Below are 229,918 nucleotides of genomic sequence, written 5' to 3'. Positions count from 1 at the left end.
AAATGCGGACCACCGTGAATTTCTAATAACAGCGGGTATTTTTTGTTCGGATCATAATTAGGTGGCGTGATGTACCAACCGTGAATTTCGGTGTCATCAAAGCTCGAGGTGTAGGTAAATTCATGCACTTCACCCAATTGACGATGACCAAGCACGTCGTCATTTAATGCGGTTAAGGTACTTACTTCGGCGTTACCGCGTTTCGGTACGTCAAACACCGCTACATCGGCTGGACGGTAGCTGCTACCTTGCGTATAAGCCACTTTGCCACCCTGACGGGCAACCGAGTACATGCCACTCATATAAGGACGACTGACCGATACGCCACCCACATCATTTATCCAATCGGTCTTTTTGCCGCTCAATGTCACTTCCGCCAACTTGTAGCGGCCGCGATCAGCATATTGAATGCTCAAGCTGTCGTTGCTTAACCACATTGGGTTGCCTACCGAGCGGTCAAAATCACTCAATAGTTCACGCTGCTTTTGGTTACTCAACTGCATAATACGAAGCTTGGAATTGTGGTACGGAATGGCTTCGTTGCCGCGGTGTAAAAACGCCAGCTGCTTGCCGTCAGGCGACGTTGTCGGCGCATATTCACGGCCCGGAAAATCTGTCACTTGTTTCAATTCGCTGGTTTGCACAGCAACTTTCCACAAGTCCGATTCATTCACTTGGTATTCCCAATCGGTGTTGCGGTTGGCGCTAAATACCAATGCGCTGTCGTTTTCAACCCAAGCCAGTGGTCCGCTATGGCTAAACGCGCCTTCGGTAAGTTGGCGGGCATAGCCGCCGTCGCTGGGCACAACAAAAATCTGACTGTAGGTGTCCGGCAATACGCCAGCGCCATCACGCTGGTAGTAGGTGCGCTCTACCACGATGGCTGGCTTCGCCCATTTTGCATCTTTCGGTTTTTTGGGCTTTTTGACCGCTTTTGCGAACGCAGTTTTCTCTGCTGCAACATTCATTAGAAATGCCAATTGCTTGCCATCGTTTGACCACGAAAACTGACGTGGGCTTTCAGTCACTTCAGTGATTGCACTCGAGGTTTTAGTCGCTAAATGGTAGACATGAATTTGATTGCGCCCATCGCGATTTGAGCTAAACGCTAAGCGCGAGCCGTCTGGTGACCAGGTTGGATTGCCATAACTGTGTTGGTCATCAAACAACGGGGTATGGCTACCAGTTTTGGTGTCCACCAACCATAGGCTGCGGTGCGTATTGTCCTTCATGATGTCGAAACCGTGACGCACATAAACCACATAACGGCCGTCTGGAGAAATCTGTACGTCGTTCGCCCACTCAAGCGCAAAAATATCTTCGGCTTGCAGGGTCATCGTTTTTTCGACAGCCACCGCAGGCGCTGAGGCAAATTGCAAGGCTACTGCCGACACACCAATAAGTGCGGGAATAAGCAAATGTCGCATGTTTTATACCTTTTATAGTTGTTCTGCTGTTCTGAATTTATTGTTACCTAGCCTAAATCATTTTTACAGCCGTGCGTGAGTTAATCCGACTAGGACGTCAGTTTGCGCGATAAACAACCCGACGCCGGGCTCAAAATTAAACTACAATTGGGCAATCTTCGTTCAAAAGGTTTCGTTATGTACAAATTAATATCGATTGTTTTCGCTGCCTTAATTGCCGCTGGCTGCGGTCCGCGTGCCGAAAATACGGCCAATGCCGAGCCCGCGAATGCCGCCCCACCCAAAGGTTACGCATTCCATAACGTGAATGTCGTGCATCTGACCAAAGACGATGCCGAAATTACCGCTGGGCAAACGGTGGTGGTGGTTGGTGATCGTATTACTGCGGTTGCGGACACCGCAGCGATTACCGTGCCCGCAGATTATGTGCATGTTGATGGCACCAATAAATACATCATGGCAGGCATGGCCGAAATGCATGGACACGTACCTCCAGCTAATGGATTGGGTCAGTTTCCTGATCGGTATTTAGATGATGTACTGTTTTTGTATGCCGCCAACGGCGTAACAACTGTGCGCGGCATGCTCGGCTACCCGCATCAATTACAACTTAAGCAAGACATTGCCGACGGCAAACGTATTGGCCCTACCCTTTATTTGGCTGGGCCAAGCTTTAACGGCAATAGCATTGAGTCACCCGAGCAAGCCACGCAACGGGTTATCGACCAGCGCAGCGAAGGCTGGGACTTACTCAAAGTGCATCCGGGCCTTACCATGGCCGAATACCAAGCCATGGCAACAACCGCCAACAATGCGAACATGGATTTTGGGGGGCACGTGCCCAGCGATGTTGGCCTTGAGGCCGCTTTGGCAGCAGGACAACGCACCATTGATCACCTTGACGGCTACCTTGAAGCCATTGATGCCACGGATCGCCCCGCGTCACGTTATGAACTGGATTATTTAGTGGATTTATCGTTGCGTCATAATGTTGCGGTAGTGCCCACGCAAGCGCTTTGGGCCACCATTATTGGCGCCTCCGATGCCGATGCTTTGCGTGCTTACCCTGAACTTGTGTACGTGCCACAGAGTGTGCGCGACGGGTGGCTGGGGTACCTTAATGAGCCGACGTTAGGTTACTTCAATGCAACCAACGCCGAAGTACAGCAAGACAACCGACAACGCCTCGTGAAAGCACTCTTTGATGGCGGTGTGCCGATGATATTTGGCACCGATGCGCCGCAACTGTTTAGTGTGCCAGGCTTTTCTGCGTTGCATGAAATTCGCATGCTGCGTGATGCGGGCATTCCCGTGGCGGGAATTTTACATAGCGCCACTGTGGCGGCTGGTGACTATTTCGCAGACCGCGATAGTTTTGGCAAAATTGCCGAAGGTCAGCGTGCCGACTTTCTTTTACTTGGCGCCAGTCCATTGACAAACCCTGAGGCCATTCGCTCACATCACGGTGTCATGGTTGCCGGTAAATGGTTGAGCCGAGAAGCGATTGATGCCCGCTTGCAGGAAATTCGTCAAGCCTACGCTGAGCCCTCAGCTGAACCCGTGCAATAACCCTAGAATAAGCGCATAACGAGCGGCTTTACCGAGTGTTGTTAGTATTAAAAATACGCCAACGTGAAGCCGCATGATGCCAGCCAACAGGGTAATCGGATCGCCCACCACGGGCATCCAAGCCAATAACAAACTCCACTTGCCGTAGCGGTTAAACCAGCGCTGGCCTTTTTCAAGTTGCGCCACAGACACAGGAAACCAGCGGCGGCTTTGCCAATGCAACGCGTAACGTCCCAACGCATAATTCACACACGAACCCATCGTGTTACCAAACGTTGCCACAGCCCAAAGCGCCAGCATATCGTGGCCCTGCATTTGCAGCGTAACCAGCAATACCTCTGACGAACCGGGTAACAATGTTGCCGATAAAAATGCTGCCACAAAAAGTGTCATCAACATGATTTAATCTCATTGCCATACTTTTTGTATGGGCGCTATTAGAAATGGTCTTAGAGAAACCGGGTAATTTACCCAAAATACTGATCAAAACGACCTATACTGTAAAAAATTACTGCTAACGAGGTTCGTCATGTTCGAAACGTGGTTCTCTCAAGCCGACGCGGTACTATTGGCACGTTTTCAGTTTGCCTTCACCATCGCATTTCATATTATCTTTCCAGCATTCACTATCGGTTTAGCCAGCTACCTTGCCGTGCTTGAAGGGTTATTCCTAAAAACTCGCAACCCAGTGTACCAAAAGCTTTATCGCTACTGGCTGAAAATATTTGCCGTGGCGTTCGGTATGGGCGTAGTGTCTGGCATTGTTATGAGCTATCAGTTCGGTACCAACTGGTCGGTGTTTTCCGATAAAGCTGGCCCTGTTATTGGCCCACTCATGGGCTATGAAGTACTAACAGCGTTCTTTTTAGAAGCCGGTTTTCTGGGGGTTATGCTGTTTGGCATGAACAAAGTTGGTGAGCGCTTACATTACTTCGCAACCCTCATGGTTGCAGTGGGTACCGCCATCAGCGCCTTTTGGATTTTATCTGTGAATAGCTGGATGCAAACCCCAGCGGGTTTTGCGATGAATGAGCAAGGCCAGTACGTCGTTACCAGTTGGCTGGAAGCCATCTTCAACCCGTCTTTCCCATACCGCCTTGCGCACATGTTATTGGCGGCATATCTCACAACTGCATTTGTGGTGGGTGCCGTGGGTGCTTGGCATTTACTGAAGGATAAGAGCTCACAAGCGGCGCGAAAAATGTTTTCTATGGCAATGTGGATGGCGTTGATTGTGGCGCCGTTACAAGTGTTTGTGGGCGACTTACATGGCTTGAATACACAAGAACACCAGCCAGCGAAAGTTGCCGCTATGGAGGGGCACTTTAAGTCTGAAGCTCAAGCACCGCTGTACTTATTCGGCTGGCCAAACGAAGCAGAAGCTAAAGTGGACTACGCCATAAAGATTCCAGGCTTAGCCAGTTTTATTTTAAAACACGATGTGAACGCCACCGTAACCGGCTTGGATGCTTTTCCTCGTGACGGTTGGCCGCCTGTGCCGATCGTGTTTTGGGCATTTCGTATTATGGTTGGCATTGGCTTGCTGATGGTGCTGATTGGGCTTTGGTCGGGCTATTTACGACTGCGTAAGCAACTTTACGAGACGCCGCTGTTGCATCGCGCCGCAGTGTTAATGGGCCCGCTAGGCTTCGTTGCTGTAATAGCTGGCTGGGTTGTCACCGAAGTGGGTCGGCAACCTTGGGTGATTTATGGGCTGTTGCGAACCAGTGACGCCGCATCACCGATTGATGCCGTAGGTGTAGGTTCCAGTTTAGTTGCCTTTATTGTGGTTTACTTTTTAGTGTTCGGCGCTGGCACCGTTTATATGCTGCGAAAAATGGCCGGCAGCCCGGAATCGACTCACATTCCAGACTACGCCCGCGTGCCAATGGCCGCAGAGCGCCTTTATCACGAGGAGGGTTAAGGTATGGACTACGCATTAATTTGGGCAATTCTTATTGCCGTTTCGGTATTTGCTTATGTCGCCTTGGACGGCTTTGATCTCGGTATGGGCATACTGTTCCCATGGATTAGAGAAGAAGCGTACCGCGACCGCATGGTGAATAGTGTTGCCCCGGTTTGGGATGGCAATGAAACCTGGTTAGTACTTGGCGGTGGTGGCTTACTTGCCGTGTTCCCATTGGCGTATTCGGTATTAATGCCAGCGCTCTATATGCCAGTAATCGCCATGCTGCTGGGGCTAATATTTCGTGGTGTGGCCTTTGAGTTTAGGTTTAAAAGCAAAGCCAACAAACATTGGTGGGATCGTGCCTTCATGCTTGGCTCTATGGTGGCAGCCTTTAGCCAAGGCGTGATGCTTGGCGCCATGCTGCAAGGTATTGAAGTAACCGACCGCGCTTATTCTGGCGGGTGGTTTGACTGGCTGAGTCCATTTACTGTTTTTGCTGGCCTGTCTGTGTGTGTCGGTTACGCTTTGTTGGGTGCAACCTGGCTTGTTATGAAAACCGATGGCCCATTGCAACAACGTGCATACGAATACGGTCGTAACAGCGGAATTCTGCTGATCATGGCCATTGCAGCCGCCAGCGTGTATTTAGTTTCGTCGTTCGAGAACGTTGCCGAGCGCTGGTTAACCTGGCCGGGTTCAGCGGCATTATGGTTGGTTCCTTTTGTGCTAGCTATTGTCGGTGGCGGTTTACTCACCTCACTCACAAAACAACAAGAAGGTCGGCCTTATTTGTGGGCGTTGGGTGTGTTCTTGATTGCATTCGTAGGCTTTGGCGCCAGCATTTTCCCATACCTTATTCCCTTTGAAATCACCATTTGGGAAGCGGCTGCGCCTGACAATAGCTTGGTATTCTTGCTGGTTGGTGCGGCTATTCTCTTACCAATAATTTTCGCTTATACGGGCTACACCTACTGGGTGTTTCGTGGCAAAGTAAGTGAAGACAGTGGCTATCATGAGTAATTCGACATGGCGACGTTGGCTATGGTTTGTCGGATTGTGGGCCGCCGGCGTGCTGTGTGTGACTTTAGTGGGTTTGTTGATACGTGCAGTGATTATGTAATGCGAACGGGAAGATTTAACAATGTTCAAACTCATGCAAATTGGAATTGCGGTGGCTGTATTGTTGTTAAGTGGGTGTGGCGGCGGGTCGTCCGATAGTAACCCACCCGATGGCGGCGAACCGCCGGTATCAAATAAACTAGAAACCGTGCTAAGCGGTGATTATACCGTCGAATATATCCGACAAGACGGTAGCGCCCAAATAGCTGGAACTACCGCAGGTGTGTATTGGCGCGCAGATACCAGCGCTGATTGGCAGTTACGCTCGCCCACCACCACCGCGGTAACTGGCATTATTGTGCTGAGTGAAGGCCACTATGTGATGGCTACTGAACCAACAAGCGGTGATGCAAGCGAGCCGTACCTGCTATTTAGGAGTCAGGACAGTGGCGCTACGTGGGAGCCGATAACTCACAATTTTGGCCGCGAGTTTAACACTAGAATATTCAACCTCGCCTATGACCATCGCACCGATCAGGTATATGCGGTGGGTGACGCGTCACTTGCTGTGGCAAGCCCAGCCGCCGAAAATTGGCAACTTCTAACAGGCAGCTGGGACGGGTTTGCCGCTGGTCTACACCTGTTACTTATTGATGACGTGAATCAAAGCGTTTGGTTTGGTGGGCAGGGTCCTGTTGAAAACGGCTATTTCGGTCGGTATGACCAAACAACTCAAAATATCACCGAATGGCATGACCTATTACCCCGCCCTTCAACGTATGTAGATGGACTGATTCACCCCTTAGATACTTCAACAGTCATTCTCGGTGGTGAGGGTGGCATTGTATTGAGCACCGACTATGGTGAAACATGGAGCACCCCCATGGGCGACGTTAACTACCGATTTTACCGGGATATTGTTAGCACGGATGCGGGTATTTTATACACAGCGGGTTACGATAAGTTAAGCGCCGAACAGCCTCTGATCATTGAATGCAGTATCGACAATGGTCAAACATGGCTAAAGCATGACTTCTCGCATGAAACGTCGCGTGGTGGCGTGCGTAGTCTCATGCTTGTATCCGATGGCGATCGCGAACTGCTTTATTTAGGTTTGCGTGACAACGGTATCAAGGCTATCGCGCTAAACGATTTAGATTGCTGAGAAGAGGCAACATCGAGCAACATATGTACATTCATCTGCCAACCGTGATCATTACGACCATTTTGCTCAACTTCCTGTTGGGCGCAGCCATGTTTGTTATCTTCAATGCTTTAAAATCACAGAAAAGCTTTCGTACCTGGGGCATCGCGTGCTTCATTTTCGCTATAGCAAATATTTTGGCAGGGCTTCGGGTTTCCTTGGATGCGCCTTGGTTGACGGTTTTTGTTGCTGACTTGCTCATTATTCTGGTGCCCTTGCTAGCTTTGCATGGCCTACGCCAATATCAGCTGCAGCGCCCGGTATCAAGCCGCTGGACAGCGCGCATCATGCTCATCAGCGCGGTGTCGTTATATTTTCTGTACCAATTTCCATTGCAGGCGCAAGTGCTAACCGCATCAATTTGCGCCGCGTTGTACATCTATTCCGGTGCCTACGTTCAAACCATTAAGCCAACCCCTAAATTTACCCGCCGAGCCTTGTCGGTTTTATTTCTCGTTCATGGCGTGTTACTGCTCACTACGGCCGTTGTCGTTGCAGTTGAGTCCAAGGCGTCGCTGGTTATCAGCAGTGAGCAGCTAATTACGGTGCTATTAATTGCACACCTGTTGCTTACCACTGCCACCACCGTATTGTTTCCAGTATTCGTGTTTTCCTTGAATGAGCGACGTTTACTTGAAGTGGTTAACGTTGACGAACTCACGCAACTGTTTAACCGCCGCGGATTCTTCGAATTGGGGAGTGAATTATTAGTTAAAAACCAAGCGCAAGCGCGGCCTTCGTGCGTGTTAATGCTAGATTTGGATAGATTTAAGTCAATTAACGACCGCTATGGCCACGCGGCAGGTGATGCTTGTTTGCGTGATGTTGCCGTTATTATTCGCAAACACATGCGCGAGCATGATATTGCTGCAAGAATTGGCGGGGAAGAGTTTGCAATTGCCTTGGCCGATGTAAACCGCATGCAAGCCGAACAAGTAAGCCGAAGGTTAGTTGAACGCGTTGCACAGAAAGCTTTTGAGTTTGAAGGTGAACGCATTGATTTGACCGTTAGCGTTGGCGGCATTGTCACCACCGCCAGCCAGCGCGATTTAAGCGACCTACTTAATGATGCCGATTCTGCACTTTACGAAGCAAAATCCAGTGGTCGCAATCAATTCCGCTTTGCTTAATCGCAACACTAGGGCCGTTTGCACTAGACAATGAACGCGATTTTACCTAGAATCCCCGCCTGCTTATTCATAAGCACTTTCCCAATTAGCACCCGTAGCTCAGCTGGATAGAGCGCTGCCCTCCGGAGGCAGAGGTCACAGGTTCGACTCCTGTCGGGTGCGCCATTTTTTACAACATCCAATAACTTAGAAACATCAGCAACCGAGTAACCATTTTATCACAACGAGCTGCCAACCTTATGGGCCAGCTGATTACTCAGTAAAAGTAGGCAGATAATAATGACTAAAGTTTTCTCCGCGCTCTGCATAATCTTATTGTTGAATGCATGCGCCCAGATCCAACCGCAACTGTCAGCTGATGTACTAATCACCGACGTGGATATTATAGATGTGCGAACCGGCGAGATTCATACTAAGAGGCAGGTGGCAATCAGTGGCGATAGAATTATTTGGGTCGGCGACAAATCTGAGCACATTAGGACCACAACCCATGTGGATGGTACCGGCCAGTATCTCATGCCTGGCCTATGGGATATGCATGTGCATTTTGGTGGTGGTGATCAGCTAATTGAGGAAAATCGTAATCTTTTACCCCTATATATTGCTTACGGTGTGACAGCAGTCCGTGATGCCGCGGCTGATCTGAGTGAGTCTGTGCTAGTTTGGCGAGCAGCTATAAATAACGGTGATTTGATTGGACCCACAATATTCACGTCAGGGCCCAAGCTTGAAGGCAAAAATTCAATTTGGCCGGGCGATCTTGAAGTCGAAACTGAGACTGAAATGAATCTAGCTTTAGATCAATTACAGGCCATGGCTGTTGATTTTATTAAGATAACCGATAGCGCTCTCACCCCAGAGCTCTATCTGAAAGCCGTGCGAGAAGTAAAAAAGCGCGGTTTACCAATTAGCGGGCATATTCCATTTTCACTGTCGGTGACTGATGTCTCCAAAGCAGGACTCGATGGCATTGAACACATGCCGTACCTCCTTAAAGCAGCAGCTCGTAATGAGGCGGAGATTTCCCTCCAGGTAAGCAACGGTGAGCTTAGCTATTGGAGCTCTCTACCTATCATTCGCGCTAATTTCGATGAGCAAATTGCATTGAATAAATATCGCGTGTTGGCTGAAAATGGCACTGCAGTATTTCCTACGTTAATTGGCAGTCAGATTATTGCTTTCATTGACGAGGACGACCACAAAAATGATCCGGAGCTTGATCTGCTGGGCTCAGGTCTTAAAGCGACCTACGATTGGCGCGTCGACCGTGCAAACCAAAAAGCGAAGGAAAACCCAAATGAAATCCGCGAGCGCAAGGCTCGCTTCGCCGCCACCCGCGACTTAATTCCTCTGCTGGATGAGGCTGGCGTTAGCATCATCGCTGGTACTGACACTGGTTTTCTTAACTCTTATATTTATCCCGGCAAAGCGCTACATGACGAGCTAGCGATTTATGTCGAGGCCGGTCTTAGTCCTTTGCGCGCGCTGCAAAGTGCGGTTCTTGCGGGCCCTCGATGGTTGGGTAAAGAACAACAATATGGCGCCGTGGAAGCAGGCAAATTAGCCGACTTACTTCTGTTGGGCAATAACCCTCTAGAAGACATAAATCACACCCGTGATATTCGTGCCGTAATCAGTCGAGGTCAGGTCTTTGACTCCGAGCAGTTGCAAGAAATGTTGGACAATGCCAAAGCTCAAGCAGCCATACCATAAGGATCACTCCTAGCTCGTTACGGCATTTAGCTTACCGAGCTAAGGCGTATTAACCGCTGCACTGTGTTCGAATTATTAAGCGCAACGATACTAATTATTATCTTGAGTCCTGCGTTATACGTACTATTTAATGGTTCGTATTTAACAAACATCAATAAATAAGTTAGTTATGATTCAGGTGATTTTGACTCCAACCAAAAAGCCATAATACCAATTAACCGGTTGTTACAAATAGCTTTAGCGATTTACTTCCTCGACCAAGTGTCCATCAGGTTCAAACATTCCGAAGTTCAATGCTTTAACGACTGCCAGTTGGAGTCTTCAAAATAAACGGGATACTCTTGTAATGACTGAATAATAAGAACAACACCTTGCTTTTGATTATCATCAGACTTTATTTGCTCTACACCGTTCATTATTCTAGCAAGTAGAATATGTAGCTGAGCATCGGCTTTTGGTTCTAGTTTGCAGTTTTTGAATAGAAAATTTAAATGGTCATTTAAGCTTCCCGCCAATTCTTGATACTGAACAGCAGAAAACTGATTGTTATGAATCGCTTCTAAGTTTATTTCTATTTCACGCTTGAGGCTCGTCATGCCGATGTGCAGACTCTCATCAATAGTCCATCTTTTGCCTTGATTCAACTCTAATTCAAGTTTGTGAGTTTGACCGTCATGCTCATGCTCTTGTGCAATCACAGTTGAAAGTTGTAAAACAATGAAAGATCCAATAAACGCTGTGATATAAATTATGTTTTTCATATTCATTTCCCGTATGAAACAATTTACTACTTAATCAATATTTGCTCGTGTAACGACATTTTATAGCCTGCCGCTGAGTAATTATTGTTCTCGAGCAATAAATACATTTTCTTTGAATCTTCATCCAACTAAATATTAGCGTTGTAATCCTCTGAAAGCCTGCTCTGATGCAACATCAAAAATCGCCGTTAAGTTTGAGGTAAAATCGTCAATGACCGAATCCATAAGCACGGCATCTTAGCGAACACCTTTTGCGTTCCCTCCCCAGAATATTATGCCCATGGCTGTGCAGACAATACCTCAGAAAAAGGTGTTAATCGTTAGGTCTTGGGCATTAGCGCTAAGCTAAACTTTTAGTATGTCCTCCTATGGTGGAATAAAACCAATACATAGCCGCGCTGACATCAATGTACATTTATGAATACAACGACATAAAGAAGTCGTATGTCAATACTAAGTTATTACGGTAACTAACGACGCGTATGGATCCCTTGAATAGACTAAACGTCATGATTTCAATTCGAAATCATCTTTGGCTCAAGAGGTTCGTACGACGTTACCTTTGCCGTCAACTTGAATACGAACTGACTTATGACAATTGCGGCAAGTACCAACGCCGGTTCCACTTTTTGACACTCCTGTCTTGAAAGTCGAAACTGAACCACATTTTGGGCATGGAATTGTAAAAGTTGCAGACATAAAGGACTCCCCGTTTTTATAACTCGTTGAAAAAAATGGATTCATTCAAATTAAATAAAGGGAATCCATCCGAAAGTCAAGCGTCAATATCATGCATCCAAAGACTAAATTAAGAGCGCCTTATAGAACATAGCTATTTTAACCGGCGATTTAAGGAGTTTATATGTCATAACTTTGGACACCAATTACTGGCATTATTTGTATTGCATTGGTGATACTAACGCGTCTCTATTTGAGTAGCCGCGAAAAGTTTAAGTTGGACGAGACGCTGCAGCAACATCTGCAAAACGGCGGTCAGTTGTCACCATTGCTACTGCGGCAACTTGGCGTAAACAGCGAACAATCTCAACGTGATTTACGCAGAGGTTTGCTACTGACTGCTATTGGAGTTGCATGCTTTGTCTGCGGCTTTATCACTGGAAGTGTGGTTATGGGTGCGGTGTGCTATCGGGAGCAATCTATACCGTTGCGGGTGAAGTGAATAGTTTTGTTGTCAACCTCGGAGCTACTTGCCGCACAATTAAATTTGAAAAGAAGCCTACAGGAGGAATAACACTATTCAACGGAAGCCTCGAATACCATATGATGGAGTAACTGAAATACCAAAAATTTGCAGAATAAATAGTCAGCAGATTATTAGAAAGGTGAGCTGTGCTCAAACCAAAAATCGTGATTCCTCAGCAATTCATACACGAGCAACCTATTCATCATGGCGAAGAATTTGGTGTGTTGTGTTGGAATACTCAGAAACTTACCGAAACGCCAGATTTTCAACGTGTTTTGGCTGGCGTTTTAGCAAGCTACCCCTGTCTATTTTTGTTGTTCCAAGAGGCAAAGCTGACAACGAAAAATGACTGGCTACTCCCGCAATGGTCTTATGCTATTGCTCCTAATATGCAGACACGTCGCTCTGTTTATGGCGTACTCACCGCAAGCCAGTATGCTTTTACAGAAGCTCATACTCGACTGAGCAGAAAGCGCGAAGGAATGTTCGCAACACACAAAAGTTACATGCTCTCGTATCATGCGTTAGCCGAAGGCGGCTCATTATTAGTCGTCAATGTTCATGCGATGAATTTTGTTCGTGCGAACCAATTTTCTCAAGAAATAGAGTTCATCAAAGAAGAGATATTAGGACACAGAGGACCGCTGATTGTGGCCGGCGATTTTAACGTTTGGAGCCGTCAACGCCGCTTGCGGTTGCTGCAATTTTGTCGCAGCGTGGGTCTACGACAAGCTATTATGGTCGACCCTCATCATATTAAAACCTACCGGCAGCACCCTCTCGACTTCATCTTCTATCGCGACCTGTCGCTGCAAGGAACCTCGGCGATCGATACAAGTAAAGTTTCTGACCATAATCCTCTTTACGCACGATTTAAGTTATAGCGAAGCATTCAGCTTGGCTTACAGGTGCTCAGCTAGTTCGCTCACGAATGTTTTTTTGCCAGCTTCGTGCTATATCACTTATGTCGCATGTCCAAATTTAAATGAATGGCGCTGGATAATATCTTGCACCTCGTCGTCACTTACTTGCGAAAAATCTTCATACCAATAACCGATAGCCACGAATGGATGCGGTTGCGCCAGACATACGAACCTATCAATATTCCGTTTTATTTCAATTGCCGTTTCGCGAGCTGCAATGGGCACTGCTACGACGATAGTGCCAACTTTCGATCGTTTGAGCACTTCAATAGCTGCCTTCATGGTTGCTCCTGTCGCCAACCCATCATCAACTAAAATGACAGTTTTTCCGCTAAGCCTGGGCAATGGACTCCCCGAACGATAGCATTGTTTACGGCGCTCGAGTTCCTTGCGCTCACGTTGCTCAATACGCGCAATTTCAAGGGCATCGAGCGCCAAGGCTTCCACTATCTCATTGTTAAGAACACGAACATTATTTTCAGAAATTGCGCCCAGCGCCAGTTCGGGTTGACCAGGAACACCCAGTTTTCGAACGAGCAGAACAGATAGCGGTGTGCCGAAGCGTTGCGCAATTGGCTCTGCTACTGGAACACCACCGCGCGGCAGTGCCATGACAAGTACATTGGTGGCATTGATCATCGATGCTAATTCGCTAGCTAGCATCTCTCCAGCGTCTCGACGATTTTTAAATGGAAGTTTCATAGGTGCCACCCAACACGTATAACAAAGGTCATTTCGCTATTAATTTAGTTGATCGGTGGCAAAGCGCATAAAAAAATCCGCAACACGTTAACGTGTTGCGGATGAAAAATTTTAAACTCACTACAAAATTGAATTAGTTTTTAGCTTTTTTGCCACAAGAACTTTTAGCTGCCGCTTTTTGAAGCGCCGTGCCTTCATCCTGTGTCAGTAGCCCAATATTCACTTGATCATTTTTAGCGTGAGCCACACAGCTAACGTATTGGCCGTGATTTTTCCAGTCAGAATCACATGCGCAAAGATTGGCTACATTCTGCGTTCCAGAACAACCAAATTGATCAACTGTTGCGCCATCAACTGTTGCTGGGCAGCTGTCATCGATATCAAAGATGCCGTCGCCATCAGCGTCAACGACTGGGAAATCATTCCCGTCATTTGGGTTGGTACCTGCTGCAACTTCCTCACCATCATTAAAACCATCGCCATCGCTATCAGGATTTAACGGATCGGTCTCGGTAAGTACTTCTTCAGCATCCGTTAAACCATCGTCGTCATTGTCAGCAAAGACTACCGTGGTATTGGTTTCGAGTTGGAACATACCACCCGCTAAACCGCCACCATCAAAAATCAGAAAATCGAGTGTATGTGTACCATCAAGATTGACTGGATACTTTGAGGGAGTCGATGTTGCAGCTTGGAAGCCAACTAAGGTTCCATCAACATAAATCCAAGAGCAGTTATCCGCCAACAAATTCAACAAGAACTGACCGTTTCCTGTTACCTCCGTAGTATAACGGGTCCAGCTATGACCTGAAGGACCGCGAGAATTCAAATCACTCCACGCGTTAATCCAAGATGCATTTAAACCAGAACCTGACTGCCAAGGATGAGCATTGGTGCCAAACGAAAAACTTGCGTGTGGATTTTGCCAATTATCTGAAAGATTAACAGCAGGGTTCACTGAACAGGCTTGAGTTGGCCAATCAACAATGGCTGCCGACGGGAAAATAGGATCCCAAGCTGTAACTGACGAGTCACTGGTATAAACATTTGTATTCGCTTGGGCGGCATGCATGCTTAATGCGGCAATGGCGACAATTGATAGTTTTTTCATAGCTGACTTCATGGTGTTACCTTTTTAAGTAGTGTTATATTTACATCAGACATGAACTAGAACGCCGATAAAACCGCACTTATATAGCAGCATCTCCATTCATTCAGAGCTCCAAAAGAAATTCAGGAAATAAGTTATATTAACATTGTTAAATTTAGGCAAATATCATTTGATATATTTAATATCGAATATGCTGTATATCCGCATTAAATTATTGTTGAATTCAATGTGGACATATGGTCTGAACATCAATTTTCATGGTGTGGTCGACGCCCAGTGTTTCCCTACTCATTGTCGTACTCGAAGGTGTATCACTTTCGCAAGCGGTTCATTAATTCTACGAATGACCGCTGCTTAAAATGGGGGGGGACAAGTGGGCTGATAGCAACAACTCGTTGTTGCTGACGTCGCCGATTCGGATACGTCAACGCGTAAGACAGAGATCACAGGTTCGACTTCTGTCGGAGTGCGCCATAATCGCTATGCGCGAACGAGTATGCAGACTTTGTAATACTGTCTATCTGATTCTAATTGGAAGCTAGTAAAACTTGTTGGTTCGGTGATGTTCTTTTATAGCGGCTTTGTCTTCATACATTCGCGTATCAGCAAGCTTTAACAGGCTGTCTACTGAGTTTACCTCTTCGGTGCTGCCGGCTACACCTATACTGATCGATAGATGGATAGGAAGGTCATCGACCACAAGTTCGCTACCCTCTACAGTTTGACGAATTTTAGCTACGAGTGTATCGGCTATTTTGGAGTCTCTGATGCGGTTTAAAACTACTAGGAATTCGTCACCTCCCATGCGAGCTACTAAATCAGTGCCGCGAACAGCCGCTTGCAAACGTTGCGCCACACACCGAAGGACCTCATCGCCAGCATAATGCCCTAGATTATCATTGATCTCTTTAAAATGATTGAGATCGATTGCAAGCACAACAAAGTCGTCTTTTGGATTTTTATTTGCAAATCTTCGGTTTAGATAGTCTAAAGTAAACCTACGGTTGACAAGATGGGTCAACGCATCAGCATTTGCTCGTTGTCGTTCAACGAGATAATATGCCCACAGCAGCATGATTAGGCCAAATAACAGTACATAGACAAGTAGACTCCCCCAACGTACCAATGCAAGAAATAGGGTTTGATTCTTCTCCAGTATCGGAAAAAATTCAGCCGCAACCCACCACTCGCCATTCGGGATTAAAAGCTTTCCGCTGTAATCGGCCACATTAAATAACGCTTCGTCTCCTTCAAAAATTTGACCGGACTCCCCAGTACCATTGATGCCACGTATTGCAATTTTGGTGTTCTCAATTCTGAACAATCCGGCGTCATTAATCAGTTGCTCATAATCAATAACAACGCTAACCGTGCCCCAGTAGTCTAAATTGATCGGATAATCGTTAAAGACCGGGATTCGTGCGATAAGCCCTCGTCCACCTTGCACAAGATTGACGGGCCCAGCAAGATATATATCCCCCCTGTCCCGGGCGGCAATTATAGTAGTGTATTGTTCGGGAACTGTTCGGAAGTCGAGGCCTATGGCCTTCTCGTTGCCTTCAAGAGGAATAACATCAACCAGCACATCGTTTGGTCCCATGCCTATGCTGCGAACATGCTTTGATTTTTGTAGTAATCTGCTAGCGATTTCGACGAAGTTTTCTGCCGCACTCTTAGGGTCAATGTTAAAAACTGTAGCAAGGCTATCGACCAAAAATACATCACGGAACAAATTTGACTCTAAGTTAGACTTAGCAAGTAAAAATTCACTATTCAACTCGTCTGTTCTATCGCGCCTGAATCTATCGTCAAGGAGCGTAACAACGGAACTCGTAAGGTATATAACAATAAGGATTCCGATCCCAAATAATGACAGAATTCCAGCGACAGTGCGCTTGCGTAAGTTCAAAAATAAGTCCTGTGTCGCTTTTTATCCGATTATTTTATAGGTTTACCTTAAAACTCATAACCGTGCAATATGCAAAACTTAGGGATCGCTTACTAACATAATTTTTATTATTGTTCGGCCAGACTCTGTTCCGAGTGTCGTCCAAATAGACGCGACTATATCGGAATAGCCTAGTACGACCAACTTGTACCCTTTACAAATAAAAGGTTGCAACCACTCACTCGTAACTGTATAAATATACAGTGTTTTTTAACTATCCATAAGGATGAACTATGGCGGTAGTAACTCAATACGTTGTTGTGCGAGACGGAGAGGAAAAGATGACATTTACCACGAAAGCTGAGGCCGATGCCCACGACAAGATGTTGGACATGGTCGATGGGCTGCTTCCCCTGCTCGAGCGTAGCGAAACAATCACCGATGAGAAAATGCTTGAAGACCTTGCCGTTTTCCTAGCGCGCGAACGCGAACATGTATTAATTGCCTTAGGCGCAAAAAAACCGGCGAAGAAAAAAACCTCGAAACCTGCGGACGTGCCGGCTAAATGATATTAAGCTGTTATTAAAACGCAAGGCTTCCTCTCAGTGTGGTGGCAACTTGAAATCAAGGCGGTTACCGACTTATGACTCTAGATCAGTGGCTTATTCTCGCAATTCTTGTGGCAACCGTGGTGATGTTTTTGGTAGGTCGCTGGCGGCACGACATGGTTGCGTTGGCGGCACTTTTAGCCTGCGTTATTGCGGGGCTTGTTGATGGTTCGGCTGCATTCAACGGTTTTGGTCACCCAGCTGTCATAACCGTGGCCTGTGTACTCATATTGAGTCAAGGATTACAAAACTCTGGTGCGGTTGATGCTCTAACACGAGTCGCTTTGCCCGCCAATGCGGGTAAAACCCTAAGCATTAGTGCCCTGATTGGTCTAGGCGCCCTGCTCTCGGGCTTTATGAATAATGTTGGCGCTATGGCGTTGTTAATGCCAGTTGCCGTACATGTGTCGAAACGGCTTGAGCTCACCCCGGGCCAAGTATTGATGCCCCTCGCTTTCGGTACCATTTTAGGTGGTATGACAACGTTGGTGGGAACACCACCTAACATCATTGTGTCAGGCTTTCGAGCCGAAGCGGGCTTAGGCAATTTCGGTATGTTCGACTTCACGCCTATTGGAGTTGCCGTTGCTGCAGCGGGCGTTATTTTTACGGCAGTGATTGGCTGGCGATTGGTGCCCGCACGCAAACAAGCGGGCGTCGAAGGCTTTGAGTCCGGTGCGTACATCACCGAGGTTCGAGTTGAAAAAGGGAGCAAGTCTGACGGCTTATCGTTGTATGAAATTGAGGCTGAATTGAAAGATGTCGATGCACAGATAATCGGGATTGTGCAACACGACGTAAAAATCATTGCCGCAAACCCCGGGCGTCGTGTTCATGCTGGCGACATATTGATGCTGGAAGCAGAAGCCGATTCGCTCAAGGATGTATTATCCATACTGGGGCTTAAGCTGGAGGAGTCGGTAGAAGATGACGAAGAAGAGGCTGACTCGAACGATCAAACGAAAACCGACGAAGACGACGACAACGACGAGAGCAAACAAAGCGAAATTGTTCTGCTAGAGTTAGTCGTTCAACCGAGCTCTCGACTCGTAGGGCACTCTGCGAAAGACATCCTACTGCGCACGCGATATGGCATTAATTTACTCGCATTTTCACGCGAGGGTAAACGCTCAATGAAGCGGCTCCGAGCCATCAACTTCCAATCTGGTGATTTACTGCTAATGCAAGGCCCACCTGAGGCTATCGCGGAGTTTGCCGCGGACAACGGCTGCGTACCGCTGGCACAACGCGAGCTTCGTATTCCAAGCAAAGCCAAGATTTGGCAAGCCAGCTCAATTATGTTCGGTGCCATCGCTGTGGCTGCGCTTGGTTGGCTACCAGCCGCGGTGTCGTTTGCTCTTGGTGTACTCGCCTCGATGGCATTGGGAACGGTGTCGCTACGCAAAGTTTATGAAGCGGTCGATTGGCCTGTTATCGTTCTCTTGGGCGCATTGATACCCGTTGCAGGGGCAATGGAGTCAACCGGAACTGCGGCGCTCATCGCCACATTCCTCGTCGATAGCGTTGCGCAAGGCAACGCTATCATTGGTTTGCTTGCTATTTTGTTGGTAACGATGTTTTTGTCTGACTTAATGAACAATGCCGCCACCGCAGCGGTAATGTGCCCCATAGCAATCAGTATTTCATCCGTACTCAACGTCAACCCAGATTCATTTCTGATGGCCGTTGCCATTGGTGCTTCGTGTGCGTTTCTAACGCCAATTGGGCATCAAAACAATACGCTGATATTAGGGCCTGGCGGATTCCGATTCGGCGACTACTGGAAGCTGGGGCTACCCATTCAAGTGCTCGTGGTTGCCGTTTCCATGCCGCTGCTTCTGATCGTGTGGCCGCTCTAATAAAACGATTAATTCGTCACTCTACATATCAGAAAATCGATTCGCTGTTTGTACCATTCTCTTTATTTCGTTTTCTTCAACACCTTTAATGGTTTCAAGCAACTCTTTCGCGCTGTCGGTATCAACCCGAGAATAGAGGTGTTCAAAGAGTTCAATCACGTGCTTATGATTCGCGACCGTTCTTTCCATAATATGTGGCATATCCAGCTCTTGATATGGGGATTCACAGTGACCGTGCTTAATAATTGGATGTTTGTCCATATAGTCATAACACCAAGTATTCAGAGCTTTTTTATCCGCAGTATTTACAAACCCCTGAACAATGCGGGCAAGGCTTCCTTCATGATCGGCCAAGTAATTCAGGATCATTCTCGCACGTTCATCTTTGTTCAAATGAGCGCAATGCTTTAAGCAATCCTTTAAATTCTTATGGAAAGAAACGGTCCAATTCAATACATCTCTAATCGTTTCAACTTGCATGTGAATTGTCCTAAGGTTAGTTAATTTTTATTACGCCACGATGACAAAAATTCTCGGCGCGCTGTAACGCTACCATCATGGAACTTAGACACTCCTGCGTAATATCAACAAACTCGCTTAACCATTTTCTTTATTACCGTCATTTTGTTTCCAAGGACCAAACGCGATGAAATACAGCAGGACAATATTTGCGAAAGGCACCAAAATTAAAAGCGCTAAAGGGCCCGCATAGCCAATACGTTGGCAAATTCGCCAAACAGGGATAACTACAATAAGACCAACCACCAGCAACCATAAAAGCCCCATACCACCATACATTTCGTGATTCATGTGTACGTGCTCCCATTTAAGAATACTCATTAATGACGCTAGACCATGTTTTGTCAATTTGCAAAAGAGTAGGTTGCGCAACAGCAAGCGAAGCCAAAAAATAAATAGTTGCATTTTTACTATGCGTCACCTAGTATCGTTACTATGCTTCATACAGTATGTGTTGCACAGTACTTATTAGGATTCCATATGACAACAGCACAACTGGATAAACTTAAGCTTGAACTGAGGCGTGGTGTGTTAGTTTTGGCGGTGCTCGCATCGTTAAAAACACCGCACTACGGCTATTCCTTGCGCAAACAATTGCACGAAGCAGGTGTCGATATTGACGAAGGCACGCTGTACCCGCTTATTCGCAGACTGGCTGACCAAGGCTTACTTGATAGTGAGTGGCAACAAGGTGAAGGCCGCGAACGCCGTTACTATCAATTGTCCGAACTGGGTGCTGAATTACTTGAACAACTCATTCAAGAATGGCAGACATTAAACGGTGCTGTTACCCCCTTGCTAACCGGTAACAACGATAAGGAACAAAACTAATGGATATGGTAGAACGTTATATAGCAGCAGTGCAGCGCGAGCTTCCTGAAGACAAACGCGACGATATCGGCCGTGAGTTAAAGGCCAATATTCTTGACCAAATCGAGGCTCTCGAAGCGCAACAGGGTCAGTTCAATGATGCTGATGTGTCCAGTTTGCTCATTTCCATGGGGCACCCTCGAGACGTTGCTATAACCTATTACCCACCCAAGCCGCTCATTGCGACTTCTTTAATGCGACTCTATGCAAGTACCTTATATATGGTGCTTGGCGTACTCTTTGTTATCTCCGTGATAGAAGTAACCAGCAACTGGTTAGGCGGTAATAGCACGGGCATAATTCGCTTTGTTCTAGCTATTGCGAGCGACTTTATCAATAGTGCCTTTTTCGCGTTTAGTGCGATCACTATTTCGTTTGCTGTCATGTCTCGCACTCAAGCCAACGAAAATAAACCTCGCACGTGCCGCTGGAGTCCAGAGAAACTGCCGACTGCCAGCAAAAGCTGGCAACATATCGGCTTAGACAACATTTTCACTGACTTAGCGACCCTGCTTTTTTTGATTTTACTCATATGGTATCCACTGTGGCGAAGCGATAGTAACTCGCTATTCTCAGCAGAGGCGCTAGAAATTTTACGGTGGTTCACGCCGGTGATTGTTGTGGCGGTTGTGCACAGCCTGTGGCAACTTCGTGTGCGGTTGTGGAGCGCCAGCATGTTATGGCTGAATATAGGTGTGAATGCGGCATTTTTAGCAGTTTCACTTATTCTGATGCAAACTGAAGTGCTGCAAATCGAGGCTTCGCCAACCCTGGGTGATTGGGGAATAAACGTTGCCCAGTATGGCATTAATACAATTTTAATTGCGGTTGCGGTTATTTCTTCCTACGAAGTTATTCGTGATGCGCGCCGAATTCGGCGCTTGTGAAAGTCATCTGAGCGCGCAAGCTAAGCGCGGCAATCGCCACAAATTTCGGTTGTTGCCGCGTAAGCGAAGCTTTTTGCCAGCAGGTGCCGCACTGATTCATCGCAGTAATGCTTGCGGGTTACATGCGTATGTGAACGCAAGCGTCCTTTCAAAACATTATTGCCAACGTCTGTCAGTAATGGATTATTTGGATCGGTTGTTGGCCCTGAAGCTTTTGCTTTCAGTTCAGGTGGCAAAGCCAGAACCGGCACTGTAGCTGAGAGTTGCGCGGCCATGAAAAAAGCAATCGAATACCGTTCAACGCCGTGTATGGGGCTCTCAACTTTATGATTTGTCGCTTTCAATAACCCATTGGAAGCGAGCTCCAAAAGCTCACCAATATTGACAACCAGCGCACCAGGAATAGGTGCGACGTCAATCCATTCATTACCACGTTCAACTTTAAGTCCACTTTGTGAGTCTTGCATAACCAGCGTGAGGTATCCGGGGTCTTTATGCGCGCCCACACCTTGCTGCTGTGTCTCCTGCGCGGGATAACGAATCAGCTTGGCGTGTGTATAGGGTTGTCCACCAATCGTATGGTCGAGTGCATTGCGATCTACCCCTAACGATTCGCAGAGTTTCTGCAATAAATTGACTGTTATCCCGCTTAACTTACGTTGCAGTGTCGTTAATTCAGGTTTGAGCGCGGGCATGGCGGCAGGCCATAAGTTCGGCCCAATGAGCTTTTGCCAAGGGTACTGCAACTGTTGCTCAGGCAGGGCCTGTTCTTCATTCATCCAATCAAATTGCTCACGGGCATCAAGGCGGCCTGCGGTCATTTCGTTGCCCATGGCGTTATAGCCACGAAAATGGGGCGACTGAATCATATCAACCGTTTGTTTTTCTTCCGCCGAGAGCTGAAAGAACGCACGACTCAACGCAAGGTATTCTTGTTGAGCGTCACGCGTTATGCCGTGATCAACAAGATAGAAAAAGCCGACTTCGCTGGCAGCGTGGCGCAATTTATTCAAGCCATCGTCGGAATCGAGCGATGCCATCGAAATAATCGGTAATGTAGCAGCGTTCATAAGCGTCTCCTATTCGCGTAGTGGCGCTCAATATATGACACTCGCTATAATTTATGAACGAACGAATCCGTCTATGTTAGATTGTTTCGCTATAGCGAGAGGCTAAAACAAAAATTAGGACACAATCATGAAATTATCGCTTCGCTCACTCGCCGCTTTAGCCTGCGGCACTTTAGTTTTCGCAACAGGCCCAGCCTTCGGGCAGTCGGCCGATAAAATTCGTGCCACCGCCAACGAGGCACTTGAGGCATTTAATATTCCGGGGCTGGCCGTGGTTGCGGTAAAAGATAATAACGTGGTGTTAGCCGAAGGATTCGGTTTGCGTGATATAGGCAACGGCGAACCGGTCAATGCTGACACCTTGTTCGGGGTAGCCTCACACACCAAAGCGTTTACCGCTGCAGCTATTGCCACGTTGGTGGAACAAAACAAGTTGGCTTGGGACGACAAAGTAATACAGCACATTCCTGAATTTCGCTTGTCCGACCCTACTCTTACCGCCGAGCTCACCATTCGCGATTTGCTAAGCCATCGCTCAGGTCTTGGTCTAGGCGCTGGCGATTTAATGATTTGGCCGAATACAGATAAGTCTAACGCTGAAATTTTAGCCGGGCTTGCCCACGTGCCGATTGCGTCAGGCCTGCGTGAGCGATTTGCCTACAACAACCTAATGTTTGTCACCGCCGGTGAAGTCATTAGCCGTGTTAGCGGCATGCCATATCACGACTATGTTCGCAAAACCCTACTTACCCCCCTGGGCATGGATAGCACGGTGATAGGTTTTTCCAACATACCCTCAACGACCACTAATGTGGCCATTGGCACCATTGAAATGAACGACACGTTACACCGTTTTCCCCTAGATTATTTGGAAGACTTTGCAGCAGCAGGTGCTATGGCCAGTAACGCAAACGACTTTTCAAAATGGCTGATGGCGCAAGTGGCCGAAGGTAAAACAGCGTCCGCAGAGCGCGTATTCAGTGAAGCCGCACAGCGCGCTATGTGGCAAGTGGTAACCCCGCTTCCGGTAAGCGCAAGCGCGGCCGAAAATGGCACCCACTATCGCGGTTATGGCCTTGGCTGGTTTGTCAAAAATGAGCACGGTGTGAAACACGTTTATCACAGTGGCGGTATATTGGGTATGCTCTCGCTCACCACGATTATTCCAGAGCATAATTTTGCCATTACTGTTATGAGCAACCAACAAGCGTTTGGCGCACTAACAGCGATTACCCAAGAAGCAATTGAAAACCTTTTAGAGCTGCCAGATCGTGACTGGATAGGCGAAGAACAAGCAAAGTACAAAGAATTTATGCAGGAAAAAGCTGAGTTTTCATTGGCTAAACCTAGTTTGGTGCGCAACGCATTGCCGCTTGCGCGGTATGTTGGGAGTTATCATGACGCATGGTACGGCGACGTGGACATTGGCATGGCGAATAACGCGTTACGCATCAACTTTACCCACACTCCGATGCTTAAAGGTACGCTGGAACATTACAATGGCGATACCTTCGTTGTACGTTGGGACGAGCCATTACTTGAAGCGGATGCATTTATTGATTTTGCGGTAACGCGCAAAAATGAAGTGACTGGCGCAAAGATGGAAGCCATTGCACCTTTTACCGATTTCAGCTTCGATTTTCATAATTTACAATTGAAACGCCAACCGTTGAAGTAACCCCAAAAGTTGGCGTTCCCTGGTCTGCGCAGGCTAGTCCTGCGCTTTATTCAAGGCCTGAATTGCGAAGCTTCCTAACCAATGCCCACCTTCGTAGTTGTCACCTATCAAGTTCGGGTACGAATACGCCATATGCGCGTCAGCGACAGCGCTTAAATGTGCGTATTGCGGGAATTCGTTTGCCAAGGCATAAAGGTTCCAGGCACGGCTGAAATTTAAACCGTCTAAATGCACTAGCTTACCGTCCGTGCGGTCGCTGACTTTACCCACTTCTAAGCTGTAGTCTTTGTTCGCTAATTGCGGCATAAATGCGTTTAACCATGTCAAAAACTCTTGCTTAGGCAACACCCGTTGCATCAAGCCTATTTCTTCAAGACACGGTGAAATAAAATCATAACCACTCGGCTCCCAGCTAATTGGGCAGTTTTTATCCGCAATAAAGTAGCTTTTTGCGCGTTGCTCAATCAGTGTCTGCAATTCGCTCAGCTCATGATTGACTGCGTAGTCATAGGCGAAGCTTAAACCAAAAGCAGTATTGGTGTGCTCACCCACGCGGACTGGATAGAGTAGTTGCGGCAAAAACTTGAGATAGCGATCAATAATCACGTCCGTTAATGGCTGTAAATTAGCAGCCAATTCTTGTCCAAGCGGGTCTTCCCATGCGTTCAACTCGTCCGAAAGCTTTAACAGCCATGCCCAGCCATACGTACGCTCGAACGTTTTATTAATGTCCTTGCTAAAGAATGCTGCTTCGCGCAACCCGTTTTCTTGCGTGATATTGCGTTTTAGGACTTCCCGCGTCTGTTCGGCGTGTACCATATCTGGAAATTGTCGCAACAAGGTTACCAACGACCAGTAACCATGTGCTGCGCTGTGCCAGTCAAAGCAACCGTAAAATATCGGATGATGCTGCGAAGGTTCTTGCAAATCTTCAGCACTGCCAAGCACAATGCCGGTTTTATAAGGGTAAGGCGTTTCAACACAATGTAGGGGTAGCGCCACTAACTTATCTGCTTCGCTTAGCGTTAACTTGTGCTCCGAGTCATTGCTGGCGAACGCTTGGCCAGAAAACCCCAATGCTATAAACAGTGCACTGCTGATAAGATAGCTTTTGTTCATCTTATTTCCTTTCTGAAAGTTGAGTTAATTCTGAAATATGGGATACAGCTTAAAACAAATGACCTGGCAATGCTGACATTAATTTTGCGGTTCGGCGCCGCGCCCAGTAAACTCGATATACAACCAACAGAACAAACAACTGAGTGAAGTTATGGCTGCTTTTGGTAGTGTATTTATGCCTGAAATGGCGCTGAGCACCTTCAATGGTGAACGCTGGAGCGCAGCGCATTACGTTGCGGCGGATAAAATCAGCCTGCACCCGGGTGCCCATGTACTGCATTATGCCAGCACCTGTTTCGAGGGGCTAAAAGCGTTTCGGCATGAAGACGGGTCGATTAATATTTTTCGAATGGATGCGAATATCAGGCGCTTAGCTCAAAGTACCCAGTTACTTACGTTGCCTAAGTTTTCCCCCGAGTTAATTGAAGAAATGATTATTGGCATCGTCAAACGCTTTGCCTCTGAAGTGCCTGCGCCTCCGGGGTCAATGTACATTCGCCCCACCCATATCGGCACTGAGCCAACGATAGGAAAAGCGGCAGCGCCAAGCGCGACATCCATGCTTTATGTGCTGCTTTCGCCTGTCGGTGACTACTTTAGTGGCGGTGCAAAACCACTGCGTTTGCTATTGGAACAAGACGGCATGCGCTGCGCGCCGCATATGGGCATGGTTAAAAGTGGTGGCAATTATGCCAGCGCCTTGCAACCCATTCTTAAAGCGAAGCAGGCGGTAAATGCCGATCAGGTTTTGTTTTGTCCAAATGGTGATGTGCAAGAAACTGGGGCTGCGAACTTCCTCTTAATCGATGGCAATGAAATTATTACCAAAGACCTCGACACCAGCTTTTTACACGGTATTACGCGCGACTCATTGTTAACGCTCGCGCGCGATATGGGCATGCAAGTCAGTGAGCGAAAGCTGAGTGTGGATGAGTTGCTGGAGCGCGCCAGCAAGCCACACACCGAAGCGTCGCTGTCAGGCACGGCTGCGGTGATGACGCCTGTTGGCACCTTAATCCACAACGGCAAAGAGTATGCTGTGGGCAGTGGTGGCGTGAAAACGCCCACAATTGATAAGCTTCGCAGCGCGTTAAACGCGCTGCAATGGGGTAAGGTGCCTGACCCTTACGGCTGGTTGACCCGCGTTTAAGTGCGGGGCTTGCGGTAGAGGCTTGTTAGAGTTGTTGCCGCAGGTAATCGTCATAAGTACCTGAAAAATCGCGCATGCCCTGGTCAGTAAGCTCAATAATGCGCGACGCCAGCGACGACACAAATTCGCGGTCGTGGCTAACAAACAACAAGGTGCCTTCGTAATGCTCAAGCGCCAAGTTGAGCGCTTCGATGGATTCCATATCCAAGTGGTTGGTTGGTTCATCCATAATTAAAATATTCGGCCGTTGCATAATCAACTTACCAAATATCATTCGGCCCTTTTCGCCCCCCGAAAGAATCGTAACAGGCTTTTTAATGTCGTCTTGGGAAAACAACATACGCCCAAGCACGCCGCGTATAGCTTGCTCGTCATGGTGCGGTTGTTTCCATTGGCTCATCCAGTCAAACACGCTGATTTTGTCTTTGAACCAGTCTGCATGATCCTGCGCATAGTAACCAATACTGACGTTTTCAGACCATTTTATAAGGCCACTTTCCGGCGTGTGTTGGCCGACTAAGCATTTCAGCAAGGTGGTTTTGCCAATACCGTTGGCGCCCAAAATTGCGACTTTCTCGCCAACTTCAATCATTGTGCTCAGGTTTTTTAGCACCTTCAAATCATCAAAAGACTTATTCAACCCTTCTATTTCTAGCGCCAGACGGTAGAGCTTTTTCTCTTGCTCAAATCGAATGAATGGGCTGACGCGGCTCGAGGCCTTGACCTCAGCGAGCTGAATTTTTTCAATTTGCTTAGCGCGCGAAGTGGCTTGTTTTGCTTTTGAGGCATTCGCAGAGAAGCGGCTCACAAACTGTTGCAGCTCGGCAATTTTCTCTTTCTTTTTAGTATTTTCATTCAATAACTGTTCGCGTGCTTGAGTGGCTGCAAACATGTACTGATCATAATTGCCTGGGTACACGCGCAATTCGCCATAGTCGATATCCGCCATATGCGTACACACGCTATTTAAAAAGTGACGGTCATGCGAAATAATGATCATGGTAGCTTGACGCTCATTCAGCACATTTTCGAGCCAACGAATGGTATTGATATCCAAGTTGTTGGTTGGTTCGTCAAGCAGCATGATGTCCGGCTCAGAAAACAGCACTTGCGCCAGCAATACCCGAAGCTTAAGCCCTGGTGCAATATCACTCATTAGCCCAAAGTGCGCCTCCAACGGTATACCAACGCCAAGCAATAGTTCGCCCGCACGCGATTCTGAGGTGTAACCGTCCATTTCTGCAAACGCGACCTCAAGATCTGCAACACGCATGCCGTCGTCTTCACTCATTTCGGCCATGCCATAAATACGGTCACGCTCAGCTTTGACCTTCCACAGTTCTTCGTGGCCCATGATGACCGTATCAATGACACTGTATTGCTCATAAGCGAACTGGTCTTGGCGCAATTTACCGACGCGCATATTCGGCTCAACCGAAACGTTACCAGCCGACGGCTCGAGTTCACCACTAAGAATACGCATAAAAGTGGATTTACCGCAGCCATTTGCGCCAATCAAACCGTATCGATTGCCTTCGCCAAACTTAACAGAGATATTTTCAAAAAGAGGTTTTGCACCAAATTGCATGGTGATATTTGCAGCAGAAATCACGTTGTACACCCGAACAAAAAATAGGCGCGTAATCTACGTGTTTTAGCGGCAAATTACAAAGGAAGTTTACCCTATACTGATGAGTAAAAGTTTGTTCACCATGCTCGCATTGATTTCCTTGTGTTTTTCCCTTTACCCACATAGTCTTAACGTCAGGCGCATTAAAGGATCCAACACCCATGGCCGAGCCAATTGATAACAAGGTTTTTGAGTACGCTGTTGAACAGGCCTACGACTCTGTGCTCATTACTGATGCTGCTTTAGAGAGCCCAGGCCCTCGAATTCTGTATGCCAACTCGGCGTTTTGCCGAAAAACTGGGTACACCTTGAAAGAACTTGTTGGTCAATCACCACGAATTTTACAAGGCCCGCTTACTGACAAAAACGTGCTCAACCGTTTACGTCAAAATCTTATCGATGGGGAGCGCTTTGAGGGGGCCACGGTAAATTATCGCAAAGACGGCTCGGCTTATATCGTGCGTTGGAGCATTAGTCCAGTTCATAATGCGGCAGGTAAGATTACGCACTTTGTTTCCATTCAACGTGACATTACCCACGAGAGCGAACTTGAAAAGTTTAACGAGCAAATTCTTGATAGCCTTCCTGAAGGGGTTGTGGGTATTGATATCAACGGCTTGTGCACTTTCGTCAACCCTGTGGCACTGAAAGCTCTTGGCTATGATGATGAGCAAGATATTATTGGCAAGCCAAGTCATGCGCTGTTTCATCACAGCCACCCGAACGGTGAACCATTTGCCCTCGCTGATTGCCAAATACACAAAGCGATAAAAGCACACCGACCTTTAAAAAACTGGCGTGATACGTTTTGGACAAAAGCAAACACCTGCTTTCCAGTTGAGGTTTCTGTAACCCCGTTGATGAGCGAAACAAATACAGACTTCGGCGGTGTTTTTATCTTTAGAGACATCTCTGAACAACTAAAAATTGAACAAAACCTGAAACGGGCTGCTGAGCATGACCAACTGACAGGCGCTTATAATCGCCGCTTCGGAGACTCTATCTTAAGAGCGGAACTGGAGCGTTCGCAGCGTTATGGGGTGCCAGCATCATTATTGATATTTGATATTGATCTTTTTAAAGAAGTAAACGACTCTTTTGGCCATTTAGCTGGCGATGCTGTATTAAAAAATCTGGTGACTTTAACTCAAAATAGACTCAGAGAGTCTGATGTCTTAATTCGGTGGGGTGGCGAGGAGTTCCTGGTGCTTTTACCAAATACGGATTTATCAGGTGCCATGCAATTTGCCGAGTCGTTGCGTAAATCAATTCATGAAACAACGTTTAGCGATGTTGTGACCAACATCTCTGTGTCTATTGGTGTTTGTGCCGCAAGCTCCGGGGATGATTTGGATGCTTGGATATTACGCGTTGACAAGGCACTGTATAAAGCGAAAGAAAATGGCCGCAACCAAGTGGTTGCGTGCTCTTAACACCATCAGCAAAGAATTTGACGAGGACGATTTGAAGCCAACCCTTCCTGTTATTGTAATACCAGCCTTTAACCCTGATCAGCGGTTGCTGCATTTAGTCACTACGCTACAAGAGAGCCGAGAACTCTTCGAGGCGATAGTGATCGTGAACGATGGAAGCGAAAGCCCCAAGTTGTTCACTGCCATCAAACCTTCGGAAAATTTACATGTGCTTAGCCATGATAAAAACTGCGGTAAAGGTGCAGCATTAAAAACCGCTTTTCGTTGGGTAGTTGACCATAAACCGAGTGCGCCAGGGGTGATCACCGCGGATGCCGATGGCCAGCACTTACCGGAAGATATTGTGAAGGTTTTAGAAGCCTTTAAGCAACAGCCTCAAGCCCTCTGGCTAGGCAGCCGTAATTTCAAAGAAAAAGGTATTCCACTTCGATCATGGCTTGGCAACACCTTTGCTCGTTATACCTTTCAGCTTGGGTTGCGAATAAAAGTACCGGATACCCAAACTGGGCTTCGCGGTATTCCTTATACGCTGCTGGCTGACCTTATCGAAACGCCCAGCAACCATTATGAATTTGAACTAGACATGCTGATTTTGGCGAAGCAACAAGGCCTTCAGTTTTCGAGTGTTGAAATTACCACTGTATATGAAGAAGGCAATGCCAGCAGCCATTTTAAACCGTTGCAAGATTCGATAATTATTTACAAAAAGTTCCTCAAATTTTCTAGCGTAGGTATCGCATCGGCCAGCATTGATTACGGCTTGTTTGCGCTAATCTATGGCTTAACTGGCGAAATTTTAGTCGCTATCGCCGCTGCCCGTATGGTCTCAGGTGTGTTTAATTTCACTTTAAACCGGCAATGGGTGTTCGGCCGCGGTAGCTCCCTAACCCGCGATGCAACAAAATATACGCTGCTCGCTGTCACTTTAATTGGCCTAAACTATATTTTTACCAAGAGTCTTTTATGGCTGGGCGTTACACCATTCATTGGCAAACCGCTGGCAGAAGTTATTGTATTCCTGCTGAGCTATCGCTTTCAAAAGAAACTTGTTTTTCGCAGTAGCACGCACTAAAACCCCATTACCTTTTCTTCCGTTTTTGTTCTATAAATAATTCATTGTCCGCTTACAATGTGTAAGCGGCTTTCATGCGAGAAGACAATTATGCTCAATGAATTTAAAAAGTTTGCCATGAAAGGTAATGTTGTCGATATGGCGGTAGGTATTATTATCGGAGGCGCCTTCAGCACCATCGTAAAGAGTTTTGTAGCCGACATTATCATGCCGCCTATTGGCTTGATGTTAGGCGGTGTCGACTTCACCGATATGTTTATCGTATTACGCGAAGGTGTTGAAACCGCAGGCCCATATGTCGCTCTTGCCGATGCCCAAGCTGCTGGGGCTGTCACCATTAACTACGGTGTATTCATTACCAACACCATCAGCTTTATTATCGTAGCCTTTGCGGTGTTTTGGCTCATTAAAGGCATGAACAGCTTACGCACGAAAGAAGAGCCAGCGCCAGTCACGACTAAAAACTGCGAATTTTGCTGCTCTTCAATCCCTTTGGCCGCAACGCGCTGCCCTGCCTGCACGTCTGAACTGCCGACCCAAAACTAGAGTTGTGTGGCAAGAAACGGGATATAAACAATCACGTTCAACGGAAACGTAACCCCCAGAGATGCCAACATTGCTTTACTGATGTTGGCATCCGGAATTGCCGCACGAATGGCGGCGGGCGCAGCAATATAAGAAGCACTCGCCGTTAGCGCAGCCAAAATAAGTACACTACCTGACTGCAGTTCCAGATAACTACCAAGCAACAGCCCCGGCCATACCAAAGCTAACGGCGCTAACGCCGCAAATATAACCAAACGCCAATGTGCCAGCGGTAAAGGACGGCAAATTCGCGCAGTTGTTAATCCCATTTCCAGCAGGAATAACGCCAACAAGACTTTGAACCCGTCAACGACCAATGGTGCTATTGCATTGAGTCCGCTCGGGCCATACAGCCAACCCAATGCAACGCCGCCCATCAACAGAATGACGCCGCGACTGGTAAATGCTTCGTGCCATATGGCCAGCATATTTGTATTTTTGCCTTCCGCCCCCAGCTTCCAGTGATACAACGCTAACATTAAAATAATTGCTGGCAATTCCAGTATCACTAAATACAGTGTGGCATCAGCCGATATTGGTAAGTTAAAACTTTCCGCTAAAGCCCAAGCGACCGCGAACGTTCCCGCACTCACTGAACCGTAGTGAGCGGCAATACTAATCGCATCAACGTGAGCAAGACGCACCAATTTTTTCAATACGGGCAACAGGAAAATTGGAATCACCAAGCCAAGCAGCATGATGGCAGCCAGGTGCGACCAAACGATGGATTGCTGCTCACTGTTTAACGCTAACCCACCTTTAATGCCGATACTTAGCATCAGTAATATCGAAAGAATTTCGTAGATTTGGCCGGGAACTTTCAAGTCTGACTTGACCACGCCCGCGACAAGACCAAGGATAAAAAACGCAATGACAATATCTGGCATAAGAAGTCCTGTTGTTTAAATTGCGCGCCAGTATGCAAAAATATGTGTATTATTAAAAATAAATAAATATACCGCTATACATAGACAATTATCTATACGTTAATTTTAGGTTCATACTATGGATATTCGCCATCTCAATTTCCGACTGCTTGAAGTATTTACGCAGGTTGTTGAACAGCAAAGTATCTCCGGCGCTGCGCGGCGGTTATACCTGACTCAACCCACCGTGTCGTCCCAAATTCGCCGCTTAGAAGAAGTTTTTGACAGTAAGCTACTACTGCAACAGGGGCGACGTATGGTACCGACAGCCGCGGGTCAAGAGCTATACAAAGCCGCCGGAGATTCCATTCGGCGGTTAAGAGATTGCGGTGAAAAATTGTCAGCCATAAAGGGCGGATTGGCTGGCCAGTTAAATATTGCACTGGTGAACACCGCCCAATATGTTCTTCCCCAGTTGGTTGCTCAATTTAACCGTCAGTATCCAGATATTCAGGTAGAGCTGAGTATTGGTAACCGCGAGTCCACGCTGCAGCGCTATTTTTCAAATAAAGACGATATTTATTTGTTTAGTCATCCGCCAACCGACCAGAATGCTGAAGCATATGCCTTCATGCAAAACCAGCTGGTGCTAATTGCGCCGCCAACACATTGGGCAGCAAAACAGAAAGACCTTGATTTTCATGCCTTGCACAATGAACGATTTTTAATTCGAGAAAATGGCTCAGCAACCCGTATGGTTTTCGACACATGGCTTGCAGGCCAAGGTATTCAGCTCAGCCATCGTACGCAAATTGAAAGCAACGAGGCTATTCGATTAAGTGTTGCCTCAGGCAGCGGCTTAGCTGTTCTTTCTCAGCATATCGTTGAGCACGGTAGCGACCCGGTTGCTACGCTTAATGTGAAGGGTTTTCCACTTCCCGGACAGTGGTATATTGTGAGCCGTCGTGACAGCATGCGGCAGCAAGTCATTGAGCACTTTCGCGATATTGCACTCGCGAACGTGCATTCGCCGCGTTAAGTTATTCACTGAACCGTCGAGGAGTTCTACATGCCGGTAAATCAAAATGAGTTAAGCGCCCAGCAAACCCCGTTCTTGCTCATTGATCATGCGCGGTTTATGCGTAACCTTACTTACCTTAAGCAGCGAATTTCAGAACGTGGGTGTCATCTGCGGCCTCATCTGAAAACGTTACGCTCCGTTGACGCTGCTCATGACATACTGCCCAATTTGAATTCACCGGCCACCGTATCAACATTGGCGGAAGCTGAGGCATTTGCCGATGCAGGCTATACTGATCTGCTCTATGCCGTTGGTATTACAAGCAACAAATTGGAACGGGCAGCCGCTTTAATACAACGGGGCATTAGTCTCCATATTTTGCTCGACAGCCTCGAGCAAGCGCAAGCAGTTACTCGGTTCGGCCAGCAGCATAACGTTGTGTTTTCGGTATTTATCGAAATTGATAGCGACGGCCACCGTGGCGGTCTCGCACCTAATAATCCGTTGATTGGCAAAATCGCTACACATGTTCATGCCAATGGCGCGCAGTTGACCGGTGTTATGACGCACGCCGGTGGCTCATACTCCTCGCATTCTGTCGACGAAATTCGAACCGCCGCGGCACAAGAATGCGAAGCCGTTCGTCATGCAGCACAAGCTATTCGTGCTGCAGAAGTGCCCTGCCCCATTGTCAGCGTAGGCTCGACACCCACAGCGCATTTTGCTGAGGACTTTACCGGCATCAGCGAAGTTCGTGCTGGCGTTTATACAACGTTTGACTTGGTGATGCTGAACCTTGGCGTTTGTAGCCTTGATGATATTGCCATGTCGGTGGTAACAACTGTGATTGGTCATAATAAAGAGAAAAACTGGGTGCTGATAGATGCGGGCTGGATGGCGTTATCGCGCGATCGCGGTACTGCAAGCCAGCGTATTGATTATGGCTATGGCTTCGTTTGTAATGATTCTGGCGCCCCCTACGAAGGCGTTTGTGTCACGGCGGTCAATCAAGAACATGGCGTTATTGCATTACCGGCAACACACACCGTTGATGAGTTTCCTATCGGCGCCCAACTACGGATACTTCCCAATCATGCTTGTGCAACAGCTGCCATGCATCAACATTATATGGTGTTAAAAGACGCCGGTGAGCTCGAAGTTTGGCCTCGTATATTGGGCTGGTAAAACAACGTTAGCGTTTGTACTGCGTTGGGCAATACGCGCGTGAAACAGCCGGGTCTCTTAACTGTTCATGTTTGGTCGCCCGGCCTTGCACGCGTTTACGCCAAAGCTTAAATGAGTTGTGCTTTAGTTGCTGACGCATCAGTCGAATAACTTGCGACTCATTAAGTTGATACAAGCGCTCTATTGCTTCGAATGCGGTGCGATCTTCCCAAGCCATCTCAATAACACGAGAGATATCAGTCTCGGTAAGGTTTTCAAACGCAGATCGCTTCATAACGAGCCCTCTACGACGGCTAGATGGCCGGTTTTCACGTAGATAATGGTTTCTTCTTCTACGAATGGTGTATGCGCACTATTGTGTGGGCTACGTATCCATGTGCCGGTGGGGTAGCGGCCGTATTCATCCATGAACTCACCACTAAGTACGAGGATTTCTTCGCCGCAAAAGTGACGATGCGGCTTAAATACTTCGCCTGCAGGCCACTTAACTAATGCACAATGTTCTGTCTCAAAACTGTGTAACGGCATGACTTGCAGCCCACCTTGGCCCTGTAGCCACGGGCTGCTGTTGGTATTTATTCGCACCGTGGCGTCATCAGAACTGGAAAACTGGTGCAACTTCACAAATAACGTGCAGCCTTCATTGCTGTATGGGGCGTGTTGTGAACCTGGTGGGTTTCTAATATAGGTACCCTCTGGATAGTCTCCCATCTCGTCAGAAAACACCCCCTCAAGTACAAAGATCTCTTCGCCCAACGGATGCTGATGCGTCGCGAATTTGGCTCCCGGTGCATAACGGACAATACTGGATGCGCGCCCACGTTCTGCGTCTTCCCGTTCCAATGGTTTGCGCTCAACACCTGCAGCAGGGCTTGGCTGCCAGTCGGCTTCGGCGCTGCGCACTACAATTCGTTTTGAGAAATCCATATTAATCATGGTGCTACATATTCCAGTTCAATTCGGCTTATTTACGTCTCATTAATACTAAAAAAGGCCGTTTACAGATCGCTACGATGAAAATTTGGCGCTATCAACAGTGATAAGGCACAATGTTTATCTTTGTAATGTTAAAGCCCATGTAAAACAGCTTACATAAAGTCCTTTTATAAACTAATTTATAGTAGTGAATAATCGATTCACAATGGAGAAATATTTTATGAAAACTTCAAACCTAGCTGTTTTACTTATGTGTTGCGCATTTGCTTTGCCAGCAGTTGCACAACAAACTCAGTCAACTAAACAAGAACAGGCTTCAGAACAAGCAAAAGAGCAATCGAAAATGATGACCGAAGCCGAGCGTGAAGCGCGCATGGCCGAAATGGAAGCGGCGCGCGAGCAGCGCAAAGCAGAAATGGAAATGCGTAAAGAAGCGCGAAAATCCAATTCTGACATGGCTAAAAATGAACGTAAGAACTTGGAGCAAATCCACAAAGAAGAGCAGAAAGCACTTCAGCAAAAGCATAAGGAAGAGTGGCTGATGATGCGCGACATGCACAAGCAAGAACGTGAAGCCCAGAAAGAAATGGAAAAAGCTGAAAAAGAACGCAAGAGCTCAAAAGACCGTAAGAAAGACAACGGTAACTAATATTAACCTGCATGCGGTTTCGCTAAAGATGAAAATATACGTGGATGCGGATGCATGCCCAACAGTTATTAAAGACATTTTGTATCGTGCGGCTGAGCGAAAGCAGCTTGAGTTGATACTTATCGCCAATCAGCCGCTACGGGTTCCGCCTTCGCGGTTTATTTCGGCACGCACAGTCAGCAGCGGGTTTGACGTTGCCGATGATGAGATTGTGCGTTTGTCTGAAGCGGGTGATTTGGTGATTACGGCCGACATACCGCTTGCTGCAGAAATTATTGAAAAAGGTGGGCAGGTATTAAGCCCGCGCGGTGAGCTGTTCACCAAAGAAAATATCCGCGGGCGGTTAAATATTCGCGACTTTATGGACACCATGCGTGCCAGCGGCGTGCAAAGTGGCGGCCCGCCCCCGTTAAATCAGCGTGACCGCATGCAATTTGCTAATCATTTAGACCGAATTTTGGCGCGCGCTTAAGCGACGTTCGCGTCATAGTGGCTCAACAACAGTTGCTGCGCCTGCGCCAGCGGTTGTTGAGCGTCAATAATCTCGGCCTCATGGCTTGCTAACAAGTCCATCATCACTTCGTTATCTTCGCGGCCTTGCCACATTTTAACGTAAGTACCCTGCTTATAACCGCGCTGTTGGCGCAGATTATTCAATGCATTTTTACCAATGTAGGTTAAATAAACGGTATTGGCATCGCCGTAAGCATCCACTAACGCAGAAAACAATTTATCGAAAAATGCTGCGCCGCATTGCAATGGTTTTTGGCTGTTGCCGTCTTGTGCCAGTGCCACGATCAATTCCTTGCCGTCAGCAATGGGTGCTTTGCCGGTTGCGCCGGCCAGTACTAACGCGGCAACCTCTTCAGCTGCCTGCTCGTGGTTTAAGCCGCGAGCGCATGCATTTTCAACAGCATCTGAAATTGCAAAGTGCAGAATATCAATCAATTCCATATTGGCTTGCGCCCAGTCGGCCGATTGCTTTTTCCACCATTTGTAAGCGGTGTGTTCAAAGTACTCGCCTAACTCCACCAAAATAGCTTTCACATCATCACGCTTAACTTGTGGATTTTCAGGGTAGGCAGGGTCAATTACCTGATTGAAGGCAATCTGCATTTCAATCAATTGTTTTGCTTGTTCTGGGGTCATGGTTTGCTCATTTTCTGAGTGATCATTGGTCTGAATAGAGACAAGATTACCATCGCCATGGTATCGGTTAAAGCGCCTATTTTTATTCCGCGAAAACCAGCCCTTCAGCGGTGGCTGTTACTTCACGAAGTAACGTATCCGGCTTAGCGTCTTCGGTATAGCAGCACAACATATAACCGTTGCTAAGCGCATGCTCAGCACGCTGTTGATAGTCATGTACCGGGCGCTTTAACGTGCTCAGTAACAACCCCTGCTCTGCTTTCGTGACCGCTTCTGCGAGCGTCCAGCGCTGATAAAACAGCTGCCAGTCTGAGCCGTCTAGGTTCGAAAAAAAACCGTCTTGGTATTGTTCCACCAACTCGACTAAGCGCCTTCGCGGCTTCACAACTTCAATATCAACCCCGACAACATATTCTGGACTTGCGGCGACCAGAACACCGCCCTTGGTATGGCTAATCGAGCACTGCCACTGCTGCCCGCCAACACTCAGTAGTGGCGCGCCATTGTCTTGACGCGAAATCGCAACCGCACCGGCGGCACAATGCCACTGCTGACAAACAAGCCAACGTAAAAAGCCACGCCCAGCAAGAAACTGCTGTTGGCGTGGCTGTTGTCGATAAAGCAACGCAGCTTCTTGTTCAGCCGAAGTTACCCACGCATCAAGTGCGGGCAATACGGTATTAAAGTCTGTCGAAAAGGCTGTCGCTATCATTCATCTTAAGCTGCTATTTGTTTACGCTAGTGTACCGCAAATACGGCTTAACTGTTTTAAATCCTTGCGGGAATTTCTTCTCAGCTTCTTCCATAGAAACACTTGGAGGAATAATCACATCACCACCAACCTGCCAGTCCGCCGGGCACGCCACGCCGAATTGATCACCGGTTTGCAATGCATCAATAACCCGTAAAATCTCGGTGAAGTTACGCCCGACACTCATTGGGTAAGTCATGGTTAAGCGAATCTTGTGATTCGGGTCAATAATAAACACTGAGCGAACGGCGGCCGTTTCGCTTTCACCAGGGTGAATCATGTCGTACAAAGCCGCAACCTTGCGGTCTTTATCCGCAACAATTGGAAACTGAAGGTTGGTATTTTGGGTTTCATTCACGTCTTTGATCCAGCCCTTATGGGCTTGAACGGTGTCTGTTGATAACCCTAACGGCTTCACGCCACGCTTCTCAAATTCGCCGGCGAGCTGCGCAGTGCGACCCATTTCAGTGGTGCACACTGGTGTATAGTCTGCCGGGTGACTGAAGAAAAACACCCAAGAACCTTTCGACCAAGCGTGAAAATCAATTTCACCTTGGGTGGTATCAATTTTAAAATTTGGTGCCATATCGCCGATACGTAATCCCATGTTCATATCCTCACTTTGGGTTAAAACTTATTTGTATTTCGTATTTAACTAAATTAATTGCTATGCTGGTATTTATCAAGTTATGACAAGCGATAGCTGTAATCGTTTATTTCAATGATAGTTCATTCGCTGCTAGGTGCTTACACTCAGCTACAAATCAGAGGTGAATAGTGTGATTCAGGCAATTTTTGGTGCTGTACTTATCGGCTTAAGTTTAGGTATTTTTGGCTCTGGTGGGTCTATTTTAACCGTTCCGGTTTTACTCTATTTAGCTGACATGCCTGCCAACTTAGCTATCGCATCGTCTCTGGTTATTGTGGCCTTTATCAGTTTATTCGGTGGCCTGTTGAGTGCCCGCAAAAAGCTTGTTTCGTGGCCACACGTCTGGCTGTTTGGTATTCCCGGCATGATTGGTGCGTACGCCGGTGCTTGGGGCGGTACTGCTGTTGATCCGCGCATTCAACTGCTGGTATTTGTGGTACTCATGGCGATTGCGGCGGTCATGATGTGGCGCGGGCGTAGCACTATTAAAACGCCAAAAGACGTGAAGGTGGTACGGGTTATTATTGATGGCCTTATTGTTGGTGCCATTACTGGATTTGTCGGGGTCGGTGGCGGTTTTCTAATTGTTCCCGCTTTAGTGTTATTGGGTGGGGTACCCATGATACTGGCGATTGGCACCAGTTTAATGATTATCGCTTTAAAATCCTTTGTTGGATTTGCAAAATACTACAGTGCATTAACTGTGCAAGGTTTTGAATTTGACTGGACAGTCATCGCGATAATTACTGTGGCCGGAATAGTGGGCAGTTACGCAGGTGCGTGGATTGGCGCCAGGCTACCACGCCAAAAGCTACAAAAAGCCTTTGCTGTATTCTTGCTGATTATGGCTGTGGTTGTGCTTAGCCAGTCCGTATTGTAAGCCAAGTCAACGAAAGCGTTGCAATGAGCACCCATAACAAAACAGCGAGCAGAAGTGGTCTTGGCCCAGCTGCTTTTAACCGGGCGACGGTGATGCTGGCGCCAACCAAATAAAGGCAAAATACCAAAAGGCCTTTGCCTGCGCCGAACGTCACGCTGTAAAGCTCATGAAACTGAGGCCATGCTGAACTAACCAGCATGGCAACCACATAACCTATAATAAACAGCGGTATCTTCACCGGCGTTTGCGTTTCAGAGTGGCTAAAACGTTGGTAAACCAATGCTGATAGCAGCGCCAGCGGTACAATCCAAAGCGCGCGCGCTAACTTCAATGTGGTTGCGGTTTGCAGCGCTTCATCGCTGTAGGCCTGCGCAGCACCAACCACCGACGACGTGTCATGAATTGCGATAGCCGCCCAGGCGCCGAATGTTTGATCATCCAGTGCCAAGGCGCGGCCAATCAGTGGGAATATGAGCAATGCAACGGCATTTAGAGTAAAAACGCTCGCTAACGCTAAGGCTATTTGATCATTACGCGCGTGAACTGCAGGGGCAACCGCTGCAATCGCACTGCCGCCGCATATCGCTGTACCTGAACCGAGTAAATGGCTCGTGATACCATCAACTTTCAGCAACCGGCCAAGTAACAACGCGGCGCATAGCGTTACAACAATACTGGTTACCATGAGGCCGAAATAGTCACTTGTAACTTGCCACGCGACATCGAGCTGTACCCCGAAACCAAGCGCGACAATGGCTATCGCAAGTAGCTTTTTAACCCAAACACTGGGCTGAATAGACTGCGGCACCCAGCCCAAACTTGCCATTAGAAAGCCAAGCAAAAGCGCTATCGGCGCACTTATCCACGGGGAAAGCGTGATTGCGCCGATTATCCAAAATACGAACGGTCCAACTTTTGTCAAAATGTACTCTTTGGGTTTATTGCGACCACGTTAAAGTTGATCGATAGGCAGCTTTAGATACACCTTGCCGTTCTCATCTGCAGGCGGCATATGCCCCGCACGAATGTTCACCTGTATTGACGGCAAAATTAACCGTGGCATTTCAAGGCTCGCATCGCGCTCTTCGCGCATCTTAACAAATTCAGCCTCACTTACGCCATCATGCACATGTTTACTGTGTTTGCGCTGCGCTCCCACTGTCGTTTTATACTCATGCCCACGCCCAGCTGGCGGGTAATCATGACAAATATATATTTCGGTAGCCTCTGGCAGCGCTAATATCTTCTTGATCGATTGGAACAACGTGGCGGCGCTTCCTCCTGGGAAGTCACACCGCGCTGTGCCAACATCGGGCATGAACAAGGTATCGCCAACAAATGCCATTTGCTCGTTTACGATGTAGCATAAGTCAGCTGGTGTGTGCCCCGGCGTGTGCAGTACCCGAAAGTTTAAGGCCCCGACGTTAAAGGTTTCTCCATCTTTAAACAGGTGGTCGAATTGATGACCGTTAGGCAGAAACTCTTTTTCTAAGTCAAATACGTCTTTAAAGATTTTTTGTACGTCCTTGATATGCTCACCAATTCCGATATGCCCGCCAACTTGATCTTTTACAAATGGCGCTGCTGAGAGGTGATCTGCATGAGCATGCGTTTCAAGCACCCACGCGACTCGCAATCCCTCAGTATTTACGAAATCAACTATCCGTTGAGCCCCTTTAGTATTTGTGCGCCCTGATTTGTAATCAAAATCTAAAACAGGATCGATAACCACGGCCTGTTTCTCGTCTTGGTGGTACAACACATAGCTAAACGTTTCACTATCTTCGTCAAGAAAGGCTTTTACTTTTACTGCGTTATCTATCATTAGTGCTCCTAATTCTTTACTGGGAAGTATTTGCTTAATTTGTTTTGAAGCGTGCGACGGTGCATTCCCAAAGCTCTTGCTGTCGCCGATATATTGCCTTGATGTTCGTGCATCACGCGTTGAATGTGTTCCCACTCCAACTGAGCGGTTGTCATTGGTTGCGCACTGGCTAGTCGCATCACGTCTGATTCTGGTGTTAAACAATTCAGCAACACAGCAGTTTGTATTGGTTTTGCCAGATAATCCGTGGCACCCGCTTTGATAACTGCTATCGACGTGGCGATGCTGGCGTAACCCGTCAGAACAATAAGGTTTTCTGGCTTGAACCGGCGCTTCAAGGGGGCAATCAGTTCTAATCCGTTGGTTTCGCCAAATTTTAAGTCCAGCAATATGTGTTCTACGCCGCGGGCATCAACTTGACTCAGTTCTGTATTTGTTGCAGCCGTGCATACGCTATAGCCCGCGCGCTCAAGACGACTTGCGAGGGCCTGCAATAAATTAATGTCCTCATCAATAATCAGAACCGTTTCAGCCATGAATCACCTCTGTTGGCATGCATAGTTCGGTTACCGTATTACCTTGTTCGGTACGCCAAGAGACAACACCGCCAAAACGCTCAAACGTTTCATAACTTAACGTCGCACCTGCACCCATGCCACCACGAATCGACCGCAGTTCACCACCTAAACCTTGTTTACGAATGGTCATACGCCATACCTGTTCATGAACTTCCGTGCGCACTTCAATTTTCGAATCTCCTGGTGCAGCATCGGCGGCATTGTGAAGTAAACTCAGGATAGCCGGAATGAGTGTTCGGTCTGCGCGAATAACGTGACCCGGCTGCTCATCGTCGCGCCACATAACCCGAATATCAGGGCGCACTATTAATAGTGCATCTCTTACTTGTTGCACCAAATCATTGACTTGAAGCTCCAATATTCGATTGGTTCTGACATCTTCCGCAACTTGCCGCCAGTCTAGCAAGAGATTGTGAATGCGCCGGATTTGTTGCTCAGCGCGTTGCAAGTCTTCGTCATTCGGGTAACGTTGTCGTACGTCTTCTAGCATAAACTGAATGGTTTGAATCGGTGTCGCAACTTCGTGGCTGAACTGTGCGGCGGCAGTGCCAATAGTTACAAGCTGCTCATCTCGATGCTGACGTTGATGCTGCCCCCGAATTGCTTGCTGCTGACGAACTATAAAAACTCGTAACAAATGTAAGGTAATCGCCAATAACAATGCCGCGAATACTTGCCCGTAAACCATCGCCCGATAGTGGTTGTTGATTTGGTCAGCAGAAGGTAATGGCGCTTGCAACTGCAACAGTTGGCCCAACATACCCACCACCATCACAAACCACGCCAGTCGAATTGGCAGTAGGAGCATCGTCGCTGCCATAGGCACGATTATCAGCACGGCATAGGGATTCATTGCTGCGCCGTTTAACCAAATAAAAGTATTGGCAATAACGATGACAGTCAATAGCACCAGTGCTGTTAAAACATCCCGTATGGTCACGTGATTTAGCTCCTTTCGAAATACCTCTTAAGTATGCATGAGTTTGACCATATTTCCAGCCGTAACACATTGCATCATCCCTTTTGAAATCATGCTGGTAATGCTATTTCTGAGCTTGAACAAACCACACAGGTCAACGAACCTGACCGTACTTTCTGGTTTAAGCTGGATTATCACCTGTAACTGGGTATAAAATTGCCACCTTTGTCATTAACCAGCAACAAACGAGAGCAATTTATGGGTCGCGCGTATCAAAACCGAAAAGAGTCGATAGCAAAAACCGCTGCTGCAAAAAGCAAGGTATATAGCAAGTACGGCCGCCAGATTTACGTGGTCGCCAAACAAGGAGGTGTCGACCCAGACGCGAACTTGCAACTACGCAGCCTGATTGATAATGCGAAAAAAGACCAAGTACCCGCCCATGTTATCGATAAAGCACTTGATAAAGCGAAGGGTGGTGCGGGCGAAGATTACTCACCAGCAATGTACGAAGGTTTTGGTCCTGGCAACTGCATGGTGATGGTTGATGCGTTAACTGACAACCCAAACCGCACCATTGGTGAAGTACGTAATTGCTTTACTAAAACCAAATGCAAGCTTGGCGCGCCAGGCAGTGTTTCGCACATGTTTGATCACTGCGCAATATTACGCTTTGCCGGCGACGATGAAGAGGCCGTGTTAGAAGCCCTGATGATGGCTGATGTGGATGTTACCGACATGGAAGCCGACGACGGATTCATAACCGTATTTGCACCACATACAGAATCTCACAAGGCCAAACAAGCGTTGCAAGACGCCTTTGAGGGCCTGGAGTTTGAAGTTGATGAGGTTCAATATTTACCGCAAATGATGACGACGCTAAGCAGCGAAGAAGACATTGCCCAAATGGAAAAGCTTCTGGAAATGCTTAATGACTGTGATGATGTGCAAAACATTTATCACAGCGCTGAGTGGTAAGAACGAAAAACGTTGATCGTTATTCGTTGTTCGTTATTCGTTGAAAAGAAGAAACAAAAAAGGACGAGACCTATTGCTAGGTTTCGTCCTTTTCATTAACGATTAACGAATAACCATTAACGACTAACGATTACTCCAGTAAATCCAGGATAAACGCGTATTCTTCCGCGACTTCCTTCATGCGTGCGAAGCGGCCACTGCTGCCACCGTGCCCCGCAGTCATAATGGTCTTGTACATTAACGGGTTTGCATCGGTTTTATGCGTACGCAGTTTTGCGACCCACTTTGCTGGCTCAAAGTATTGAACTTGTGAGTCGTGCAACCCCGTAGTAACCAACATGGCTGGGTAATCCTGCTTCTTCACTTGGTCATAAGGTGAATAAGACAGCATGTAGTCATAGTAAGGTTGATTTTTGGGGTTGCCCCACTCGTCAAACTCATTCGTCGTTAACGGGATGCTCTCATCCAACATGGTGGTCACTACATCGACAAAAGGCACATGGGCGACTAATCCGCGATAATGCTCCGGAGCCATATTGGCCACAGCCCCCATCAACAGGCCACCGGCGCTACCCCCCATACCAAACACTTTGTCAGGGTGTGCATATTTTTCTGCAACGAGGTGTTCGGTTACATCGATATAATCGGTAAACGTATTGATTTTTTTGAGTAACTTCCCATCTTCATACCACTGACGGCCCATTTCCTGACCACCGCGAATGTGCGCAATGGCATACACGAAACCGCGGTCAACTAAACTGAAAATGGTTGAGCGAAAATACGGGTCAGAGCTTGAGCCGTAAGACCCATACGCATATTGATAAAGCGGTGCTGAACCGTCTTGCTTAAAGCCCTTTTTGTATAACAACGACACGGGTATTTTTGTGCCATCGTTAGCGGTCGCCCATGTACGTGCTGTTTCATAAAGGCTGGCATCAAAGTTCGGAACCTCTGTTCGCTTTAACAGCTCTTGCTCACCCGTCGCCATATCATAGGCATAGACAGTTGATGGTGTGGTTAGCGAACTATAGGTATAGCGCAATACATCGGTATTTTGCTGAACGTTGCGCTCAAATACGGTGACATAAGCTTCTTCGTCAGATGCGATAAACTGGGCTTGTTCGGAGTTCTCCCACGGCACGATACGAATGCGACGCAAACCGTCGCTGCGCTCGTTAATTGCAAGGTAGTTGGTGAACACCGTGAAGTCTTGAATAAACACGTCGTTGCGATGTTCAATAAGTGGCGTCCACTTTGACTTGTCACCAATATCACTGTGGGCAACAGTCATAATTTGGAAATTAGGCGCATTTAAATCGGTACGAATTATCCAGCGACCATCAAGGTGATCAGCGCTGTATTGAAAGTCACGTTCACGCGGCGCTAAAACCTGGAACTCGCCGTCAGGTGAATCCGCATCCAATACATGCACTTCGGTAGATACCGTTTGGTCTAGGTTGATTTGGATGTACTCGCCGTCTGTGGTGTTATTTACCCACATATAAAACGTATTATCCGTTTCTTCGTAAACAAGTTCGGCGCTTTCGGCTGGCTCACCGATGCGGTATTTCATAACGCGCGTCGACAGCAATGTTTGCGGGTCGTTTTCAATCACGAATACGGTTTTATTATCTTTTGCCCACGCAATTGCTGGCGACAAACCCGTTAATTTTTGTGCATAATCTTCACCCGTTTCCAAATTACGAATGCGCAATTCATATTGACGCCGCCCAGTATTGTCGACCATATAGGCCATTAAGTTCTGATTCGGGCTCACCTCTAAATTGCCGACGTTCATATAACTCTGGCCTTCAGCTAATACGTTCACGTCAAGCATGAGCTGGTCATTGCCCTCTTTATCGGTGCGCACATGAATGGGGTACTCTTTACCTGCTTCATATTTTACCGAATAAAGGTAATCACCTTTCTGATACGGCACTGAGCTGTCGTCCTGTTTAATTCGCCCAATAATTTCCTGCTCAACTTGCGCTGTCAGTTCGGCATAGTCAGCTCTGTAACTGTCGTAATAAGCATTCTCTGCTTCTAAATATGCGAGCATTGCAGGATCGCTACGCGAGTCATCTCGTAACCAGTAGTATGGGTCTTGCCGGTTACCTTGTGGCGATTCGACCACATACGGCCGTTGCTCAGCGATAGGCGGATTGCTTGTCGCAGTTTGCCCATTTTGCTCTGAAGTGATTGGCCCACAGGCGGTTAACCATAAAGCCGTTAACGCTAAGCCACTTAGTTGAAAGCGATTTTTAAATGCCATGTTCGAGTTCCCAAATTGGTGGAAATTTAACTATACGATGCATCAAATTTTAAGCAAAAAATCTATGTTACAAGTTGTTACACTTACATCTTAAATGAGGTATCATCGAGATAACTACACATTAGGTTAACATTTCGTCATACGAACGTTCATAGCGCGCAATTTAACGCAATTCGGAATACATGTCCGACCAGTTATGTCAGAGTGATGAAGTATTAAATTAAGTTAGCATATTCTGGGGGGGCGGATGCCGAAGATTACGTTTCTAATTGCGCTCGTACTGAGTGTTTTTGTCTTCAGTGCGCACGCACAAGAAACTACAGCGCCAGCTGTTGATCAAAGCATCGAAGATAGCCTTGATGATGTGCTGAACGCCGCCAATACCGAAACTTCAATGCAGCAACTACAAGACATTTATGCATCACTGACGCCAGACACGCCAATTATGAGCCGCGTGCGAACACTAAGCTATATTGCGCTTGATCACGCCTACCTTGGCAACTACGAAGATGCACAAAAGACCATTGCTGAAGTACGAATGCTCGCTAACCAAAGCGATTTGGCCGATGCAAAAGCAGAAGTTGAAGCAACTGCACTTTTAATTTCTGCCATGCAAGGCAAAATATCGCAGGCAATGGCGAACTTAAACGATGCCCTGATACCGTTAGAACAGGCCCAATTGCCCCGCGTTAAGTACTATGTGCACAATTTAGCTGCTTATTTATATGGGCAACGTAGTCAGTTTGATCGCTCACTCGAGCACTTGATTTATGCCGCAGATGCGGTGGCAGAAACCAATGATGGCCGTACCTTGATTCGGCTGCTGTCAACCAAAACACAAATTGCCAATTTATACGGGCGCCAAAAAAACTATGATTTAGCGATAGAACAACTCGACGATGCGGAACGCATTGCTGAAGAAAATGGCTTGCTGGAAGATTTTCAGCAAGAGTTTTTGTTCGAGCGCGCTTATATTGAAAGCCAACGCAATAATTACGATGCGGCTTTGGGGCTTTATCAACGCCTGCGCGACATGCTAAAAGATAACCCAGATCAAATTGCGAGCTACCTAACTGTATTGAACAACATGGGTGATGTGGATATTCGCATTGGCCGGTATGAAGATGCCCGCGCTGCACTTACTGAGGCCTACAACATTGCGCAGCTCAACCAGCAACAATTTAATCCAGAAATCATTTTATTTAATCTTGGCTATGTTGATGTGTTTTTAGGCGATGTTGATAAAGGTTTAGCCGCAATGCGCAATGTCATTGATGACGCGCGGGGAACTTGGTCACCAGCCGAACTTGAAGAGTTATTAGGCGAATACGCCGAAGCATTGATGCATTTAGAACGTAACGAAGAAGCAATACAAGTATTGCTGGAGCAACGTGATTTGCGCAATAAAGCCTACCAGGGCGACCAGCAAAAAAGCATTGCCGAACTGCAAAATTTATATGACAGCAAAGACAAAGCCATGCAAATTGAACTGCTGTCACAAAAGAACGAACTGAACCAGCAACTGATTGAAAATGAGAGCCAAAAGCGCACCATTTTGCTGCTGTTTGTCATCGTTGCAGTGTTTGCGATGGTCTTGGTGGCGTTGCTCTATCGCGCTGCGCGTCGCAGTAATCTTGAGCTGAAAGTAGCCAATAGCAAGTTGGCTGAGCAGTCGATGCGCGACCCGTTAACCGGCCTATTAAACCGCCGCGCGTTACAGGACAAGCTGAAAAGCCCGCATCCCGCCAGTCAAGACGCCATGTTGTTGCTAGATATCGACCATTTCAAACGGATTAATGACAATTTAGGACACGCCGTTGGCGATGATGTACTGATTGAAGTCTCCAAACGCTTGCTGCAGGTATCACGTGAGTCCGATTTAGTTGTGCGTTGGGGTGGCGAAGAATTTTTGATTTACATCAGTAACACCGAGAAATCAAAACTGCCTATTATGGCCAAACGCATGATTGATGTGATTGGCGCAACGCCAATCAAAGGCGGCGACCGTGAAATTTCGGTCACCGCTACCGCAGGATTTATTAGCTACCCGTTTGCTGATTTGCATGAAAACCAAATGGACTGGGAAGAGACTCTGCAGCTCGCTGACATGGTTCTTTATGCAGGTAAAGTTCACGGCCGAAACCAGGCTTGGGGTGTCATGGCGCTCAATAAACCCTTCGCGGATGTACAGAAATTATTAGAAACTGACTTGCCTGGTGCAATTGAGCAAGATGCCATTTCGGTGGAAATAATTCACGGTCCAGAACAGCAAAAACACAAATAAAAAAACCCGATGCAGCAGGTGCTGCATCGGGTTTTTTATTTTATTGTGGCTTAATTAAGCTCTTTAATACCCATATTCCAAAGCGTAAATCCATAGATATCCGCATATTGCTCAATGGTTTTTGAAACCGGCGTACCAGCCCCATGACCCGCATTGGTCTCAATACGAATCAATTGTGGATTCGCGCCAGCGTCTTTCGCTTGCAGCTCAGCAGCAAACTTAAATGAATGTGCTGGCACCACGCGGTCATCGTGATCGCCTGTTGTAATCATGGTAGCCGGATAGTGTGTACCCTGCTTCACATTATGAACTGGCGAATACCCTTTGAGATATTCAAACATCTCTTCGCTATCTTCGGCAGTACCGTAGTCGTAGGCCCAACCCGCGCCAGCCGTAAAGGTGTGATAACGCAGCATGTCCAAGACACCCACAGCAGGCAATGCCACTTGCATTAATTCAGGGCGTTGGGTCATCACTGCACCAACCAGCAAGCCACCGTTTGAACCACCACGTAAAGCCAATTTGTCATTCGACGTATAGCCTTCACCAACTAAATACTCAGCTGCAGCAATAAAGTCATCAAACACATTTTGCTTTTGCATTTTAGTACCGGCAATGTGCCAGTCTTTACCGTATTCGCCGCCGCCACGTAAGTTGGCAACCGCGTATACACCGCCCAATTCAAGCCACATGGCGTTGGTTACGCTGAATGACGGGGTTAGGCTAATGTTGAAGCCACCATAGCCATAGAGAATGGTTGGGTTGCTACCGTCCAGCTCAGTCCCTTTTTTGTAGGTGATGATCATTGGTACTTGGGTACCGTCTTTTGAGGTATAAAAGACCTGTTTTGACTCATATGCTGAACTATCAAACTCGGCTTTTGACTCGGCATACACGCTTGATTCACCCGCATCAGGTTCGAACGCGTAGATGGTGCCCGGCGTGTTGTAGTTGGTAAACGTGTAGTAAACAACATCTGCCTCACGTTTTGCGCTAAAACCACCGACACTGCCAACGCCTGGTAATTCGATGTTGCGCACCCGCTCGCCTTCGTAGTTGTATTGCTCAACTTTCGCAATCGCGTCAACCATGTACTCGGCAAAGATATACCCGGCGCCCGTTGACGGGCTTAAAACGTGCTCAGTTTCAGCAATGAAGTCCTGCCAGTTTTCCGCTGTCGGATTCTCGGCATCAACGGTAACAACGCGCTTGTTCGGCGCATCTAAATCAGTGACCAAGTAAAGTTTTGAATCAACGTTATCCAACACATAGGTATCAGAATCTGTGTGATCAAGTACTGTAACAAGTTCACTGTCAGCTTGGCTTAAGTCTTTAATAAACAGCTTATTGCCCGAGGTTGATACTGCCGCAGTAATCACCAAGTAGCGATCATCTTCAGTCACTTGGCCGCCAACGTAACGATGTTTTTCAGCATCTGTACCACCAAAAACAACGGTATCTTCAGCTTGAGTCGTACCTAACTTATGATAATACAGTTTGTGTTGATCGGTTTTAGCAGAAAGCTCGCTACCTTCAGGCTTGTCGTAGCTCGAGTAGTAGAACCCATCGTTGCCATACCATGAGATGCCGCTAAATTTAACGTCAACTAATGTCGGCTCAAGTTGCTCTTTAGTTTCGACATCAATCACAATGATTTTCCGCCAATCACTACCGCCTTCCGAAATTGCGTAAGCTGCTAATGAGCCATCTTTTGAGAAGCTCAACGTTGCCAGTGACGTTGTACCGTCTTCGCTAAAAGTATTGGGGTCTAAAAATACTTCTGTATTGCCGTCAGCGTCGGTACGGTAAACCACGTATTGGTTCTGCAGGCCGTCATTCTTATAAAAGTAGGTGTAATCCCCCTCTTTAAATGGCGCACCAACTTTCTCGTAATTCCAAAGCTGCGCAAGGCGGTCTTTGATTTGATCGCGATATGGGATTTGCTCAAGGTATTCAAATGTCACCTCATTCTGTGCTTTTACCCACGCCTCAGTTTCTTCTGAGCGATCGTCTTCTAACCAGCGGTATGGGTCAGCAACAACATTTCCGAAGTATTCATCGGTGACGTTACCGCGCACTGTCATTGGATAAATTATCTTGGCATCCACGGCGGTCTCCGTGTGGGTGTCTTGTTGTGGCGAACACGCGCTTAATAACGCGACGCCTGCCACTGCAGCTATGTATTTCATGTAGGTATAACTCCCCTGCTATTTTTATTTAGGTTAATGCTGGATGTGTATTCGCAAACCAAGGCTGACTGTTCAACGCCAACAAAAATTGCTGCAAGTTTGGATAGTTTTGAATGTTAATACATTCACGAAACTGTGCCCAACTTAAGAAGCACGCCAGACGCAACTGCCCATCACTGTATGGCGCTTGCGTTGGCCATTCTTGTTCATTCAACAACGCCAATATAGAGTTCACTCTGCTCTGTTGGCGAGTTAGATACTGACTTTGTTCGCCAGTAATACTATCACGCTGCAATAAAAATAAATTCACCGTGGTATCAAGCGCCGTATTCGCGAGGCAAAACAAATCAAAGTCTTGCACGTTGTCACAAAACGCCTGTTGATTGCGCTCACGCAGATGTCGAACAATGGAGGCTGAGTCGTACAGCGTAATTTCGCCATCCTGCAAAAATGGTACGCGCTGAGTCGGCGATTGCTGGGCACTTTGACCATAATCTGTCGGAATAAAATCAAAGGTTTCACTATTTTGTGCCAATACAATGCGGCAATGGCGCACGTAAGGCGAGGTGTAACTGCCAAATAACTTCATAATATCCCCTAAAAGACGTTAAGCTATGCACACATTGTGCTTGAGATTACCAAAATGAAACGCGTAATACATTATTTACTAAAGGGCTTAACAATATTACTGCCTCTTGTGATGACCATCGCATTGGTTCATTGGTTTCTAGTCACTATCGAAACCTGGCTGCGGCCCATATGGGAGTCGATTCTTGGCACCCAATATTATTTTCCAGGTCTGGCGTTCTTGAGCTTTGTGGTGATTGCACTGATTGTTGGTTATAGCGCCCGCTGGCGCTTCATCAATAAAATGTGGCAACTACCTGGCAGCATCATGGAAAAAATGCCGCTACTGCGCAGCCTGTACGGCACCATTAATGATGTGTTCGATTTAATGTCTGGCAAAAGCTTTTCGGATGAGTCAGTAGTTTTGGTTACCCTTCCAGGAGCTGACGTTAAACTTATAGGTATTGTGACCAAAAGGTCTGGCGAAAAGAATGACCGCCTTTCGGCCATGCTGGATGACGACCACATTGCCGTATTTTTGCCAATGAGTTACAACGTTGGCGGCTACATGTTAATTGTACCGCGAACCAGTGTGGAAACCCTTGATATGTCACCAGCTGATGCTATGCAACTGACTATTAGCGGTGGTTTAGGTAAAAATCGTAATAATGTTGAAGATGATTAAACGGAGTATTCATGTCGTATCTTCCCTGTGTAGAAATAGAACCCAAACAACCCGCCACCCACGCTATCATTTGGTTGCATGGCCTTGGTGCCGATGGCAATGACTTCGCGCCATTGGTGCCGCATTTGACGCCGCCGGTTCCGGTTCGCTTTGTATTTCCACACGCCCCTCAAATTCCAGTTACCATTAACGGCGGCGTGCGTATGCCCGCATGGTATGACATTTTGAGTATGACTATTGAACGTGAAGTTGATGAACGGCAACTGCGCGCCTCTGCAGCAGAAGTACACAAATTAATAGAGCGCGAAATAGAGCGTGGTATTCCGGCCGAGAATATTGTGTTGGCTGGATTTTCGCAAGGTGGTGCGGTGGCGTATGAAGCGGCGCTGACGTATACGAAGAAGCTACGCGGACTATTAGCCTTATCAACCTACTTGGCCACACACACAAGTATTCAGCCACATCAGGCAAACCAACAGCTGCCCATTTTAATCCAGCATGGCACACAAGACCCTGTGGTTGCAGAAATACTGGGTAAACAGGCACATCAATGGCTGCATCAGCATGGGTATACGGTGGATTATCAAAGCTTCCCAATGCAACATCAGGTCTGCGCAGAGCAAGTACAGGCCATTAATCTTTGGTTGCAGAAGGTTCTGGCTTAATCGGCCAGAACCTGTAGCTTTTCAGCCCACTGGGCAACCCAGGTAAGTGCTGTATCGCGATTTGCAGTGCGAATATTCACGTGCCCAACTTTGCGGCCAGGGCGTGGTTCTTTATTGTACCAATGGCAATCGGTGTCGGCGTGATGCCAAAGGCCGGCTGGAATTTGCTCGGCACCGATAACATTGATCATTACGGTAGGCTCTAATCGCAATAACGGCAGAGGCATCCCAGTTAAAGCGCGAATGTGTAGGTCAAACTGACTCGTATTTGCACCCGTCATGGTCCAGTGACCCGAGTTGTGCACACGCGGTGCAATTTCGTTTACCAAAAGTGTCGCGTCGTTGTCGGTACCAACCACAAAAAACTCAATAGCTAACACACCCACATAATGCAGTGCGTCGGTTAGGCGACGGAAACATTCCTCAGCTTGCTGCTGCAATGCTGGGTCAACTGGGTCAATAGCGCCAAGGCTATAACTCAAAATACCACGATCGTGCACGTTCGTAATTAATGGGTAACAGCAAATACTCCCGTCTTTGCTGCGCGCGCCAACCAGTGATACTTCGCGTTCAAACGGAATCATATGCTCCGCGATGCCTGGTGCCTGTCCAGCTTGTTGCGCGAGCTCCTGCGGACTATCTGCCATGCTAAAACGCCATTGACCTTTGCCGTCATAGCCGCCACGCGCAGCTTTTAACACCAGCGGTTGTTCGGCATTATCGAGAATCTTCTTCAGTTCATCGGCGGTGCGGTAGGTTTGCCATGGTGACGTTGGTACGCGGCAATCATCGAATAGCTTTTTTTCTGCGCGACGATCAGTCAGGCTCTTAATTCGCGCCGGATCCATCAAAAACTTGTCGTGTGCAGCGGCTAAAATATCTGCGGGAATGTCTTCATGCTCCCAACTGACCGTATCAGCCCAAGCAATTGCCTCAGCCAACGTCATGGTCAAATCGATTTGCGCAGACAGCGGTTTAACGGTGTTGGTGCGCGTGCTAAATAGCAAGCACTCATGGCCGTGACTGATGGCGCTAGCGCCCAACATCTGACCTAGCTGTCCATCACCGATAAACAAAATTTTCATGACTCCGGTAACTCCAACTTTGGACCACTCATAACTTTGTCTCGCTGTTGCTCACGGAATACATGAACACGCTTGCGCACATCAGCATCGAATGAACCGATAATTTGTGCGGCTAATAACCCTGCGTTGGCAGCACCTGCGGCGCCAACCGCTAATGTACCTACCGCAACACCTTTGGGCATTTGTACGATAGATAACAGACTATCAAGGCCCTTCAATTGTTTGCTTGGTACCGGCACGCCCAGCACTGGAATTGCTGTAAACGCTGCGAGCATGCCAGGTAAATGCGCAGCACCACCGGCACCAGCAATCACCACTGGCACACCATCGCGCTCGGCTTGTTCCATTGTGGTTTTAAGCAGATCTGGTGTGCGATGCGCAGAAACAACTTCCGCGCGCCATTCAACACCGAGGTCTTTTAGCATTTGTGCTGCATTTTGCATGACGGGCCAATCAGATTGTGACCCCATTAAAATCAAGACAGGTGCCATTGGATGCTCCCTTTTTCAAAGGAGCGAATTGTAGCTAGCTGGGGCTCTAGGTGCAAATTTATTGCGCAATTCTCAGCCGGTTGCGACCTTGGCTTTTGGCTTTATCCTTCGCTGTATCAGCGTTCTCGAGCCATTGCCCCCAGGTTTGACTCGCCCGCCACTGGGCGACACCTGCACTTGCGGTTACTGTGGTCATCATACTTTTTACTGCAAAAGGCTCATGGCGCAAGTTATCGAGCATTTGCCCAGTTAGCTCCGCAGCCTCTTTGACGGATGTGTTTGGAAACACGACTAAGAATTCAGCGCCACCATAGCGCACCATAACATCGTTTTTACGGCATACACGGGCGATTCTATTTGCTGTTTCACGCAACACTTCGTCGCCAAACATGTAGCCGAATTTGTCATTCACATTTTTAAAAGAATCGAGATCAAGCAACATTGCACTCACCGGGTGCTGCTGCCGCTGCGCACGGTCTAGTTCGCGCTGCATCATATCAGCCACGTACTCGCGTCGATAAAATCCAGTAAGCGGGTCAGTCGCGTAAAGCTTCGATAAGTTACGTTGCATATAACTCATCATGATAAGAAATACGGCGCCGACACCAATCAAAACCAACATGGAAAGCGCAATTCGCCACGCGTAGTCAAACGGTAAAAAGTTATACATAACCGCTGCAAACAACGCGTAAATTAACATGATAACCAACACAAAAATGGTGCGGTCGAACATAAAGAATACCATCGCCAACACTGGGTACATCCAATAGACGCCCATCATGCCGCTGGTTTTCATTGACACGCTAACGAGGGTTCCCAAGGCACAAATAAAGAGAAAGTTTATCCACTGCGGCGCAAGCTCATTACGATAGATAACGCCAGTTAAAATAAACGCAAGAGCAACACTGACTAAGGCCCCTGTTTCGAGCCATTGCCCTTGTATGGCAACGATGCCGGCTAAAACAAATATCACCACGCCGACACCAAAGTATATGGTACGCATAGCAACAAGACGGAACTGCTGCCAAAGGTTCAATGGAAGGGTAGACGTCATTGACGCGCTTGCTGTATTCATATTGATTGGTTTCTCGCTATGCTATTCGCCTAAATTAGTATTCTGCGGCACATACTTGGTCACGCCCTTTGCGCTTTGCCTCAAGTAAAGCAGTATCTGCGGTATTTATCCATTCTGCCCAGGTTTGCTCGGCTCGCAGTTGGGCAACGCCGACACTAACGGTTAACCGTACCTGTGCTTCTTTGCCATCAAAAGGCGTATTCGACACTATTTGTCGAATTTTTTCAGCTACCTTTACGGCCTCTTTAACGTCTGTTTCCGGCAATACAATTAAAAACTCTTCACCGCCAACACGAAACAACTGGTCATTCACGCGCAGGCTTAATTTCAGCCGTCGCCCCAATTGCTTCAACATTTGGTCACCAAATAAGTGCCCATATTTGTCATTGATGAGTTTAAAGTGGTCGAGATCTAACATAATAAGACTCGCAGCTCGATGATACCTGCGGAAATTATTAATTAAGTCGCTTAGTACGCTATTAACTCGGTGGCGATTCTGCAAGCCGGTTAAAGTATCAGTTACAACCAACTGGTGCAGTAGCTTCTGCATACGCCCAAGCATCACCACAAAAACGCTGCCAAGGGCCAAAATAACCGACAATGTCGCGGCTATGCGCCAACCGTCATTAAATGGCATGTACGCTAGTGCCGCTATGCTGAAGATCACGGTAATGGCAGCAGCAAGTGCGATGGCGTAGCCGTCGCGAAACATAAAAAAGCTTGCGACGAGTAAGGGATACGACCAATAAACCCCAATAGTGCCGTTCTCGCGAATAGACATGACACAAATCACGCTAAGCAACACCATAAATACTAGACGCCAATAATTGGGAATGCGCTCATGGCGAAATGTGTAAGCAATAGCGGCAAACACGACACCCGCCGTAAATATAATCGCCGATTGCATATAATTGCCAAGCCACAACTGTGCTCCTGCGAGCAGCAATTCAGTGATTGCTCCGGCCCACACCATATTGCGCGTAACTTTGTTGCGAAAGCTTTGCAGTAAGGTATCTGCAGAGTTATTTGGCATGGCCAGCTTCCTTCTGACGTACCGGACTAAAGATGAAGTTATTCTGCTCAAAATATAGTCTAGCATTGGGAATAGCAAATGCTTTACGGCATAATCACGTTAATACACCGTTTAAGTCAACGTCCCGAAGGAGTTGTTGCCATGCTTATGCAAGCCAACCAAAGTGTTCTGGTTATTGTCGATGCCCAAGAAAAGCTCGCGCCTGTTATCCATCAGCGTGATCAACTCATTGCGCGTATGCGTTGGCTAGGGGAAATTGCCAACGAATTAGACGTACCTGTATTGGTCACCGAACAGTACCCCAAAGGCCTTGGCCTTAGTGTTGATGCGCTATCTGGTGTCATTGAAAACGCACAGGTTATTGAGAAAATGCATTTCAGTGCGGTGCAAGAGCCGAATTTCACGAATGCCTTGAGTGAATTGAATCGCTCTCAAGTTATCCTGATGGGTATGGAAACACATGTTTGTATTCTGCAAACTGCACTGGATTTAATAGCTGATGATTATCAAGTTTTTGTGGTAGAAGACGCCGTCGGCTCACGCCGCGATAGCGACAAACAAACTGCATTAAACCGCCTTCGACAAGAGGGAGTGGTTGTTATTTCATCTGAAATGGCGGCTTATGAGTGGCTGCATCGTTCAGGGACGGACCAGTTTCGTCATATCACCAAAAATTGGATTCGCGCCTAAGACTTAAACAAGCGTTAATAAATCTTTAATTGACAGGGGTTAAGATCAGCGTATACTCATCGTCGCTAGAAAAATTCGGCTGTCTAATTGTGGCCTGTTACGAAGTCAATTGCTGTACCTCGTTTTGTAAGTCCCCAAGTAATACACGTAATTTTTATTAGCAATACCCTAGATTTTCACATGCAATACGAGGAATCACAGCATGTCTACAGTAACTGGTAAAGTAAAATTCTTTAACGAAGCTAAAGGTTTCGGTTTCATTGAACAAGAACAAGGCGCAGATGTATTCGTACATTTCTCTGCTATCCAATCAGACGGTTTCAAAACCTTAGCTGAAGGCCAAACTGTTCAGTTCACTATCGAACAAGGCCCTAAAGGCCCACAAGCTTCAAACGTAGTACCTATGTAAGACGTTGCCTTCGCAACGCTATTAGCGAAAAGATTTCAAAAAGCCGCTCAACTGAGCGGCTTTTTTTATGGTTCCATGCCTTGGTAGCTATACCAACCCGCTTTGTAAGTGCCCTTGGTCGCCGATAGCCGCGCCTCTTTTAAACCTCGCTCCAACACCCTCTTAGCACGCGCTGTATCGCCCCTCGCAGCATGCACCCTAGCCTGGCCCCAATACGCTTCATGTACATAAGGCGCAGATTCTGCAGCCTTGCTATACATTGCTAACGCAGTATCGAGCTCACCTTTTTCAAATGCCCTTTCCGCGAGTGCTATCCAAGTATATGGGTTGCTATCCGGTATCGCCTGAATACGTTGCGTTAACTCGTCCACCAATACGTTGCGCTGCTGGCGTTTGGCCAAGGTTTGATAATTGTGTAACACATTTAAATTATGTGGGTTTTGCTGTAAAGCATACTGATAAAGCGCTTCAGCGGTTTGATCATCGCCCGCGCGGCGGTGCAGCAATCCAATAATGTTTAACGTGTCCGCATCTTTCGGCATATAACGTAGCGCTTCTTGTGCATAAGCGAAGGCTTCATCTGCTTGCCCCGCCATCATTAACTCTGCCGCACGATTCCGATAATAGAGTGCGAGAAATTCCTCATTACTTATTAAGCCTGAGCTCCGAGTGTCTTTTGACGGGAAATAATCAACGACAATCCATGAGCGCTGAAAAATGAACATTTTACTCTCACTTCCAGCTTCAGGCTCGGGCTTATAGAGCCGCGCGCGAACATGGTCAGAAACCATAACCACGTCATTGTTTCGGTCATATACGGGCGCGTTCGTTACACGTTGAAATTTGATCTCTACGCCAACAAGATCGGCAAGCCCCTTCGTCAATATTGCTAACGCCATACAATTACCAGCACTCAGCGCAAAGGCCTCGCTTGCCATGTAGGTTTGCTCTTTGTAATTAAACCCGTAGGTTAAATCTTGCAGGTATTCGCTAATTCGCTGATGTTCTGGGAGGCTTGCTAAACGGCCATTAAAATCAAATAAAAAGTCCTGTTGCTGCTCCGCTGTTAGAGCGAACAGTTGTTGTGGTTTCACCAAGGAGTTTCTTGGTTCAAATAGCGCTGTATTAAACTGGGGTTGGCTTAGTTTTACTGATGTATCAGCACTGGCTCGCTGGCTCGCATCAGGAGCACTTGCGCAAGCTGTCAGGGTTGTCAGTAGGGTTATGAAAATAAGTCGTGATGCTAGCATCTTTAATTACCTCCGCTAGCAACTGTCCAATCGTCAACTAATGATCGCTCTCACCTTGCGACTTCTTTTGTTGGTCTTTTTGGCGACGTTCAGCTGCTTCCTGTTCTGCAGTGAGGAAGTCCATATCGTCTAATTCAACTTCCGGTATTTCTTCACATACATTACCGCCAAGTTTATTTACTGCGCAACATAAATCGCTTACTTTTTGGTCAAGGAGGTGAACGTGATCCAGCATACGACCAATAGCAGTGGCGACTGGATCGGGGTTGTCGGCTGAAATCGCATAGGCGTCAAATCCATATTGTTTCGCTATTTCTTCGCGGCGTTTTGTCACCTCTTTATTCTCTGTAGTGTTGGCTACACGCGCAGGAATACCCACCACAGTCGCTTCGCTCGGCACATTTTTCACTACCACAGCGTTGGAACCAATACGGGCATTCTCGCCCACTTCGATAGGACCCAACACTTTAGCGCCAGCACCAATCACCACGCCATTACGTAGCGTGGGATGGCGTTTGCCCTGGCTCCAGCTGGTTCCGCCTAAGGTTACCCCGTGATAAATGGTTACATCATCGCCAATTTCAGCTGTTTCACCAATAACAACACCCATACCGTGGTCGATAAAGAAGCGGCGGCCAATTTTAGCGCCCGGATGAATTTCTACGCCGGTGAACCAGCGCGATAAGGTAGAAGTAAATCGAGCAAGCCAAAACCAGCGCCAACTCCAGAGCTTGTGACTGATGCGATGCCACCAAATAGCATGCAGGCCTGGATACGTGGTTAGCACTTCAAAAGCGTTGCGCGCCGCAGGGTCGCGGGCGAAAACGCTCTGGATGTCTTCTCGAATACCTTTAAACATGAAACTTAAAGCCTATAGGTGTGAAAGATGCTTAGTATACCAAGAACTCGCAGTTCTTGCGTTAATTCACTCATTATAAGCGGTTAAAAGCCTGAAGCTTCATTGACCGCTTAGGACTTTGCTCTGTACTGTGGTCACTATAACAAAAAACAGAGAGGTGCTTGTTATGCGAAAGTTTCTTACATTATCTATAGCGCTAGGCTTAGCGTCTACTGCGCAAGCTGATACGCTTATTCACGCAGGAACCCTGGTTGATGGCACTCAGGCTAATCCTAAATCGGAAATGACGGTGGTTATTGACGGTAATACCATCAAGGCCATCGAGAGCGGTTATCGCGAGCCACAACAAGGTGATGTGGTAATTGATCGTCGCAATGGCACCGTAATGCCTGGCTTTATTGATATGCATACGCATTTAACGTCGCAGCTTGGTCCTGGCAGCTATATGCATAAATTTACCCACAGCGCTGCTGATGTGACCCTCAACGCCGTAAACTACGCCAATAAAACCTTAATGGCTGGTTTTACGACCGTACGAGATCTGGGCGATTCCTATAACGCCAGCATCGCGTTGCGTAATGCCATTAACGCCGGCAAAGTGATTGGTCCGCGCGTTTATACTGCCGGTAAATCACTTGCGACAACGGGCGGACACGCTGATCCTACGAATGGCGCACATAGCGACTTGTTTGCGCCACCAACGCCTTATGAGGGCGTATTAAATGGACCCTACGAAGCGCGCCAAGCAGTTCGTGCGCGTTATCAAGATGGTTCCGACCTGATTAAGCTAACTGTCACTGGCGGCGTTTTGAGCGTAGCAAAGAGCGGTCATAATCCACAGTTTATGAAAGACGAGCTTGATGCTGTTGTGGCGACAGCGAAAGATTACGAGATGAAAGTTACAGTTCACGCGCATGGTAAAGAAGGTATGTTGCGCGCGATAGAGGCTGGCGTAGACTCCATTGAGCATGGCACGTACATGGACGATGAAGTGATGCGCGCCATGAAGAAGAAAGGTGTGTATTACGTACCTACAATTACAGCCGGCCGCTCAGTTGCTGATCGCGCAAAAATTGACGGTTTCTTCCCTGAATTGGTGCGGCCGAAAGCTGCTGCTATTGGTCCTAAAATTCAAAGTACCTTTGCTGCAGCCTACAAAGCTGGTGTGAAAATTGCCTTTGGCACCGATGCTGGCGTATATGACCACGGCGAAAATTACCGTGAGTTCATCTATATGGTTGAAGCGGGTATGCCGCCATTGGTCGCTATTCGTAGCGCGACCGCCGAAGCCTCGAAGCTGCTTGGCGTAACCGACATTGGCACGCTCGAAGTTGGTAAGCGTGCAGATGTGGTTGCTGTACAAGGTAATCCGTTAGATAACATTGAGTTACTACGCGATATTAACTTGGTCATCAAAGACGGTACCATCTATAAACAATAAGGCTTAACCGAAGTCTTTCAAAAGCTGGCGGATGTCATTTAAAATGACATCTTCCAGCTCTTGCTCATACCCTTCTCGTTCGAGATCCATCTTGCGAATTTCGCCTTTCGGATACTGCTTGCGCGCTTCATGTGTTGGCATGTGCTTAATACGTTCGTACATATCATGCAATGCCGGATAGCGATTGGCGTAGGCCGCTTGTTGCGACTCCACCCGCAAATCAAGTAACACGACCAGCCGTAACGCACCTTCCGACAGTGGGCACTGTCCTTGGTCCATAGCTTTGGCGATAGTGACAATGCTTTCATAGAGGTTTTCATTGCGCTTCTCGAGGGCTTTATCACGACGTTGATTTTGTTGTTTCAACCGCCCCAGTAAACGACCTGCATAAAAAGCCAAGCCAAGCACTACAACTAAACCAAGTACTACTACTACCCAACCCAAAGTTGACAAATTAATCTCTAGCATCATCATCCTCGTCGTCAAAGTCATCATCATCGTCTAGGTCTATGCCCAGCAAATCGGCAAGCTGCGCAAATCGCTCGGTGCGTTCTTCCACGTATGTAGCTTCGGCTTTGCTCAACGTCTCACCTGCGTCAACACGGTCTAACAACTGCTCTAAGCGCTGATCATTTTCAAGCGCTGATAATTCAGCCAAAGCAGCCTTACGGTCGAAAGCTGGTTGCTTAACTTGTTGTACGTGTTGTTGGGCTGGATCGATTAATGTGATTGGCTTTTTACTGCCATGACGCGGATCATGCAATGCGCTGGATTCGATTTTGGCCGAGCCTTTCGCGCTACCTGTAACCGGATTTGACCGACTACCCGGCTTATGTCCTTTGGTTTTATGCGTCGTTTTAGGTGGTACCGTTTTGCCTTTCGGTTTGTCCCAATCGTTTTGGGGCTGCTTCGCAGGCGCTAGCGGTCCAGTTTTGCGGGTCTTCTTAACGCGGGTCATGTGTGATTCCAGAACAGGTGAATGTGAAACTTTCGCTACTTCCAATACTGAAGTGATGCGTAAAGTATCGCATAGTTTACCTTATCTAGCGGGCAATAAAAAAGGCGATGTTTCCATCGCCTGATTTATTCTCAATTTTTCACACAGCGCACGTGCGATTTCGAGAACGGTTGTCATTATCTTCCATGTTTTTAATTATAACGTCCGTGAGTTTTTTTATTATTATTGTTATTAGTTAAGTGTTTTAGCCGAGCTCTATTGTTTTTATTTTGCTTGACTAAAAGGTGGCCTCCTGGCCGTATTTTTATTCCCTGGATTTTTATCTTTCAACTCTGCAAAGCCTTATATTATCTGGCTTTGCGAAAATCTAATGGCATTCAGAGTACTCATCCGTGCCGAATTATCAATGATTTTTATCTTCTAAAAATGAATTTTCTTATAACTTTTTTGTCAAGCCCGCGTTTTTATAGGGCTTTTTTTACAGTTTTTTTTCAACAAATAAAACAAAAAAGGCAGCTCCTGCTGCCTTTTCTCTGGGGTTTAGTACAACCCTTGAACGTATTGCGACAAGATTTCGATATCCTTGTCAGTCAATTTGCTCGCTAAATCGCGCATCATATTATTCATATCATTAGCGCGCTCGCCGCTGCGGAACAGCTCGAGTTGCTGCTTGGTGTAGGCTGCATGCTGCCCCGAAATATCTGGGAAGTTTGCCAAGCCCATACCGTCTCCGCGAGGGCCATGACATGCTGCGCACGCTGCAATTCCGCGTGCCTCATCGCCTGCAACAAATAATTTTTTACCGGCCGCTATGACATCTTCTGGTGCAGATCCACCTTCCATTTCTTGTGAAGCAAAGAATGCTGCTAAATCTGCCATGTCTTGTTCGCTCAACATAGCCACTTGGCCCTGCATAATCGCGTTAGCTCGACCCTGCTCGCCACCTGTTTCGTGGGCTAATTTATAGTCTGTTAGCTGTTTAAACAGGTAACCTTCATGCTGGCCAGCAATTTTCGGGTACATATCAGATGGTGCATTTCCATCTTGCCCGTGACACGCAGCACAGACAGCGGCTTTTTGTTGTCCTGCTTCAGCATCACCAGTGGCTGCCATAGCAACACCTGTTAAGCCAATGTACAGGCCTACGAACATTGCGATTTTTTTCATCATCGATATCTCTGCTCTGGGTAGTTGTAACAGACGCTATTTTACACAAAAGTTGTAAGGATTAAACGTCTAATCATGATACTATGTCGTTTCAATTGAGGTCCAAAAACACGTCTATGAACACCACGTTGAATTTTCAACCCACAAAATTTATCACGAGCGCGGCAAATATTCGACAGTTGCCTGACGATACCGGCGTCGAAATTGCGTTCGCTGGCCGCTCAAATGCGGGCAAATCAAGTGCACTCAACACGATAACGCGGCAAAAAGCGTTAGCACGTACGAGTAAAACACCTGGCCGTACCCAGCTCATAAATGTATTCGAGGTGCAGCCTGGCAAGCGTCTTATTGACCTACCCGGCTATGGTTATGCCAAGGTTCCAATTTCTGTCAAAGAAAAATGGCAGCAAGCACTCAGTGAATACTTGCAACAACGTGAGTCGCTTCGTGGCCTCGTATTATTGATGGATATTCGCCATCCCTACCGTGATACCGATCAGGATTTGTTGCATTGGGCAACGGAATGCGAAATTCCAGTATTGGTTTTACTCACCAAAGCAGACAAATTGAAACCAAGCCAACGCAAAAGTACGCTGCTTCAAGCACGTGAAGCTGCGCTTGTGTTCGGTGACGGCGTTCAAGTTGAAATGTTTTCGTCGCTGAATAAACTTGGTCTGCCTGAAGTTGAAGTTATCTTATCCGAGTGGCTAAATAGCGTGCCCAAGACAACGGTTAACGCCGATGCAGCAGACTGAGGCCCCACCACTAAAAGCTTGGTTACTGCTGTTACTGCTCGCATTAATCTGGGGCAGTTCATTTATTCTAATTAAGAAAGGCCTCATTGCCTTTCGCCCCGATCAACTCGCTGCAATTCGTATTGCATCTGCAGGTTTTTTTCTGCTTCCATTTCTCATGCAACGTTTCAAAACAGTGCGGCGCCATCACTGGCCTAAATTAATTTCGGTTGGTTTAGTCGGTAGTTTTATTCCTGCATTTTTGTTTGCATTCGCACAAACGCAATTAGCCAGTGGTGTTACCGGTGTACTTAATACCTTCACACCGTTGGCAACGTTAATTATCGGCGTTTTGGTATTCCGACAAATGGTTGCTATGCAACAATGGGTGGGGGTATTGATTGGCTTGGCCGGTACTTTTGTATTGATAACAGCCAGTGCCAGCGGTGAGCTACAGTTTAATTCATTTGCACTGCTAATTATTGTTGCAACTATTTGTTACGGCATTAACTTAAACTTGATTAAGCACCATATACCTGACCTTGGCGCGTTAACCATAACTGGGGTGAGCTTATTCCTCGTGGCACCACCAGCTTTAATTTACTTGCTTGTTGCAACGCCGTTTACCGAGCAACTTACAACGCAACCTGACGTGTTGTTTTCGCTGGGGGCTATTCTCGTATTGGGTATTGTCGGTACCGCTATGGCGCTGGTTATTTTTAACACCGTGGTGAAAATGACAGACACGACCTTTACCAGTTCTGTTACTTATCTGATTCCTATTGTTGCACTCATTCTTGGCGTCTTAGACGGCGAACCGTTCTTGATAGAGCATGCGGTTGGTATGGCGGCTATATTAGTTGGTGTATTTATTGCGAATCGCCGGGCTCGCAAGCCACGCGTCGCTCCCACTGTTTGAATTCCAGAAAAGAAAAAGCCCGGCATAAAGCCGGGCAAAAGTTCTTACAATCCAGGGAGAGAACATCTCAGAAAGGTAATGACAAACGAACTCGAATCGTTTAATGCGCCTTTCACAGATTCTGACTGACCCTTTAAAAATTAGTTCAAAAAAATTTTTAATTTATCTAATTTTTTTTAGTGTGCCTCGTCCCAGTTATCCCCAACGCCAGCTTCTGCAATAAGCGGAACCTTTAATTCCGCGGCTTGCTCCATGATCTCCACCAGTTTTTGCTGGTACTCAACTACTTTATCTTCACGCACTTCAAAAACTAATTCATCGTGAACCTGCATGATCATCCACACTTCTTGATCGTGCACATTTTCGTTGAGATATTTTGCAACCGCTATCATTGCCCGCTTAATAATATCAGCTGCAGTACCTTGCATGGGTGCGTTGATCGCGGCCCGTTCGGCACCCTTGCGACGCATGCCATTTTGCGATTTAATTTCAGGTAATTGTAGACGACGTCCATAAATCGTTTCGACATACCCGTCGCGTTTTGCCTGCGTGCGCGTGTCTTCCATATATCTTAATACGCCTGGGAAGCGGTCGAAGTATTTATCCATGTAGTCTTGTGCTTCATGGCGTGGAACATCCAATTGCCGCGCCAGACCAAATGCCGACATGCCATAAATAAGCCCAAAGTTAACTGCTTTTGCGCGGCGGCGTTGTTCACTCGAAACCTGATCAAGAGGCACGCCGAACACTTCGGACGCCGTCGCTTTGTGAATATCCCGGCCCTTAGAAAAGGCCTCCACCAGCGCGGGGTCCTGCGACAGGTGCGCCATGATTCTCAATTCAATTTGGCTATAATCGATGGCTAATATTTTATAGCCAGCAGGCGCTGTGAAAGCTTGGCGAACTCGGCGCCCTGCTTCTGTTCGTATTGGAATATTCTGTAAATTCGGGTCACTTGAAGACAATCGACCGGTGGCTGTAACTGCCTGATGGTAAGAGGTATGGATACGATTCGTTCGTGGATTCACCATTTTGGGCAGTTTATCTGTATAAGTCGATTTAAGCTTGCTTAAGCCACGGTGCCGCATGATGACGTCAGGTAATGGGTAGTCGAGTGCTAGTTCTTGTAGAACCTCTTCAGCGGTTGATGGCGCGCCTTTAGGCGTCTTTTTGCGAATCGGTAACTGAAGTTTTTCAAATAAGATGGTTTGCAGTTGCTTTGGTGAGCCTAAATTAAATTCTTCACCCGCAATGTCATAAGCCGCCTTCTCCAACTGCTGCAATTCTTTTGCTATTTCATGACTTTGTCGCGCCAATAATGGGGCATCAATCTGCACGCCGTGCTGCTCCATATCGACCAGCACTGGAAGCAAGGGTAGCTCAATTTTTGTTAATACATCCAACAGGGCTTGCTCTTCGCTTACTACTTTCCATAACTTGTTATGCAAACGCAGGGTTACGTCAGCGTCTTCGGCAGCATATGGCGCGGCTTGCTCTAAACCAACCTGGTTAAACGTTAGTTGCTTCGCGCCTTTACCCGCAACTTCTTCAAACCCTATCGGCTTATGCCCTAGGTACTGCAGACTTAAACTGTCCATATCATGGCGTGAGCCTACGCTGTTATATACGTACGAAGCCAGCATCGTATCGTTGTGAATGGCACCTAAACGAATGCCATAACGACGCAGAATATGACTATCGTACTTCAGGTTTTGGCCAATCACTTTTGCCGACGGCGATTCCAACAGCGGTTTAAGCTGCGCCAGTACCCAATCTCTATCGAGCTGCTCCGGAGCGCCCGGATAGTCATGTCCAACAGGGATGTAACAAGCATGCCCCGGTTCAATGGCAAACGACAAGCCAACTAATTCAGCCTCCATGTAATTGAGGCTGGTGGTTTCTGTATCAAAGGCATATGAGCGGGCATTTTTTAAGGCCTCTAACCACGTTTCGAAGCTCTTTTTATCGGTTACCGTTTCGTAGTGTTCATGGCTTACCGGCGTGTCCTCAATTTGCTGACTCACCGTGTTAGCCTTGCCCTGAGCTTGATCGGTTGCGGGCCCTTCCTCTAAAACTTCGGCTAGCCAGCGACGAAATTCACATTGTTTATATAATTCAATCAGCTCATCACGATTCGCAGGTTCAATCGTCAGTTCGTCAGGCTTGGTCGTCAACTCAACATCCAGTTTTATCGTAGCTAACTCGCGTGACATCAACAGGATATCTTTATGGTCACGCAATTTAGCCGGCATTGTTTTCGCACCACGAAAGTCCAACTCTGCAAGCGCATCTGGGTTAGCCAACATTGCATCAATGGATTCGACGCCTTGTAACATTGCCAACGCGGTTTTTTCACCCACTTTTGGCATACCAGGAATACCGTCAGAGCTATCTCCCATCAGCGAGAGAAAATCGATGATTTGTTCTGGTTTCACACCATATTTTTCAATCACACCATCATAATCGAGCAACGTATCGGTCATGGTATTTATTAACATGACATGGTCGTTTACCAGCTGTGCCATGTCCTTATCACTGGTGCTAATGAGTGTGAAACGCCCTTCATCGCCAGCTTGCTGGGCCAAGGTACCAATAACATCGTCTGCTTCGACGTTGTCGATACACAAAAGAGGTAGCCCTAAGGCCTTTACAATTTTATGCAGCGGTTCAATTTGTTGCCGCAGGTCGTCAGGCATCGGCGGGCGGTGCATTTTATATTCATCATAGATGTCATTGCGAAACGTTTTACCTTTCGCATCAAACACAACAGCCATATGAGAAGGTTTATATTTTTTTAGCAAACTACGCAGCATATTCACCACACCGTAAATTGCACCAGTTGGCTCGCCTGACGAATTGGTAAGGTGAGGCGGGGCATAAAACGCACGAAATAAATACGAGGATCCGTCCACTAAAACAAACGGATTTTCAGGTACTTTGGGTGGTGCTTTTCGTGGAGATTTTGGTGACGAATCGGCCATGGCTGAGATCTCGAATTTTAGCTGCTTTAAATTGCCTTGTAGCATGCCACAGCTCACGTATATTCGCTACTCGATAAGTTGCGTAACCTGTGCATACGTTGTGGATAAGTCTGTTGAAAACGAGAAAATATGCCAGCTCAAGATAAGATATCTCTGGCGATGTATTACTTCATAATGTCTTGAATAACAAGGGTTTCGTAGTAATGCTGAAGCCCTGACAGCGTTTTATTCTTATTTTTGTTCAGTTGTGGAAACTGATTTTAAACACACATGCGGGAGTCACATTGTGTTTCGTCAATTCTTATCAGAATCGAATTAGAAGACTAACACATTACTAATGGATTGCCAGCCACAAATTCAAATTTCTTTAGAACAATTTTTACGCGATATTAAAAACCATTATGCGTAAAAGGAATCAACATTGTCTTACTTTTTCTATATACTGCTTGTCATAGTTCTTGCAAATGTAATCTGAACTAGTGTTGAATAGGCAATGTGCTTTGCGCTAAAACAATGGATGATCCCTTTAACCTAACGTGGTCCTATGGAAACAGAATCGATGAAGCTGACAAAAGATGAGCTGCGCCAACTCGAAGAGTTCGAGCGCCGACGCATCGCTCTAAATCATTCTGAATGGTGGGACAGACTGTCGATGGATCAGAAGTTTGGCGTGTACCAATTGCAGAAATTTGGTTTCGACCTCGCATTTATTCGCAACACGGAAGACGGCCCATTGGCTGTGGTTCGCCGTGGTAGCGAATTCGCAACCGTTAATCACGAAGGTGATGTGGATTTAAGCCCAGATATTGTTTTACGCGACTAACGAGCTTTCTGCTGCGCTCGCAATTCACCCAGCACGGCTTGAGTATCGAGTTCAGCACCTTCATGCCACAACGTAAACGCTACCCCTGCTTGTTCAACTAACATACCAAGTCCATCAAACACCTCACCCACACCCGCCTGTTGTGCCTGCTGTATAAATGCAGTTGGATCTGCACCGTACATCATGTCGTATACAGCCCCAGCTCGACCGAGTTGTTCGGCCGCAACGGCCACAGTTTGCTTGGCTAACGATGCACTGGTCGCATTGATAACCAAGGCTCCTGAAGGAATCACAACATCATTTAACCGCGCTGCAACGAGTGTTCTATGATTAAAAACCTCAGCAATAGCATTCGCTTTTTCGAGCGTCCGGTTAGCAATAATAAGCTGTCTGGGTCCCTCTGCGAGCAGAGGGCCTACAACGCCTCGTGCTGCACCTCCGGCGCCGAGTAAGACAATGTCTCGCTGCGCAATAGCTTGCTTTAGGTTCTGTGTCAGATCACGCACTAAGCCAATGCCGTCGGTATTATCACCCAGCAACTGTCCGTACCCAAGCGGTACAAATGTATTCACCGCGCCCGCTTGTTTCGCCCGTGCTGTAACATGCGTCACCAACTCATAAGCTTCTGCTTTAAAAGGCACTGTGACGTTTGCGCCAGCCCCCCCTTCACGAAAAAACTGGGCAACCGCTCGGCGAAACCGGCTAACCGATGTTAAACTGCGCGTATAGTTCAGCTCCACTCCCGCTTGCTTGGCAAAAGCTAAATGTATTTGCGGAGACAAGCTGTGAGATATTGGATTACCAAAGACAGTAAATAACGCCATGTTTAATTTCCTTCGCTCGAGCAAAAAGGCTAACGGCCCACAATCAATCTATGACCAACTTGGTGGTGAAGTTGCTGTGCGTGCCATTGCAGAACGTTTTTATGATGTCATGGAGAGTGACCCGCGCGCAAAGGATTTGTTAGCCATTCACCCGCAGCCAATGCATGGCATTCGAGAAAAATTCTTTGAATTTTTAAGTGGTTGGTTCGGCGGTCCCGCGTTGTTTGAAGCTAAGTATGGGCACCCTCGGCTGCGTGCAAGGCATCTGCCCTTTACCATTGACGTAAAAATGCGCGACCAGTGGTTACTTTGTATGTACCAAGTACTCGATGAGCAAGTTTCAGAGCCGCTGCTAAAAATGCAGTTGCGCAGTCAATTTACGCAACTTGCTCACCACATGATCAATACCGACTAAAGTTCTTGTAGCCAATCGCGGGGCCGCAGATAGTCAGCATACAATTTCGCTTCAGCACTATTTGGCTCTGGCTGATAACCGTACTCCCAGCGCGCCAGCGGTGGCATCGACATGAGAATGGATTCGGTGCGCCCGCCGGTTTGTAATCCAAACAATGTGCCGCGGTCCCACACCAAGTTAAATTCCACGTAGCGCCCACGGCGATATAACTGAAAATCACGCTCGCGTTGACCAAACTCAGTGTGCTTGCGCCGCGCAATAATTGGCAGGTAAGCATCTAGATAGGCGTCACCGACCGCGCGCATAATTGCAAAACTCTCTTCAAAACCGCGCTCATTCAAATCATCAAAGAACAAACCGCCAACGCCGCGAGTTTCATCGCGGTGTTTTAGCCAGAAATAATCATCGCACCATTTTTTGAACTTCGGGTACAGGTCATCACCAAAGGGTTTTAGCGCATTGCAGGCCACTTGGTGCCAATGTTTTATGTCATCGTCAAACGGATAAAACGGGGTAAGGTCGAAACCGCCGCCAAACCACCACACTGGCTCCGCACCTTCTTTTTCGGCAATAAAAAACCGCACGTTGGCATGGCTTGTCGGCACATATGGGTTGTTCGGATGCATCACCAGTGACACACCGCAGGCATTAAAATTTCGCCCCGCTAGCTCCGGACGGTGGGCCGTAGCCGAGGCCGGCATTTGTTCACCAAATACATGTGAATAGCCGACGCCACCTTGCTCAAGTACCGCTCCATCACGCAACACGCGCGAACGACCACCGCCGCCACCAGGACGTTGCCATACTTCTTCTTTGAATGTTCCAACACCGTCAGCTTGTTCGAGCGCCAAGCAAATACGATCTTGCAAATCTTTTAAGTAATGATTGACCTGATCGAGCATGTTTTCTTGCATAGCTAGTCTCTAAAAATTTCTTGGGTTAGCGGGTCGATAATACGTGACGGCTTCGTTGCGCCGCCCGTTGGGGCATCCATCACCCACGCAATACTGTCACCAAATGTTTTACGCACGTCTTCCGCAGTAGTAAGCGCTGGCTGTCCTGACACGTTCGCACTGGTCGAAACGATAGCACTGCCAAGTGCTTTACATAATTGCCGAGCAGGCTCATGCGCGGTGACACGAACTGCAATTTTATCATGGCTTCCACGTAACCATTCGGGCACATTATCCGCCGCAGGTAATAACAATGTCACAGCGCCTGGCCAATTGGAAAACACACTAAAGCGCTTATCTTGAGGTATTTTTGCGTCTGCAACAAAGCCAACTAACTGACTGTAGTCGGCCGCGAGTAAAATGAGGCCTTTTTCCTGAGGGCGTTGTTTCGCCTGCAACAATTTCTGCACCGCGCTCTCGTTGCGAGGGTCACACCCTAGTCCAAATACCGCTTCAGTTGGGTAGGCAAGAAGTTCGCCTTGCGCAAACGCTTGCTTTGCCGGCAACCACGGGTCGGTCTGCTCAGTCATGAATTCATCTCTTTTACAAATAATGGTTAAGTTGACTAATGCGCGCTATTTTATCGAAGATTTATAGTCACAGGAATCATCTGCGCAAATCCAACGCTCACCGGCGGCGGTTTTTTTCTTCAGCAATAAAGGGAAATCACATTTCGGGCAGCTTTCCGGCACCGGCGGCAGGTTAACTGAATATTTGCATTTGGGGTAATGGTCGCAGGCATAAAACGAATTACCAAAGCGGCTTGTCTTTTGCACAAGCTTACCTTGTTTACAAATTGGGCATTGAGCATCTGTACCGGGGTCAAAATCAGCAGCCGTCATATAATCGCAGTCGGGGTGACCGCTACAACCAACGTAAAGGCCATATCGGCCTTTTTTTAGCTGCAGATCGCGCTGACACCGGGGGCATGGTACGCCCAGTGACTGAGGCTCCAAAAAGTTATCGGTCATTTAATGCAATAAACCCTCGGGTTCCTCAAACAGCAAGCCTTCCATTTGATCGTAGGCTTCTTCATGGCCCGGTACATTAAATAGCACCATCAGCACCACCCACTTCAAATCGTCCAGCGTAAACTGAGGCATGTCGAGTTCCATCACGCGATCAATAACCATTTCGCGGGTTGAAAAATCAAGCACACCAAGGTTTTCGAGATACATTAAAAACCCACGACTGGAACAATCCAGACGCGCAACTTCTTCGGCCGTAAAGACCCGTGTACTGCTGTTCGGAGACTTATTCAAGTACGGTTTTAACTGACTGTCCTGCAAGTCAGCCAGTCGCTCTAACCAAGCGAGTGCCTTATGAATCTCTTGGCGATGGAAACCAGCGCGCGTAAGTTCATCAGTCAGCTCATCATGGTTAACTACAACCTCCATGTCCGAATGAATATAGTTCTCGAACAAGTACATGAGGATATCAAACATCGTTAGCGCCTCCCCATTTTTATATAACCGCCTGCAATTGAGGTCACGCTCCCCTCTAACTCAAGTAATACCAACTGCTCTGTAACAATGGCAACCGGCAGCCCGCTGCGCGCTACAATGGTATCGATTGATGTGACCTCTGATCCCACATTAGCCAACAATTGGCGGTTTGCCAAGCTTCGGCTTGAATTAATTTGCCCTTGCCCTTGTTCATCATTAAATGGGGGTAAATCAGGTAAATTCAACTCGTGCAGAATGTCGCTTACAGAAACCGCCAACCCTGCGCCTTCACTGAGTAACTTGAAACACCCACTGTGAGCTGGATCCCAAATCGAACCAGGCACCGCCATGACAATTCTCTGCTGCGATTGGGCTAGGCTTGCGGTCACCAAGGTACCGCTGCGAAGCTTCGCTTCAACCACCAAAACGAGCTGGGCAAGTCCACTAAGAATACGATTCCGCCGTGGAAAGTGATCACGTTTACCCGGCATACCTGGGGGAAACTCACTGATCACAAGCCCTGCCTGCATAATTTGTTGCTGCAGTTGTTGATTGCGTGGCGGGTAGTAAATATCAGGCCCAGTTCCCAATACGGCCAAGGTGCGTCCCTCAGCAAGCGCGGCGCGATGCGCAGCAGCGTCAATGCCGGCTGCTAATCCGCTACTGACAATAACACCTGAACGCGCCAAACCTCGCGCAAAATAGTCGGCTGAGTGTTGACCTACCGGTGAAGCGTTGCGACTGCCAACAATAGCAACACAGGTGCCTTGTAAGCAGCCAAGGTCACCCCGTGCAAACAACACCAAAGGCGGGTCGTGAATGTGTTTTAACCGCTCTGGGTAACGCGAGTCACGTATAGGAATAACATGGCTTTCCGGTTGAGCGAGCCAACGCAATAGTCGGTTTACGTGTGCGGGTACAATGTTGCAGTCTGGAAGTCGGGCATGATGAAGCATCTGCTCGAGTGAACTTAAGCTGCGTAAAAACTTCCGATGTTTGCTCGGCGCGCTGGCAAGCGCCAACATCGCTGTTGCGGTTTCAGCGTCCATGCTGAAAACCTCCGAATAGTTAGTGAAGCTATATTTAGAATTGCTTCGGTATGAAGTAGTCGCCTACGGATAGCCATTCTCGCGAACGCAACACCATGGCAAAGCTCGTTGTTTCTTGCACTTCTAACACCATCATTTCAGCGGTTGCAGAAACCGGCAATTGCACCGTATTGCGCCATAACCTAGACAGATCGTCCGCAGGTTTGTAAAAATTAACTAACTTGATTTCTTCGCCTTCAACAAAAACCGTCGAACCCGGGCGTATCGCTTGGTACATTTGGCCAACCTTGACGCCATCTGCACTGCCTTTATCAATCATAACGACGTCGTACTTGCCCTGCTCCTTTCTGCTGTTCAGCGAAGCAATAACTTGACCATCTATTGCGTTACCTGGCATGGGCGTAATAATTTCAGGTATGTTTAACGGGCGCGTATCCATGAGGTAATCGCCACGGCGAATCTCGCGCTGAATGCGACTCAACTCTCCCTCAGCCAACTCACCACTGTTAAAGGTCACATCAACGTCACCAACATAGCGAAGTAACTCGCCTTGCGGCAGCTTTTCAATTGGCGTAAATATACTATAAGTCGTTTTCTCAACATTACCTTTGATAAACACTGGTAACATGCCATTGACTCGCGGTGCGCCGCGGTTATCGCCAAGCACCTGGGGCAACTTCGTCTTCTCCGAAGTCGTAATCAGGCGGTGCTCTGTAAGCAAGGGAGCCAGCATTTCACGCGAAAATGTCGGAATCGGTTCACCTTTATCTTTAATTTCACCTTGCGGCAATAGCGCAACATATTCTTTGCGCGTAAGTTGCGGTTTACCGTCAATCCAAACCAAGGTCAGTTTGTCACCCGGATAAATCAAATGCGGGTTGGCTACGTCTTCGTTAATTCGCCACAACTCAGGCCAATACCATGGGTCATTAAGATACATCTCCGAGATATCCCAAAGCGTATCCCCTTTCTTCACCACATATTCTTGCGGTGCATTGTCACGCAAAGTAAGCACATCGCCTGAGGTTTGTTGTTCCGTGTTCGATTGCGCCACGGCTACATGCTGTGGTGATACCAACAGAAAACCGATTAGCGCAATCGCCGGTAGTTGCCATTTGGTCATCGTAAGCTCCATTGTAAAACCGTGTGTTCATCCCCAAATTACGTTAAAATCACGCAATATGAAACTAGCGAATGATAGGTTATGAGTAAATTAACAATTTTAAAATATCCCGACGAACGATTACGCACCATCGCACAACCAATTAAGCTTGTTGATGATGCCTTGCGTGCCGACATCGATAATATGTTCGAAACCATGTACGAATCCAATGGCGTAGGTTTGGCTGCAACGCAAGTTGATATCCATCGCCGTTTATTCGTTGCTGACTGTAGTGAAGATCAGAACGAAGCACTGGTATTTATTAACCCAGAGATTACAGCACAAGAAGGTCACTTCACCAATGAAGAGGGCTGCTTGTCTTTTCCTGGAGTTTACGCCAAGGTTGAACGTGCTGGCAAAGTTACCGTCACCGCACTTGACCGAAACGGTGAACAGTTTTCTTTAACCGCCGAAGGATTGCTGGCCATTTGCATTCAGCATGAAATCGATCACCTCAATGGTAAGCTGTTCGTTGACTACTTGTCGCCGCTTAAACGCGATCGAATTCGTAAAAAACTCGAAAAAGAAGCGCGTGTAAATGCCGAATCCTAAAAAGGTGGTGTTCGCGGGCACACCAGAGTTTGCCGCCGAACATCTCGCTGCATTGATAAATGATGAGCAAACTGAAGTGGTCGCCGTGTACACCCAACCGGATCGCCCAGCGGGACGCGGAAAGAAACTTCAGGCCAGTCCGGTTAAGCAACTCGCATTGCAACACCATTTGCCAATACACCAACCACAATCATTGCGAACCCCAGACGCTCAGGCAGAATTAGCCGCTTATCAAGCCGACGTTATGGTTGTGGTGGCGTACGGAATCTTATTGCCACAAGCTATACTTGATGTGCCGCGCTATGGTTGCATTAACGTACATGGCTCGCTACTACCGCGTTGGCGTGGCGCCGCACCAATTCAACGTGCCTTGTGGGCGGGAGATGCCGAAACTGGCGTGGCGATTATGCAAATGGAAGCTGGCTTAGATACAGGGCCTGTGCTGCTTGAAGCGCGCTTGCCCATTACTGCCGAAGACACCTCCGCAACGTTATATGACAAGCTGGCAAAATTAGGCCCACCTGCATTACTCGAAACATTGCACAATCTTGACGCGCTGCAACCCCATGCAAAAAATCAAGATGATGCTGCAGCCACCTATGCAAAAAAACTGAGTAAAGAAGAAGCAAAGCTGGATTGGCAGCAACCTGCAGCTGCGCTGGAACGCTGGGTGCGTGCATTTAATCCGTGGCCCATTTGTTGGCTAGTAGCTGGCCAAGGCGATATTGTTAAAGTATGGCGGGCTGATGTGGTGCCGGGCAGTAACGCGCCTCCAGGTACCGTATTGCAAGCCGATAAGCATGGAATTGTCATACAAACCGCTGATCAAGCATTACGTTTGCTCGAATTGCAGCCTGCTGGCAAAAAAACAATGCCTGTTGCCGACTTTTTAAATGGTCGCAGTGACGGGTTCGTGGTCGGCAGCAAGCTGCCTTTAGGTATTTTATGACTCAAAACAACCTGCGCCCGGGCGCCGAAAGTCGTGCTGTAGCTGCACAAGCAGTGTTTCAGGTGATTGAGCAAGGTCGTTCGTTAAGTCAGGCATTACCTGAATTAAACCGCAAGCTTTCCGTACGTGATCGTGGCATGGCGCAAGCGCTGGCATATGGTGTTTTGCGCCACCTACCGCAATTGAATTTCTTTATCGGCGCACTGATCGCAAAGCCGCTAAAAGGCGAGTTGAAGATTTTACATTCGCTGCTATTGGTTGGCGCGTATCAACTAATCTACATGGGTTCAGCCGAACATGCGGCTGTTTCAGCAACCGTAGATGCAGCAATACTGCTAAAACGCAGTAAACAAAAAGGTTTGGTCAACGGTGTATTGCGCAACTTGCAGCGTCAATTGCCGCAATTGCAAACGCAACTGCAACAAAAGCCCGCCCTTACACACGGGCACCCTCGCTGGTTAGCTGATCGTATTCAAAACCAATATCCAGATAAAGCGACAGCGATTATGGCTGCCAATAATGCACAAGCACCTATGTGGCTACGCATCAACTTGCAGCACACCAATCGTAACAGCTACTTGGCTCTACTTGATGAAGCAGGCATTGCCGCACGTGCAGACTCACCATTAGCTAGCGCTATTTGCTTAGAACAAGCCGTGGATGTGCAGAGCCTGCCACACTTTAACGATGGCTGGGTTTCAGTGCAGGATATAGCAGCGCAACATGCAGCTTGGTTACTTGATGCCCAAGCCGGGGAATCGGTACTCGATTGTTGTGCGGCACCAGGCGGAAAAACTGCTCACATTCTCGAACAGCAGCCGACTATAAAGATGCTTGCGATTGACTCCGACCCGCAGCGCCTGCAACGTGTACACGATAACTTAACCCGATTGCATCTGGAAGCCCATGTAAAAGCCGCTGATGCGAGCGATGTGGATGCGTGGTGGCATGGTGAGTTGTTTGATCGCATATTACTTGATGCGCCGTGCTCAGCTACTGGCGTGATTCGTCGCCATCCAGACATTAAATGGCTACGCCGTGACAGCGATATTGCTGATTTAGCGCGCACGCAGCAAGATATCTTGGATGCCTTGTGGCCAACCTTAAAGCCAGGCGGTACCCTTCTTTATGCAACTTGTTCTATACTGGCGGAAGAAAATACACTGCAAATAGAAGCATTTAAAAAGCGCCATGCTGACGCTATTGCCGTTGCAACCAACCCCAATGGCGCAGTAGAGTGGCAATGGCTGCCGGGCGATTTTGACGGTGACGGTTTCTATTACGCAAAACTGGAAAAGCGCAGATGAAAATAGTGATTCTTGGTGGTGGACAAGTCGGCGGTACGTTAGCTGAAAACTTGGTGGGCGAAGACAACGATATTACGGTAGTCGATATTGATTCGACACGCCTTGAGTCACTGGCCGAGCTGCATGACATTCGCACTATTGAAGGGCACGCTTCACACCCGCGCGTATTACGCCAAGCTGGCTGCGAAGATGCAGACATGCTAATCGCCGTAACCCCCAGCGATGAAACGAACATGCTTGCATGTCAGATTGCGTATACCTTGTACCGCACGCCAAAGCGAATCGCACGTATTCGCTCGGAAGAGTACAGCGATTACAAAGATAAATTGTTCCACAAAGATGACATTCCAGTTGATTATCTGATTTCACCCGAGCAGCAGGTTACCGATTATATTAAACGTCTGGTTGATTATCCTGGTGCTCTGCAGGTTATGGAATTTGCTGGTGGCCGTGCCAGCTTGGTCGCAGTGCGAGCTTATTACGGTGGTAAATTAGTCGGCCACGCAATTTCTACGCTGAAAAGCCACATGCCGAATGTTGAAACGCGCGTTGCAGCCATCTTCCGTCAGGGACAAGCGATAAAGCCAATGGGTACCACCATTATTGAGGCTGGTGACGAAATTTTCTTCATTGCCGATACCCGCTATGTGCGCATGGTGATGGAAGAAATGCAAAAACTTGAGCATCAGTACCGCCGAATTATGATTGCCGGCGGCGGTAATGTGGGTGCAGGCTTAGCCGCACGATTGGAAGAAAACCATCGCGTTAAACTGATTGAACGCAATAAAGACCGTGCAGAGATGCTAAACGAGAGCTTGCAAAATACCACCATTCTTAACGGCGACGCCTCAGATGAGCGCTTACTGACTGAAGAACACATTGAAGACATGGATGTGTTTATTGCGGTGACCAACGACGACGAAGCGAACATCATGTCGGCGATGTTGGCCAAGAAACTGGGCGCTAAGAAAACCATGGTGCTGATTCAGCGCCAAGCCTATGTTGATTTGGTGCAAGACAACGTTATAGATATTGCGATATCACCGCAACGCGCGACAGTTTCTGCGTTACTCTCGCTAATTCGCAAGGGCGATATAGTGAATGCTTACTCACTGCGAAAAGGCGCAGCCGAAGCCATTGAAGCCATTGCTCACGGCGACGAGAAGACCTCAAAAGTCATTGGTAAAACCATTGATGAGATTAAGCTTCCGCCGGGTACCACTATTGGTGCCATTGTGCGCGGTAATGAAGTTCTGATCGCGCATGACGATACCGTGTTGCAGGCCGATGACCATGTCATTCTATTTTTAGTGGATAAAAAATACATTCGCGAAGTAGAGCGTCTGTTCCAACCAAGCGCCCTGTTCTTCTAACAGGGCTGTTAACTGCGCCAGAATGTGGGCGTTAGCAATACTAATATAGTGAACACTTCCAAACGCCCAAATAACATCGCAACCACCAACAGCCATTTAGCCGTGTCGGAAATGCCAGCATAATTCGCCGCCACTTCACCAAGACCCGGACCAAGGTTATTCAGGCACGCCGCCGTTGCCGAAAAAGCCGTGATGTCGTCCAACCCCGTCGCCAACAAACCCAACATAATCACCACGAAAACCAAGGCATAAGCCGCAAAAAAACCCCAAACGGCTTCCACCACCCGCGGCGGCACAATGCGCTTGCCGAGTTTTACGGAGTACATACCTTGCGGATGTACCAGGCGATTCAGTTCGCGCACGCCCTGACGGAACAGCAGGAGCACACGTACAACTTTGAGTCCCCCGGCCGTTGAACTGGCGCACCCACCAATGAAACTGGCGAAAATAAGTAATAGCGGCAAAAAGAGCGGCCATGATGCAAAATCAGTGGTGGCAAAACCGGCGGTTGTACTAATAGAGACGGATTGGAATAAGGCCTGATTGAACGCTATTTCGGTTGTATCAAATACTTTGTGCACCAATACCGTCATAAACACGATAACAACCAGCACTGTTTGAATAAGTATAAACCCGCGAACCTCTGGATCTCGGAAATAGCTCCACAGAGAACGCCCAGTGATTGACGCATAATGCACTGCAAAGTTAATGGATGACAACAGCAAGAAAACCACACAAATCATATTAATGGTGGCGCTATCAAAATAACCCATGCTGGCATCGTAGGTACTGAAGCCGCCTACCGCGATAGTCGAAAACGCATGACTAATGGCATCAAACCAACCCATTCCAGCAAGCTTATAGGCAAAGGTGCATACCAGAGTTAATGCGACATAAATATACCAGAGGTGCTTCGCCGTATCGGCAATTCTGGGCGTCATTTTGGCGTCTTTTAACGGGCCAGGAATTTCCGCCCGGTACAGCTGCATGCCACCGATGCCTAACATGGGCAGTATTGCCACAGCTAACACGATAATACCCATACCACCGAGCCATTGCAGTTGCTGGCGGTAGAATAAAATACTGTGCGGTAAATGCTCGATTCCCGTTAATATTGTAGCGCCAGTAGTCGTTAAACCAGAAAAAGATTCAAATGCAGCATCGGTAATCGACAGCGGCACTTCAGCAGTAAACCAGAAGGGTAAAATACCCACCGAGCCCAATACAGTCCAGAAGAGTACCGTGAGCAAAAAACCGTCGCGTACTTTCAAGTCTGAACGCTCGTTGCGATTTGGATACCAGACCAGAAAGCCAACAATAATACTCACGATGAACGACAACAGGAACGCAACACCGCCACCGTCTTCATAGATAAGCGCCACAATACCTGGCGGTATCAAGGTGGCACTAAACAAACAAATTAATAGTCCAAGAATGCGAAGAATGCCGCGAAAGCGCACTAGGAGTCCTCATTTATAATTGTTAGTGCTACGCGCCCATGCGTAGCGTTTTTTATTTCGATTTTGAGTTCTAAGGCTGTTTCCGCCACAACGGCGAGCTGCGCTGCGATACGTTCCGCAAATTCCTGCTGTTCAATTTTGGCATGATAACGCTGCAACACATGTGAAATCACATTTTCATCTGCGTAATCGTAGTTTATCTGTGCCGCTTTGCGTAGTATTTTTTCTTTTGTTGGCAGAACTTTAAGCGCTTCAGCGGTAGCTTGGCTGTATGCACGCTGTAAGCCGCCAGTGCCCAACTTGGTGCCACCAAAATAGCGTATCACTACCGCCGAAACCTCACCAATACCACTGCTTTGTAGCACATTAAACATCGGCTTCCCAGCCGTTCCCGATGGTTCACCGTCATCACTCATCGCGTATTTCTGGCTATCATTCGGCGCTCCCCATAGTGCAGCCGAACAATAATGGCTTGCCGCAGGCCATTGCTGCTGACACGCTTGAATATGTTGTTGATGCTCTTGTGCGGAACAAACCTGCCGTACCGAGGTAATAAAACGGCTGTTTTTAACCACTATTTCTATATCTGTAATGCCAGTTGGCACCAAGTATCCGCTCATGACTGTCCTATTGTTTTGGTCCAGCGATACTAATCTGCATCGGCAGCAGTTCGTTAAATACATCAGCTTGCTGGTTTTCATTACGCAAAGTGCGATAAATCTGTTGGTAAGCCAGCACATTTTTTACGTAATTTCGCGTTTCTGCATAAGGTATAAGCTCCACCCATCGGTCAGCTTCAAGCGGTTGGGCTGGCAGCCAATCATAAACGCGATAAATACCTGCATTGTAAGCAGCTGTGGCTAACAACCAGTTATTCCCTAAACGCCTCTGTAAATCAGCCAGGTAGCGCGTACCTAAGCGAATATTGTACGCGGCATTAAACAACTCGTGGGTGCTAACGTCTCGTCGCTCAACCAAATTCGCGGTGCTGGGTAACAGTTGCATAAGTCCATAAGCACCGGCATGAGAGCGCGCGTCATCACGAAAAGCACTTTCACGACGAGACACGGCCAAGGCCCAGTTTACATCTATTTTTGCAGCGTCCGAAAAGCGCTGGTGATCGTCCATATAGGCTTCTGGAAAGCGCTGAGCAATCGCATCATATTCACCTAATTTACCAAGCGTATAAATGGCCTGATCATGCCACCCCCAGTCGCTGGCAATCATCGCTAATGCACGCTGGTCGGCGAGCGGAACATGCTCAAGTAATGCGTTCCATTCACGTCGCGCATCAAGATCTCGATCTAATGCGCGCAGTTCGAAAGCTCGCTGAACTCCAGGCAACTGACTCACTCGGTTTAGGTGTTCCGGATCAATGACCATGGGTTCTTTCGTCAGTGTTAACGGTTGACCTAACTGAGCCGCTGCTAAAAATCCATAATAGCTGCGCTCTTGCGCTACGCGCTGCCAAACCTGCTTGGCCACTTGCTCATGACCAAGAGCTTGCAAAGCGCGGGCGAACCAATACTGCCACTGGCCAGATTCCCGCTGAGCATCTGGCAGCCGCGGAACCAGCCCCATGACTTGCACCCAAGCCCCCTGCCGCAACCATTGAGCCAACTGCCAATGCAAGGTTACATCTGTGTGTTCCGTCGGATCAAGCCGCGCCAACCAGCGGCCTGCTTGTTCATGTCCTTTTAAACTGAGTGCAACGGCAAAGGTTTGGCGCAACTGCAAATATTGTTCGGCAGTAAAATTTATATGGGTCGGCAAGGTGTCGATCACCCGAAGTGCAATGTCGGGGTCACGCCAGATTAAACGCCCGAGTCCGTAGGCAACAATTCGCGTTTCGTGCACAGGATAATCGCCAGAAAGCCATTTTGTATCAGCAATTCGACTTGGGTCACGCCGCACACGCCGGTAATGCTCTGCCAAGTAATGCATTGGCTGCGGCAACATTTTTTGCAAGTAAGGAATGAGCGTATGCTGGCCCCCTTCTGCAGCCAAGGCAATCCTCTCCCAAACCATGTCATCGGTTCGCAATCCAGCGTTTTGCCAAGCTTCAAGCACAGGGTCACAGGCATCTGGAAGTGACTCACCCGTAAGCCAAATATCATTAACTAAACGTAGTATTGGCTTTGTCTCACCCGTTCCCGTTGCCAATTGCGCGTAGATTGAAAAACACTGATGGCGAGTTGACCCGGGCGCATCGTACTCGCGTAAGAACTGTTCGTAATGATGCCCCGCCATCAATTTATCAAGCCACATAGCTCGCGTCTGCCACTCCAGCGGCGACTGCGGGTGGGCCTGTAGAAAATTTAATACATCAGTTTCCTGTTCGGGTTGCGCAAATTGACGCAAGTAAAATGCATCTAAGTAAGGTGTTAAAGGGTAACCGTGAAGTGCTTCGCGCAGGCGCTGGTAGTCGTCAAGCTCGCGTCGCTTTAACGCCACTTCAGCTTCAAGAAAGAGTTCGCGCTGTTGCGCGCGCAAATCTATATCGGCATTTTCGGCTGAACGGGCTTGAATTACACCTGTCATACCAATTACCGCAACAATTCCGAGCGTTAGATACCGTAAACCATCATTTAACTTCGACATAATTCAAACGCACGTTTAAAAAACCATTGAAAAATTGCCCTAATAAGGCCAAACTCTAGGGCGACTATAAGAACCACTTTAACCGAAAGCAATCTGATTATCAGTAAACGCTTAAGGAGACCGAATATGATTTATCAGGGTGATAGCATTCGGGTCGAATTTGTTGAAGACGGCATTGCCGAACTTCAGTTCGCAGCCGCAGGCTCCGTGAACAAGTTTGACCAGAAAACCTTGGAAGAATTCAGCCAAGCGCTCAAACAACTGGCAAACACCAAAGATTTACGCGGTGTTATTGTCACCAGCTCAAAACCTACCTTCATTGTAGGCGCTGACATTACAGAATTCCTTACTTTATTTGCCGATGTTGAGCAAACCAAGGTATGGGTTGCTAAAGCGTCACGTGTGTTTGACCAACTAGAAGACCTGCCAGTACCTACCGTAGCAGCTGTTACAGGCTTTGCTTTAGGTGGCGGTTGCGAAGCAGCGTTAGCGTGTGATTACCGTGTTGTCGATACCACGGCTGTTATCGGTTTGCCGGAAGTTAAACTTGGTTTAATTCCAGGCTTCGGTGGCACCATGCGCTTACCGCGTATTATTGGTCCGGATAACGCACTTGAACTCATTACCACCGGCAAAAATAACAAGCCTGATGATGCACTCAAAATCGGTTTGGTCGACTCGGTAGTGGCGCCTGAAAAATTGCGCGACGCAGCGTTAGCGATCGTAAAATCGGCTATAGCCGGGGATTTGAATTGGCAAGCCAAGCGCCAACCAAAACTTGAGCCACTGCAAGCCAACGAAACAGAATCGACGATGACCTTCGTAACTGCGAAAGCGATGGCCGCAGCGCAAGCCGGTAAACACTACCCGGCACCGCATGCAGCTATAAAAGCGGTTGAAGACGGTGCCAAACATCATCGCGAAGAAGCCTTAAAGGCAGAGAATGCGGCGTTTGTTGAGTTAACGCAAACCGATGCATGCCGCGCCCAAGTGGGCATCTTCATGGCCGACCAAATGGTCAAAGGCAAAGCCAAAAAAGCGGCTAAATTGGCAACGAAAGAAATCAAACGCGCAGCAGTACTCGGTGCTGGCATCATGGGGGGCGGCATTGCCTACCAGTCAGCGTACAAAGGTGTACCTGTTGTCATGAAAGACATTCGTCAAGATGCATTAGATCTTGGCATGAATGAAGCCAGCAAAATTATGGGCAAATTGGTTGACCGCGGCCGCATGGATCATAAGAAAATGGCCAAGGTGCTGTCGTCTATCACTCCAACTCTGCTTGATGAAGGCGTAAAAGGCGTCGACATTGTGGTTGAAGCTGTGGTGGAAAACCCAGATGTGAAAGGCAAAGTGCTTGCGCAGATGGAAAGTATTGTAGATGCCGATACCATTTTGGTATCAAACACCTCTACCATTTCCATTGACCGCTTAGCGAAAAACCTGAAAGACCCGTCACGTTTCTGCGGTATGCATTTTTTCAATCCTGTGCACAAAATGCCACTGGTTGAAGTTATCCGTGGTGAAAAAACATCTGAAGAAACTGTTGCAGCTGTTGTTGCTTATGCCACACGCATGGGCAAAACGGCAATTGTGGTCAATGACTGCCCAGGCTTCTTGGTAAACCGCGTATTGTTCCCGTACCTAGCTGGTTTTGCCGGTATGGTCGATGAAGGCGTAGATTTCGCTGGCATCGATAAAGTGATGGAACGCCAGTTCGGTTGGCCGATGGGTCCAGCTTATTTATCCGATGTTGTAGGTATCGACACGGCGGATCATTGCACGGTTGTTATGGCTGATGGTTTCCCAACCCGAATGCCGCGTGATACCAGCAGCGCGATTGCAAAACTAGCCGCTGCAGAACGCTATGGCCAGAAAAATGGTAAGGGCTTCTACAATTATGGTGTGGACAAGAAAGGCCGCCCAGCGAAAGAAAAGGCACCCGAAGTTTATGAAATGTTGGGTGTTACAGATAAGCAACTCGAAGCTGACGAGATTATAGCGCGCTGTATGGTGCCTATGGTCAACGAATGTGTTCGTTGTCTGGAAGAAGGTATTGTCGCAAGCGCAGCAGAATGCGATATGGCGCTGCTATACGGCCTTGGTTTTCCACCATTCCGCGGCGGTCCGTTCCGTTACCTCGAAACGGTCGGCTTAGAAAAGTTTGTAGCCTTAGCAGACAAGTACGCGCACTTAGGTGAAATGTATCAAGTAACCGATGGCCTGCGTGAAATGGCCGAGTCAGGCAAATCGTACCTGGCAGGTTAATCAATAGCGCAGCGCTAACGGAGGAATTTATGAAAGACGTAGTGATTGTCGATTGTATTCGCACCCCAATGGGGCGTTCAAAAAATGGCGTGTTCCGCAATGTTCGCGCCGAAGACCTTTCAGCTCACTTAATGAAAGGGCTGCTTGAGCGTAATCCACAAGTTGATGCGAATGAACTTGAAGATATTTACTGGGGCTGTGTTCAACAGACCCTGGAACAGGGCTTTAATATTGCCCGCAACGCATCGTTAATTGCGGGTATTCCGCACCACGTTGCTGCAGTTACGGTTAACCGCCTGTGCGGTTCATCAATGCAAGCGATTCATGATGCTGCCCGTGCCATTATGCATGGTGATGGCGACATCATGATTGCTGGTGGTGTTGAGCACATGGGTCACGTGCCCATGACGCATGGCATCGATTTTCATCCAGGTATGAACATGTCTGTTGCGCGCGCAGCTGGCAGCATGGGTATGACTGCGGAGCTGCTTGCTCGTAAATTTGGGATTGATCGTGCTGCACAAGATGCATTCGGTGCACGTTCACACCAACGCGCACATGCCGCAACCCTCGAAGGCCGTTTTGCAAAAGAAATTTTAGCGTTAGAAGGTCACGACGCTGACGGTATTTTGCATTTGGTTAAAAACGACGAAGTAATTCGTCCAGAGACCACGGTAGAAGGCTTAGCGGCACTTCGACCGGTGTTCGACCCGGTGAATGGCACCGTGACTGCGGGTACCTCGTCAGCGTTGTCTGACGGCGCTGCGGCATGTTTAGTCATGTCTGCCGAAAAAGCGAAACAACTTGGCTTAACACCGCGTGTACGAATTCGTGCGATGGCGGCGGCAGGTTGCGATCCGTCAATTATGGGTTACGGCCCTGTTCCGGCAACGCAGAAAGCACTTAAGCGTGCCGGTCTCGAAGTGAAAGACATTGACCTTTGGGAACTTAATGAAGCATTTGCGGCACAATCCCTGCCAGTACTCAAAGGCTTGGGCTTGCTGGATGTTATGGATGACAAAGTGAACTTGAACGGCGGCGCAATTGCCCTCGGCCACCCGCTTGGCTGCTCGGGCGCACGTATCTCCACCACGTTAATTAACTTGATGGAGAATAAAGATGCGACCTTAGGTGTTGCGACCATGTGTATTGGTTTAGGCCAAGGCATCGCCACCGTCTTCGAACGCGTTTAAGTAAAAAACGTTGTTCGTGCGCTCGCTAGAGCGAGCTGTTGGTCCGTGCTTCGCACTGTTCGTGTTTCGAATAGTAAGCGAAGCTTACGGACGAATAACGAGTAACGCTTTTGGTTTTAAGGGCCCTTGCGGATTAGGTAGCGATAAGGCTTCGTGTCTGTTTCTGCCAGCAGTAACTCATGCTCCATAAAACGGCAGAAGCTTGGAATGTCGCGTGTTGTTGCTGGATCATCAGCAATAACCTCAAGCGTGTCACCAGGGTTTAGCTTGCGCATTGTTAAGCGCAGCAACATCACAGGCTCTGGACACCGCAGCCCCAAGGTATCTAGCTGAGAAGTCGCTTCACCCGTCATGCTCTGTTTCCCGTTCCACGAATAACAAGTAACCAATAACGCCTAACGTCGGTTACAGGTATTTCTGCCAAAACTCTGCGTTACCCATTTCCGCATCAAGTTGGTAAGGTTTAAAACCAAACTTTTCATAGGCAACTTTCGCCGGCTCGTTGCCTTGGATAACTTCCAAGGTCAGTTTGCAGCAGCCACGGAATTGCGCCAAAGTTTCTACTTCCTGAAGTAGACGCTTGGCAATGCCTTGACCACGAAAATCTTTGATCACAGCAATGTCGTGAATGTTCATCACAGGTTTTGCTGCAAACGTCGAAAACCCTTCAACGCAATTAGCAAGCCCCACAGGTTGGTCGTCAACAAAAGCCAAAATAGAAAACACATGGTCACGCTTGGCCATCTCGTCAATAAGATTAGCGCGCGTGCTTTCTGGTAAAGCTTCGCCACCGCCCATTGGGTCTTGCGCGTAATCGTCCAGCATATCGACGACCGCTTGACGGTGTTTCGGGTTGGTATAATCGGCAAGCACAATTTCTAACATGACAAACTCATTTTAAAGTGAAAAACGACGCATTGCTTCGCTTGTTGGTTCATAACAATGGCAGTCTACGACATGGTCGTTCACCATGCCCACCGCCTGCATAAAGGCATAACAAATGGTTGTACCGACAAAGCTAAAGCCAGCTTTTTTTAAGGCTTTTGCCATATTATCAGAAACTTTATCTGATGTGGGGATATCACCACCCTGTCGAGCGAATATTCGCGGCTGCCCGTCGCTAAACTTCCATAAGAATTCGTTAAATTCTACACCTTGCTCTCGCAAGTTCAGGTAGGCCCGCGCATTTTTGAATATTGACTCTATTTTTAATCGATTGCGAATAATTCCCGCGTTTTGCATAAGTTCTGCTTTGTAGCTTTCAGGAAGTTCAACGATTTGCTCAGGATCAAATCCACAAAATGCTTTTTCGTAGTTGGCCTGCTTGCGTAATATCGTAATCCAACTTAAGCCCGCCTGCTGGCCATCCAAACACAACTTTGCGAACAGCTCTTGGCTGTCAGCCACCGGCCGCCCCCACACTGTATCATGGTAATGAATATAGTCTGGGCTTGAGCCGCACCAACTGCAGCGGTTAATTGTTTCACTCATTTCGCACGGTATCCTGTAACCTCGCTTCAACACAGGGTATAATTTACGCCAATTTGGTTTAGAAATCAGCATGAGATGACGCATGGCTAGCTACGACGTAAAAACGTTTCAAGGGCTTATTCTTGCCCTACAGGATTACTGGGCGCAACAAGGGTGCGCGGTTGTCCAACCGTTGGACATGGAGGTTGGTGCTGGCACCTTCCACCCGATGACATTCTTGCGCTCTATCGGTCCTGAGCCGGCTAGCTTTGCGTACGTTCAGCCATGCCGACGCCCAACCGACGGCCGTTATGGTGAAAATCCGAACCGGCTGCAACATTATTATCAGTTCCAGGTACTATTGAAGCCATCGCCTGACAATATTCAGGAACTCTACCTTGGCTCGCTAGAAATGCTTGGTTTCGACCCTTTGGTGCACGATATTCGCTTTGTAGAGGATAACTGGGAGTCGCCAACACTAGGTGCATGGGGTTTGGGCTGGGAAGTCTGGTTAAATGGCATGGAAGTAACACAGTTCACCTACTTTCAACAAGTTGGTGGCATCGAGTGCAAGCCAGTTGCTGGCGAAATTACCTACGGCCTTGAGCGCTTAGCCATGTACATTCAGGGCGTTGATAGCATTTATGATCTGGTTTGGACTGATGGCCCACGCGGAAAAATTCTGTATGGCGACGTGTTTCATCAAAATGAAGTTGAGCAGTCCACCTATAATTTCGAGCATGCTGATGTGGATGTATTGTTTGGGCGTTTTGACTCCTGCGAAAAGGAATGTGAGCACTTACTCTCGGTAAACCTCCCGCTCCCTGCTTATGAACAGGTTATGCGTGCTTCGCATGCGTTTAACTTACTGGACGCTCGTCATGCTATTTCCGTGACCGAACGTCAACGCTATATTCTTCGCGTTCGCACCATGGCAAAGGGTTGTGCAGAAGCTTATTACGCTGCCCGCGAAGCGCTGGGCTTTCCGCTTGCGCAATCCAATCAAGAAGTACAGTAAGGAGCTTAACCGTGCAACATCAGACATTGTTGGTAGAAATTGGTACAGAAGAATTACCGCCCAAAGCACTTGGCACGTTAAGTCATGCATTTACCGAAGCCCTCAGCACACTATTACGCGAAAACGACTTTGCTTTTGACGCCGTAAAATCATATGCAACGCCGCGTCGCCTCGCCGTTCAAGTTTCGGCGCTGGCCTCTCAGCAAGCCGATAAAGTTGTTGAGAAGCGCGGCCCGGCGGTTAACGTCGCTTTTGATGACAACGGCAAGGCGACCAAAGCCGCCGAAGGTTGGGCGCGGGGTAACGGCATTACCGTCGACGAAGCCGAGCGTTTAGTTACCGACAAAGGTGAATGGCTGCTTTATAAAGCTGAGGTTAAAGGCCAAGCGCTTGGGGAAGTCCTTCCTGAGTTGGTTCAGTCAGCACTTAAAAAATTACCTATTCCAAAGCCGATGCGCTGGGGTAACGGTACCGCTCAGTTTATTCGCCCTGTGAAAACTATCACCATGATGTATGGCGACACGCTGATTCCTGGGGTCGTTCTTGATGTAGCGTCAAACAACCATTTATTAGGGCATCGATTTCATGCACCTCAGGGGGCAACCTTATCCCATGCGGATGACTACGAAGCTGAGTTGGAAAAGTTGTGGGTGATTGCGGACTTTGCTGAGCGTCGCGAACGGATTGTTCATGGCATTTCGCAGCTTGCATCGAAACTGGGTGGCCAAGTTATTGAAGACAATGATCTGGTTGATGAGGTGACGGCGTTAGTGGAATGGCCGGTCGCGTTGTCCGCGCATTTTGATGAGCAATTTCTAGCTGTACCGAAAGAGCCGCTTATCGTAACCATGAAAGACGACCAACGGTATTTCCCGCTGGAAGACGGGCAAGGCAATTTGCTGCCCGCATTTATATTTATTACTAATATCGAATCAAAAGACCCACAGCAGATTATATCGGGTAATGAAAAGGTTGTGCGCCCTCGCCTTGCCGATGCCCAGTTCTTTTTCGAAGCGGACAAAAAGATCCGGTTGGCAGACCGAGTTCCGGGCTTAGCAAATATTCTGTTTCAGAAGCAGCTTGGTTCCATCAAAGACAAGTCTGATCGGATCGCGCAAGTTGCGTCAGTAATTGCTGCGCAATTGGGCGCCGACTCGAGTATTGCAGAGCGCGCCGGTTATTTATGTAAAGCTGACTTAGCCTCACAAATGGTGCTTGAATTTCCTGAAACCCAAGGCGTTATGGGTATGCACTATGCACGCAATGACAATGAGCCTGAAGGTGTGCCTCAAGCAATCTTTGAACACTACTTACCTCGCTTTTCTGGTGACATACTTCCTGAATCAAAAGCCGGTGCTGCGGTAGCTATAGCCGATAAGCTCGACACGCTGGTTGGTATATTCGGCATTGGCCAAATACCTAAAGGCGACCGAGACCCATTTGCGCTGCGTCGTTCGGCCATTGGCTTACTGCGAATTATGGTTGAAGGAAAGTATCCTCTTGATCTGAATAAAATCGTGGGGGAATCGGTAGCAAGCTTTGGCGGGTTGCTTAGTGCGGCGAGTGTCAAAGACGACGTTGTTGATTTCTTACTGGGCCGATTCCGCGCTTGGTACCAAGAACAAGGTATTGCCGTTGATGTGATTCAAGCCGTGTTGGCGCGCCGCCCAACCACGCCAACGGACTTTGACCAACGTGTTCACGCCGTAACCGCATTTCGCTTATTGCCGGCCGCAGAGGCTCTTGCGGCAGCTAACAAGCGAGTTAGCAACATACTTGCCAAAGTAGAGGGCGAGCTTCCGACTCAAGTTAAAGCTGAACTGTTAAGCGAACCTGCTGAGCAGGAGCTCGCAAGCGCTATTAAGCAGGCGCAAGAGCAATCAACAACTGCGCTTGCGGGTAACGATTACACGCAAGCTCTCAAGGCGTTGGCAAGCTTGCAAGAACCGGTTGATAGCTTTTTCGAGAGCGTGATGGTTAATGCTGATGCTGCTGAAGTAAGGAATAATCGGCTGGCAATGTTGAATACATTACGTCAATTATTCTTACAAATTGCGGATATCTCAGTTTTAAATTAAACTAAGGAACATAAGATTCAGGTTACTTGATAACTGGCCTCGTTTCTTTGTTTCCAAAAATAAGAAAGGGAGCCAATTGGCTCCCTTTTTTATTGTTTGGCTTTTCTGCCAGCTAAACTATACGTCTAAGTTCGCAACACGTAACGCGTTGGTTTCAATAAACGCACGGCGTGGTTCAACATCGTCACCCATTAAGGTTGTGAACAATTGGTCCGCTGCAATACCGTCTTCGATGGTAACTTGCAACATACGGCGAGTTGCCGGGTCCATAGTTGTTTCCCACAATTGGTCTGGATTCATTTCACCCAAACCTTTGTAACGTTGAATATAAATACCACGTTTTGACTCGTTAATAAGCCACTCAACAGCTTCTACGAAATCACTAACCGGCTTCTCTTTGTCGCCCCGTCGAACAAATCCACCCACTTCAATTAAGCCATTGATTTTTTCGCCAATTGATACAAGTTGATCATAGTCACGCGACATTAAGAACTCGTAGCTTAACGGATATGGGGTATCTATTCCGTGGCGGCGCACAGTTACAACGGGTAGATACAAGTTGCGTTCTTCGTCGTGCTGAATATGCAACGTGTAGGTCGCTGAATTTACTTCACGCGACGTTAAGTCCTTCTGCAAAACCTCTGCCCACTCTTCCATAGCTGATTGATTTTTAAGGGTTTCATCAGTTAATCGTGGTGCATAAACCAGGCGTTGCAAGAAATCTAACGGCATACGTCGCGAAAGGCGTTGTTTAATAGAATTTTGAGCTAACTGATAGTCGTTAACCAAAGTTTCCAAATGGGCACCACTGATACCAGGCGCATCTTTCGTTACATGCAACGAAGCATTATCAAGTGCAAGACTGGTTAGATATTGAATCAAACCTGGGTCGTCCTTGATGTATGTTTCTTGCTTGCCTTTTTTCACTTTATAAAGCGGCGGCTGCGCAATGTACATATAGCCGCGCTCTATCAATTCTGGCATTTGACGGTAGAAGAAGGTCAACAGCAATGTACGAATGTGCGAGCCGTCGACGTCGGCATCCGTCATGATAATGATGCGGTGATAACGTGTTTTATCTGGGTTGTATTCATCACGCCCAATACCACAGCCAAGCGCGGTTATCAGCGTCGCAACCTCTTGTGATGACAGCATCTTGTCAAAACGCGCTTTTTCTACGTTCAGAATCTTACCCTTAAGAGGCAGAATTGCTTGGAACTTACGGTTACGCCCCTGCTTCGCAGAGCCGCCCGCTGAGTCACCCTCCACAATGTAGAGTTCAGACAAGGCTGGATCTTTCTCTTGGCAGTCTGCCAATTTGCCCGGCAAACCAGCAAGATCTAACGCACCTTTACGGCGTGTCATATCACGTGCTTTGCGAGCTGCTTCTCGTGCGCGCGCAGCATCAATGATTTTACCAACGATGATTTTTGCGTCACCAGGCTGCTCTAACAAATAATCAGAAAGGCGCTCGTTCATCGCTTGCTCGACCGCTGTCTTCACCTCTGATGAAACGAGTTTATCTTTTGTTTGCGAAGAGAACTTCGGATCAGGAACTTTAACCGATACAACTGCAGTTAAGCCTTCACGGGCATCATCTCCAGTCGCATTCGTTTTGTATTTCTTATTAAGGCCTTCTTTCTCCATGTACGCATTCAACGTACGTGTCAGCGCAGCGCGGAAGCCGGCCAAGTGGGCACCACCGTCACGTTGTGGAATATTGTTCGTGAAGCAATAGATGCCTTCCTGGAACGAATCGTTCCATTGCATGGATACTTCGACAGCAATACCGTCATCACGCTCGTTACTAAAATGGAAAACATTTTGGTGTATTGGCGTTTTATTTTTATTCAAATATGCAACGAAGGCTGAGATACCGCCTTCATATTTGAAATGGTCTTGACGTTCATTTCGCTCATCTTTAAGGATAATTGAAACGCCAGAGTTTAAGAATGACAACTCACGAAGGCGTTTCGCGAGAATGTCATAATGGTATTCAGTATCCGCGAAAATCTTAGGGCTCGGCCAAAAACGGATTTCTGTACCCGTCTTCTCTGTATCGCCAATTTGCTTCATCGGCGCTACTGGGTCGCCAAGATTGTACGTTTGCTGATATATGTGTCCGCCACGCTGAATGGTAAGCAAAAGCTTGTCCGACAGAGCGTTAACGACAGAAACACCAACACCGTGTAAACCACCTGATACCTTATAAGAGTTATCATCGAATTTACCACCTGCGTGCAATACGGTCATAATAACCTGTGCGGCGGAAACTCCCTCTTCTTCATGAATATCAACTGGAATACCACGCCCATCATCTCGAACCGATACTGAGCCGTCGGTATGAATCGTCACTAAAATATCAGTACAATGCCCAGCTAAGGCTTCATCGATTGAGTTATCGACAACCTCAAAAACCATGTGGTGAAGACCGGTTCCGTCATCGGTGTCACCGATATACATACCCGGGCGTTTGCGTACTGCATCAAGCCCTTTTAAGACTTTAATACTGGACGAATCGTAATTATTTTCTGCCATAATCAGCTTCTCTATTGTTCCTTGACGGTTCCATGTTCCACGTGGAACATCTTCGTATCTTTGGTTTTTAACTGTGTATGTACTTCCTCACCGTTAATAGCCGATACAAAAACCTGTGAATTGGATGCAACAAGTGCACCGCAAAATTTTTCCTGACTTACCGAATCCAATTCGGCCGTAATGTCATCTACCAAGTAGATACATTGTACGCCAGTTTGCTGCTGAAGATACTCGCCTTGAACTAATTTTAAGGCTGCTACAAGTAACTTCAGCTGGCCACGGGAAAGCAGATTTTTTACATCTTCCCCGTTTGCTAGAATCTTCAACTCCGCTTTATGCGGGCCGACTGTCGAATGACCATATCGGAGATCCTGTTCGCGATGCTTGACCAAAGCATCGCTTAGCCTAATTTCTTTATCCCAACCTGAACGAATATGAAATTGAAACTCGTACGATGGTAAAAATGATACAAGTCGCTGCTTCAGTACCGGAAGAAACCCATCAAGATATTCAGTACGGTGCTTATGGATACGCTCCCCAAATTCACTGAACTTCTCATCCCAGTACTGGTGCTCCTGATGAAACCGTTTCATTTTGAGCAAACTATTACGTTGCTTAAGCAGTTTTGAAAATCCAACCCAGTCGCTATAGAACGAATGTTCCACGTGGAACACCCCCCAATCTATAAACTGACGCCGAACTTTCGGGCCACCTAATACCAACTCAATACTCTCAGGTGTCATTAACTGTACCGGCACTAATCGCGCTAATGCTGAGAATCGTTTCTCCTTCGCATTATCAATGCGCAGCTGCACTTCACCCGTTGTATTTCTCTGATACCCAACCTGGTGCTTCGTGCCGTCCTGTTCAGTAACCCGTGCAAAAACCGTAAACTGGCTTTCATCATTCCGAATCAATTGTCGATAGGTTCCTGGTCTAAACGACCTGCCGAACCCAAGACAATAGATAGCCTCAATCAAACTCGTTTTACCGCTGCCATTCACACCCGATATGATATTAACGGTTTTACCTGGCGTGATTGCTGCCGAGGCAAAATTGCGAAACTGTGTAATAGACAGCGATTCTAAAAACATACTCGTTGCTGACGCACCCTATTAAAGGCGCATCGGCATCACAACATACAATGACGAGTCGTCATCATTGTCTTCAATAAGCCCGCTAGCATCCGGTCCAGCCAATGTGATCTTCACTTTGCTGCCTTGAATCGTATTGAGTACATCAATGAGGTAGCTTACGTTGAAACCTATTTCTAAGGAATCGCCTTGGTATTCAACTTCAAGTACTTCCTCAGCTGTTTCTTGTTCTGGGTTATTCGCGGTCAAACACATTTCGCCCGAACTGAGATTCAACCGAACACCACGATATTTTTCGTTCGACAAAATAGACGCGCGAGAACAGGCTTGCTTAAGCACGTCTCTCTCTGCAACGACAATTTTATCACCACCGCTTGGTAGTACGCGGCGATAGTCAGGGAACCGACCGTCGACTAGCTTACTCGTGAATCCGATACCGTTTGTTTCTATGCGAATGTGGTTGTTACCGATTAATACTTTTACTTCATTGTCGGCATCATCTAACAAGCGCAGTAATTCCATAACGCCTTTTCTCGGCACAATGACTTGGCGTGATGCAAGATTCGGTTGTCCAATATCGCAACTACTCATTGCTAAGCGGTGTCCGTCGGTTGCAACCGTACGCAAAATACCGGCATCCGTCTCAAACAACATACCATTCAGGTAATAACGCACATCCTGATTAGCCATCGAGAAATGCGTACGCTCCATGAGATCCTTAAGTACCGCTTGGCTGGTTATCAGCTGAATATCACTGTCCCAGTCATCAATATTTGGAAAATCTTGAGCTGGTAAAGTGGCCAAAGTGAATTTACTACGGCCTGAGCGAATCATCGCCTTATCCGCCGAGGCGCTGAATTCAACCGTCGCGCCTTCTGGTAAGCTACGCACAATGTCTACTAGCTTTTTGGCTGGCACAGTCACTTCGCCCGCGTCACCACCTTCAATTGCACAGGCAGAAACAAGTTCAACTTCGAGATCAGTGCCAGTAAGACGAACCTCATCCGCAGAAGCCTGAATAAGCACGTTAGATAAAATTGGAATCGTGTGGCGACGTTCAACGGCCCCACTGACAACTTGAAGTGGCTTTAAAAAAGCATCTCGACTGATGGAAAATTTCATGCCCACATTCCCCTGTTGTTTGGTCCTTGCCCGCTTACTATTTCGTGACTATGCAGAAAGCGTACGGATTAAGTTTCTGTAATCTTCTTTCAAATCATTCTGCGCATCTTTTAATTTAGCTATAGTGCGACACGCATGTAAAACTGTTGTGTGATCACGCCCACCAAAAGCATCGCCAATTTCCGGAAGGCTATGATTTGTAAGCTCTTTTGCTAACGCCATCGCCATCTGACGAGGACGTGCAACCGAACGACTACGACGCTTTGAAAGCATATCTGACATCTTGATGTTGTAGTACTCTGCAACGGTTTTCTGAATATTGTCAATTGTGACCAGCTTTTCCTGCGCCGCAATTAAGTCGCGTAACGCTTCGCGCACAAAATCGATTGTTATCTGACGGCCCGTCAGATTGACGTTCGCAACAAGCCGATTCAACGCACCCTCTAACTCTCGCACATTTGAGCGTAATCGTTTAGCAATAAAAAACGCAACTTCATGAGGAAGCGTAATACCGCGTTCCTGTGCTTTACGAATTAATATTGCTACGCGCGTTTCCAATTCAGGTGGTTCAATCGCTATAGTTAAGCCCCAACCAAAGCGAGAACGTAAACGGTCTTCTAATCCTTCAATTTCTTTCGGGTAAAGATCGCTCGTGAGAATGATTTGCTGGTTCCCTTCAAGCAACGCATTGAAGGTATGGAAAAATTCTTCCTGCGTGCCTTTCTTGTTCGAGAAGAAATGAATGTCATCAATTAGTAAGGCGTCTACCGAACGATAATAGCGCTTCATTTCATCGATGGTTCCGTTCTTGAGCGCGTTAACCATGTCTTGTACGAAACGCTCTGCACGCATATAAAAAACCTTAGCGTCTTTTTTATGAGTGCGAATCGCATTACCGACTGCATGCAATAGATGCGTTTTACCGAGGCCTGTCCCGCCATAAACAAATAGCGGGTTGTAAACACCGCCTGGGTTTTCAGCAACTTGGTGTGCTGCTGCTAACGCAAGCTGATTCGATTTACCTTCAACAAAATTATCAAAGGTATATTCTTCATCAATATTACACTCAAACGCAGGTGCCGGTGCGTCATTCTGATTCCACGGTGTTGCTCGTGGCTGATTACGCTGCGCGGTTGCGGCTGGCCGTGATTGGTGGCTCGAACCTGACGAGCCTGATGATGCCTGTGCACCATTTCTCTCTGGAGCCTTCTCAATACCACCAACACGAAACGAAACGCGTGGGCTCTTCTCGCCACGGTCATTAGCAATTTCACTCAAGTAGTCATTTATGACATTCAGATACTTGTCTTTGATCCAGTCGACCACGTAGGAGTTTGGTGCATAGAGTGTCAGCAGGTTGTCGTTTAATTCTGATTGCAGGGGACGGATCCAGGTATTAAAATTCTGCGCGGTTAATTCGCTTTGCAGTCTATCTGAGCACATTTGCCAAAGCGATTTATTCACACCTGTCTCCCGAATTTATCAGTTATAGTTATTGGTTAAGAATACTAATTCTAGATCTGTAGCGATCCTTTATTTTTAGTATCTGCTAGACTGTTTTGATTGTACTAAAAGCACCTGCTGATCGCTAGCTTTTGCGGTAAATTAACTACGCTAATTAAGTATGCTTATCCACAATTAGAATCATTCTCATCTATACTTTGTGGATAGCTTTTTGCGTTGACTTTGATCCTTTTAACCGTTAGAATTCGCGCTCTAAATTTTTAGGTAACTCGACTACGGAAGTAACGTCATGAAAAGAACATTTCAACCAAGCGTATTGAAGCGCAAGCGCACTCACGGTTTCCGTGCTCGTATGGCAACGAAAAACGGTCGTTTAGTTTTAGCGCGCCGTCGTGCCAAAGGCCGTAAAGTTCTGTCTGCATAATATTGAAGCAGAGCTACTGTTACGGGCGGGAGTTACGTCTTTTAACTCCCGCGCACTTTCAAAAAGTCTTCGATAATCCCCCGGTGAAAGCGGTTACGGCCGAACTCACCATGCTTGCTACCCCAAATAATCTCGGCATTCCTCGACTTGGTGTCACGCTGTCAAAAAAGCGAGCCAAACGCGCTGTTGATCGAAATCGAATAAAACGTAAGATCCGCGAGAGTTTTCGATTAAAACAGCATAAAATACCGGCATTCGATATTATCGTGATTGGAAAGAACGGGGTTGTTAACCTTTCTCAGGAAGAATTACAACAACGTTTGGATTACTTATGGCGAACCTTAAGCAAGCGTTGCGCGCAATACCTATCGGCATTATCCGACTCTACCAACTGATCATTAGTCCGTTGTTAGGGCCGCGTTGTCGATTTACGCCAACATGCTCACAATACGCCATCGAAGCAATCAAAAAGCATGGTATGATGCGAGGCTTCTGGCTTGCCAGTAAGCGTATTCTGAAATGCCACCCGGGACATCCAGGCGGCTTCGACCCAGTTCCAGGCTCTGAGCCCTGTGAACCGGACACAACGAACCAAAATAAAACAGAGACGAAGGACTTATGAATTCGCCACGTTCTATCTTGTTTATTGCTTTCTTGGTAGTAACCTTTTTCCTCTACCAAAATTGGCTCATTGATACCGCGCCGGGCACGCAAAAAGCGGCCTCTGCACAACAGTCACAAACAAACACCGACTCAGGCATTCCTGAAGCGCGTATGGAGCCAACCGCAACAGAAAGCGCGGTTCCACAGGCATCAAGCGGTGATGTTTCGAGCACTCCAGTTACCTCAGGTAGCCAACGTGTACGTGTTAAAACCGATGTACTTGATGTTCTCATCGATACCAACGGTGGTGATGTAGTCAACGCACAGTTGCTCCAGTTTGCACGCACCCAGAACTCAGATGAACGCTTTGAGTTATTGCACGCAAACCCAAATCAGTTATACATCGCACAATCTGGTTTAGTTGGTGCAGACGGCACCGATTCAGCGAGCGGTCGCCCAATGTTCCACGTAGAACAAACCAACTACGAAATGAATGGCGATGATACCCTTGAAGTGCCTTTGCATTACACGCTTGAAGACGGCAGCCAGGTAACGAAAACATTTGTTTTCAAAAAAGGTTCTTACGCAATCGATGTGGTTTACACCATTCGTAACGCAACAGCCTCGCACAAACAAATGCAGTTTTATGCACAGCTGAAACAAGTGATGACCGAAGGTTCAGGCAACATGATGATGCCAACCTATAAAGGTGGCGCTTATTCATGGGACGAAGACCGTTACGAAAAATATGCTTTCGACGACATGCGCGATCAACGCTTAAACCGCGCAACAGAAAGCGGTTGGGTCGCAATGCTTGAACATTATTTCGTATCCGCATGGATTCCGCGCGGTGAAGGCAGTAAGCAATTGTTTTCTCGTATCCTTGGTGGTGACCAAGCAATTATGGGCATGATGTACCCTACTGCTACTGTTGCACCAGGTGCTGAAGCACAGATTCGCTCAACCCTATTTGTGGGTCCGAAAGACCAAGATGCAATGGCTGTTGTCGCAGAAGACCTTGAGCTGACTGTTGATTACGGCTTCTTGTGGTGGTTAGCGCAACCGATATTCAAACTTCTTCAGTTGGTGCAAAGTGTGCTTATCAACTGGGGTCTGTCGATTATTGCAATTACCATCATCATTAAGGCGTTGTTGTATCCATTAACCAAGGCACAATATGTGTCGATGGCGAAGATGCGCATGATTCAGCCTAAGATGACTGCCCTGCGTGAACGTTATGGCGACGACCGTCAGAAAATGTCACAAGCCATGATGAAGATGTATAAAGAAGAAAAAGTAAACCCGCTCGGCGGCTGTTTACCTATGCTTCTGCAGCTTCCTATCTTCCTAGCGCTTTACTGGGTATTGCTTGAAAGTGTTGAATTGCGCCATGCACCGCTGTTCCTGTGGATCAACGACTTATCCGCAAAAGACCCTTACTACATACTGCCTGTGTTAATGGGTGCGTCTATGTTTATGATGCAACGGTTGCAGCCAACCCCAGCAACTGACCCAATGCAGCAAAAACTGCTGCAATACATGCCAGTAATCTTTACCGTATTCTTCCTGTGGTTCCCTGCAGGCTTAGTACTGTATTGGTTAAGCAGTAACTTGATTACCATTGGTCAAATGCAGTGGATCTATCGTGGCCTTGAGAAAAAGGGCATGATGGAGCGCCGCAAAAAGAAGTAGACCATGGACTTTGAGCTAACGAATGACACGATTGTCGCGCAAGCCACGCCCCCAGGGCGTGGTGGCGTCGGCATAGTCCGAGTTAGCGGGCCGGCGGCAACCACTGTCGCCGAGCGTATGCTAGGCCACTGCCCAGCAGCACGAAAAGCAGAATACCTCCCGTTTGTAGATCTTGATGGCAACCTTCTCGACGAAGGCATTGCCCTATTTTTTAAAGGCCCGAATTCATTTACTGGCGAAGACGTACTCGAACTGCAGGGGCATGGTGGCCCTGTACTTATCGATATGATCATTAAAGCCATTCTCGATTTCCCTGAAATAAGGCCAGCCCGCCCAGGTGAATTTAGCGAACGTGCGTTTTTAAACGACAAACTGGATTTAACCCAAGCAGAAGCAATTGCTGACCTTATTGATACAACGTCTGAGCAAGCAGCAAAAGCGGCGTTACAGAGCCTGCAGGGGGGCTTCTCGCACGAAATTGACCAACTTGTCGACCAAGTGATTCATTTGCGCATGTATGTAGAAGCCGCAATTGACTTCCCTGACGAAGAAATAGACTTTTTAAGTGACGGTAAAGTATCCGGCGATCTTGAAGCGATTCTCGACCGCCTGCAGCAGGTGATGGTACAAGCCAAGCAAGGCTCGTTACTTCGAGAAGGCATGAAAGTAGTCATTGCTGGGCGCCCCAACGCTGGCAAATCTTCATTGCTCAATGCACTCGCTGGCCGCGAGTCAGCAATTGTAACGTCGATAGCTGGCACCACACGCGATGTGCTGCGCGAGCACATACAGATTGACGGTATGCCCCTGCATATCATCGATACGGCCGGGCTACGTGACAGCCCTGACGAAGTAGAGCGTATTGGTATACAACGCGCCTGGGATGAGATTCGGGGCGCTGACCGCGTGTTGTTTATGGTCGACGCCACAGAAACTAACGCAGTACACCCTGCCGATATCTGGCCAGAGTTTTTTGAACAGCTCTCTGACGACCTGCCGTTTACCGTTATTCGGAACAAAGTTGACCTCAATGAAGAACCCGTAGCCATTGAAGACATTCACGGCATTCCAGTTCTTCACTTAAGTGCAAAAACTGGGCGTGGCGTTGAACTGCTGCGCGAACACCTAAAACACTGCGTTGGCTATACCGCGACCAGTGAAGGCAGTTTTATGGCGCGCCGCCGCCACCTCGACGCGCTTGAACGCGCACAGGAACATCTGCTAACCGGTCAAGAACAGCTGGAGCAAAACCTCGCTGGCGAACTGTTGGCGGAAGAGCTCCGGCTGACACAACAACACCTGAATGAAATAACAGGTGAATTCACCTCTGACGACCTACTGGGCAAAATATTCAGCAGTTTCTGCATCGGCAAGTAAGCTTTATTTTAGCCAGTTTGGATTGTTTTTGCTCAACACATGCTTCTTGGTATCAGGCTCTATAGCTAAAATTACCTTGTGGTCGTCAATTTCCTTAAATACCTCAGCAACGGTTAGCTCGGTTAACTCCATCAGGCCACAATCAGCATGGCCATTGATGTGGATATAGCTTTGACCGCCATATGTCACATCTTCTGTTTGTTCCATAGGCAGCACTTTCAGTTCGCATTCAGCATTAACAGATACAGAGCGGCCAATAAATTCAGCGATGCGCATATCAACATTCATACCCTTCTCACCTGACAGGGAAGGAACCAAGGTTTCTAAATCATGCTTGACCAAACGCCACTGCCAGGCAAAACCATTTTTATGATTCTCCACTTCGCTAACTACAAAAAAGCTGGTACTAAAACGATGCGCAGCGCTGGGCAACGAAGCCCCTAAAAGCACCAAGCAAACCATTACTATTATAGTTTTCATTCTCATAACTCCTTCGCAGCATCAAGTAAAACAAGATCAAATGGTTCACGCGATACCGACACAGTTAAGCGCGCCCAATAAAGCGCAGCGTCAGCATCTTTCGAAATATAGGCGTGGTAATAAGCTAAGTCTGCTGTGTGCAGCTCATCGTGCCGTAATTCGCGAATATAGATTCGCTCAGCGGCTAATTGACGCCAACAGGTCAATGCACTTTCGGCTTCCAGTTCAGCCCGAGCGAAGCGCACAATCAAACTGTCTGGCAACAATGAGTCGTTAGCTGGGCATTCAGAGGTTTGCGAAAGTACCTGCTGAGGTCTGTTCTGTAACAACCACACATCAATTATCTGCTTCTGCACAACAACAGGTTGCGCCGCGTAATTGTCACTTTGTAACCAATTTAATGCGGCTTCATAGTTGCCCAATAAATGGGCCTGTTCGGCAAGTATTTGACGGCGCCACAACACGATGGCGCTGGTGCGCGTTTTATCTTGGTCAGCTAATCGATTGAGCCCTTCATAAGCTAACTTAAGCTCACCAGCACGGCCTTTCACCTCCAGTTCGCACGTGCCCCATACATCAACTGGCGCGAGCCCACGTAGCTGTTTGCAGGCTATTGCCGCCCGCTCAACTTCGCCTAGCGTTAATAATATTCGGGCGCGCATCAATAATGCACTGCTCATCAATGTACCTGTCGCTTCAACCCGCTTGAGAGTGTCCAGAGCCTCGGCAAACTGATGACCGAATTGCAAGTAGTCAGCCCGTGCCAAATACCACTGTGCACGTTCTGTTGTGTCTAGCGAGGGTATACGTGCGCTGACCGAGCGCCACAGCTCTTCAGCTTCTTGATGGTAAGCATGTGTTGCTTCCTGCTTGCCCTCTTCAACCAATTTCGCATAGTGCTGGGCTGAAGAAAAAGGGGCTGCGGCAGCGCCGCAGCCCAACACCAACAACACCATGAGGAACGGTGTATAAGTGTTTACTTTACTCATTGCCTGCTACCTCTCCAGCAGCAATCAGATCATCAAACTCCGCAGTTGTTGTTACATCCTGCTGATAATCGCGACCGTTCACCGCCAAAGGTTGGGCGTCAAAATTCTGTCCAATCGCATTACGTACCGAAGCACGAAACGAAACCGACAGTAATTCCACCGTAATACTTACTTTCGCTCGTGACGAAAACTGACCATCAGAAACACTGAACATAAACTCGTCATTACCTACATATTCAGCATTTGGCACATAGGTAAACGAACCATCTGAGTTGACCGAAACGCTTCCTTTTAACGGCTCAGCTTCCAACGCATAGGTCAACATGCCCTCTTCACTATCAGCAGCTAACAATTGACCTGTTACCGGCGTATCGGCGGTTGTGGTGATTTGCGTCGATATTGCTTCGGGCGCAGTGTTCAGATTCGGATCAGAATCTAAACAACCGCTAACCATGAAACTCACACCAAGTAGCATAGAAATTCGAACAATCATGTTCATCATGATTCATCTCCTTATTGCGGTGAACCCGCAAGCGGTGTTAACAAATAAGGGAAGCTCGTATTAAAGAAGCTACTATCTAGTGGCGCGCCATCGGTAAATGGTGCCGTACCAACATTTGCATCAGCAGGCTCACAGAAGCCTAAGTTTGTTGGCTGTCCATTTACAGGAATGTCATGGCACAAAGCTCCCATCACAACGCGTAATGCAATATCGACCACATCATCGCCAGGTCGACGCCCATTCGGAAAACCCGCGAGGTCATTCCCTGCAACACCAAAGTTAGACTGTAACTCGGCTGGAGTGGCTGGAATCGCAGTATTTAACCTGAGCATTTCTGAAGGTGTAACCGTAGCTTGTTGGTTAACGCCTTGAAACCCTGTCAAAAATGCAGCAACTAAATCAGCGCGAGGATAATTTGTTGGTGCGATAGTTTCAAAGCTCGTGCCCAATGTTGCATTTACAGCATCACGGAACAAAATGTCCAAAATAATCGGCAATGTTGGATTCGTCACATAAGTAGCAAATTGTCCATCGTTTGAAGGATGCGCGGACGAAAAGCGATCTTTATCATCAATGCCAATCACGAGCTCATTCACTAATGGCGAGCCTAATCGTGATACTTGAACCAAAGCACCACCATTAACTTCTGGTTTGTCGGCTACTGCATTCGGGTTCAAAATTCGTGCTTGCGGCAAACTTGCTGTGGTCCAAGCGCCGATGACACCATTACCGTCACCCACTAAACACGACTTAGGAACTTCAAGCGCAATTGAATTTGTGTTTTTATCGTTCAAGTCATCATTATCCGTTGACTGCGTGATTCCGCCTGGGAAACCACCACCATCACCCGCACCTGGTGCACTGTCGCCCTCAACGGGAACATAATTCACCAAGTCAAAGGTTTCGCCAAGATTAACCGTGAACGGGTCTTTTCGCTGACCCACAAAAACGCGACCATTCGCACTGCAGTTTGGAATACTCACTTCATAAACATATTGGTTAGCGTAGGCTTCATAGTCGGCACTTGAGCCAAACGTCTTTTGCCCCACGTAAGCGTAAGGCTTCACGAATTCCATTTCTCCGCTAGCGCCTGTTACTGGACTGCCAGCGCCCTGCGATCCTGAAACTACCGATAAGGTATATGTTTCGTTGTAGTTGAGTGCTGCAGAATTACCTGCGGCAATGGCGCCAACATGTTTTAAAGGTACGCTCACCTCAACACCATCGGGACCCACAGGCAGCTTAACGCCTACAATTTCGTTGCTAAACCGAAATTCAAAAGATAAGTCTTCGACTGCATCGCCATCAGAGTCGATGTGTAGCGCGTAAACAGCGGCGGGGTCCATCGCAAAATAGTTTGGACCACCGTAACTGTCTTGCAATGGAATATAGTTAGCTATGAGCGTCACATAGTCTTCACGACCAGTTTCATAACTATTGAATAGGTAAAAATCCGTTGAATCAACGGTCGGTAAGCGAGCTATATTCGGAGCCTCACGGTGGCTCGAAGCAAACGCTGCCGAGCCAGCAACAACAGCACTCAATACTGCCGTAGCAATCAATGTCTTATTGTTCATTATAATGCCCTCTCAATCGTCTATACATGGTTTCTAAACCCGTTACTGCGTTGTGGGTCTCGAACAAGTAACGATTGAGTGGGCATATTGGATGCAACTTTTTTTAAAGCGCCACGAAGTCTGTCGTATAAACAACTGGGCCAGATGGCACAGCGAGTGGCGAACCGCCTAATGGCTCACGGCTCACCGCCAGCGCTGCAACATCATTCAAGTTGATAGTAGCCGCTATTGTGAGCGAACGATCGCCTTGTTGTGGTAACAACCCAAGAGAGATTGGCGCACTACCCGATTGCGGCAACATCCACAATTGGTAATCGTTATCTGCTCGCACTTCGATGTTCCCAACAGCGCGAACACTTAACGTCTGATCATTTTGTTGAATCAACCAAAGTGTTTGTGCGTCATCATTTTGAATTACCGCTACACGCTCGAAAACTTGAGTTTTTTGAGGCTCATCCGGACTAATAACCAATAGATTAATCAGCAATAACGCAGCAGCTAAGCGAAATCCCCACGACCACCAAGACGACTTTACAGGGTCCTTCGGTAGCCACCCCAAGCGCTGTTCAAGACTTTTCCAAATGCGCTCCGGAGCTTGGCGTTCTGGCAAGGTCTCAGTTAACGCATAAAGGTGTTCCTCCCAAAAGGCAACTTCATCGCGTAAACTTGGAATCGTCATTAACAAGCGTTGAAAACGTTTTCGGGCAGAACCACGCATACTTCCAATAACGTAACGCGCGGCTAGCTGATGCTTAATTTCAGTCGTTGAATAGTTCATCGCTTTAAGCACCTCTTTAAGCTTTCCAATCCACGGCGAATCCAGCTTTTTACTGAGCCCAACGCCTCACTTAAATAGTCGCTCACTTCTTGATGGCTTAGCCCGCTGATATAAGCAAGCTGCAAACATTGGCGCGTTTGCGGTTGCAATTCTTGCAAACATAACTTCAGTTGGTGGTTCTGGTTTAATTGATCAAGAGACTGCTCGAGGGTATCGATAGCCGGTAACTCATCAACGTTATCGTTAAAGTTAATCGAATTATCTTTACTACGTAACAGATCGATAGAACGATACCGAACCATACTAATTAACCAACTCATCACCGAACCTTTAGCGATGCTGTAATCACCGGCGCGGTGCCAAATTTTAATGAAAGTATCTTGAACGGCATCTTCTGCCCACGCTTCTCGGCGAACAATGGCATAACTGACGGAGTACAACTTAGCGGACGTGGCTTCATACAAGCGTCGGAACGCAGCTCGGTCACCTAATGCGATTTGCTGGAGTTCCCGGTCCAGCGACAATGGTGACGACATAATGGTAGGTCCTTTTTTATTGAATGACATTTCAAGTACGATAGTACCTGCTATTTAGATTCACTTTTTGCAACGAATCGCTTTACACTAACACCACACACAGTAGCCGCAACGACATTACAACAAGAGAGAAAAAAATGGGATTGATCATAAAGCTAGTGCTCGGCATTGCCGCGGGAACATTAATAGGACTGTACACACCACTTTGGCTGGTTCAATTATTGATTACCTTTAAAGAGATTTTTGGGCAATTACTGTTTTTCACCATCCCACTGCTCATTCTATTTTTCATCACTAGCGGTATAGCCGGGTTACCACAAAATTCAGGCAAGCTGCTTGGCCGAACCCTTGGCATAGCCTATCTATCAACTATTGTTGCTGGTACCGTTGCTTACTTTGTCGCCAGCGTTGTGGTCCCACTTCTAACGAGTGCTGCCGCGCGCAGCCAGTCAGCCGACGCCCAACTCGTAGAACCATTTATTACGTTGGACATGCCACCAGTATTTGGCATCATGACCGCCTTGGTATTAGCTTTTATCTTCGGTTTAGGCATTGCGGCAACCCGTGCTGAACAGCTCAAACAACTGTCTGACCAAGGTCGCGACATTATTGAGTTGTTGCTCAGCAAATTTATTATTCCGCTGTTACCATTTTATATCGCTGGGGTTTTCGCCGAAATGGCCGCCGCGGGTACGGTGTTTGGCACCTTAAAAACCTTTGGTATTATCCTTGTGCTGGCGATTGCCTTGCACTGGGTGTACATCATTTCAATGTTCACCGTGGCAGGCGTAAAAGCAGGTATCAGCCCAGTAACGCTTATTAAGAACATGTTACCGGCTTACTTTACTGCGTTAGGAACCATGTCGAGCGCCGCAACCATTCCGGTGACATTACGCAGTGTGAAAAACAATAAAGTGGATGAAGACGTTGCCAACTTTGCTGTACCGCTTTGCGCAACCACGCATTTAGCCGGCTCTACCATTACCATTGTTAGCTGCACGCTCGCGGTGATGTACCTGCACAGCTCACTCGCTATACCGTCGTTTCTGACTATACTGCCATTTATTTTGATGCTGGGTGTCGTGATGCTTGCAGCACCGGGCGTACCCGGCGGTGCGGTGATGTCAGCGGTAGGTTTGCTGGGCTCGATGCTCGGCTTTGGCGAAACGGCCATTGCATTAATGATTGCGCTATACATGGCGCAAGACAGCTTTGGTACGGCCTGCAACGTGACCGGTGATGGCGCTATTGCTATCTTGGTTGATCAAGCCAATAAAGCCAAATAGGCTAGTTGCTTGAGTCTTTGTCTGCGGCAGTCTCGGCTGCCGCAGCATTTACAAACGGAATACGCATTAACCCCCACAGCGTGGTTGTTTGTTTCGCCTCGCGGTAATTACTCAAACCGATATCCACACCATCAGAGCCAGCTTCCGGTTTATCGGTATAGCTGCCGAAAACGTGGTCCCACCAACTGACACTAAAGCCATAATTGCTATTGGTTTCTCGCGGCACGGTACTGTGGTGAATACGGTGCAACTCCTGCGTTATTAGTATTTTTCGAACCCAGCGTTCGATACCGTTGGGTAGCGACACATTGCCATGATTAAACAATGAGCAGGCATTTAGCAGCACTTCGAAAATAATAATAGCCAAAGCCGGCGCCCCTAAAGCGATCACAACAACAGCTTTAATGCCCAAGCTCAGCACAATTTCTAGGGGATGAAAACGCAGCCCGGTTGTGACATCAAAGTCAGGGTCGGCATGATGCATACGATGAATGCGCCACAATAGCGGTACCCGGTGAAACAGCCGATGCTGCCAATAAATGGCGATATCCAGTGCCACCACAGCTATCACAACTGCCAGCCACGCCGGTAACTCTACCTGATGCAGCAATCCCCAATTATGCTGCGCCGCATACAGCGCAATACTCACTAAGCCTGCCGGTAATAACAGACGGGTAATAAGCGAATCAATCACTACAATGCCCAAATTAGCTGGCCAGCGCTTGGCGCGGCTGTAACGTGGCTCACGTTTCGGTGCAAAAACCTCCCAAGCGACCATGGCGACCATCACACCTAAAAATATACTCAGCCGAATGGTTGCTTCGTTCATTATTTAGCCTCGCTTAGGGTTCGGTAACCAACCACAATGCGTGTAATGGCTGTAATCCAGCACGCAGCTGCAAAAATGAGCGCCAACAGTTCAAAGTGTTCAGGCCACACGCAAAAAGCGACAAAAGCGACAATAGTTTCAAAGCCTTCGGTGAGCCCACCCATATAATGCAACGATTTATTCGGATAGCGCGGATTTTCGATGCCGCGTTTCGCTGCAATTACGGCAAAAGCTAAAAAGCTTGCGCCCGTGCCCATAAACGTGACCAGCAGTAGCCCTGCTGGTAATGCATGTTCAAAAGGGCTTGCTAACAAGAAGCCAAACACCACCGCGCTGTAAAAAATAAAGTCTAATACAATGTCCAAAAAACCACCCGCATCCGTGGCGGATGTACGACGCGCAACTGCACCGTCAAGTCCGTCGGCAAGGCGATTTAATAAAATAAAAATTAACGCAACTTCGTACGCTTGCGCAGCTAAAGCCGGTACCGCCAGTAAACCCACCAAAAACCCTGCTACGGTAACTTGATCAGCAGATACTTGTCGCTTCACCAACCACCGTGCTGGGTAATCTAAAATTCTTCGGGTGATAGGTGTCAGTAATGGGTCAAGCATGTGTGAGCTCTTTCATTGAAATAATTGTTCCGGGTGCGTCTTCTTTGTCGTGCGTTACCAGCAAAACAGGTATATTGCGCTGCTTAAGTTGCGCAAAAACCCACTCGCGTACCGTGCCGCGCAACGCCGAATCTAACGACGAGAAGGGCTCATCCAACAATAACGCCTCAGGTTGAGCCAGCAAAGCCCGCATTAATACAACGCGCGCCTGCTCACCACCACTTAATTGATGGGGCCACGCATTTGCCTTATCCGACAATTGCATCGCCTCTAACGCCTCTAAGGCCGCTTGATGGCGTCTCGGATCTTTGCGCGGCAATGCAAATAAAAGGTTTTCCAGCACTCGCAAATGCGGAAATAAATCGCCTTGCTGATGCAACAACCCTATTTTACGTGCATGGATAGGCAGTTGATCACGTCGCTTGCCGTTCAACCACAACTCGCCGGTTATCTGAAAATCAGGTAGTGGCTCACCCAACAACCATTTGAGCAGCGTTGATTTACCACTCCCACTGGCTCCCATTAAAGTCAGAACCGAACCACCTACTACGTGCAAAGATTCGATACTAAGAAACACATGCTGTTGCTGACTTATAGTTAAGTTTTTAATTTCTAACATGCTGTCGTTTCCACCTTTGCTCATTACCTTGCTGGCTAGCCCAAACCAATAATACAACTGGAAGAAGCGCTTGTAACAATGCATAAACGCTCGCCATGCGCCAATCGCCACCTGCGGCCAAGCTTACAGCTTCAGTTGTAACTGTCGGATAACTCACACCAGCTAACCATAGCGTGGGTATATACTGGGCAATACTCACCGCAACGCCCACCGCAAACGCTAACGCAACACTGCCGCGCAATTGGGGGAACAACACAAGCAGCCAAGCATTGAAGGGGGAATGCCCCAAGCTTTGTGCCTGGTACAGCCAGCGTGACGGAAAACTCATATACGCGCCATGCAGCACCAAGTAAGCGTATGGAAACGTAAAGGCCGCATGCGACCACAGTAGCCATAGCCAGCCTGCATCTTGACCAAGAGTACGCTGCCACCCCAATACAATTGGAAGCTGAGGAACTAATAGCAACAATAACGGCAGCCAAGCCAGTGCCTTTTTCCGTTGGCTACGTTGCCGTTCAAGCACCAACAAGGCACAGCCAACACCCACCGCCGCACTTGCTAGTGCAAGCCAAAGACTATTCTGTAATAACGGCCACGCATAAGGCCACTCACTCGTCCAACGTTCCAAACTCCATTGCTGAGGCCACAGATTTGGATAGAACCACGCGCCCGAAACACTCTGGACAATTAAAGCAAGCACGGCCGAACCGCACAGCCAAAGCAACAACTGGCTACCAAAGCCGGAACCTATACGCTGTACCGAATGACCAAGCGGGCGACCCATTGCATTCAAACTAAATCGCCAATACACCGCTTGGTTCATTGCAATCACGACGAATAAAATCACCCCTAGCGCAATCAGGAGCCACTGCCCGAGCCAGGCCTCAACACTTGCCAAATCGGAGAAGCGTAAACTTGCCTCGTGCACTCGCGGCGCAAGCAAAGGCGGCGTATTTGGCCCGACCATAAGTGCGATATCAACCACGGACAGGGTATAAATAGCAACGGCAACAAGCGGAAACTTCAAGCGCGGTAGCAACGCGGGCACCACCACCAACCACCAGCAGCGCCGCTCTGAATACCCCATACTTTGCGCCTGCGTCTGCCAGCGCTGAATAGGCAGCTGATCACGTTGGGCTGCAATCATTAAGAGTAAGAATGGCACTTCTTTTATGATTAACACAATGGCCATGGTGATTAAGGATTTGTCGGCTATCCACCAATGTGCAGGGGGGCTCGGGAATAACTCAAATATGCTGTGAACAAGGCGCACCAACCAACCGCTCGGGCTTAATAGAACCATCAACCCCACCGCAAGCGCCGCATGAGGCACAGCCAGCAACGGCGCGATGCGTGAACTTGATAAACCAACAGTGATGCGCTGACCTAACCACAGGCTCAGATAACAGACTGCTAGTATTACACCTACCGTAAAAGTGAAGCTCGCAAACGCTGACTGCAGCCAGCTTTGCCACTGCAGCTGTTGCACTAATTCTTGGGAGAATACCGGCAACTGAAATAACGTGCTGCCGCCCACACCGAGTGGCAACAACACTAAAAATAGGATAACTGCTAGTGAAAGCGCGCGGCCCACTGTTTCTCCAAATAATTGTGCCAGGTTACATGAAAGTCGTTTGCGGCCGGTAATAAGTTTGCTTGTTCAACTTGTTGAATAACGGCAGGGTCACCCCAGCCTTGCAGATCAGCTTTTTTTCGCTGTGCTGTTTCACTGAGTAAAAACTCAATCACCTTAATCGCTGCTTCAGGGTTCTCAGCACTGCGAGGCACCGCTAAATAGTGGCTGTTGGTAATGGCTGCATCACCAATCATGACTGCTTTACTGGTTGCGGGTATGCGTCCTTGGTTCGCTAACGTAAGCACCTCATTCGGGTTGAAGCTAACCGCGTTATGTAATTGCGCATTGGTGAACAGATTCAGTTGCTCCGCAGCACTTGCTGGAAAGGCCTCGCCTTGCTGCCATAGATGCGGATGCAGCTGCTCCAAATAAGCCCAAAATGGTCGCATGACGGACTCGACATCAACCGCTGAAGTGCGCTTCTGGAAAACGCCGGTATCGGTAACCAAATCGAGGGCCAGCATTTTTAAAAAAGTGGTGCCATGAAACTCCGGCGGTCGCGGGTAACTGATACGGCCGGGGTTAGCTTTTGCATAATTCAGCAGCTGTTGCGTGGATAGTGATGACTGCGTAACACAGGTACCGCACATGAGAAGATGAAACTGGCCTATACCCCACGGCACTTCCAAGCCATCGACTGATTCACCAAAATCAATCTGCCAACCAATGTCGGTGCGCACATGCTCTATTCCTTCCACCTTCTCAGCAACAGCAAGTAAAGCGTCACTGTGTTTTAAGGCGTGAAAGTTTTCGCCATTTATCCAGATTAAATCGGCATTACTGCGACCAGAGGTTATCTGCTTTACCACTTCAGCAATATCTGCAACCTTAACGTGCTGCAAGGTTATGCCTTCAGCTTCAAGCTCGCGCGCGGCCCAGCGCAAATAATCATTGATAGCGGGCTGCCCACCCCATGCGTAGAAGTTTACTGGTACCGGCTGCGCATGCGTCACACTCGTCGCCAGCACACACGCAGCCAAAGCGAAGATTGCGACCAAGCCTCGAAAGGTTTTCATTTAGTCGCCTCCCCGGCGCCAGCGATGAAATTTAGCAACCCAGCGCAATAAGGCTTCTGGCGCATGGGCACGTTTCCAGTTACCAGCCACATACTTATTTGCCTCCGCTAGCGTCGGGTAGCTATGAATCGTACCCAAAATAGCATTTAAACCGATACCCTGCTTCATCGCTAGCACATATTCGGCCAACAGCTCACCGGCTTGGGGCCCGACAATATTCACACCCAAAATCTTGTCTTTGCCAGGCTTGGTTAACACTTTAATGCGGCCACTGTCTTGCGTATCTGCTATTGCCCTATCGAGATCAGAGAAATCGTATTCGGTGACTTCATAGTCAACGCCTTGGCGTTTCGCTTCTTGCTCGGTTAAACCAACGTTCGCAATTTCTGGTGACGTGTAAGTTACCCAAGGTATGACGGAGTAGTCCACGCGGAAGGTTTTGTACGGCCCAAACAGTGCATTAACCGCAGCGTACCAAGCCTGATGTGATGCAACATGGGTAAATTGATACGGCCCTACCACGTCTCCGCATCCATAAATGGATGGATAATTGGTTTGTAGCAGCGGGCTTACATTCAGCGTTTTCGCAAACTCAACGCCAAGCTCTTCCAAACCAAAACCGGTCAAGTTTGCTTGCCGGCCCAGTGCGATAAGTACGGTATCAAACTCAATCGGAACTTCCTTCTCATCGTTTTCAGCAATCAACTGCGAACCCTGTTCGGTCGCTTCAAATCGCAGCGCTTTATGCGATAACTTCAGGGCTACGCCGTCGTGTTCCAATGCCTTGGCTAAACGGCTTGCTGTGTCTTCGTCTTCATTGGCAAGCAAGCGATCGGCCATTTCAACAATCGTCACCTGCGAGCCCAATCGCGCAAATGCTTGCGCTAATTCACACCCAATGGGTCCGCCGCCCAATATGGTCAAACGTTTCGGCAGGTCGGTTATCGACCACAACGTATCCGACGTCAACCAATGCACCTCATCCAGCCCATCAAATTCCGGCACGAAGGGTCGTGCGCCAGTTGCCACAATAATCGACCGCGCACTAATACGCTTGTTTTGCCCGCCGCGCGTCACTTCAACTTCCCACGGTGACACGATTTTCGCATCACCCAGCTCCACATCAACGCCTAGATTGGTATAACGCTCAATGGAGTCGTGTGGCTCTATCTTGGTTATAACGTCCTGCACATGGTTCATTACCTGTGCGAAATCCACTTTAATACCATCAACGTGCACGCCCATCTGCGCGCCTTTGCGAGCTTGTGCAACTGTTTTAGCAACGTTCAACAGCGCTTTCGAAGGAACGCACCCGGTATTTAAGCAATCGCCACCCATTTTTTCACGTTCAACCAATGTGACTTTGGCCTTTACCGCCGCCGCAATATACGCACTCACCAGCCCTGCTGAACCTGCACCAATAACAACGAGGTTAGTATCGAATTTTTTGGGTCGTTGGTAATCACCAAGCAAGCGGCGCTGTTTAATGCGACTCAGCAACCATTTTGCAATCAGTGGAAATACACCCAGCAGCACAAAGGCTAAAATAAGATCAGCAGAAACCACATCCCCCAGTGAATCAACTTGCGCTAATTGCGTGCCTGCGTTCACATAAACAGCCGTACCAAGCAACATGCCTACCTGACTTACCCAGTAGAATGTCCAGCCCTTAATTTTTGTTAACCCCATGGCAAGGTTAATCACAAAGAACGGAAATAAAGGCACTAACCGTAAGCTCAGCAGGTAAAACGCACCGTCACGCTGTAAGCCCTGATTAATCGCCTCAAGACGTTTTCCAAAACGGGCCTGTACCCAGTCGTGTAATAGAAAGCGGGCACTTAAAAATGCTAATAGCGCACCGATAGAACTGGCAAAACTGGCCAGCAATAGCGCCCAGGCAAAACCAAATATGGCCCCCGCACCTAATGTCATAATGGTGGCGCCAGGTAAGGACAACGCTGTAACCAACACATAAGCGGCAAAATAGACTAAAAATGTCTGTACTGGGTAATCAACAAACCACTGCTGCAGCGCGGTGCGTTGCTCTTTGAGTGTTTCTAACGTCAGGTACTGGGTTACATCAAACGTAACCGCAAGTACCACCAGTAAGGCAATGACACTCACAACAACCCATTTTTTCAATGACATTTTCGGTCCTTTTTAAACTGCAGGTTAAAAGCTAAATTCCAGTCGCATGCGGGCGTGTCGCGGTTCTACCGGAAATGCCAGCGTTGAGCCAAAGTAGCCGCCTTCGAATACCGGCGACCAATTGTCTTGGTCGGTCAGGTTGAGCACCTCAAGACGCGCATTAAGCGCCGGTGTTACCTGCCAACTCAGGTTCATGTTCACCAAGTGCTGGTCGCGAATCATGACAGTTTGCAAATAGTCCAGTGGGTACGATTTTGTATACGAGATATCACCGCCTAATTGCCACTGACTGACGAAGTTCCAACCCCAAGCCGCCGACAGCTGCACCGGAGGAATACCCTGAACGCGTTGTTGTGAGGGAGCAAAGGCAGCAAAGTTCGGTGCACCAACGCCAGTACCTTCAATAATATCCGGCCGCGAATCATCAAACGCGTCTGCAACTTGACGGCTGTCTTGAAATGCTGCTGAGTTGTCAAAACGTGCATCAATATAGGTTGCTGCAAGTGTCACCCAATAGCCGGCCTCGTGTCGATAATTCCATTGTGCCTCGACCCCTCGAGTAAAAATACCAGAGTTTGAGCCATCTCGGTTACGCAAACTGCGTGTTTGCTCAAATACTGCCGCATCCGCATACCAACGTTCACCTTCTGGCTGATACTTCACCCCGACTTCATACAGGGTATTTTCGGTCGCAAAATTCTGCGAATCAATTTCTCCCGCAGCATTGAGTACATGCCCTCCAGCCATTGAGTTCGAGGTGGAATCGCTCCAATAAGCTGTCGCATACACATTCATGTCCGGCGTCAGTGCAAAGCGTGTATCCGCATGCCATGCAAACAGCCAGTCCTGGTGCGTGTCGGCAGCTGGTACGAAGCCAACTGGGGCTATTGGGTCTCGCGCCGAAACATCATAAAAATCGGCGCGGGCACCCAACCGTGACGACCACGAATCGGTAAACACAAACTCCTGCTGAGCAAATACACCCAGCTGAGTACTTTTCGAATTCGTTGTATCCGATAGATTGAAATCGCCAACACCGTCGCCATCACGATCATACTGGGCGCCAGGCGACACAAACAGGCCGGGCCGCAATTCAATCAAGCGAGCTTGTTGCGCTTCAGTGAGCGGAATTCGACGCGCCTCTAAACCTGCGGTTAGGTCGATAGGTAAGTCGGCCTCAGTAGTGAACTGGCTGTATCCGAGTACGTCGTTAATACGCACATTTGCACCGAGGGTTGTGCCTTGCTGCCAGTGAAGTTCCAACCTGTTTTCAAAGGTTTCCGCCCCATCAATTATCTCAACGAAACTATTTTGATTGATGCCGTCACGGTTAAGGTGCTGGTAGTAGGTTCTGTTGACTAACGTTAGGTCGTTACTCAACTGGCGCGAATAGGTCGAATGCAGCAACCATGTTGTTGCCGTATTGGTATCAAGCGGATCAGTAAGCACTTGTGAGCGCGGAATTCGCACTTGCCCAGTAGGGCTGATTATTGCAAACGCACCTGGCACTTGCGAGTTATTCGGTTGCACACCTATACCGGTAATATATAGGTTATCGTCAATTAACGCTTGTGTAGGCCGATTAATACCCGCGTTGTCTGTCCATTGCGCGTCATAGTATTCAAGGCTAACGGCCCAGTCACTTTGAGCATTCGGTTGATAACGGTAGGCAACAACAACACTATCACTGCGCAAACCGCTGTAGTCGTAAAAGCTCCCCTCATCAACATACTCGGCGCTAACGCGCAGCGCTTGCCGATTCGGTGCAAGCACCCAGTTTTGGTCAACTTGCAAACGGTGTTGCTGCCATTCACCGGTGCGCCCGACCAATTTTGTCGCGGCTTCATCAGTGTGCGCCTGCTTTGGCTGCAAATCGACAAACCCACCAACACGCTGCGTGGTTCCCAACATGATAGGTGGCGCGCCGCGGGCTACCACAATACGCTCGATACCATTTAATGAAAGCGGCACGCCCAGTCCATTATTACCTGCCTGCCGCCGCATACCTGCTTGAAATAGCTCGCCCAGTTGGCCGCGAATGCTCGGCAATGAAGGGGTGCCAAATCCACTCGGTGCGTAAGCACTCGGTGCAAACCGCGCAATATCATGCAAATCATCGATTGCCGCTTCTCGCATCAACGACTCATCAATAACCGTCACGCCACGCGTAATCTCATGTACCGCTTCGGATAAGCCAAAAATTCCTGATACAGGTTGCTCATGGGGCATGACCGTTTCATTGGCTTCACCAATAACATCAATCACTTCAATTGGTTGGTCTTTTTCTTGCGCAAAGACTGTCAATGGCGAGAATGCCAGTAAAACCCAAACTTTCATTTTTGTTCCTTAAACTAAAGACAACTGAGCTGTTACCCGAAATGCCACCGAAAAGATCACCAACCATAGCATACTGATTGCTTTACCACGCGCGTTGGCCGTGCTTTACTCGTACTTTATCCTAGCGCTTTTTAAGAAAATTCCTATGACCAAAACTCGCGACCAAGCAACCAAAACTTCGGATTCACTCAACGATTTGCTGAACCACATTGCGCGTGACACCGAACTTCACTTCGAATCTGGTCTTTGTGGCGCTTGGACACTCGCAATGACAAACCCGCAACATGTTGGCTTTCACCTTGTGACTCGCGGTCACTGCTGGTTTGGCTTAAGCGAAGACCAGCAAGAATTGACGGCACAACGTTTGGATGAAGGCGCAGCAATTTTTGTCAACCGCGGGATTTCTCATTTTTTAAGCCATACCCGGGTGCCGCTTGAGCTTAGTCACAACCAACTGAAGCAACTCTGCGAACCTGCGCATATTAATTCAGGTATGGTTTGTTACGATGTTTTAGCCGAAGGGCAAGCCATCGACTTGTTCTTTCAACTTCTACCTCGGTATGTCATCTTCACCAGCGCTCAACAAACCGATACCTTAAAAAGCATTATTCAGTTAATTCGAACTGAAGCCCAGCTTGGACAACCAGGCGCTAAAGCGGCGATTCAGCGTCTTAGCGATGTATTCACGTTACACCTTTTACGGCAAATGTTAGGCTCAAACCAGCTGTTAAATGGTCCTTTTGCCGCTCTACATGACAAACATCTCAGCGCCGTTCTGGCAGCCCTTATCGAACATCCTGAACATAATTGGTCCGTGCCCGACATGGCGAGCCGCGCCTTTCTATCCGAAAGCGCTTTTGCCGAGCGCTGCTATCGCATCACTGGGCTCACTCCCAAAAAGTTACTTGATCAGGTGCGCTTGCATATCGCGACAACGTTATTGCAACAGCCAAACCTGCAACTCGATGCCATCGCGACCAAACTGGGCTACCAATCCAGCACTGCTTTCTCACGTTTTTTCAAAAAATACATGGGTGTCACCCCCTCATCATTCCGGCAACACAACTAAAACCCTTCATTGCGCAACAGAAACACGGCACTTCTACCGTTGCCCTATTATTTTCATTCGTTCGGTCTAAAGTTGGCATGACGAACAGCAACTTTGGAGACCAACCATGTCAAAATTTACCCTTCACACTATCGAGTCAGCTCCGGAAGCAGCCAAAGATTTACTTCGTAACTCGGAGAAGTCGATGGGTATGATTCCTAATCTACACGCTGTAATGGCCACTTCACCGGCATTGCTCAACGCCTACCAACAACTGCATGAACGCTTTACGAACAGCAGCTTTAATGCAGAAGAAATGACTGTTGTGTGGCAGACTATAAATGTGTTTCACGACTGCCATTACTGCGTTCCTGCGCATATCGCAATCGCGAAAAGCATGGGCGTTGACGACGACATCACGGCATCGATTAAAGCAGGTAATGAGCTCGACGACGACAAACTTGAAGCGCTACGCCAGTTTGTACTGAGCATGTTAAAACAGCGCGGTAATGTGGCCGACGACGTATTAGAAAGCTTCTATTCCGCTGGGTTTAGTCAACAACATGTGCTGGATGTTATCGTGGGCATTGCTCAAAAAACAATGAGTAACTACACCAACCACATTGCGCATACCCCAATTGACGAACCCTTCAAGAAATTTGCATAAAGGCGGCAGACTATGAATCAACTTGAAAAACGACTGGTTTGGTCCCTGCTAACGCTACGTTTGAGTGTGTTTATTGTAATGCTCATTTGGGCGCTGGATAAATGGATTAACCCTGCGCATACCGCTGCAGTTTTCGACAACTTCTATGGCATTAGTGGACTTGGCGAAATGGCAGCAGCCGTTCTCGGCGGCTTACAGATCATCTTATGTATCCTGTTTGTGCTTGGTGTCGCTAAGTTTGTGACTTACGGGATTATATTCATCCTGCATGGCGCCTCGACATTGTCGTCTTACGCGCAATATCTCGATGCTTTCAATAATCTCTTGTTTTTTGCCGCATGGCCAATGTGGGCAGCCTGCTTCACACTCTTTTTTATGCGAAGTTATGACAGGTTTACACTCGGTGGCTCAAAAAACTAACGGTAAACCGCCACGCATAGCGCGTGGCGGCAATTCCTCGTGCATCTAGTTTTCTAGATGCGCTAAAAACTCGCGAATACGATCAGCATTTTTACCCACATCGCTGCGCCCTACGCGCGACTTGCTGCGAATATCTAGCTGGGTTTCACCTGCCTGAGCACTTATGCGAATCACCACGTCGTCCTTAAAACCAAACCATGTTGTGGTGTCAGTCGCTTCAATACGGCCTTCATCACGATCACCCGCAACCAGCTCCCAACCCATATCTTTAACAGCCGTTAGAGCTTTGTCATAAAGCTCCTCTGTTGCAAGGTCTGTGCGATACGTTTCAAGGTCCGGGTAAGCTTTAAGTTGTTGCTCGGCAGTTTCAGGCCCGGCGTATTCAACTGGGTTTGGCGCATCAGCGCGCAATGAAGCAATGGCAACAAACTCTGGTGGGTTCTCTGTATCGGTTGTTATGTCATGAATAGGCGGCACACTGCGCGCCTTCTGCAACTGGCTATAGGGCATCCAAACTGCAACCGCTGCAGTAATGAGTGCAATAATTGACAAGGTTGCACGCGTTCCTTTGGGGCGCTGCCATACAAGCCATACAATCAGCAACACGCCCGCACCAATTCCAATGTATGCAGCCCAACGTAGCAACAAAAACGCCGAGCCTAGCTCAAGCACCTCAAAACGGTACAACGGCCCGGCGACCAATAGTAGTAAAAGGGACAGAATGCCAAGGGCAATCAATAGGTCATTAATTTTTTTCATGGTTATAAACGCCTAGTTAGTCAACTGGATCAGTTAGTTTAGACTATAGCTACGAAAACAAAGCGTAGCGAGATCTATCACAACAAAAAAGCCCACCTAAAAAGGCGGGCTTTTACGAGTATTCCGTGTCAGCTATTACGCTTCGTTTGGCACAATTCGTAATTCGACGCGTCGGTTTTGTTGACGTCCGCCAGCGGTACTATTGTCAGCGACCGGCATGGTTTCGCCATAACCAACGGTTGTGACGCGGCGTTGATCGACACCATTGCCAACCAAGTGATTTCGCACTGACAATGCCCGCGTTTCTGACAAACGCTGGTTATAATCCGCAGCGCCTGTGCTATCAGTATGGCCTTCAACTAACATCGTTGTTTTTTCGTACCGGTTTAGCACTTTCGCCACATCAATAAGCACTGGGTCAAAACTTTGCGCAATGCTGGCGCTATCTGTCGCGAAGGTCACATTACTTGGCAACTGCAAACGGATATTGTCGCCATCACGAATGACTTCAACGCCGCTGCCGGCAAGCTCCTCACGAAACTCCTCTTCTTGCCTGTCCATATAAGCACCAATTGCACCACCCGCTATGGCGCCTGCTACAGCACCCCAAACATAACGACTTTTGTCATGATCTCCAGTGCCTTTGCCAATTACAGCGCCCGCTATGGCGCCAATGGTTGCGCCTTTCTGTGCATTACTCATACTTTCACAGCCCACTAAAACAAGCGATGACACTGCGACTGCTAAGATTAATTTTTTCATAATGCTAAATGTCCTTTTCTACTCAATGATAGATAAAATTTAGCACAGTAAAAATTCGCTGCGCTGCAGTTTGCGCCAATTTAACTTTCGAAAAACCGACTATTTCTGGTTTCGAACAAAAAACGCGACAACAGCCGAGGTGATAACACCCATAGCAACAGCACCAATAACAGCCTGCATCATGTAACTTTGTAGTGAAAAGTATTCTAATGCCTGCGCCTCAGTCATATTGCCACTACGCACTGCAAACTCGACCATATTGGTAAAAAAGTGAGGTGACACTATGGTGTGCGCCAACCACTGCGTTAGCGGTGATAAAATAGCAACCACAACGGTAATTCCCACACCACTCATAAAGCCCTGTTTCCAGGTCATACTACCGTTCAATTCTTTATCGCGTTTTTGGCGAAGGGCAAATACATACACAGCAATGGCAACAACAGCGAACAGATTCGTCCACACCATGTGGTATTCAATGTAGGTGCTATGCAAGCCAACAAGGCGTTCAACAAGCAACCAAAGCAACATCGCCACGCTGAAAATAAAGCCCCAGCGGATCTCAAGTTTATAATTATTCATCAAGCACCTTCTTCGTACTTTGTTGGATGGTTACGCGGCAACTCGAGAACGAATACGTTTAATCGCTTGGCTATGCAGTTGCGATACCCGTGATTCGGTTACATCCAGTACTGCGCCGATCTCTTTGAGGTTTAACTCTTCTTGATAATAGAGCGTCATGACTAATTTTTCACGCTCGGGAAGGGAATCTATTGCATCCATGAGCAAAAGTTTAAGCTGCGCAGCACCAATTTGTGCTTCGGGCTCAGCTTCTTCAGCATCATTTGACTCAGCGCCCGGGCTTTCGCCGACAACTTCGTCATAAGACAATATAAGGCCATTATTGGTATCTAGCAACAGCTGATGATAGTCGCTGAGCTCCATACCCAGTTCCGCGGCAATTTCGCGCTCTTCCGGCATGCGACCAAGCTGCTGCTCTAAACGACGAATGCTTTGCTCCAACTCACGTCCACTTCGACGTACACTTCGTGGCAGCCAGTCTCGACTGCGAAGCTCGTCAATCATAGCACCTCGAATTCGCTGATGCGCATAGGTTGAAAATGCGACACCCGACTCTGGGTCAAAGCGATCAACACAGCCCAGTAAACCTTCAACGCCTGCTTGAATCAGATCATCGACATCCACCCCGGCTGGCAGCTTTACTTTTAAATTAAAAGCCTGCCGCCGAACCAGTGGATAATACTGTTCGATTAAGCTGTTTTTGTTGATTTTACCTTCCGCTGTGTACATAGTTTTCAGCCTGAAAATACCAAAACATCAATGTCTAAATAAGCCTGCGCCACGTGTTGAATATTATTCAATAAACCTTTGCGTGACGTCATGGGTGGGTGTAATGCAATAACGCGCTTTGGTCCACCGGCTTGTTTCATGGTTTTAAGCGCGTCATAGGCGCGTTTAAAACTATTTATATCGTTGTCAATCCATACGGCCCATCGAGGGTAAGTGCTTACCAACTTATCCATATTCGGATAATCGGACGCTACCGGAATAACCCGCCATCGCGCTGGGTCACCGACCCATTTCTTACCTTGCTCGGCCCATCGATGAAATACATTAACTGCTTGCAGGGCTTGTTCTTGGGTGAGCGTGTTTAATCCTAACACCACAACTTGCTCAACGTCAGCTTGTTGCTGATCGGGTGACGCAGGTTGGGTCACTGATTCCGTTACCGTATCACCGTCGTTACGTTTCGCGGCCCACTGCCGTAAGCTCGCTGCTTGATCACTCATGATTAAATTCTTATGCCTCTACATCGCGGCCAGCGGCCACCAAAGACTCATAGGCCTTAACAACATGCAAAATAGCAGGTACCAACTTATCACCCTGCACGCGGCCACGCTTACCACTTAAGCTGAGCAGGTCGCCCCGTAACCCTGCAAAATTCGCTGCACCCTGATATTCAACGTGCATTGCTATCACCGCTAAAGCCGCGGCTAAACCTAAATGGTAGTGTTCCATCGCTACGCTATCTGATTGCGGTTTTACCTGTTCCGCAAGCGCTCGCCAAGCCAATCGCGTTAAACGCGCGTACTCTTCGGTTTGCAACATCATGCGTGCACGCTCGCTAACTTGCTCTGCAGTGCAATTTCCGTCTACCAACCAATAGCGTCGTTGAATGGGATTCTTTCCCGTTCCACCGTGCAGCTCACCAGCAATGACCTGATATACCTGTTCGCTTTGATCCGACTGAGCGGCCGCAATGGTTAGTTCAAGCCGACGCCGTTCACCGCGATAATTGATCGTATGCTTGGCGAGTGGGATACCGTGCACTTTAATCAGCTCACTCACACTATAAGTGCGCCCATTCGCTTGCATTCGATGATTCACGTTCAATGTCGCCAACCAGCCGGTTTGATGCTCGCCAAAAATATCTAACAGCGTGGTCTCAGGTAAATAATCAAACAATTGCACAGGTGCGAGCGCCATGTCTGGCAATATTGGCCTATCGCGGTGCTGCAAAACCGGTGGCAACAGTGGCAAACCCTTTTTATCTAACCCCAAATGCGGCGTTAAATGCCGCCAACCTTGCAGTGGCTGCGGAGCTGCCCAACGAATCACTTCCAGCTGGTCTGGAAAAGCTGAGGACTGCCATTGTTCCGGCAAGGCTCCTGTTTGCATGGCTTCAATAAACATGTCGAAGTGCGGTATCTGTGCACGCAGTTTCTGCATACTGGCTTGAATTAAATGCCCATGGGTAAATACTTGGCTGGGCTCTAACTGATTCCCGGACGCTTCCCACTCACTGGCGGCCAGGATCGATTCGTTGAGTTCAAGCGTCAGCGTATCTGCAATGAGCTGTTCAATGTCAGGCACGCGTAAGTCTTCAGGTACCCGCTGCCCATCGGAAACGGCTTGCACCTGCAAGTGGTGCCGAATCACGGTATCCAACACGCCACCCATGCGTGCCGTTTCATCCAATTTGGTCAGTATACAATCACTAATCGCCAGCTCACTTTCCTGCGCGATACGCTTATAAATGCGCGCAACTTCATCTAAGGTTTCTTGTTGTGCCGCAGCATTCAATAGCAACACAATGCGGGTCGCGTCACTATAATCGGCACTCCCTAACGCAGCAATTTTTTGCGCAAGTCGCTGGTCACGTTGGCTCATTCCCACAGTATCCACCAATACTAGACGCTTGCCCTGCATTTTTTCCGCCAGCGCATCCAAGCTATCGCCGTCCGCCAACGCATGCATTTCAACGTCAAGCAGCTCCGCATAAATTGCGAGTTGCTGTTGTGCACCAATGCGATAACTGTCGGTGGTCACGAGCAGTAAACTGTCGTTTCCATGCTGCATCACATAGTTCGCTGCCAGCTTTGCTGTGGTCGTGGTTTTGCCAACACCGGTGGGGCCTACCAGCGCCATAACACCTTGGTGTTGTAATAATTCCCAGTCCGCAGGTTGCATGTTGGATTGGTGCGCCACGCGCGCCAATAATTGTTGCTGAAGCCACTTCAGCGAATCGGCATAATTCTTGCTCGAATGGTTTAAAGCACTAGGTAACAAAGCAACCAATTGACGCGCCAGTTCGTCACTAAAACCTCCAGCACGCAGCTGACGGTATAAGCGTTTACGATTATCATCCGGCACTTTTACGCCCTGCTGTTGGCTTAACAAGGCACGCATGTCTTGCACATCGCTTAACAACTGCTCTGCAACACTCGAGAAGTCTGAATTTGACTGTGGCAACTGCGTTTGGGGTGCTTCATCATTATGTAATTGCGCTAAGTCGGCCTCACCGATTGCAAACACTTCGGCACCGTTGGCCACTTTTCGTGAAGACACGATCACTGCATCCTCACCCAGTGCATCACGCACTTTGCGCATCGCATCTTTATGGCTGGCTGCGTTAAAGCGCCTTATGGTCATGCTGACCCTCCGATTACACTCACTACTTTAATCGTTCGATCATCTGGAATTTCAGCTTGCGATAGTACCACCAAATCGCGCAATTGGCGTCGCAAGAAATGAGCTAATAACGGCCGCAAGTGATGTGGTACCACAACCACAGGCGCCAAGCCCATTGTTTCAGCGCGTTGCATCGCTTGTTGAGTTTGCTCTTGCAGTGTCATGGCAAGGCCCGGCTCCAACGAACTGTTTTGTTGCAAAGCTTGGCTCAACATGTTCTCGAGTGACACATCAAGACCAATAACTTGTAATTCACGTTCGCCACCAAACCATTTCTGAGTAATATTACGCCCCAAAGCCATACGCACCCGCGCAGTTAACTCGTGCGCATCGGTTTGCTGCCCTTCAAACTCCGCTAACGTGTCAAAAATAGTTCTTAAATCACGAATTGAGACATCTTCGTCCAACAAATTTTGCAATACCCGCTGCAGGGTCGTCACGGTAACACATTTAGGCACCACGTCTTCAACCAAGGCTTTGTTTTCTTCTGAGAGCTTATCAACCAACTGTTGCACTTCTTGCCGCCCCAGCAAATCCGAAGCAAAACGTTGCAATAAATGATTTAAGTGGGTGGCCACCACGGTGCTGGCATCCACCACTGTGTACCCATATATTTGGGCATGTTCGCGTTGATCTTGTTGTATCCAGATGGCTGGCAAACCGAATGCCGGGTCGGTGGTCGCGATACCGTCAACTTCCCCACTCACCTGACCAGGGTTTATCGCTAACCAGCGGTCAGGGTAAATTTCAGCACGACCAACTTCACCACCTTTCAAGGTAATGGTATACGTGTTGGGTTGCAGTTCTAGATTGTCACGAATATGCACCACCGGCGGCAAGAATCCGACTTCCTGTGCGAATTTCTTTCGGACGCTTTTTATGCGGCCAAGCAGTTCACCTTGCTGATTGTCATCAACCAATGAAATCAGGCGATGGCCCACTTCCATGCCCAGCGTATCCACTAATTGAACGTCATTCCAGCTTGCTTCGGGGGCGCTGAACGAAGGTGCAGGTACTGCGGTATTTGCTTGCGCATCCACTGCTTTCTGCTTGCTTTGTTGTTGGTGCAAGTACCATGCAAAGCCACCTAACATTACGGTGAACAATAAGAAGATGAAATTCGGCATGCCCGGCACCAGACCCAACATACCAATAACACCAGCTGCCAGCATTAACACCTTCGGACTAACAAACAGTTGCTTGATTAATTGCTGTCCCACATCTTGTTCAGTGTTCACGCGCGACACTGTTACGCCGGCAGCGGTAGAAATGATCAACGCTGGAATTTGTGCGACCAAACCATCACCAATGGTCAATAACACATATGTTTCCGCGGCCGCACCAGCGCTCATGTCGTGTTGCATAACGCCAATTAATAGGCCCCCGATAATGTTCACCACCATGATGACCATACCGGCGACAGCGTCACCACGAACAAACTTACTTGCGCCGTCCATAGAGCCATAAAACTCTGCCTCTTGCGCAACTTCCTGACGGCGGCGGCGCGCTTCTTCTTCACCCACTAATCCAGCGTTAAGGTCAGCGTCGATTGCCATTTGTTTACCGGGCATTGCGTCCAAGGTAAATCGCGCACCAACTTCCGCAATTCGCCCTGCACCTTTGGTAATTACCATAAAGTTGATAATCACCAAAATCAGGAATACCACCAAGCCGACGGCAAAGTTACCGCCCACCAAGAACTGTCCAAAGGCCTCAATGACTTTACCGGCCGCATCGCCCCCATTGTGACCTTCCATTAACACCACGCGTGTTGAGGCTACGTTCAGCGACAGGCGTAACAGCGTTGAAAAGAGTAAGACTGCCGGGAACGCTGCGAACTCGAGTGGCTTTTCGGTGAACATGCTCACCAACAAAACCATCAAAGACAGGGCGATATTGAAAGTAAACAAAAAATCCAAGGCGAACGGTGGCAATGGCAAAACCATCATCGCCAAAATAAGCAAGATAAGCACTGGGCCGACAAGTACTTGATACTCTGCTGAACGCAGGCTTGAGGCTAAACCATTTAAACTTAAATTCATGATGCCGGCACCTCAAAATCTGAAGGAACGGCAATTTCTTTTGGCACCGGCGGAGTCATCGCAGCCCCTTGTTGAGCTCGTTTTAATTGGAAGGCCCAAGCCAAAACTTCTGCGACAGCAGTGTACAACGGCGCTGGAATTTCATGCCCTAAATCAACATGCGTATGCAAGGCGCGGGCTAGCGGTGCGGCTTCAAGGCGGGGAACATTGTGCGCGTCGGCAAGTTCACGAATTCGCTGAGCCACTAAGTCCGCCCCTTTGGCGACAACGCGCGGCGCCCCCATACCATCCTCATCATACTTTAGAGCAACAGCATAGTGCGTTGGGTTGGTCACAATCACGTCGGCCTTGGGCACTTCGGTCATCATCCGACGCCTCGCCATTGCTTGCTGTTGTTGCCGAATCTTTCCTTTCACGTGAGGGTCGCCGTCTGTTTCTTTATTTTCACGCTTTACTTCATCTTTGGACATGCGCAGTTTTTTCGTGTGGGTGAATAACTGAAACGGCACGTCAAAGGCAACCACCACCAATAGTGTTAACACCATCAAGAAGCAGGCCATCGCCGCCAAGCTCATCGCCTCAACCAAGGCTTGTTTAACTTCAAGACTCATAAGTCGCAAAAACGTGGCTTTTTGCTGCCATAAGAACAGAATCAAAACACCACCAACTAAAACCGTTTTTGCAATTGCTTTACCCAGTTCAGCCAGTGCTTGTGAAGAAAAAACGCGCTTTAACCCTTTAATAGGGTTTAATTTTTCAAGTTTTGGTGCCATGCCTTTGGCAGAAACTATCCAACCGCCAAGTAACGCAGGTGCCACTAAAGCAAATACCACCATAGCGGCGAATAAGGGCAATAACGAGAACAATGCGGACTGGCCAAGCTCAAGCACGTTTTGCAGCATCGGGCCCGACTCAGAAATTTGAGAACGGTCAAACAGAAATGCCTGCTCCATCACCAAACCAAGGTTCTGGTACATGGAGCTGCCCATCAACCACAGCATAATGACGCCACCAAACAGGATCACAAACGTGGTCAGCTCGCGCGAACGCGCAACCTGACCTTCTTCCCGAGATTTGTCTAGTCTTCGGGCCGTGGGTTCTTCTGTCTTTTCCTGATCGCTGGATTGCTCGTCTGCCATTTGCGCTTGTATTTAAGTGACACGTTGGGACCATGCCGACAAGTATGCCGCAAAGCAAATGGCGTTGAAGGGAAGAAAAGGGGGGTTAGAACCCCTTATTTCTGTTTTGTTTGATCGGTCGCTTGAGCTTCTTGTTCAAACTGCTGATCAATAAGTTGTTGCTGCTGCAGTTCAAATTCTTCTTGGTCTCGTGGGAAGTAGCCCTGACGCTTGATAAAATCAGCAGATTCAGAGGTATGCACAACAATGGTTATCCGCCGATTGCGGGGGTCTTCTGGCTCGGTGCCATCGAGCGGAATTCTGTCGGCAGCGCCCATCACCAATAACAAACGGTCAGATTCATAACCTCCAGCTAATAACGCCTTGCGTGACTCATTGGCGCGGTCTGCAGAAAGCTCCCAATTGCTATAACCCGTCTCGCCGCCCGCGTAAGGCAAACTATCCGTGTGTCCGCTGATGGTAATCTCGTTGGGTATTTCGTTTAACAACGGCGCTAAGGTGCGTAACAACCGCTCCATGTAAGGAGCAATACGGTCACTCCCTATTTCAAACATTGGTTTGGTTTCGGTGTCCAGCATCATAATGCGCAATCCCTCTCGGGTTACATCAAAACGCATCTGTGCTTTGAGTGCTTGTAAAACCGGGTCTGCCTCAATAGCAGCTTCAACGCGCCGCCGAATTTCATTAAAGTGTCGGCGAACATCGGCCGGACGAGTCTCTCGGCGCATATCAATTCGTGCTTGCTCGCCATCCATATGTGTTGGATCAGCGCCACCCCCTTTTATGACACTCGCTGCATTACTCGATTTATCTCCGCCAGCCATAGCTACAAGTAATGGCGTGCGAAAATATTCAGAAATACTTTGCCGCTCCTTTTCGCTCGACATCGCCAGTATCCACATCACCAAAAACAGCGCCATTAGTGCCGTCATAAAATCTGCTAAGGCAATTTTCCAGCTTCCGCCATGATGTTTTTTGACAATCTTTTTGCGGCGAATAATGATTGGACGCTGTTGATCAGACATGATTACGACTCCGCTTTCGCGCCACGGACATGTTCTTCAAGCTCAGTAAAACTAGGACGCTCTGAGGTATGCAGCGCTTTTCTGCCGAATTCAACAGCTAACTGCGGCGCATAACCATGCATACTTGCCAGCAAGGTTACGCGGATTACCTGCAGCGCTTTTACCATTTCAACCACTTGCCGTTCGATACGACTGGCCAACGGATTAATAAAACCATAACCGAGCAAAATACCAAGGAAGGTACCTACCAATGCGTGGGCAATCATGGTGCCCATCACGTCCGGCGGCACGTCAGCATTACTTAATGCGCGAACCACGCCTAAAACCGCGGCGACAATACCAAACGCAGGCATCGCATCACCAACTTTGTGCAAAGCATCCGCTGGAATTTCAGCTTCTGCCTCAAACGTTTCGATTTCATGAAGCATGAGCTCATCAAGTTCTTGCGGGTTCATGTTACCGCTAATCATTAACCGTAAGTAATCGGCAATGAAATTTAGCATCATGGGGTCTTCGAGAATTTCTGAGTGCTCTTGAAAAATCGCGCTCTCCTCGGGGCTTTCGATATCTCGTTCTACCGCCAGCATACCGTCGCGTCGCATTTTATTGAGCAGTTTGTAGATAACCGCGAGGAGTTCAAGGTAGGTTTCACTATTGTACTTGCTCGATGCTTTTAGACGTTTTGATGACTGCATGGTCGCCTTGATGGCCTTGCCGTTATTCGCAGCAATAAATGCACCCAAGCCAGCGCCACCAATAATCATAAACTCGAGCGGCTGGAATAAGGGGCCGAGAGCACCACCTGCAAGCGCGAATCCGCCAAACACGGATACCAGAACAATTATAAAGCCAAGAGGGATTAACACTGCCGCTTCCTTATCCAATAAAACACATCTATAGGGTTTATCGGCGCGGAGCGCGGCAACTTAAATTTCTTTTAGTGCTTTTACCGAATTCTTTCGCAGTGGTTTACCTGCACGGGACGGAGGTTGGCACACACCACACATGTAGTCTGTATCTGGCGTGTGCGCATGATTTACGAAGTTTAGGCCACAGCAAGTACATTTAGACAACTGAAACATGTCGCTTTCAAAAAAACGCACTAAGGTCCATGCCCGCGTGAGGGCGAGCACTTCTTCTTCGCCACAGATTTGAATGTGTTCTTGATACAGTTTGTAAGCCTTGATAAAAGCTTGCATCCGCTCTAATCGCTGGCCTTCACGCAATCGAATATAAATATTATAAAAAAAAGATGAGTGCACATTTGGTTGCCAGGTCATGAACCAGTCGGTAGAGAACGGTAGCATGCCTTTTGGTGGGGATTTACCCGCAACCTCCTTATACAACCTAACTAATCGGCCCCTATTTAAACTAACTTCAGATTCAAGTACTTGTAACCGAGCGCCCAACTCAATGAGCTCTATAGCCAACTGCACCTGATTCAGTTCTTCAAGAAGCTTCGTGGTACTCACCAGAGCTAATCCTTGTGGTTAAGCTAGTTAAGCCGATGCCATATGCATTGCTAAATGAGTTGCTTGCATGCCGGTATCACGTTTATTAGTCAGGATAGCTTTTAACTGACTAACGGAGCCTAAATTAGGCTGCAAAAAACTGTGTGATTGCCGAGCTAACATGGTCAGTTCTCGAGCGGACATTTCTGCGATGAGATCAGCTAGATCATCATCTATTTTCAAACGAAAAATTGCTGTATCGCGATCTTCAACGATTAATTTCTGAACTAACATCAAGTAACTCAAGTTTAGTTCCTGTAATTCAGAAATTGTTTTGTTCTGACTCATGAGGGGTATTTCTCCAACACTACCGATTGTTTTTCGTTCTTAACGCGATCTTTAGCAAATCTTTACAGTGTCGGTCAATGAAAACTTTCAATCTTTACAGTATGTAATGCATACATGTTTGTATCTATTTTGTTGCCATTAAGGGCGTTAATTGCAAGCTATCAAGGTGTTGCGTCGACCCCTTTTGCCCATATCAACAACTCTGCAACAATTAACCAAAGCGTTTGTGGTACATAATCATCAAGGTCAATCTGCGATAAAAGCGCGACGAGTTCTGGCGAATCATGTACAAACACACCGTGAGCTTTTGCCGTTGCAATGATTTTATCCGCAACCAATCCGTCCCCTTTTGCAACCACTTTAGGTGCGGGTTCAAATTCTTGATAGCGTAATGCAATTGCTTTTTTATTTAACTGATCATGGTCACTCATTGTGGCAACCTTCTTACTGGTATTTCGTCAATTTCGACACCAGCCCCAACACGCAACCGAGCAATCAACCTTGATGTTGCTTGTTGCAACGAGGGTACCAACGGCTCAGCACACTGCAGCTGCATGGTTAGACGCTTTTGCTCAAACCGCATTTGTGCGCGTATCTCGCCGACATTCGGCAAGCTTAATTTAAGTTCGCTGGTCCAGGCCGGAGGTTCTGGTGGCTCGCCTTGTTGCTTACGCTGTTGATCGCGCCATCGCTGTACCAGCGGGTTTACATCAGGTTGCACTAACCATTGCAAGTGAGCCTGTGGCCATAACTCTGTTTCCATACGCAGCATACCTGAATTCAAAACCTCAAGTTGTTGACTGAGAATCTTTTGAATTTGAGGTGCGTTTGCTTGAAATTGACCAAGGTTCTGCGGTTGCTGTCGCACTTGAAGGAACGGGATTTTGTCCGCCGCCCATCGCGCCAATAGCGCTTCGTAAAATACGCCAGAGTCCTTCACTAAGGTCTGTAATCGACTCATCAACGTCAATACGTCGAGCTTTTGTGCGGTTTGAAATAACGGAGTATCTGGCTTTATTAAACCGCCAGCACCTTGATTAAGGTGTTGCTGCGGAATCTGTTGCTGAAAGGATTGGATTAAGCTGATAAGTCGAGCAACCTGCTGACCGGCCTGACTGAATTCAGTGGTACTTGCAGCTGCTTGAATCGGCGTCACCGGCAGGGTATGACGCGGCAATAACTCCACTGTCGAACGTTGCTTGGCAACCTGATGGACCAACGTGTCCAACAGTGGCGTGATACTGCTCAATTGCGATAGCTGTGCTCAAGCTTCTGCTTTTTCTGCATGCTGAGCAACGTTTGCTCCAACATGGCACGCCGTGCGACAAGTCTCTCGCGAACTTCTCGGTCTTGGTCCATGATGGTGCTCAAAAGTTGTAATTTATCCAACTGCTGATCTTCCGACAGTTGCACTTGGGCTTCGGCATGACTCAACCGCTCTACCTCGCGAACATACTCAACTTCAGCTTCTATCAAGGTATCCCAATCTTCATTGCGCACACTGGCAAGCATTTTGTTCGAATGCTCTAAAAGCATGTGATACGACATTATGACCTCCGTCGGTGTCATCACGTAATCCGGTTGTACTTGCGGTTGCGCGGCCACAGCCTTACGCTCCCTCAACCTGTGGTTGAATTTCTCGCCATGCTGAGCCGATTTGCTCCAGCAATCCAGCAGCTTCATCAAGCTTGGCCACATCATTTTTTAGGTTGGCCTTGAGCAGTAAGCTGGCAACGTACTCGTATAGCGCTTCCAAGCGTTCGGCGAGCGCTCCGCCTTGTTGTTTATCAAGCGCAGACAATAGCCCTTGATTGACAATATCGAGTGCCTTCGCAATCGCCACCGACTTTTGCGCAAGATTGTTATTCTCAAGGTGCAACTTGGCTGCTTTGATTTGCTTTTGCGCACCGTCAAATAACATGGCGATCAGTTTGTGTGGGCTGGCAGCCAACACATGACTTTCGACATCAACACGGCCATAAGCCGCAGCACCTCTCATTCCATACATAATCCAAACTCCTGCTCGATGCGCTACGATTTATTCAGCTGTGCATTTAACGAACTAAATTGCTGCGTCAAATAAGCACTGGTGGAATTCATACTCGCGATCATGCTGTCCATTTGTGCGAATTGCTTGCGATAGATAGCTACCGTGGACGCAATGCGTTGCTCTTCACGAAAATAACGCTCATCAAGACGCTCCATAGTGCTTTCAAAACCTTTAAGACGACTCTGTATCGGTCCGTCATCAGCGAGCAGGTTTGTCAGCGTCGTTTTTGCTTTTTCAGCAAAACCTTGAACCGTGTCGGAGCCGGCTAAAAACTCTTGCAGCTTCGGTAAGTCATTTTGCACCACTGCCGCGAGTTTGTTTTCGTCAATTTTCAGTTGCCCGCCTAACTCACGGGAAATACCAATATCGCTTAGCATTGAAAACTGACCGGTAACCGTTTCCCCCAACAGGGTACTCATGCGCGACTGAATGGTGCGCACACCACTGTCGCCTAACAACTGACCGGGCGTGTCTGAGCCAACATCGTAGTCAGTCATTTTTGTGACAAGCGTTTGCAGCTCATTATAAGCCGTCACAAATTCTTCAACTTGCCCCGTTATTGCTTCTGCATCGCGGGTTATGCTCACTTGTGCTTGACCCGGTTTCGCTAAAGACAAGGTAACGCCTTGAATCGCATCTTCCACAACATTGGTCTGGCTGGTAATGGCAATGCCGTTGACGGTCAGCTCAGCATTTTCTGCTAAGGTTTCGGTTGCTGCATCGCTGGCTAAATTGCCTGCCAACGCTCCGCTATAAGTAATGTTTGTAATACTGGCCTCAGTCCCCGTAGTCGCTGAGTTTAGAACTAAACGATATGGCGTGCCGCTGCCGTCATTAATAATCGAGGCTTGCACGTCTGACTGGCCGTTGTTAATGGCATTACGTACATCTTCCAAAGATGTACTGCCGTCGGCTAAATCAATGCTGTGACTGGTGCCATTGGCGAGGGTAAAGCTGACGTTGCCCGCTCCAGTTCCTAGCTGCGCCGCACTATCAGCTACCCCTTGGGTTGCGATGGTATACGCGCGCGCCATTCCTGTTACGTCAACGTTATAAGTGCCGGGCGGGGTGTTGCTGGCCGCAGCAACGGTTAAGGCGTCGCTGTTCACTGCGCTTTTTGTGGCTTTATAAGTCGTGCTTAGATTTAAGGCACTGGTAGCATCTTGAAATTTCGTTAACGCGCTTTGCAGTTTGCCATAGGCTGAAATACGTGCTTCGAAGCTACGCTGCTGCTGGGTAATAGGTTGCAGTCGCTGCCGCTCTGACGCTTCGAGCTGATTCAGCAAGCCGTTCAGGTCTAATCCTGAACCAATACCTAATGCTGCAATAGATGCCATGGTGAAAACCCCTACTCTTGATACAAATCAGTTTGCCTGAACAAATTCAAATCAAAACCGATAAAAGGCGACGCTAAACCCGTCTTTTCATTTTATCGGCCGCAATTTGAACAACTTTAGCTTTCTGGAATTAAAACTTCACGAATGCGCCCTAACTCCGCCATGGCACTGCCTTCGAGCGGCGGACCAAGCTTGTCATCTGGGGCTGATTTATGAGGGGAAACACGAACTCGATTGACGCGTTTTTTTGCGTCTAGGCCAACCACCCAGGCAAGGTTTCCTTTTTCAAAGCGCAATAGTGTACCCACCGGTAATGGCCCGAAATGTGCGTTGTAGCGCTTAACCCAAGCTTCATCAAATTGTTCCGTGCGTGTTTGCATCGACTTGCCCGCCGCAACCGTTGAAATCGCTGGTCGGTCTGGCCGGTTGCGTTGCATGGCATCCACTGCATCAACCACCGCGGCAGCGCGCGCAAGCTGCCCTAAATGGGCACCACGTAAACCATTCGGATACCCAGAACCGTCCAGCCGTTCGTTAATCTGCGCTATCACGTTTTCCCGCACAACCGGTGCAAGCCATTTCACGCCATCAAGCTTTTCTAAAATCGCTTCAACATGCGTTTGCATTTCTTCATAAACATCGGTGCTTAAGGTTGTTGCACGCCAAATTTCAGGTGGCAAAGTCCCTTTCCCGAGGTCGTGAACCATCGCACCAGCAACCACTGCTTTGCGCAGATCACGTGGCATTTTCGCAGCGTTTAATAAGTCGGCCAGTCGCACTGCAACCGCTAATCCATGTTTTACCCAGCGCGATTCGCGATGAATACAATGCACGGCAAATAAGGTTTCTTGCCGATCATCTTCAAGCATGTCGAGCACGCGATCGGCATGCAATGATAATTGTGACGAGTTAACTGGTTGCCCTTGCTTCATCACCACCATTTGACTGTCTAAATAGCCAGCGATGCGCGCCAACCTTCGCGCCATAGGGGTTGCATAGGTGTGTGCATGGCGACGGCTAAGTTTTTTATCATTTTCATCATGAACTCGGAATAGTTCAGATTCGCTGCGGCTCTCACCGTTGCCGGCACTACGCGACGCTTCACGCTCTATCTCGCGCACATAGCCCCAAATTTCGCGCTCTTGCGGTTTACTCACATCTTCAAACTCGAAGCCTACCGCAAGCACTTGCCGATCATTGTCCGTTTTCAAGTGGCGCACTTTGGCTTTTACTTCAAACGATGTGCCATTCGGAAAGTACAGCTCAATCTCGGTGGCAATATCGGGTAATACCCGCGACACGCCATCTTGCATAAAAAATTCCGCCAGGCAGCCAGTAGCCGACAAGTCTTTTAAGTCACCTTGCAGCTCGACCAACTCGTCTTTGTCGTTATCTTTGCTGCGTACATGTACGCCAACTTCCATACCGATGCGTAGGCTTGCGCGAAAACTTGCCCGACGTTGCTTCACAAATATTTCAGTGGGCCAGTCTGCGTAGGCTAATAGGCGACTTTCAACCGTTGTGAATTCACGAATCGACATCGGCCCGCTACGAACTAGCCCGCCCGGTGTAAACCCTGACAAAATGAATTTACCCCCGCGCCGCAAGGGTGGCGCCACATCGCGAATGGCGGTGAGATCAAACAATAGGTAATCTTCTTCGAGTTGCTCAACCAGTACCACTGGATGATCTTTCTCAGCCGGGCCTAACAACGTCAGCACAGCTACGCCAGGCTGGCTTAACGAATCATAGTAAGTCGCTAATTCAACCACGCTATTTATAGGCGTAAACTCATTTTCGGACGTTTCAGTGGCCTCGCTCACGCGATGCTCCTTTCCATTATTGTATTTTTATATATTCCGTTTATCGGCAGAGCGCCGACTGCCTTTAATATAGCAAGCGCCAGATAAGCTTTGAAAAAAAAATTCAACTTTCTGAAAAAAATTTCTAAAGGTTTTTATGAAGTCACCGATAACCCTCTGTGACGGCAGGCCAAACATGGCAGCCTAATTTGGAAACAGAAGGAATAAGACTATGTCAGTTATCAATACCAACATGACCTCGCTGATTGGTCAGCAAAACCTCCAGAAGTCACAGTCTTCACTGCAAACTTCTATGGAGCGTCTGTCTTCAGGCCTGCGTATTAACAGCGCCAAAGACGATGCAGCTGGTCAAGCAATTGCAAACCGAATGACTGCACAAATCACCGGTATGCGCCAAGCACAGCGTAACGCAAACGACGGTATCTCTATGGTGCAAACCATGGAAGGTGGTTTAAACCAAATCAATGACAACTTACAGCGTATCCGTGAGTTGGCTGTTCAAGCAGCGTCAGATACCAACAGTGCCGATGACCGCGCGTCAATCCAAACTGAAATCACTGAACGTGTTGCAGAAATCGATCGTATCGCTGGCGGCGCAAGCTTCAACGGCACGAACTTGCTAGATGGTAGTGCCTTAGCTCCATTGCAAATCCAAGTTGGTTCAAACACCACCGTAAATGATTCAATTCAAGTTGCAACAGTTGATGCAACGTCAGCAACATTAGGCGTGAACGCGCTAACTGTTACTGATGCAACAACGTCTCAAGCGGCAATCGATGCAGTTGATACCGCATTGTCAACCATCGACACGTCACGTAGTACCCTTGGTGCCACGTTAAACCGTTTCGATTCAGTTGTTGAAAACTTAGCAACAACTTCAACCAACTTGTCTGCTGCACGTTCACGTATCGAAGATGCTGACTATGCAGTTGAAGTATCGAACATGACCCGTGCACAAATCTTGCAACAGGCTGGTACTTCAGTATTAGCACAGGCGAACCAGGTTCCTCAATCAGTCTTGTCACTGTTGGGTTAATTTTCGCTGAGTAAGACGATTTAACAGGCTCCCTCGGGGGCCTGTTTTGTTTCTACCAACCGTCCGCAAGAGCACGATTTATGAACGCTACAGGCTCACGGATATCGTCAGAAAACCTCATTAACGACGTTATCCCAAAATTAAAAACTGTCGAATTTATTCTCGACACCAAGCTTCGCGCAATTATTGCGAACAGCAAAGATGCATCGCAACGCAGCCGCTATGAAGTTTTACAACAAGAATTCCAGCTTGAATTGATGATGATTCAAATGAACCTTGAGCATCTATTAAATCGTTATGCAGACATCTTACAACCTGCAGGTAAACGCCCCGAAAACACCCTGCTTGATCTGGATGATAGTGAGCAAGTTGCGCTTAACGCTGTTGGCAATTTATATAAAAAAGTCAGTGAATTCGCGTCACAATTATAACGCACCTTAAACGCGCCTAAAGTTTGTACAGTAGCTGCCGATAACTTGAATGAAGCGAAAATTGTTTCGTCTATTTTGGAGATACTCTATGGCCTCGCCTATCAATGAAGCGACTACAAACTGGCCCGTAACCCATGCCGCGGCAGAACGCCAGCGCTTAGACCGTGTGTTACAACAGCTTCCCGCCGTTCGCCAAAGCGAAGTTCAACGCGAATTAAAACGTGATGAGCTGATTAAACCCGTGCAGCAAATCAACGAAGTAATGAACAACTACGGCATTCACTTTGAATTGCACGATGAGGCAGGGAAAATCGTAGTGAAAATTGTCAGTCAGGAATCCGGAGAAGTTATTCGTCAAATTCCAACTGAAGAAGTCATCCGTGTTGCAGAACATCTTCATACCATGTCAGGATTGCTCGTAAGAGAAGAGGCATAACGCCTCTTCTGTGAGCAGCCATTAAACTTGCATATTCATAATGTCTTTATAAGCACTTACCAATTTATTACGCACTTGCACACCCATTTCAAAGGCAAGCCCTGCTTTTTGCTTGTCGACCATAACCTGGTTTAACGACACGTTTGGATCACCCAACTGAAACGCCGTGGTATTCGTTGCTGCGGTTTGCTGCAGTGCATTGATGCGATCAATCGAGTTCTTTAATTCACCGGCAAAACCACCCGTTTGCACGCCAGGCTGCACATTTAAATTCACCTGCGTCGCAGGTGCCGCCACTTCTGCTTTCATCGCCTGCATTTGCTGCAAAGCGGTTTGTATGGCCGGTACGCTCATGACCCTATCCTTCTTCTGACAATCTTCAATGGGATTTTTAGTGCCACCAAATTTAACAGCATCAAGGTTAACTGAAGCGATCAAAAGCGCATAAAAAAGTGCGCTTATTGTCCCTTTGAGTTGCATTGCAGTGGGCATAATGTGCACTAGATAATTCCCCCTGCTTTCAGCGCAACAGTGCTTAGGCAGGCTAGGTAATGACTGATACAGCAGCCGAGACAATTCATGGACGCAACGCAAGCACAACCGATAAACAACAGCACGCACGCGCAGCCAGCGGCGCCGCAGTGGCTGACAAAACTCAAGCAAAGTGGGTTGGTACCGCTATTGGTGGGTGGTGCGGCGTTTATTGGTTTGGTCTTTGCGCTAGTGCTATGGGCCAGTGCTCCGGAATATCGGGTACTGTATAGCAATTTAAGTGAGGCCGACGGTGGTCGCATCATTAATGAACTTGATACACGGCAAATACCTTACCAACTTAATGGGGCAGGAACGATATTAGTCGCCAGCGACCAAGTGCATAAACTACGGCTGCAAATGGCTGAGCAAGGCCTGCCACAAGGTGGTAATGCCGGTTTCGCGTTAATGGACAACCAAGCCTTTGGTATCAGTCAGTTTGCCGAACAAGTTAACTTTCAGCGCGCATTGGAAGGCGAACTTGCTAGCTCAATGGAGTCTTTGGGCCCAGTGCAAACCGCTCGGGTTCACTTGGCTATGGCGAAAGCTTCTGTATTTGTGCGTGAACGAGAGCCTGCAAAAGCCTCCGTCATTCTAACCTTGCAACCCGGCCGAAAGCTCGGTGAAGGCCAAGTGCAAGCAATTATTCACATGGTATCAAGTAGCGTACCCGAGCTGGCTCCAGACAACGTTACCGTTGTTGACCAATACGGCGCGCTGCTGTCGAAAACAAACGGTGAAGACGCGTTGAGTGGTACCAAGTTGGACTACATTCAACAAGTCGAACGTTCTTACCAGCAACGCATCGAAAGCATCTTATTGCCAATATTAGGCCGCGAAAACGTGAAGGCGCAGGTTGTTGCGCAAATTGATTTTGCCAAGCGCGAAGCGACAGCTGAGCGCTACACGCCTAACCAAACGCCTGACTCCGCAGCAATTCGTAGTATTCAGCGCAACCTGAATCTGCAGGGTACTGGCAATGGTGCTATGGGCATACCGGGCGCACTTACAAACACACCGCCAGGCGTTGAACCGTCGCCAATTGAAGCAACTGAAGGCGACGAAGCCGCTACTGAAACTGCGCAAGGCAACCGCGCCGTGCAGCAAGACCAAGTGGTGAATTATGAAGTTGACCGCTTTATTGAGCATGTTGACCACCAGCGTGGCCAGCTTGAGCGTTTGTCGGTAGCGGTTGTGGTTAACCACCGCACGACCATTGACGAAGAAGGTATCGAGCAACTGGTGCCACGCAGCCCTGAAGAACTCGATTATATCAACCGCTTGGTGCGCCAAGCCATGGGGTTCTCCGAACAACGCGGCGATGAAATTGAAGTGGTTAATAGCCCATTCATTCAAGATACAGCTGTTGTTGATGACATCGCATGGTATCAACAACCGGCCATGCTACAACTGGCTCAGAATAGCGTGCGCTACGTGTTGGCTGGTCTAGGTATTTTACTGTTATACCTGTTGCTACTACGCCCGTTACTCAAGCGCTTTACCCAGCATGATCCGTCTGCAAATGCGACGCCTACCTCCAATCGAAATGGCAATCTACGCGCCGTTGTTGGTGATGACGATGATTTGGATGAGTTACCAATAGCCCGCCGCCGTCGCACGGAAAATGACTCTATGGATGACGATGAAGGCAGTGATTCAGGCGAGTCCTTCCATTGGCCACAGCAACGTCAGAACAAAGGTTATACCCAGGCGCTGGCGAAAGCCAAAGAGGTTGCGCAATCAAACCCTCGTCAGGTAGCACGTATTTTACAAAATTGGATGAACGAAGATGACCACGTCTAACCCAACCGAGAAAACAGCTAAAGAGCTGAGCGGTTTGCGTCGCGCTGCGTTGCTACTACTTATGCTTGAAGAAGAATCAGCGGCGGAGGTTTTTAAACACTTTGCGCCCAATCAGATTCAGAAAATCAGTAAAGAAATGACCAAACTCAGTGATATTTCGCATGCAGACATTAAAGCTGTGCTGGAATATTTCCACCAAGACCTCGCCGATACCCCGTCGCTGGATAAGTATGACGACTATGTTCGCTCAGTACTAACTAAAGCCTTGGGTTCAGACCGCGCCAACACACTCATTGAAGACGTGCTGGAACACAAGGTCGGCGGCATTGGTATTGATGCGCTGAACATGATGGATGTGCCAGAAGTTGCTGAAATGATCAGAGATGAACACCCTCAAATCATTGCAACCATTCTTATCCACCTTGATCGCGCGCAGGCCGCCGGTGTGCTCGAGTTATTTGACGAACGTTTGCGTAATGATGTGGTGTTGCGTGTCGCTACGTTCACTGGTGTGCAGCCAGCAGCACTGCAAGAGCTAACCGAAGTGTTGGGCGGTATGCTCGACGGGCAATCACTTAAACGCAGCAAAATGGGTGGTGTACGCACGGCCGCAGAAATCCTCAACCTACTTAGCGCAGGGCAAGAAGACACAGCGCTGGAGAATGTTCGTGCCTACAACGACGAGTTGGCACAGAAAATTGTCGACGAAATGTTCCTGTTCGAAAACTTACTCGAATTGGACGACCGCAGCATTCAAGTATTGCTGCGTCAAATCGAAACGACATCATTGGTGGTGGCTCTCAAAGGTGCGCATGACCAGCTAGTTGAGAAATTCTTACGCAACATGTCACAGCGTGCTGCGCAACTTATTCGCGAAGAAATGGAAACCCGCGGGCCGATACGTGTTTCACAAGTGGAAGGCGAACAGAAAGCTATTCTGCAAGTGGTGCGTCGCCTTGCCGATTCGGGCGAAATCGTGTTGAGCAGTGGCGACGATGCCTATGTTTAAGCCTTTTGAGCAACCTGCTAAGCCGCGTGCAACTGCCCATGGCAATGATGATTGGCAAAGCTGGGACATGGAGCCACTGAGTAAAGGTTCTAAATCCAGCAAGTCCGAGCAAACCACAGCTGCCGAACAAGAACAATTTGAACGCCATAGTGAGTTGCAGAAGATTCGTGAAGAAGCACGTCAGCAAGCCTATCAAGAAGGCCTGCAACAAGGGCAAAAAGAAGGTTACCAAACAGGTTTGGAACAAGGGTTAAAGGAAGGCCGCGAACAAGGCTTGGCGGAATATACCGACCAAACAAAGGGTGCGATTGCTCCGCTTGGGCTCCTAATTAAAGAAGCCGACACAGCCTTGCAAGGCGTCGAAACACACATGGCGGAAAGCATGCTACAACTCGCTTTAACGGTAGGGCGTCAGCTTGCAGGCGAAGCATTGGCGGCAAATCCAGAACAAGTTTTGGAACTGATTCGCGCCATATTACACGAAGACCCAATGCTCAATGATAAGCCCGTGTTGTTGCTGCACCCTGACGACTTAAAGCTGGCACAGCAGCATTTAGAACAAGAGCTTGCCGCTATTGGCTGGAAGCTACGCGCCGATGAACGACTAGAACGCGGTGGTTGTCGCTTAGTAAGTGCCGATGGGGAGCTTGATGCCACCATAGAAACACGCTGGCAACGCATTATTCATCAATTGCGAGGACGTCATGGCTAACGCCCAGCACATACTCGAGTCTTGGCAAACGACACTTCATCGTGTCGATCAACGCCTGCAAACAATGCCGCAGTGGCATATGTGCGGGCGCCTGGTGCGTGCCACCGGCATGGTGCTCGAAGCTGTTGGTTTAAAGTTGCCCGTTGGCAGCAGTTGCGTGATTGAATTACCCCAACATGGTGAAGCTTTGGTTGAAGCTGAGGTGGTTGGTTTTGCTGGCGACGTCACCTACCTGATGCCGCTTGATGCGGTGCAAGGACTTGTGCCGGGCGCGCGGGTTATGCCGCTCAGTGATGGCGCGCATGACAGCCGTCGCTTCCCATTAGGTGAAACACTGCTGGGCCGGATACTCGATGGCAGCGGCCGACCGCTCGATAACAAACCATTGTCAAAACAAACTGAGTACGGTTATTTAGCCACAAAAACAATTAATCCAATGCTTCGCGCACCCATCGATACCTCGATTGATGTTGGTATTCGTGCCATTAATGGCCTGTTAAGTGTCGGTCGCGGCCAGCGCATGGGCTTGTTCGCCGGTTCAGGCGTTGGTAAATCAGTGCTGCTGGGTATGATGGCGCGCTTCACCAAAGCCGACGTGATTGTGGTTGGTCTAATTGGTGAGCGTGGCCGTGAGGTTCAGGAGTTTATCGACCACATTCTCGGCGAGCAAGGTATGGCACGTTCAGTGGTGGTTGCCGCGCCAGCCGACTCGTCACCGCTGCAGCGTCTGCAAGGCGCTTCGTATGCCACACGTCTGGCTGAAGATTTCCGCGACAAGGGCAAACACGTATTGTTAATTATGGATTCACTCACTCGCTTTGCCATGGCGCAGCGAGAGATTGCTTTGGCCATTGGTGAACCCCCCGCAACCAAGGGTTATCCGCCAAGCGTTTTTGCAAAAATCCCAGCCTTGGTTGAACGCACTGGCAACGGTTTGCGCGGTGGCGGTTCCATCACCGCATTCTATACAGTGCTCACCGAAGGCGATGACCAGCAAGATCCAATAGCCGACGCGACGCGCGCAATTCTCGATGGTCACATTGTGCTGTCGCGTGATTTAGCAGAAAGCGGTCATTATCCGGCTATTGACGTAGAGGCCTCGATTAGTCGGGTTATGCCGGCGGTGACCTCATTAAGTCAACAGCAACAAGCGCAACGGTTGAAGAAACTGTTCTCGGTTTACCAACGTAACCGTGACTTAATCAGTGTTGGCGCCTACAGCCCAGGCCACGATCCGCTGCTTGATCAAGCCGTACAGAAATTTCCACAGGTTGAAGCTTACCTGCAACAACAGATGCTCGAACAAGCTTCAATTACCAATGCGCAGCAGCGTCTAACCGAACTTGTTGGAGGGGCAGCATGAACAGCGTCGTACTCGCCCATTTAACCGAGCAGGCTGAAAAAGCGCGCACTGAAGCGGCACAATTATTAGCTGAAGATCGCCAAAACAAACAGAAAATTGCGCTGCAACTGCAAACCTTGCAGCAATACCGAAACGATTATGCTGAGCAGCTTCAATTGCATATGCAACAGGGCATCGCGAGCCATTTACTCAACAACTATCGACAGTTTTTATTAAGCCTAGATAACGCTGTTTCGCGAGCACAAGACGCCCTTGTTGATCAGCAAACCAAAGTTGATCACAGCCAACAGCAATGGATGACTAAACAACGCAAATTAGCATCTTACGAAACGCTCCATGGCCGCCAGCAAACCGCTGCACAACGCGTCATCAATAAGCGTGAACAAAAACTTGCCGACGAACTTTCGTTGGCCATGCACATGCGCCAGCGCGCAAGTCGATAAAGGTGAACAGTATGGTTACGATAAAAGGCCTCACACCAACAGCTCCTGCCGCTGCCGGAACACCACAAAACGCACCAGCCCAAGGGTTCGCGGCGCTGTTTGCTGCTGTGCAAGCAAATCCACAAAATGGTGCGCAGAGTTTGGACCCGCAAGTACGTGCTCTGCAACAGCTTGAACAGCGTTTAGCTGGCGCAGGGGAGCCAGCCTTAGAACTTGATGAATTGAGCCCTGAAGCGCTTCAACAACTGGTCACCCAACTTGAACAACTGCGCGAATTATCCGCAGATGCAACACCAACGGCTGAACAACAGGCGCTGATGGCGACTGTGGCACAAGCGGCGACGATGACGACTAATGCCTCTGCGCTTTCGCAAACTGTTACAACCGAAAACCTTGTTAAGGTTGCGCAACCCAAAGTGTCGGCGCTAAATGAACAAACGGCGCCAGCAACACCGGCTGCACCGCAGCCGGCTCAGCTTGATAGCAACCGGACCAACCAGCACGCTCAACAGCAACAGGTTATAGCTGCGCTACCCGAGCAAACCGCAAAACCAACACCAGCAACATTTGAAACGGTGAAACTCAAGTTAGACCAAACTACCCCGGTTGAAACACCGCGCACGTCTGCGCCGTTAACAGCAACGTCAATGACCACGCAGATAGTCATGATTGATGCTCCGGTGGCCACACCGAACACCACGGCAGCAACGGCCACCCAAGCGCCACCAACCGCAGCATTAAGTGCACAAGTTGGCAGCACGGCTTGGACCAACCAATTGCAGCAAAACGTGTTGCAAATGGTTGTGCACAACCAACAAGAAATGACGCTGCGCTTGCACCCGGCCGAACTTGGCCCGTTGCAGGTGCAATTGCGCGTGGACGAACACACCGCGAAGCTCAATATTTTAACCCATAGCCACCAAGTTCGCGGCGCGTTAGAACAAGCATTGCCGCTACTTCGTGATGCCTTAGCCAACCAGGGCATCCAACTTGATGATTCTCAGGTTAACGACAATGCGCAGCAATTCGCGCAACAGCAAGAGCGTCAGCAAGCTCAACAATGGGCCATGAACCAACAAAAAACCGCTAATAATTCCGAAATTAATGCAGATAGCGCTGTAGAAAATTCAGAATCGGCCGAAAATACTGACATGGGGTCGAATTCTCGGCATACTGCCGCGCCCCTGAACGGTCAGGTAGACACATACGCTTAATCTGAGGCCGTTAGCAGCAAGCGAATGAACGAAAAAGGATAAATTATGGCGCGTAAAAACGATACACAGCCTGCCAACGCAGGAAAGACACCGCCAGTTTTAGTGGCGTTATTAGGGTTAGTTATTGCCTTGATTGGGTTAAATACTTATTTATTATGGGAAACCCGTAATTTAGCGGCTGCGACAGCCTTGGGTGCGCAGCCTATCGAGCAGGAACCCACAGACCCGGTTTTCGTAAACATTTCACCGTTTACAGTTAACCTGCAAAGCGATCAATTTGGGCCGCGCTTACTTTACGCAGGCCTGACCTTGGAAGTGCCTAGCGAAAAGGTGAAAGCAACCTTAATTAAAAACATGCCACAGGTACGCAACCGTTTGTTGGTGTTGTTATCAGGGCAAAATGCCGAAGGTATTACGCAATCGGAAGGCAAAAAAGTGCTGGCAAAAAGCATTATGGACTCGCTTGTCGCGCCTTATAACGGTGATGAAGAAATAGCTATTAACGACGTACTGTTCACCGAATTCATCGTGCAGTAATTAACGGGTTAAGTTGAAAATTGAGAAGCCATGAGTAACGGAAATCAACTGTCACAAGAAGAACTCGATGCCCTACTTGCTGGGGTAGCTGATGACGATGGTGATGCTACTGAAGCAGCAGCAAGCTCCGCTGATAACATTGGCATTGACGCACTTGGGCAACAGCCGAAACAACGCAAAAAGAAACAACAACCGTTTGACCCAGGTTCACAAGCGCGGATTGTTCGTGAACGTTTACATACCTTAGAGGTTATCAACGAGCGCTTCGCCCGACAGTTTCGCATGAACTTATTCAATTTATTGCGACGCAACGCAGATATTACCGTTGAGTCGGTGCGCTATCAGCGTTTTAGCGATTTCGCTGACGCCACACCAACGCCCAGTAATCTCAATATTATTTCAATGAAGCCCTTGCGTGGAAGTGCATTGGTGGTGTTCCCACACGCGATGGTCTCGATGATTGTCGAAAACTTATTTGGTGGCGATGGTCGCTTTATGACGCGTAACGAAGCGCGGGAGTTTACCGGCACCGAGCAGCGAATTATCAATCGCGTACTGAACTTAGCCATTGATGCTTATCAAGAGTCGTGGCGCGCAGTGCACCCGCTAGAAATCACTTTTGTTCGCTCAGAAATGCAGCCTAAGTTCGCTGCAATTACCAGCTCACCGAGTGAAATTGTAGTTACCACGACGTTCCATTTAGAAGTGGGTAACCTCGACAGTAACTTTAAGATTTGCATGCCTTACGCCATGGTCGAACCGCTGCGCGACAAGCTCACTAATTTGCGCGCAGACATTGGTGGTGGCTCGTCTAATGATAAAGCTTGGCGGCAGCGCATTACCCATGAACTGCAGGCGTCAAGCATTGAACTGACTGCTGATTTTGTCGAAATCCCGCTGCGCATTCCACAAGTGATGTCGCTCAAACCTGGCGACGTGCTTCCCATTGATTTACCGGACACGGTAACCGCAACCGTTAACTCATTGCCGATTATGGAATGTGAATTCGGCAGTTTAAACAAGAATCGCGCTTTGAAAGTGAAGCGGCTATTAGAAAACCATCGCTTCCCGCAATCAATTTTGCGTGCCCGAAGCAAAGGTGGCGTATTTACCCCAATGCGCTCAAAGGAGTCTCACGATGACGAATAAAGATACCATGAACCCAGATAACGAACAGGACCCCTGGGCAGACGCGCTTGAGGAAGAGATGAGCCCAGCTGCCGACGAAAACACCAATAGTGTATTTAAGCCGCTCGATAGTGCCGTTGACGCCAGCACCATGAATGAGCTGGATATCATCATGGATATTCCAGTAAAGCTTAGCGTTGAGCTCGGTCGCACACGTATTACAATCAAGCAGCTGCTGGAATTAGCACAAGGCTCTGTGGTTGAACTTGACGGCTTGGCCGGTGAGCCAATGGATATTCTGATTAACGGCTACCTGATTGCCCAAGGTGAAGTGGTGGTATTGGACGATAAATATGGCATTCGTATCACCGAAATCGTCACCCCTTCAGAACGGGTACAGAAGTTAAACCGATGAACGATACCGCACCTGCAGAGCTTGGCAACGGGCTTGCGCTTTTAGGCCAAGTGACCGTAGTTCTATTGCTGATTATCGGCATTATTTTACTGTGCGCGTGGCTATTTCGAAAAATGGCGGGTGTCACCCAAAGTGGCAGTAGCTTATTGAACGTGGTTGGCGGCGTGGCCGTTGGCCAACGCGAGCGGGTGGTTATCGTTGAAGTAAACAAAACATGGTTAGTACTTGGCGTTGCCAATGGGCAAGTCAATAAACTGCACGAATTGCCTGCACAAGAGCAACCCGAGAAACATCTGAGCGGGTTTGCTGCACGTTTACAACAAGCGATAAAAGGCACTTCAAGCCAGAACGGAGCAAAATAAATGCGCGTATGGCTACTTGCTCTTGCACTGATAACTGCCGGAGTTTTAATTCCGCTTGATGCGCTTGCGCAAACCATTCCGGGCGTTATCACCAGCCCGACAGACGATGGCGGTCAGCAATGGTCGCTGTCACTGCAAACACTGCTATTTTTAACCAGCCTGGCGTTTTTACCGGCGGTTATCCTGATGATGACCTGCTTTGTTCGAATTATTATCGTATTTGGTTTGCTTCGTACGGCCATGGGTACGCAATCAGCCCCACCTAACCAAGTATTATTGGGGCTCGCGTTATTTTTAACGTTCTTTATTATGGCCCCTGTATTTAACCAGATATATGACATTGCGTGGCTGCCGTTCAGCCAAGACAGCATTGATTTCCCGCAATTTCTCGAGTTAGCTTCAGGCCCTTTGCGCGAGTTTATGCTGGCCCAAACACGCGAACCTGATCTCGCGTTATTCGCTAACTTAGCCAATGTTGGCCCCCTAGAAAGCCCGCAAGACGTGCCGTTTCATGTGTTGGTTCCGTCATTTGTCACCAGCGAACTAAAAACAGCATTTCAAATTGGTTTTACTATTTTCATTCCATTTCTGATTATCGATTTGGTTGTTGCCAGTGTGCTCATGGCTCTAGGTATGATGATGGTTCCACCAGCAACCATTTCGTTGCCGTTTAAACTCATGCTCTTTGTGCTCGTGGACGGTTGGCAGCTGCTCATCGGTTCACTTGCGGCAAGTTTTTATGTGTAGGAAGAAGCGATGACACCAGAACAAGTCATGTCCATTGCTTACCAAGGTATGCTGCTGAGCTTGTATTTGGCAGGCCCTTTGTTGCTTACTGCCTTGTTGCTGGGTCTGTTGATAAGTCTGTTTCAGGCGGCCACCCAAATCAATGAAATGACACTTAGCTTTATTCCAAAAATACTCGGCGTGCTGGCGGTATTGGTCATATTAGGGCCCTATCTATTACAGCTACTTATCGATTTTACCTCGCGGCTATTTACCAACATCCCCGCCATGATTCAATAACGGGGCGCGCATGTTAACAGTTACTTTTGCGCAACTTCAGGAATGGGTTAGCTTATTCTTATGGCCCTTTTGCCGCTTCACCGGGCTGCTACTCATTGCGCCGGTATTCAGCCACTCAAGCGTACCCAATCAAGTTAAAATTGGTTTGGCCCTGCTTTTCACGATTATCATCAGCCCCGTACTGCCGCCGCTACCAGATATTCCGCTGTTTTCGTGGGCGAGTTTCGGCATCATGGTGGAGCAACTGATTATTGGGGTGACTATAGGCTTGGTGGTACAAGTGGTTTTTGCCGCCATACAGGCCGCTGGTGAGTATATTGGCCTGCAAATGGGTCTCGCCTTCGCTACCTTCTTTTCGCCTGACAGCGGCGCAAACACAATGATTTTGTCGCGGCTGTTTTATACCTTTGCCATATTAATGTTCGTCGCCATTGACGGACACCTCATCATGTTGGAAATACTTGCGCGGTCGTTTCAATTCTTACCCATTGGCACGCTCGGATTAAACGCAGGTGCGTTTGAGCAAGTTGCGCGATTTGGTATGGTGGTGTTTAGTTCGGGAATTTTGCTGGCGCTACCGGTATTTGGCGCGTTATTGATTGTAAATCTTACTCTAGGCATCTTGAATCGATCAGCGCCGCAACTGACTGTGTTTTCAGTTGGTTTCCCCATGTCGTTAACCCTGGGGCTGGTCTTAATGACAGTATTAACAACTGAGCTGGGTGGGTTTTTACAGCGCTTATTTCGTGTGGCGCTTAACATGGTCGAACAGGTACTTGGAGCCTTCTAAGGGGAAGGCTCCAACTACACGCGTTCTATAAGAAGTTAAACAGACTTAGGTCTTTCATGTCGACAAACGCTTTTTGCGCCGCTTGCAAACCAACCATACGCACGCTGTATTGTGATGCAGCTTCCACGTAATCCAGATCGACTAAGTCTGACAATGTTTGTTCATACGCCAGCATGCGATTACCACCAATGGTGTCCAACGCATCCAATTCGTTAAGGCGTGCACCCACTTCGGCGCGCGTCGTCAACACGTTGTCCATACCATTATCAAACTCCCGCATCACGGTACGTAATGTATTCGTACGTAACGTGCGCTTTGCTTCGGTGTCAGCTGGGTTATCTAGCACGGCCAGTGCTTTCTCAAATGAACGGAACATATCCGTATTGCTGTCTTGCCCACGCGCAACGCGCAGTGTGTCACCGGTAACAGGCTGCCCCGCTATTTCAACTTCAACACCCCCCAACGCAACCGTAGTTGGGTCATTGTAATCCACCCAGGCACCGCCATTAACGCGGTACTGCATTTGACCCGCATTATCAGCGAAATCGAGATCAAAGGCTTGGCCAAACGCTGGATCATTGGGGTCAACAATGTTGATACCCTTAAATTGCATGGAACCTTGATTGTTCATGCCCGCATCGGCCATGTAGGTTGCGCTGCTGTGCACTGAGCGGAAGATATCATTGCCCGAATGGCCTATTTCCATACGACGTTCACCGTCTATTTGCTGCTCACGCACGTTCGGGTTACCGACAAAATTAACCTGACCATTCACGTCTCGTACAAATGGCGCCGTATCATCTTGATAACCACCAAACAAATAACGCCCGTTACCATCACGAGTATTTGCCAAGCCAATCAAAGATTCATACAATCCGCGCAACTCGCTTGCTACTGAGGCACGATCTGGATCCGACAACGTATCGCTTGATGCCTGAATCATCAGCGTGCGCGCACGCGAATACATATCATTCACACTATTTAGCACGCTTTCTTCCTGCGAAAGCGCATTTCTTACTCCAACACGCGCCTCACCAAACTGACTCGAAACAGCTTTGGACTGCCCAATATTAATTGCTTGGGTCATCGCTTGCGGATCATCAGAAATGTTCACAATGCGCTTACCGCTCGCGATTTGCTGGCCTATTTTCATAAACTCGCCTTGTTGGCGGTTCATGGAAGAGACATTCTGGTTGTACATGGTTAACGTGCTAATTCGCATGGTATAACTCCGGCGCTTGTTGTGCGCTTAGCGCAGCTGCAAAATGGTATCGAGAATGGTCGAGCCCGTCTCAATCACTTTCGCATTGGCTTGGTAATATTGTTGAAACCGAATCAAATTTGCCGCTTCTTCATCTAGGTTAACCCCAGATTCCGACTGCTGCAGCGCGTCCAGCTGTTCCGTAAGCCCTTGCTGGGCCGCCAAGTTGGCCTGCACCACATTAATTTGGTTACCCAAGGTACTCACCATCGTTCCATAAGCCTGATTAAAGGTGCCACGCCCTTCAACCAATAACTGGTTCTGCAAGTCCAGTAGGGCTAAACCGTTACGGTTATCACCACTAGCATTAGACTGTGCTGCCGCTAATTGCGAACCTTCGGTAAGCAGCATTTCAAAATTCTGCGCTTGATTCACCAACGGCCGCACACGGAAGCTATCCCCTTGCTGCGCTGTACCGGTCATTTCAACGGAAAGCCCGTTAAAGGTCAGTGTATTGGTCGCACCGTCAAAGTTTGCTGCAACCGGCTTGCCGTTGTCCAAGCGCGTCACTTCATAGCCGGTGCCCGTCATGCGAATCTCAAAATCTGAAGCCAGCAGTGCTGTGCTATCGGTGATTTGTACGTTCGCTGCACCATCACCGCCATTATCGGCGTTGCTGTAAGCTATTGGGGCGCCAGTTGAGAAAACCGCTTGGCCTGGGTTCTGATTTAAGTCAGTACCTTGTTGATGCTGCGTATTAAACGCATCCGCAAACACGGCAACCATCTGCCCCAGCTGATTACGCATGGTGTCGAGGCTTTTACCACGAAACTCAATCAAACCGCCCAAGCTGCCTCGGGTAAATACGTTATCTTTCAACTGCAGCTGATTACCGGCCACATCATTGTAAAAGACAGCCGTGCGGGTCGGGTCGCTGTTGTCGGTACGAGCTTCTAACGTGTAGGCGGTGTCACCAGAAACCAGCGGCGAACCATTGTTTAATGAAATGGTATACGACCCAGATTTTTGCTCGTGCACACGCACATCAATGCGCTGTGATAATTCATGCACAAGCTTATCGCGTTGGTTTAATAAACTGTTTGGCGCGTCACCGGTGCCTGATCGGGCAATCAAAATTTCACGATTTAGCGAGCTGATTTGGCCCGTTAACGCATTGACCGAGTCCACTTCGAACTTCATTTCCGCATTGACGCTGCGCTCGATGTCTTCAAGGTAGTTATCGAACGACTGAAATTGACTGGCCAAAGTCGTGGCGGTACCAAGCACACCAGCTCGCGCTGATGGGTCAGCCGGATTGCTGTTCATTTGACCAAGCGCGCTGAAGAATTTTTGCATCACTGGCGCAAGCCCAGAGCGCTCATCCGAGAGCAAGTTATCAATTTGACGAACTTGGCTGTAATAGGTATCAAGCGAGGCAAGCGAACCACTGGCTGCATTCAGTCGCGTTGCGACAAACTGATTGAACTGACGTTCAGAGCCGTCGACTGACACACCATAGGAGCGATTTTCGCTCAACTGCAATAGCTCACGGTTATAGCCCGGCGTGTTAACGTTACTGATGTTTGCACTGGTGGTGTACAACCCAGATTGCGCCGCGCGCAACCCACTTAAACCAATGGAGAAAATACTCATGCTTGTTCCCTTCTGATGTTACCGAAGGTTATCGGCAACTGCGGCAAATACTTAACGCCTTTACTTAGTTTTTATGCCCGCTGGTGTTTGCTGCAGCTCATGCAGCAATTGTTGCGCTAAACCAATGCCTTTGCCGGCCATCTCGGTAGACATTTGCTGATCAAACATTTCGGTATAGGTTTTCATGGCATTGCTGTTAAACATTTCCGATTCGCCACCTGCTTGGCGCATGGTTTTCATCATTTGTTGAATGAATAACGCTTCAAACTGACGAGCAGCCTCCGCAGCGGCTTGTTCGGGCTGCTGCTGACTTTGGGTTTTGAGCTTACTGAGCTGTTGGGTGTCGAGTGCAAGGGTGTTGCTGGGTAAAATAGAACTCATTAGATAATCTCCAATTCAGCACGTAATGCACCTGACGCTTGCAACGCTTGCAGTATCGCCATCAAGTCACTAGGCGTGGCACCTAAGCTATTTAAAGCTTGCACCACTTCCATTAATTCCACCCCTTCAACCATCTGCAGTGCACCCTTTTCCTGGGTGATATTAATATCTGTGGTTTCACCCACCACCGTATCACCACCGCTTAATGCTGGCGGCTGGCTGACAAACGGGCGACGATCAATAGTTACTGATAAATTACCGTGCGCTACCGCCGCTTGGCGTAAAGTAACAGGCCCACTTAGCACAACCGATCCTGTTCGCGAATTTAAAACCACCCGTGGACTTGCAGCCGCTGGCGTTACATCAATATTCTCTACCCGCGCCATAAATCGCACACGCTCACCGGTATCGGTTGGGCTTTGCAGCTGAATGCTGCCGCCATCAAGCGGCTGTGCTACGGCATAACCAAATTCGTTATTAATGCGGTTCACCATGTTTAAAGCGGTGGTGAAGTCCGCCTCTCTTAAGTTCAGTTGCAGTATCCCGGCGGTGCGACCTAAATCCAAAGCGACACTGCGCTCAACGGTTGCACCACCACTAATGCGTCCACCGGCTTGTTGGTTAATAGCCGCCGACGAACCCTGCGACTCTGCACTGGCGCCATTGATCAATAAATTGCCCTGTGCAAGAGCATACACTTGGCCATCGGCACCTTTAAGTGGCGTCATCAAAAGCGTACCGCCGCGCAAGCTGCGCGCATTACCCATGGATGAAACAACCACATCTAACTCTTGTCCCGGGCGTGCAAATGCTGGCAATGTTGCAGTGACCATGACCGCTGCCACGTTGCGTAACTGCATATTGGTGCCTGGCGGAATGGTCACACCCAGTTGCGCCAACATGTTGGTCATACTTTGCCCAGTAAACGGCGCCTGCATGGTTTGGTCACCGCTACCATCAAGCCCCACCACCAAACCATAACCAACTAAACTGTTGCTGCGCACTCCGGCAAAATCAGCGAGGTCTTTAATACGCTCCGCATGCGCGGGCGCTAACCCAGCACTTAGGGCTGTGCTGGCGATAAAAAGTAGCGTAATAATTGCTCGCAACATATTCACAAACCTCTAATTAAAATGGTGCTACGTAGTTGAAGAAACGTTGTAACCAACCTTGTTTCTGCGCATCATTAATGTAGCCGTCACCAATGTACTCTAAGCGCGCTTCGGCCACGGCCGTCGACATCACACTGTTTTGACCGTTGATACTGCGCGGGTTAACCACACCAGAAAAACGGATGTACTCGGTGCCTTGATTAATGGCTACTTGTTTCTCGCCGCGCACGCGCAAATTGCCATTCGGCAGCACTTGCACCACTTGCACTGTAACGATGCCTGAAAATTGATTGGACGCACTTGAGCCGCCAGTTCCAGAAAAATCATTCGCGCTGCCTACCGTAAAACCGTATTCCGCTAACTCTTGCAAGGCATCGGGCAGGCCCTCTAAATCAAGACCCATATTGCTCGCGCGCGACGATTGCGAAGAAGAATTTTTTGTGGCACTCACCTGTTCTTCTAAAACGATGGTAATAATATCGCCAGCCCGACGCGGGCGTTGGTCTTCAAACAGCGGGATATACCCGTGGTGCGCCTGAAAAATTGCGCCATTGGCTTCAGCTTGTTGATATTCAGGAATATCTATTGCCGTGTAGGGCTCAACGACCACAGGTGGTGGCGGTGAGCTGCTGCACGCAGCGAGAACAAAAACCGAAACTGCCGCTGAAAGTAAGCGCCGCATCACATCACCTACTGTTGTTATAATTGACTCAAACGCGCCAGCATTTCATCGGCACTTGAAACCGCGCGGCTATTAATTTCATAAGCGCGCTGGGTTTGAATCATGTTCACCATTTCTTCCACCACGTTCACGTTCGAGGCTTCAACAAAGCCTTGAAACAGAGTGCCTGCGCCATTCATGCCCGGCAGCGACTCAGTTGGTGCACCTGAAGCTTGCGTTTCAACATATAAGTTGCCACCACGCGCTTCCAAACCTGCATCGTTCATAAACATTGCAAGCGTAATCTGCCCAACTTGGTTATTTTGGGTGTTCCCGGGCTGGGTTACGGTAACAATACCGTCCTGTCCAACCGTAACGCTCATTGCGTTGGCGGGTAAAAATATAGCCGGCTCAAGCGGAAAGCCATTTGCTGTAACCAGCTGGCCGTCTTGGTTCACCTGAAAGCTGCCGTCACGGGTATAGGCAACCGCGCCATCAGGCATCAACACCTGAAAATAGCCTTTGCCACTAATCGCTAAATCACGCGAGTTCTCTGTGTTGTTTAAGCTGCCTTGCGAATGCAAACGTTCTGTTGCCACAGCGCGAACACCAGTACCAACTTGTAAGCCAGAAGGCAGTGTGTCTTGCGCGTTATTCATGGCTCCAGGTTGACGCATGTTCTGGTATAAAAGGTCTTCAAACACCGCGCGCGAACGTTTAAACCCGGAGGTATTCACGTTCGCCAAGTTGTTGGTTATCACATCCAGCTGCTGCTGTTGCGCAGTCAAACCTGTTTTTGCAGTCCATAATGATTTAATCATGGGTTATATCTCCGGTTAGCCTCTTACAGAGAGCAAGCTGTTCGCGCTTTGTGCGGTCTCATCGGCTTTTGAAATGACACTCATATTCAAGTCGTAACGGCGCTGCGTATCAATCATCGCCACCATGGCCTCAATGGTATTCACATTGCTGCCTTCCAGTGCGCCCGAAACTAATTGGGCATTCTCATCACGCGCCAAAGCTGCGCCTACGGGTGAGCGAAACCAACCGTCTTCACCGCGTTGCAATTGATTGGGCTGATCAACACGCACCATTTTGATTCGGTCAAGTGGCACTAATTCATTCGCATCACCACCCATACCAATACCGCTAACCGTGCCATCGTTACCAATGCTAACTTGCGTGCCAAGCGGCAATAATATGGGTCCGCCATCACCCAGCACCGGCATGCCATTCACCATTAGTCGGCCATCTGCATCAAGCTGTAAATCGCCGCGTTTGGTGTAGGCTTCGCCGCCTGGGGTCTGCACCGCCAACCAGTTGTTTTGATCCAATGCTACATCCAGGTCGCGTTCGGTGGTCTGAATTGCGCCGCCGGTGGTATCAAACAGGCCCGTAGTGGTTACGGCCGCAACACGCGTTGCATGCACTCCGGGCCCATTCACTGGAACAGCCCGTGCCGCAGCAAGCTGGGCACGAAATCCGGTGGTGGATGCATTGCTCAAGTTGTTGGTCACCACAGACTGCTCATCTAGCGTCTGCCGCGCCCCATTCATTGCCGTGTATAAAATGGCGTCCATACTAAAGCCCCGTTATGCCTATTTCAGCTGCATGGTGGTTTGCAATGCTTCATCTTGTGACTTGATGCTTTGCGCGTTAGCTTGGTAATTACGTTGCGCAATAATCATTGCCACCAGCTCTTGAGTTAAGTCTACGTTTGAAGCTTCAACTGCACCGGCCATGATCGAACCAAACTGACCTTCACCTGGGCGCGATAATATTGGTACGCCAGACTTCTTCGACTCTATCCATGCGTTATCACCAACTGGCTTTAAACCTTCCAAGCTCTGGAAGTTAGCTAATGCGATAGTGCCCAATACCACCTGTTGTTCATTGGAATAAGTGCCAACCACTTCGCCGTTTTCCGCTACGGCAACCTGCATCAAAGTGCCCGATACGTAACCGTCTTGCTCCATTGCCGTTAATTCAAATTGGTTGGCAAACTGGGTCGTACCGGTTACATCCAAGCCAATCGACATATTCGCAGCACCTTCACCCGGTACAAACGAGAACGCATCCATATTAGTTTGAGTGACCAACAAACCATTGTTGTCAAAATCAAGTTGCCCCACTTCCGGCGCTAATTCATTACCGCGAGACATTCGTACTTCCCACTGGTTATCAGCGGTTTTGGTGAAATACATCATGCTTGGGTGCGGGTTACCGAGTGAATCAAAGAGAGTAACTGAGTTTGCATACGAGTAACTGTCAGCGTCGGCTTGATCAAACGGAACTGTTGCGCGATCAACAACGCCTGTGCTGGTGTCTAAATTAAACACCCCAGTAATTCCGGTTGATGCATTGGCTGCCAAGCCAGCGGCTGGCACGCGCAACACTTCCGGCTGACCACCGAAGCCAGCGGCTTGCGGGTAACCTGTTAACTGGGCGCCTTGCGCGTTGACAATATAACCACTCTTATCAATGCTCAATTGACCATTGCGTGAGTACTGAACCTGTCCTTGCTGTTCAAAGCGAAAAAAGCCTTTGCCAGAAATTGCCAAGTCCATTGAGCGGTTCGTTGTTTCAATGTTGCCGTCACTAAAATCTTGAAAAACACCGGCTACCCGCGTACCCAAACCAACCTGTGCATTGGCATAAATATCAGCAAACTGCGCCCGAGCGCTTTTGAAGCCGACAATTTGTGAGTTCGCAATGTTATTACTAATAACGTCAAGATTGGTCGCTGCTGCGCGTAAACCTGATAGTGCTTGTGAAAAACCCATGATTGAGCTCCTTAAATAATCTGCCGAATGTCTTCAAGACGAACGGGCTCTAAAATACCGCCTAAATCCAAGCGAGGGCCGTCATCGTGACCCATACTAACCGCGATTACCTGTGCATAATTGAAGCGCTCTGCTGTGACAACATCGTCACCATTGGTTGCTTCAATGGAAAAATTGTAGGCGCCAGCTGGTGCTTGGCTGCCATCTTCCATAACACCGTCCCAACTGAATTGTTGTGGCCCGCTGCCAACGGCACCGAGATCCATACGCCGCACTAACATGCCGCTCGTGTTATAGATGTTTACTTTCACGCTTTCGGCCGGTGCGCTAAGCTCCATGCCAAATGGCGTGGCGTCACCTACGCCTTCATTGCCCACCAGAATGCGCTCTCCAGGCACTAGAACTGCGCGCCCAATAAGCGCTGAAGCTTGCATGGTTTTTGCCGCTTCCATTTGCCCATTGATGGTTTGCATGGTGTCGTTCAACGACTCAATGCCGCTAACGGTATTGATTTGTGCCAGCTGCGACGTCATTTCGTTGTTTTCCATTGGATTCAATGGATCTTGATTGCGCAACTGCGTGACCAACAGGGTCATAAAGTTGTCACGCATCTCTTGGCTACCCGAAGCTATTTTTTGATTAGCTCCGGCTTGGTTGGTTTGGTTCAATACTGCGGTATCAATTGTATTCATCTGCTACCCCTTAGCCTTTGCCGATGCTGAGCGTACGCATAAGCAAATCTTTACTGGTGTTCATTACTTCCACGTTGGCTTGATATGAACGCGAAGCTGAAATCATATTTACCATCTCAGCTACAGGGTCAACGTTAGGCATAGTGATATACCCTTGTTCATCCGCAAGCGGGTGCCCAGGAGAATACTCACGTCGTGCCGGCGCTTCAGACTCAACCACTTGTTGCACCTTGACGCCACCCACGCCATTGGCTTGCATTTGCTGTTCAAAAATAACTTGCTTCGCTTTATAAGGCTGACCGTCTGGCCCAGCCACGCTATTCGCATTCGCCATATTGCTGGCAGCCACATTCATGCGCTGCGACTGCGCGCTTAGGGCTGAACCTGAAATGTCTAAAATTGAAAAGTTAGCCATCAGCTAGCTCCTGTTATTGTTCTGGCTGCATGGCTTTACGTAAGCCGGTTATTTTGTCATCCAAAAATTGAATGTCTGCCTGATAACGCAACGAGTTATTCAAAAACTGCGTGCGTTCCATGTCCATATCGACCGTGTTTCCATCTAAGCGGTTTTGTGCGGGCGTGCGGTATTGCATATCAACCGCATTGGCCGAGCTATTTAGCTGCATATGCCCTGCATGTGTTGCTGCTAACTTCACTGGCCCGCCTTGATGCGCGGTGGCACGTTTTAATTCAGCTGCGAAATCAAAGTCGCGCGCCTTGTAATTCGGTGTATCGGCGTTTGCAATATTACCCGCGAGCGTTTCTTGACGCTGCTGCCGCAGTGCTAGCGCCTGCTGTTGAAACTGCAACGCATTACTTAATTTGTCGATCATGGTGCAGACCCTCCTGTTCACGTTGCAGAGTACGCGCACTTCTGTAAATACAAAGCGACGAAAAAGCATGTTTTTTAGCCCCAATTCTGACGATAGGATTTTTCTATGGTGGCTATAATTCAACCAATGGTTTGAGGGGGTTAGCGAGTGCTAAACATAACAGCAAGCAAATACAGCAGGCTTTTTCTAAGTGTAGCCATCGCCTTGATAGGCATCGTTGCGTCAGGTTCTGTTGTGGCTCAATCAAATTGGCAACAGACACTGAATGCCTTTGTTGCACAACAACTACCACCCACCACAACATCTCATACGGTAACTGTTTTAACCCCGACGGCTGCGCTGGCAGAGCTAGACCAGTGCGCCCGGGTTACCGCACGGTTCAATCGCCCCCCGCAACGCTTGTCTGGGCGCATGATGGTGCGCTTGCACTGTGCTCAAACTGGTGCCGACCACTATGTTCAAATTGATGTTTCTGCAACTGGCGAATACCTTGTTGCAGCACACGACTTATCCGCGCAACAACTGCTGACCCGCAATGACGTTGTGGCAATGACGGGTGATTTGCAAGGTTTGCCGCGGCATGCGTTGTTGGCTACCCCTGAGAATATTGCGCGGGTAGAGGGCTCTCAGTTACGCCGCGGTTTGAACGCTCGCTCGGTTTTGCAAGAAAATTTATTGGTCAAACCCACTTTAGTTAACTACGGGGATACCTTGGTGATTGAAGTTCATGGCGAGGGCTTTCAAATAAACCGCACGGGCGAAGCAATGGATACTGGTGCGATTGGTGATATAATTCGTGTACGATTAAATAATCGACAATTGTTACGGGTTGAAATTATTGCGGCAGGTCGCGCAAAGCCGGCGCAGTAAGTGTTAGATTTACGCAAATAAACTTAAAGATTTTTCTGCTGGTGCCGATAAATCAATTAGCACAGTCATAGAATGCGAGGAATTTCCCGTGAAAATTAACGGTTATCAACCACCTAGCAGCGTCACCCAGTCTGACTCCAGTCGTTCGCAAGCGACTCAAAAATCAGACGGCGCAAAAGCAGGTGCAGCAAATCAAGCAGACGTGGTGACCCATTTAAGTCAACTGCCACAAGATGCTAGTCAGGATATAAACAGCGCGCGGGTTGAAGAACTTCGTGAAGCGATTCGTGATGGTAAATTGAACATGAATACTGACAACATTGCAGAGGCGTTACTGAAAAGTTTAACCGACGGTTTATAACGGCATATGAGTTTACTCCAACACCTGACCGAACAAACTGAACGATTGAGCGAACTGCACACGTTGCTAGATCAAGAACAACGGCTGCTGGGCGATGGCCAAATTGACGGCGACAAACTGCAGCAGCTCGCGGTTAAAAAACAACAATTACAAACACACATTGAAGCCAGTGAAACAAAACGACGTGCGGCTCAAGTTAAACTTGGGTTCGATGATAGCGCAGCCGGTGCACGCGCTGCGGCAAAGCAAGCGGGCTGTGAAGCTGTCTGGCTAGAGCTGTTAGACCGCACCCAACGCCTCGCGCAACTCAACACGTTAAATGGCGAACTGATTCAGCATCGCCTGCACCACAATCAGCAGATGCTGAACATTTTACGTGACGCTGCAGGCGGCACCGCCATGTACGACGCCGAAGGCTCTCAGGTAAAAACCCCGCAACGAATAAATTCAAAAGCCTAAGCTGTTATTTATACAGCCCGTCAAGCACTGCCGCTAAGCGCTGTGCTCCTTGTTGTATACGTTGTTCTAATACGGGTCCCCATTGTGCCGTATAGTCTTCACCAAGTTCCTGATTCTCGCGGTACTGCGAATAAATTCGGCGGGTAATTGCGGCCGACTCATTGGCCCAACTCAAGGTTTGTTCTGGTGTTACCGTTAGTGGCGACAGCGATACAACACCGCGCACGAGCTGTTCTGCCTGCTGCACACCACTGTCACCGCCGCGCTGCACCAACATGTCGGTATCCCACAGTCGGTGCAAATTGGTCGGCTGGTCAAAATACACCACTGGCGCTCGGTTACCGCCAAGGTCGTCGGCAAAGCTAACATGCAGAGGTTGATGCAAGTCACCAATAAAATGCGCCAAAAAGGCCAATGCTATCCAATCAGTTGGGTTGTGCTTTAACACATCGTAATGATGCTGAATCGCGCTCAGTATGCAGCCGCCTTGCACGGGGCAGTCCTCAGCCGTGACTTTGGCGCGCTCATGCGGGAAATTCACATAATGGTGAGGTTTGGCCCAGTCCCATTTGTCGTCACTTTTAATGTGGTCGGCCCAACTGCACAGCGCACCAAAACTATCGTAGTCAGGATGCTGCACAACCATCGCATCAATTTTATCTTGGGTGGCAGGCGCAGCGAATTGATATGCTGCTTCACAAAAAGCTGCGTGCCCGGTTCCGCCATATGCCTTTGTCGTAGTAGGCCAAAGCATCGTTGTTAAACCAGCTAAAAGCAGAAACAGCCCTAGCAAAAATGATTTCATATACGCCCCTAACCTATAAGTTTTACTCAAATATCACTTCAAGTAATTGACCTTCATTGCTGTCTGTTAAAACCAACACTCGGCCCGAGGGGCCAACGTAGACAGCGCGTATTCGTTGATTTAAATCCGCCAAGTAGTCGCCTTCTAATTGCCACTCATTAGCTATTAACCGAAGCCGTTGTAAACGTTTTCCGGCTAAGTGTGCGATCAGAAGATCACCCTCATACAACGCCAACCCCGCAGGCGCTAAAGACGGTGTCCATTGGTACAGCGGCGTTTTAACCCCAGGCAGATCAGTAAAAGGCGAAACTTTTGCCCCGGTATAATCGATGCCATAGGTCACAATCGGCCACCCGTAGTTAGCCCCTTTCTCAATACGATTTAGTTCGTCGCCACCACGCGGACCGTGTTCATGCTGCCAAATGGCGTCGCGATCTTTATCATAAATCAATCCTTGCACATTGCGGTGACCATAACTAAAAATTTGCGGGGCTTTAGTATGCGTATACGGGTTATCTTCTGGTGTAGCGCCAGAACGTGTTATGCGGACAATCTTACCAAGGTGGGAATCTAACAACTGTGCTTGCTCGCGATACACAAAACCATCGCCAAGCCCCACCAACAAGGTGCCATCCCCAAGCCACGTCATGCGACCACCATAATGAGCGGCGCCGTCCTTTTTCGGTAACGCAGTAAATATATTCTGCGTATCAATCACGCTATACGGCGGCTGCAACGACAGCGCTCCACGAATTACACAGGTGTTATTAGCGTGCTTGGTGCCGCACGAATAACTGATAACCAATTCGCGTGAACGCAAAAAATCAGGGCTCAATAGCACTTCAAACAATCCGGCTTGGGCTTCAGCGTACAAATCCGGAATGCTCAATGTCACCGCTTGCTTGGTGCCATTTTCGGCAACATGAACAAGCTTGCCACCGCGCTCTGTCACTAAATACCCGCCTTCCGGTAGCTCAGCCACAGACCAAGGAAAGTTAAGCTTCTGAGCAATGACTCGCGTTTCAGCGCTATACGCAACAGCACAAACGCCATACAGAGCTATACACAGTAAAAATTTAAGCGCCCGTTTCATTGCATCAACTCCTCAGCAAGCTCCCGCGGCTGAGGGTGCCACAGGCGATCAAAAATCCAGCCGGCAAACGCGCCAGTAATACTCATTAAAGCGAAGCCAAACGGGCTACGATTGGCAGCTATTAGTGTTGGCATTGGCGCCAAACTGTCCACAACCACAAATGCTAGTGCCAGCGCCACGCCGCCACCAACAATAAACAGCCAACGCTCTAGGCTTGGTAGCTTTTTCGCGACAAGCGCTGCAATTATAAATGCTAGGAACAAGGTCGGGGTAAGTATGAGCGCAAACAGTGGCCCAAAATGAAGTAAATCGTGAAGAATGGTATTCATGCGGGTTGGCATATCAATGACAACCGACAACGCTGTGAGCTCACTTAAATTAAACTGAGTTTGAATCACGGTGCCAACTAACGCGGCACCAATGATTGCTGTCAAAAACGCGATTAACACGCGAGCCATAGGCTGCCTCCAGAATTAGAAGCGTACCTCAAGCCACTCGTCTTGAACGGTAAAGGTAACGCTTTGTATAGGTCCATTACCTTCAACATTAACCAAATTTTGCTGACTGCGCCAAATATCTTGCAAAGCGTTGTTACGAATTCGCAGCCCAGCCAACCCTTCAACGATTGGTGTTTCTTGGTAGACCCAAAAATTAGTTCCATCAATTTCGTAGCCAACCTCTTTAAGAGGCAACGGCTTTTCGTTCAAACTTTCCAGCTGAAAATGCTTCTGCACATACGCGCTAAATTGCGAACGCGAACTTTCGAGCTGATGAATATCTGCCTTTTTGTCGAACAGCTGTTTTACCGCGTGCTCTGCATCATGTAGAAAAAAGCGATGCGCCACTTCTATATTGCCGGTGCGCTCGTTGAACAACACGGTGGTACTAGCTGTACGAAGTTGGTGAGCGCTAGCTGCGCTCACCCCCACAATTAGCAGCAATGCAATGAACAACTGTCGCATTTTTACTGCTCCTGGTTATCTTCTTTATTCTCTTCTTCGTTGTCATCGTCAGATTTCAACTTGGTTTTTGCATCTTGCATCAAGTCACGTGACACATGATCGTGCGTACGCTGCCACTTAAACGCTTCAATGCGCGATGGCATGATACGACGCGGATAGAAGTTGTTTTCAATATCAACATCCGCGGTTTCCCAATTCGGGTCAACCGCAAATTCAGAGACTTCTTTATCCGTAACAATCAATTTGCTCACAGACTTGGCATTACGACGCCAAATTTCCGCCGGGATATGCAAATCTTCTTGGGTGCCGTCGGTATAGGTTACTTGCAACAAGATAGGCATCACTAAACCGCCAAGGTTGTTGAAATCAAGCACGTAATAATTTTTGTCTTCAGCAATAGCACGATCAAACACGCGACGTTCCCACGGCTCAAGTTTATCAAGGAAGCTTTGGTACGCATTGCGTTGTTTGTTCGTTACCGTGAAACGATCATTTTCATCATGGTAATCGCGAATCTCTGGGTTCATTTCAACCCACGTTTTACGACCCTCGGCTTCATTACGCTGAACAAAGTAAGACGTTGGTTTGTCCGCTTCTTCTTGACGACGACGTTCCCAGTCAATATCTGGGTCTTTGGTATCAAGGCGTAACTTATAAACGCGATCTAAGCTGATATCAACGTGATCGGTTGAGTAGAACCATCCGCGCCAGAACCAATCGAGATCAACCCCTGAAGCTTCTTCCATAGTACGGAAAAAGTCCGCTGGAGTTGGACGTTTAAAGGCCCAACGCTGGGCGTATTCTTTAAACGCAAAGTCAAACAACTCGCGCCCTAGAATAACTTCTCGCAGAATATTTAACGCTGCCGCCGGTTTGGTATAAGCATTGGGGCCTAAGTTCAGCACACTATCAGACTGCGTCATGATAGGTACTTGGTTGGTCGATTTCATGTAATCAACAATTGAACGCGGCTCAACACCCCACGGAATACTCGGATCCCATTCACGTCCGGCAACACCGTCTAAAAAGCTATTTAAGCCTTCGTCCATCCACGTCCATTGGCGCTCATCTGAATTCACAACCATTGGGAAATAGATATGCCCAATTTCATGAATAACAACGCCGATCAAAAAGCGCTTTTCAGACAACGAATACGTGCGGCTACCGTCATCTTGTAAAATAGTACGCGGCCCATTAAACGTGATCATTGGGTATTCCATGCCGCCCACAGGACCATTAACGGACTGTGACGTAGGGTATGGATAGTCAAATGAGAAGCGCGAATATACTTCCATGGTATGAATAACCGACTCGGTCGAATATTTTTCCCACAGCTCACCGCCTTCTTTCGGATAAAACGACATGGCCATAACTAACGGCTGCACGTCGCCACCTTGCTGGTAGCCTTGCGCGTCCCATATGAATTTGCGTGACGAAGCCCATGCGAAGTCGCGAACATTTTCAGCTTCAAACTTCCATACTTTGCGTTTGTCAGTGCCTTCTTTCTCGTTCTCTAGCGCTTCTTCTGGCGTAACTACGAACACAGGCTTGTCTGATTTTTTCGATTTTTCAAGGCGCTCACGTTGCGTTGGCGTCAGCACTGAACGTTCATTGGTTAATACACCCGTGGACGAAACAATGTGATCGGCAGGAACGTCGATTTCAACGCTAAAATTACCAAATTCTTGAGTAAATTCACCGCGGCCTAGAAACTCTTTATTGGTCCAAGCTTCATAATCTGTAAACGCAGCAACACGCGGGTACCACTGTGCGAGCAAGAAGATATCATTACCGCCTTCGCGGGCATCATCGGCAAAATGCTCATAGCCTGAACGCGCACCAACTGCATCTTCTTCTACTATGTTGAAGCCGAAATCAATGGCAAGCTCGGTTTTCTGTCCCGGCTTCAGTGGGGTTGGTAAATCAACACGCATGTTGGTTCCAACCACCACAAATTCAAGCCCACGGCCACGGCCATCGGCAACCTTATCAATGCTAAAACCAAGTTCGTTATCCGCCATAAACTGGTCACGGCGTAGTTGGTTTAAGCTGATTCGGGCTGGCTTATCAACACCACCTAAGTTTTGGTCCGGTTTACTATTGAATGTGGCAGTTCGTTCAGCAATGGAGTCTGAACGGAAAATATTTTGGTCCAACTGAATCCATATATATTTCAGTGTATATGGTGAGTTGTTGTGATATTGAATGGTTTCTTCCGCATCAATGCGGCGTTTATCTTCATCTAAACGTACTTTAATGTTGTAATCAGCTTGCTGTTGCCAGTATTGCTCGCCTGGCTCGCCGGCTGCACTGCGGTATACGTTGGCCGTTGGTAACACTTCATCTAACTGACGAAATTTATCAACAAAATTTCCTTTGGTTTGGGAAACAACAGAAGCGTCTACAACTGAAATATTAAACGTGGCTATCACCCCGGCGGTGAGCCAAAACATCGTCTTTTTCATAGTTTTTATCTCTTTATATGTGCGCACATCGCGTTACTTTAACAAGTTCTAAACCACGCGACCATTACACTGAACGCGAAAAATAACCATTGGTCGCTTTCAGCCCCCAACCGGCTGACTTGTAAAAGATACAATATTAATGCAAGAATCCAATTATTAAGGCTTTTAAGCTGTGATTTGAAAGGGAGAATAAATCTTTTGCGAAAAAGCGCATATATACTTATTTTTTTCCTCTGGCTTGGGGCATTTCATGCTTCAGCAATTCTTGCTTACTCCGAGTTCATCAGCTTGTGGTATCTGCCCGCTGGCGTATCGATGGCCGCCTTTCTGGTTTTCGGAAAGCGCGCTTTTATCCCTATTTTTCTTGCTATTTGGGTAGAGTCTTTTAATTTTTCAGCGTTTTTTGAAAAAGGGTTTGACCCAACCCTTTTAGCGACATCACTTTTGTTTTCACTGGCACATTCGGTCTCCTATGGCTTAGGCGGTTTAGCCACTCGCCACTGGTTAAGCCATTTTGTACAAAAAAATATTCCAACTAAAATTGTTGGTTTGCTTGTTATTTATGCATTGTCTGCCGCTCTTGCAGCATTTTGTGGTCTTTTGGTGTGGGAGTTCGCAACTGAAAATTATACCAACATTGTAAAAGATGGTTGGTTCGCTTGGTGGCTTGGCGATTTGGTTGGCGTGATGGTGCTGGTGCCGTTTTTGTGTTTGTTTTTACCCAAATTAAGCACCTATAAGGTGCCTTGGATAGACGTATTCTATGACCACGATCGCGGCATGCGCCATTCCAAGAAACAATTTATCGGTAAATTAGTCGTCGCGCTGCTTACAATTATTGGCATTTTATTGCTCGATAGAGCCATCGATCATCCGGGCGTAGCCTATTTCGTGTTCTTTGTGAGTATTCCACAAGTATGGATCGTGTTTACCGAACGCACAGCTTACGCGTCCACAAGCCTACTGGTCATTACCGCTTTGATCGCCTTTGGCGTCGGCATTTTCGATGTAACCGATCAAGCAATAACTTACCAGTTTGCGCTTTACATAACTGCGGCTACTTCATATTTTGCAGTCGCTGTTCCGGCACTCGTTCAGCAAAATAATACGCTTAAAGAACTCGCCATGCTCGATACGCTGACGCAACTGCCTACCCGCTGGTTATTCAAAACATTAGTGGAGCAAGTCGTTAAATCATCGCGCCCTAATCAGAGTCACTGCATTGCTCTGTACAATATCGATAATTTTTCGCGCATCAATACCGACTATGGCTACAGTGTTGGTGATCAAGTACTTCGTGAATCATCAAAGATCATGCAAAACGAAATGCGTGATAGTGAAATTCTCTGTCGCTGCGAACACGACAACTTTGTTATATTTATGCCGAATTTAGATTTAGATAGCGCCATTGAACGCGCTGACGAGCTTCGCCATCAACTACCCGTATTACAATTTGATGATTTAATTTTGCCAATTCGTGGCAGCTTTGGTGTGGTGCACGTACAATTTGGTGAGTCTTTTGAACAAAGTCTGGAACGCGCGAACCGCGCAATGCAAAATGCTAAGCACCAAGGCCGCAATAAAGTTATTGCGATAAGCTAAGAGAATTCATCATGCAAACTATCAACATCCTAGTTGCTACCACGTCTGGCAACACTGAATATTTGGCTGACCAACTTGCTAACGAACTGCAACAAGCAGGTTTTACCACCACAATGCATTACGAGCCCGACTATTCTGATTTAATGGAATCACTAACCGATAATTCTATCTGGTTATGTTGTGTCGCAAGCCACGGTGCTGGCGATTATGCCGACTCAATGCTGGATTTTGCCGAAGAATTACACACCCATAAGCCAAATTTATCGACCTTAAAATATGGTGTTATAGCAGTGGGTGATAGTTGTTACGACACCTTTTGTTCCGCAGGTCGTGATTGCGATGCAATGTTAGCTATTTTGGGTGCAAAACGCCTGATCACACACCTTGAAATTGACATGTCACAAGATGATCCGGATGAAAAATCATCAACATGGTTACAATCTTTCATTAAATCATTGTGAATAAAGATTGAATAAGTAGCGATCTAACCTGTACATACCCACTTAGTAAATCTGTGTATAACTACACCTGTGTATAAGTGACCCAGTTATCCACCGTTTGATCACCGGAAGGATCATGCTCTGATCACATCTTTACAGATCGTTGTGATCCACGCTGAATCTAACCTACGCTTGGTTATCCACAGAAATGTCAAAGCTAATAAGAATAGTAATAAAAGATCAAAAGAAAGATCTTAATTAAATGATTAGATCCTTAAAGAACTCAAGACTAGAATTTAACCGTTTTGATCTGAGCCAATTCAGGTTAAAATATCCGGCTACGTTTTACATTCACACAGAATTTGAATTCTAGGATACGCACTGTATGCCAAATACCAATTCTTACCACCAGCATTACGACGTCATCGTCATTGGTGGTGGACACGCAGGTACCGAAGCAGCCCTTGCCGCAGCACGCATGGGTTCTAATACCCTATTGCTTACGCACAATATCGACACCCTCGGGCAAATGTCGTGTAACCCTGCAATTGGTGGGATTGGTAAAGGCCATTTAGTTAAAGAAATTGACGCCTTAGGCGGAGCAATGGCTATTGCTGCAGATAAAGCTGGCATACAATTTCGTACACTGAATTCATCAAAAGGGCCAGCTGTTCGAGCAACACGGGCACAAGCTGATCGCGCACTTTACAAAGCAGCGATTCGTCATACGTTAGAAAATCAGCCCAATTTAAGTTTGTTCCAACAAGCCTGTGACGACTTAATTGTTGAACACGATCGCGTGGTTGGTGTTGTCACCCAAATGGGCCTTAAATTCTCTGCGAAAACGGTTGTGTTAACCGTTGGTACATTCCTTGGTGGGCAGATACACATTGGGCTTAATAATTACCAAGGTGGTCGAGCAGGCGATCCTCCAGCTAACAATTTAGCGAAGCGGCTGCGTGAATTGCCGTTACGTGTTGATCGTTTAAAAACCGGAACACCCCCGCGCATTGATGCGAAAACTGTCGACTTCAGTGTCATGCAAGAGCAACCGGGTGATCAACCAACACCTATTTTTTCGTTTATGGGATCACAAGCCGATCACCCACAACAAATTTCGTGTTTCATTACCCACACCAATGAAAAAACCCACGAAATTATTCATGGCGGTTTAGATCGTTCGCCCATGTACTCTGGCGTGATTGAAGGTATTGGCCCACGTTACTGCCCGTCAATTGAAGACAAAGTCATGCGCTTCAGTGACAAAAATTCGCATCAGATTTTTGTTGAACCGGAAGGGCTTAACACCAACGAACTTTATCCAAATGGTATTTCAACAAGCTTACCGTTTGACGTGCAAGTTGAATTGGTACGTTCCATAAAAGGCTTTGAAAATGCACACATTACACGGCCTGGTTATGCCATCGAGTATGACTATTTTGATCCGCGTGATTTAAAACAAACCTTGGAAACAAAATACATTCACGGTTTATTTTTTGCTGGCCAAATAAACGGTACCACCGGTTACGAAGAAGCTGGTGCGCAAGGTTTAGTTGCAGGTTTGAATGCTGCACGTCAGGTTCAAGACAAAGAAGGTTGGGCGCCACGTCGTGATCAATCCTATATGGGTGTATTGATTGATGACTTAAGCACTTTAGGCACCAAAGAGCCTTACCGTATGTTCACCTCCCGTGCCGAATATCGCCTTTTGTTGCGTGAAGACAATGCCGACATGCGTTTAACAGAAAAAGGCCGTGAGCTTGGTTTGGTTGACGATGCTCGTTGGGCTGCATTTAATATAAAAATGGAAGCTATAGCGCAAGAGCAACAGCGTCTTCGCAGTACCTGGATCCATAAAGATCACCCTGCAGTTGCGCAAGTTAACGAACTGGTTAAAACGCCAATTACTCGCGAAGTGAATGGTGAAGAGTTATTACGCCGCCCAGAAATTACTTATGCTGACCTGATGACCATCGAAAGTATAGGGCCTGGCTTAACAGATAAAATTGCGGCCGAGCAAGTTGAAATTCAAACAAAATATGCGGGCTATATTTCACGTCAACAAGATGAAATAGCGAAGCAACAACGTCATGAAAATACCAAATTGCCGCTAGACTTTAACTATGCGAGCATAAAAGGCTTGTCAAACGAGGTGGTGGCGAAGTTAAATCAACATCAACCCGAAACAGTCGGCAAAGCGTCACGTATCTCTGGAATTACACCAGCTGCTATTTCAATGTTGTTGGTTCACTTAAAAAAACAAGGACTACTGCGTAAAAGCGCGTAACTCATGCTGGCACAATTAAAAAAATTACTCGCACAAACCACGCTTTCATTAAGTGACGATCAGCAACAAAAATTAGTGGTGTTGGTTGAACAACTGCATAAATGGAACAAAGCGTATAATTTGACGTCAGTGCGTGATCCTCAGTTAATGTTAAGTCGCCACATCATGGATAGCCTTGTTGTATTGCCCCATTTGCAGGGGCAACGTTTTATTGATGTTGGCACGGGCCCAGGATTACCGGGCTTACCGCTAGCCATTGCTGCGCCAGATAAAGAATTTGTATTATTGGATAGTTTGGGTAAACGGATCCGTTTTATTCGTCAAATTTGCCATGAGTTGAAGCTTAAGAATGTAACAGCTGTGCAAAGTCGTGTAGAAGATTATCAACCTGACATAAAATTTGATGGTGTGATAAGTAGAGCCTTTGCTTCGCTTAATGATATGCTGACTTGGTGTCAGCATTTACCAAATAGTCAGGGTAAGTTTTATGCGCTCAAAGGCGTTTATCCTGAAGCTGAACTGGCTGATTTGTCGGCGCAGTTTAGTGCTGAAGAAATAATTCGATTACAGGTTCCCGAGGCCGATGGCGAGCGTCATTTGGTGATTATAACAACGAGAGGTTAGTCCTGTGGGCAGAATCATTGCGGTTGCAAACCAAAAAGGCGGCGTGGGTAAAACCACCACGGCGGTGAATTTAGCTGCATCCATGGCTGCCACGCGTCGAAAGGTATTATTAATTGATTTAGATCCGCAAGGTAACGCGACCATGGGCAGCGGCGTTGATAAATACGACGTTGAGAACACTGCTTATGAGCTATTGGTTGAGCAAAAACCGATTGAAGAAGTCATTATTCGCGAAACCAGTGGTAAATATCATCTTGTTGCTGCAAACGGTGATACCACCGCAGCAGATATAAAACTGATGGAAGAATTCGCGCGTGAGCAACGTCTGGCAACAGCATTAAAGCCAGTTGTTGATCAGTACGACTTTATTTTCATAGACTGTCCGCCTTCGCTAAGTATGTTAACGGTTAATGCGATGGCTGCAGCAGACTCCGTATTGGTACCCATGCAATGTGAATACTTTGCATTGGAAGGGCTTACTGCGCTTATGGATACAATTGAACGGCTTGCGGACGCAGTAAACCCGCGCTTAGCAATCGAAGGCATACTGAGAACAATGTATGATCCGCGCAATCGCCTGGCGAATGATGTTTCCGAACAATTAAAAAATCATTTTGGCGAAAAAGTATACCGTACAGTCATTCCACGTAACGTGCGCTTAGCTGAAGCGCCTAGCTTTGGTTCGCCAGCCATGTATTATGATAAATCATCTTCTGGCGCGAAAGCTTATCTAGCTCTTGCTGGTGAATTAATCCGCCGTGCTGAACAACTAAAAAAAGCCGAAGCAGCGGCTGAAGCTTAAGGAAAAACGCTTTATGTCTGCCAAAAAACGAGGACTTGGACGCGGTTTAGACGCGTTACTGACTACGAGCAAAACAGCTCGCGATAAAGAACAGCATGACGACACACCAGCCGTTGATTACACGAAGGGTGAGCTGCAAAAGCTGCCTATTGAGTGGTTGCAGCCGGGTAAATATCAGCCTCGTAAAGACATGACAGCTGAAGCTTTAGAAGATTTAGCCGCATCAATAAAAGCTCAGGGTATTATTCAACCTATTGTTGTGCGCGAAGTTGGCCACGAAAAATACGAAATTATTGCCGGTGAACGCCGTTGGCGAGCATCGCAAATGGCTCGTTTAAGCGAAGTTCCTTGCTTAATAAAGCAAGTACCTGATGAAGCAGCGGTTGCCATAGCGTTAATCGAGAACATACAACGCGAAGACTTAAACGCAATGGAAGAAGCGACAGCCTTGCAGCGGTTGCTTACGGAGTTTCAACTAACCCACCAAGAAGTAGCTGATGCGGTAGGTAAATCACGCGCAACAGTTACTAACTTGCTGCGCTTAAATAATTTACAACCAGAAACGAAAACTTTGTTAGAACGCGGTGACATAGAGCTTGGTCACGCCAAATTATTGCTTGCCCTAGAAGGTGAACCTCAAGCTGAGATTGCGCGGCAGATCGCGGCCAAAGGCATGACCGTGCGTGAAGCTGAAAAACTTGTGCGTTTAGCCTTAGAACCTTCCAAAGAAAAACCTGAAAAACCGCAGCCTGATGCAGATATTCAGCGGCTTGAAACCCGTTTAAGCGAACGCCTTGGCGCAGCCGTTGCAATCAATCACGGTCGCAAAGGAAAAGGTAAAGTTGTCATCAATTACAGCAGTTTAGACGAGCTCGATGGCATTCTTACCCACTTCCAGCTAGAGCAGGACAGCTAACCATCCCAATTTGTTTGCAATTAAACGCCAAATCTTTATACTATCGCGGGCTTTTAACCGAGGTTTTTAGCCTGTGAATAAAACGCTAACAGCAAATGGAAAACAACTCGCAGCGAAGTTAATTCGCGCGCAGGCAGGCGCCATATTTTTATTGGCATGCGTGTTCTCGTTGGTACAACCTATTGCTGGATATACATATTTTTGGGGTGTTGTTGGCGGCGGAATGGCCGTGATGATTCCAACAGCACTTTTTGCGTGGCGCGCCTTTGCACAAGGTGGTGCCCGTGCGGCGAAACAAATCGTCAGTAACTTTTTTGCTGGTGAAGCTCTGAAAATAAGCTTCGCTGTGGCCTTGCTCATTGGCCTGTTGGTGTTCACAACGCTCCCGCATAGCGCGGTTGTTAGCGGTTACATCACAGCCTTGTTTGTGCAATGGCTAGCACCAATTTTATTTTTAAAATCAACTTAAAATTGTGGGAAACAACATGGCTGCAGAAGAGTTAACGCTCCAAGGTCATATCCAGCACCACTTAACCAACGCCAAGATGTGCTCTACCGAAAATGGTATCGCCTTCAATAAAGCGTGTAGTGAAGCAGGGTTCTGGACATGGCACATTGACACACTGGCTTGGTCGATCGGACTTGGCATCCTGTTTTTAATGATCTTCCGCTCCGCGGCGAAAAAAGCAGATACCGGTGTACCGGGTAAATTCCAATGCTTTATCGAAATGATCATCGAGCTCGTTGCAAGCAACGTGCGCGACACCTTCCATGGCAAAAGCAAACTTATTGCTCCACTGGCACTGACCATCTTCGTTTGGGTATTCCTGATGAACTTGATGGACTTAGTACCGGTTGACTTCTTACCTGCATTTGCAGGCTGGGCAGGCGCAACCTTCTTCGGTATGGATTCACACGATGTGTACATGAAGATAGTGCCAACCACAGACGTAAACATGACTGCTGCATTAGCGCTGGGCGTGTTCTTACTGATGATTGGTTATTCTATTCGTATTAAAGGTGTGGTTGGATTCATCAAAGAATTGACCCTGCACCCATTTAGCGCGAACAACAAGCTTGTTCAGGTTCTCCTGATACCGTTTAACTTGTTACTCGAAACTATCGCCTTGGTTGCGAAGCCATTTTCACTGGCGCTGCGTTTGTTCGGTAACTTGTACGCCGGTGAAATGATTTTCATCCTAATTGGCGCAATTGGCTTGATGCAGTTACCACTGCACTTTGTGTGGGCGGTATTCCACATACTGGTTATTGTGCTGCAAGCGTTCGTATTCATGATGCTGACCATTGTTTACTTAAGCATGGCCAGCTCAGAAAGCCATTAATTTTTGTTTTAGTTTGTTTTTTAATTTTTACTTTTTAACTCTTAACATTTATTGGAGAAAACAATGGAACTAGCATTAGGTCTTAAATATATCGCTGTAGCTTTGTTGATCGGTTTCGGTGCAATCGGTACTGGTCTTGGCTTCGGTAACATGGGTGGTAAATTCTTGGAAGCGTGTGCACGTCAGCCAGAATTAGCACCTTCACTGCAAGTTAAAATGTTCATCCTGGCAGGTCTGATCGATGCGGTAGCAATGATCGGTGTTGGTATCGCCATGTTCTTATTGTTCGCTGCTTAATAAGTCATTCAACTTTCGAACAATAGAACTTATAGGAGGGGGGGTTAATGAATTTAAACATGACCCTGATCGGAGAATTAATCGCGTTCATCGTCTTCGTACTATTTTGTATGAAGTTCGTATGGCCTCCGCTTAATAATGCGATTGAAGCTCGTCAGAAGAAAATTGCTGATGGTCTTGCAGCCGGCGAACGTGCCGAAAAAGATCTCGAGCTTGCTCAGGCAAAGATTGCTGACGAACTTAAAGATGCGAAAGCGCAAGCTGCTGAAATCATTGCTCAAGCGAAGAAACGCGCTGAGCAAACGGTTGAAGAAGGCAAACAACGTGGCGAAGCCGAGCGCGAAGCAGTTATTGCTGCCGGTCACGCTGAAGTTGAAGCTGAACGTAATCGCCTACGCGAAGAATTGCGCAAGCAAGTAGCTGTATTAGCTGTTGCTGGTGCAAGCAAAATCATCGAGCGTGAAATTGATAAAGACGCTCACAGTGACATTGTTGAAAAACTCGTCGCTGAACTCTAACCAAAGGGGTTTGTGCAAATGTCAGAATTGACTACGGTTGCTCGCCCCTATGCAAAAGCAGCATTTGATTTTGCAGTAGAGAACGGCGCTATCGAAAAATGGCACGAAATGTTGGCATTCGCGACCGCGGTTGCGAATGATGCAACAATGGCTACGTTTTTGAGCAGCGCCGAAACGCTAGACAAGAAAGTTGAAGTTTTCATCAACGTTTGTGGCGAACAATTGGACGAAAAAGTTCAGAATTTTGTTCGTCTGATGGCCGAAAATGGCCGTTTGAAAGCTTTATCTGCTGTGGTAGCGCTGTTCGCTGAACTGCGCGCCGACTACGACAAAGAAATTGCTGTTGATGTTACTTCAGCAGTGAAATTGACGAAGAAACAGCAAGACAATCTAGCGAAAACGTTAGAAAAACGTTTTTCACGCAAAGTTAAGCTGAATTGCACTGTCGATGCAGCGATTGTTAGCGGCTTATATATAAAAGCTGGTGACACGGTAATCGACGGCACGGTGCGCGGTAAGTTAGATCGACTTGCACACGCACTGCAATCCTAATTGGGGACTTGAGCATGCAACTGAATTCAAATGAAATCGCAGAGCTGATCAAAAAACGAATTGAACAGTTCGAAGTGGTCAGTGAAGCTCGTAATGAAGGTACTATCGTTTCTGTAATCGACGGTATCATTCGTATCCATGGCCTTGCTGATTGTATGCAAGGTGAGATGGTTGAACTTCCTGGCAATCGTTATGCAATCGCCTTGAACCTTGAACGCGACACCGTTGGTGCCGTTGTAATGGGTCCATACGCTGATTTGCAAGAAGGCGTAAAAGTTAAGTCTACTGGCCGTATCTTAGAAGTTCCGGTTGGTCGTGCCTTATTAGGCCGCGTGGTAAACACCTTGGGTGAGCCAATTGACGGTAAAGGTCCGATTGATGCAGACGGCTTTGAGCCAGTTGAAAAAATCGCACCGGGTGTTATTGAGCGTCAATCAGTCGACCAACCTGTTCAAACAGGTTACAAGTCAATTGATGCCATGATTCCAGTTGGTCGTGGTCAGCGTGAGCTGATCATCGGTGACCGTCAAACCGGTAAAACCGCTTTGGCAGTTGACGCCATCATCAACCAGAAAAACTCTGGTATTAAGTGTGTGTATGTTGCGATTGGTCAGAAAGCTTCGACCATCTCATCTGTAGTACGCAAACTTGAAGAGCATGGCGCACTGGAAAACACCATTGTTGTTGCAGCATCAGCTTCTGAATCTGCAGCACTACAATACTTGGCAGCCTATTCAGGTTGTACCATGGGTGAATACTTCCGTGACCGCGGTGAAGACGCATTGATCGTATATGATGACTTGTCGAAGCAAGCTGTTGCTTATCGTCAAATCTCATTGTTGCTGCGTCGTCCACCAGGTCGTGAAGCTTACCCAGGTGACGTTTTCTACCTTCACTCCCGTTTGCTTGAGCGTGCAGCACGTGTAAATGCTGACTACGTTGAGAAATTCACCAACGGTGAAGTTAAAGGTAAAACCGGTTCATTAACAGCGTTGCCAATTATCGAAACCCAAGCGGGTGACGTATCAGCGTTCGTACCTACCAACGTGATTTCAATCACCGATGGTCAGATATTCTTAGAAACTGACTTGTTCAACGCCGGTATCCGCCCTGCAGTAAACGCAGGTGTGTCGGTATCGCGTGTAGGTGGTGCAGCACAAACCAAGATCATTAAGAAACTTGGTGGTGGTATCCGTTTGGCATTGGCACAGTATCGTGAATTGGCAGCATTCGCTCAGTTCGCTTCTGACTTAGATGAAGCAACGCGCGCGCAGCTAGAGCACGGACAACGTGTTACCGAACTGATGAAACAGAACCAATATATGCCTATGAGCGTGGCCGATATGGCCGTATCTATCTTCTCTGCGGAAAAGGGTTACCTGAAAGATGTAGAGCAAGATAAAATCCTCGACTTCGAAGGTGCATTAATTGCATACATGCGTAGCGAGCACGCTGAACTGATGGCGGATATTGACAAAACTGGCAACTATAACGACGACATCGACGCTAAGCTGCATGAAGGCCTGAAAACCTTCAAGAAAACGCAGTCTTGGTAAGCGGAGCGTGGCTGCACAAATGTGTGGCCACAAGTCGTTGAGTTAACAGGAGAATATCATGGCCGGCGGTAAAGAGATAAAAACCAAGATCGGGAGTATTAATAATACTCAGAAGATCACTAGTGCAATGGAGATGGTTGCTGCGTCCAAAATGAAAAAGGCGCAGGAACGTATGGCTTCAAGCCGTCCGTATGCGGACAGCATTCGCAAGGTGATCGGCCATGTTGCCCATGCCAACTTAGAATATCAGCATCCGTATCTTGAAGAACGGGTACTGAAGCGAGTTGGCTACATTGTAATTTCAACCGACCGTGGTTTGTGCGGCGGCTTGAACACCAACGAATTTAAAGCGGTGGTTAAGCATGCTCAAGCAAATAAAGATAACGGTGTTGACGTTGATTTTGCAGCAATAGGCAGCAAGGCTACGGGTTTCTTTAAACGCTTTGGAGGCCGTTTACTGGCGCAAAAATCAGGCATTGGTGATAAGCCAAGCGTGAATGATGTGCTCGGGACTGTACAGGTTATGTTGGATGCCTTTGATGAAGGTAAACTCGACCGCTTGTATGTGGTGTACAACAAATTTGTGAACACCATGCGGCAGGAGCCAACGATAGCGCAATTGCTACCGTTGCCAAAAGCTGAGTCTCGTGATGAAGTTCAATCAGGCAGCTGGGACTATCTGTATGAACCGAATCCACAGCCAATTTTAGAATTGCTGATTCGTCGCTATGTTGAAGCGACAGTGTATCAGGGCGTAGTGGACAACATCGCTAGTGAACAGGCAGCGCGGATGGTGGCGATGAAAGCCGCTACCGACAACGCCGAAGACCTCATCGATCAACTGCAATTGGTGTACAACAAAGCACGCCAAGCAGCGATTACGCAGGAAATTTCGGAAATTGTATCGGGCGCCGAAGCTGTTTAAGGCGAAGCTTGCAAGAATTTTAGAGTTAGAGGAAATGTCATGAGTCAAGGTAAGGTCGTGCAAATAATTGGCGCGGTTGTGGATATAGAATTTCCACAAACCAGCGTGCCAAAGGTATACGACGCGCTGCAGGTGACCGACGGTGACCTCAAGGGTCTGACCCTGGAAGTTCAGCAGCAGTTAGGCGGTGGTATTGTGCGTGGTATCGCACTGGGTACTACCGACGGTCTGCGTCGTGGAATTATGGTAGAAAACACCGGTGAGCCAATCATGGTACCCGTGGGTAAACAAACCCTGGGTCGTATCATGAACGTATTGGGCGAACCAATTGATGAAGCGGGCGACATTGGTGAAGACGAACGTATGTCTATTCACCGTGCTGCACCTTCGTACGAAGAACAGTCAAACGCAACTGAACTGTTAGAGACTGGCATCAAGGTAATCGACTTGATTTGTCCGTTCGCTAAGGGTGGTAAAGTTGGTCTGTTCGGTGGTGCGGGTGTAGGTAAAACCGTAAACATGATGGAGCTTATCCGTAACATCGCAATCGAGCACAGCGGCTACTCAGTATTCGCCGGTGTTGGTGAGCGTACACGTGAAGGTAACGACTTCTATCATGAAATGAAAGATTCAAACGTACTCGACAAAGTTGCACTGGTTTATGGCCAGATGAACGAGCCTCCTGGTAACCGTTTGCGCGTAGCGTTAACCGGTTTGACCATGGCAGAGAAGTTCCGTGACGAAGGTCGTGACGTATTGTTCTTCGTAGATAACATCTACCGTTATACCCTAGCCGGTACCGAAGTATCAGCATTGTTGGGTCGTATGCCATCTGCAGTAGGTTATCAGCCTACACTTGCAGAAGAGATGGGTGTACTGCAAGAACGTATTACGTCAACCAAAACTGGCTCAATCACGTCAATCCAAGCGGTATACGTACCTGCGGATGACTTGACTGACCCGTCACCAGCAACCACGTTCGCTCACTTAGACGCGACCGTTGTATTGTCACGTGACATCGCGTCATTGGGTATCTACCCTGCGGTTGACCCGTTGGATTCAACATCACGTCAGTTGGACCCACAGGTTATCGGCAAAGAGCATTATGACACTGCGCGTGGCGTACAGTCAGTATTGCAACGTTACAAAGAGCTGAAAGACATCATCGCAATCTTGGGTATGGACGAATTGTCTGAAGAAGACAAAATGACCGTATCACGTGCGCGTAAAATTCAGCGTTTCCTGTCACAGCCATTCTTCGTAGCCGAAGTATTCACAGGCTCACCAGGTAAATACGTATCGTTGAAAGATACTATCGCTGGCTTTAAAGGCATCTTAAGCGGTGACTACGACGACCTACCAGAACAAGCGTTCTACATGGTTGGTAGCATCGAAGAAGCAGCTGAAAAAGCTAAAAAAATGTAATAAACCGGGAGGTTTAAATGGCAGCTAAAACTGTACAGCTTGACGTGGTCAGCGCCGAAGAACGTTTGTTCTCTGGTGCGGTTGAGACCTTGCAAGTGACCGGTAGCGAAGGTGAGCTGGGTATTTTCCCAGGTCACGCCCCGTTATTAACGACGTTGAAGCCTGGTATGGTTCGCATCGTGAAAGATGGCGGCGCTGAAGAAATCATCTACGTTGCTGGTGGTGTGCTAGAAGTGCAGCCGCATAACGTCTCGGTCCTTGCTGACACAGCGGTTCGTGGTGATGAGCTGGATGAACAGAAAGCTCTGGAAGCCAAGAAACATGCTGAAGATGCAATTGCAGATCAAAGTTCTGACTTAAGCTACGCAGAAGCGGCAGCAGAACTGGCTCGAGCGATGGCTCAGCTGCAGATTATTCGCAAAATACGCAAATAATCAGCACGCCAGCATTAAGAAATCGAAAAGACCCGTAAATCTCGGTTTGCGGGTCTTTTTTTCGCCTGTTAATTTGTTGTAAACAGCTTTAAAATACGGGATTCACTTTTAACCAGAAACGGAAGGATTCATGTCTCTGAGTGTAGTAGTTCTTGCTGCGGGTAAAGGTACACGAATGCGTTCGGCGTTGCCGAAAGTGCTGCACCCTGTTGCTCACAAGCCAATGGTTCAGCACGTTATCGACACTGCGCGCGCGTTGTCGCCTGATCAGGTGCACGTTATCTATGGCCACGGTGCAGACGCGCTGCTTGAGCGCTTGGCTGACCAAGCACTTAACTTTGTTGAGCAAGCACAGCAGTTGGGTACCGGACATGCCGTACAGCAAGTGATTCCTCATTTAGCCGACCATGAAACCGTATTGATCTTGTATGGTGATGTGCCGTTAACTCGGGTTGAAACCCTGCAGAGCTTACTTAAGGCTGCTGAACAAACAGATTTAGCATTGCTGACAGTAACCTTGCCTGATCCTACAGGTTACGGGCGCATTGTGCGCGACCTAAGTGGTGCAGTAACAGGCATTGTTGAGCAAAAAGACGCGACTACCAAGCAATTGGAAATTACCGAAGTAAACACCGGCATGATGGCCGTGAATGGCGCTGCATTAAAGCGGTGGCTTGCCAAGTTGTCGAACAATAACGCGCAAGGTGAATATTATTTAACAGATATCGTCGCCATGGCAGCCCAAGAAGGTGTACAAATAGCCACGGCGCAGCCGCAAGCGATTAGCGAAGTTGAAGGCGCGAATAACCGCGTTCAACTGGCCGGCTTAGAGCGTGCTTACCAAGCGCGGCAAGCCGAACAGTTGATGCTTGATGGTGCAACCTTAATGGACCCGGCGCGTGTAGATGTGCGTGGTGAAGTTATTATCGCCAACGACGTTGTGGTTGATGTAAATGTAATATTTGAAGGCCGTGTGGAACTTGGTGAAGGCGTTGTTATCGAAAGTAACTGCGTATTGCGAAACTGCAAAATTGGCGCAGGTTCGCGGGTTAAAGCGAACTCGATTATCGAATCGGCTGTATTGGCTGAGAATTGTGCGGTTGGCCCGTTTGCACGGTTACGCCCAGGAGCCGATTTAGCCGAAGGCGTACAAGTGGGTAACTTCGTTGAAATTAAGAAAACCCGCATGGGCAAAGGCTCAAAAGCCAGCCATTTAACCTATTTAGGCGACGCACAAATTGGCGCTGGGGTTAACGTGGGCGCAGGTACAATTACCTGTAACTATGACGGCGTGAATAAATTTGTGACCGAAATTGATGACGGTGCATTTATTGGTTCAAATAGCTCCTTGGTTGCGCCAGTTCGCATTGGCAAGAACGCGACCGTGGGTGCCGGTTCAACGGTCACCAAAAACGTTGAAGACGAAGAGCTCGCCGTTGCGCGTGGCAAACAACGGAATATTAGTACCTGGCAACGGCCAGTGAAAAAGGATAAATAATATGTGTGGAATAGTTGGCGCAACGTCAGAGCGCCGTATTAGCGAAATTCTCATTGAAGGCCTTAAACGCCTTGAATACCGCGGTTATGACTCAGCGGGCTTAGCGGTGCTTACCGATGAAGGCGTGATTGAAAGTGTGCGCCGCACCGGCAAAGTACAAGCCTTAAAAGATGCTGTTGGTGAGCACCCACTATCAGGTACAACAGGTATCGCACATACGCGCTGGGCAACCCACGGCGGCGTGACCGAAGCCAACGCGCACCCACATATTTCAGAAGACTGCATTGCGGTTGTTCACAATGGCATTATCGAGAACCACGAAAAACTGCGCGAGCACCTTAAAGGGCTTGGTTACACCTTCAGTTCAGACACCGACACGGAAGTAATTTGCCATTTGGTGCACCATGAACGCAAAACCCATGATGACTTATTTGAAGCCGTGCAAGCTGCTGTTCGCCAATTAGAAGGCGCCTACGGCACGGTGGTAATGGACTGTCGCGAACCAGGCCGCTTGGTTGTTGCGCGCTCAGGCAGCCCGCTGGTTATTGGCTTGGGTATTGGTGAGAACTTTGTTGCCTCGGACCAATTGGCTTTGTTACCGGTTACCCGCAAGTTCATGTACCTCGAAGAAGGTGACATGGCCGACATTAACCGTACCCAAGTAAAAATCTTTGACGCCAAGGGCCAACGCGTAGAGCGCGATGTGCATGAGTCAGACGGTAATTACGATGCGGGTGGCAAAGGTGAGTACCGTCACTTCATGTTGAAAGAAATACATGAACAACCAAGTGCCGTGCGTAATGCACTTGAAGGCCGGATTGTTGATGGTCATGTGGCGGATGACGTGTTTGGTAATGGCTCGCTTGATTTACTCAAAGACATTGAACACGTGCAAATTGTCGCCTGCGGTACGTCGTATCACGCCGGTATGGTTGCACGCTATTGGCTTGAATCAATGGCTGGCGTGTCGTGTAACGTTGAGATTGCGTCGGAATTCCGTTATCGCCAATCGCACGTGCACCCGAATAGTCTGTTGGTTACCATTTCGCAGTCTGGTGAAACCGCTGACACCCTCGCCGCCTTAAGATTGTCAAAAGAGCTGGGTTACAAAGGCAGCTTAACCATTTGTAACGTCGCCACATCATCGATGGTACGTGAGTCTGACTTAGCTTATATGACCCGCGCCGGCACTGAAATTGGCGTGGCATCCACAAAAGCATTTACTACCCAGTTGGTTGGCTTGCTGATGTTAACGTTAGCCATTGGTCAATTCCGTGGCATGTCAGCCGCGCAACAAGAGTTGGTAATTAAGTCACTGAAAACTTTGCCAGCCAAACTTGAAGAAGCCTTGCTGTTAAGTGATGCCATTGAAGCCTTAGCACCAGAATTTGCGGATAAATTCCATAGCTTATTCTTAGGCCGCGGCACTCAGTATCCGATAGCAATGGAAGGCGCGCTGAAGCTGAAAGAAATTTCGTACATTCACGCCGAAGCCTATGCAGCGGGCGAACTGAAACATGGCCCGTTGGCACTGATTGACGCCGATATGCCGGTTATCGTTGTTGCCCCGAACGATGAGCTGTTAGAAAAGCTCAAATCCAACGTTGAAGAAGTACGCGCACGTGGCGGTATTATGTACGTGTTTGCTGATAAAGACGCGCACTTCAAAGGCGATGACAGCATGCGTGTGATTAACGTCACCCATTGTGACGAATTGATTGCACCAATTGTGTACACCATTCCGTTGCAGCTTCTCTCGTACTTCGTCGCCATAATCAAAGGCACCGACGTAGATCAGCCGCGCAACTTGGCAAAATCCGTTACCGTTGAATAATGATAAAAGGGCTCTTCGGAGCCCTTTTGGCATGCTTTAAAGGTATTGAAAGAACCATCAAAACGATTATTTGAAGCGTCACTTTTCAAGAGCTTTGTATCGGCAGTAGCAAACCAAATGTCATGAGCTAACGCTTTAAATAGATTGACCTTATCTTTCTAAAAACACACCAAAGAGCCCCGCTAAGCAATGTGTAGATGGGCGGCCAAATTAAAAAAACAACCCCTTTAAGGCCGTCTGAATCGCTCGTGTTGGCCATCCAGTTAAAATAAAGAAGGGATAGAATTAAGGTTGCGATCATAGGCAACCAAACTTTTCGTTTAATAAAGACTAGTGTTATGAGCGCTACGACTGATATATGGATTATCACCAATAACAAGATTTTTCTCCATGGTAAGGGCTTAGATTCCCGGACACCTTGTACGAAAAAAATGTAACCATGACCGTAAGAGGTAAATCATGGGTCATGGTATCCACCATTCAGCCAATGTACGCCTTCACCTTACCGTTTAGTCACAGTTCAATTTCCCGGCCGGTTTCAAGAGAGTACTTTTTGGTGACTCCGTTGTTGGTAACAACCGCGACATTATCTTTCACCGTAACGGCCGAACCGCCTTTATTCTTTACCCGAAAAACTTCATTGCCGCTACCATCAATGATTGCTACATCACCCTTGTCACTTTTGACGATCAGGTATTGTTTGTCTTGTGAGGCTGATAATGAGTTTACTGAAATGTAAGGGGTGGGCTCGTAAGTCCAAGCAACATTTTCGCCTTTAAAAGCTACAAGGTTTCTGTCGACGTTGATGGCCAGCAGGTTATCTCCAAAGCTTATTGCTTGATAAAGAGGCGCTTCAGAAAATGCGTAGTTTGTTGCATGCGAGAAATTGTGCCCTGAGTATTTTGTAATAGACTTTCGCGATGACATATCGGGTGAAGGCGAGCTGAATACAAGTTCGGTTCCGTCTTTTGAGACGGAGACAATGCTCCGTTTGACCAAGTTGCTCGAGAAACTCCGTGAGCTTATTTTCGTTAGGTTCTCATCATAACTGGAGACAATTGCTTCCCTTTGGTCATCGCTGATAATAAAGAAGCCGCCCTTACTATTAAAGGTGCCGAAATCAATAACATTTTTGAATGACTTAATGATTCCGCGCGCGTCTAAAACTGCAAGACTGCCATCGCCATCAAATCCATTTTTCTTTAAACTGCCAACCAAAGAGCGATTTAAATTATTGAATGTTTCTACGTTGGTCGGTTGCCATGGTAGGTCGGCGTGGTTTAATACGTGCTGCTGAGCGAGCGCAACAGAACTTAAAAAAGCTAAAGAAATGACGCTTAGTTTTAGATAGTTCATAATTTTCATCCTTTTTTATAGGGGGCTCGCTTCCGGCGACTGCCTTTCAGTATGAAAGTTTCTTCTTATTTCACAAGCCCTTTTAGGTTGTAATCATGGCAAAACCTCGCAAAAAACCGCCGTTACGCACCGTACAAGTTAGTTGCAGCAAATGCCGCGCGGCACTCTATAAGTATCGAAAGGGCGGTAAAGGCGCGTTGGTGAAATGCTTTGTGGAGCGGATTGTGGAAGACCATACACAAGAAGTAGGCGTGTGCCCAGAGTGCGGTCAGCAGTTTGCTCGTGAAACGATGATACGCGGTGCGCCCGCCTATAAAATGATAGGCGGGAAAGTTTTAATGAAATAAGTCGGCATGGGTAAAGCTGTCACTAAAAGCCAAACACCAATGGGAATATTGCCACCACAATCACTGCCCACATGACATACACGGGAATAAACCCTGTTTGCCAACGCTCCAATGCAGCAAAGCCACTGCGGTTGCGCACAAAATTAACGTAATGCCAGGCATAACCACTTAAGCTCACCAATAAAATTAGGTTCTCACCCAGCGCAGCAACGCGGTTAGGGGTAACACCGAGTTCGAAAATGCGCCCGGAAATGGCTCCCAACGCTAACAGATCAACACACAAGGCGGCGCTTACCAGCAGCAGTTGCAGGCAATCAAATAAGCTCGGCGCTTTGCCGGGATCACGCGAAGACACGGCATACAGCACTAAACCTAGAACCAACACCAGCATTAAGTCGAGCCCAATGAGCACGTCGCGCTGCACATCAAAACCACGCCCTGTCATTAGCATCACTACTAAAAATGCTAACAGCAACAGGGTAAATAGCGGCGTAAAAATGCGTGCCAATACGGGTGCCATATTCTCAATTGCGCCCTGCTTGGCTTCAACCAGCCAGCCTACAATCACAACGGCCCCCATAGCGCCGCAAGGTATAATCCACTGCTGAGCAAACCACGCGAGGTCGAGGCCAATGAATGAGAACATACCGACGGTAAAAGCAGTTAAAATGCCACCGCCCAGCGCAATGAGCACAAAATAAATGGCGTACTCACCGGAAAAACGAATAAAGTCCATACGGCGCGCGTCGGTGCGCCACCAGTTGCCGGTGTACATAACGCCAACTAAAAACCACAGTGCCATAGGTATATGCATAACCGCTAAGGTGCTGGTTGCCGACTCAGCCTGCCATGGCAGTGCATTCATAATAATAAACGCCCCAGCGGAAACGCCGATTACCGTTAGCCATCCTGCGGTGCCGAGATCGCGCTTTATCACCCAGTAAGCGGCTAAAAATGGCAAGCAAAACAGGCTAATGGTTCGAGCAAAAAACCATTCGTGGGTTTCAGGGGTTACCCCAAAGAGTGTAGGTAGTTGGAAAGCCAGAGCGGCGGCAAATGCCAACCAGAAGGCCGGAATAAAGTCGCCCACCCAGCCCTTATTGTCAGTGGTGAAGACTAAGTTTTGCCAGAGTCGGCCTGAGTGCACTTCGGCATATTGACTGGAAACCGCTTGCAGGTTGCCGATACGTTTGGTGGCTACCATAAAGGCTTCGTCGCTGTGTAAGCCAGACTGCATCAGCGCATCAATTTGATCACGCAAATGACTTTCCAGCTCATCGGCATCATCCGCATGAATTGCAGCGTGGCGTAATACATAAGCGCGCCATTGCCCTATGCTTGTTTCAATATCGAAGGTTGTGTCAGACCGGTTGATAGCCATCATCGCTGCTCCGTTTCATGTCGCGCCAGATTTGATTTAAAGCGTCGTTAATAACTTGCCATTGCTGCTGTTGTTCACCCAACACGTTCAAGCCTTCTTTTGTAATCGCGTAATACTTGCGTTTGCGACCAGACTCACCAATGCGCCACCGCGACGTTAAATAATGTTGGTGCTCTAATCGGTGCAGCAACGGGTACATCATGCCGTCAGTCCAGTTCAGGGCGCCTTTAGAGAGTTCTTCAACCCGCTTCACAATTTCATACCCGTAGGTTTCGCCTTCAGCTATCACGCCCAACACAAGCGGTGTTGACGAAGCTGCCATTAAGTCTTTAGAGAGATGCACACGCAAATTCCTATACCTAGAACCATTAGGTATATAATTTATACCTAGTACTATTAGGTATGCAAGCGAATTTATTTCGGTATGCTTGTCACTACGTTGTTTTATAGAAAAGGACATAACGTGATTAAGAATATTGCTGAGTGGGTGTTGCGTATCGCGCTGGGATTAATTGTTGCGCTGATCATATTGTCACCTGGCCTCGGTATTGGCTATTTAGGCGCATGGTTAATTGATTGGCTTATTGTAGATATCAATTTTGACAGTTGGATAACGCACACAGTAATTGTTTTTGTTGCGCTGGTCGTTTTTGTCATGTTGCTGAACACCAAAGAAGGTGGAGAGATGTTGTGGACGTCAGTTACTGGTAAACGATAAGTTACCTGCTATGTTTAATAACAACTTGTTTCACAAGAAAAAAGGATAGCAACATGAACTTTCTATGGTTTCTACTGGTAGGTCTTATTGCAGGCTGGTTGGCAGGTTCTCTGGTTAAGGGCGGCGGTTTTGGCTTATTGGGCAATATTGTTATCGGTGTTATTGGCGCGTTAATTGGCGGCTTCTTGTTTAACCTACTTGGGGTTTCAAGTGGCGGCGGTCTTATTTGGAGCATTGTTGTCGCAACCATAGGTGCCGTGGTGCTCTTAGTTTTGGTGCGAGCCATCAAAAAAGCTTAGATTGTAAGCCGCACGGCGCGATACCGTGCGGCTGTCATCCAAATTATTTAGCTGTATCGTTTTCCTCAATTTTGTCCTGCGTTTTTAGCTCAAAATCACTGGCATCATGCCGTTCGTGCAATTGCTTGTTCAGGTCGCCCCAGGTTTTATTCACAATACGGCCGCGCTGTACCGCCGGGCGCTTGGCAATTTGTTCTGCCCAGCGTAGTACATTTTTATAGGTGTGCGCCTCAATAAACTCGGCAGCTTCGTACACTTGATTCGTCACCAGCGCACCATACCAAGGCCAAATCGCGATGTCGGCAATGGTGTACTCATCACCTGCAATGTAGTCATGCTCGGCCAACTGCCGATCAAGTACGTCCAATTGGCGCTTAATTTCCATGGTGTAGCGGTTGATCGGGTATTCGAATTTTTCAGGTGCATAGGCATAAAAATGTCCAAAACCACCACCAAGTAGCGGGGCACTACCCATTTGCCAGAATAACCAGTTCAAGGTTTCTGTGCGCTTTGCAGGGCTCTTCGGTATAAAGGCACCAAATTTATCCGCAAGGTAGAGCAGAATTGCGCCCGACTCAAACACACGCGTGCTGGGCTCGGTGCTAGTATCGAGTAACGCCGGAATTTTCGAATTTGGGTTGACTGCGACAAAGCCACTGCTGAACTGATCGCCTTCTAAGATGTTGATCAAATGCGCGTCATATTCGGCGTCTTGAAAGCCTTGCTCAAGTAGTTCTTCGAGCAGCACGGTAACTTTCACGCCATTGGGCGTAGCCAATGAATACAGCTGCAATGGATGTTTGCCAACGGGCAGCGCTTTGTCATGGGTTGCACCGGCGACGGGTCGGTTAATTGAAGCAAATTTGCCGCCACTTTCTTGATCCCACTGCCAAACTTTAGGGGGCGTATACGAATCAGACATCAGGTACTCCTTCAATGAAATGGCTCAAAACTCATGGGCACAGTGTAACTGATTATGCATAAAAAAGCGGCGCTAGTTAGCGCCGCTGTATAGGAACAAATAGATCTGTTACTGCTGTACTTCAATATCATTTTCAACAGATTTAACACCCTCAACACCGCGTGCTAACTGCGCGGCTAAATCAGCTTCTTCGCTGGTTGTTACCACGCCACTGAGTACGACATGACCATCAATGGTTTCAACATTGATGGCACTGGCACTGATCTGATCCGCTTCAAACAAGGCGGTTTTGACACGTGCAGTAATTGCACTGTCACTAAGAAAGTCACCCGTGCGTTCTGCTGCGTCACGGGTAAAGTCTGCAGCATCACTTGCCGCTTGTTTGGTGGCTTCGGTCGCTTGCTCCAACGACGACTGAGCCTTGTCACGCGTATCATCTTGCTCTTGTTGCGAGCAAGCGGTGAGCGATACGGCTGCGAATGATGCAAGAACTAACGTTGTGATTGTTTTCATGTAAAACCTCCTGTTTTATAAGTTGTTGCCTCTAAACATAGTAAAGCGGCAAAAAATATCGAGGTGGTTTACAAAGCTTTTGCGCTTTACACTAAGACTATCTGACCCGTTTAAGTAAAAGGAAAAGCAACATGCGCACATTAGGGAATGTTTTGTGGTTTATTTTGGGCGGTGCGATTATGGGGCTAGGCTGGTGGTTAGCCGGTGTTCTCGCCTTTATTACCATTGTGGGCATTCCTTGGGGGCGCTCTTGCTTTGTGATTGGCTTGTTCTCATTTTTTCCATTTGGCCAAGAAGCCATTAGTCGCGAAGAACTTACCCAAAAGGGCGATCTAGGCACCGGCGGGTTTGGCTGCTTGGGCAATGTACTGTGGTTTGTTTTTCTCGGTTGGTGGCTTGCTCTTGGCCACTTAGTGTCGGCCATCGCACTATTTATTACTATTATTGGCATTCCATTCGGCATTCAGCATCTAAAACTTGCCGGTGTGGCGTTGTCACCGGTTGGTAAAACCATCGTCAGTAAAGAAGTTGCAGCAGCGGCACGCATGCACAATGCGACCGCGACGGTTTCTAAACTTAGAGAAAAATAACAGGCGACGCCAAGTAATCCGGTTGGTTCTTGCTACAATAAAGCAACGATTAAAAGTTGAGGAAATTTCAATGAAATGGATGATTTATGGTGCGAACGGCTACACTGGAACGTTGGTGGCGCAACATGCGAAACAACAAGGCTTACAACCCGTTCTTGCGGGACGCAATAGCGAGGCAATCCATAAACTTGCGGGGCAGCTTGAACTGCCCTCATGCATTGTTGATTTGAATGACTCAACCGCGCTACAGCGCGCGCTAGCAGACGTTGATATTGTTGTGCACTGCGCGGGGCCCTTCGAAGTTACTGCTGCACCAATGATAGAAGCCTGCTTGGCAAGCAAAACCCATTATGTCGATATCACTGGTGAATTGAGCGTGTTTGAGTATGCGCATGCCTGTCACGAACGGGCACAACAAGCCGGCGTGGTGCTCTGCCCTGGTGTTGGTTTTGACGTAATTCCAACCGATTGTGTTGCGGCCAAACTCAAGCAAGCATTGCCTGATGCAACCGAACTGACGTTAGGGTTTGATTCAGCCTCGCGCATGAGTCGCGGCACTGCAAAAACTAGTGTGCGTCGTCTTGGCGAAGGCGGCGCGGTGCGACGTGACGGTAACATCACGCCAGTACCATTGGCTTACCATACGCGCACCATAGATTTCGGTAATGGCGAAAAATTTGCCATGACGATTCCTTGGGGTGATGTATCTACGGCCTATTACACCACGGGTATTCCCAATATTGAGGTGTACATTCCTGCCTCACCGAACTTAGTCAAAAAGCTAAAACGATTGAATTGGTTTCGTTGGTTGTTGCGTTTTGAAACGGTTAAAAAATTCCTTGAGAAAAAAGTTGAGCAGCAACCAGCTGGGCCGAATGAAAAACAACTGGAGCAGGCGATTACCTATGTATGGGGTGAAGCCAAAAATGCGAAAGGCGTTACCGAGACGCTGCGAATTACAGTGATGAACGGTTACAAGCTAACCAGCCATGGCGCGGTAGATGTGGCGCAGTTTATTTTGAACCATAGTCCGGCCGGCGGCTTCTATACGCCAGCGAAGCTTTGCGGCGCTGATTTGGTGGAGAAGTATTATGTGGTGGCGTAGCATTGCACTTGTTTTCATTATTGCGACGGTTTCGCAAACAGCCTTTGCGCAGGACACCAGCAGTAAAGAACAATCACAAGAGGAACTTGACGCAGAAGCGTTTAAAAAGTCCGATCTTGTGGGGCGGTTTTGGGATTTAAACCAAGATCAAAAGCGCGGCATTTTTGATTTGCGCACCTTTCAACCCAACTTTATTTTGCCAGCGCACTACAGTTCAGACACCAATGAACAGCCGATGTCACCGTCTCGCGGGCCGAGTACTCCGTTAGAGAGCTACCAACCTACCGAAGTGAAACTGCAACTTTCGCTGCGCACTAAAATATTTGAAAACCTGATGTTTGGCGGTGATGTTTGGGTAGCCTATTCACAAACCTCACTGTGGCAAGCGTGGAACTCTGACGACTCGTCACCGTTTCGCAGCACCGATTATAGACCGGAAGTGTTTTATATTTTGCCCTGGCAAGACGAGTGGGATTTTATTCCTGGTAATGCACGAATACGTTTTGCGAAGGCTGGTTTTGCCCATGAGTCAAACGGCCAACGTAAGCCGGATTCACGCAGCTGGAACTATGTGTATCTTGGCGGTGCGGTTGAATGGGGGCCGGTGGTATGGGAGTCGACCTGGAAGCAGCGCGTTAATGAAACCGGCGATAATGACGATAATCCGGATTTAATTCGTTTTCGCGGCAATTTTGAAAACACCCTGTCGTGGCGAAATTCGTTAAGTACCTATAGCCTCACGCGCATCACACGTGAACTGTCATGGAGCAGAGGCTCATGGCGGCTTGATTTTACGCACCCATTTAATTCCAACAAGCCAGACGGCCTACGTTTTTATATTCAGATATTTTCCGGCTACGGTGAAACCTTGCTGGATTACAATCATCGCCAGAACCGAATCGGTATTGGATTTTTGCTGTTAAACATCTAGTCTAAATCTAAGGGTTTAGGATGGAAGGTGTTATGAAGCGGACATCAAAATGGCTGTTGCGCAGCGGCGTGGTGTTAATTGCGGGCTGGTTCGCATGGTCTTATTTTTCGCAGCTTTCGAATGAAACGCCTTCTCACATCGCCAGTGGGAATGGTCGTATTGAAGCTGTTGAAATTAATATTGCTGCCAAAACGGCTGGTCGTGTAGCCACGATTGATGTTCGCGAGGGGCAGTTTGTGCAGCAAGGCCAGCGATTAGCGGTGATGGATACTGCATCGTTGCAAGCACAATTACATCAAGCCCAAGCCCAGTATCGGCAGGCTCAAAGTGCCGTAGCATCAGCCCAAAGCCAAGTTACTTTGCGCGAATCTGAAAAGTCGGCGGCGCAAGCCGTTCTTGTGCAGCGAGAAGCAGAGCTTGAGTTGGCTGAGTCACGTTACCAACGTACCGAACAACTGGCCCAGCAAGGTTCTGTTTCGCAGCAAGATCTCGACAGTGCCCGAGCCGCCTTGGTGGGAGCCAAGGCTGCGATTGCCGCAACCCAAGCCCAATTGGCAGCAGCGGATGCTGCTATTGCGGCAGCGGAAACAAATGTGGCGGGCGCCGAGTCTTCGGTTGAAGCTGCGGCAGCGACTATTGAGCGACTGCAGGTAGAGTTGAACGACAGTGAGTTGACTGCACCACGCGATGGGCGCATTCAGTTTATCGTAGCTCGGCCTGGCGAAATCGTAAGCGCAGGCGGCCGACTATTAAACATGCTCGACTTAAAAGACGTTTACATGACGTTCTTCTTACCAACTGCGGTTGTTGGTCAGTTGGCCATGGGCAGTGAGGTTCGCATTGTACTTGATGCGGCACCGAACTACGTTGTTCCTGCACGCATTTCGTTTATTGCTGATGAAGCACAATTTACCCCTAAAACAGTTGAGACTGCGCTGAAGCGAGAAAAATTAATGTTTCGGGTTCGGGCTCAAATTGCTCCCGAATTACTCGCGCAGTACATCGAACGGGTGAAAACAGGCCTACCTGGCGTAGCCTACGTTCGCACTGACTCGACCCAACCATGGCCTGAGCATTTGCGGCTTGCGGGCGAGTAGGTATGAGAGCCCCCGCCGTCATTCGTGCGACAGATGTTTACCACCAGTATGGCAACACACGGGCACTTGAAAATATAAGCCTAATTATTCCGCCCGCCGCGACGGTTGGATTTATTGGCCCAGATGGTGTAGGTAAATCAACGCTTTTATCGTTGCTTGCTGGGGCTCGTGAGCTTCAGCAAGGGCGTATTGAGGTGTTAGGCGAATCGCTTGCATCGCGGCCTTCCCGCGAACGGCTATACTCGCGTATCGCTTATTTGCCGGAGGGACTTGGGAAGAATCTCTATCGTTCACTGTCTGTATACGAAAACATCGACTTCTTTGCAGGGTTATTTGGTCTTGTAGGTTTGCAGCGCGAACAGCGTATTGAGGCGCTACTTCAAGCAACCGGTCTGGCCCCTTTTAAGCATCGCCCAGCCGGTAAACTCTCCGGCGGCATGAAGCAGAAACTTGGCTTATGCTGCGCGTTGATCCATGACCCAGATCTTCTCATTCTTGATGAACCAACCACCGGCATTGACCCATTGTCGCGACGTCAATTTTGGCAATTGATAGATGCAATTCGCGCACTGCAGCCACAATTAAGCTTGCTCGTTGCAACCGCATCAATGGATGAAGCTGAGTCGTTTGATTGGCTGGTGGCAATGCACGCCGGGCGCATTCTTAGCCAATCAACGCCGGCTGATCTTCTGGCACAAACGCAAGCGCAATCACTGGAGCAAGCGTTCGTAAGGCTGCTGCCCGAAACAGCTGATTATGAGCCCTTTAAAATCGTTCCCCGCGGTGATGAACAAAGCCAGGCTATTGCGATAGAAGCCCGCAACTTAACCATGAAGTTTGGTGATTTTACAGCGGTAAAAGACGTTAATTTGCGGGTTCAGAAAGGCGAGATTTTTGGCTTTCTCGGCTCCAACGGCTGCGGTAAAACCACGACCATGAAGATGTTAACTGGGTTGCTCACAGCAACTTCAGGGGAAGCAAAGCTCTTCGGCTCACCGGCTGAACACAGTTCAGTAGCGACTCGAAAGCGCGTCGGTTACATGACCCAACAGTTTTCGTTGTTTAACGAATTGACGGTACGCCAGAACTTAGCACTGCATGCGCGCCTCTTTGGATTACATACAAATGCGATTGAGCCACGGATTGCGATCATGGCTGAACAGTTTGAGTTAACGCGAGTACTTGACGAGTTACCCGCCGGGTTGCCGCTAGGCGAGCGGCAGCGTTTAAGTTTAGCGGTTGCCATGATTCATCAACCTGAGTTGCTCATACTTGACGAGCCAACGTCAGGTGTCGACCCGATTGCTCGTGATAAGTTCTGGCGCATTATGATGCAGCTAGCCCGCGAACAGCAGGTCACAATTTTTATCTCAACGCATTTTATGAACGAAGCCGAACGCTGTGATCGTATTTCCTTGATGCATGCGGGCGAAATCTTGGTGACGGATACCCCCAATGCCATTATTGCGAGTCAACAGGTTGATACGCTTGACGAGGCTTTCGTGACCTACCTGCTACGCGCCGTAAACCAGAGCAAAACAACCCAAGTGCAGAACTCAGAAACGTGGTCATTTGCGGCACATACACCGGTTAAGCAATCCCGCCTATTTAGCATGCAACGTTTGTGGAGCTATCTAAAGCGTGAAAGTCTGGAGCTGCTACGCGACCCTATTCGCTTGGTTATGGCGACATTAGGTAGTGTTATTCTCATGGCTGTACTCGGGTATGGCATGAATATGGATATTGAAAAATTGTCTTTTGCGGTACTAGACCGAGACCAAACGTCAATCAGTCGGGATTATGTCGCTAGCTTATCCGGAAGCCGCTATTTTGAGGAACACGCGCCCCTTACTGATTACGCAATGCTTGACCAACGGATGCGCACGGGTGAATTGAGTCTGGCGATTGAGGTGCCTTCAGGGTTTGCACGCGATCTATATCGTGGCCAGCCTGTTGAAATTGGCGCATGGATTGATGGATCGCTGCCAATGCGCGGTGAAAGCGTACGCGGGTACGTGCAAGGTATCCATAACCATTGGGTACAACAGCAGGCCCACGCGCAAGGTTTAACCCCCTTGGCAGGGCTAGCTCACGTGCCCTTACGATTTCGTTATAACTCTGACGTGAAGAGCCTACCGGCGATGATGCCAGCGGTCATCCCGCTGTTGTTGCTTATGTTTCCAGCTATTCTTACGTCGCTTGCAGTGGTGCGAGAAAAAGAGCTCGGCTCAATACTTAATTTTTACGTGACACCAAGCACTAAGCTCGAATTTTTGATGGGCAAGCAAATACCTTATATCGTACTAGGCATGATTAACTTTGCCGTGTTGGTATTGCTTGCGGTTTATCTGTTTAACGTGCCAATTACCGGAAGCCTATTTGCGCTAACCTTTGCCACCTTTTTTTACGTCATTATTGCAACCACATTTGGTCTGATTATGTCGGCTTTTGTTCGTAGCCAAATTGCGGCTTTGTTTGGTACAACGCTGGCTACAATCCTTCCGGCAGCGCAATTTTCAGGCCTGATTACGCCTGTGCCGTCATTGGAGGGCGGTGCAAGATGGCTTGGCGAGATATTTCCGACAACGTACCACATTATTGTAACGCGCGGCGTTTTCTCAAAAGCACTTGGGTTGAATGACCTATGGCCAGCGCTTTGGCCGTTAATTGTCAGCGTACCCATACTTATGTTGATCGGCGTTTTATTGCTTCGTAAGCAGGAGCGATGAAATGAAAATTCGCCAAATTCTATATTTAGGTATCAAAGAGTTACGCGCCATCTGGCGCGACCCTATTCTATTGTTGATTATTGTGATGGCATTTAGCGTGTCGGTTTACACTGCCGCTTCGGCCATGCCGGAAACGCTTCATAAAACGCCAATTGGTGTTATTGATGATGATCAGTCGCAATTGTCGCAACGAATTATTCAGGCCTTCACGGCCCCCTACTTTTTACCGCCCGATGCAGTGAGTAGTGACGTAGCAGATCGGTTAATGGATGAGGGGCGTTATACTTTCATAGTACACATTCCAAGCGGCTTTCAGCGCGATGTTTTAGCCGCTAACACGCCGGAAATTCAGGTGCTTGTTGATGCAACGCGCATGACTCAGGCATTTACTGGTAGCGGCTATGTACAAGCCATAATCCAAAGTGAATTAAATAGCTTTGCACAAGTTACGGTCGAAATCCCGATTCAATTGAGCTTAAGAGCACGCTTTAATCCAGAGCTCAAAGCCTCCTGGTTTTCGGCAATTAATGAAGTGATTTCCCACATAACCATGCTATCGATTATTCTAACAGGGGCAGCTTTACTGCGGGAGCGTGAACACGGAACGGTGGAACATTTGCTGGTTATGCCGATCACGCCGTTTGAAATTATGGCAGCCAAAGTTTGGTCGATGGCGTTGATTGTAATTATTGCAGCCAGTTTATCGTTGGTTGTGGTGGTGCAAAGTGCCTTACATATTCCCATAGCCGGCTCGTTAGGTCTGTTCATAGCCGGCATGGCTATTCATTTGTTTGCAACAACGTCCTTAGGAATATTCTTGGCTTCGTTTGCACGGTCGATGCCGCAATTTGGTCTATTGCTTATTTTAGTAATTTTGCCGATGGAAATTTTATCCGGGGGCATGACGCCTCGGGAGAGTATGCCGCAGGTGATTCAGTGGATTATGGCGTTTGCACCAACCACACATTTTATCGAGTTTAGCCGAGCTATTTTGTTTCGTGATGCAGGGTTAGACATTGTTTGGCCGCAGCTTTTGGCGCTAATTATGATAGGATTAGCCTTATTCACTATTGCTTTAGCGCGGTTTAGAAAAACGCTAGCGAGTATGGCCTGACACATGACTGATAATTACTTATTAAAGCTTTACCACAAAACACTGCGTTACCCGTTTGGACGCGCGTTGTTTTCGCGTATGTTTGCGGCAAAAGCGCCTTATTTTAAGTCGATAAAGCCAACCATTACTGAGCTGAAACCCAATTATTGTGAACTGACGTTCAAGAAGCGAAAAGCAGTGCAGAATCATATCGGTACGGTGCATGCTATTGCGTTATGCAATGGCCTTGAAATGGCGATGGGCGCGCTCGCTGAAGCGTCCATACCAAAACACTTGCGGTGGATACCGAAAGGCATGACGGTGAACTACACCGCCAAGGCTGATAGCGATATTCGGATTGTCGCAAGCACTGATCCACAGGCGTGGCAACTTGGTGATTTACCAGTAACGGTGCAGGGCTTTCGCAGCGATGGCACGCTTGTTATTGACGGTGTGATTACCATTTATATTTCTGAAAAGCCGCCGAGAAAATCCGCTTAGCTCAGTTGTTTGAGAGCATGTTCAATGGCGAAAACATGCTCATCATGCTCGCCAAGTTCACGCAACGCATCGGCCAGTTTCAACAAGTACTCATCATTGGGGCCGCTTGGGCCAGCAGATGCGGCAATATGCGCTGCAATATCGGCTTCTTTGGCTTGCCCCAAGAACGCTTCGTTGTCAGGGCCAGCGACATAAACTAAGCCTTCTACCGAGCCTGAACCGTTAAGCCATTCAAATTCGGTAAAAAAGCGCAAATAGCCATTCTTTTCGCGGTGATCAAGGTGCGCAAATACGTCGGGTGTCACCTCGTAAGCCATGCCTGCGCACACGGCATCAGGGTCTGCTATCAATGTTGCTACTCGGCCTGGCCGCTCGGGCGTGCCACGATGATCATGGGAGCCTTGCCAAAAACGCCGTACCCAACCATGAATTCGTGCAGGTCGACGTTGTATAAATGGGAAATCCGCTTTATAAATCAAAGAGCCATAACCGAACAGCCAGACCGATTCGAGATGGTCTAGGGGTTGGTTTTTTTGATTTAGAGCAATTGTATTGTGTGACATAACGGAAGCTATTTTAACAAAATATCCTGTTGGAAAAAGGAAAGAATAAATGCGCGCCTTAGAACTGAAAGTACCTCCGGTGATTGTGGTTGCTGTAATCGCCGGATTTATGGCACTAACCGCTTGGTTAATACCTATGGAACCATGGCACTTTACGGACGCAAAGTCGCTTGCTGTTGCGTTGGTGGCGATTGGTGCATTGATTGCAGTTGCAGGTATTGTCGCATTTCGACAAGCTAAAACAACCGCCAATCCAATGGACCCTACTGCCAGTTCAGCGCTTGTTTCGCATGGTATCTACCGGTTTACACGCAACCCGATGTATCTTGGTTTTTTGCTGGCTCTTGCTGGGTGGGGGGTGTACCTAGGTAACCTACCGGCCTTGGTGTGGTTAGTTGTCTATGTTTTGTACATAAACCGCTATCAAATCTTTCCCGAAGAGCGCATATTAGAGAGCAAGTTTGGTCAACCTTTTCGAGATTATCGTAAACATGTGCGGCGCTGGTTTTAAACGAGTTTTGCTGCTATATCTTTAACGTCACTCATTATCTTGAGGTAATTACTTGCGGAATCATCTCGGCTTAGCCTGTCTTGCCGCTGCTGCTTGTCTAACTGTTTGGCAGGCCGCGATGGCGCAACAATCTCCATTACGCGTTGGGGTTTACGAAAACCCGCCTAAAATTTTATTAAAAAATAATCAGCTTTCTGGAATATTCGGTGAGTTGTTTATGGAGATTGCAGAACAAGAAGGCTGGGAAGTTGAGGCGGTTCCGTGCGAATGGAATGAGTGCTTGCAGTTGTTGCAGCAAGGCGAAATTGATTTAATGCCAGACGTTGCTATAAACCAGCAGCGCGATGAGCGATTTATTTTTCACGAAACCCCAATTTTGCATTCGTGGTCGCAGCTATATGGCAAAAGTAATCTGAAAATTTCTACCCTGCTTGATCTTGATAATATTCGTATTGCGGTGCTGGAAGATTCGATACAACAAAAGTATTTAAGGGATATAGCTAATAATTTCGGTCTTACTGTGACCTTAGTTCCTGTCACTTCGTTTGAGGAAGGCTTTCAGGCTGTTGTGAATGATACGGCCGATGCGGTGGCTGCCAATCATCTCTATGGCGATCAGCGTGCTCGTCAACTCAATTTAGAGGCGACACCGGTAATGTTTCAGCCGGCACGGTTGTTTGTTGTAGCGACTAACAGCGCTATGCAACCGATGCTGAATACCATCGATACCTACATCAATGCATGGAAGCAAGACCCTAATTCACCTCTGTTTAAGACGTTGAAGCGCTGGCGTGCCATGGAAGAGGAATCGCCATTTTTTCCTTTGGCCTTGGTTGTTGGGCTGGTCTCAACCTTGTTGCTGGTGTTGGGGGTGCTGCTGTGGCTGCGCCGACGCGTGAAACAGCGCACGCTAGAACTGGTTCATAGTGAATTAAAGCTCAACACCATTCTGGATTCCGTTGAAGCTTATATTTTTATAAAAGACAAAGACTTGAAATATCAGTACGCCAATAAAATGGTATGCGATTATTTAGGTACCAACACGGCGGACATAATTGGACAGAGTGATACGGCATTTTTTGATAAAGAAACTTGCACGCGCCTTTATCAAAATGACATGCGCGTTATTGAAAAAGGTCTGCGGGTTTCTGACGAAGAAGACAATGTCACCACTGATGGCTCGGTACGCCACTTCTTATCAGTAAAAATCCCGTTGCGTGATGCGAACGATAACGTCTACGCGCTATGTGGTATTTCGACCGATATCACCGAGCACATTACTATCAAAGAGTCGTTAAATCAGTTGGAGTATTACGACAGCATTACCGGCTTGGCGAATCGTAAGTTATTACTTAAAAATTTAGAGCATGCCTTAGCTAGCGCAAACAGAACAAAGTACGACGGCGCATTATTAACCATTGATTTAACCCATTTTACTATTATTAACGAAACCTTAGGGCATTCTGCCGGTGACAAGGTATTGCAGCAGGTGGCGCAGCGAATTCGCGCGCGTATCGAAGACACCGACACCGCAGCGCGACTGGGTTCCGATGATTTCGTCGTTATTTTGGAAGACATCAGTCAAGACACCGATCAGGCCGTATTGGATGTTCGTAATTGGGCGCATGAGCTGCTCGACTGTCTCGCGGAACCCTACGAGCTTGACGATATAACGCATACTACAAGTGCCAGCATTGGCGTCACGATGTTTTCGGACAGCCAGGATGATGTAGCTGGGCTTCTAAAAAATGCCGACTTGGCCATTTCAGAAGCAAAAGCGCAAGGTAGTGGGTCAATTCGTTTCTTTAATCCCGCCATGCAAGAAGCGATTAATCGTCGCATGTTGATTGAATCGGCACTGCGCCGCGCAGTTAAGCATCAAGAACTTGAACTCTACTTGCAGCCTCAGGTAAATGAATGCCAAGAAGTGGTTGCTGGTGAACTGCTGTTACGCTGGACGGATCCTGATCTCGGCTCAATTTCTCCAGCAGAATTTATTCCAATTGCTGAAGCAAGCGGCCTGATTATTCCGTTGGGTGCTTGGGTAATTGAGCAGGCCTGTCGAACCCTTCGTGATTGGCAAACGTTCGATGCGCTGAAGCATATTCCGCTGGCGGTTAATATTAGTCCACGGCAATTCCGCCACGGTGGCTTTGTCACACAAGTGGAACACTGCTTGCGCGAGGCAAAACTTCCGGCGGGCATGTTGGAGCTTGAAATCACTGAGGGTATGTTAATTGACAATGTCGATGTGACGGTGAAGCGCATGTATAAGCTGGGCGATCTTGGCGTGCGCTTTTCTCTGGATGATTTCGGAACCGGCTACGCGTCATTGGCTTATTTGAAGCAACTCCCGCTCTACCAGTTAAAAATTGATCAGTCGTTTGTACGCGATATGCTTACCGACGTGAACGATGACGTGATAACCCAAACCATCTTGGGCTTAGGCAAAAACTTGAATTTGTCAGTGATTGCTGAGGGTGTCGAAACCGTCAAGCAACGCGACCATTTACACGCGATGGGATGTACGAAATTTCAAGGTTTTCTATTTGGCAGGCCCGCTCCCATTTCAAAGTGGCAGGCTCGCCTGTTAGAAAGTGCCGTGCTGACGGTTGATTAGCGGATGGGCGGCACCAATAGTTGGATTTTATCAGGCACCACACGCATTAACTGAACCCGAAGTGGATGCCAGAATACTGACAATAACAACAACCCGAAGCCAATCACCAGGCCAATAATTGCCGCACCTAAATTGACCACACCGAAGCTGGTTAATAGCGCACCAAACACATAGATAACGTATGACAAGGCGGAGACCATTAGCGCACGCCTATCAAGAATCAGCGACATGGCGCTGAGTACCAAGTAGAGCACCAATGTGATCAGAGCTTGGGTTAGGCTCACATCAAAATCGCTATCCGCTAAGGTCACAAAAATGGGGTGAACCAGCAGTGGGGCCGCCAACAGGTGCAACCAGAACGCCACATCAGACTGTCGAGTTTGTCGTTGCCGATCGCGACTGTCCCAACGCAGTGCCAACAGAAATACCAACACCCCGCAGCCAAACAAGGTAACTTTTAGCAGAGTATCGGAAAAGGCAAACACCATGGATAACGCCGATACCAAAATACCAATAAACGCGGCTAGCCCTGCTGCCAACGTCAGTGGCACTTTAAAACGGTACCAGTGCGCAACAGCGACCAGCGTTGTTGCGAAAAATGCCAGTAATGAGACGTTTCCGGGATTGTCCAGAGTCATAAAGTTATGGGTTATCGCGAAAAACACGCCGCCCAAGCAAAAGCCTAATAAGACAATAGATGGCAGCGCCATGCGGCGTCTTAAGGTGAAATATTCGGCCATGCCCCAAGCCGCTGCTGCAACCAATAAGCCACCGAGCCACGGGGCGAGCGTATTACCCAGAGTGCCTAATGCAACAAGCGCGAGTACCGCTGCGATCACGACAAAAATATCATTGAAGCCACTAATCAGTCGAAAGTGCTCTTCGTCTTGAATGGTCATGTGACGTTGCTTTTGTACGTAATCACGGAAAGCTTGTGCCTGCGCTTCAGGCAAAACCCCTTCTTGCACGGCGGAAGTTAAATCGTCATCGGTATACATATACGAGTTCCTTACGTAAATTCCTGATACTAAGTGCGTGTTCAAAAAGTAAACTGTGATTGATACTGGCACGAAAACAATTTACTTTCGACAGATAAGCGTAACAAACTGTTGCTTAACTTGTTTTCGCATGAGGACACCGATGTCACACCACCATCATCACCATGATCTTGCTTCTGAACGCATGGGTTGGGCCTTCTTTTTAAACCTAGGCTTTACCGTTATCGAATTCATCGGCGGCATGTTAACCAATAGCACGGCTATTATGGCGGACGCTATTCATGATCTGGGTGACAGTTTATCGATTGGTTTGGCCTGGGTATTAAATAAACTGGGCAACAAATCAGCCACTCATCAGCTCACCTACGGTTACCGGCGTTTGAGCCTTGTCGGTGCATTACTCAACGCTGTTGTGCTCGTCGGTGGCTCCATTTGGGTGTTGAGCATGGCAATTCCGCGCTTGCTTGACCCCGTTATGCCGCACACCGAAGGAATGCTCGGGTTGGCCGTGCTTGGGGTTTTGGTGAATGGTTTTGCCGCCTACAAGCTAAGCAAAGGCAAGTCATTGAACGAGCGGGTACTCAATTGGCATCTGATAGAAGATGTTTTAGGCTGGGTGGCCGTGTTAGTGGTAGCTTTAATTTTGATGGTGGTCGACTGGCCCATTCTTGACCCTTTACTTTCCGTGGCGTTCACGCTCTTTATTCTAATTAATGTGGTACGAACATTGCGCGAAACCCTCAAAATATTTTTGCAGGGTAACCCTGATCATGGCATGTACCATCGCATAGCAGAAAGCCTACAGGCACAACCGGAAGTGGCCGATGTTCACCACCTGCACTTATGGTCACTTGATGGTGAGCACCACGTGTGTACCGCGCATATTGTGCTAGCTCAAGAGCTAACCAGTGCGCAGCAGCGCGAGTTAAAGCAGCGTATTGCCGAACAGCTGGCGCCATTTGAGCTTGCCCACACCACCATTGAATTTGAGCTGCCAGAAGAACCCTGCCGTGATACTTAGTTACATCCAGCGCTGGCGGTTATTGGCAATGGTGGCGGTCCATTCGCGTTGTAGATTAAACGCGATTTCAGCAGGCTGGTATTTGATGACCTGCGCACCGGCAGCGGTGTGAACGATAACGTCCGCGTAGCCAAGCAAACGTAACCATGGCGACTGATACACGTCAATTTGCTGCGTTTTATACAGCGGATACCAACTTTCAATACGGCCAAACACGCCGCGCTTAATGCCAAGCCAGCCTTCTGTCATGACATAGCCATAATTTTGCCAACGTGCCATCGTGTAGGCTTGCAGAAGCACCCAAACCAGCGCCCCAATGATCAAGCCAAGTTGGGGTGGCTGCCAATTGAAAAACCCGACTACGGCCACCGCTGGCGCAACCAGGGCTACCCAGAACGATGGGTTTAACAGCGCAATGGAACTTATTCGCTGCCAAGGCACAGTGCTTCTGTCAGGCAACTGTAACCAATGGCAGAGCTCATCCACGCCTGCTTGCGTCAATACGGGGAGAACAAAAGCACCGGCAGAGCCTTGCTGTTGCGCATGGGCGGAAGGTTGAAGTTGACTGACGCGGGCACTAAAGCGACCTAGCAGGCGGCCCCGCAGGTTTTGCTTTATGCGTACACGTTGTAATTTATGATAACGAAAACTTACCGTGCGAATACTTAGTAATCCCGAGCGGGCCTGATAACGCTGGTTAGCAATGGTGAACTGTAAATTATAGTAACTGGCAATGGTCACACCTATGGCCAAGGTAAAGAGCACTAAGAGTGCGGTGACCACAAGCCCGACATTTAACCACAAGCTTTGCTCAATAAATTTTACGTTGGCTTCCAACCAAGGAACTACCTGCTCTTCCAGCACGTCGGTTTGCGACAATGGATAGATGAGCACGGCGAGCAATACGAAAACCTTATTGTCCATAATGCCCGCGCGAGCAATTTCACTGAGTGAATAGTTGCGTCGTAAATCTGTGTGCTGTGCTTCTTCACCGACGGCATCAGCATTAGCATTGGAATCTAAATTAGTTGAACGGCTCGTGGTTGCCGCTTGCGCCAACATACGTTGACGTAAATCTTGCGCGAGCGCTATCGGCAAGCCCGGAATTTCAACTTCTTTGCCAGCCGAACCCGCGCTGTCGACGCGTAAAATGGTTAGATTAAACGGCCGGAAGTACCAAGTCTGATCCAACTCAGCCTGCTGAATACGCTCATATTTCAAGGTGAGGCTTTTTTTGCCAAACACCCCAGTGCGCAGGTGTACAGAGTCATCGGTAAGCGCATACAAGAAGAAACGGTGGTTCAAAATGGCGCTGATCACAATAAAGACTAAGTAACCGCCGCCTACCGCGTAAGGTAACCAGTCGTTATCGGAGACAAAAATAACCGCAAGCGCGGGAATGAAATTGGTGATGTTGCGTACTAACTGCCGTATTTCTTTTGCTACAAAAAAGCCCAGTGTTAATAGCGATGTGCGCTGCCACGTTAACTCAGTCATCGTTTGCGTCACTCACGGGCTCTGCAGCAATAGTATTCACCAGTTCCGCTTTCATGGCCTCTGCTGCCGCCAGTTTCAGGCCCGGTATGCTTAAATCAGCTCCGCCACTGCCGGCGGTGTATAACGTCAGGTGCGCAAGCCCAAGTAGGCGTTCAATAAACCCTTGGCGCACTTCAACATGTTGAATGCGATTCAGCGGCACAGCACGGGTTAAGCGCCATAAGGCGCCGCGGCGCAAATGCATGGACACATTGGTGCTTGCATACGCGGTAAATTGGAATCGACGCGATGACCAGAATAAGCCGAAAAATAAGGTTAAAACCGCCCAAGGGATTCCCAGCCACAGTGGGTTCGGCAGCCAGTCAGTTGACGGGCTGAACAGATACAAGCCAATCGCAATCAATGCCAAAATACTCATGTCGATGAGTACGATTAACTGCAAATAAGTTTTGTAAGCGGGTTCAACAGGCTTCCACGCAATTGTCATGTGATCGTTTCCTTACTTGAAAAGGTATGTTTTAGCACCCATGTATCTATCATGTAACTCTAACACGAAGTAAAAAAATAGGAGCAAGCTCATGAAAATTTTAATGGTTTTAACCTCGCACGAGCAGCTCGGTGACAGTGGCCATAAGACTGGCTTTTGGGCCGAAGAATTCGCCGCACCGTACTATGCGTTCAAAGATGCCGGTGCGGAAGTGGTGTTAGCGAGCCCTAAAGGTGGCCAGCCGCCAATTGATCCAAACAGTGAACAATCCGATGCACAAACGACAGCAACAGTGCGCTTGTTTGAAGACCCAGAGACAATGGAGAAGCTTGCAACAACCCTCAAATTAAGCGAAGTAACAGCCGATAAATTTGATGCGGTGTTCTACCCAGGTGGACACGGGCCGCTGTGGGATTTAAGCGAAGACCCGCTATCGATTGGTCTTATTCAACAGTTTTGGGAACAAGAAAAACCGGTTGCAGCGGTCTGCCACGCGCCAGCGGTTTTGGTGAATGTGAAAACCCCAGCGGGTAAACCGCTTGTTGCTGGCCGAAAAGTCAGTGGTTTCACCAACAGTGAAGAAGCTGCGGTGGGTTTAACCGACGTTGTTCCATTCCTACTTGAAGACAAATTGCAAGAACTCGGTGGTGTGTATCAGAAAGTTGATGACTGGAAGCCGTTAGCCGTGGTGGATGGCAATTTAATTACCGGCCAAAACCCGGCAAGTTCGGAAGCGGTTGCTGGCGAATTATTAAAACGCTTAAAAGCACTGCACGTGAACTAAGTACAGCGCTTTTAAGCACTGATTTACCAACGACGATTAAATTGGACACCGGCCTGCAGTTCGCGGCCGGTACCCGGCTCAAACGCCCGCCCGCTGCCTTGGTTAACAACAACCGAACCGACATAGGCTTTATCGGTAACGTTGTGCAGGTTCACCCACGGCGACACTTGCCATTGCGCAACGCTGTAGGTAGCGCGCCAATTGAGGTGCCACAATGTGTGGCTTGGTGCGATAACGGTGTTGGCGTCATTTGCCGCAACGTCACCACGGTATTCTGTAATTACGCTCAATCGTTGCTCTGGCCGATAGTCCCAGTTTAACTGACTATACAATTGGCGCTCTGCAATGCCAGGTAAGCGTTCACCGTTGGCATAGGTTGCTTCAAGTAAGGTTGCAGCCGTACGCCAATTCCAGTTGTCACTGATGAACCAGCTTGCTTCAAGCTCAATACCACTGCGTTCGGTAAGGCCGGCGTTGGTGTACGTGGTGCGCCCGTCAATGCTTTGGTCAACCACAATCTCATCGGTGGTATCAATTCGAAACGCGGTTAACTGCGCTTGCAGTGAATCACCCTGCCACTTTACCCCAGCTTCCAATTGCTGATTGTACGCAGAGCCAAGCTCTGTGTTTAAACCGGTTTCGGTGTTGCTGTAGGCCAATTCAGTTAGCGTTGCGGTCTCAAAACCATTACCGCGGGCTATAAACACCTGCCAATGGTCATTAACCTGATAATTTAACCCGAGGCTCCAGCTCCATGCATGCTGGCGCTGTGCGCCACTGTCATCTGGGTTGTTCGGTACCACAAAGTAATCATCCACACCAAAATCAACGTCGCTGTAACGCAACCCAGCGAGTACCGTTAAGTCGTTCATTGGGCGCCAATCCGTCAAGCTGTAGATGGCCTGTTGGGTCACTTCGCCAAGCTCGTTGCGGCGTAGCTCACCGCGTTCGCCAAAGTTATTCTCGTACCCAAATCTACGGTCATCTTGTTCTGCATGATGCACGCCAACCGTTGTGGTTAATGGCTGAGAGAATGCCCAGTTGTAATCGTAACTGGCATCAACACCAACGAAACTACGGCGTAAGTCAATCACTGCACCCGAACCGCGAATATCCCCACCAGGAAATGGCAGATATTGCTCAATGTCGCGCCAACCTTTCCAGCTGTTGATATGCCACCCGTCTTGGCTGCGCAGTGACACCGACATTTGTTGATGGTGAATGGCTTTGCGCGTATTAAAGCGCGTTGCACCGGCAAACGTTTGCGTTGGGTCTGCACGCCAGTCATCGGGGCTGAGCGAGCCGGGGTCTTGTAAATGTGGGGCGTTGTTATCGTCCAAGCGCACAATCATTTCTACGCTATCGCTTAAATCTTGGTACCAGCGCAGCGCCAGTTGATCGCGCTCAGCACTGTTGTGATCGCGCGGGCCATCGGTGCGTAAACGTGTACCCACAACACGTATAGCGGTGGAATCAGTCACCCAGTCACCCTGCAACAGCTGGCGCTGTGTGGCATTGCTGCCAGCCATGGCGTCAACACGCAGTTGCGTGGTATCCGGCCGTCGACTGAACCATTGCACCATGCCACCGGCGCTATTGCCGTATATCGTTGCCAGCGGGCCACGAATTACCTGCACGTTTTCTGGCTCATCCAGCAAGATGCTTGAGGTTTGGGCTTGGCCATCGGGCATGCTTAAAGGAATACCATCAAGCTGCAAAACAATGCCACGAACACCAAACGCAGAACGCGCACCGAAACCTCGCAAAGTTATGCGGGTGTCTTGCGCATAATTGGCACGCGAGTCGGCTTGTACACCAGCGAGCCCTTTGAGTAACTCTGCCGCATCAATACGCAGCCCCGCCGGCTGCTCGGAAACGTCCGCGTTACTGATAGACGCAGGCGTTTCTTGAGCCGTGCGCGGCTTACTTTGATTCACGACAATGACTTCATCAACAGAAACGCTGGCCGAAGCCAGCGTTGATAAAATCAGTAAGTGACTACTTACAAACATAGTTTATTCCGCAGGTTTAATTTGAATAAGCTGACCAACGCGGTCATCGGTAATCAGATAGATGTAGCCATCAGGGCCCTGCTCAATATCACGAATTCGTTGTTCGACAGCTTGCTCAAATAACGTTTCTTCGTGCATCACACGGTCACCTTCAAGATCAAGCCGTGCAACTTGTGACCCTTTGAGCGCCGCAACGAGCAAGTCGCCCTGCCAAGCTGGAAATTTATCGCCAGTATAGAAAATCATGTTCGACGTTGCGATTGAAGGTACCCAGTAATAGTGCGGTTGAACTGTGCCTTCTACATGGGTTTTGTCACTGATAATGCTGCCATCGTAGTCCACCCCATAGGTAGCAATGGGCCAGCCGTAGTTTTTGCCAGCTTCAGGGATATTGATTTCATCACCGCCTTTAGGGCCATGCTCAACGGTCCACAGCTTACCTGTGGTTGGGTGAATTGCTGCGCCTTGTACATTGCGGTGCCCGTACGACCAAATTTCTGGCAGTGCGTTAGCTTTGCCAACGAAGGGGTTGTCACTTGGCACGCTGCCGTCAGGTTTAATCCGCACCACCTTACCGTGGTGATTATCCAGTGTCTGAGCGTCGTCCATTGCTGAATACCTGTCGCCCAGCGTAATAAACAAATGACCGTCTGGTGCGAACACTAAGCGCGAGCCGAAGTGTGCGCCACTTTTATACTTGGGGGCGCCACGGAAAACCACTTTGCCGTTGGTTAACCCTGTATCGGTAAGCGTTGCGCGCATTACTGCAGTGCTGTTACCTTCGCCGCCCTGCGGGTCAGCCTCAGAATAGCTGATGTAAACGTAGTTGTTATTGGCAAAGTCTGGGTCAACCGCAACGTCGAGCAAGCCGCCTTGGCTTTTATTTACAACACTGGGTACGCCGGTTAGTGGTACACTGATTGAACCGTCGAGCTTAACACGACGCAAAGCACCAGATTTCTCCGTGACTAATAACTCGCCCGAAGGTAAAAACGACATTCCCCATGGCTTATCTAATTTGTTGGTCAGGCTAGTAATAGATACCTTGTGACGCTCGGTTGAAACGGTTTCAGCCGCAGCTGATGAGGCATTTAATGCCAGCGCTGCAGTAATACTTACCGCAAGTAGAGTACGTAACATGAGGTTCTCCTTTAAGTTGCTAATACATCAATCTGTACTAGTGTAAATATAGTTTAAATAGGAATTTGGATTGCTTTTTTTTCGCTACACTCAATGTATTACAAGAAATTAACACCTTCTCAAGGAGTATTTAATGGTAAATTTCAAACGTAACACAATGAAAGCCGCTGCATTAATCGTGGTTACCATGCACCTTAGTGCGTGTGGAACCATCCTGTATCCAGAACGCAAGGGGCAAACAAGCGGAAGAATCGATGCTGGTGTTGCTGCGCTAAATGGCATTGGCTTACTATTCTTTTTAGTACCTGGCGTCATAGCTTTTGCTGTCGACTTTTCTAACGGTACCATTTATTTGCCGAATTCGGCAGCTACGGGTGACGATTCCGACTTGCGTGTTGTGCAAGCGGGTAAAAACTTAACTCCTGATCAATTGCAGGCGCTTATTTCCGCTGAACTGGGTCAAGAAGTTGACCTATCTCAAGCGCAAATTCGCGCTGAAAAAGCACCTGACCAAGCCAGTATCGGTCCGCGCCTTAGCGAACTGCGGACAGCACCTTAAACCCTGTTTTATTTTTGCTCCGGTCGCTACTCAAGTAGCGGCTCGGGCAGAAGTTGTGCAACAACCTCGGCAAAGCGTCTGAATGTCTGACGGCGATTCGTTGTTGGCCGATAGACCAAACCAATGTCGCGAGACGCTTCCTTCCCTGTCGGCTTTAAAGCCACCAAATCAGTTCCGGTTAAAATCCCCCGATCAATTGCCATTTGTGGCAAGAAGGTAGCACCTAAGCCAGCATCGGCCATTTGCACTAAGCTGTGTAAGCTGGTTGCTGTAAATGGATTAATTTTACTGGAGTCGGCCAGCTCACAAGCCGCCACAGCGTGGCCAGTTAAGCAATGTTCTTTTTCCAGTAAGAAAATCGAATTATCCGGTAGCTTGTTGTATTGCACTGGCTCTTCTAACTTTTCCGCCAAGGTTTTGTGCATGACCAGCTTGAACGGGTCACGGCCTAATATGTAACTTTGATTACCTTGAATGTCTATCGGCAGCGCCAGCACCAAAACATCAAGCTCACCATTGCGCAATAAATGCAGCAAATTGGCGGTAGTGTCTTCACGAATATTCAACTGTAAGTTTGGATAGTCACGCTGCAACTTTTTGCTTAAGTCGCCTAACAGAAACGGTGCAATGGTTGGAATGCAACCAATGCGTAGCGGGCCTTCCATCGTTTTGCCTTGGCTTTGCGCAAAATACAGCAGCTCTTCGGTTGAAGTTAGGATGCGTCGCGCTTGCTTGACAACTTCTTCACCCATTCCGGTAAACAAAAACGATTTGTGATCACGCTCTATAAGCTGACACCCCAGCTGTTCTTCAAGATTCTGAATACCGCTGCTTAAGGTTGACTGGCTGACGTTACAGGCAGTTGCAGCGCGATTGAAATTTTGGTGCTGATGCAATGCTAATAAGTAGCTGAGATTTTTTAAGCTAGGTAGTTTGCTCATGAAGTGCCTCACCGTGGCTGACGAAATAAATAACGAAATCGTTTAATTAGTATTTTCGATTATGATAATCCGTTTTATTCGTTTTAACAAATTTAATCCAGCGCCTACTATAGTCCCCGAGCTGAGACGCAATGTCTCAATACCTTTACGTTTAGTTTGTCCAACAAGGAGACACACATATGTTAACAGTAGGCGATAAGTTACCAGAATTTGAAGTGGTTGGTGTAAAACCTGGCTTCAACCTGCCAGAAGAAGATGGCAAAAGTGCCTTCGAAACCATCAACAACGACAGCTTCGAAGGCAAATGGAAAATCATTTACTTCTACCCGAAAGATTTCACGTTTGTATGCCCAACTGAAATTGTTGAGTTTGCGAAATTGAATGAAGAATTCGCTGACCGTGATGCAGTGGTTATGGGCGGCAGCACTGACAACGAATTCGTGAAATTGGCATGGCGTCGTGAGCACCCTGACCTGAAAAGCTTGAACCAGTGGTCATTCGCTGACAACGGGGTGAAGTCATTGGTTGATGGTTTAGGTGTACGTGACCAAGTGGAAAACGTTGCCCTGCGCGCAACCTTTGTTGTTGACCCACACGGTGTTATCCAGCACGTGTCAGTAAATAACTTAAATGTAGGTCGTAACCCAACTGAAGTACTGCGTATTTTAGATGGTTTGCAAACTGATGAATTGTGTCCATGTAACCGCGCAGTAGGCGGTGACACCCTGTAATTAGGCATCGCACCCCCACAGTTAGGTGATGTCTATAGGTGCCGCGCAAGCGGCACCGTTTTTAAGCGGAGGAATTTAAATGAGCATTGCAGATTACAAACAAGGTTTGGGCGACCACGGTAAAGATACCAAACTCAACTTGTCGAACATTTTCGGCAATGTCGATACTTCGGGTATGACCGCGACCCAATTCTATGGCACGGCCCTGTCTTTAGCCTATTCAATTGGCGACCAAGAGCTGATTGACGCAGTACAAGTAGAAGCTGAAGGCAAAATTGAAGACAACGTGGATGGCGCAGCAAAACTTGCGGCAACCCTAATGGCGATGAATAACATTTACTATCGCTTCTTACATTTGTGCACCGACAAGCAGTTTTCGAAACTGCCAGCAGGTTTGCGCATGAACGGCATGGCGAACCCAGGAGTTGAAAAAACTGATTTTGAGTTGTATTCGTTAGCCGTTTCAGCCCTAGCTGGCTGTGGCATGTGTATTGACTCGCACGTTGGTGTTTTGCTGAAGCACGACGTTTCAGCTCAAGTGATTCAAAACTCGATTAAAATGGCAGCTGTAATGAACGCTGCAGCAACAGCTAAGCGTATCGCTTAATTTTAATCGCCTGATGTCACTTTTTTGTCATACATGCGTTTTATAGTGTTTGAAAGTTCCCTGAGATCTGGTTGTTCTCTTTTTAGCCCGGCACCCCGCCGGGCTTTTTTTTGCGTAAAACAGAAAGCGTGATTCGTGTTTCGTCCGCTGCGCTGTTGGTGCGCTTTGCTGTTCGAAAAAACCGCATCCAACCTCTATACTAAACTGAGCGACAACGAACAGTGAGTCTGCGAACGTACGAATAGCGCAGCGGACGAATCACGAATAGCGAAGCGGACGGTTTTATGAATATCAACGGAGAACGACTAAAGCAAAACTTACTCGAACTCGCAAAAATTGGTTATAACGAACAAGACCGCGGCATGTACCGCATTGGCTTTACCGATGCCGATATGGAAGGGCGTCGCTGGTTGCAAGGCAAAGCAAAAAGTGCCGGTTTGGAAACCTTTATGGATGGCGCAGGGAATATATTTTTTGGCCGGGGCGACAGAAACAAGCCGGTTATTTTAATGGGCTCCCATATAGACACTGTGCCAGCTGGGGGCATTTTTGATGGTGCGCTTGGGGTTATGGCGGCGCTGGAAGTTATTGAAACATTGCAAGAACACCAACCAGAGCTCGATACCCCTATATGGGGCGTTGCGACGGCCGAAGAAGAAGGGCGTTTTGGCGGCATGCTGGGCTCACAAGCCATATCTGGTTGTTTAAATCCTGACTGGCTGCTATCGGCCCACGACGCTGATAACGTTTACTTGAAAGATGCGATGGCAGCGCAAGGGCTTGATGCCATGCAAGCATTAGACGCCGCGTGGCGGCCAGAACAGCTCAAAGGTTTCGTTGAATTGCATATTGAGCAAGGCCCGGTGTTATTTCAAAGTGACGTGCAAATTGGTGTTGTTGATGGCATTTCCGGTGTCTTTAAGTGGATTGTGCATTTAAAAGGTAAAGCAGACCACGCCGGAACTGCACCCATGGATATGCGCAGCGATGCGTTTATGGGGTTAGCTGATTTTGCGCATGAAATTGAACGTATCATTGCGGAAAACGGTACCGATAAAACCCGTATTACCGTGGGCAAAGTTGAGCTCAAGCCGGGGCACCCGCATACCGTGCCGGGCGAGGCAGTATTTACTATTGTTGGGCGCGACATGGATGAGGGGGTGATGAAAGAATTAGCCAATGCCTGCCGTAAAACGCTATCGGCAATAGCACGCGGCCATCGGTTGATGTTTGAGTACGAGCAAGTGAGCTGGTTAGAGCCCAAGCCCTGCTCAGAGCAACTTACCGATATTATCGAGCAACAAGTAAAACAGCGTGGATACAGTTACACGCGTATGCCCAGCGGTGCTGGCCATGACGCTCAGTTTCTGACAGAAATTACCCATTCAGGTTTGATTTTTATTCCATCGGTAAACGGGGTCAGTCATGCGCCTGACGAGTGGTCGCATTGGCATGACGTTGAGGCTGGCACAAATGTACTCTTAGATACTGTCGTGGCAATGGCAAAAAAATCACTTTAAGGCTCAAGCAATCCGTTTTTAGCGGCAAAATGAATGAGCTCTACCGTGGACGCGACCTTCAATTTCTTAAAGATATTACCGCGGTGGTTTTCGACTGTTTTTGCAGCGAGCGATAGCAACTGAGCAATTTGTTTATTACTTCGTCCGGCAACAACCAAATAGAAAATTTCGCGTTCACGCCGTGTTAAATTTTCCAATGGATTGATCGATACGGTTAATGCGTCGGCGCGTTGATGGTCGTTCGCGGGAAAATAAGTCTTACCAGAGGCAACTTCTTGTATAACTTGGATGAGCTGCTCTGACGGGGCGTCTTTTTGAATATAAGCCCGTGCGCCAGCCAGCTTTACCGCCTCCACATATTCGCGTTCACTATGCATGCTCAATATAATGACCTTGTATTGTGGTCGGTGGTGAAGAAGTTTTTCAAGTGCTGCAAAGCCATTCATTTTTGGCATCGAAATATCCATCAAAATGATATCGGCTTTAAATTTTAATGCTGTCTCAACTAGCTCAGCGCCGTCACCACACTCATATTCGATAGAAAATAATCCTGTCGCTTTTAAGGTGGTTGCTATGGCTTGTCTTACCATGGTGTGGTCATCGGCAAGAATGAGTGAAATCATAGGTCGCCAAGCTCGGAAAGTTGTTGATAAGGGAGCAGTAGACTTATTTCACAACCCTGTTCTGGTTTTGACTTGATGTCTAATGTCGCGCCGCAGGCCAATGCTCTGTCTTTCAAACTTTGTAGCCCGATACCGAGTTCAATTGATTGTGCATCAAATCCGACGCCATCGTCCTTAACGTTTATTGCAATACCTTGCGAAGTTTCAGATATTGCCAAATCGATCTGACGCGCCTGAGCGTGCTTCACACTATTCACGAAAGTTTCTTGCGCAACCCTAAAGATTAATAGGTTGACGGCAGTTGGAAGTTCAATCGATACATCGTAATTAATATTCAAGCGAACCTTCGTCGGCTCTAAAAGTTGGCGGTTGAGCCAAGCAAGCGCTCGCTCCAAACCGAGATCAAAGAGAATGGTTGGGTACATAATGCGTGAAAGGTTTCTTGTACTCTCAATGACGTGCAGCAGGCCTTCTTGTATCTGCTGGAGTTGCGGGTTTTGCAGTGCATCTATCTGTGCTCTTAAGGCGATCAGCTGCTGACCAATATCATCATGTAGCTCGCGTGCGAAATAGGCTCTTTCTTGCTCTTGTTGTACCCACAATCGTTTCGCTAGACCAAGCATAGCGTGGTGTTCGTAATCGAGTTGCTGTTGAAGTAAACGCTGCTGGTCTTGAACTTGAGCAAGTAATCCCTCTAATTCATCGACCGCTAGCGAATGTTCTATAGGCTTGTTGCTGTTTTTCATTCATGTTTTCGATTAGCCGCTCATAGGCAGCGCGTTGTTGTTCTTCAAATGCGACATCATCTAGGTATGAATATAACTCAAAGTTACGCCAAAAACTCGCGTGTTGCTGCAATGCAGCTTGCAGCACCTGTTTAGAGTTGTCAAAGCTTTGTGCGGCGAGATATGGCAAGTAAGAAGCGAACACGCGTTCGTTACTAATTGTTTCGAGCCTTTGCCACACCGACGCTGATTCTGGGAAGTTACCTCTGAATACTAACTCGCTTAACAGTTTTATTTCGACTAAGCGAGAGGGCTTTTGCTGGATAACGCGTTCTGCGAATGCGGCGAAATCCGCTTGTGAATTGTTTTTCTGACCGAGCAAGAGTAACCAGTCAAAAATCAATTTTTGCTCTTGATTAAACTCATTTTGGAGAACTCTAAGATTTGTTGAATGTTGTTCAAACAAATCAGTTTGGTGCAGAAATATTGCCATTTCAGCGCGCCAGAGTAAGCTTTCGATAGCACCGCGCGGGTCATTGATTGATTGTGCTATTTGCTCCGCTTGCTGGCCGGAATCATCAGCTACGGCCATACGGCCCTGTAAAAAATTTAAACGGCTAATCTGAAGCTGTGCGGATAGGTTGGCTTCGGTGCTTTTGTCGTCGCTGCGCAACAATTCGGCCAATAGTTGCTCTGCTTGGTTAAACTGACCTTGAGCAATCAATAATTGCACCAAATTAAGTTGAATACTGTGCAACGTGGCTTGTTCATTGAGGTTTTCTACCGTTTGTAGGGCTTGCCGCCAATACACTTCGGCTAAGCTGAAATCACCAATTAGGAAGTGAATGAAAGCGACATTGTTAATGCTTTGGCTTTGAACATAGTCGTCACCCTCACGCAAACGAATGTCTAATGCACGTTTATAATGACGCAATGCACTTTGATAGTCGCCTTGCTCTTCAAATAATAGACCGCGTTCGTTCTCGATGTGAGCGACCGCTAGTGCGTCATCAATTGCATCGGCGAGTCGCGTCGCTTCGCGGAGTGACGCATCAGCTTTTTGAATCTGCCCAGTTATTGCTAAAACAGTGGCTAAATTACTGAGTGTTGTTATGCGTTCGCGAGGGGCACGCTCTTGGGTTCGATATTCTAGCGCTTGCTGAAAATATTGTGCCGCAGTGTCAAACTTTGCTAAGCGTAAATAAGCGACACCAAAAGCATTTAAAATCAGCCCTTGACCGTTTAAATCTTCACGTTGCCGAAATTGAATAAGACTCTGGGTTAACTCTTCATTAATGGCTGACTCGGTTTCACCCTGAATGATCTTTAAGCGCGCCAGTTCAAACCACCACATGGGCTGGTTACGATCATAAGATAGAGCGCGACGATAGTACTCACGAGCACCAGTAAGATCATTTAATGCAGCTGCCACATTGGCTCGTTGGGCAAGTACATCGGCGCGATGTGGAAACTGTTTCAAAAGCTGATCAAGTAAAGCGGCGGCGGGTTCAAATTGTTCATTGATAATTGCTAACTCAATTCGTGCTTGCAGTTTTAATACCGCCGGAGCTTTAGGCGACTCTATAACTTCGCGTAGTTTTAACGTAAGCGCATGGACGTCATCTCCGGCTCGAGCTGCCGCTAAATCTTGAACAACTTTGTAGCTGATGAAAGCCGTCGAAGGCATCTCGGAATTTTGGTTGGGCAAGGCATTGTTTAACGCTTCTGAAATAGCGGTGACTAACTTTTCGGGTGCCACATTTTCGGTATCAAATGTTTTTGAAAATATAATTTGCTCCGAGGGATGTGCTGTTAGTAGCGCATGTAATTGCAATTTACCGCCTAAAGTTCGCGACGTTAAAATTAATAAATACTGGGCTTGTGTCAGTTGCGCTAATCGCGCGCGTTCAGATGCCGACTCAAACGGCTGTATTCCCATATTTTTAATTAGTTGGCTTACAGTTTGCGGTTCTATGGAGTAAATGTTTGGTTCAGCTTGTAAGAGTAGATGGGTTAACTCAGCTAAAGCAGGTTCACCTTCTACCATCGCTATAGCAATAGTGGTTACCGAAGCTTCCGCAGGCAAATCTGTGTTCTCTTGTGGCATCACAAATATCAAAATAGACAGGGTAAATACAATCACGGCGGCCAGCGCCAGCCACATTCTACCTTTTGATGCGGTGGACTTTATAAGATCTTGGCATTGCGCTAGTGACGGGCGTTGATTTGGAGTGTCAGCTTGCAGTTTAACGGCCAGTTTTTGTAACGCTCGCTTAGACACGGAAACGCTTTTCCAACTGGAAGATTCGCTTGCGTCAAGCATTAAAGCTAATGTTTTACCAAGCGCATAGCGGTCACTTGCAGTCGTTGCTTGTTGTGACGTCGCAAGTTCAGGCGCAACGAAACCGGTGGACCCAAATTGACTGCTGCTATTATCAAGTGTTCGACCAATACCAAAATCGATAATAGATAAGTTGCCGTCATCATCAATTAATAAGTTGTCTGGTTTTAAATCGCCATGAATAACACCGCTTTCATGACAACTCTGTAATGCACCTAACAACTGCTCAAACCATTTTATAACGTCAGGGGCTGCTGGGCTGTCGTCGAGCGCTTGACTTAGAACCTTTCCGTTAACGAGCGCCATCGTGAAAAACGTCGCTTGCGGTGTTGCGTAAAATTCGTGAATACGAACGACATTGGCGTGATGGATTTGACGCGCAAGAAGCACTTCATTCCGTAGCTGTTCAACTTCACTAGCATCAGCTTCTTGAGCCAGAACTTTCAATGCACATTGGGTTTCAAGCACCTCGTCGTAGGCTTCAAATACCCGCGCTTGACCGCCATGGCCAAGTAAACGAACAATACGAAAGCGCTCCGCTAAAAGCTGCCCAGGCTTAAGCAGTGATTGCGTCGTCAATTTTGTGGTCGTGTGATTCGATAACAAGTTATCGTGTTCGTCGGGATCAGCCATCGTGAGAAGTATCTCGTTACAGAAGCTTAGAGATTAAGTTATCACAGATTTCCCTAGGGTCGAATGTTATTGGTGCGTTCCTTAGCAGTGGTCATTTTTTGCTGGGCCAGTTGCAAGTAGTCATTAAGCTGGCATAGCGTCAATTGCATGGCGATAAGTTGGGTGAAACGCTGCAATATAAATAGTTGATGCTCATTAAAATAGTGCGCATGTTTCAAACTGTCAGCGTATAGCACAGCAATAATTTGATTTCCTAAAGCGATGGGAACCGCGAGGGCGGCTTTAATTTGCTGTCGCTTAACACTGTCACGGTGCTGTAACTGCTGATGCGTCAAAGCATTATGAACAACGCAAGACTGACCGCTTTCAATCGCTTGCCGAACGAGCGTTGTTGAACCGTCAAAGGGCGCTACAAAATTCCTATTATTTAGAAGGATTAAGGCGGTTCGATCGCTTTCTAAAACTTGTGCTAGGGTGTTTTGGGCGGTCGAAATCACCTTCTGTAACGAGGCTGAATGCTGCCACGACTTGTGCATCTGAGAGAGTTGTTGTGCACACCATTTAGCCTGATTGAGCGCTACTTTTTGTGAGTGACTATGATGTGGAACAAACATACAAGCAATATCACCCAGCCGACAAACAGACGTTTGCTTGAGTGGTTTTTCTTCAACTCGTTCGGCATCAATATACACGCCATTTGTACTATTCAAATCCCGTAAATGCCACACACCTTGGCGGCAGAACAATACTGCATGTCGACGCGAGAGCGTTGGATGATCAATTTGAATGTCGCACTCCTGGCTACGTCCCACCACGTAGGCATTTTGCTCGCGCAGTTCGAAGCGCTGCGCGAAGCGATGTTGGAATACGACATCAAAGATAGCGGTCATTGCGATTTGATCACTCAATTCGCAAACTAAAGCGCAGCGTGGTAGCGGCGGAGATTAAATTGCCGCGAACGTTGTTCAAATCGTTGCTTGAGCGCCATACGTCGGGATAAATGGTGCCATTGTCCGCTTCCAGCAAGTGGATTAAATGTTCAAGAGCAGACAAGGCTTGGCCTTTGTTACTTGAGTTCATTGCAATGCTCACATTATCAATGGCATCCGACAGAACTTGGTAGGCACCAGCCGCTAAGAGCGATTGGCTGTTATTTGCAATGTTTTGTAGCCGAGCAAGTTTAGACTGAATGATGGTGTTGGTATCACGCAAGTCAGTCAAGATAATGAAGTCTGAGAACTGACCACCATTACCGCGAACCCGGTAGCTTCCTGAGCCGGTCATTGTCGTGATATCTGCGAAGGTACCGTTATTGTGCGAGTGAAATAGGCGTAATGGTGTGCCTTCCGTGTAGTGTAATGACTTGGTATAGATCTCAATTGTGTAGGCGCCGCTGAATGCAAAACCTTTTGCAGAGTCGGGGCTAATCGAGATAAGCACAGGGAAAGCCTGTGGAATAGTCGTCAGCAAGCTATTCGGTAACCGGTGTAAAATGTCGGGGTCGGCCAAATTCAATAAATGTGCTTCAAGCGTCATATTTTGAGGCGTAAGGCCAACAGCATTTTCAAATTGCACAGAAATATCGAAGCTAACCAGCGCGCTTAATTCGACACTTGCATTAAGGCTGTTTTGTTGAGCATTTATAGTTAGCGGAACTTCAACAGCGGGCGCAGAAGTACTGTAGCTCGATAGGCTAAAACCTAACAACAGGACGGCAACTTTTAATAAGGTTTTGCTAGCGTACATGATTAAATCCTCAGTGTTCTGTTACATTCTGTTACATTCTGTTACATCTTTTCGGTTAAAAGTTACCCAGAAATTTGATGTTTGTCACGCTTTTCTAAGAAGAAAAGGGCTACACGAGGTAGCCCTTTTAGTTTTGTAACCCAACTAATTGGCTTGATTGTAGTTGCTGTACAAGCGACCAGCGGTAAGTGCAAAGTGCGCTCGAGTAATGGTGGTATCAGCGTTAAAGTGAGCTTGTAATGATGGTTCGAGTGCGAAAGCACCTTGCTCAATTGAGAAGCGAACGTTCAATAACGAGTAGCGGAGAGCTGCTTGCACGTAGCCTTTCAAATGGGCTGGAATCGCATCTTGGTCAGCCAACACAATAGTCTCTCCTTTGTAATCCACCACAATATCTTGATTTGGATCGAAGGCCAAAGCTTCGCTTTCTAAACCAAGCGTTTGCACCAAAGAGTAGGCAAGATCAAGTTTGTTAACTTTGCCACGCGGGTCAAAATTGCCGTTGTTTGAAAGCATTACAGGAGCTTGTTCTTGTGCATTGTCTTTAAGTGCCCCGCCAGTTACCGATACAGATTCTGCAAAAACTTTGACGTCACTCGGTACATTTGCCAACGAAGGCTGCGGTTCATTTAATAAGTCGCGGTACTGACGAATAGCGCCTCCCATTACGAGATACTGGGCTAAGTCTTTACGCAGTAAAGCATCATCAGGACGGAATTTTCCGTTACTAAAGCCGTCGACTAAACGTTCAGAAACAGCAAACTCAATCGCATTTTGCTGAGGGTGACCCGCTATATCGTCAACACCGTCGTAGCCACCGCTTAATTCGAACGAGATGGTGCCGGCAATAACTTCTGGAATACCGGGGCCATTGGTTAAATCAAGTGGATCAGGGTCAACGCCAGATAACGACGTTAAGCCGTAAACATAAACTTGCCATGTGCCGGGTTGACCTGGGGCGGCAACGCGCATACCAGTTTCAAGAACGGGTAACGTTAAGTTGCCAAAATATTCTGTACCGTCTGGGGCAACAAGCACAAGCTTGGTGGTATTCGCGAGCGTTTCAGCACTGGCTTTAACCCAAGCCACATCGTCACCAACTTCAAAACTAAAGGTGTCAGGTTCACCAGCTGGCGCATAGAGCACTTCAAAGTTTTCAACGTTGTCGCTGCTTTCTAGCACGGCATTTGCATTGAAGGTATTTAAATTGTTGACGCTAGCAACGTGGTCCATGTCGAAATTTAACGCAGCAGAAACGGCTGATTTAGCATTGGCATAACCGCCGCCGACTTCCCACTTCTCATAGCCAGGCATATTGGTAGCGGTTTCTTGCAACAAGCGCTTGATTTCCAATAGCGAAAGATCAGGGTTGGCTTCCATCATTAGGGCGACAATACCTGCGACATGCGGTGTTGCCATCGATGTACCTGAGATCATGGTATAGAACGGAACATACTCAGTTTCAATTGCATCGAGATCCGCTTCGCCACCATTAGAGACTAAATTGGTGCTAGCGCGCGTTGAGATGATATCAACACCCGGGGCAACAACGGTAATTTCATTGTTGTATGTCCACGTGGTGTTGTCTGGCATTTGAAAAGTTCCCGTTTCGCTCTTTAAGCCGCGTGACGAGAAACCAGCGAGTTGACCAAATTTGTCGCCCGCGCCAACTGAAATTCCCCATGGGATTTGAGCGTATGGGTTGTGGCTGTCTTCACCGGGACCAGAGTTGCCAGCTGCAAACACGGATAAGATGCCAAGTTTATAAGCTTTATAAGAAGCTATACTTACAGGGCTATCTGCACTGAACTTGCCGCTTGAGCCCCATGAATTGCTCATGATGCGAATTGGTGAGTTAAACGCATAAACATTATTAATGGCGTAATCGTAACCGCCTACAGCATCAAGAATTGATAAACCGGCACCTGAGCCGTAACCAATCAAATCAGCCTCTGGTGCTGCGCCTAAATATTTACCGTCAGACATAGCGCCAGTGCCAGCAATGGTGCCTGCACAATGGGTTCCATGGCCCACATTCAAATCGGTATTAACTTGACCCTCTATAACAAAACCGTCAGTTGGAGCCACTAAACTTATTGCCTGTGCGTGGGTGAGGGCCTGTACGTTTTCGATGACTTTTTCGCCAAATAAAAGATCTTGATGAGAAGCATCAATACCCGAGTCATTAACCATGATGGTGATGCCGTTGCCGGTAAAAGAAGTGCCGTTGCGAGCGATAAAGTCGGCAGATTGTAATTGCTCTACACCGGTAATTTTTCGCGCATCTGCATTGAAGTATTCAAGTTGGCGGTTTAACCAAACCGAACGAACATTAGCAAGTGACTTGAGTTGTTCAATTTGAGTACGTGTTGCCGTAACGCCGATAATTGGTAACGAAGAAAACTGCACACCTTCTGTGATTCCTAAATTCAGAAGTTGCTGCAATTGTGATTCGGTAACCGGCTCGAGTTGGTCATAGGTGACTACGACGGTCAGGCTTTCAGTTGCTGACAACGTTGGTAGCTTGGCTTGTAATTGTTCACCAATAACGGCGTTTGCTAGGGCTTGGCCCGGAGCTGCTGCAAGTGTTAGCGCAGCAATGGTTGAGAGTGTGAATTTTTTCATTATTGTATCCTCGTTGCTGAAATTTTAAACGCTTTCGAGAATGCTCTGTGGTCACAAGAATATATATAGGGGTGATCCCCTAATTTTTTTCGGGGTGTTATTCGGTAAAGGTTGCGCAGGCGCAGTGAATTTCGGACCAAATTAAGCGTATAATCAATGAATCGTTAAAAAGTGGCTGAGAGCGTAGTATGGCTATGGAACAAAAAGTTGAAGTGCAAGCGGCCGATAAAGTAAAAATTCATCGTCCCGATCCTGATAAACGCAGCAACGACTATTCGCCCCGTAACCGAATTTACGTACGTGATGTTAAAGGTGCGTTCGAATGGTTTCGGCGTAGCTTCGGGTTTATCCTGCTGTTCGTTTTTGCGCTCATTCCATGGCTGCAGTTTAACGGCGAACAAGCTGTTTTATTAGATATTGCCGAGCAGCGTTTCCGTATTTTTGGGCTCACTTTATGGCCACAAGACTTTACCATTGTGGCTTGGATATTTATCGTTTCAGCCTTTGCCCTCTTCTTTATCACCACTCTCTACGGCCGCGTTTGGTGTGGCTTTATGTGTCCGCAAACCACGTGGACTTTTATTTTTATGTGGTTTGAGAAAAAATTTGAGGGCACCCGCAATCAGCGTATGACGTTGGACAAGCGCCCGTGGGACTTTGATAAGTTTTGGCGCAAAGCCGCCAAGCACACCTCCTGGATTATCGTGTCATTGTTAACGGCCATGATATTTGTTGGCTACTTCACCGATGTTCGCGAATTGTTTACGCAATTTTGGACTTTGGACTCAGGTTTTTGGTTAACCGGAACCGTTCTATTCTTTGCTTTTTGTACCTACGGAAACGCTGGATGGATGCGCGAAATCATGTGTACGCACATGTGCCCGTATGCACGATTCCAATCCGCAATGTTTGATAAAGATACCGTTACCGTGTCGTACGACATGAACCGTGGCGAGCCTCGCGGCGGTCGCCCGCGTAAGAAAGACCCCAAAGAACTCGGGTTGGGTGACTGTATTGACTGTTACATGTGTGTGCAAGTTTGCCCAACCGGCATTGATATTCGTAACGGCTTACAATACGAGTGCATTAACTGCGGCGCGTGTGTGGATGCTTGTAACGAGATCATGGATAAAATGAATTACCCGCGCGGGCTAATTCGGTTTACCACTGAACGTAATTTACAGGGCGGACGCACGCACAAATTGCGCTTCAAAAGTATTGGTTACTTTGTGGTGATGGTGGTCATGACCGTTTTGCTTATTTGGGATATTTCAACCCGAGTGCCTCTGCAAGTTGACGTGCTGCGTGACCGTAACCAGCTGTACAGCATTAATATGGAAGGCTGGGTGCAGAACGTGTTCACCTTGAAGATACTGAATAAATCGCAACAGCCGCAAAGCTTTGTCGTGACTTCAGAAGGCTTTACCCGCAGCACGCTAATTGGCGACGTGACAATTACTGTCGGCGCCGGTGAAGTCGCGACTGTACCGGTTACACTCGCTGTTCATCCAGACGAAGTGACGGAGCGCGTACAGGATGTTACCTTTGTGGTTACTTCCACCGACGGTGCTATCAGCGAGAAGCATGTCAGTCGATTCTTGTATGAGTGAGCAACCTATCAGCGACGATTTTAGCTTCAAAAATTTAAATCCTGAGCGCATCGCGGATGCGCTTGCGGATGTTGGCGTGAACCCGCAATCAGGGTTGCTTGCCTTAAATAGCTATGAAAACCGAGTTTATCAATTTATCGCGGATGACAATCAGCGTTATGTGGCCAAATTTTATCGTCCTGCCCGCTGGAGCGACGCGCAAATACTTGAAGAGCATCAATTCACGCAAGAATTGCTCGACGAAGAAGTTCCTGCGGTTGCGCCGCTGCAATTAGGCGGTTCAACCCTCCATAACTACCAGGATTATCGCTTTGCGGTTTTTCCAAGCGTCGGCGGGCGCGCGGTTGAGCCAGGCGATCTGGATCAGCTTGAACGTATTGGCCGCCAAATAGGGCGTTTGCATGCAGTTGCTAAGCAACGTCCGTTTTCGAGTCGACCAAACTTGTCTTATCAGGAGTTCGTTGCCGACGCGATGGCAACATTGCGCGAATCACCGCTGCTTCCCGATAATCTGCAAGAAGCCTTTTGGGCGATTGCTGAGCCGCATGCCGAACAACTTAAACGCACAGATCTCAGCGCCTTTACGCAGCAACGTTTGCATGGTGACTGTCATTTGGGCAATATGTTGCTGCGTGATGAGCAACTGATGTTTGTTGATTTCGACGACGCGCGAACTGGCCCAGCCATTCAAGACTTGTGGATGATGCTTGCGGGAGACGATAGAGCTGAGCGCACGCTCCAGCTCGATGTGCTGTTAGAGGGTTATCAAGAGTTTTGCGACTTCGATAGTAAAGAAACACGATTAATTGAACCCTTGCGCAGTTTCAGAATCATACACTATATGGCATGGTTAGCACGGCGTTGGAATGACTCGGCTTTTCAACAAGCGTTTCCCTGGTTTGCGGAACAGCGTTACTGGGAACAGCAAGTGTTAACGCTCAAAGAACAATTTGCGGTGTTGCAAGAACCACCAATTCAGTTGCAACCCAATTACTAATTCGTTTAATTTATAAAAAAACCAACCGTAGGACTTTTTGCCCATGAAGAAGTTGTTGTTAGTTCTCGTTGCCTTGATGATGCTGCCGGTAACGGCGCAAGAATTCAAAGAAGGTGTGCATTACGAAGTGATTGCTGAAGAAGGCACTGCAAAGCCTGAAATCAAAGAGTTTTTCTCTTTTTACTGCATTCACTGTTACCGTTTTGAACCGATTGCAGCAGCCATGAAAGACGCGTACCCGAAAGCGTTTGAGAAGTCGCATATTGTGTCACATCCAACCTTAGAGTTGATGGCACGGGGTTTTGCGGCCGCTAAACTGTTCAAAAAAGAAGAGCCAATCAGCCAAGCTTTTTATGAGCGCATTCATGCACAAAAGCAGCAAATCAATACTGAAGAAGACTTAAAAGCAATCTTCCATGTAAACGGTGTTAGTGCTGACAAGTTTGAAAAAGCGATGAAGCATCCGCTGGTTGAGAAGCAATTAAACGATATGGACCGTGACATGCGTGCCTACAATATTAATGCGACGCCGACCTTTATCGTCAATGGCAAGTACCGTTTGAAAACTGAAGGCTTCCGCGACAGCGAAGACTTTATGGCTGATTTTGTGAAAGCAGCCGGCTACTTGATGGAAATGTAAGAACAGAAGTAAGAGCGTTATTAGTTATCAGCTTGCTGATAGCAGTACAACAAGCTAATAACGCTCTTCACACACTAACTACCTGCTTATCTCGTTTTTTACCCTGCCAATTATCTCATCTTTGCGTACCCAACGCTGATTCAGCCATGCTTGAAAGTGTGCCTTAAATGCAGCATCTGCAAAATAGTCACCAATTAAATCATCAGTGACAGGTAAGGTTTCCACATTGACATAAACGTCGCGCAACTGACCGCTCAGCAACTGCCATACTGCAGGGCGCTTCGCGGCTGGGTACACAATGGTGATATCCAAAATGGCGTCAAACTGGTCGCCCATCATTTGCAGTGCAAATGCCGTACCGCCAGCCTTCGGTGGCAAAAGGTGTTGAAAAGGACTATTGCGCTTCGCATGTTTTTCAGGCGTAAAGCGTGTGCCCTCGCAAAAGTTTATGACGGTGGTTGGAATGTGCTGAAACTTTTGACACTTTTTGCGTGTGGTTTCAATGTCTCGGCCCTGCAATTTGGGGTTGCGGGCAATCTGTTCGCGTGAATAGCGCTTCATGAACGGCATATCGAGGGTCCAACACCCCAAACCAATGATGGGCGCCCAAATCAACTGATGTTTTAAGAAAAAGCGTGGCATTGGCATGTTGCGACAGGCCAAATGCATCAATACCAAAATATCAACCCAGCTGCGGTGGTTGGCAATAATCATGTACCAGCGGTCGCGGTGCAACTGACTGTCGCCTTCAATATGCCAGCGCATCGGTTGCGTGAGTCGGAACATGGCCGACATGGCGTAGCCCCACAACCGAAAAATACCATTTGCCCAGGTTGAAATGAAGCGTTGCACAGCGGGAATAGGCAGCAGCAATTTGGGTAAGCCCACTAAAATAATCAGCAAGCCAATAATACCTGTCGAAATCAGAGCAAAACTAAAATTAATAATAACGCGAAACGGAATGAGTAAAGTCGTCAGCATATTCGAGCCAATGGTAGCGCTAATCGTAGCAGTGATGAGCCTATAATACGCATTTGTAAAAGACTTGCCAGTTTCCATAAAAGGCTCTAGAGTATACTGTATATATGTACAGTATTGTGACTGTTATTCGTACAGGTTGAGGTTGGTTATGGGGTATCCTGCGCAAGTAGAAGCGTTGCTGCAAAAAGGCTGGGTTTGGCAAGGTCAAAACGCACCGTTAAATAAGGCCGAAAACCAATTTGTGAGCACTGGCTGGCATGAACTTGATCAGCGCTTAGGCGGTGGATGGCTACAAGGCAGTGTGAATGAGTTGCAAGTGCAGCAACCTTTTATTGGGGAGTTGGCGGTGTTGCTCCCTTTGCTTGCGCAACCAGCAACAACCGCGCTTTGGGTGAATCCACCAGCCCAGCCGTATGCCCCTGGCTTGCACTATCAACAGGTCATACTCAACCAGCAAGTTATTGTGAATGAGGCCAATGAGAATTTGGCTTTATGGGCTGCTGAGCAGGCATTGCAAAGCCGCTCTATTAGCGTGGTGCTTATTTGGAGTAATACGTTGAGTGCGATTCAGGTTCGCCGCTTGCAGCAAGTCGCTGAAGCTGAGCGCAAACTGGTGTTCGTTATTACGCCTAAACAACGGGAAGAAGAAGCCCGAGCTTATGTAACTCGGTTGCAGTTACAACGCACAGATAACTTATACATTAGCGTGTTAAAACGGCGTTTTGGTTGGCCACTGCCAGCTGTTCCATGCGCGGTTGATAAGCGCATGCCAAGGCGTCGTCGTGCGTTATGAATGCCTGGCTGTACCTGCACTTCCCCCATTTACTGCTGGATTATCAGCTGGCGCTGCAGCCACCTGAGGCCGCCGCGAAGCCACATGCACTTGTTCATACGGTTGCGGCACGGCGAACTCTGGTGCAAGCCAATCAGGTGGCTTTGCAGCAGGGTGTTGAAGTGGGTATGGCTGATGTACTTGCCAGTACCTTAGTGCCCGAATTATCACTAAAAGAACATGACCCGTTGCGGGAAAGCGCCATGCTGACGCAATTAGCTCAGGTGCTTTATCAAGACATTGCGCATATTGTGCTGCATCCACCGCAAGGCATGCTGTGTGAAATTCGTAGTTTACTGCGTTTACACCAAGGTTTTCACGGGGTGTTAGCTCGCATTCAGGCACGGTTAGAGCAATGGCCGCTGCGTTACTGTATTAGTAGCGGCTACAGTCCATTGGTGGCGAAGCTTTTGGCACAATCCCAATACGCAGTACTAACGCCAGAAGTCGACACGGCTAAAGCTGCTGTGGCACAACTCCCCATAGAACAAAGTGGCTTGCCGGCACAACAGATTGCACGACTACGTGATGTTGGGTTACTTACGCTTGGCAGCGTGATGCAGCGGCCGCGCGCTGAGCTAGGGGTCAGATTTGGACGAGCTATCACGCTTTACCTAGCTGAGTTAGCCGGAGAGCTCGCCCCGCCGCAAAACTTCTATCATCCCCCTGCTCGTTTTGACGAGCGGGTTGAACTTGCTGCTGAGGTAGCAACTTGGCCGCAGTTACTCTTTCCACTAAAACGTTTACTGCAGCAAGCCGAAAGCTTTTTGCAGAGTCATCAATGGAGCACGCGCGCGCTGCTGATTCGTGCGCATCATCGGCACGGGCCACCAACCCAAGTAACCATTCAATTTGCGCATGCGGTGTGGCAGCAGGCCGACTTACTGAGTCTTAGCCAGCTGCATTTAGAGCGGCAGCAGTTGCATGCGCCCGTGCTTGAATTAAGCGTGCGGGTGCAACGTCCAGAGTCACGACAAGCGAAACGCAGCCAAATGTTTGCTGAGGCAAATGAACATGCCGACTCATTGAATGAGCTGGTGAGCCGGCTACAGGCACGCTTGGGCGAAAGTAAGGTACAAAGTACGCAACTACACGATGACTGGCGTCCGGAACGGCATGGCGCTATACAGGCCTGGCAACAAACGGAAGTAACCAATACGAACGCAGTGCAACGGCCGTGCTGGTTACTACCTCAGGTAGAGCCGATTCACCGGCAGCAATGGCAGTTGCAATGGGGCCCAGAGCGAATTGTCAGCGGTTGGTGGGACGCCGCTCCCATTCAAAGAGACTATTATGTGGCGCTTGACGCACAGCAGCGACAAGCCTGGATCTATCACAGTGACAAAGGGTGGTTTTTGCATGGCTGGTTCAGCTAACCCCTCAGAATATCCGCGCCCCGCTGCCCTACACTGTCTGACCAATTTCAGTTTTTTGCGCGGCGGTTCCCACCCACATGAGCTGGTTGAGCAAGCCTGTTCGCTCGGCTATCAAGCCTTGGCAATAACCGATGAATGTTCGGTTGCTGGTGTTGTACGTGCTTATGTCGCGGCCCGAGATAAACAATTGCGGTTGATTATTGGCAGTGAATTTAAGCTCGATACGCTGGGTACGTTCATTGTCTTAGCGCGTAACCGAACCGGTTATGCCCAGTTATGTCAGTTGATCACCATCGCGCGCAATCGGTGCAAGAAAGGTCATTACCAAGTGAACCTTGATGACTTTATCGGAGCCCTTGATGATTGTTTATTGCTCTGGCGGCCAGCAAACACCGATCTTACGGCAACTATCGCTCGCTTGCAGGAAGCGTTTCCGCAACGTTTGTGGTTTGCTTATAGCCGTCATTATGGCGCGAATGATGCCGACAGTTACGCCCGTTATCAACAGCTTAGTGCCGCCTACCAAGTGCCCGTGGCCGCGGTTTGTGAGGTGTGCTATCACGCACCGCAGCGGCAGCCGTTGCATGACATACTGGTAGCAATTCGCCAGCGGCAACCACTAAGTACGCAAGTGGCGCAACTCAAACCCAACCAAGATTATTGTCTGCGCTCGGCGTCACAACTTATGCAGTGTTATCCCCACAGCTGGCTGGCGCAAAGCGTTGAGATTGCTCAGCAATGCTGCTTTTGTTTAAGTGAGTTACGTTATGACTACCCAGCAGAGCTTGTGCCTGAAGGGCGAACGGCTACAGCGTATCTGCGTGAGCTAACTTATGCTGGGGCTCGATTACGTTTTCCAAGCGGCTTGCGTGATGATGTGAAAGGCAAGCTTGAAAAAGAACTGCAACTCATCGCGCAACTGCATTACGAATATTTCTTTTTGACCATTCATGATTTGGTGCAGTTTGCCCAGCAGCGCGGCATTTTATATCAAGGTCGTGGCTCAGCGGCCAACTCGGTGGTTTGTTATTGCTTGCAAATCACCGCGGTGAATCCTGATCAAATTGATGTGCTATTTGAGCGTTTTATTTCAGCCGAGCGTGATGAACCACCAGATATTGATGTCGACTTTGAACACGAACGCCGTGAAGAAGTGATTCAATATATATATCGTAAGTACGGTCGCCACCGAGCGGCATTGGCGGCTACGGTTATTCGTTATCGTTTACGCAGCGCTTTACGTGATGTGGGTAAGGCACTTGGTTATCACGAGCAAGAATTGCGGCACTATGTACGGCAAATCGATCGGCGCGATACCGAGCAAGGTTGGCAGCAACAATTGCTCGCGAAAGAGCCTGGGTTGGGAGAAACCCATCGGGGGCGCTGCTTAATTAAGTTAACCGAGGCTATTTTAGGTTTTCCCCGTCATTTATCGCAGCATGTGGGCGGGTTTGTGATAGCGGCCACGCAACTTTCCGAACTGGTTCCGGTAGAAAATGCCAGCATGCCGCAGCGTACGGTTATTCAATGGGACAAAGACGATTTAGAAACCTTACACCTGATAAAAGTTGATGTGTTAGCGCTGGGTATGTTGACCGCATTACGCAAAATGATGAACTTGGTGCAGCAGCACCATCAGCGCACAATAGGCTTGGCCGATATTCCCCAAGAAGACCGCGCAGTGTATCAAATGTTGCAACGCGCTGACTCCATTGGGGTGTTTCAAATTGAGTCACGCGCACAAATGAACATGTTGCCGCGGCTACGGCCTTGCACCTTTTATGATCTGGTGGTGCAAATTGCAATTGTGAGGCCTGGGCCTATTCAAGGCGACATGGTGCACCCTTATTTGCGTCGCCGCGCAGGTATTGAGCCCATTACCTTTCCGAGTGAGGCGGTACAGCAAGTACTTGAACGCACTTTAGGGGTGCCGATTTTCCAAGAGCAAGTGATTAAGTTGGCAATGGTAGCTGCTGGTTTCAGTGGAGGCGAAGCCGATCAACTGCGGCGAGCTATGGCCAACTGGAAAAGCTCAGGTGAACTGCGCCAATTTGAGAGCAAACTTATTCAAGGTATGCGTGAGCGCGGGTATAGCGATGAATTTGCCCAGCGCATCTTTCAACAAATATGTGGTTTCGGGGAGTACGGCTTCCCAGAATCTCATTCGGCGAGTTTTGCGAACTTAGCCTATGCGTCTGCTTGGTTTAAACACTATTACCCCGAAGCATTCTATTGTGCTCTGCTTAATAGTTTGCCCATGGGCTTTTATTCTGCCAATCAGCTTATACAAGATGCCCGTCGTCATCACGTTACAATACTGCCGGCGGATATTCAGCGCAGTAACTGGCATCATCAACTTGAGGCTGGCCATCGTGGGGTACAGTTACGCTTAGGGTTACGGCTAATAAAAGGCTTAAATCAAGCCCGTATGGAGCAGCTACTCAGCAAGCGGTCTACACAAGGCTTTCAAGGGTTATCTGAGCTAAGAGAGCTGGGTATCAGCGGCACTGAACTGCATAAACTTGCCGCGGCCGATGTACTCGGAGAGCTAGCTGGGCATCGTTATCAAAGCCAATGGCAAAGTTTAGCCTTGCAAGCTGAACAACTGCCTTTGTTTGCAGTTACGGAGCTGAATGAGTCGATAGTGCCAATGCAAGCACCCGACGAGTTTCAAGATATTGCCGTGGATTATCGAACCACGGGCGTATCTTTGCGGCGTCATCCATTGGCTTTATTGCGTGAACGCAGTCAGCTTAAAGGCTATAAGTTAGCCAGCGAATTAGCGCAATGCCGACACAAGCAGATTATCCGCGTGGCTGGACTTGTCACTTGCCGGCAGCGACCGGGCACAGCTTCTGGCGTGACCTTTGTGACGCTTGAAGACGAAAGTGGCTTAATCAATATAGTAATTTGGCAGCATACCGCACGTGCATTCCGGCATACTTATTTAACTGCGCAGTTACTCAAGGTAAAAGGTGTGGTTGAAATTCATGGTGACGTGATTCATGTTATTGCCGGGCAGCTTGAGGATGGCACCGAACAGTTAGCGCGCCTAGGTATGCAAGCTAACCGTTCGCGTGATTTTCATTAATCACATGACGTGCAACCTAAACAGGTGTTACGTGCAGGCGGTAATCTTCTTTCAAGGTTACATAGTTTTCTGCCGACTGAGGGAGAAAGTTCAGCTCGGCTTGCGATAGCTTTCTTGCTTCTTTGATTGGGCTGCCTACATATAAGTAGCCACTGCGGAGTGTTTTGCCGGGCGGCACCAAACTGCCAGCACCAATGATGACATCATCTTCTACTACGGCGCCATCCATAATCACAGCAGACATGCCAATGAGTACCCGACTACCAATTTCACACCCATGCAACATCACATGATGGCCAACGGTCACGTCGTCGCCGATAATAAGCGGGTGCCCTGCCGGGTTGCCTTCGCTAATACGGCTGACATGCAACACGCAATTGTCTTGGACATTAGTACGTGCACCAATGCGAATGAAGTTCACGTCACCGCGCGCGGCAACCAATGGCCAGATACTGCTGTGCTCGCCAATACGAACATCGCCAACAATAACGGCGCTGGCATCTATATAAACATGCTCACCCAGTTGTGGCTCAATACCACGATAACTACGAATATCTCCACTCATGGCCATTTACCCCTAGAATTCCTATAAAATGTTAGCTTTTTGATCGTTTCATTGAATACCTTAAAGACTAGCAGAAAGCGCCATTGCTGGCGAATCAGACAAAAGGCGTAGCTTTTTACAGCGCTTCGTTCACAAAACCAGCAGTCAGCAAAAAAACACCTAAAAATGTCAAAAAGGCGCTTGACGCAGCGAGTTAAATCTCTAAAATGCGCCCCACGCTTGAGGCAGGCAACGAAGCCGCCAAAAGCAGACGTTTTG

At 48.0% G+C, this 229,918-nt stretch carries 230 protein-coding genes and 1 tRNA gene (1 of these 231 cut by a window edge); 111 read left to right on the top strand and 120 right to left on the bottom strand.

Translation table 11 applies throughout. The features are described from left to right. Positions 1-1,427 carry the 5' portion of a prolyl oligopeptidase family serine peptidase gene (locus ACN0UY_RS07765; RefSeq protein WP_417666123.1) on the bottom strand. The gene continues 661 nt to the left of window position 1, outside the view, so only the first 1,427 of its 2,088 coding nucleotides appear in the window; the start codon lies at positions 1,425-1,427; its stop codon lies off the left edge, out of view. A 177-nt stretch (positions 1,428-1,604) separates the two neighbouring features. Here ACN0UY_RS07765 and ACN0UY_RS07760 point away from each other — a divergent pair, with 177 nt between their 5' ends. After that, positions 1,605-2,996, top strand: a complete 1,392-nt coding sequence (locus tag ACN0UY_RS07760) for an amidohydrolase family protein (protein ID WP_417666122.1) — start codon at positions 1,605-1,607, stop codon at positions 2,994-2,996. Here ACN0UY_RS07760 and ACN0UY_RS07755 read toward each other — a convergent pair. Then, the gene (locus ACN0UY_RS07755) at positions 2,976-3,395 is read right to left on the bottom strand and encodes a YqaA family protein (protein ID WP_417666121.1); all 420 of its coding nucleotides are present in this window, start codon (positions 3,393-3,395) and stop codon (positions 2,976-2,978) included. The two genes, ACN0UY_RS07760 and ACN0UY_RS07755, sit on opposite strands and share 21 nt — an antisense overlap. A gap of 130 nt (positions 3,396-3,525) precedes the next feature. On the opposite strand from ACN0UY_RS07755, the gene ACN0UY_RS07750 reads away from it, so the two are divergent. The 6 genes from ACN0UY_RS07750 (at position 3,526) to ACN0UY_RS07725 (ending at position 10,011) form a co-directional block, all read left to right on the top strand. Beyond that, positions 3,526-4,920, top strand: a complete 1,395-nt coding sequence (locus ACN0UY_RS07750; protein ID WP_417666120.1) for a cytochrome ubiquinol oxidase subunit I — start codon at positions 3,526-3,528, stop codon at positions 4,918-4,920. Between the two features lie 3 nt (positions 4,921-4,923). Beyond that, positions 4,924-5,925: a cytochrome d ubiquinol oxidase subunit II gene (gene cydB / locus ACN0UY_RS07745; RefSeq protein WP_417666119.1), complete on the top strand. Its 1,002-nt coding sequence runs from the start codon at positions 4,924-4,926 to the stop codon at positions 5,923-5,925. A gap of 121 nt (positions 5,926-6,046) precedes the next feature. Beyond that, the gene (locus ACN0UY_RS07740) at positions 6,047-7,129 is read left to right on the top strand and encodes a hypothetical protein (RefSeq protein ID WP_417666118.1); all 1,083 of its coding nucleotides are present in this window, start codon (positions 6,047-6,049) and stop codon (positions 7,127-7,129) included. Positions 7,130-7,152: 23 nt separating this feature from the next. Further along, positions 7,153-8,298, top strand: a complete 1,146-nt coding sequence (locus ACN0UY_RS07735) for a diguanylate cyclase (protein WP_417666117.1) — start codon at positions 7,153-7,155, stop codon at positions 8,296-8,298. Positions 8,299-8,386: 88 nt separating this feature from the next. Then, positions 8,387-8,463: transfer RNA gene (locus ACN0UY_RS07730), tRNA-Arg, on the top strand. 114 nt (positions 8,464-8,577) lie between these two features. Further along, entirely contained in the window at positions 8,578-10,011 is a 1,434-nt protein-coding gene (locus ACN0UY_RS07725) for an amidohydrolase family protein (RefSeq protein ID WP_417666116.1), read from the top strand. A gap of 290 nt (positions 10,012-10,301) precedes the next feature. On the opposite strand, the gene ACN0UY_RS07720 is transcribed toward ACN0UY_RS07725, so the two are convergent. Beyond that, positions 10,302-10,772, bottom strand: coding sequence for a hypothetical protein (locus tag ACN0UY_RS07720; RefSeq protein ID WP_417666115.1), 471 nt, complete (start codon positions 10,770-10,772; stop codon positions 10,302-10,304). A gap of 931 nt (positions 10,773-11,703) precedes the next feature. On the opposite strand from ACN0UY_RS07720, the gene ACN0UY_RS07715 reads away from it, so the two are divergent. Both ACN0UY_RS07715 and ACN0UY_RS07710 read left to right on the top strand, forming a co-directional pair. After that, entirely contained in the window at positions 11,704-11,952 is a 249-nt protein-coding gene (locus ACN0UY_RS07715; protein ID WP_417666114.1) for a hypothetical protein, read from the top strand. Between the two features lie 170 nt (positions 11,953-12,122). After that, positions 12,123-12,860 carry an endonuclease/exonuclease/phosphatase family protein gene (locus ACN0UY_RS07710; RefSeq protein ID WP_417666113.1) on the top strand — a complete coding sequence of 246 codons (738 nt, stop codon included), beginning with the start codon at positions 12,123-12,125 and terminating at the stop codon, positions 12,858-12,860. Between the two features lie 78 nt (positions 12,861-12,938). Here ACN0UY_RS07710 and ACN0UY_RS07705 read toward each other — a convergent pair whose 3' ends face one another. The 3 genes from ACN0UY_RS07705 to ACN0UY_RS07695 all read right to left on the bottom strand — a co-directional run bounded on the left by ACN0UY_RS07705 (position 12,939) and on the right by ACN0UY_RS07695 (position 16,489). Continuing rightward, on the bottom strand, positions 12,939-13,601 hold the full coding sequence (locus ACN0UY_RS07705; RefSeq protein ID WP_417666112.1) for a phosphoribosyltransferase: 663 nt from the start codon (positions 13,599-13,601) through the stop codon (positions 12,939-12,941). 133 nt (positions 13,602-13,734) lie between these two features. Beyond that, positions 13,735-14,712, bottom strand: a complete 978-nt coding sequence (locus tag ACN0UY_RS07700; protein WP_417666111.1) for a thrombospondin type 3 repeat-containing protein — start codon at positions 14,710-14,712, stop codon at positions 13,735-13,737. 538 nt (positions 14,713-15,250) lie between these two features. Further along, positions 15,251-16,489: a diguanylate cyclase gene (locus ACN0UY_RS07695; RefSeq protein ID WP_417666110.1), complete on the bottom strand. Its 1,239-nt coding sequence runs from the start codon at positions 16,487-16,489 to the stop codon at positions 15,251-15,253. Between the two features lie 404 nt (positions 16,490-16,893). Between ACN0UY_RS07695 and ACN0UY_RS07690 the strand changes: the two genes are divergently transcribed. Next, positions 16,894-17,169: a YebG family protein gene (locus ACN0UY_RS07690; RefSeq protein ID WP_339879315.1), complete on the top strand. Its 276-nt coding sequence runs from the start codon at positions 16,894-16,896 to the stop codon at positions 17,167-17,169. Positions 17,170-17,243: 74 nt separating this feature from the next. Beyond that, a complete protein-coding gene (locus ACN0UY_RS07685) occupies positions 17,244-19,067 on the top strand; it encodes an SLC13 family permease (protein WP_417666109.1) in 1,824 nt (607 codons plus the stop codon). 21 nt (positions 19,068-19,088) lie between these two features. On the opposite strand, the gene ACN0UY_RS07680 is transcribed toward ACN0UY_RS07685, so the two are convergent. Together ACN0UY_RS07680 and ACN0UY_RS07675 are read right to left on the bottom strand one after the other, a co-directional pair. After that, positions 19,089-19,547, bottom strand: a complete 459-nt coding sequence (locus ACN0UY_RS07680; protein WP_417666108.1) for an ATPase — start codon at positions 19,545-19,547, stop codon at positions 19,089-19,091. Positions 19,548-19,664: 117 nt separating this feature from the next. Continuing rightward, on the bottom strand, positions 19,665-19,877 hold the full coding sequence (locus ACN0UY_RS07675) for a hypothetical protein (protein WP_417666107.1): 213 nt from the start codon (positions 19,875-19,877) through the stop codon (positions 19,665-19,667). 189 nt (positions 19,878-20,066) lie between these two features. Between ACN0UY_RS07675 and ACN0UY_RS07670 the strand changes: the two genes are divergently transcribed. Together ACN0UY_RS07670 and ACN0UY_RS07665 are read left to right on the top strand one after the other, a co-directional pair. Further along, entirely contained in the window at positions 20,067-20,417 is a 351-nt protein-coding gene (locus ACN0UY_RS07670; protein WP_417666106.1) for a PadR family transcriptional regulator, read from the top strand. Next, positions 20,417-21,343, top strand: coding sequence for a hypothetical protein (locus ACN0UY_RS07665; RefSeq protein ID WP_417666105.1), 927 nt, complete (start codon positions 20,417-20,419; stop codon positions 21,341-21,343). The genes ACN0UY_RS07670 and ACN0UY_RS07665 overlap by 1 nt, the downstream gene beginning before the upstream one ends. 20 nt (positions 21,344-21,363) lie before the next feature. On the opposite strand, the gene ACN0UY_RS07660 is transcribed toward ACN0UY_RS07665, so the two are convergent. Next, positions 21,364-22,413, bottom strand: a complete 1,050-nt coding sequence (locus ACN0UY_RS07660) for an isopenicillin N synthase family dioxygenase (protein ID WP_417666104.1) — start codon at positions 22,411-22,413, stop codon at positions 21,364-21,366. Positions 22,414-22,540: 127 nt separating this feature from the next. Between ACN0UY_RS07660 and ACN0UY_RS07655 the strand changes: the two genes are divergently transcribed. Next, positions 22,541-24,091: a serine hydrolase gene (locus ACN0UY_RS07655; protein WP_417666103.1), complete on the top strand. Its 1,551-nt coding sequence runs from the start codon at positions 22,541-22,543 to the stop codon at positions 24,089-24,091. Positions 24,092-24,124: 33 nt separating this feature from the next. Here the strand turns inward: ACN0UY_RS07655 and ACN0UY_RS07650 are convergent, their stop codons facing one another. After that, positions 24,125-25,210, bottom strand: a complete 1,086-nt coding sequence (locus ACN0UY_RS07650) for a DUF2891 domain-containing protein (protein WP_417666102.1) — start codon at positions 25,208-25,210, stop codon at positions 24,125-24,127. Positions 25,211-25,325: 115 nt separating this feature from the next. Between ACN0UY_RS07650 and ACN0UY_RS07645 the strand changes: the two genes are divergently transcribed. Then, positions 25,326-26,360 (top strand): branched-chain amino acid aminotransferase, encoded by a 1,035-nt coding sequence (locus ACN0UY_RS07645; RefSeq protein ID WP_417666214.1) that lies wholly within the window; start codon positions 25,326-25,328, stop codon positions 26,358-26,360. Between the two features lie 25 nt (positions 26,361-26,385). Here ACN0UY_RS07645 and ACN0UY_RS07640 read toward each other — a convergent pair whose 3' ends face one another. Next, positions 26,386-27,972 carry an ABC-F family ATPase gene (locus ACN0UY_RS07640; RefSeq protein ID WP_128352408.1) on the bottom strand — a complete coding sequence of 529 codons (1,587 nt, stop codon included), beginning with the start codon at positions 27,970-27,972 and terminating at the stop codon, positions 26,386-26,388. A gap of 179 nt (positions 27,973-28,151) precedes the next feature. On the opposite strand from ACN0UY_RS07640, the gene ACN0UY_RS07635 reads away from it, so the two are divergent. From ACN0UY_RS07635 to mscL, 3 genes are all read left to right on the top strand, one after another. Beyond that, positions 28,152-29,423, top strand: coding sequence for a diguanylate cyclase (locus tag ACN0UY_RS07635; RefSeq protein ID WP_417666101.1), 1,272 nt, complete (start codon positions 28,152-28,154; stop codon positions 29,421-29,423). Next, on the top strand, positions 29,392-30,495 hold the full coding sequence (locus tag ACN0UY_RS07630; RefSeq protein WP_417666100.1) for a GtrA family protein: 1,104 nt from the start codon (positions 29,392-29,394) through the stop codon (positions 30,493-30,495). Before ACN0UY_RS07635 ends, ACN0UY_RS07630 begins: the two co-directional genes overlap by 32 nt. Before the next feature lie 90 nt (positions 30,496-30,585). Beyond that, positions 30,586-31,041: a large-conductance mechanosensitive channel protein MscL gene (mscL, locus tag ACN0UY_RS07625; RefSeq protein WP_417666099.1), complete on the top strand. Its 456-nt coding sequence runs from the start codon at positions 30,586-30,588 to the stop codon at positions 31,039-31,041. Here the strand turns inward: mscL and ACN0UY_RS07620 are convergent. Then, positions 31,038-31,967, bottom strand: coding sequence for a sodium-dependent bicarbonate transport family permease (locus ACN0UY_RS07620; protein WP_417666098.1), 930 nt, complete (start codon positions 31,965-31,967; stop codon positions 31,038-31,040). The two genes, mscL and ACN0UY_RS07620, sit on opposite strands and share 4 nt — an antisense overlap. A gap of 118 nt (positions 31,968-32,085) precedes the next feature. Here ACN0UY_RS07620 and ACN0UY_RS07615 point away from each other — a divergent pair, with 118 nt between their 5' ends. Together ACN0UY_RS07615 and ACN0UY_RS07610 are read left to right on the top strand one after the other, a co-directional pair. Then, positions 32,086-32,985, top strand: coding sequence for a LysR family transcriptional regulator (locus ACN0UY_RS07615; RefSeq protein ID WP_417666097.1), 900 nt, complete (start codon positions 32,086-32,088; stop codon positions 32,983-32,985). 30 nt (positions 32,986-33,015) lie between these two features. Beyond that, entirely contained in the window at positions 33,016-34,152 is a 1,137-nt protein-coding gene (locus tag ACN0UY_RS07610) for a DSD1 family PLP-dependent enzyme (RefSeq protein ID WP_417666096.1), read from the top strand. A gap of 7 nt (positions 34,153-34,159) precedes the next feature. Here the strand turns inward: ACN0UY_RS07610 and ACN0UY_RS07605 are convergent, their stop codons facing one another. Continuing rightward, positions 34,160-34,426, bottom strand: a complete 267-nt coding sequence (locus ACN0UY_RS07605; protein ID WP_417666095.1) for a TIGR03643 family protein — start codon at positions 34,424-34,426, stop codon at positions 34,160-34,162. Continuing rightward, complete coding sequence (locus tag ACN0UY_RS07600; protein WP_417666094.1) at positions 34,423-35,088, bottom strand: cupin domain-containing protein; 666 nt, start codon at positions 35,086-35,088, stop codon at positions 34,423-34,425. The genes ACN0UY_RS07605 and ACN0UY_RS07600 overlap by 4 nt, the downstream gene beginning before the upstream one ends. A 220-nt stretch (positions 35,089-35,308) precedes the next feature. Between ACN0UY_RS07600 and ACN0UY_RS07595 the strand changes: the two genes are divergently transcribed. Together ACN0UY_RS07595 and ACN0UY_RS07590 are read left to right on the top strand one after the other, a co-directional pair. Continuing rightward, entirely contained in the window at positions 35,309-35,737 is a 429-nt protein-coding gene (locus ACN0UY_RS07595; protein WP_417666093.1) for a hypothetical protein, read from the top strand. A 28-nt stretch (positions 35,738-35,765) separates the two neighbouring features. After that, on the top strand, positions 35,766-36,209 hold the full coding sequence (locus tag ACN0UY_RS07590; RefSeq protein ID WP_417666092.1) for a YaiI/YqxD family protein: 444 nt from the start codon (positions 35,766-35,768) through the stop codon (positions 36,207-36,209). Here ACN0UY_RS07590 and ACN0UY_RS07585 read toward each other — a convergent pair. The 3 genes from ACN0UY_RS07585 to ACN0UY_RS07575 all read right to left on the bottom strand — a co-directional run bounded on the left by ACN0UY_RS07585 (position 36,206) and on the right by ACN0UY_RS07575 (position 38,244). Next, the gene (locus ACN0UY_RS07585) at positions 36,206-36,886 is read right to left on the bottom strand and encodes a dUTP diphosphatase (protein WP_417666091.1); all 681 of its coding nucleotides are present in this window, start codon (positions 36,884-36,886) and stop codon (positions 36,206-36,208) included. The two genes, ACN0UY_RS07590 and ACN0UY_RS07585, sit on opposite strands and share 4 nt — an antisense overlap. 82 nt (positions 36,887-36,968) lie before the next feature. Continuing rightward, the gene (locus ACN0UY_RS07580; protein WP_417666090.1) at positions 36,969-37,598 is read right to left on the bottom strand and encodes a 4'-phosphopantetheinyl transferase family protein; all 630 of its coding nucleotides are present in this window, start codon (positions 37,596-37,598) and stop codon (positions 36,969-36,971) included. Positions 37,599-37,611: 13 nt separating this feature from the next. Continuing rightward, positions 37,612-38,244: a peroxiredoxin gene (locus tag ACN0UY_RS07575; RefSeq protein ID WP_417666089.1), complete on the bottom strand. Its 633-nt coding sequence runs from the start codon at positions 38,242-38,244 to the stop codon at positions 37,612-37,614. A 172-nt stretch (positions 38,245-38,416) separates the two neighbouring features. Here ACN0UY_RS07575 and ACN0UY_RS07570 point away from each other — a divergent pair, with 172 nt between their 5' ends. Continuing rightward, a complete protein-coding gene (locus ACN0UY_RS07570) occupies positions 38,417-39,166 on the top strand; it encodes a sulfite exporter TauE/SafE family protein (RefSeq protein WP_417666088.1) in 750 nt (249 codons plus the stop codon). Here the strand turns inward: ACN0UY_RS07570 and ACN0UY_RS07565 are convergent. From ACN0UY_RS07565 to ACN0UY_RS07550, 4 genes are read right to left on the bottom strand one after another with little or no spacing between them, the layout of a single operon-like run. Next, positions 39,147-40,088 carry a YeiH family protein gene (locus ACN0UY_RS07565; RefSeq protein ID WP_417666087.1) on the bottom strand — a complete coding sequence of 314 codons (942 nt, stop codon included), beginning with the start codon at positions 40,086-40,088 and terminating at the stop codon, positions 39,147-39,149. The genes ACN0UY_RS07570 and ACN0UY_RS07565 overlap by 20 nt on opposite strands. A gap of 30 nt (positions 40,089-40,118) precedes the next feature. After that, positions 40,119-40,991: an MBL fold metallo-hydrolase gene (locus tag ACN0UY_RS07560; RefSeq protein ID WP_417666086.1), complete on the bottom strand. Its 873-nt coding sequence runs from the start codon at positions 40,989-40,991 to the stop codon at positions 40,119-40,121. Between the two features lie 8 nt (positions 40,992-40,999). Continuing rightward, a complete protein-coding gene (locus ACN0UY_RS07555; RefSeq protein WP_417666085.1) occupies positions 41,000-41,527 on the bottom strand; it encodes a response regulator transcription factor in 528 nt (175 codons plus the stop codon). Further along, positions 41,520-42,509, bottom strand: a complete 990-nt coding sequence (locus ACN0UY_RS07550; protein ID WP_417666084.1) for a sensor histidine kinase — start codon at positions 42,507-42,509, stop codon at positions 41,520-41,522. Before ACN0UY_RS07550 ends, ACN0UY_RS07555 begins: the two co-directional genes overlap by 8 nt. A 237-nt stretch (positions 42,510-42,746) precedes the next feature. On the opposite strand from ACN0UY_RS07550, the gene ACN0UY_RS07545 reads away from it, so the two are divergent. Next, entirely contained in the window at positions 42,747-43,466 is a 720-nt protein-coding gene (locus ACN0UY_RS07545) for a YebC/PmpR family DNA-binding transcriptional regulator (protein WP_417666083.1), read from the top strand. Between the two features lie 130 nt (positions 43,467-43,596). Here ACN0UY_RS07545 and ACN0UY_RS07540 read toward each other — a convergent pair whose 3' ends face one another. Beyond that, positions 43,597-45,738, bottom strand: a complete 2,142-nt coding sequence (locus ACN0UY_RS07540) for a S9 family peptidase (protein WP_417666082.1) — start codon at positions 45,736-45,738, stop codon at positions 43,597-43,599. A 247-nt stretch (positions 45,739-45,985) separates the two neighbouring features. On the opposite strand from ACN0UY_RS07540, the gene ACN0UY_RS07535 reads away from it, so the two are divergent. Further along, positions 45,986-48,022, top strand: coding sequence for a diguanylate cyclase domain-containing protein (locus tag ACN0UY_RS07535; RefSeq protein WP_417666081.1), 2,037 nt, complete (start codon positions 45,986-45,988; stop codon positions 48,020-48,022). A 50-nt stretch (positions 48,023-48,072) separates the two neighbouring features. On the opposite strand, the gene ACN0UY_RS07530 is transcribed toward ACN0UY_RS07535, so the two are convergent. Further along, positions 48,073-50,211 carry a prolyl oligopeptidase family serine peptidase gene (locus ACN0UY_RS07530; protein WP_417666080.1) on the bottom strand — a complete coding sequence of 713 codons (2,139 nt, stop codon included), beginning with the start codon at positions 50,209-50,211 and terminating at the stop codon, positions 48,073-48,075. Positions 50,212-50,239: 28 nt separating this feature from the next. Further along, a complete protein-coding gene (locus ACN0UY_RS07525; protein ID WP_417666079.1) occupies positions 50,240-50,800 on the bottom strand; it encodes a glutathione S-transferase family protein in 561 nt (186 codons plus the stop codon). Positions 50,801-50,854: 54 nt separating this feature from the next. On the opposite strand from ACN0UY_RS07525, the gene ACN0UY_RS07520 reads away from it, so the two are divergent. Further along, a complete protein-coding gene (locus ACN0UY_RS07520; protein ID WP_417666078.1) occupies positions 50,855-51,463 on the top strand; it encodes a DUF502 domain-containing protein in 609 nt (202 codons plus the stop codon). A gap of 11 nt (positions 51,464-51,474) precedes the next feature. Beyond that, on the top strand, positions 51,475-52,128 hold the full coding sequence (locus ACN0UY_RS07515) for an alpha/beta hydrolase (RefSeq protein ID WP_417666077.1): 654 nt from the start codon (positions 51,475-51,477) through the stop codon (positions 52,126-52,128). On the opposite strand, the gene ACN0UY_RS07510 is transcribed toward ACN0UY_RS07515, so the two are convergent. From ACN0UY_RS07510 to ACN0UY_RS07495, 4 genes are read right to left on the bottom strand one after another with little or no spacing between them, the layout of a single operon-like run. Then, complete coding sequence (locus ACN0UY_RS07510; RefSeq protein WP_417666076.1) at positions 52,125-53,213, bottom strand: 5-(carboxyamino)imidazole ribonucleotide synthase; 1,089 nt, start codon at positions 53,211-53,213, stop codon at positions 52,125-52,127. The genes ACN0UY_RS07515 and ACN0UY_RS07510 overlap by 4 nt on opposite strands. Beyond that, positions 53,210-53,704 (bottom strand): 5-(carboxyamino)imidazole ribonucleotide mutase, encoded by a 495-nt coding sequence (gene purE / locus ACN0UY_RS07505; protein WP_417666075.1) that lies wholly within the window; start codon positions 53,702-53,704, stop codon positions 53,210-53,212. Before purE ends, ACN0UY_RS07510 begins: the two co-directional genes overlap by 4 nt. Positions 53,705-53,762: 58 nt before the next feature. Then, positions 53,763-54,779, bottom strand: a complete 1,017-nt coding sequence (locus tag ACN0UY_RS07500) for a diguanylate cyclase (protein WP_417666074.1) — start codon at positions 54,777-54,779, stop codon at positions 53,763-53,765. A 34-nt stretch (positions 54,780-54,813) separates the two neighbouring features. Further along, a complete protein-coding gene (locus ACN0UY_RS07495) occupies positions 54,814-55,812 on the bottom strand; it encodes a GGDEF domain-containing protein (RefSeq protein WP_417666073.1) in 999 nt (332 codons plus the stop codon). 141 nt (positions 55,813-55,953) lie between these two features. On the opposite strand from ACN0UY_RS07495, the gene ACN0UY_RS07490 reads away from it, so the two are divergent. Both ACN0UY_RS07490 and ACN0UY_RS07485 read left to right on the top strand, forming a co-directional pair. Further along, a complete protein-coding gene (locus ACN0UY_RS07490; protein ID WP_417666072.1) occupies positions 55,954-56,502 on the top strand; it encodes a hydrolase in 549 nt (182 codons plus the stop codon). 202 nt (positions 56,503-56,704) lie between these two features. Continuing rightward, entirely contained in the window at positions 56,705-56,911 is a 207-nt protein-coding gene (locus tag ACN0UY_RS07485; RefSeq protein ID WP_055439451.1) for a cold-shock protein, read from the top strand. 65 nt (positions 56,912-56,976) lie between these two features. Here the strand turns inward: ACN0UY_RS07485 and ACN0UY_RS07480 are convergent, their stop codons facing one another. Together ACN0UY_RS07480 and cysE are read right to left on the bottom strand one after the other, a co-directional pair. After that, a complete protein-coding gene (locus ACN0UY_RS07480) occupies positions 56,977-58,161 on the bottom strand; it encodes a tetratricopeptide repeat protein (protein ID WP_417666071.1) in 1,185 nt (394 codons plus the stop codon). Between the two features lie 37 nt (positions 58,162-58,198). Then, positions 58,199-59,020: a serine O-acetyltransferase gene (gene cysE, locus ACN0UY_RS07475; RefSeq protein WP_417666070.1), complete on the bottom strand. Its 822-nt coding sequence runs from the start codon at positions 59,018-59,020 to the stop codon at positions 58,199-58,201. A gap of 166 nt (positions 59,021-59,186) precedes the next feature. On the opposite strand from cysE, the gene ACN0UY_RS07470 reads away from it, so the two are divergent. Beyond that, positions 59,187-60,461, top strand: coding sequence for an amidohydrolase family protein (locus tag ACN0UY_RS07470; protein WP_417666069.1), 1,275 nt, complete (start codon positions 59,187-59,189; stop codon positions 60,459-60,461). A 3-nt stretch (positions 60,462-60,464) separates the two neighbouring features. Here ACN0UY_RS07470 and ACN0UY_RS07465 read toward each other — a convergent pair whose 3' ends face one another. The 3 genes from ACN0UY_RS07465 to ACN0UY_RS07455 form a co-directional block, all read right to left on the bottom strand. Continuing rightward, the gene (locus ACN0UY_RS07465) at positions 60,465-60,929 is read right to left on the bottom strand and encodes a DUF2489 domain-containing protein (RefSeq protein ID WP_417666068.1); all 465 of its coding nucleotides are present in this window, start codon (positions 60,927-60,929) and stop codon (positions 60,465-60,467) included. After that, positions 60,916-61,419 (bottom strand): Der GTPase-activating protein YihI, encoded by a 504-nt coding sequence (gene yihI, locus ACN0UY_RS07460; protein WP_417666067.1) that lies wholly within the window; start codon positions 61,417-61,419, stop codon positions 60,916-60,918. Before yihI ends, ACN0UY_RS07465 begins: the two co-directional genes overlap by 14 nt. Before the next feature lie 540 nt (positions 61,420-61,959). Next, positions 61,960-62,586 carry a c-type cytochrome gene (locus ACN0UY_RS07455; protein WP_417666213.1) on the bottom strand — a complete coding sequence of 209 codons (627 nt, stop codon included), beginning with the start codon at positions 62,584-62,586 and terminating at the stop codon, positions 61,960-61,962. Between the two features lie 116 nt (positions 62,587-62,702). On the opposite strand from ACN0UY_RS07455, the gene yihA reads away from it, so the two are divergent. Together yihA and ACN0UY_RS07445 are read left to right on the top strand one after the other, a co-directional pair. Next, complete coding sequence (gene yihA / locus ACN0UY_RS07450) at positions 62,703-63,341, top strand: ribosome biogenesis GTP-binding protein YihA/YsxC (protein ID WP_417666066.1); 639 nt, start codon at positions 62,703-62,705, stop codon at positions 63,339-63,341. After that, on the top strand, positions 63,328-64,239 hold the full coding sequence (locus ACN0UY_RS07445; protein WP_417666065.1) for a DMT family transporter: 912 nt from the start codon (positions 63,328-63,330) through the stop codon (positions 64,237-64,239). The genes yihA and ACN0UY_RS07445 overlap by 14 nt, the downstream gene beginning before the upstream one ends. A 176-nt stretch (positions 64,240-64,415) precedes the next feature. Here the strand turns inward: ACN0UY_RS07445 and polA are convergent, their stop codons facing one another. Next, complete coding sequence (polA, locus tag ACN0UY_RS07440) at positions 64,416-67,220, bottom strand: DNA polymerase I (protein WP_417666212.1); 2,805 nt, start codon at positions 67,218-67,220, stop codon at positions 64,416-64,418. Positions 67,221-67,779: 559 nt separating this feature from the next. Here polA and ACN0UY_RS07435 point away from each other — a divergent pair. Beyond that, the gene (locus tag ACN0UY_RS07435; protein ID WP_128352445.1) at positions 67,780-68,043 is read left to right on the top strand and encodes a hypothetical protein; all 264 of its coding nucleotides are present in this window, start codon (positions 67,780-67,782) and stop codon (positions 68,041-68,043) included. Here the strand turns inward: ACN0UY_RS07435 and aroE are convergent. After that, on the bottom strand, positions 68,040-68,867 hold the full coding sequence (gene aroE, locus ACN0UY_RS07430; RefSeq protein WP_417666064.1) for a shikimate dehydrogenase: 828 nt from the start codon (positions 68,865-68,867) through the stop codon (positions 68,040-68,042). The genes ACN0UY_RS07435 and aroE overlap by 4 nt on opposite strands. On the opposite strand from aroE, the gene ACN0UY_RS07425 reads away from it, so the two are divergent. Then, positions 68,866-69,282: a group II truncated hemoglobin gene (locus ACN0UY_RS07425; RefSeq protein WP_417666063.1), complete on the top strand. Its 417-nt coding sequence runs from the start codon at positions 68,866-68,868 to the stop codon at positions 69,280-69,282. The genes aroE and ACN0UY_RS07425 overlap by 2 nt on opposite strands. On the opposite strand, the gene hemF is transcribed toward ACN0UY_RS07425, so the two are convergent. The 6 genes from hemF to ACN0UY_RS07395 are packed head-to-tail and all read right to left on the bottom strand — an operon-like array spanning position 69,279 to position 73,852. Beyond that, a complete protein-coding gene (gene hemF, locus ACN0UY_RS07420; protein WP_417666062.1) occupies positions 69,279-70,196 on the bottom strand; it encodes an oxygen-dependent coproporphyrinogen oxidase in 918 nt (305 codons plus the stop codon). The genes ACN0UY_RS07425 and hemF overlap by 4 nt on opposite strands. Before the next feature lie 2 nt (positions 70,197-70,198). Then, the gene (locus tag ACN0UY_RS07415; RefSeq protein ID WP_417666061.1) at positions 70,199-70,765 is read right to left on the bottom strand and encodes an L-threonylcarbamoyladenylate synthase; all 567 of its coding nucleotides are present in this window, start codon (positions 70,763-70,765) and stop codon (positions 70,199-70,201) included. 45 nt (positions 70,766-70,810) lie between these two features. Then, positions 70,811-71,206 carry a type I DNA topoisomerase gene (locus ACN0UY_RS07410; protein ID WP_128352450.1) on the bottom strand — a complete coding sequence of 132 codons (396 nt, stop codon included), beginning with the start codon at positions 71,204-71,206 and terminating at the stop codon, positions 70,811-70,813. Then, complete coding sequence (locus ACN0UY_RS07405) at positions 71,207-71,680, bottom strand: DUF494 family protein (RefSeq protein WP_417659316.1); 474 nt, start codon at positions 71,678-71,680, stop codon at positions 71,207-71,209. It lies immediately after the preceding gene. Positions 71,681-71,682: 2 nt separating this feature from the next. Further along, positions 71,683-72,729: a DNA-processing protein DprA gene (gene dprA, locus ACN0UY_RS07400; protein ID WP_417666060.1), complete on the bottom strand. Its 1,047-nt coding sequence runs from the start codon at positions 72,727-72,729 to the stop codon at positions 71,683-71,685. A 34-nt stretch (positions 72,730-72,763) separates the two neighbouring features. Next, positions 72,764-73,852, bottom strand: coding sequence for a LysM peptidoglycan-binding domain-containing protein (locus ACN0UY_RS07395; RefSeq protein ID WP_417666059.1), 1,089 nt, complete (start codon positions 73,850-73,852; stop codon positions 72,764-72,766). 81 nt (positions 73,853-73,933) lie between these two features. Here ACN0UY_RS07395 and def point away from each other — a divergent pair, with 81 nt between their 5' ends. From def to trkA, 4 genes are read left to right on the top strand one after another with little or no spacing between them, the layout of a single operon-like run. Continuing rightward, positions 73,934-74,443, top strand: a complete 510-nt coding sequence (def, locus tag ACN0UY_RS07390; RefSeq protein ID WP_417666058.1) for a peptide deformylase — start codon at positions 73,934-73,936, stop codon at positions 74,441-74,443. Beyond that, a complete protein-coding gene (fmt, locus tag ACN0UY_RS07385) occupies positions 74,430-75,392 on the top strand; it encodes a methionyl-tRNA formyltransferase (protein WP_417666057.1) in 963 nt (320 codons plus the stop codon). Before def ends, fmt begins: the two co-directional genes overlap by 14 nt. Then, the gene (rsmB, locus tag ACN0UY_RS07380) at positions 75,389-76,699 is read left to right on the top strand and encodes a 16S rRNA (cytosine(967)-C(5))-methyltransferase RsmB (RefSeq protein ID WP_417666056.1); all 1,311 of its coding nucleotides are present in this window, start codon (positions 75,389-75,391) and stop codon (positions 76,697-76,699) included. The genes fmt and rsmB overlap by 4 nt, the downstream gene beginning before the upstream one ends. Next, positions 76,696-78,072 (top strand): Trk system potassium transporter TrkA, encoded by a 1,377-nt coding sequence (gene trkA / locus ACN0UY_RS07375; protein WP_417666055.1) that lies wholly within the window; start codon positions 76,696-76,698, stop codon positions 78,070-78,072. Before rsmB ends, trkA begins: the two co-directional genes overlap by 4 nt. An 8-nt stretch (positions 78,073-78,080) precedes the next feature. On the opposite strand, the gene ACN0UY_RS07370 is transcribed toward trkA, so the two are convergent. Genes ACN0UY_RS07370 through ACN0UY_RS07360 form a run of 3 tightly spaced genes read right to left on the bottom strand, consistent with a single transcriptional unit; the run spans position 78,081 to position 82,133 of the window. Next, the gene (locus ACN0UY_RS07370; protein ID WP_417666054.1) at positions 78,081-79,532 is read right to left on the bottom strand and encodes a TrkH family potassium uptake protein; all 1,452 of its coding nucleotides are present in this window, start codon (positions 79,530-79,532) and stop codon (positions 78,081-78,083) included. After that, the gene (locus ACN0UY_RS07365; RefSeq protein WP_417666053.1) at positions 79,532-80,152 is read right to left on the bottom strand and encodes a YigZ family protein; all 621 of its coding nucleotides are present in this window, start codon (positions 80,150-80,152) and stop codon (positions 79,532-79,534) included. Before ACN0UY_RS07365 ends, ACN0UY_RS07370 begins: the two co-directional genes overlap by 1 nt. Positions 80,153-80,159: 7 nt before the next feature. Continuing rightward, on the bottom strand, positions 80,160-82,133 hold the full coding sequence (locus ACN0UY_RS07360; RefSeq protein WP_417666052.1) for a transglycosylase SLT domain-containing protein: 1,974 nt from the start codon (positions 82,131-82,133) through the stop codon (positions 80,160-80,162). A gap of 126 nt (positions 82,134-82,259) precedes the next feature. Between ACN0UY_RS07360 and fadB the strand changes: the two genes are divergently transcribed. Both fadB and fadA read left to right on the top strand, forming a co-directional pair. Then, a complete protein-coding gene (gene fadB, locus ACN0UY_RS07355; protein WP_417666051.1) occupies positions 82,260-84,401 on the top strand; it encodes a fatty acid oxidation complex subunit alpha FadB in 2,142 nt (713 codons plus the stop codon). Positions 84,402-84,430: 29 nt separating this feature from the next. Next, positions 84,431-85,594, top strand: coding sequence for an acetyl-CoA C-acyltransferase FadA (gene fadA / locus ACN0UY_RS07350; RefSeq protein WP_417659326.1), 1,164 nt, complete (start codon positions 84,431-84,433; stop codon positions 85,592-85,594). 116 nt (positions 85,595-85,710) lie between these two features. Here fadA and tusA read toward each other — a convergent pair whose 3' ends face one another. From tusA to ACN0UY_RS07335, 3 genes are read right to left on the bottom strand one after another with little or no spacing between them, the layout of a single operon-like run. Beyond that, positions 85,711-85,947: a sulfurtransferase TusA gene (tusA, locus tag ACN0UY_RS07345; RefSeq protein WP_417666050.1), complete on the bottom strand. Its 237-nt coding sequence runs from the start codon at positions 85,945-85,947 to the stop codon at positions 85,711-85,713. Positions 85,948-85,999: 52 nt separating this feature from the next. Then, positions 86,000-86,479 (bottom strand): GNAT family N-acetyltransferase, encoded by a 480-nt coding sequence (locus ACN0UY_RS07340; RefSeq protein ID WP_128352464.1) that lies wholly within the window; start codon positions 86,477-86,479, stop codon positions 86,000-86,002. Positions 86,480-86,491: 12 nt separating this feature from the next. Then, entirely contained in the window at positions 86,492-87,085 is a 594-nt protein-coding gene (locus tag ACN0UY_RS07335; RefSeq protein ID WP_417666049.1) for a DNA-3-methyladenine glycosylase I, read from the bottom strand. 82 nt (positions 87,086-87,167) lie between these two features. On the opposite strand from ACN0UY_RS07335, the gene glyQ reads away from it, so the two are divergent. Together glyQ and glyS are read left to right on the top strand one after the other, a co-directional pair. Next, positions 87,168-88,082 carry a glycine--tRNA ligase subunit alpha gene (gene glyQ / locus ACN0UY_RS07330; RefSeq protein WP_128352466.1) on the top strand — a complete coding sequence of 305 codons (915 nt, stop codon included), beginning with the start codon at positions 87,168-87,170 and terminating at the stop codon, positions 88,080-88,082. 11 nt (positions 88,083-88,093) lie between these two features. Beyond that, positions 88,094-90,160: a glycine--tRNA ligase subunit beta gene (glyS, locus tag ACN0UY_RS07325; RefSeq protein ID WP_417666048.1), complete on the top strand. Its 2,067-nt coding sequence runs from the start codon at positions 88,094-88,096 to the stop codon at positions 90,158-90,160. A 117-nt stretch (positions 90,161-90,277) separates the two neighbouring features. Here glyS and gyrB read toward each other — a convergent pair whose 3' ends face one another. From gyrB to dnaA, 4 genes are read right to left on the bottom strand one after another with little or no spacing between them, the layout of a single operon-like run. Then, a complete protein-coding gene (gyrB, locus tag ACN0UY_RS07320) occupies positions 90,278-92,698 on the bottom strand; it encodes a DNA topoisomerase (ATP-hydrolyzing) subunit B (RefSeq protein WP_417666047.1) in 2,421 nt (806 codons plus the stop codon). Positions 92,699-92,709: 11 nt separating this feature from the next. Continuing rightward, complete coding sequence (recF, locus tag ACN0UY_RS07315) at positions 92,710-93,792, bottom strand: DNA replication/repair protein RecF (protein ID WP_417666046.1); 1,083 nt, start codon at positions 93,790-93,792, stop codon at positions 92,710-92,712. Positions 93,793-93,813: 21 nt separating this feature from the next. Further along, positions 93,814-94,914 carry a DNA polymerase III subunit beta gene (dnaN, locus tag ACN0UY_RS07310; RefSeq protein WP_417666045.1) on the bottom strand — a complete coding sequence of 367 codons (1,101 nt, stop codon included), beginning with the start codon at positions 94,912-94,914 and terminating at the stop codon, positions 93,814-93,816. A gap of 48 nt (positions 94,915-94,962) precedes the next feature. After that, entirely contained in the window at positions 94,963-96,357 is a 1,395-nt protein-coding gene (dnaA, locus tag ACN0UY_RS07305; RefSeq protein WP_417666211.1) for a chromosomal replication initiator protein DnaA, read from the bottom strand. 310 nt (positions 96,358-96,667) lie between these two features. On the opposite strand from dnaA, the gene rpmH reads away from it, so the two are divergent. Genes rpmH through mnmE form a run of 5 tightly spaced genes read left to right on the top strand, consistent with a single transcriptional unit; the run spans position 96,668 to position 100,474 of the window. After that, entirely contained in the window at positions 96,668-96,802 is a 135-nt protein-coding gene (rpmH, locus tag ACN0UY_RS07300; RefSeq protein WP_128352472.1) for a 50S ribosomal protein L34, read from the top strand. A gap of 2 nt (positions 96,803-96,804) precedes the next feature. Continuing rightward, a complete protein-coding gene (rnpA, locus tag ACN0UY_RS07295) occupies positions 96,805-97,197 on the top strand; it encodes a ribonuclease P protein component (RefSeq protein ID WP_417666044.1) in 393 nt (130 codons plus the stop codon). Continuing rightward, positions 97,134-97,424, top strand: a complete 291-nt coding sequence (gene yidD, locus ACN0UY_RS07290) for a membrane protein insertion efficiency factor YidD (RefSeq protein ID WP_417666043.1) — start codon at positions 97,134-97,136, stop codon at positions 97,422-97,424. The genes rnpA and yidD overlap by 64 nt, the downstream gene beginning before the upstream one ends. Then, positions 97,421-99,097, top strand: coding sequence for a membrane protein insertase YidC (yidC, locus tag ACN0UY_RS07285; RefSeq protein ID WP_417666042.1), 1,677 nt, complete (start codon positions 97,421-97,423; stop codon positions 99,095-99,097). The genes yidD and yidC overlap by 4 nt, the downstream gene beginning before the upstream one ends. Before the next feature lie 3 nt (positions 99,098-99,100). Beyond that, entirely contained in the window at positions 99,101-100,474 is a 1,374-nt protein-coding gene (gene mnmE / locus ACN0UY_RS07280; protein ID WP_417666041.1) for a tRNA uridine-5-carboxymethylaminomethyl(34) synthesis GTPase MnmE, read from the top strand. Positions 100,475-100,477: 3 nt separating this feature from the next. Here mnmE and ACN0UY_RS07275 read toward each other — a convergent pair whose 3' ends face one another. From ACN0UY_RS07275 to ACN0UY_RS07250, 6 genes are all read right to left on the bottom strand, one after another. Further along, positions 100,478-100,954, bottom strand: coding sequence for a hypothetical protein (locus tag ACN0UY_RS07275; RefSeq protein WP_417666040.1), 477 nt, complete (start codon positions 100,952-100,954; stop codon positions 100,478-100,480). 2 nt (positions 100,955-100,956) lie between these two features. Next, the gene (locus ACN0UY_RS07270) at positions 100,957-101,943 is read right to left on the bottom strand and encodes a tetratricopeptide repeat protein (protein WP_417666039.1); all 987 of its coding nucleotides are present in this window, start codon (positions 101,941-101,943) and stop codon (positions 100,957-100,959) included. Further along, on the bottom strand, positions 101,936-102,445 hold the full coding sequence (locus ACN0UY_RS07265; protein WP_417666038.1) for an Ig-like domain-containing protein: 510 nt from the start codon (positions 102,443-102,445) through the stop codon (positions 101,936-101,938). The genes ACN0UY_RS07270 and ACN0UY_RS07265 overlap by 8 nt, the downstream gene beginning before the upstream one ends. A gap of 11 nt (positions 102,446-102,456) precedes the next feature. Further along, positions 102,457-104,022, bottom strand: coding sequence for a DUF4331 domain-containing protein (locus ACN0UY_RS07260; protein WP_417666037.1), 1,566 nt, complete (start codon positions 104,020-104,022; stop codon positions 102,457-102,459). Between the two features lie 103 nt (positions 104,023-104,125). After that, positions 104,126-104,800, bottom strand: coding sequence for an anti-sigma factor domain-containing protein (locus ACN0UY_RS07255; RefSeq protein WP_417666036.1), 675 nt, complete (start codon positions 104,798-104,800; stop codon positions 104,126-104,128). Beyond that, a complete protein-coding gene (locus ACN0UY_RS07250) occupies positions 104,797-105,336 on the bottom strand; it encodes a sigma-70 family RNA polymerase sigma factor (protein WP_417666035.1) in 540 nt (179 codons plus the stop codon). The genes ACN0UY_RS07255 and ACN0UY_RS07250 overlap by 4 nt, the downstream gene beginning before the upstream one ends. A 137-nt stretch (positions 105,337-105,473) precedes the next feature. Between ACN0UY_RS07250 and ACN0UY_RS07245 the strand changes: the two genes are divergently transcribed. Further along, positions 105,474-106,622 (top strand): dicarboxylate/amino acid:cation symporter, encoded by a 1,149-nt coding sequence (locus ACN0UY_RS07245; protein ID WP_417666034.1) that lies wholly within the window; start codon positions 105,474-105,476, stop codon positions 106,620-106,622. Position 106,623: 1 nt separating this feature from the next. On the opposite strand, the gene ACN0UY_RS07240 is transcribed toward ACN0UY_RS07245, so the two are convergent. The 7 genes from ACN0UY_RS07240 to ACN0UY_RS07210 are packed head-to-tail and all read right to left on the bottom strand — an operon-like array spanning position 106,624 to position 115,821. Then, the gene (locus ACN0UY_RS07240) at positions 106,624-107,451 is read right to left on the bottom strand and encodes a sterol desaturase family protein (protein ID WP_417666033.1); all 828 of its coding nucleotides are present in this window, start codon (positions 107,449-107,451) and stop codon (positions 106,624-106,626) included. Next, positions 107,451-108,065: a CDP-alcohol phosphatidyltransferase family protein gene (locus ACN0UY_RS07235; RefSeq protein ID WP_417666032.1), complete on the bottom strand. Its 615-nt coding sequence runs from the start codon at positions 108,063-108,065 to the stop codon at positions 107,451-107,453. Before ACN0UY_RS07235 ends, ACN0UY_RS07240 begins: the two co-directional genes overlap by 1 nt. Further along, positions 108,058-108,684 (bottom strand): ATP-binding cassette domain-containing protein, encoded by a 627-nt coding sequence (locus ACN0UY_RS07230; protein ID WP_417666031.1) that lies wholly within the window; start codon positions 108,682-108,684, stop codon positions 108,058-108,060. Before ACN0UY_RS07230 ends, ACN0UY_RS07235 begins: the two co-directional genes overlap by 8 nt. Further along, entirely contained in the window at positions 108,671-110,278 is a 1,608-nt protein-coding gene (locus tag ACN0UY_RS07225; protein ID WP_417666030.1) for an ABC transporter permease, read from the bottom strand. The genes ACN0UY_RS07230 and ACN0UY_RS07225 overlap by 14 nt, the downstream gene beginning before the upstream one ends. Further along, positions 110,257-111,336, bottom strand: a complete 1,080-nt coding sequence (locus ACN0UY_RS07220) for an ABC transporter substrate-binding protein (protein ID WP_417666029.1) — start codon at positions 111,334-111,336, stop codon at positions 110,257-110,259. The genes ACN0UY_RS07225 and ACN0UY_RS07220 overlap by 22 nt, the downstream gene beginning before the upstream one ends. Then, positions 111,337-113,484, bottom strand: a complete 2,148-nt coding sequence (gene lpdA, locus ACN0UY_RS07215; RefSeq protein WP_417666028.1) for a dihydrolipoyl dehydrogenase — start codon at positions 113,482-113,484, stop codon at positions 111,337-111,339. Between the two features lie 24 nt (positions 113,485-113,508). After that, on the bottom strand, positions 113,509-115,821 hold the full coding sequence (locus tag ACN0UY_RS07210; protein ID WP_417666027.1) for a TonB-dependent receptor: 2,313 nt from the start codon (positions 115,819-115,821) through the stop codon (positions 113,509-113,511). A gap of 145 nt (positions 115,822-115,966) precedes the next feature. Between ACN0UY_RS07210 and ACN0UY_RS07205 the strand changes: the two genes are divergently transcribed. The 3 genes from ACN0UY_RS07205 (at position 115,967) to ACN0UY_RS07195 (ending at position 117,956) form a co-directional block, all read left to right on the top strand. Next, positions 115,967-116,890, top strand: a complete 924-nt coding sequence (locus tag ACN0UY_RS07205; RefSeq protein WP_417666026.1) for an AraC family transcriptional regulator — start codon at positions 115,967-115,969, stop codon at positions 116,888-116,890. Positions 116,891-116,996: 106 nt separating this feature from the next. Continuing rightward, a complete protein-coding gene (locus ACN0UY_RS07200; RefSeq protein ID WP_417666025.1) occupies positions 116,997-117,536 on the top strand; it encodes a carboxymuconolactone decarboxylase family protein in 540 nt (179 codons plus the stop codon). Positions 117,537-117,548: 12 nt separating this feature from the next. Continuing rightward, positions 117,549-117,956 (top strand): hypothetical protein, encoded by a 408-nt coding sequence (locus ACN0UY_RS07195; RefSeq protein ID WP_417666024.1) that lies wholly within the window; start codon positions 117,549-117,551, stop codon positions 117,954-117,956. A gap of 45 nt (positions 117,957-118,001) precedes the next feature. Here the strand turns inward: ACN0UY_RS07195 and ACN0UY_RS07190 are convergent, their stop codons facing one another. From ACN0UY_RS07190 to ACN0UY_RS07105, 18 genes are all read right to left on the bottom strand, one after another. After that, positions 118,002-118,715: a DUF1499 domain-containing protein gene (locus tag ACN0UY_RS07190; protein ID WP_417666023.1), complete on the bottom strand. Its 714-nt coding sequence runs from the start codon at positions 118,713-118,715 to the stop codon at positions 118,002-118,004. A gap of 135 nt (positions 118,716-118,850) precedes the next feature. After that, a complete protein-coding gene (locus ACN0UY_RS07185; RefSeq protein WP_417666022.1) occupies positions 118,851-119,477 on the bottom strand; it encodes an OmpA family protein in 627 nt (208 codons plus the stop codon). A 99-nt stretch (positions 119,478-119,576) separates the two neighbouring features. Beyond that, positions 119,577-120,056 (bottom strand): DUF4199 domain-containing protein, encoded by a 480-nt coding sequence (locus ACN0UY_RS07180; protein ID WP_417666021.1) that lies wholly within the window; start codon positions 120,054-120,056, stop codon positions 119,577-119,579. Between the two features lie 30 nt (positions 120,057-120,086). Further along, positions 120,087-120,785, bottom strand: a complete 699-nt coding sequence (locus ACN0UY_RS07175; protein WP_417666020.1) for an RNA polymerase sigma factor FliA — start codon at positions 120,783-120,785, stop codon at positions 120,087-120,089. A gap of 5 nt (positions 120,786-120,790) precedes the next feature. After that, complete coding sequence (locus ACN0UY_RS07170; protein ID WP_417666019.1) at positions 120,791-121,285, bottom strand: hypothetical protein; 495 nt, start codon at positions 121,283-121,285, stop codon at positions 120,791-120,793. Positions 121,286-121,295: 10 nt separating this feature from the next. Then, the gene (gene flhF, locus ACN0UY_RS07165; RefSeq protein ID WP_417666018.1) at positions 121,296-123,428 is read right to left on the bottom strand and encodes a flagellar biosynthesis protein FlhF; all 2,133 of its coding nucleotides are present in this window, start codon (positions 123,426-123,428) and stop codon (positions 121,296-121,298) included. Further along, entirely contained in the window at positions 123,425-125,509 is a 2,085-nt protein-coding gene (flhA, locus tag ACN0UY_RS07160) for a flagellar biosynthesis protein FlhA (RefSeq protein ID WP_417666017.1), read from the bottom strand. The genes flhF and flhA overlap by 4 nt, the downstream gene beginning before the upstream one ends. Then, the gene (gene flhB / locus ACN0UY_RS07155) at positions 125,506-126,648 is read right to left on the bottom strand and encodes a flagellar biosynthesis protein FlhB (protein WP_417666016.1); all 1,143 of its coding nucleotides are present in this window, start codon (positions 126,646-126,648) and stop codon (positions 125,506-125,508) included. The genes flhA and flhB overlap by 4 nt, the downstream gene beginning before the upstream one ends. A gap of 95 nt (positions 126,649-126,743) precedes the next feature. Beyond that, positions 126,744-127,673, bottom strand: coding sequence for a flagellar motor protein MotB (motB, locus tag ACN0UY_RS07150; protein ID WP_417666015.1), 930 nt, complete (start codon positions 127,671-127,673; stop codon positions 126,744-126,746). A 2-nt stretch (positions 127,674-127,675) separates the two neighbouring features. Beyond that, positions 127,676-128,539, bottom strand: a complete 864-nt coding sequence (motA, locus tag ACN0UY_RS07145; RefSeq protein WP_417666014.1) for a flagellar motor stator protein MotA — start codon at positions 128,537-128,539, stop codon at positions 127,676-127,678. Positions 128,540-128,599: 60 nt separating this feature from the next. Further along, on the bottom strand, positions 128,600-129,145 hold the full coding sequence (gene flhC / locus ACN0UY_RS07140; protein WP_417666013.1) for a flagellar transcriptional regulator FlhC: 546 nt from the start codon (positions 129,143-129,145) through the stop codon (positions 128,600-128,602). 27 nt (positions 129,146-129,172) lie between these two features. After that, positions 129,173-129,472, bottom strand: coding sequence for a flagellar transcriptional regulator FlhD (locus ACN0UY_RS07135; protein ID WP_417666012.1), 300 nt, complete (start codon positions 129,470-129,472; stop codon positions 129,173-129,175). 161 nt (positions 129,473-129,633) lie between these two features. Further along, positions 129,634-129,903 carry an EscU/YscU/HrcU family type III secretion system export apparatus switch protein gene (locus ACN0UY_RS07130; protein ID WP_128352497.1) on the bottom strand — a complete coding sequence of 90 codons (270 nt, stop codon included), beginning with the start codon at positions 129,901-129,903 and terminating at the stop codon, positions 129,634-129,636. Beyond that, on the bottom strand, positions 129,900-130,721 hold the full coding sequence (locus ACN0UY_RS07125; RefSeq protein ID WP_417666011.1) for a hypothetical protein: 822 nt from the start codon (positions 130,719-130,721) through the stop codon (positions 129,900-129,902). The genes ACN0UY_RS07130 and ACN0UY_RS07125 overlap by 4 nt, the downstream gene beginning before the upstream one ends. After that, positions 130,718-131,020 carry a flagellar protein FliT gene (locus tag ACN0UY_RS07120; RefSeq protein WP_164876821.1) on the bottom strand — a complete coding sequence of 101 codons (303 nt, stop codon included), beginning with the start codon at positions 131,018-131,020 and terminating at the stop codon, positions 130,718-130,720. The genes ACN0UY_RS07125 and ACN0UY_RS07120 overlap by 4 nt, the downstream gene beginning before the upstream one ends. A gap of 61 nt (positions 131,021-131,081) precedes the next feature. After that, the gene (gene fliS, locus ACN0UY_RS07115; protein WP_417666010.1) at positions 131,082-131,480 is read right to left on the bottom strand and encodes a flagellar export chaperone FliS; all 399 of its coding nucleotides are present in this window, start codon (positions 131,478-131,480) and stop codon (positions 131,082-131,084) included. Positions 131,481-131,503: 23 nt separating this feature from the next. Then, positions 131,504-132,859 (bottom strand): flagellar filament capping protein FliD, encoded by a 1,356-nt coding sequence (fliD, locus tag ACN0UY_RS07110; protein WP_417666009.1) that lies wholly within the window; start codon positions 132,857-132,859, stop codon positions 131,504-131,506. A 116-nt stretch (positions 132,860-132,975) separates the two neighbouring features. Continuing rightward, entirely contained in the window at positions 132,976-134,682 is a 1,707-nt protein-coding gene (locus tag ACN0UY_RS07105) for an HD domain-containing phosphohydrolase (protein ID WP_417666008.1), read from the bottom strand. Positions 134,683-134,893: 211 nt separating this feature from the next. On the opposite strand from ACN0UY_RS07105, the gene ACN0UY_RS07100 reads away from it, so the two are divergent. The 3 genes from ACN0UY_RS07100 (at position 134,894) to ACN0UY_RS07090 (ending at position 136,585) form a co-directional block, all read left to right on the top strand. Next, positions 134,894-135,718 carry a flagellin gene (locus ACN0UY_RS07100; protein ID WP_417666007.1) on the top strand — a complete coding sequence of 275 codons (825 nt, stop codon included), beginning with the start codon at positions 134,894-134,896 and terminating at the stop codon, positions 135,716-135,718. 80 nt (positions 135,719-135,798) lie between these two features. Further along, a complete protein-coding gene (locus tag ACN0UY_RS07095; RefSeq protein ID WP_417666006.1) occupies positions 135,799-136,149 on the top strand; it encodes a hypothetical protein in 351 nt (116 codons plus the stop codon). 88 nt (positions 136,150-136,237) lie between these two features. After that, positions 136,238-136,585, top strand: coding sequence for a flagellar protein FlaG (locus tag ACN0UY_RS07090; RefSeq protein ID WP_164876822.1), 348 nt, complete (start codon positions 136,238-136,240; stop codon positions 136,583-136,585). A gap of 21 nt (positions 136,586-136,606) precedes the next feature. Here ACN0UY_RS07090 and fliE read toward each other — a convergent pair whose 3' ends face one another. Further along, on the bottom strand, positions 136,607-136,939 hold the full coding sequence (gene fliE, locus ACN0UY_RS07085; RefSeq protein WP_417666005.1) for a flagellar hook-basal body complex protein FliE: 333 nt from the start codon (positions 136,937-136,939) through the stop codon (positions 136,607-136,609). Between the two features lie 225 nt (positions 136,940-137,164). Here fliE and fliF point away from each other — a divergent pair, with 225 nt between their 5' ends. Genes fliF through fliR form a run of 13 tightly spaced genes read left to right on the top strand, consistent with a single transcriptional unit; the run spans position 137,165 to position 147,918 of the window. Continuing rightward, the gene (fliF, locus tag ACN0UY_RS07080; RefSeq protein ID WP_417666004.1) at positions 137,165-138,919 is read left to right on the top strand and encodes a flagellar basal-body MS-ring/collar protein FliF; all 1,755 of its coding nucleotides are present in this window, start codon (positions 137,165-137,167) and stop codon (positions 138,917-138,919) included. Then, on the top strand, positions 138,906-139,928 hold the full coding sequence (gene fliG / locus ACN0UY_RS07075; RefSeq protein WP_417666003.1) for a flagellar motor switch protein FliG: 1,023 nt from the start codon (positions 138,906-138,908) through the stop codon (positions 139,926-139,928). The genes fliF and fliG overlap by 14 nt, the downstream gene beginning before the upstream one ends. After that, positions 139,921-140,640 carry a flagellar assembly protein FliH gene (locus ACN0UY_RS07070; protein WP_417666002.1) on the top strand — a complete coding sequence of 240 codons (720 nt, stop codon included), beginning with the start codon at positions 139,921-139,923 and terminating at the stop codon, positions 140,638-140,640. Before fliG ends, ACN0UY_RS07070 begins: the two co-directional genes overlap by 8 nt. Further along, positions 140,633-142,003 (top strand): flagellar protein export ATPase FliI, encoded by a 1,371-nt coding sequence (gene fliI, locus ACN0UY_RS07065; protein WP_417666001.1) that lies wholly within the window; start codon positions 140,633-140,635, stop codon positions 142,001-142,003. Before ACN0UY_RS07070 ends, fliI begins: the two co-directional genes overlap by 8 nt. Next, positions 142,000-142,446: a flagellar export protein FliJ gene (gene fliJ, locus ACN0UY_RS07060; RefSeq protein WP_417666000.1), complete on the top strand. Its 447-nt coding sequence runs from the start codon at positions 142,000-142,002 to the stop codon at positions 142,444-142,446. Before fliI ends, fliJ begins: the two co-directional genes overlap by 4 nt. 11 nt (positions 142,447-142,457) lie before the next feature. Continuing rightward, positions 142,458-143,660, top strand: coding sequence for a flagellar hook-length control protein FliK (locus tag ACN0UY_RS07055; RefSeq protein WP_417665999.1), 1,203 nt, complete (start codon positions 142,458-142,460; stop codon positions 143,658-143,660). 45 nt (positions 143,661-143,705) lie between these two features. Beyond that, positions 143,706-144,197 carry a flagellar basal body-associated FliL family protein gene (locus ACN0UY_RS07050; RefSeq protein ID WP_417665998.1) on the top strand — a complete coding sequence of 164 codons (492 nt, stop codon included), beginning with the start codon at positions 143,706-143,708 and terminating at the stop codon, positions 144,195-144,197. Positions 144,198-144,227: 30 nt separating this feature from the next. Then, positions 144,228-145,346, top strand: coding sequence for a flagellar motor switch protein FliM (gene fliM / locus ACN0UY_RS07045; protein ID WP_417665997.1), 1,119 nt, complete (start codon positions 144,228-144,230; stop codon positions 145,344-145,346). After that, positions 145,336-145,740, top strand: coding sequence for a flagellar motor switch protein FliN (fliN, locus tag ACN0UY_RS07040; RefSeq protein ID WP_417665996.1), 405 nt, complete (start codon positions 145,336-145,338; stop codon positions 145,738-145,740). Before fliM ends, fliN begins: the two co-directional genes overlap by 11 nt. After that, positions 145,737-146,102 carry a flagellar biosynthetic protein FliO gene (fliO, locus tag ACN0UY_RS07035; protein WP_417665995.1) on the top strand — a complete coding sequence of 122 codons (366 nt, stop codon included), beginning with the start codon at positions 145,737-145,739 and terminating at the stop codon, positions 146,100-146,102. Before fliN ends, fliO begins: the two co-directional genes overlap by 4 nt. After that, the gene (gene fliP / locus ACN0UY_RS07030) at positions 146,103-146,849 is read left to right on the top strand and encodes a flagellar type III secretion system pore protein FliP (RefSeq protein ID WP_417665994.1); all 747 of its coding nucleotides are present in this window, start codon (positions 146,103-146,105) and stop codon (positions 146,847-146,849) included. 9 nt (positions 146,850-146,858) lie between these two features. Further along, positions 146,859-147,128, top strand: a complete 270-nt coding sequence (gene fliQ / locus ACN0UY_RS07025; protein WP_128352516.1) for a flagellar biosynthesis protein FliQ — start codon at positions 146,859-146,861, stop codon at positions 147,126-147,128. 10 nt (positions 147,129-147,138) lie between these two features. After that, positions 147,139-147,918 (top strand): flagellar biosynthetic protein FliR, encoded by a 780-nt coding sequence (gene fliR, locus ACN0UY_RS07020; protein ID WP_417665993.1) that lies wholly within the window; start codon positions 147,139-147,141, stop codon positions 147,916-147,918. Positions 147,919-147,943: 25 nt separating this feature from the next. Here the strand turns inward: fliR and flgL are convergent, their stop codons facing one another. Genes flgL through flgB form a run of 11 tightly spaced genes read right to left on the bottom strand, consistent with a single transcriptional unit; the run spans position 147,944 to position 157,303 of the window. Beyond that, the gene (gene flgL / locus ACN0UY_RS07015; RefSeq protein WP_417665992.1) at positions 147,944-149,140 is read right to left on the bottom strand and encodes a flagellar hook-associated protein FlgL; all 1,197 of its coding nucleotides are present in this window, start codon (positions 149,138-149,140) and stop codon (positions 147,944-147,946) included. Between the two features lie 27 nt (positions 149,141-149,167). Continuing rightward, positions 149,168-150,772 (bottom strand): flagellar hook-associated protein FlgK, encoded by a 1,605-nt coding sequence (gene flgK / locus ACN0UY_RS07010; RefSeq protein ID WP_417665991.1) that lies wholly within the window; start codon positions 150,770-150,772, stop codon positions 149,168-149,170. Between the two features lie 60 nt (positions 150,773-150,832). Beyond that, on the bottom strand, positions 150,833-151,153 hold the full coding sequence (locus ACN0UY_RS07005; protein ID WP_417665990.1) for a rod-binding protein: 321 nt from the start codon (positions 151,151-151,153) through the stop codon (positions 150,833-150,835). After that, a complete protein-coding gene (locus ACN0UY_RS07000; RefSeq protein ID WP_417665989.1) occupies positions 151,153-152,265 on the bottom strand; it encodes a flagellar basal body P-ring protein FlgI in 1,113 nt (370 codons plus the stop codon). The genes ACN0UY_RS07005 and ACN0UY_RS07000 overlap by 1 nt, the downstream gene beginning before the upstream one ends. Before the next feature lie 16 nt (positions 152,266-152,281). After that, complete coding sequence (locus ACN0UY_RS06995) at positions 152,282-152,947, bottom strand: flagellar basal body L-ring protein FlgH (protein WP_417665988.1); 666 nt, start codon at positions 152,945-152,947, stop codon at positions 152,282-152,284. Between the two features lie 17 nt (positions 152,948-152,964). After that, positions 152,965-153,747, bottom strand: coding sequence for a flagellar basal-body rod protein FlgG (gene flgG / locus ACN0UY_RS06990; RefSeq protein ID WP_128352523.1), 783 nt, complete (start codon positions 153,745-153,747; stop codon positions 152,965-152,967). A 15-nt stretch (positions 153,748-153,762) separates the two neighbouring features. Further along, on the bottom strand, positions 153,763-154,506 hold the full coding sequence (locus ACN0UY_RS06985) for a flagellar basal body rod protein FlgF (protein ID WP_417665987.1): 744 nt from the start codon (positions 154,504-154,506) through the stop codon (positions 153,763-153,765). 18 nt (positions 154,507-154,524) lie between these two features. After that, positions 154,525-155,709: a flagellar hook protein FlgE gene (flgE, locus tag ACN0UY_RS06980; protein ID WP_417665986.1), complete on the bottom strand. Its 1,185-nt coding sequence runs from the start codon at positions 155,707-155,709 to the stop codon at positions 154,525-154,527. 11 nt (positions 155,710-155,720) lie between these two features. Beyond that, positions 155,721-156,401, bottom strand: a complete 681-nt coding sequence (locus tag ACN0UY_RS06975; protein WP_417659382.1) for a flagellar hook assembly protein FlgD — start codon at positions 156,399-156,401, stop codon at positions 155,721-155,723. A gap of 10 nt (positions 156,402-156,411) precedes the next feature. Beyond that, a complete protein-coding gene (gene flgC, locus ACN0UY_RS06970; RefSeq protein WP_417665985.1) occupies positions 156,412-156,816 on the bottom strand; it encodes a flagellar basal body rod protein FlgC in 405 nt (134 codons plus the stop codon). 13 nt (positions 156,817-156,829) lie between these two features. Continuing rightward, the gene (gene flgB / locus ACN0UY_RS06965) at positions 156,830-157,303 is read right to left on the bottom strand and encodes a flagellar basal body rod protein FlgB (protein WP_417665984.1); all 474 of its coding nucleotides are present in this window, start codon (positions 157,301-157,303) and stop codon (positions 156,830-156,832) included. Positions 157,304-157,468: 165 nt separating this feature from the next. Here flgB and flgA point away from each other — a divergent pair, with 165 nt between their 5' ends. The 3 genes from flgA (at position 157,469) to ACN0UY_RS06950 (ending at position 158,924) form a co-directional block, all read left to right on the top strand. After that, positions 157,469-158,104, top strand: a complete 636-nt coding sequence (gene flgA / locus ACN0UY_RS06960) for a flagellar basal body P-ring formation chaperone FlgA (protein WP_417665983.1) — start codon at positions 157,469-157,471, stop codon at positions 158,102-158,104. An 88-nt stretch (positions 158,105-158,192) separates the two neighbouring features. Then, positions 158,193-158,465 carry a flagellar biosynthesis anti-sigma factor FlgM gene (flgM, locus tag ACN0UY_RS06955; RefSeq protein ID WP_128352530.1) on the top strand — a complete coding sequence of 91 codons (273 nt, stop codon included), beginning with the start codon at positions 158,193-158,195 and terminating at the stop codon, positions 158,463-158,465. Between the two features lie 6 nt (positions 158,466-158,471). Next, the gene (locus ACN0UY_RS06950) at positions 158,472-158,924 is read left to right on the top strand and encodes a flagella synthesis protein FlgN (RefSeq protein WP_417665982.1); all 453 of its coding nucleotides are present in this window, start codon (positions 158,472-158,474) and stop codon (positions 158,922-158,924) included. A gap of 4 nt (positions 158,925-158,928) precedes the next feature. On the opposite strand, the gene ACN0UY_RS06945 is transcribed toward ACN0UY_RS06950, so the two are convergent. The 5 genes from ACN0UY_RS06945 to ACN0UY_RS06925 are packed head-to-tail and all read right to left on the bottom strand — an operon-like array spanning position 158,929 to position 164,249. Then, positions 158,929-159,729, bottom strand: a complete 801-nt coding sequence (locus tag ACN0UY_RS06945; RefSeq protein ID WP_417665981.1) for a S1/P1 nuclease — start codon at positions 159,727-159,729, stop codon at positions 158,929-158,931. Positions 159,730-159,751: 22 nt separating this feature from the next. After that, the gene (locus ACN0UY_RS06940) at positions 159,752-160,822 is read right to left on the bottom strand and encodes a PQQ-dependent sugar dehydrogenase (protein ID WP_417665980.1); all 1,071 of its coding nucleotides are present in this window, start codon (positions 160,820-160,822) and stop codon (positions 159,752-159,754) included. After that, on the bottom strand, positions 160,819-161,280 hold the full coding sequence (locus ACN0UY_RS06935) for a hypothetical protein (protein ID WP_417665979.1): 462 nt from the start codon (positions 161,278-161,280) through the stop codon (positions 160,819-160,821). Before ACN0UY_RS06935 ends, ACN0UY_RS06940 begins: the two co-directional genes overlap by 4 nt. A gap of 15 nt (positions 161,281-161,295) precedes the next feature. Then, entirely contained in the window at positions 161,296-161,784 is a 489-nt protein-coding gene (locus tag ACN0UY_RS06930; protein WP_417665978.1) for a DUF6702 family protein, read from the bottom strand. A 2-nt stretch (positions 161,785-161,786) separates the two neighbouring features. Then, positions 161,787-164,249, bottom strand: coding sequence for a M1 family metallopeptidase (locus ACN0UY_RS06925; protein ID WP_417665977.1), 2,463 nt, complete (start codon positions 164,247-164,249; stop codon positions 161,787-161,789). A 177-nt stretch (positions 164,250-164,426) separates the two neighbouring features. Here ACN0UY_RS06925 and ACN0UY_RS06920 point away from each other — a divergent pair, with 177 nt between their 5' ends. The 17 genes from ACN0UY_RS06920 (at position 164,427) to glmS (ending at position 181,302) form a co-directional block, all read left to right on the top strand. After that, positions 164,427-165,851: a diguanylate cyclase domain-containing protein gene (locus ACN0UY_RS06920; protein WP_417665976.1), complete on the top strand. Its 1,425-nt coding sequence runs from the start codon at positions 164,427-164,429 to the stop codon at positions 165,849-165,851. Between the two features lie 11 nt (positions 165,852-165,862). After that, positions 165,863-166,312, top strand: coding sequence for a flavodoxin domain-containing protein (locus ACN0UY_RS06915; RefSeq protein WP_417665975.1), 450 nt, complete (start codon positions 165,863-165,865; stop codon positions 166,310-166,312). 364 nt (positions 166,313-166,676) lie between these two features. Next, positions 166,677-168,578: a tRNA uridine-5-carboxymethylaminomethyl(34) synthesis enzyme MnmG gene (mnmG, locus tag ACN0UY_RS06910; RefSeq protein ID WP_417665974.1), complete on the top strand. Its 1,902-nt coding sequence runs from the start codon at positions 166,677-166,679 to the stop codon at positions 168,576-168,578. A gap of 3 nt (positions 168,579-168,581) precedes the next feature. After that, on the top strand, positions 168,582-169,202 hold the full coding sequence (gene rsmG / locus ACN0UY_RS06905) for a 16S rRNA (guanine(527)-N(7))-methyltransferase RsmG (protein ID WP_417665973.1): 621 nt from the start codon (positions 168,582-168,584) through the stop codon (positions 169,200-169,202). Between the two features lie 4 nt (positions 169,203-169,206). Next, positions 169,207-170,004, top strand: a complete 798-nt coding sequence (locus tag ACN0UY_RS06900; protein WP_417665972.1) for a ParA family protein — start codon at positions 169,207-169,209, stop codon at positions 170,002-170,004. Positions 170,005-170,017: 13 nt separating this feature from the next. Further along, positions 170,018-170,920 (top strand): ParB/RepB/Spo0J family partition protein, encoded by a 903-nt coding sequence (locus tag ACN0UY_RS06895; protein ID WP_417665971.1) that lies wholly within the window; start codon positions 170,018-170,020, stop codon positions 170,918-170,920. 73 nt (positions 170,921-170,993) lie between these two features. After that, the gene (locus ACN0UY_RS06890) at positions 170,994-171,389 is read left to right on the top strand and encodes an ATP synthase subunit I (RefSeq protein WP_417665970.1); all 396 of its coding nucleotides are present in this window, start codon (positions 170,994-170,996) and stop codon (positions 171,387-171,389) included. 16 nt (positions 171,390-171,405) lie between these two features. Beyond that, the gene (gene atpB, locus ACN0UY_RS06885) at positions 171,406-172,263 is read left to right on the top strand and encodes a F0F1 ATP synthase subunit A (protein ID WP_128352544.1); all 858 of its coding nucleotides are present in this window, start codon (positions 171,406-171,408) and stop codon (positions 172,261-172,263) included. Between the two features lie 63 nt (positions 172,264-172,326). Further along, the gene (gene atpE / locus ACN0UY_RS06880) at positions 172,327-172,560 is read left to right on the top strand and encodes a F0F1 ATP synthase subunit C (protein WP_055439916.1); all 234 of its coding nucleotides are present in this window, start codon (positions 172,327-172,329) and stop codon (positions 172,558-172,560) included. Positions 172,561-172,607: 47 nt separating this feature from the next. Beyond that, entirely contained in the window at positions 172,608-173,078 is a 471-nt protein-coding gene (gene atpF, locus ACN0UY_RS06875; RefSeq protein WP_417665969.1) for a F0F1 ATP synthase subunit B, read from the top strand. Between the two features lie 18 nt (positions 173,079-173,096). Continuing rightward, positions 173,097-173,630 carry a F0F1 ATP synthase subunit delta gene (atpH, locus tag ACN0UY_RS06870; RefSeq protein WP_417665968.1) on the top strand — a complete coding sequence of 178 codons (534 nt, stop codon included), beginning with the start codon at positions 173,097-173,099 and terminating at the stop codon, positions 173,628-173,630. Positions 173,631-173,644: 14 nt separating this feature from the next. Further along, on the top strand, positions 173,645-175,186 hold the full coding sequence (gene atpA / locus ACN0UY_RS06865) for a F0F1 ATP synthase subunit alpha (RefSeq protein WP_417665967.1): 1,542 nt from the start codon (positions 173,645-173,647) through the stop codon (positions 175,184-175,186). 58 nt (positions 175,187-175,244) lie between these two features. Continuing rightward, positions 175,245-176,111: a F0F1 ATP synthase subunit gamma gene (atpG, locus tag ACN0UY_RS06860; protein ID WP_128352548.1), complete on the top strand. Its 867-nt coding sequence runs from the start codon at positions 175,245-175,247 to the stop codon at positions 176,109-176,111. A gap of 39 nt (positions 176,112-176,150) precedes the next feature. Beyond that, positions 176,151-177,536: a F0F1 ATP synthase subunit beta gene (gene atpD, locus ACN0UY_RS06855; RefSeq protein WP_417665966.1), complete on the top strand. Its 1,386-nt coding sequence runs from the start codon at positions 176,151-176,153 to the stop codon at positions 177,534-177,536. Between the two features lie 17 nt (positions 177,537-177,553). Next, a complete protein-coding gene (locus tag ACN0UY_RS06850; protein ID WP_128352550.1) occupies positions 177,554-177,970 on the top strand; it encodes a F0F1 ATP synthase subunit epsilon in 417 nt (138 codons plus the stop codon). A 130-nt stretch (positions 177,971-178,100) separates the two neighbouring features. Further along, the gene (glmU, locus tag ACN0UY_RS06845) at positions 178,101-179,468 is read left to right on the top strand and encodes a bifunctional UDP-N-acetylglucosamine diphosphorylase/glucosamine-1-phosphate N-acetyltransferase GlmU (RefSeq protein ID WP_417665965.1); all 1,368 of its coding nucleotides are present in this window, start codon (positions 178,101-178,103) and stop codon (positions 179,466-179,468) included. A gap of 1 nt (position 179,469) precedes the next feature. Continuing rightward, positions 179,470-181,302 carry a glutamine--fructose-6-phosphate transaminase (isomerizing) gene (gene glmS / locus ACN0UY_RS06840; protein WP_417665964.1) on the top strand — a complete coding sequence of 611 codons (1,833 nt, stop codon included), beginning with the start codon at positions 179,470-179,472 and terminating at the stop codon, positions 181,300-181,302. A gap of 513 nt (positions 181,303-181,815) precedes the next feature. Here the strand turns inward: glmS and ACN0UY_RS06835 are convergent. Next, positions 181,816-182,658: a hypothetical protein gene (locus ACN0UY_RS06835; protein WP_417665963.1), complete on the bottom strand. Its 843-nt coding sequence runs from the start codon at positions 182,656-182,658 to the stop codon at positions 181,816-181,818. A 95-nt stretch (positions 182,659-182,753) separates the two neighbouring features. Here ACN0UY_RS06835 and ACN0UY_RS06830 point away from each other — a divergent pair, with 95 nt between their 5' ends. Beyond that, positions 182,754-183,005 (top strand): hypothetical protein, encoded by a 252-nt coding sequence (locus ACN0UY_RS06830; protein ID WP_128352553.1) that lies wholly within the window; start codon positions 182,754-182,756, stop codon positions 183,003-183,005. Between the two features lie 22 nt (positions 183,006-183,027). Here the strand turns inward: ACN0UY_RS06830 and ACN0UY_RS06825 are convergent, their stop codons facing one another. Together ACN0UY_RS06825 and ACN0UY_RS06820 are read right to left on the bottom strand one after the other, a co-directional pair. Continuing rightward, the gene (locus ACN0UY_RS06825) at positions 183,028-184,389 is read right to left on the bottom strand and encodes a permease prefix domain 1-containing protein (RefSeq protein ID WP_417665962.1); all 1,362 of its coding nucleotides are present in this window, start codon (positions 184,387-184,389) and stop codon (positions 183,028-183,030) included. Beyond that, positions 184,367-184,729: a PadR family transcriptional regulator gene (locus tag ACN0UY_RS06820; protein WP_417665961.1), complete on the bottom strand. Its 363-nt coding sequence runs from the start codon at positions 184,727-184,729 to the stop codon at positions 184,367-184,369. The genes ACN0UY_RS06825 and ACN0UY_RS06820 overlap by 23 nt, the downstream gene beginning before the upstream one ends. Before the next feature lie 120 nt (positions 184,730-184,849). Here ACN0UY_RS06820 and ACN0UY_RS06815 point away from each other — a divergent pair, with 120 nt between their 5' ends. Together ACN0UY_RS06815 and ACN0UY_RS06810 are read left to right on the top strand one after the other, a co-directional pair. Beyond that, positions 184,850-185,104, top strand: coding sequence for a hypothetical protein (locus ACN0UY_RS06815; RefSeq protein WP_417665960.1), 255 nt, complete (start codon positions 184,850-184,852; stop codon positions 185,102-185,104). Between the two features lie 53 nt (positions 185,105-185,157). Beyond that, positions 185,158-185,403 (top strand): GlsB/YeaQ/YmgE family stress response membrane protein, encoded by a 246-nt coding sequence (locus tag ACN0UY_RS06810; RefSeq protein WP_128352556.1) that lies wholly within the window; start codon positions 185,158-185,160, stop codon positions 185,401-185,403. Positions 185,404-185,446: 43 nt separating this feature from the next. Here ACN0UY_RS06810 and yghU read toward each other — a convergent pair whose 3' ends face one another. Both yghU and ACN0UY_RS06800 read right to left on the bottom strand, forming a co-directional pair. Next, complete coding sequence (gene yghU, locus ACN0UY_RS06805; RefSeq protein ID WP_417665959.1) at positions 185,447-186,325, bottom strand: glutathione-dependent disulfide-bond oxidoreductase; 879 nt, start codon at positions 186,323-186,325, stop codon at positions 185,447-185,449. A 108-nt stretch (positions 186,326-186,433) separates the two neighbouring features. Further along, positions 186,434-186,838 (bottom strand): BON domain-containing protein, encoded by a 405-nt coding sequence (locus tag ACN0UY_RS06800; protein WP_417665958.1) that lies wholly within the window; start codon positions 186,836-186,838, stop codon positions 186,434-186,436. A 131-nt stretch (positions 186,839-186,969) separates the two neighbouring features. Between ACN0UY_RS06800 and ACN0UY_RS06795 the strand changes: the two genes are divergently transcribed. From ACN0UY_RS06795 to ACN0UY_RS06765, 7 genes are all read left to right on the top strand, one after another. Then, positions 186,970-187,428, top strand: coding sequence for a YccF domain-containing protein (locus tag ACN0UY_RS06795; RefSeq protein WP_417665957.1), 459 nt, complete (start codon positions 186,970-186,972; stop codon positions 187,426-187,428). Positions 187,429-187,498: 70 nt separating this feature from the next. Further along, positions 187,499-188,533, top strand: a complete 1,035-nt coding sequence (locus tag ACN0UY_RS06790) for a saccharopine dehydrogenase family protein (RefSeq protein ID WP_417665956.1) — start codon at positions 187,499-187,501, stop codon at positions 188,531-188,533. Continuing rightward, positions 188,520-189,464: a phospholipase A gene (locus tag ACN0UY_RS06785; RefSeq protein WP_417665955.1), complete on the top strand. Its 945-nt coding sequence runs from the start codon at positions 188,520-188,522 to the stop codon at positions 189,462-189,464. Before ACN0UY_RS06790 ends, ACN0UY_RS06785 begins: the two co-directional genes overlap by 14 nt. Before the next feature lie 32 nt (positions 189,465-189,496). Continuing rightward, positions 189,497-190,561 (top strand): HlyD family secretion protein, encoded by a 1,065-nt coding sequence (locus tag ACN0UY_RS06780; protein WP_417665954.1) that lies wholly within the window; start codon positions 189,497-189,499, stop codon positions 190,559-190,561. A 2-nt stretch (positions 190,562-190,563) separates the two neighbouring features. Next, entirely contained in the window at positions 190,564-193,290 is a 2,727-nt protein-coding gene (gene rbbA, locus ACN0UY_RS06775; protein WP_417665953.1) for a ribosome-associated ATPase/putative transporter RbbA, read from the top strand. 1 nt (position 193,291) lies between these two features. Continuing rightward, entirely contained in the window at positions 193,292-194,404 is a 1,113-nt protein-coding gene (locus tag ACN0UY_RS06770; RefSeq protein WP_417665952.1) for an ABC transporter permease, read from the top strand. A 3-nt stretch (positions 194,405-194,407) separates the two neighbouring features. Then, positions 194,408-194,884, top strand: a complete 477-nt coding sequence (locus ACN0UY_RS06765) for a hotdog fold domain-containing protein (RefSeq protein WP_417665951.1) — start codon at positions 194,408-194,410, stop codon at positions 194,882-194,884. On the opposite strand, the gene ACN0UY_RS06760 is transcribed toward ACN0UY_RS06765, so the two are convergent. Next, positions 194,881-195,447: a gamma-glutamylcyclotransferase gene (locus tag ACN0UY_RS06760; RefSeq protein ID WP_417665950.1), complete on the bottom strand. Its 567-nt coding sequence runs from the start codon at positions 195,445-195,447 to the stop codon at positions 194,881-194,883. The two genes, ACN0UY_RS06765 and ACN0UY_RS06760, sit on opposite strands and share 4 nt — an antisense overlap. Positions 195,448-195,496: 49 nt before the next feature. Here ACN0UY_RS06760 and ACN0UY_RS06755 point away from each other — a divergent pair, with 49 nt between their 5' ends. Then, positions 195,497-195,958 carry a methyltransferase family protein gene (locus ACN0UY_RS06755; protein WP_417665949.1) on the top strand — a complete coding sequence of 154 codons (462 nt, stop codon included), beginning with the start codon at positions 195,497-195,499 and terminating at the stop codon, positions 195,956-195,958. 118 nt (positions 195,959-196,076) lie between these two features. Then, entirely contained in the window at positions 196,077-198,578 is a 2,502-nt protein-coding gene (locus ACN0UY_RS06750; protein ID WP_417665948.1) for an EAL domain-containing protein, read from the top strand. Here the strand turns inward: ACN0UY_RS06750 and ACN0UY_RS06745 are convergent. Beyond that, entirely contained in the window at positions 198,575-199,576 is a 1,002-nt protein-coding gene (locus tag ACN0UY_RS06745) for a hypothetical protein (protein WP_417665947.1), read from the bottom strand. The two genes, ACN0UY_RS06750 and ACN0UY_RS06745, sit on opposite strands and share 4 nt — an antisense overlap. A 142-nt stretch (positions 199,577-199,718) precedes the next feature. Between ACN0UY_RS06745 and ACN0UY_RS06740 the strand changes: the two genes are divergently transcribed. Beyond that, positions 199,719-200,597, top strand: a complete 879-nt coding sequence (locus tag ACN0UY_RS06740) for a cation diffusion facilitator family transporter (RefSeq protein WP_417665946.1) — start codon at positions 199,719-199,721, stop codon at positions 200,595-200,597. On the opposite strand, the gene ACN0UY_RS06735 is transcribed toward ACN0UY_RS06740, so the two are convergent. Together ACN0UY_RS06735 and ACN0UY_RS06730 are read right to left on the bottom strand one after the other, a co-directional pair. Continuing rightward, positions 200,598-202,094, bottom strand: a complete 1,497-nt coding sequence (locus ACN0UY_RS06735; RefSeq protein ID WP_417665945.1) for a PH domain-containing protein — start codon at positions 202,092-202,094, stop codon at positions 200,598-200,600. It lies immediately after the preceding gene. Then, entirely contained in the window at positions 202,087-202,581 is a 495-nt protein-coding gene (locus ACN0UY_RS06730; RefSeq protein WP_417665944.1) for a PH domain-containing protein, read from the bottom strand. The genes ACN0UY_RS06735 and ACN0UY_RS06730 overlap by 8 nt, the downstream gene beginning before the upstream one ends. 91 nt (positions 202,582-202,672) lie before the next feature. On the opposite strand from ACN0UY_RS06730, the gene ACN0UY_RS06725 reads away from it, so the two are divergent. After that, the gene (locus ACN0UY_RS06725) at positions 202,673-203,365 is read left to right on the top strand and encodes a type 1 glutamine amidotransferase domain-containing protein (protein ID WP_128352569.1); all 693 of its coding nucleotides are present in this window, start codon (positions 202,673-202,675) and stop codon (positions 203,363-203,365) included. A gap of 23 nt (positions 203,366-203,388) precedes the next feature. Here ACN0UY_RS06725 and ACN0UY_RS06720 read toward each other — a convergent pair whose 3' ends face one another. Then, positions 203,389-205,377, bottom strand: a complete 1,989-nt coding sequence (locus tag ACN0UY_RS06720) for a TonB-dependent receptor family protein (protein ID WP_417665943.1) — start codon at positions 205,375-205,377, stop codon at positions 203,389-203,391. Positions 205,378-205,380: 3 nt separating this feature from the next. Further along, a complete protein-coding gene (locus ACN0UY_RS06715) occupies positions 205,381-206,517 on the bottom strand; it encodes a PQQ-dependent sugar dehydrogenase (RefSeq protein WP_417665942.1) in 1,137 nt (378 codons plus the stop codon). A 133-nt stretch (positions 206,518-206,650) separates the two neighbouring features. Here ACN0UY_RS06715 and ACN0UY_RS06710 point away from each other — a divergent pair, with 133 nt between their 5' ends. Then, on the top strand, positions 206,651-207,076 hold the full coding sequence (locus ACN0UY_RS06710; protein ID WP_417665941.1) for a hypothetical protein: 426 nt from the start codon (positions 206,651-206,653) through the stop codon (positions 207,074-207,076). A 26-nt stretch (positions 207,077-207,102) separates the two neighbouring features. Here ACN0UY_RS06710 and ACN0UY_RS06705 read toward each other — a convergent pair whose 3' ends face one another. After that, positions 207,103-208,017: a LysR substrate-binding domain-containing protein gene (locus ACN0UY_RS06705; protein ID WP_417665940.1), complete on the bottom strand. Its 915-nt coding sequence runs from the start codon at positions 208,015-208,017 to the stop codon at positions 207,103-207,105. Between the two features lie 179 nt (positions 208,018-208,196). On the opposite strand from ACN0UY_RS06705, the gene ACN0UY_RS06700 reads away from it, so the two are divergent. The 3 genes from ACN0UY_RS06700 (at position 208,197) to ACN0UY_RS06690 (ending at position 210,875) form a co-directional block, all read left to right on the top strand. Beyond that, the gene (locus tag ACN0UY_RS06700; RefSeq protein ID WP_128352576.1) at positions 208,197-208,748 is read left to right on the top strand and encodes a peroxiredoxin; all 552 of its coding nucleotides are present in this window, start codon (positions 208,197-208,199) and stop codon (positions 208,746-208,748) included. Between the two features lie 79 nt (positions 208,749-208,827). Then, positions 208,828-209,355, top strand: a complete 528-nt coding sequence (locus ACN0UY_RS06695; RefSeq protein WP_417665939.1) for a carboxymuconolactone decarboxylase family protein — start codon at positions 208,828-208,830, stop codon at positions 209,353-209,355. 284 nt (positions 209,356-209,639) lie between these two features. Continuing rightward, a complete protein-coding gene (locus ACN0UY_RS06690; protein WP_417665938.1) occupies positions 209,640-210,875 on the top strand; it encodes a Zn-dependent hydrolase in 1,236 nt (411 codons plus the stop codon). Here the strand turns inward: ACN0UY_RS06690 and ACN0UY_RS06685 are convergent. The 6 genes from ACN0UY_RS06685 to ACN0UY_RS06660 all read right to left on the bottom strand — a co-directional run bounded on the left by ACN0UY_RS06685 (position 210,872) and on the right by ACN0UY_RS06660 (position 219,568). After that, complete coding sequence (locus tag ACN0UY_RS06685; protein WP_417665937.1) at positions 210,872-211,498, bottom strand: response regulator; 627 nt, start codon at positions 211,496-211,498, stop codon at positions 210,872-210,874. The genes ACN0UY_RS06690 and ACN0UY_RS06685 overlap by 4 nt on opposite strands. Next, a complete protein-coding gene (locus ACN0UY_RS06680; protein WP_417665936.1) occupies positions 211,495-212,244 on the bottom strand; it encodes a sensor histidine kinase in 750 nt (249 codons plus the stop codon). The genes ACN0UY_RS06685 and ACN0UY_RS06680 overlap by 4 nt, the downstream gene beginning before the upstream one ends. Further along, on the bottom strand, positions 212,198-215,197 hold the full coding sequence (locus tag ACN0UY_RS06675) for a protein kinase domain-containing protein (protein ID WP_417665935.1): 3,000 nt from the start codon (positions 215,195-215,197) through the stop codon (positions 212,198-212,200). Before ACN0UY_RS06675 ends, ACN0UY_RS06680 begins: the two co-directional genes overlap by 47 nt. A 53-nt stretch (positions 215,198-215,250) precedes the next feature. Continuing rightward, positions 215,251-216,087, bottom strand: a complete 837-nt coding sequence (locus tag ACN0UY_RS06670) for an FHA domain-containing protein (protein ID WP_417665934.1) — start codon at positions 216,085-216,087, stop codon at positions 215,251-215,253. A gap of 10 nt (positions 216,088-216,097) precedes the next feature. Continuing rightward, positions 216,098-216,943 carry a DUF6689 family protein gene (locus tag ACN0UY_RS06665; RefSeq protein ID WP_417665933.1) on the bottom strand — a complete coding sequence of 282 codons (846 nt, stop codon included), beginning with the start codon at positions 216,941-216,943 and terminating at the stop codon, positions 216,098-216,100. Between the two features lie 144 nt (positions 216,944-217,087). Next, on the bottom strand, positions 217,088-219,568 hold the full coding sequence (locus tag ACN0UY_RS06660; protein WP_417665932.1) for a S8 family peptidase: 2,481 nt from the start codon (positions 219,566-219,568) through the stop codon (positions 217,088-217,090). A 194-nt stretch (positions 219,569-219,762) separates the two neighbouring features. On the opposite strand from ACN0UY_RS06660, the gene ccoG reads away from it, so the two are divergent. From ccoG to ACN0UY_RS06645, 3 genes are read left to right on the top strand one after another with little or no spacing between them, the layout of a single operon-like run. Next, complete coding sequence (ccoG, locus tag ACN0UY_RS06655) at positions 219,763-221,178, top strand: cytochrome c oxidase accessory protein CcoG (protein ID WP_417666210.1); 1,416 nt, start codon at positions 219,763-219,765, stop codon at positions 221,176-221,178. Continuing rightward, the gene (locus tag ACN0UY_RS06650) at positions 221,171-222,175 is read left to right on the top strand and encodes a serine/threonine protein kinase (protein WP_417665931.1); all 1,005 of its coding nucleotides are present in this window, start codon (positions 221,171-221,173) and stop codon (positions 222,173-222,175) included. Before ccoG ends, ACN0UY_RS06650 begins: the two co-directional genes overlap by 8 nt. Positions 222,176-222,218: 43 nt before the next feature. Then, positions 222,219-222,815: a thiol:disulfide interchange protein DsbA/DsbL gene (locus ACN0UY_RS06645; RefSeq protein WP_339880314.1), complete on the top strand. Its 597-nt coding sequence runs from the start codon at positions 222,219-222,221 to the stop codon at positions 222,813-222,815. A 78-nt stretch (positions 222,816-222,893) separates the two neighbouring features. Here the strand turns inward: ACN0UY_RS06645 and ACN0UY_RS06640 are convergent, their stop codons facing one another. Then, positions 222,894-223,796, bottom strand: a complete 903-nt coding sequence (locus ACN0UY_RS06640) for an acyltransferase (RefSeq protein WP_417665930.1) — start codon at positions 223,794-223,796, stop codon at positions 222,894-222,896. A 148-nt stretch (positions 223,797-223,944) separates the two neighbouring features. Between ACN0UY_RS06640 and ACN0UY_RS06635 the strand changes: the two genes are divergently transcribed. Genes ACN0UY_RS06635 through ACN0UY_RS06625 form a run of 3 tightly spaced genes read left to right on the top strand, consistent with a single transcriptional unit; the run spans position 223,945 to position 229,095 of the window. Beyond that, positions 223,945-224,589, top strand: a complete 645-nt coding sequence (locus tag ACN0UY_RS06635; protein ID WP_417665929.1) for a hypothetical protein — start codon at positions 223,945-223,947, stop codon at positions 224,587-224,589. Continuing rightward, positions 224,586-226,004, top strand: coding sequence for a Y-family DNA polymerase (locus ACN0UY_RS06630; RefSeq protein WP_417665928.1), 1,419 nt, complete (start codon positions 224,586-224,588; stop codon positions 226,002-226,004). Before ACN0UY_RS06635 ends, ACN0UY_RS06630 begins: the two co-directional genes overlap by 4 nt. Further along, positions 225,988-229,095: an error-prone DNA polymerase gene (locus ACN0UY_RS06625; RefSeq protein ID WP_417665927.1), complete on the top strand. Its 3,108-nt coding sequence runs from the start codon at positions 225,988-225,990 to the stop codon at positions 229,093-229,095. The genes ACN0UY_RS06630 and ACN0UY_RS06625 overlap by 17 nt, the downstream gene beginning before the upstream one ends. Positions 229,096-229,111: 16 nt before the next feature. On the opposite strand, the gene ACN0UY_RS06620 is transcribed toward ACN0UY_RS06625, so the two are convergent. Together ACN0UY_RS06620 and ACN0UY_RS06615 are read right to left on the bottom strand one after the other, a co-directional pair. Further along, complete coding sequence (locus tag ACN0UY_RS06620; protein WP_417665926.1) at positions 229,112-229,660, bottom strand: gamma carbonic anhydrase family protein; 549 nt, start codon at positions 229,658-229,660, stop codon at positions 229,112-229,114. Further along, positions 229,657-229,918 (bottom strand): hypothetical protein (locus ACN0UY_RS06615; RefSeq protein WP_417665925.1); only part of this gene is annotated, 262 nt, incomplete at its 5' end. The genes ACN0UY_RS06615 and ACN0UY_RS06620, both read right to left, overlap by 4 nt.

Origin of the sequence: Pseudidiomarina sp. (assembly GCF_048268165.1) — a bacterium.
GTDB lineage: Bacteria > Pseudomonadota > Gammaproteobacteria > Enterobacterales > Alteromonadaceae > Pseudidiomarina.
Note: the sequence above shows the minus strand (reverse complement) of the source record. Positions and strands in the feature narration are given on the sequence as shown.

Bases quoted from the DNA above. Each gene is read 5' to 3' on its own strand.
- ACN0UY_RS06925 (WP_417665977.1), bottom strand. From the start codon at position 164,249: ATGAAAAAGACGATGTTTTGGCTCACCGCCGGGGTGATAGCCACGTTT.
- mnmE (WP_417666041.1), top strand. From the start codon at position 99,101: ATGGACTTTGAGCTAACGAATGACACGATTGTCGCGCAAGCCACGCCC.
- ACN0UY_RS06935 (WP_417665979.1), bottom strand. From the start codon at position 161,280: ATGGCTCGCGTGTTAATCGCGTTTTTGACAGCAATCATTGGTGCCGCG.
- ACN0UY_RS07070 (WP_417666002.1), top strand. From the start codon at position 139,921: ATGTTTAAGCCTTTTGAGCAACCTGCTAAGCCGCGTGCAACTGCCCAT.
- ACN0UY_RS07585 (WP_417666091.1), bottom strand. From the start codon at position 36,886: ATGACCCCAGAACAAGCAAAACAATTGATTGAAATGCAGATTGCCTTC.
- ACN0UY_RS07365 (WP_417666053.1), bottom strand. From the start codon at position 80,152: ATGAGCGGATACTTGGTGCCAACTGGCATTACAGATATAGAAATAGTG.
- ACN0UY_RS07675 (WP_417666107.1), bottom strand. From the start codon at position 19,877: ATGAATCACGAAATGTATGGTGGTATGGGGCTTTTATGGTTGCTGGTG.
- ACN0UY_RS07245 (WP_417666034.1), top strand. From the start codon at position 105,474: ATGGGATTGATCATAAAGCTAGTGCTCGGCATTGCCGCGGGAACATTA.
- ACN0UY_RS07660 (WP_417666104.1), bottom strand. From the start codon at position 22,413: ATGAACGCTGCTACATTACCGATTATTTCGATGGCATCGCTCGATTCC.
- ACN0UY_RS07055 (WP_417665999.1), top strand. From the start codon at position 142,458: ATGGTTACGATAAAAGGCCTCACACCAACAGCTCCTGCCGCTGCCGGA.
- ACN0UY_RS07090 (WP_164876822.1), top strand. From the start codon at position 136,238: ATGGCCTCGCCTATCAATGAAGCGACTACAAACTGGCCCGTAACCCAT.
- ACN0UY_RS07005 (WP_417665990.1), bottom strand. From the start codon at position 151,153: ATGAGTTCTATTTTACCCAGCAACACCCTTGCACTCGACACCCAACAG.
- ACN0UY_RS07205 (WP_417666026.1), top strand. From the start codon at position 115,967: ATGACCAAAACTCGCGACCAAGCAACCAAAACTTCGGATTCACTCAAC.
- ACN0UY_RS07120 (WP_164876821.1), bottom strand. From the start codon at position 131,020: ATGTCGTATCACATGCTTTTAGAGCATTCGAACAAAATGCTTGCCAGT.
- ACN0UY_RS07100 (WP_417666007.1), top strand. From the start codon at position 134,894: ATGTCAGTTATCAATACCAACATGACCTCGCTGATTGGTCAGCAAAAC.
- flhB (WP_417666016.1), bottom strand. From the start codon at position 126,648: ATGGCAGACGAGCAATCCAGCGATCAGGAAAAGACAGAAGAACCCACG.
- fliS (WP_417666010.1), bottom strand. From the start codon at position 131,480: ATGTATGGAATGAGAGGTGCTGCGGCTTATGGCCGTGTTGATGTCGAA.
- ACN0UY_RS06640 (WP_417665930.1), bottom strand. From the start codon at position 223,796: ATGCTGACGACTTTACTCATTCCGTTTCGCGTTATTATTAATTTTAGT.
- ACN0UY_RS07620 (WP_417666098.1), bottom strand. From the start codon at position 31,967: ATGCCAGATATTGTCATTGCGTTTTTTATCCTTGGTCTTGTCGCGGGC.
- ACN0UY_RS06705 (WP_417665940.1), bottom strand. From the start codon at position 208,017: ATGAGCAAACTACCTAGCTTAAAAAATCTCAGCTACTTATTAGCATTG.
- ACN0UY_RS06985 (WP_417665987.1), bottom strand. From the start codon at position 154,506: ATGGACGCCATTTTATACACGGCAATGAATGGGGCGCGGCAGACGCTA.
- ACN0UY_RS07190 (WP_417666023.1), bottom strand. From the start codon at position 118,715: ATGAAAAAAATTAATGACCTATTGATTGCCCTTGGCATTCTGTCCCTT.
- ACN0UY_RS07180 (WP_417666021.1), bottom strand. From the start codon at position 120,056: ATGAATAATTATAAACTTGAGATCCGCTGGGGCTTTATTTTCAGCGTG.
- gyrB (WP_417666047.1), bottom strand. From the start codon at position 92,698: ATGGCAGAAAATAATTACGATTCGTCCAGTATTAAAGTCTTAAAAGGG.
- ACN0UY_RS07275 (WP_417666040.1), bottom strand. From the start codon at position 100,954: ATGAAAACTATAATAGTAATGGTTTGCTTGGTGCTTTTAGGGGCTTCG.
- dnaN (WP_417666045.1), bottom strand. From the start codon at position 94,914: ATGAAATTTTCCATCAGTCGAGATGCTTTTTTAAAGCCACTTCAAGTT.
- flgC (WP_417665985.1), bottom strand. From the start codon at position 156,816: ATGGCTAACTTTTCAATTTTAGACATTTCAGGTTCAGCCCTAAGCGCG.
- fliJ (WP_417666000.1), top strand. From the start codon at position 142,000: ATGAACAGCGTCGTACTCGCCCATTTAACCGAGCAGGCTGAAAAAGCG.
- dnaA (WP_417666211.1), bottom strand. From the start codon at position 96,357: ATGTGCTCAGATAGACTGCAAAGCGAATTAACCGCGCAGAATTTTAAT.
- ACN0UY_RS06950 (WP_417665982.1), top strand. From the start codon at position 158,472: ATGAGTTTACTCCAACACCTGACCGAACAAACTGAACGATTGAGCGAA.
- mscL (WP_417666099.1), top strand. From the start codon at position 30,586: ATGCTCAATGAATTTAAAAAGTTTGCCATGAAAGGTAATGTTGTCGAT.
- ACN0UY_RS07760 (WP_417666122.1), top strand. From the start codon at position 1,605: ATGTACAAATTAATATCGATTGTTTTCGCTGCCTTAATTGCCGCTGGC.
- ACN0UY_RS07670 (WP_417666106.1), top strand. From the start codon at position 20,067: ATGACAACAGCACAACTGGATAAACTTAAGCTTGAACTGAGGCGTGGT.
- trkA (WP_417666055.1), top strand. From the start codon at position 76,696: ATGAAAATAGTGATTCTTGGTGGTGGACAAGTCGGCGGTACGTTAGCT.
- ACN0UY_RS07725 (WP_417666116.1), top strand. From the start codon at position 8,578: ATGACTAAAGTTTTCTCCGCGCTCTGCATAATCTTATTGTTGAATGCA.
- atpH (WP_417665968.1), top strand. From the start codon at position 173,097: ATGTCAGAATTGACTACGGTTGCTCGCCCCTATGCAAAAGCAGCATTT.
- ACN0UY_RS06755 (WP_417665949.1), top strand. From the start codon at position 195,497: ATGCGCGCCTTAGAACTGAAAGTACCTCCGGTGATTGTGGTTGCTGTA.
- ACN0UY_RS06680 (WP_417665936.1), bottom strand. From the start codon at position 212,244: ATGAAAAACAGCAACAAGCCTATAGAACATTCGCTAGCGGTCGATGAA.
- ACN0UY_RS06685 (WP_417665937.1), bottom strand. From the start codon at position 211,498: ATGATTTCACTCATTCTTGCCGATGACCACACCATGGTAAGACAAGCC.
- ACN0UY_RS07575 (WP_417666089.1), bottom strand. From the start codon at position 38,244: ATGGGATTACGTATCGGCGATATGGCACCAAATTTTAAAATTGATACC.
- ACN0UY_RS06825 (WP_417665962.1), bottom strand. From the start codon at position 184,389: ATGATGGCTATCAACCGGTCTGACACAACCTTCGATATTGAAACAAGC.
- ACN0UY_RS07755 (WP_417666121.1), bottom strand. From the start codon at position 3,395: ATGTTGATGACACTTTTTGTGGCAGCATTTTTATCGGCAACATTGTTA.
- ACN0UY_RS07720 (WP_417666115.1), bottom strand. From the start codon at position 10,772: ATGAAAAACATAATTTATATCACAGCGTTTATTGGATCTTTCATTGTT.
- ACN0UY_RS07230 (WP_417666031.1), bottom strand. From the start codon at position 108,684: ATGTTAGAAATTAAAAACTTAACTATAAGTCAGCAACAGCATGTGTTT.
- flgK (WP_417665991.1), bottom strand. From the start codon at position 150,772: ATGAGTATTTTCTCCATTGGTTTAAGTGGGTTGCGCGCGGCGCAATCT.
- ACN0UY_RS06830 (WP_128352553.1), top strand. From the start codon at position 182,754: ATGGCAAAACCTCGCAAAAAACCGCCGTTACGCACCGTACAAGTTAGT.
- ACN0UY_RS07685 (WP_417666109.1), top strand. From the start codon at position 17,244: ATGACTCTAGATCAGTGGCTTATTCTCGCAATTCTTGTGGCAACCGTG.
- flhF (WP_417666018.1), bottom strand. From the start codon at position 123,428: ATGACCATAAGGCGCTTTAACGCAGCCAGCCATAAAGATGCGATGCGC.
- ACN0UY_RS06975 (WP_417659382.1), bottom strand. From the start codon at position 156,401: ATGAATACAATTGATACCGCAGTATTGAACCAAACCAACCAAGCCGGA.
- ACN0UY_RS07610 (WP_417666096.1), top strand. From the start codon at position 33,016: ATGCCGGTAAATCAAAATGAGTTAAGCGCCCAGCAAACCCCGTTCTTG.
- ACN0UY_RS07495 (WP_417666073.1), bottom strand. From the start codon at position 55,812: ATGCCAAATAACTCTGCAGATACCTTACTGCAAAGCTTTCGCAACAAA.
- ACN0UY_RS07050 (WP_417665998.1), top strand. From the start codon at position 143,706: ATGGCGCGTAAAAACGATACACAGCCTGCCAACGCAGGAAAGACACCG.
- ACN0UY_RS06740 (WP_417665946.1), top strand. From the start codon at position 199,719: ATGTCACACCACCATCATCACCATGATCTTGCTTCTGAACGCATGGGT.
- ACN0UY_RS06795 (WP_417665957.1), top strand. From the start codon at position 186,970: ATGCGCACATTAGGGAATGTTTTGTGGTTTATTTTGGGCGGTGCGATT.
- ACN0UY_RS07405 (WP_417659316.1), bottom strand. From the start codon at position 71,680: ATGTTTGATATCCTCATGTACTTGTTCGAGAACTATATTCATTCGGAC.
- flgE (WP_417665986.1), bottom strand. From the start codon at position 155,709: ATGGGTTTTTCACAAGCACTATCAGGTTTACGCGCAGCAGCGACCAAT.
- ACN0UY_RS06695 (WP_417665939.1), top strand. From the start codon at position 208,828: ATGAGCATTGCAGATTACAAACAAGGTTTGGGCGACCACGGTAAAGAT.
- ACN0UY_RS07655 (WP_417666103.1), top strand. From the start codon at position 22,541: ATGAAATTATCGCTTCGCTCACTCGCCGCTTTAGCCTGCGGCACTTTA.
- flgG (WP_128352523.1), bottom strand. From the start codon at position 153,747: ATGATTAAATCATTATGGACTGCAAAAACAGGTTTGACTGCGCAACAG.
- yghU (WP_417665959.1), bottom strand. From the start codon at position 186,325: ATGTCTGATTCGTATACGCCCCCTAAAGTTTGGCAGTGGGATCAAGAA.
- ACN0UY_RS06630 (WP_417665928.1), top strand. From the start codon at position 224,586: ATGAATGCCTGGCTGTACCTGCACTTCCCCCATTTACTGCTGGATTAT.
- tusA (WP_417666050.1), bottom strand. From the start codon at position 85,947: ATGACGGGTGAAGCGACTTCTCAGCTAGATACCTTGGGGCTGCGGTGT.
- ACN0UY_RS07130 (WP_128352497.1), bottom strand. From the start codon at position 129,903: ATGAGTGACCATGATCAGTTAAATAAAAAAGCAATTGCATTACGCTAT.
- ACN0UY_RS07560 (WP_417666086.1), bottom strand. From the start codon at position 40,991: ATGATAGATAACGCAGTAAAAGTAAAAGCCTTTCTTGACGAAGATAGT.
- yidC (WP_417666042.1), top strand. From the start codon at position 97,421: ATGAATTCGCCACGTTCTATCTTGTTTATTGCTTTCTTGGTAGTAACC.
- ACN0UY_RS06760 (WP_417665950.1), bottom strand. From the start codon at position 195,447: ATGTCACACAATACAATTGCTCTAAATCAAAAAAACCAACCCCTAGAC.
- ACN0UY_RS06835 (WP_417665963.1), bottom strand. From the start codon at position 182,658: ATGAACTATCTAAAACTAAGCGTCATTTCTTTAGCTTTTTTAAGTTCT.
- ACN0UY_RS07520 (WP_417666078.1), top strand. From the start codon at position 50,855: ATGAAACGCGTAATACATTATTTACTAAAGGGCTTAACAATATTACTG.
- rbbA (WP_417665953.1), top strand. From the start codon at position 190,564: ATGAGAGCCCCCGCCGTCATTCGTGCGACAGATGTTTACCACCAGTAT.
- ACN0UY_RS06745 (WP_417665947.1), bottom strand. From the start codon at position 199,576: ATGTATACCGATGACGATTTAACTTCCGCCGTGCAAGAAGGGGTTTTG.
- cydB (WP_417666119.1), top strand. From the start codon at position 4,924: ATGGACTACGCATTAATTTGGGCAATTCTTATTGCCGTTTCGGTATTT.
- ACN0UY_RS07595 (WP_417666093.1), top strand. From the start codon at position 35,309: ATGAAAACTTCAAACCTAGCTGTTTTACTTATGTGTTGCGCATTTGCT.
- ACN0UY_RS06770 (WP_417665952.1), top strand. From the start codon at position 193,292: ATGAAAATTCGCCAAATTCTATATTTAGGTATCAAAGAGTTACGCGCC.
- fliF (WP_417666004.1), top strand. From the start codon at position 137,165: ATGGACGCAACGCAAGCACAACCGATAAACAACAGCACGCACGCGCAG.
- ACN0UY_RS06715 (WP_417665942.1), bottom strand. From the start codon at position 206,517: ATGTTACGTACTCTACTTGCGGTAAGTATTACTGCAGCGCTGGCATTA.
- def (WP_417666058.1), top strand. From the start codon at position 73,934: ATGAGTAAATTAACAATTTTAAAATATCCCGACGAACGATTACGCACC.
- ACN0UY_RS07545 (WP_417666083.1), top strand. From the start codon at position 42,747: ATGGGTCGCGCGTATCAAAACCGAAAAGAGTCGATAGCAAAAACCGCT.
- ACN0UY_RS06690 (WP_417665938.1), top strand. From the start codon at position 209,640: ATGAATATCAACGGAGAACGACTAAAGCAAAACTTACTCGAACTCGCA.
- ACN0UY_RS07735 (WP_417666117.1), top strand. From the start codon at position 7,153: ATGTACATTCATCTGCCAACCGTGATCATTACGACCATTTTGCTCAAC.
- ACN0UY_RS07415 (WP_417666061.1), bottom strand. From the start codon at position 70,765: ATGACTGAGCAGACCGACCCGTGGTTGCCGGCAAAGCAAGCGTTTGCG.
- ACN0UY_RS07200 (WP_417666025.1), top strand. From the start codon at position 116,997: ATGTCAAAATTTACCCTTCACACTATCGAGTCAGCTCCGGAAGCAGCC.
- ACN0UY_RS07480 (WP_417666071.1), bottom strand. From the start codon at position 58,161: ATGCTAGCATCACGACTTATTTTCATAACCCTACTGACAACCCTGACA.
- ACN0UY_RS07455 (WP_417666213.1), bottom strand. From the start codon at position 62,586: ATGAAAAAAATCGCAATGTTCGTAGGCCTGTACATTGGCTTAACAGGT.
- ACN0UY_RS07465 (WP_417666068.1), bottom strand. From the start codon at position 60,929: ATGCTAGAGATTAATTTGTCAACTTTGGGTTGGGTAGTAGTAGTACTT.
- ACN0UY_RS07525 (WP_417666079.1), bottom strand. From the start codon at position 50,800: ATGAAGTTATTTGGCAGTTACACCTCGCCTTACGTGCGCCATTGCCGC.
- ACN0UY_RS06725 (WP_128352569.1), top strand. From the start codon at position 202,673: ATGAAAATTTTAATGGTTTTAACCTCGCACGAGCAGCTCGGTGACAGT.
- yidD (WP_417666043.1), top strand. From the start codon at position 97,134: ATGGCGAACCTTAAGCAAGCGTTGCGCGCAATACCTATCGGCATTATC.
- ACN0UY_RS06915 (WP_417665975.1), top strand. From the start codon at position 165,863: ATGCAAACTATCAACATCCTAGTTGCTACCACGTCTGGCAACACTGAA.
- ACN0UY_RS07630 (WP_417666100.1), top strand. From the start codon at position 29,392: ATGGCCGCAACCAAGTGGTTGCGTGCTCTTAACACCATCAGCAAAGAA.
- ACN0UY_RS07250 (WP_417666035.1), bottom strand. From the start codon at position 105,336: ATGTCGTCACCATTGTCGCTGGACCGGGAACTCCAGCAAATCGCATTA.
- ACN0UY_RS07510 (WP_417666076.1), bottom strand. From the start codon at position 53,213: ATGAAAATTTTGTTTATCGGTGATGGACAGCTAGGTCAGATGTTGGGC.
- fliN (WP_417665996.1), top strand. From the start codon at position 145,336: ATGACGAATAAAGATACCATGAACCCAGATAACGAACAGGACCCCTGG.
- flgB (WP_417665984.1), bottom strand. From the start codon at position 157,303: ATGCTTTTTCGTCGCTTTGTATTTACAGAAGTGCGCGTACTCTGCAAC.
- ACN0UY_RS06930 (WP_417665978.1), bottom strand. From the start codon at position 161,784: ATGCGACAGTTGTTCATTGCATTGCTGCTAATTGTGGGGGTGAGCGCA.
- fliP (WP_417665994.1), top strand. From the start codon at position 146,103: ATGCGCGTATGGCTACTTGCTCTTGCACTGATAACTGCCGGAGTTTTA.
- ACN0UY_RS06750 (WP_417665948.1), top strand. From the start codon at position 196,077: ATGGCGCAACAATCTCCATTACGCGTTGGGGTTTACGAAAACCCGCCT.
- aroE (WP_417666064.1), bottom strand. From the start codon at position 68,867: ATGGCGTTATTTACTGTCTTTGGTAATCCAATATCTCACAGCTTGTCT.
- yihA (WP_417666066.1), top strand. From the start codon at position 62,703: ATGAACACCACGTTGAATTTTCAACCCACAAAATTTATCACGAGCGCG.
- ACN0UY_RS07490 (WP_417666072.1), top strand. From the start codon at position 55,954: ATGCTTATGCAAGCCAACCAAAGTGTTCTGGTTATTGTCGATGCCCAA.
- rpmH (WP_128352472.1), top strand. From the start codon at position 96,668: ATGAAAAGAACATTTCAACCAAGCGTATTGAAGCGCAAGCGCACTCAC.
- fliO (WP_417665995.1), top strand. From the start codon at position 145,737: ATGAACGATACCGCACCTGCAGAGCTTGGCAACGGGCTTGCGCTTTTA.
- flgL (WP_417665992.1), bottom strand. From the start codon at position 149,140: ATGCGAATTAGCACGTTAACCATGTACAACCAGAATGTCTCTTCCATG.
- ACN0UY_RS07210 (WP_417666027.1), bottom strand. From the start codon at position 115,821: ATGAAAGTTTGGGTTTTACTGGCATTCTCGCCATTGACAGTCTTTGCG.
- ACN0UY_RS07750 (WP_417666120.1), top strand. From the start codon at position 3,526: ATGTTCGAAACGTGGTTCTCTCAAGCCGACGCGGTACTATTGGCACGT.
- ACN0UY_RS06730 (WP_417665944.1), bottom strand. From the start codon at position 202,581: ATGACAATTGCGTGGAAGCCTGTTGAACCCGCTTACAAAACTTATTTG.
- ACN0UY_RS07680 (WP_417666108.1), bottom strand. From the start codon at position 19,547: ATGCAAGTTGAAACGATTAGAGATGTATTGAATTGGACCGTTTCTTTC.
- ACN0UY_RS07665 (WP_417666105.1), top strand. From the start codon at position 20,417: ATGGATATGGTAGAACGTTATATAGCAGCAGTGCAGCGCGAGCTTCCT.
- ACN0UY_RS07425 (WP_417666063.1), top strand. From the start codon at position 68,866: ATGTTTAATTTCCTTCGCTCGAGCAAAAAGGCTAACGGCCCACAATCA.
- ACN0UY_RS06780 (WP_417665954.1), top strand. From the start codon at position 189,497: ATGAAGCGGACATCAAAATGGCTGTTGCGCAGCGGCGTGGTGTTAATT.
- ACN0UY_RS06790 (WP_417665956.1), top strand. From the start codon at position 187,499: ATGAAATGGATGATTTATGGTGCGAACGGCTACACTGGAACGTTGGTG.
- fliM (WP_417665997.1), top strand. From the start codon at position 144,228: ATGAGTAACGGAAATCAACTGTCACAAGAAGAACTCGATGCCCTACTT.
- atpA (WP_417665967.1), top strand. From the start codon at position 173,645: ATGCAACTGAATTCAAATGAAATCGCAGAGCTGATCAAAAAACGAATT.
- ccoG (WP_417666210.1), top strand. From the start codon at position 219,763: ATGGAACAAAAAGTTGAAGTGCAAGCGGCCGATAAAGTAAAAATTCAT.
- ACN0UY_RS06710 (WP_417665941.1), top strand. From the start codon at position 206,651: ATGGTAAATTTCAAACGTAACACAATGAAAGCCGCTGCATTAATCGTG.
- ACN0UY_RS07615 (WP_417666097.1), top strand. From the start codon at position 32,086: ATGGATATTCGCCATCTCAATTTCCGACTGCTTGAAGTATTTACGCAG.
- cysE (WP_417666070.1), bottom strand. From the start codon at position 59,020: ATGTTTAAAGGTATTCGAGAAGACATCCAGAGCGTTTTCGCCCGCGAC.
- fliQ (WP_128352516.1), top strand. From the start codon at position 146,859: ATGACACCAGAACAAGTCATGTCCATTGCTTACCAAGGTATGCTGCTG.
- ACN0UY_RS07270 (WP_417666039.1), bottom strand. From the start codon at position 101,943: ATGAGTAAAGTAAACACTTATACACCGTTCCTCATGGTGTTGTTGGTG.
- ACN0UY_RS06665 (WP_417665933.1), bottom strand. From the start codon at position 216,943: ATGTACGCTAGCAAAACCTTATTAAAAGTTGCCGTCCTGTTGTTAGGT.
- ACN0UY_RS07600 (WP_417666094.1), bottom strand. From the start codon at position 35,088: ATGATTAATATGGATTTCTCAAAACGAATTGTAGTGCGCAGCGCCGAA.
- glmU (WP_417665965.1), top strand. From the start codon at position 178,101: ATGTCTCTGAGTGTAGTAGTTCTTGCTGCGGGTAAAGGTACACGAATG.
- ACN0UY_RS07185 (WP_417666022.1), bottom strand. From the start codon at position 119,477: ATGAAAAAATTAATCTTAGCAGTCGCAGTGTCATCGCTTGTTTTAGTG.
- ACN0UY_RS07220 (WP_417666029.1), bottom strand. From the start codon at position 111,336: ATGAAAACCTTTCGAGGCTTGGTCGCAATCTTCGCTTTGGCTGCGTGT.
- ACN0UY_RS07515 (WP_417666077.1), top strand. From the start codon at position 51,475: ATGTCGTATCTTCCCTGTGTAGAAATAGAACCCAAACAACCCGCCACC.
- fadB (WP_417666051.1), top strand. From the start codon at position 82,260: ATGATTTATCAGGGTGATAGCATTCGGGTCGAATTTGTTGAAGACGGC.
- ACN0UY_RS07555 (WP_417666085.1), bottom strand. From the start codon at position 41,527: ATGGCTGAAACGGTTCTGATTATTGATGAGGACATTAATTTATTGCAG.
- rsmG (WP_417665973.1), top strand. From the start codon at position 168,582: ATGCTGGCACAATTAAAAAAATTACTCGCACAAACCACGCTTTCATTA.
- ACN0UY_RS07590 (WP_417666092.1), top strand. From the start codon at position 35,766: ATGAAAATATACGTGGATGCGGATGCATGCCCAACAGTTATTAAAGAC.
- ACN0UY_RS07240 (WP_417666033.1), bottom strand. From the start codon at position 107,451: ATGAACGAAGCAACCATTCGGCTGAGTATATTTTTAGGTGTGATGGTC.
- ACN0UY_RS07265 (WP_417666038.1), bottom strand. From the start codon at position 102,445: ATGATGAACATGATTGTTCGAATTTCTATGCTACTTGGTGTGAGTTTC.
- ACN0UY_RS06735 (WP_417665945.1), bottom strand. From the start codon at position 202,094: ATGACTGAGTTAACGTGGCAGCGCACATCGCTATTAACACTGGGCTTT.
- lpdA (WP_417666028.1), bottom strand. From the start codon at position 113,484: ATGTCATTGAAAAAATGGGTTGTTGTGAGTGTCATTGCCTTACTGGTG.
- ACN0UY_RS07435 (WP_128352445.1), top strand. From the start codon at position 67,780: ATGAAGCTGACAAAAGATGAGCTGCGCCAACTCGAAGAGTTCGAGCGC.
- atpG (WP_128352548.1), top strand. From the start codon at position 175,245: ATGGCCGGCGGTAAAGAGATAAAAACCAAGATCGGGAGTATTAATAAT.
- ACN0UY_RS07445 (WP_417666065.1), top strand. From the start codon at position 63,328: ATGCAGCAGACTGAGGCCCCACCACTAAAAGCTTGGTTACTGCTGTTA.
- ACN0UY_RS07580 (WP_417666090.1), bottom strand. From the start codon at position 37,598: ATGATAGCGACAGCCTTTTCGACAGACTTTAATACCGTATTGCCCGCA.
- ACN0UY_RS06810 (WP_128352556.1), top strand. From the start codon at position 185,158: ATGAACTTTCTATGGTTTCTACTGGTAGGTCTTATTGCAGGCTGGTTG.
- ACN0UY_RS06645 (WP_339880314.1), top strand. From the start codon at position 222,219: ATGAAGAAGTTGTTGTTAGTTCTCGTTGCCTTGATGATGCTGCCGGTA.
- ACN0UY_RS07335 (WP_417666049.1), bottom strand. From the start codon at position 87,085: ATGAGTGAAACAATTAACCGCTGCAGTTGGTGCGGCTCAAGCCCAGAC.
- ACN0UY_RS07485 (WP_055439451.1), top strand. From the start codon at position 56,705: ATGTCTACAGTAACTGGTAAAGTAAAATTCTTTAACGAAGCTAAAGGT.
- mnmG (WP_417665974.1), top strand. From the start codon at position 166,677: ATGCCAAATACCAATTCTTACCACCAGCATTACGACGTCATCGTCATT.
- recF (WP_417666046.1), bottom strand. From the start codon at position 93,792: ATGTTTTTAGAATCGCTGTCTATTACACAGTTTCGCAATTTTGCCTCG.
- ACN0UY_RS06850 (WP_128352550.1), top strand. From the start codon at position 177,554: ATGGCAGCTAAAACTGTACAGCTTGACGTGGTCAGCGCCGAAGAACGT.
- ACN0UY_RS07000 (WP_417665989.1), bottom strand. From the start codon at position 152,265: ATGTTGCGAGCAATTATTACGCTACTTTTTATCGCCAGCACAGCCCTA.
- ACN0UY_RS07235 (WP_417666032.1), bottom strand. From the start codon at position 108,065: ATGCTTGACCCATTACTGACACCTATCACCCGAAGAATTTTAGATTAC.
- glyQ (WP_128352466.1), top strand. From the start codon at position 87,168: ATGGCTAGCTACGACGTAAAAACGTTTCAAGGGCTTATTCTTGCCCTA.
- ACN0UY_RS07135 (WP_417666012.1), bottom strand. From the start codon at position 129,472: ATGAGTCAGAACAAAACAATTTCTGAATTACAGGAACTAAACTTGAGT.
- fliI (WP_417666001.1), top strand. From the start codon at position 140,633: ATGGCTAACGCCCAGCACATACTCGAGTCTTGGCAAACGACACTTCAT.
- ACN0UY_RS07175 (WP_417666020.1), bottom strand. From the start codon at position 120,785: ATGTACACAGCGGAAGGTAAAATCAACAAAAACAGCTTAATCGAACAG.
- ACN0UY_RS06945 (WP_417665981.1), bottom strand. From the start codon at position 159,729: ATGAAATCATTTTTGCTAGGGCTGTTTCTGCTTTTAGCTGGTTTAACA.
- ACN0UY_RS06895 (WP_417665971.1), top strand. From the start codon at position 170,018: ATGTCTGCCAAAAAACGAGGACTTGGACGCGGTTTAGACGCGTTACTG.
- fliD (WP_417666009.1), bottom strand. From the start codon at position 132,859: ATGGCATCTATTGCAGCATTAGGTATTGGTTCAGGATTAGACCTGAAC.
- ACN0UY_RS07700 (WP_417666111.1), bottom strand. From the start codon at position 14,712: ATGAAAAAACTATCAATTGTCGCCATTGCCGCATTAAGCATGCATGCC.
- atpE (WP_055439916.1), top strand. From the start codon at position 172,327: ATGGAACTAGCATTAGGTCTTAAATATATCGCTGTAGCTTTGTTGATC.
- fmt (WP_417666057.1), top strand. From the start codon at position 74,430: ATGCCGAATCCTAAAAAGGTGGTGTTCGCGGGCACACCAGAGTTTGCC.
- ACN0UY_RS06800 (WP_417665958.1), bottom strand. From the start codon at position 186,838: ATGAAAACAATCACAACGTTAGTTCTTGCATCATTCGCAGCCGTATCG.
- flhA (WP_417666017.1), bottom strand. From the start codon at position 125,509: ATGAATTTAAGTTTAAATGGTTTAGCCTCAAGCCTGCGTTCAGCAGAG.
- yihI (WP_417666067.1), bottom strand. From the start codon at position 61,419: ATGACCCGCGTTAAGAAGACCCGCAAAACTGGACCGCTAGCGCCTGCG.
- fliE (WP_417666005.1), bottom strand. From the start codon at position 136,939: ATGAGCGTACCGGCCATACAAACCGCTTTGCAGCAAATGCAGGCGATG.
- ACN0UY_RS07170 (WP_417666019.1), bottom strand. From the start codon at position 121,285: ATGAGTGATCAAGCAGCGAGCTTACGGCAGTGGGCCGCGAAACGTAAC.
- ACN0UY_RS06720 (WP_417665943.1), bottom strand. From the start codon at position 205,377: ATGTTTGTAAGTAGTCACTTACTGATTTTATCAACGCTGGCTTCGGCC.
- ACN0UY_RS07360 (WP_417666052.1), bottom strand. From the start codon at position 82,133: ATGTCGAAGTTAAATGATGGTTTACGGTATCTAACGCTCGGAATTGTT.
- polA (WP_417666212.1), bottom strand. From the start codon at position 67,220: ATGGCCGATTCGTCACCAAAATCTCCACGAAAAGCACCACCCAAAGTA.
- ACN0UY_RS06625 (WP_417665927.1), top strand. From the start codon at position 225,988: ATGGCTGGTTCAGCTAACCCCTCAGAATATCCGCGCCCCGCTGCCCTA.
- ACN0UY_RS06940 (WP_417665980.1), bottom strand. From the start codon at position 160,822: ATGAAACGGGCGCTTAAATTTTTACTGTGTATAGCTCTGTATGGCGTT.
- ACN0UY_RS06670 (WP_417665934.1), bottom strand. From the start codon at position 216,087: ATGACCGCTATCTTTGATGTCGTATTCCAACATCGCTTCGCGCAGCGC.
- ACN0UY_RS07635 (WP_417666101.1), top strand. From the start codon at position 28,152: ATGGCCGAGCCAATTGATAACAAGGTTTTTGAGTACGCTGTTGAACAG.
- rsmB (WP_417666056.1), top strand. From the start codon at position 75,389: ATGACTCAAAACAACCTGCGCCCGGGCGCCGAAAGTCGTGCTGTAGCT.
- ACN0UY_RS07395 (WP_417666059.1), bottom strand. From the start codon at position 73,852: ATGACCAAATGGCAACTACCGGCGATTGCGCTAATCGGTTTTCTGTTG.
- ACN0UY_RS06675 (WP_417665935.1), bottom strand. From the start codon at position 215,197: ATGGCTGATCCCGACGAACACGATAACTTGTTATCGAATCACACGACC.
- glmS (WP_417665964.1), top strand. From the start codon at position 179,470: ATGTGTGGAATAGTTGGCGCAACGTCAGAGCGCCGTATTAGCGAAATT.
- ACN0UY_RS07705 (WP_417666112.1), bottom strand. From the start codon at position 13,601: ATGAAACTTCCATTTAAAAATCGTCGAGACGCTGGAGAGATGCTAGCT.
- ACN0UY_RS06650 (WP_417665931.1), top strand. From the start codon at position 221,171: ATGAGTGAGCAACCTATCAGCGACGATTTTAGCTTCAAAAATTTAAAT.
- purE (WP_417666075.1), bottom strand. From the start codon at position 53,704: ATGGCACCTGTCTTGATTTTAATGGGGTCACAATCTGATTGGCCCGTC.
- ACN0UY_RS06635 (WP_417665929.1), top strand. From the start codon at position 223,945: ATGGGGTATCCTGCGCAAGTAGAAGCGTTGCTGCAAAAAGGCTGGGTT.
- fliR (WP_417665993.1), top strand. From the start codon at position 147,139: ATGTTAACAGTTACTTTTGCGCAACTTCAGGAATGGGTTAGCTTATTC.
- atpB (WP_128352544.1), top strand. From the start codon at position 171,406: ATGGCTGCAGAAGAGTTAACGCTCCAAGGTCATATCCAGCACCACTTA.
- ACN0UY_RS07540 (WP_417666082.1), bottom strand. From the start codon at position 45,738: ATGGCATTTAAAAATCGCTTTCAACTAAGTGGCTTAGCGTTAACGGCT.
- ACN0UY_RS07650 (WP_417666102.1), bottom strand. From the start codon at position 25,210: ATGAACAAAAGCTATCTTATCAGCAGTGCACTGTTTATAGCATTGGGG.
- ACN0UY_RS07195 (WP_417666024.1), top strand. From the start codon at position 117,549: ATGAATCAACTTGAAAAACGACTGGTTTGGTCCCTGCTAACGCTACGT.
- ACN0UY_RS06660 (WP_417665932.1), bottom strand. From the start codon at position 219,568: ATGAAAAAATTCACACTCTCAACCATTGCTGCGCTAACACTTGCAGCA.
- ACN0UY_RS07470 (WP_417666069.1), top strand. From the start codon at position 59,187: ATGCGAAAGTTTCTTACATTATCTATAGCGCTAGGCTTAGCGTCTACT.
- fliG (WP_417666003.1), top strand. From the start codon at position 138,906: ATGACCACGTCTAACCCAACCGAGAAAACAGCTAAAGAGCTGAGCGGT.
- ACN0UY_RS06785 (WP_417665955.1), top strand. From the start codon at position 188,520: ATGTGGTGGCGTAGCATTGCACTTGTTTTCATTATTGCGACGGTTTCG.
- ACN0UY_RS07535 (WP_417666081.1), top strand. From the start codon at position 45,986: ATGCCGAAGATTACGTTTCTAATTGCGCTCGTACTGAGTGTTTTTGTC.
- ACN0UY_RS06700 (WP_128352576.1), top strand. From the start codon at position 208,197: ATGTTAACAGTAGGCGATAAGTTACCAGAATTTGAAGTGGTTGGTGTA.
- fadA (WP_417659326.1), top strand. From the start codon at position 84,431: ATGAAAGACGTAGTGATTGTCGATTGTATTCGCACCCCAATGGGGCGT.
- atpF (WP_417665969.1), top strand. From the start codon at position 172,608: ATGAATTTAAACATGACCCTGATCGGAGAATTAATCGCGTTCATCGTC.
- ACN0UY_RS07340 (WP_128352464.1), bottom strand. From the start codon at position 86,479: ATGTTAGAAATTGTGCTTGCCGATTATACCAACCCGAAACACCGTCAA.
- ACN0UY_RS07690 (WP_339879315.1), top strand. From the start codon at position 16,894: ATGGCGGTAGTAACTCAATACGTTGTTGTGCGAGACGGAGAGGAAAAG.
- ACN0UY_RS07260 (WP_417666037.1), bottom strand. From the start codon at position 104,022: ATGAACAATAAGACATTGATTGCTACGGCAGTATTGAGTGCTGTTGTT.
- ACN0UY_RS06995 (WP_417665988.1), bottom strand. From the start codon at position 152,947: ATGCGGCGCTTACTTTCAGCGGCAGTTTCGGTTTTTGTTCTCGCTGCG.
- ACN0UY_RS07410 (WP_128352450.1), bottom strand. From the start codon at position 71,206: ATGACCGATAACTTTTTGGAGCCTCAGTCACTGGGCGTACCATGCCCC.
- ACN0UY_RS07255 (WP_417666036.1), bottom strand. From the start codon at position 104,800: ATGAACTATTCAACGACTGAAATTAAGCATCAGCTAGCCGCGCGTTAC.
- dprA (WP_417666060.1), bottom strand. From the start codon at position 72,729: ATGGACGCTGAAACCGCAACAGCGATGTTGGCGCTTGCCAGCGCGCCG.
- ACN0UY_RS07605 (WP_417666095.1), bottom strand. From the start codon at position 34,426: ATGAAGCGATCTGCGTTTGAAAACCTTACCGAGACTGATATCTCTCGT.
- ACN0UY_RS07740 (WP_417666118.1), top strand. From the start codon at position 6,047: ATGTTCAAACTCATGCAAATTGGAATTGCGGTGGCTGTATTGTTGTTA.
- motB (WP_417666015.1), bottom strand. From the start codon at position 127,673: ATGTCTGATCAACAGCGTCCAATCATTATTCGCCGCAAAAAGATTGTC.
- ACN0UY_RS07500 (WP_417666074.1), bottom strand. From the start codon at position 54,779: ATGAATACAGCAAGCGCGTCAATGACGTCTACCCTTCCATTGAACCTT.
- ACN0UY_RS06620 (WP_417665926.1), bottom strand. From the start codon at position 229,660: ATGAGTGGAGATATTCGTAGTTATCGTGGTATTGAGCCACAACTGGGT.
- atpD (WP_417665966.1), top strand. From the start codon at position 176,151: ATGAGTCAAGGTAAGGTCGTGCAAATAATTGGCGCGGTTGTGGATATA.
- ACN0UY_RS07095 (WP_417666006.1), top strand. From the start codon at position 135,799: ATGAACGCTACAGGCTCACGGATATCGTCAGAAAACCTCATTAACGAC.
- ACN0UY_RS06765 (WP_417665951.1), top strand. From the start codon at position 194,408: ATGACTGATAATTACTTATTAAAGCTTTACCACAAAACACTGCGTTAC.
- hemF (WP_417666062.1), bottom strand. From the start codon at position 70,196: ATGCAAGAAAACATGCTCGATCAGGTCAATCATTACTTAAAAGATTTG.
- ACN0UY_RS07530 (WP_417666080.1), bottom strand. From the start codon at position 50,211: ATGAAATACATAGCTGCAGTGGCAGGCGTCGCGTTATTAAGCGCGTGT.